This window comes from Mycobacterium adipatum (assembly GCF_001644575.1).
Taxonomy (GTDB): domain Bacteria; phylum Actinomycetota; class Actinomycetes; order Mycobacteriales; family Mycobacteriaceae; genus Mycobacterium; species Mycobacterium adipatum.
On sequence record NZ_CP015596.1, the window covers coordinates 2,390,776 to 2,620,505 of the forward strand.

At 67.5% G+C, this 229,730-nt stretch carries 209 protein-coding genes, 5 tRNA genes and 4 pseudogenes (2 of these 218 only partly in view); 131 read left to right on the plus strand and 87 right to left on the minus strand.

Annotated features, from left to right (window positions below; genetic code table 11):
• The 4 genes in view from A7U43_RS11385 to A7U43_RS11400 are tightly spaced (at most 18 nt apart) and all read right to left on the minus strand, a layout consistent with a single transcriptional unit that may run on beyond the window.
• Positions 1-648 carry the 5' portion of an alpha/beta fold hydrolase gene (locus A7U43_RS11385; RefSeq protein ID WP_067994899.1) on the minus strand. 243 nt of this gene lie to the left of the window's left edge, so 648 of the gene's 891 nt are visible here — the first part of the coding sequence; its start codon is at positions 646-648; its stop codon lies beyond the left edge, outside the window.
• Positions 645-1,064 (minus strand): Rieske (2Fe-2S) protein, encoded by a 420-nt coding sequence (locus A7U43_RS11390; RefSeq protein ID WP_067994902.1) that lies wholly within the window; start codon positions 1,062-1,064, stop codon positions 645-647. The genes A7U43_RS11385 and A7U43_RS11390 overlap by 4 nt, the downstream gene beginning before the upstream one ends.
• 3 nt (positions 1,065-1,067) lie before the next feature.
• Entirely contained in the window at positions 1,068-2,213 is a 1,146-nt protein-coding gene (locus A7U43_RS11395) for an amidohydrolase family protein (protein ID WP_067994906.1), read from the minus strand.
• Between the two features lie 18 nt (positions 2,214-2,231).
• Complete coding sequence (locus A7U43_RS11400) at positions 2,232-3,353, minus strand: amidohydrolase family protein (RefSeq protein ID WP_067994909.1); 1,122 nt, start codon at positions 3,351-3,353, stop codon at positions 2,232-2,234.
• A 264-nt stretch (positions 3,354-3,617) separates the two neighbouring features.
• Between A7U43_RS11400 and A7U43_RS11405 the strand changes: the two genes are divergently transcribed.
• Positions 3,618-4,646 carry an acyl-CoA dehydrogenase family protein gene (locus tag A7U43_RS11405; RefSeq protein ID WP_067994912.1) on the plus strand — a complete coding sequence of 343 codons (1,029 nt, stop codon included), beginning with the start codon at positions 3,618-3,620 and terminating at the stop codon, positions 4,644-4,646.
• Positions 4,630-5,805, plus strand: a complete 1,176-nt coding sequence (locus A7U43_RS11410) for an acyl-CoA dehydrogenase family protein (RefSeq protein WP_067994915.1) — start codon at positions 4,630-4,632, stop codon at positions 5,803-5,805. The genes A7U43_RS11405 and A7U43_RS11410 overlap by 17 nt, the downstream gene beginning before the upstream one ends.
• Positions 5,806-5,867: 62 nt before the next feature.
• On the opposite strand, the gene A7U43_RS11415 is transcribed toward A7U43_RS11410, so the two are convergent.
• The 5 genes and pseudogenes from A7U43_RS11415 to A7U43_RS11435 all read right to left on the minus strand — a co-directional run bounded on the left by A7U43_RS11415 (position 5,868) and on the right by A7U43_RS11435 (position 9,643).
• Positions 5,868-6,206: a hemophore-related protein gene (locus A7U43_RS11415; RefSeq protein WP_067994918.1), complete on the minus strand. Its 339-nt coding sequence runs from the start codon at positions 6,204-6,206 to the stop codon at positions 5,868-5,870.
• A 187-nt stretch (positions 6,207-6,393) separates the two neighbouring features.
• A pseudogene (locus A7U43_RS11420) lies at positions 6,394-7,763 on the minus strand (cytochrome P450).
• 51 nt (positions 7,764-7,814) lie between these two features.
• Positions 7,815-8,006, minus strand: coding sequence for a ferredoxin (locus A7U43_RS11425; RefSeq protein WP_067994920.1), 192 nt, complete (start codon positions 8,004-8,006; stop codon positions 7,815-7,817).
• 34 nt (positions 8,007-8,040) lie between these two features.
• Entirely contained in the window at positions 8,041-8,922 is an 882-nt protein-coding gene (locus A7U43_RS11430; protein ID WP_067994923.1) for a mycofactocin-coupled SDR family oxidoreductase, read from the minus strand.
• Positions 8,923-8,941: 19 nt separating this feature from the next.
• Positions 8,942-9,643, minus strand: coding sequence for an SDR family NAD(P)-dependent oxidoreductase (locus A7U43_RS11435; protein WP_067994926.1), 702 nt, complete (start codon positions 9,641-9,643; stop codon positions 8,942-8,944).
• A 251-nt stretch (positions 9,644-9,894) separates the two neighbouring features.
• On the opposite strand from A7U43_RS11435, the gene A7U43_RS11440 reads away from it, so the two are divergent.
• The 13 genes and pseudogenes from A7U43_RS11440 to A7U43_RS11500 all read left to right on the plus strand — a co-directional run bounded on the left by A7U43_RS11440 (position 9,895) and on the right by A7U43_RS11500 (position 23,829).
• Positions 9,895-11,406: an aldehyde dehydrogenase family protein gene (locus A7U43_RS11440; RefSeq protein ID WP_067994929.1), complete on the plus strand. Its 1,512-nt coding sequence runs from the start codon at positions 9,895-9,897 to the stop codon at positions 11,404-11,406.
• A 28-nt stretch (positions 11,407-11,434) separates the two neighbouring features.
• Positions 11,435-12,643: a CaiB/BaiF CoA transferase family protein gene (locus A7U43_RS11445; protein WP_067994933.1), complete on the plus strand. Its 1,209-nt coding sequence runs from the start codon at positions 11,435-11,437 to the stop codon at positions 12,641-12,643.
• A gap of 379 nt (positions 12,644-13,022) precedes the next feature.
• Positions 13,023-13,424: pseudogene (locus A7U43_RS11450) on the plus strand (thiolase C-terminal domain-containing protein); the annotation flags it as partial.
• Positions 13,414-14,223: an MlaE family ABC transporter permease gene (locus A7U43_RS11455; RefSeq protein WP_068002466.1), complete on the plus strand. Its 810-nt coding sequence runs from the start codon at positions 13,414-13,416 to the stop codon at positions 14,221-14,223. The pseudogene A7U43_RS11450 and the gene A7U43_RS11455, both read left to right, overlap by 11 nt.
• Before the next feature lie 4 nt (positions 14,224-14,227).
• Positions 14,228-15,085: an MlaE family ABC transporter permease gene (locus A7U43_RS11460; protein ID WP_067994939.1), complete on the plus strand. Its 858-nt coding sequence runs from the start codon at positions 14,228-14,230 to the stop codon at positions 15,083-15,085.
• 12 nt (positions 15,086-15,097) lie between these two features.
• A complete protein-coding gene (locus A7U43_RS11465; protein WP_067994942.1) occupies positions 15,098-16,285 on the plus strand; it encodes an MCE family protein in 1,188 nt (395 codons plus the stop codon).
• Positions 16,282-17,307, plus strand: a complete 1,026-nt coding sequence (locus A7U43_RS11470) for an MCE family protein (protein ID WP_067994945.1) — start codon at positions 16,282-16,284, stop codon at positions 17,305-17,307. Before A7U43_RS11465 ends, A7U43_RS11470 begins: the two co-directional genes overlap by 4 nt.
• Entirely contained in the window at positions 17,307-18,389 is a 1,083-nt protein-coding gene (locus A7U43_RS11475) for an MCE family protein (protein ID WP_068002469.1), read from the plus strand. The genes A7U43_RS11470 and A7U43_RS11475 overlap by 1 nt, the downstream gene beginning before the upstream one ends.
• On the plus strand, positions 18,389-19,843 hold the full coding sequence (locus A7U43_RS11480; protein WP_067994947.1) for an MCE family protein: 1,455 nt from the start codon (positions 18,389-18,391) through the stop codon (positions 19,841-19,843). The genes A7U43_RS11475 and A7U43_RS11480 overlap by 1 nt, the downstream gene beginning before the upstream one ends.
• Positions 19,840-21,153 (plus strand): MCE family protein, encoded by a 1,314-nt coding sequence (locus A7U43_RS11485; RefSeq protein WP_067994950.1) that lies wholly within the window; start codon positions 19,840-19,842, stop codon positions 21,151-21,153. The genes A7U43_RS11480 and A7U43_RS11485 overlap by 4 nt, the downstream gene beginning before the upstream one ends.
• Positions 21,153-22,904: an MCE family protein gene (locus tag A7U43_RS11490; protein ID WP_067994954.1), complete on the plus strand. Its 1,752-nt coding sequence runs from the start codon at positions 21,153-21,155 to the stop codon at positions 22,902-22,904. The genes A7U43_RS11485 and A7U43_RS11490 overlap by 1 nt, the downstream gene beginning before the upstream one ends.
• Before the next feature lie 26 nt (positions 22,905-22,930).
• Positions 22,931-23,392, plus strand: coding sequence for a hypothetical protein (locus A7U43_RS11495; protein ID WP_231963630.1), 462 nt, complete (start codon positions 22,931-22,933; stop codon positions 23,390-23,392).
• A gap of 2 nt (positions 23,393-23,394) precedes the next feature.
• The gene (locus A7U43_RS11500; RefSeq protein ID WP_067994959.1) at positions 23,395-23,829 is read left to right on the plus strand and encodes a hypothetical protein; all 435 of its coding nucleotides are present in this window, start codon (positions 23,395-23,397) and stop codon (positions 23,827-23,829) included.
• A 6-nt stretch (positions 23,830-23,835) separates the two neighbouring features.
• Here A7U43_RS11500 and A7U43_RS11505 read toward each other — a convergent pair whose 3' ends face one another.
• Positions 23,836-24,237, minus strand: coding sequence for a hypothetical protein (locus A7U43_RS11505; RefSeq protein WP_067994961.1), 402 nt, complete (start codon positions 24,235-24,237; stop codon positions 23,836-23,838).
• 190 nt (positions 24,238-24,427) lie between these two features.
• Between A7U43_RS11505 and A7U43_RS11510 the strand changes: the two genes are divergently transcribed.
• On the plus strand, positions 24,428-24,946 hold the full coding sequence (locus A7U43_RS11510) for an Rv2253/PknI dimerization domain-containing protein (protein WP_067994964.1): 519 nt from the start codon (positions 24,428-24,430) through the stop codon (positions 24,944-24,946).
• A 70-nt stretch (positions 24,947-25,016) separates the two neighbouring features.
• Here A7U43_RS11510 and A7U43_RS11515 read toward each other — a convergent pair whose 3' ends face one another.
• Positions 25,017-26,294, minus strand: coding sequence for a cytochrome P450 (locus tag A7U43_RS11515; protein WP_067994967.1), 1,278 nt, complete (start codon positions 26,292-26,294; stop codon positions 25,017-25,019).
• A gap of 178 nt (positions 26,295-26,472) precedes the next feature.
• On the opposite strand from A7U43_RS11515, the gene A7U43_RS11520 reads away from it, so the two are divergent.
• Positions 26,473-27,150 carry a TetR/AcrR family transcriptional regulator gene (locus tag A7U43_RS11520; protein WP_082902100.1) on the plus strand — a complete coding sequence of 226 codons (678 nt, stop codon included), beginning with the start codon at positions 26,473-26,475 and terminating at the stop codon, positions 27,148-27,150.
• Here A7U43_RS11520 and A7U43_RS11525 read toward each other — a convergent pair.
• The 5 genes from A7U43_RS11525 to A7U43_RS11545 all read right to left on the minus strand — a co-directional run bounded on the left by A7U43_RS11525 (position 27,140) and on the right by A7U43_RS11545 (position 30,286).
• Positions 27,140-27,418 (minus strand): cytochrome C oxidase subunit IV family protein, encoded by a 279-nt coding sequence (locus tag A7U43_RS11525; protein WP_067994970.1) that lies wholly within the window; start codon positions 27,416-27,418, stop codon positions 27,140-27,142. The genes A7U43_RS11520 and A7U43_RS11525 overlap by 11 nt on opposite strands.
• 1 nt (position 27,419) lies before the next feature.
• A complete protein-coding gene (locus tag A7U43_RS11530) occupies positions 27,420-27,941 on the minus strand; it encodes a cytochrome c oxidase subunit 3 (RefSeq protein WP_082902407.1) in 522 nt (173 codons plus the stop codon).
• A 56-nt stretch (positions 27,942-27,997) separates the two neighbouring features.
• The gene (locus A7U43_RS11535; protein WP_067994975.1) at positions 27,998-28,714 is read right to left on the minus strand and encodes a hypothetical protein; all 717 of its coding nucleotides are present in this window, start codon (positions 28,712-28,714) and stop codon (positions 27,998-28,000) included.
• Positions 28,711-29,415, minus strand: coding sequence for a hypothetical protein (locus A7U43_RS11540; RefSeq protein WP_067994978.1), 705 nt, complete (start codon positions 29,413-29,415; stop codon positions 28,711-28,713). The genes A7U43_RS11535 and A7U43_RS11540 overlap by 4 nt, the downstream gene beginning before the upstream one ends.
• A gap of 154 nt (positions 29,416-29,569) precedes the next feature.
• Entirely contained in the window at positions 29,570-30,286 is a 717-nt protein-coding gene (locus A7U43_RS11545) for an enoyl-CoA hydratase/isomerase family protein (RefSeq protein ID WP_067994980.1), read from the minus strand.
• A 92-nt stretch (positions 30,287-30,378) separates the two neighbouring features.
• Between A7U43_RS11545 and A7U43_RS11550 the strand changes: the two genes are divergently transcribed.
• From A7U43_RS11550 to A7U43_RS11575, 6 genes are all read left to right on the plus strand, one after another.
• Positions 30,379-31,962, plus strand: a complete 1,584-nt coding sequence (locus A7U43_RS11550) for an AMP-binding protein (protein WP_068002475.1) — start codon at positions 30,379-30,381, stop codon at positions 31,960-31,962.
• 35 nt (positions 31,963-31,997) lie between these two features.
• The gene (locus tag A7U43_RS11555; protein ID WP_067994983.1) at positions 31,998-33,188 is read left to right on the plus strand and encodes an amidohydrolase family protein; all 1,191 of its coding nucleotides are present in this window, start codon (positions 31,998-32,000) and stop codon (positions 33,186-33,188) included.
• Between the two features lie 44 nt (positions 33,189-33,232).
• Positions 33,233-34,687, plus strand: coding sequence for a FadD3 family acyl-CoA ligase (locus A7U43_RS11560; protein WP_231963632.1), 1,455 nt, complete (start codon positions 33,233-33,235; stop codon positions 34,685-34,687).
• A 131-nt stretch (positions 34,688-34,818) separates the two neighbouring features.
• Positions 34,819-35,610: a hypothetical protein gene (locus A7U43_RS11565; protein ID WP_067994988.1), complete on the plus strand. Its 792-nt coding sequence runs from the start codon at positions 34,819-34,821 to the stop codon at positions 35,608-35,610.
• Positions 35,607-36,245 (plus strand): hypothetical protein, encoded by a 639-nt coding sequence (locus tag A7U43_RS11570; RefSeq protein WP_082902101.1) that lies wholly within the window; start codon positions 35,607-35,609, stop codon positions 36,243-36,245. Before A7U43_RS11565 ends, A7U43_RS11570 begins: the two co-directional genes overlap by 4 nt.
• A 59-nt stretch (positions 36,246-36,304) precedes the next feature.
• Positions 36,305-36,931, plus strand: coding sequence for a 2-C-methyl-D-erythritol 4-phosphate cytidylyltransferase (locus A7U43_RS11575; RefSeq protein WP_068002484.1), 627 nt, complete (start codon positions 36,305-36,307; stop codon positions 36,929-36,931).
• On the opposite strand, the gene A7U43_RS11580 is transcribed toward A7U43_RS11575, so the two are convergent.
• Positions 36,912-37,589: an IspD/TarI family cytidylyltransferase gene (locus A7U43_RS11580; RefSeq protein ID WP_068002481.1), complete on the minus strand. Its 678-nt coding sequence runs from the start codon at positions 37,587-37,589 to the stop codon at positions 36,912-36,914. The genes A7U43_RS11575 and A7U43_RS11580 overlap by 20 nt on opposite strands.
• A gap of 179 nt (positions 37,590-37,768) precedes the next feature.
• On the opposite strand from A7U43_RS11580, the gene A7U43_RS11585 reads away from it, so the two are divergent.
• On the plus strand, positions 37,769-38,974 hold the full coding sequence (locus A7U43_RS11585; protein WP_067994991.1) for a low temperature requirement protein A: 1,206 nt from the start codon (positions 37,769-37,771) through the stop codon (positions 38,972-38,974).
• Here the strand turns inward: A7U43_RS11585 and A7U43_RS11590 are convergent.
• Positions 38,971-40,236: an MFS transporter gene (locus tag A7U43_RS11590; protein WP_067994994.1), complete on the minus strand. Its 1,266-nt coding sequence runs from the start codon at positions 40,234-40,236 to the stop codon at positions 38,971-38,973. The two genes, A7U43_RS11585 and A7U43_RS11590, sit on opposite strands and share 4 nt — an antisense overlap.
• Positions 40,237-40,727: 491 nt before the next feature.
• Here A7U43_RS11590 and A7U43_RS29660 point away from each other — a divergent pair, with 491 nt between their 5' ends.
• From A7U43_RS29660 to A7U43_RS11605, 4 genes are all read left to right on the plus strand, one after another.
• On the plus strand, positions 40,728-41,048 hold the full coding sequence (locus A7U43_RS29660; protein ID WP_156525891.1) for a hypothetical protein: 321 nt from the start codon (positions 40,728-40,730) through the stop codon (positions 41,046-41,048).
• A gap of 394 nt (positions 41,049-41,442) precedes the next feature.
• Positions 41,443-50,673, plus strand: a complete 9,231-nt coding sequence (locus A7U43_RS11595; RefSeq protein WP_156525892.1) for a type I polyketide synthase — start codon at positions 41,443-41,445, stop codon at positions 50,671-50,673.
• 29 nt (positions 50,674-50,702) lie between these two features.
• Positions 50,703-51,092, plus strand: coding sequence for a holo-ACP synthase AcpS (acpS, locus tag A7U43_RS11600; protein ID WP_067994998.1), 390 nt, complete (start codon positions 50,703-50,705; stop codon positions 51,090-51,092).
• A gap of 95 nt (positions 51,093-51,187) precedes the next feature.
• The gene (locus A7U43_RS11605; RefSeq protein WP_067995000.1) at positions 51,188-52,522 is read left to right on the plus strand and encodes a dipeptidase; all 1,335 of its coding nucleotides are present in this window, start codon (positions 51,188-51,190) and stop codon (positions 52,520-52,522) included.
• Here A7U43_RS11605 and bcp read toward each other — a convergent pair.
• Entirely contained in the window at positions 52,511-52,984 is a 474-nt protein-coding gene (gene bcp, locus A7U43_RS11610; RefSeq protein ID WP_067995002.1) for a thioredoxin-dependent thiol peroxidase, read from the minus strand. The genes A7U43_RS11605 and bcp overlap by 12 nt on opposite strands.
• Before the next feature lie 93 nt (positions 52,985-53,077).
• Between bcp and A7U43_RS11615 the strand changes: the two genes are divergently transcribed.
• The gene (locus A7U43_RS11615; RefSeq protein WP_068002491.1) at positions 53,078-53,305 is read left to right on the plus strand and encodes a DUF3618 domain-containing protein; all 228 of its coding nucleotides are present in this window, start codon (positions 53,078-53,080) and stop codon (positions 53,303-53,305) included.
• On the opposite strand, the gene A7U43_RS11620 is transcribed toward A7U43_RS11615, so the two are convergent.
• The 3 genes from A7U43_RS11620 to A7U43_RS11630 form a co-directional block, all read right to left on the minus strand.
• Positions 53,292-53,471 carry a hypothetical protein gene (locus A7U43_RS11620; protein ID WP_067995004.1) on the minus strand — a complete coding sequence of 60 codons (180 nt, stop codon included), beginning with the start codon at positions 53,469-53,471 and terminating at the stop codon, positions 53,292-53,294. The two genes, A7U43_RS11615 and A7U43_RS11620, sit on opposite strands and share 14 nt — an antisense overlap.
• 311 nt (positions 53,472-53,782) lie before the next feature.
• Complete coding sequence (locus tag A7U43_RS11625; protein WP_067995007.1) at positions 53,783-54,172, minus strand: hypothetical protein; 390 nt, start codon at positions 54,170-54,172, stop codon at positions 53,783-53,785.
• Positions 54,173-54,552: 380 nt separating this feature from the next.
• A tRNA-Lys gene (locus A7U43_RS11630) sits at positions 54,553-54,628 on the minus strand.
• A 160-nt stretch (positions 54,629-54,788) separates the two neighbouring features.
• Between A7U43_RS11630 and A7U43_RS11635 the strand changes: the two genes are divergently transcribed.
• The gene (locus A7U43_RS11635) at positions 54,789-56,009 is read left to right on the plus strand and encodes a L,D-transpeptidase (protein WP_067995010.1); all 1,221 of its coding nucleotides are present in this window, start codon (positions 54,789-54,791) and stop codon (positions 56,007-56,009) included.
• On the opposite strand, the gene A7U43_RS11640 is transcribed toward A7U43_RS11635, so the two are convergent.
• Together A7U43_RS11640 and A7U43_RS11645 are read right to left on the minus strand one after the other, a co-directional pair.
• A complete protein-coding gene (locus tag A7U43_RS11640) occupies positions 56,006-56,497 on the minus strand; it encodes an SRPBCC family protein (protein ID WP_067995013.1) in 492 nt (163 codons plus the stop codon). The two genes, A7U43_RS11635 and A7U43_RS11640, sit on opposite strands and share 4 nt — an antisense overlap.
• Positions 56,494-57,183, minus strand: a complete 690-nt coding sequence (locus A7U43_RS11645; protein WP_067995015.1) for a DUF899 domain-containing protein — start codon at positions 57,181-57,183, stop codon at positions 56,494-56,496. Before A7U43_RS11645 ends, A7U43_RS11640 begins: the two co-directional genes overlap by 4 nt.
• 125 nt (positions 57,184-57,308) lie before the next feature.
• Between A7U43_RS11645 and A7U43_RS11650 the strand changes: the two genes are divergently transcribed.
• Together A7U43_RS11650 and A7U43_RS11655 are read left to right on the plus strand one after the other, a co-directional pair.
• Positions 57,309-58,064: an SDR family oxidoreductase gene (locus A7U43_RS11650; protein ID WP_067995018.1), complete on the plus strand. Its 756-nt coding sequence runs from the start codon at positions 57,309-57,311 to the stop codon at positions 58,062-58,064.
• 86 nt (positions 58,065-58,150) lie between these two features.
• Positions 58,151-58,366 carry a hypothetical protein gene (locus A7U43_RS11655; protein WP_067995021.1) on the plus strand — a complete coding sequence of 72 codons (216 nt, stop codon included), beginning with the start codon at positions 58,151-58,153 and terminating at the stop codon, positions 58,364-58,366.
• Between the two features lie 44 nt (positions 58,367-58,410).
• Here the strand turns inward: A7U43_RS11655 and A7U43_RS11660 are convergent.
• Both A7U43_RS11660 and orn read right to left on the minus strand, forming a co-directional pair.
• Positions 58,411-58,483, minus strand: a tRNA-His gene (locus A7U43_RS11660).
• Positions 58,484-58,529: 46 nt separating this feature from the next.
• On the minus strand, positions 58,530-59,159 hold the full coding sequence (gene orn / locus A7U43_RS11665) for an oligoribonuclease (protein WP_068002494.1): 630 nt from the start codon (positions 59,157-59,159) through the stop codon (positions 58,530-58,532).
• Between the two features lie 81 nt (positions 59,160-59,240).
• Between orn and A7U43_RS11670 the strand changes: the two genes are divergently transcribed.
• Positions 59,241-60,827: a helicase HerA-like domain-containing protein gene (locus A7U43_RS11670; RefSeq protein ID WP_067995023.1), complete on the plus strand. Its 1,587-nt coding sequence runs from the start codon at positions 59,241-59,243 to the stop codon at positions 60,825-60,827.
• A gap of 6 nt (positions 60,828-60,833) precedes the next feature.
• Here A7U43_RS11670 and cmrA read toward each other — a convergent pair whose 3' ends face one another.
• A complete protein-coding gene (gene cmrA, locus A7U43_RS11675; protein WP_067995027.1) occupies positions 60,834-61,640 on the minus strand; it encodes a mycolate reductase in 807 nt (268 codons plus the stop codon).
• A 34-nt stretch (positions 61,641-61,674) separates the two neighbouring features.
• Here cmrA and A7U43_RS11680 point away from each other — a divergent pair, with 34 nt between their 5' ends.
• Complete coding sequence (locus A7U43_RS11680) at positions 61,675-63,000, plus strand: MFS transporter (RefSeq protein WP_082902103.1); 1,326 nt, start codon at positions 61,675-61,677, stop codon at positions 62,998-63,000.
• Here the strand turns inward: A7U43_RS11680 and A7U43_RS11685 are convergent.
• Both A7U43_RS11685 and A7U43_RS11690 read right to left on the minus strand, forming a co-directional pair.
• Positions 62,997-63,743, minus strand: a complete 747-nt coding sequence (locus A7U43_RS11685; protein WP_156525894.1) for an MmpS family transport accessory protein — start codon at positions 63,741-63,743, stop codon at positions 62,997-62,999. The two genes, A7U43_RS11680 and A7U43_RS11685, sit on opposite strands and share 4 nt — an antisense overlap.
• Before the next feature lie 80 nt (positions 63,744-63,823).
• Positions 63,824-64,414 carry an SACE_7040 family transcriptional regulator gene (locus tag A7U43_RS11690; protein WP_067995036.1) on the minus strand — a complete coding sequence of 197 codons (591 nt, stop codon included), beginning with the start codon at positions 64,412-64,414 and terminating at the stop codon, positions 63,824-63,826.
• Between the two features lie 90 nt (positions 64,415-64,504).
• Between A7U43_RS11690 and A7U43_RS11695 the strand changes: the two genes are divergently transcribed.
• The 8 genes from A7U43_RS11695 (at position 64,505) to A7U43_RS11730 (ending at position 73,817) form a co-directional block, all read left to right on the plus strand.
• Positions 64,505-66,043: a carboxyl transferase domain-containing protein gene (locus A7U43_RS11695; protein ID WP_067995038.1), complete on the plus strand. Its 1,539-nt coding sequence runs from the start codon at positions 64,505-64,507 to the stop codon at positions 66,041-66,043.
• Between the two features lie 5 nt (positions 66,044-66,048).
• Entirely contained in the window at positions 66,049-68,028 is a 1,980-nt protein-coding gene (locus A7U43_RS11700) for an ATP-binding protein (protein ID WP_068002497.1), read from the plus strand.
• Positions 68,025-69,188, plus strand: coding sequence for an acyl-CoA dehydrogenase family protein (locus tag A7U43_RS11705; RefSeq protein ID WP_067995041.1), 1,164 nt, complete (start codon positions 68,025-68,027; stop codon positions 69,186-69,188). The genes A7U43_RS11700 and A7U43_RS11705 overlap by 4 nt, the downstream gene beginning before the upstream one ends.
• Positions 69,185-69,676: a MaoC family dehydratase gene (locus A7U43_RS11710; protein ID WP_231963568.1), complete on the plus strand. Its 492-nt coding sequence runs from the start codon at positions 69,185-69,187 to the stop codon at positions 69,674-69,676. Before A7U43_RS11705 ends, A7U43_RS11710 begins: the two co-directional genes overlap by 4 nt.
• On the plus strand, positions 69,676-70,488 hold the full coding sequence (locus A7U43_RS11715; protein ID WP_067995046.1) for an HpcH/HpaI aldolase/citrate lyase family protein: 813 nt from the start codon (positions 69,676-69,678) through the stop codon (positions 70,486-70,488). Before A7U43_RS11710 ends, A7U43_RS11715 begins: the two co-directional genes overlap by 1 nt.
• A gap of 95 nt (positions 70,489-70,583) precedes the next feature.
• On the plus strand, positions 70,584-71,675 hold the full coding sequence (pdhA, locus tag A7U43_RS11720; RefSeq protein WP_067995049.1) for a pyruvate dehydrogenase (acetyl-transferring) E1 component subunit alpha: 1,092 nt from the start codon (positions 70,584-70,586) through the stop codon (positions 71,673-71,675).
• A 4-nt stretch (positions 71,676-71,679) separates the two neighbouring features.
• Positions 71,680-72,720, plus strand: coding sequence for an alpha-ketoacid dehydrogenase subunit beta (locus A7U43_RS11725; RefSeq protein WP_067995052.1), 1,041 nt, complete (start codon positions 71,680-71,682; stop codon positions 72,718-72,720).
• Positions 72,717-73,817, plus strand: a complete 1,101-nt coding sequence (locus A7U43_RS11730) for a dihydrolipoamide acetyltransferase family protein (RefSeq protein WP_067995054.1) — start codon at positions 72,717-72,719, stop codon at positions 73,815-73,817. Before A7U43_RS11725 ends, A7U43_RS11730 begins: the two co-directional genes overlap by 4 nt.
• A 12-nt stretch (positions 73,818-73,829) precedes the next feature.
• Here the strand turns inward: A7U43_RS11730 and A7U43_RS11735 are convergent, their stop codons facing one another.
• Together A7U43_RS11735 and A7U43_RS11740 are read right to left on the minus strand one after the other, a co-directional pair.
• The gene (locus tag A7U43_RS11735) at positions 73,830-74,582 is read right to left on the minus strand and encodes an enoyl-CoA hydratase (RefSeq protein WP_067995058.1); all 753 of its coding nucleotides are present in this window, start codon (positions 74,580-74,582) and stop codon (positions 73,830-73,832) included.
• Positions 74,583-74,831: 249 nt separating this feature from the next.
• Complete coding sequence (locus A7U43_RS11740; RefSeq protein WP_156525895.1) at positions 74,832-76,280, minus strand: hypothetical protein; 1,449 nt, start codon at positions 76,278-76,280, stop codon at positions 74,832-74,834.
• A 103-nt stretch (positions 76,281-76,383) separates the two neighbouring features.
• Between A7U43_RS11740 and A7U43_RS30065 the strand changes: the two genes are divergently transcribed.
• From A7U43_RS30065 to A7U43_RS11755, 3 genes are read left to right on the plus strand one after another with little or no spacing between them, the layout of a single operon-like run.
• Positions 76,384-77,004 carry a hypothetical protein gene (locus A7U43_RS30065; protein WP_197500001.1) on the plus strand — a complete coding sequence of 207 codons (621 nt, stop codon included), beginning with the start codon at positions 76,384-76,386 and terminating at the stop codon, positions 77,002-77,004.
• 18 nt (positions 77,005-77,022) lie between these two features.
• Entirely contained in the window at positions 77,023-77,589 is a 567-nt protein-coding gene (locus tag A7U43_RS11750) for a hypothetical protein (RefSeq protein WP_067995066.1), read from the plus strand.
• A complete protein-coding gene (locus A7U43_RS11755) occupies positions 77,586-78,110 on the plus strand; it encodes a hypothetical protein (RefSeq protein WP_067995068.1) in 525 nt (174 codons plus the stop codon). Before A7U43_RS11750 ends, A7U43_RS11755 begins: the two co-directional genes overlap by 4 nt.
• Here the strand turns inward: A7U43_RS11755 and A7U43_RS11760 are convergent.
• From A7U43_RS11760 to A7U43_RS11790, 7 genes are all read right to left on the minus strand, one after another.
• Positions 78,087-78,701, minus strand: coding sequence for a class I SAM-dependent methyltransferase (locus A7U43_RS11760; protein ID WP_067995070.1), 615 nt, complete (start codon positions 78,699-78,701; stop codon positions 78,087-78,089). The two genes, A7U43_RS11755 and A7U43_RS11760, sit on opposite strands and share 24 nt — an antisense overlap.
• Positions 78,673-80,352 (minus strand): dipeptide ABC transporter ATP-binding protein, encoded by a 1,680-nt coding sequence (locus tag A7U43_RS11765; protein WP_082902104.1) that lies wholly within the window; start codon positions 80,350-80,352, stop codon positions 78,673-78,675. Before A7U43_RS11765 ends, A7U43_RS11760 begins: the two co-directional genes overlap by 29 nt.
• Positions 80,349-81,230 (minus strand): ABC transporter permease, encoded by an 882-nt coding sequence (locus A7U43_RS11770; RefSeq protein WP_067995071.1) that lies wholly within the window; start codon positions 81,228-81,230, stop codon positions 80,349-80,351. Before A7U43_RS11770 ends, A7U43_RS11765 begins: the two co-directional genes overlap by 4 nt.
• On the minus strand, positions 81,227-82,177 hold the full coding sequence (locus tag A7U43_RS11775; protein WP_067995075.1) for an ABC transporter permease: 951 nt from the start codon (positions 82,175-82,177) through the stop codon (positions 81,227-81,229). The genes A7U43_RS11770 and A7U43_RS11775 overlap by 4 nt, the downstream gene beginning before the upstream one ends.
• Complete coding sequence (locus A7U43_RS11780) at positions 82,174-83,697, minus strand: ABC transporter substrate-binding protein (protein ID WP_068002502.1); 1,524 nt, start codon at positions 83,695-83,697, stop codon at positions 82,174-82,176. The genes A7U43_RS11775 and A7U43_RS11780 overlap by 4 nt, the downstream gene beginning before the upstream one ends.
• Before the next feature lie 120 nt (positions 83,698-83,817).
• Positions 83,818-84,111 carry a putative quinol monooxygenase gene (locus A7U43_RS11785; protein ID WP_068002504.1) on the minus strand — a complete coding sequence of 98 codons (294 nt, stop codon included), beginning with the start codon at positions 84,109-84,111 and terminating at the stop codon, positions 83,818-83,820.
• Positions 84,112-84,134: 23 nt separating this feature from the next.
• Positions 84,135-86,387, minus strand: a complete 2,253-nt coding sequence (locus A7U43_RS11790; protein ID WP_067995078.1) for a SpoIIE family protein phosphatase — start codon at positions 86,385-86,387, stop codon at positions 84,135-84,137.
• Positions 86,388-86,568: 181 nt separating this feature from the next.
• Between A7U43_RS11790 and A7U43_RS11795 the strand changes: the two genes are divergently transcribed.
• From A7U43_RS11795 to A7U43_RS11805, 3 genes are read left to right on the plus strand one after another with little or no spacing between them, the layout of a single operon-like run.
• Positions 86,569-86,946 carry an STAS domain-containing protein gene (locus A7U43_RS11795; protein ID WP_082902105.1) on the plus strand — a complete coding sequence of 126 codons (378 nt, stop codon included), beginning with the start codon at positions 86,569-86,571 and terminating at the stop codon, positions 86,944-86,946.
• Positions 86,947-86,979: 33 nt separating this feature from the next.
• A complete protein-coding gene (locus A7U43_RS11800) occupies positions 86,980-87,735 on the plus strand; it encodes an alpha/beta fold hydrolase (protein WP_067995081.1) in 756 nt (251 codons plus the stop codon).
• 33 nt (positions 87,736-87,768) lie between these two features.
• Positions 87,769-89,193, plus strand: a complete 1,425-nt coding sequence (locus A7U43_RS11805) for an SDR family oxidoreductase (protein ID WP_067995083.1) — start codon at positions 87,769-87,771, stop codon at positions 89,191-89,193.
• 96 nt (positions 89,194-89,289) lie between these two features.
• Here the strand turns inward: A7U43_RS11805 and A7U43_RS11810 are convergent.
• Positions 89,290-89,363, minus strand: a tRNA-Arg gene (locus A7U43_RS11810).
• 158 nt (positions 89,364-89,521) lie between these two features.
• Between A7U43_RS11810 and A7U43_RS11815 the strand changes: the two genes are divergently transcribed.
• Genes A7U43_RS11815 through A7U43_RS11830 form a run of 4 tightly spaced genes read left to right on the plus strand, consistent with a single transcriptional unit; the run spans position 89,522 to position 96,868 of the window.
• Entirely contained in the window at positions 89,522-90,988 is a 1,467-nt protein-coding gene (locus A7U43_RS11815) for a wax ester/triacylglycerol synthase family O-acyltransferase (protein WP_067995088.1), read from the plus strand.
• Positions 90,985-92,505 (plus strand): HAD-IB family hydrolase, encoded by a 1,521-nt coding sequence (locus A7U43_RS11820; protein WP_067995090.1) that lies wholly within the window; start codon positions 90,985-90,987, stop codon positions 92,503-92,505. Before A7U43_RS11815 ends, A7U43_RS11820 begins: the two co-directional genes overlap by 4 nt.
• A complete protein-coding gene (locus A7U43_RS11825; RefSeq protein ID WP_067995093.1) occupies positions 92,502-94,847 on the plus strand; it encodes a glycerol-3-phosphate 1-O-acyltransferase in 2,346 nt (781 codons plus the stop codon). The genes A7U43_RS11820 and A7U43_RS11825 overlap by 4 nt, the downstream gene beginning before the upstream one ends.
• Before the next feature lie 23 nt (positions 94,848-94,870).
• Positions 94,871-96,868, plus strand: a complete 1,998-nt coding sequence (locus A7U43_RS11830; protein WP_067995096.1) for a bifunctional copper resistance protein CopD/cytochrome c oxidase assembly protein — start codon at positions 94,871-94,873, stop codon at positions 96,866-96,868.
• On the opposite strand, the gene pknB is transcribed toward A7U43_RS11830, so the two are convergent.
• Entirely contained in the window at positions 96,865-98,709 is a 1,845-nt protein-coding gene (gene pknB, locus A7U43_RS11835) for a Stk1 family PASTA domain-containing Ser/Thr kinase (protein ID WP_067995097.1), read from the minus strand. The two genes, A7U43_RS11830 and pknB, sit on opposite strands and share 4 nt — an antisense overlap.
• A gap of 231 nt (positions 98,710-98,940) precedes the next feature.
• On the opposite strand from pknB, the gene A7U43_RS11840 reads away from it, so the two are divergent.
• From A7U43_RS11840 to A7U43_RS11860, 5 genes are all read left to right on the plus strand, one after another.
• Positions 98,941-99,387 (plus strand): single-stranded DNA-binding protein, encoded by a 447-nt coding sequence (locus A7U43_RS11840; protein ID WP_067995102.1) that lies wholly within the window; start codon positions 98,941-98,943, stop codon positions 99,385-99,387.
• Between the two features lie 77 nt (positions 99,388-99,464).
• The gene (ettA, locus tag A7U43_RS11845) at positions 99,465-101,138 is read left to right on the plus strand and encodes an energy-dependent translational throttle protein EttA (protein WP_067995105.1); all 1,674 of its coding nucleotides are present in this window, start codon (positions 99,465-99,467) and stop codon (positions 101,136-101,138) included.
• A gap of 78 nt (positions 101,139-101,216) precedes the next feature.
• On the plus strand, positions 101,217-106,037 hold the full coding sequence (locus tag A7U43_RS11850) for an NAD-glutamate dehydrogenase (protein ID WP_068002510.1): 4,821 nt from the start codon (positions 101,217-101,219) through the stop codon (positions 106,035-106,037).
• Positions 106,030-106,443 (plus strand): acyl-CoA thioesterase, encoded by a 414-nt coding sequence (locus tag A7U43_RS11855; RefSeq protein WP_067995110.1) that lies wholly within the window; start codon positions 106,030-106,032, stop codon positions 106,441-106,443. Before A7U43_RS11850 ends, A7U43_RS11855 begins: the two co-directional genes overlap by 8 nt.
• Complete coding sequence (locus A7U43_RS11860; RefSeq protein ID WP_067995112.1) at positions 106,440-107,102, plus strand: DUF8010 domain-containing protein; 663 nt, start codon at positions 106,440-106,442, stop codon at positions 107,100-107,102. The genes A7U43_RS11855 and A7U43_RS11860 overlap by 4 nt, the downstream gene beginning before the upstream one ends.
• Here the strand turns inward: A7U43_RS11860 and A7U43_RS11865 are convergent.
• Positions 107,094-108,653 (minus strand): glycoside hydrolase family 13 protein, encoded by a 1,560-nt coding sequence (locus A7U43_RS11865; protein ID WP_067995115.1) that lies wholly within the window; start codon positions 108,651-108,653, stop codon positions 107,094-107,096. The two genes, A7U43_RS11860 and A7U43_RS11865, sit on opposite strands and share 9 nt — an antisense overlap.
• Positions 108,653-109,057 (minus strand): globin, encoded by a 405-nt coding sequence (locus A7U43_RS11870; RefSeq protein WP_082902106.1) that lies wholly within the window; start codon positions 109,055-109,057, stop codon positions 108,653-108,655. Before A7U43_RS11870 ends, A7U43_RS11865 begins: the two co-directional genes overlap by 1 nt.
• A 170-nt stretch (positions 109,058-109,227) precedes the next feature.
• Here A7U43_RS11870 and A7U43_RS11875 point away from each other — a divergent pair, with 170 nt between their 5' ends.
• Genes A7U43_RS11875 through A7U43_RS11885 form a run of 3 tightly spaced genes read left to right on the plus strand, consistent with a single transcriptional unit; the run spans position 109,228 to position 110,606 of the window.
• A complete protein-coding gene (locus tag A7U43_RS11875; protein ID WP_067995118.1) occupies positions 109,228-109,872 on the plus strand; it encodes an HNH endonuclease in 645 nt (214 codons plus the stop codon).
• 52 nt (positions 109,873-109,924) lie between these two features.
• Complete coding sequence (gene ctaJ / locus A7U43_RS11880) at positions 109,925-110,137, plus strand: aa3-type cytochrome oxidase subunit CtaJ (RefSeq protein ID WP_067995121.1); 213 nt, start codon at positions 109,925-109,927, stop codon at positions 110,135-110,137.
• Positions 110,124-110,606 carry a DUF5130 domain-containing protein gene (locus A7U43_RS11885; protein WP_067995124.1) on the plus strand — a complete coding sequence of 161 codons (483 nt, stop codon included), beginning with the start codon at positions 110,124-110,126 and terminating at the stop codon, positions 110,604-110,606. Before ctaJ ends, A7U43_RS11885 begins: the two co-directional genes overlap by 14 nt.
• A 52-nt stretch (positions 110,607-110,658) precedes the next feature.
• On the opposite strand, the gene A7U43_RS11890 is transcribed toward A7U43_RS11885, so the two are convergent.
• Both A7U43_RS11890 and pepN read right to left on the minus strand, forming a co-directional pair.
• On the minus strand, positions 110,659-111,009 hold the full coding sequence (locus A7U43_RS11890) for an HNH endonuclease (protein WP_067995127.1): 351 nt from the start codon (positions 111,007-111,009) through the stop codon (positions 110,659-110,661).
• Between the two features lie 84 nt (positions 111,010-111,093).
• On the minus strand, positions 111,094-113,652 hold the full coding sequence (pepN, locus tag A7U43_RS11895; RefSeq protein ID WP_067995130.1) for an aminopeptidase N: 2,559 nt from the start codon (positions 113,650-113,652) through the stop codon (positions 111,094-111,096).
• A 97-nt stretch (positions 113,653-113,749) separates the two neighbouring features.
• Here pepN and A7U43_RS11900 point away from each other — a divergent pair, with 97 nt between their 5' ends.
• Positions 113,750-114,370, plus strand: coding sequence for a mycothiol-dependent nitroreductase Rv2466c family protein (locus A7U43_RS11900; protein WP_067995132.1), 621 nt, complete (start codon positions 113,750-113,752; stop codon positions 114,368-114,370).
• Between the two features lie 5 nt (positions 114,371-114,375).
• Here A7U43_RS11900 and mgtE read toward each other — a convergent pair whose 3' ends face one another.
• Positions 114,376-115,749 carry a magnesium transporter gene (gene mgtE / locus A7U43_RS11905; protein ID WP_418287680.1) on the minus strand — a complete coding sequence of 458 codons (1,374 nt, stop codon included), beginning with the start codon at positions 115,747-115,749 and terminating at the stop codon, positions 114,376-114,378.
• A gap of 188 nt (positions 115,750-115,937) precedes the next feature.
• Here mgtE and A7U43_RS11910 point away from each other — a divergent pair, with 188 nt between their 5' ends.
• From A7U43_RS11910 to A7U43_RS11920, 3 genes are read left to right on the plus strand one after another with little or no spacing between them, the layout of a single operon-like run.
• Entirely contained in the window at positions 115,938-117,332 is a 1,395-nt protein-coding gene (locus tag A7U43_RS11910) for a purine-cytosine permease family protein (RefSeq protein WP_067995137.1), read from the plus strand.
• 11 nt (positions 117,333-117,343) lie between these two features.
• Complete coding sequence (locus A7U43_RS11915) at positions 117,344-117,775, plus strand: nucleoside deaminase (protein ID WP_068002515.1); 432 nt, start codon at positions 117,344-117,346, stop codon at positions 117,773-117,775.
• Complete coding sequence (locus A7U43_RS11920) at positions 117,772-118,731, plus strand: isopenicillin N synthase family dioxygenase (RefSeq protein WP_067995140.1); 960 nt, start codon at positions 117,772-117,774, stop codon at positions 118,729-118,731. Before A7U43_RS11915 ends, A7U43_RS11920 begins: the two co-directional genes overlap by 4 nt.
• Here A7U43_RS11920 and A7U43_RS11925 read toward each other — a convergent pair.
• Positions 118,728-119,468: an SDR family oxidoreductase gene (locus tag A7U43_RS11925; protein ID WP_067995145.1), complete on the minus strand. Its 741-nt coding sequence runs from the start codon at positions 119,466-119,468 to the stop codon at positions 118,728-118,730. The genes A7U43_RS11920 and A7U43_RS11925 overlap by 4 nt on opposite strands.
• Positions 119,469-119,552: 84 nt before the next feature.
• On the opposite strand from A7U43_RS11925, the gene A7U43_RS11930 reads away from it, so the two are divergent.
• From A7U43_RS11930 to A7U43_RS11945, 4 genes are read left to right on the plus strand one after another with little or no spacing between them, the layout of a single operon-like run.
• A complete protein-coding gene (locus A7U43_RS11930) occupies positions 119,553-120,092 on the plus strand; it encodes a TetR/AcrR family transcriptional regulator (protein ID WP_067995148.1) in 540 nt (179 codons plus the stop codon).
• Between the two features lie 33 nt (positions 120,093-120,125).
• Positions 120,126-120,605: a ribose-5-phosphate isomerase gene (locus A7U43_RS11935; protein ID WP_067995151.1), complete on the plus strand. Its 480-nt coding sequence runs from the start codon at positions 120,126-120,128 to the stop codon at positions 120,603-120,605.
• 14 nt (positions 120,606-120,619) lie between these two features.
• Complete coding sequence (locus A7U43_RS11940) at positions 120,620-121,414, plus strand: Fpg/Nei family DNA glycosylase (protein ID WP_067995154.1); 795 nt, start codon at positions 120,620-120,622, stop codon at positions 121,412-121,414.
• Between the two features lie 44 nt (positions 121,415-121,458).
• Complete coding sequence (locus A7U43_RS11945; protein ID WP_067995159.1) at positions 121,459-123,150, plus strand: cation:proton antiporter; 1,692 nt, start codon at positions 121,459-121,461, stop codon at positions 123,148-123,150.
• 70 nt (positions 123,151-123,220) lie between these two features.
• Here A7U43_RS11945 and A7U43_RS11950 read toward each other — a convergent pair whose 3' ends face one another.
• Complete coding sequence (locus A7U43_RS11950) at positions 123,221-124,009, minus strand: hypothetical protein (RefSeq protein WP_067995161.1); 789 nt, start codon at positions 124,007-124,009, stop codon at positions 123,221-123,223.
• A 109-nt stretch (positions 124,010-124,118) separates the two neighbouring features.
• Here A7U43_RS11950 and A7U43_RS11955 point away from each other — a divergent pair, with 109 nt between their 5' ends.
• Positions 124,119-124,403, plus strand: a complete 285-nt coding sequence (locus A7U43_RS11955) for a hypothetical protein (protein ID WP_067995163.1) — start codon at positions 124,119-124,121, stop codon at positions 124,401-124,403.
• Positions 124,404-124,462: 59 nt separating this feature from the next.
• Here A7U43_RS11955 and A7U43_RS11960 read toward each other — a convergent pair.
• Positions 124,463-124,536 (minus strand) — tRNA-Gly (locus A7U43_RS11960).
• Positions 124,537-124,667: 131 nt separating this feature from the next.
• On the opposite strand from A7U43_RS11960, the gene A7U43_RS11965 reads away from it, so the two are divergent.
• The 5 genes from A7U43_RS11965 to A7U43_RS30070 all read left to right on the plus strand — a co-directional run bounded on the left by A7U43_RS11965 (position 124,668) and on the right by A7U43_RS30070 (position 128,056).
• A tRNA-Pro gene (locus tag A7U43_RS11965) sits at positions 124,668-124,741 on the plus strand.
• 41 nt (positions 124,742-124,782) lie between these two features.
• A complete protein-coding gene (gene tig / locus A7U43_RS11970; protein WP_067995165.1) occupies positions 124,783-126,273 on the plus strand; it encodes a trigger factor in 1,491 nt (496 codons plus the stop codon).
• Positions 126,274-126,390: 117 nt separating this feature from the next.
• On the plus strand, positions 126,391-126,990 hold the full coding sequence (locus tag A7U43_RS11975) for an ATP-dependent Clp protease proteolytic subunit (protein ID WP_067995168.1): 600 nt from the start codon (positions 126,391-126,393) through the stop codon (positions 126,988-126,990).
• Positions 126,991-126,995: 5 nt separating this feature from the next.
• Positions 126,996-127,613 (plus strand): ATP-dependent Clp protease proteolytic subunit, encoded by a 618-nt coding sequence (locus tag A7U43_RS11980; protein ID WP_472419438.1) that lies wholly within the window; start codon positions 126,996-126,998, stop codon positions 127,611-127,613.
• A 191-nt stretch (positions 127,614-127,804) separates the two neighbouring features.
• Entirely contained in the window at positions 127,805-128,056 is a 252-nt protein-coding gene (locus tag A7U43_RS30070) for a hypothetical protein (protein ID WP_472419440.1), read from the plus strand.
• A gap of 13 nt (positions 128,057-128,069) precedes the next feature.
• Here the strand turns inward: A7U43_RS30070 and A7U43_RS11990 are convergent, their stop codons facing one another.
• A complete protein-coding gene (locus tag A7U43_RS11990) occupies positions 128,070-128,441 on the minus strand; it encodes a DsrE family protein (protein WP_067995173.1) in 372 nt (123 codons plus the stop codon).
• A gap of 69 nt (positions 128,442-128,510) precedes the next feature.
• A complete protein-coding gene (locus tag A7U43_RS11995; RefSeq protein WP_082902108.1) occupies positions 128,511-130,166 on the minus strand; it encodes an HD domain-containing phosphohydrolase in 1,656 nt (551 codons plus the stop codon).
• A 240-nt stretch (positions 130,167-130,406) separates the two neighbouring features.
• Between A7U43_RS11995 and clpX the strand changes: the two genes are divergently transcribed.
• The gene (gene clpX / locus A7U43_RS12000) at positions 130,407-131,687 is read left to right on the plus strand and encodes an ATP-dependent Clp protease ATP-binding subunit ClpX (RefSeq protein WP_067995176.1); all 1,281 of its coding nucleotides are present in this window, start codon (positions 130,407-130,409) and stop codon (positions 131,685-131,687) included.
• A gap of 57 nt (positions 131,688-131,744) precedes the next feature.
• Here clpX and A7U43_RS12005 read toward each other — a convergent pair whose 3' ends face one another.
• From A7U43_RS12005 to A7U43_RS12020, 4 genes are all read right to left on the minus strand, one after another.
• The gene (locus tag A7U43_RS12005) at positions 131,745-133,049 is read right to left on the minus strand and encodes a glycosyltransferase (protein ID WP_067995179.1); all 1,305 of its coding nucleotides are present in this window, start codon (positions 133,047-133,049) and stop codon (positions 131,745-131,747) included.
• Between the two features lie 102 nt (positions 133,050-133,151).
• A complete protein-coding gene (locus A7U43_RS12010) occupies positions 133,152-134,123 on the minus strand; it encodes an IS481 family transposase (protein ID WP_064898557.1) in 972 nt (323 codons plus the stop codon).
• A gap of 100 nt (positions 134,124-134,223) precedes the next feature.
• Entirely contained in the window at positions 134,224-135,048 is an 825-nt protein-coding gene (fdhD, locus tag A7U43_RS12015) for a formate dehydrogenase accessory sulfurtransferase FdhD (RefSeq protein WP_067995182.1), read from the minus strand.
• On the minus strand, positions 135,041-137,362 hold the full coding sequence (locus tag A7U43_RS12020) for an FdhF/YdeP family oxidoreductase (protein WP_067995185.1): 2,322 nt from the start codon (positions 137,360-137,362) through the stop codon (positions 135,041-135,043). Before A7U43_RS12020 ends, fdhD begins: the two co-directional genes overlap by 8 nt.
• A gap of 84 nt (positions 137,363-137,446) precedes the next feature.
• Between A7U43_RS12020 and A7U43_RS12025 the strand changes: the two genes are divergently transcribed.
• The 4 genes from A7U43_RS12025 to A7U43_RS12040 all read left to right on the plus strand — a co-directional run bounded on the left by A7U43_RS12025 (position 137,447) and on the right by A7U43_RS12040 (position 142,073).
• Positions 137,447-138,391, plus strand: coding sequence for a LysR family transcriptional regulator (locus A7U43_RS12025; protein ID WP_067995189.1), 945 nt, complete (start codon positions 137,447-137,449; stop codon positions 138,389-138,391).
• Between the two features lie 343 nt (positions 138,392-138,734).
• Positions 138,735-140,909: a glutamine synthetase III family protein gene (locus A7U43_RS12030; protein ID WP_067995192.1), complete on the plus strand. Its 2,175-nt coding sequence runs from the start codon at positions 138,735-138,737 to the stop codon at positions 140,907-140,909.
• A gap of 163 nt (positions 140,910-141,072) precedes the next feature.
• Entirely contained in the window at positions 141,073-141,441 is a 369-nt protein-coding gene (locus tag A7U43_RS12035; protein WP_067995195.1) for a carboxymuconolactone decarboxylase family protein, read from the plus strand.
• Positions 141,438-142,073 (plus strand): DsbA family oxidoreductase, encoded by a 636-nt coding sequence (locus tag A7U43_RS12040; protein WP_231963570.1) that lies wholly within the window; start codon positions 141,438-141,440, stop codon positions 142,071-142,073. Before A7U43_RS12035 ends, A7U43_RS12040 begins: the two co-directional genes overlap by 4 nt.
• Before the next feature lie 59 nt (positions 142,074-142,132).
• Here the strand turns inward: A7U43_RS12040 and A7U43_RS12045 are convergent, their stop codons facing one another.
• Genes A7U43_RS12045 through A7U43_RS12070 form a run of 6 tightly spaced genes read right to left on the minus strand, consistent with a single transcriptional unit; the run spans position 142,133 to position 145,705 of the window.
• Positions 142,133-142,465, minus strand: a complete 333-nt coding sequence (locus tag A7U43_RS12045) for a rhodanese-like domain-containing protein (RefSeq protein WP_067995197.1) — start codon at positions 142,463-142,465, stop codon at positions 142,133-142,135.
• A complete protein-coding gene (locus tag A7U43_RS12050; RefSeq protein WP_231963572.1) occupies positions 142,465-143,208 on the minus strand; it encodes a peroxiredoxin in 744 nt (247 codons plus the stop codon). The genes A7U43_RS12045 and A7U43_RS12050 overlap by 1 nt, the downstream gene beginning before the upstream one ends.
• A 6-nt stretch (positions 143,209-143,214) precedes the next feature.
• Complete coding sequence (locus tag A7U43_RS12055; protein WP_082902109.1) at positions 143,215-143,862, minus strand: class I SAM-dependent methyltransferase; 648 nt, start codon at positions 143,860-143,862, stop codon at positions 143,215-143,217.
• A gap of 42 nt (positions 143,863-143,904) precedes the next feature.
• Positions 143,905-144,177: a metal-sensitive transcriptional regulator gene (locus A7U43_RS12060; RefSeq protein ID WP_067995200.1), complete on the minus strand. Its 273-nt coding sequence runs from the start codon at positions 144,175-144,177 to the stop codon at positions 143,905-143,907.
• A gap of 31 nt (positions 144,178-144,208) precedes the next feature.
• Positions 144,209-145,108 carry a sulfite exporter TauE/SafE family protein gene (locus A7U43_RS12065; RefSeq protein WP_067995203.1) on the minus strand — a complete coding sequence of 300 codons (900 nt, stop codon included), beginning with the start codon at positions 145,106-145,108 and terminating at the stop codon, positions 144,209-144,211.
• Between the two features lie 6 nt (positions 145,109-145,114).
• Positions 145,115-145,705, minus strand: a complete 591-nt coding sequence (locus tag A7U43_RS12070) for a rhodanese-like domain-containing protein (protein ID WP_067995206.1) — start codon at positions 145,703-145,705, stop codon at positions 145,115-145,117.
• Positions 145,706-145,915: 210 nt separating this feature from the next.
• Between A7U43_RS12070 and A7U43_RS12075 the strand changes: the two genes are divergently transcribed.
• Both A7U43_RS12075 and trxA read left to right on the plus strand, forming a co-directional pair.
• Positions 145,916-147,295, plus strand: a complete 1,380-nt coding sequence (locus tag A7U43_RS12075; RefSeq protein WP_067995209.1) for an MBL fold metallo-hydrolase — start codon at positions 145,916-145,918, stop codon at positions 147,293-147,295.
• A gap of 38 nt (positions 147,296-147,333) precedes the next feature.
• Positions 147,334-147,696 (plus strand): thioredoxin, encoded by a 363-nt coding sequence (trxA, locus tag A7U43_RS12080; RefSeq protein WP_067995212.1) that lies wholly within the window; start codon positions 147,334-147,336, stop codon positions 147,694-147,696.
• A 220-nt stretch (positions 147,697-147,916) separates the two neighbouring features.
• On the opposite strand, the gene A7U43_RS12085 is transcribed toward trxA, so the two are convergent.
• From A7U43_RS12085 to iolC, 8 genes are all read right to left on the minus strand, one after another.
• Positions 147,917-149,407 (minus strand): CoA-acylating methylmalonate-semialdehyde dehydrogenase, encoded by a 1,491-nt coding sequence (locus A7U43_RS12085; protein ID WP_067995214.1) that lies wholly within the window; start codon positions 149,405-149,407, stop codon positions 147,917-147,919.
• Between the two features lie 6 nt (positions 149,408-149,413).
• A complete protein-coding gene (locus A7U43_RS12090; protein ID WP_067995217.1) occupies positions 149,414-150,301 on the minus strand; it encodes a sugar phosphate isomerase/epimerase family protein in 888 nt (295 codons plus the stop codon).
• A 1-nt stretch (position 150,302) separates the two neighbouring features.
• Positions 150,303-151,283, minus strand: coding sequence for a Gfo/Idh/MocA family protein (locus A7U43_RS12095; protein WP_068002531.1), 981 nt, complete (start codon positions 151,281-151,283; stop codon positions 150,303-150,305).
• Positions 151,284-151,349: 66 nt separating this feature from the next.
• The gene (locus tag A7U43_RS12100; RefSeq protein ID WP_067995219.1) at positions 151,350-152,270 is read right to left on the minus strand and encodes a sugar phosphate isomerase/epimerase family protein; all 921 of its coding nucleotides are present in this window, start codon (positions 152,268-152,270) and stop codon (positions 151,350-151,352) included.
• Positions 152,271-152,279: 9 nt separating this feature from the next.
• Complete coding sequence (iolD, locus tag A7U43_RS12105; RefSeq protein WP_068002534.1) at positions 152,280-154,235, minus strand: 3D-(3,5/4)-trihydroxycyclohexane-1,2-dione acylhydrolase (decyclizing); 1,956 nt, start codon at positions 154,233-154,235, stop codon at positions 152,280-152,282.
• A 2-nt stretch (positions 154,236-154,237) separates the two neighbouring features.
• A complete protein-coding gene (gene iolB, locus A7U43_RS12110; RefSeq protein WP_067995222.1) occupies positions 154,238-155,107 on the minus strand; it encodes a 5-deoxy-glucuronate isomerase in 870 nt (289 codons plus the stop codon).
• Between the two features lies 1 nt (position 155,108).
• The gene (locus A7U43_RS12115; protein ID WP_067995225.1) at positions 155,109-155,990 is read right to left on the minus strand and encodes a Cgl0159 family (beta/alpha)8-fold protein; all 882 of its coding nucleotides are present in this window, start codon (positions 155,988-155,990) and stop codon (positions 155,109-155,111) included.
• Positions 155,983-156,969: a 5-dehydro-2-deoxygluconokinase gene (gene iolC / locus A7U43_RS12120; RefSeq protein ID WP_067995228.1), complete on the minus strand. Its 987-nt coding sequence runs from the start codon at positions 156,967-156,969 to the stop codon at positions 155,983-155,985. The genes A7U43_RS12115 and iolC overlap by 8 nt, the downstream gene beginning before the upstream one ends.
• 147 nt (positions 156,970-157,116) lie before the next feature.
• On the opposite strand from iolC, the gene A7U43_RS12125 reads away from it, so the two are divergent.
• The gene (locus A7U43_RS12125; protein ID WP_369323830.1) at positions 157,117-157,854 is read left to right on the plus strand and encodes a GntR family transcriptional regulator; all 738 of its coding nucleotides are present in this window, start codon (positions 157,117-157,119) and stop codon (positions 157,852-157,854) included.
• A gap of 4 nt (positions 157,855-157,858) precedes the next feature.
• On the opposite strand, the gene A7U43_RS12130 is transcribed toward A7U43_RS12125, so the two are convergent.
• Positions 157,859-158,623 carry a TIM barrel protein gene (locus A7U43_RS12130; RefSeq protein WP_067995231.1) on the minus strand — a complete coding sequence of 255 codons (765 nt, stop codon included), beginning with the start codon at positions 158,621-158,623 and terminating at the stop codon, positions 157,859-157,861.
• Entirely contained in the window at positions 158,620-159,591 is a 972-nt protein-coding gene (locus tag A7U43_RS12135; protein WP_067995234.1) for a Gfo/Idh/MocA family oxidoreductase, read from the minus strand. The genes A7U43_RS12130 and A7U43_RS12135 overlap by 4 nt, the downstream gene beginning before the upstream one ends.
• Before the next feature lie 93 nt (positions 159,592-159,684).
• Between A7U43_RS12135 and A7U43_RS12140 the strand changes: the two genes are divergently transcribed.
• The 6 genes from A7U43_RS12140 (at position 159,685) to A7U43_RS12165 (ending at position 166,206) form a co-directional block, all read left to right on the plus strand.
• Positions 159,685-160,716 (plus strand): LacI family DNA-binding transcriptional regulator, encoded by a 1,032-nt coding sequence (locus A7U43_RS12140; protein ID WP_067995237.1) that lies wholly within the window; start codon positions 159,685-159,687, stop codon positions 160,714-160,716.
• A 125-nt stretch (positions 160,717-160,841) separates the two neighbouring features.
• Positions 160,842-161,828, plus strand: a complete 987-nt coding sequence (locus A7U43_RS12145; protein WP_067995240.1) for a substrate-binding domain-containing protein — start codon at positions 160,842-160,844, stop codon at positions 161,826-161,828.
• A gap of 28 nt (positions 161,829-161,856) precedes the next feature.
• Positions 161,857-162,915, plus strand: a complete 1,059-nt coding sequence (locus tag A7U43_RS12150) for an ABC transporter permease (protein WP_067995243.1) — start codon at positions 161,857-161,859, stop codon at positions 162,913-162,915.
• A gap of 4 nt (positions 162,916-162,919) precedes the next feature.
• A complete protein-coding gene (locus A7U43_RS12155; RefSeq protein WP_067995246.1) occupies positions 162,920-163,738 on the plus strand; it encodes an ATP-binding cassette domain-containing protein in 819 nt (272 codons plus the stop codon).
• A 96-nt stretch (positions 163,739-163,834) separates the two neighbouring features.
• Positions 163,835-164,308, plus strand: coding sequence for an SRPBCC family protein (locus tag A7U43_RS12160; RefSeq protein ID WP_067995249.1), 474 nt, complete (start codon positions 163,835-163,837; stop codon positions 164,306-164,308).
• A gap of 605 nt (positions 164,309-164,913) precedes the next feature.
• Entirely contained in the window at positions 164,914-166,206 is a 1,293-nt protein-coding gene (locus A7U43_RS12165) for a hypothetical protein (protein WP_067995251.1), read from the plus strand.
• A gap of 64 nt (positions 166,207-166,270) precedes the next feature.
• Here the strand turns inward: A7U43_RS12165 and A7U43_RS12170 are convergent, their stop codons facing one another.
• From A7U43_RS12170 to A7U43_RS12185, 4 genes are read right to left on the minus strand one after another with little or no spacing between them, the layout of a single operon-like run.
• A complete protein-coding gene (locus tag A7U43_RS12170; RefSeq protein ID WP_067995253.1) occupies positions 166,271-167,251 on the minus strand; it encodes a Gfo/Idh/MocA family protein in 981 nt (326 codons plus the stop codon).
• Positions 167,248-168,120 carry a sugar phosphate isomerase/epimerase family protein gene (locus tag A7U43_RS12175; protein WP_067995256.1) on the minus strand — a complete coding sequence of 291 codons (873 nt, stop codon included), beginning with the start codon at positions 168,118-168,120 and terminating at the stop codon, positions 167,248-167,250. Before A7U43_RS12175 ends, A7U43_RS12170 begins: the two co-directional genes overlap by 4 nt.
• A complete protein-coding gene (locus A7U43_RS12180) occupies positions 168,117-169,160 on the minus strand; it encodes a Gfo/Idh/MocA family protein (RefSeq protein ID WP_067995261.1) in 1,044 nt (347 codons plus the stop codon). Before A7U43_RS12180 ends, A7U43_RS12175 begins: the two co-directional genes overlap by 4 nt.
• Positions 169,157-170,314 carry a phytanoyl-CoA dioxygenase family protein gene (locus A7U43_RS12185; RefSeq protein ID WP_156525899.1) on the minus strand — a complete coding sequence of 386 codons (1,158 nt, stop codon included), beginning with the start codon at positions 170,312-170,314 and terminating at the stop codon, positions 169,157-169,159. The genes A7U43_RS12180 and A7U43_RS12185 overlap by 4 nt, the downstream gene beginning before the upstream one ends.
• Before the next feature lie 78 nt (positions 170,315-170,392).
• On the opposite strand from A7U43_RS12185, the gene A7U43_RS12190 reads away from it, so the two are divergent.
• From A7U43_RS12190 to A7U43_RS30330, 7 genes and pseudogenes are all read left to right on the plus strand, one after another.
• The gene (locus tag A7U43_RS12190) at positions 170,393-171,394 is read left to right on the plus strand and encodes a LacI family DNA-binding transcriptional regulator (RefSeq protein ID WP_067995267.1); all 1,002 of its coding nucleotides are present in this window, start codon (positions 170,393-170,395) and stop codon (positions 171,392-171,394) included.
• A gap of 129 nt (positions 171,395-171,523) precedes the next feature.
• Positions 171,524-172,369 (plus strand): PfkB family carbohydrate kinase, encoded by an 846-nt coding sequence (locus A7U43_RS12195; protein ID WP_197500002.1) that lies wholly within the window; start codon positions 171,524-171,526, stop codon positions 172,367-172,369.
• A gap of 276 nt (positions 172,370-172,645) precedes the next feature.
• Entirely contained in the window at positions 172,646-174,610 is a 1,965-nt protein-coding gene (locus tag A7U43_RS12200) for a 2-oxoacid:acceptor oxidoreductase subunit alpha (protein WP_411289640.1), read from the plus strand.
• Positions 174,607-175,686: a 2-oxoacid:ferredoxin oxidoreductase subunit beta gene (locus A7U43_RS12205; protein ID WP_067995277.1), complete on the plus strand. Its 1,080-nt coding sequence runs from the start codon at positions 174,607-174,609 to the stop codon at positions 175,684-175,686. The genes A7U43_RS12200 and A7U43_RS12205 overlap by 4 nt, the downstream gene beginning before the upstream one ends.
• A gap of 9 nt (positions 175,687-175,695) precedes the next feature.
• On the plus strand, positions 175,696-176,262 hold the full coding sequence (gene mobA, locus A7U43_RS12210; protein ID WP_082902110.1) for a molybdenum cofactor guanylyltransferase: 567 nt from the start codon (positions 175,696-175,698) through the stop codon (positions 176,260-176,262).
• Positions 176,263-177,405: 1,143 nt separating this feature from the next.
• Positions 177,406-177,639, plus strand: a pseudogene (locus A7U43_RS12215) (transglycosylase family protein); the annotation flags it as partial.
• Between the two features lie 332 nt (positions 177,640-177,971).
• Positions 177,972-178,202, plus strand: a pseudogene (locus A7U43_RS30330) (transglycosylase family protein); the annotation flags it as partial.
• A 161-nt stretch (positions 178,203-178,363) separates the two neighbouring features.
• Here the strand turns inward: A7U43_RS30330 and A7U43_RS12225 are convergent.
• Positions 178,364-179,515, minus strand: coding sequence for an FAD-dependent oxidoreductase (locus tag A7U43_RS12225; protein ID WP_067995287.1), 1,152 nt, complete (start codon positions 179,513-179,515; stop codon positions 178,364-178,366).
• Between the two features lie 121 nt (positions 179,516-179,636).
• Here A7U43_RS12225 and A7U43_RS12230 point away from each other — a divergent pair, with 121 nt between their 5' ends.
• From A7U43_RS12230 to A7U43_RS12240, 3 genes are read left to right on the plus strand one after another with little or no spacing between them, the layout of a single operon-like run.
• Positions 179,637-180,200, plus strand: coding sequence for a dimethylamine monooxygenase subunit DmmA family protein (locus A7U43_RS12230; RefSeq protein ID WP_067995289.1), 564 nt, complete (start codon positions 179,637-179,639; stop codon positions 180,198-180,200).
• Positions 180,197-181,132: a PDR/VanB family oxidoreductase gene (locus A7U43_RS12235; protein ID WP_067995293.1), complete on the plus strand. Its 936-nt coding sequence runs from the start codon at positions 180,197-180,199 to the stop codon at positions 181,130-181,132. Before A7U43_RS12230 ends, A7U43_RS12235 begins: the two co-directional genes overlap by 4 nt.
• Positions 181,129-182,103, plus strand: a complete 975-nt coding sequence (locus A7U43_RS12240; RefSeq protein ID WP_067995296.1) for a heme-dependent oxidative N-demethylase family protein — start codon at positions 181,129-181,131, stop codon at positions 182,101-182,103. Before A7U43_RS12235 ends, A7U43_RS12240 begins: the two co-directional genes overlap by 4 nt.
• 61 nt (positions 182,104-182,164) lie before the next feature.
• Here the strand turns inward: A7U43_RS12240 and A7U43_RS12245 are convergent, their stop codons facing one another.
• Positions 182,165-182,383, minus strand: coding sequence for a hypothetical protein (locus tag A7U43_RS12245; RefSeq protein ID WP_067995307.1), 219 nt, complete (start codon positions 182,381-182,383; stop codon positions 182,165-182,167).
• Complete coding sequence (locus tag A7U43_RS12250) at positions 182,384-183,715, minus strand: ammonium transporter (RefSeq protein ID WP_067995309.1); 1,332 nt, start codon at positions 183,713-183,715, stop codon at positions 182,384-182,386. It abuts the gene before it with no gap.
• Positions 183,716-183,921: 206 nt separating this feature from the next.
• On the opposite strand from A7U43_RS12250, the gene A7U43_RS12255 reads away from it, so the two are divergent.
• The 15 genes from A7U43_RS12255 (at position 183,922) to A7U43_RS12330 (ending at position 202,382) form a co-directional block, all read left to right on the plus strand.
• Positions 183,922-184,542 carry a hypothetical protein gene (locus A7U43_RS12255; protein ID WP_067995311.1) on the plus strand — a complete coding sequence of 207 codons (621 nt, stop codon included), beginning with the start codon at positions 183,922-183,924 and terminating at the stop codon, positions 184,540-184,542.
• Between the two features lie 32 nt (positions 184,543-184,574).
• On the plus strand, positions 184,575-186,551 hold the full coding sequence (locus A7U43_RS12260) for a S9 family peptidase (protein ID WP_068002540.1): 1,977 nt from the start codon (positions 184,575-184,577) through the stop codon (positions 186,549-186,551).
• 11 nt (positions 186,552-186,562) lie between these two features.
• Entirely contained in the window at positions 186,563-187,831 is a 1,269-nt protein-coding gene (locus A7U43_RS12265; protein WP_067995313.1) for a saccharopine dehydrogenase family protein, read from the plus strand.
• A gap of 104 nt (positions 187,832-187,935) precedes the next feature.
• Complete coding sequence (locus A7U43_RS12270; RefSeq protein WP_067995316.1) at positions 187,936-188,547, plus strand: DUF937 domain-containing protein; 612 nt, start codon at positions 187,936-187,938, stop codon at positions 188,545-188,547.
• A 56-nt stretch (positions 188,548-188,603) separates the two neighbouring features.
• On the plus strand, positions 188,604-191,246 hold the full coding sequence (locus A7U43_RS12275) for a valine--tRNA ligase (protein WP_067995320.1): 2,643 nt from the start codon (positions 188,604-188,606) through the stop codon (positions 191,244-191,246).
• Between the two features lie 13 nt (positions 191,247-191,259).
• On the plus strand, positions 191,260-192,663 hold the full coding sequence (gene folC / locus A7U43_RS12280; RefSeq protein WP_067995322.1) for a bifunctional tetrahydrofolate synthase/dihydrofolate synthase: 1,404 nt from the start codon (positions 191,260-191,262) through the stop codon (positions 192,661-192,663).
• Positions 192,660-193,067, plus strand: coding sequence for a DUF4233 domain-containing protein (locus tag A7U43_RS12285; RefSeq protein ID WP_067995326.1), 408 nt, complete (start codon positions 192,660-192,662; stop codon positions 193,065-193,067). The genes folC and A7U43_RS12285 overlap by 4 nt, the downstream gene beginning before the upstream one ends.
• A gap of 38 nt (positions 193,068-193,105) precedes the next feature.
• Positions 193,106-193,525, plus strand: coding sequence for a nucleoside-diphosphate kinase (gene ndk, locus A7U43_RS12290; protein ID WP_067995329.1), 420 nt, complete (start codon positions 193,106-193,108; stop codon positions 193,523-193,525).
• A 295-nt stretch (positions 193,526-193,820) separates the two neighbouring features.
• Entirely contained in the window at positions 193,821-196,802 is a 2,982-nt protein-coding gene (gene rne, locus A7U43_RS12300; protein WP_067995332.1) for a ribonuclease E, read from the plus strand.
• Between the two features lie 167 nt (positions 196,803-196,969).
• Entirely contained in the window at positions 196,970-197,293 is a 324-nt protein-coding gene (gene rplU / locus A7U43_RS12305) for a 50S ribosomal protein L21 (RefSeq protein WP_067995334.1), read from the plus strand.
• 18 nt (positions 197,294-197,311) lie between these two features.
• Positions 197,312-197,578, plus strand: coding sequence for a 50S ribosomal protein L27 (gene rpmA / locus A7U43_RS12310; protein ID WP_019513236.1), 267 nt, complete (start codon positions 197,312-197,314; stop codon positions 197,576-197,578).
• 89 nt (positions 197,579-197,667) lie between these two features.
• Positions 197,668-199,116, plus strand: coding sequence for a GTPase ObgE (obgE, locus tag A7U43_RS12315; RefSeq protein WP_067995336.1), 1,449 nt, complete (start codon positions 197,668-197,670; stop codon positions 199,114-199,116).
• The gene (gene proB / locus A7U43_RS12320; protein WP_067995343.1) at positions 199,113-200,225 is read left to right on the plus strand and encodes a glutamate 5-kinase; all 1,113 of its coding nucleotides are present in this window, start codon (positions 199,113-199,115) and stop codon (positions 200,223-200,225) included. The genes obgE and proB overlap by 4 nt, the downstream gene beginning before the upstream one ends.
• 237 nt (positions 200,226-200,462) lie before the next feature.
• Positions 200,463-201,086: a PIG-L deacetylase family protein gene (locus A7U43_RS12325; protein WP_067995345.1), complete on the plus strand. Its 624-nt coding sequence runs from the start codon at positions 200,463-200,465 to the stop codon at positions 201,084-201,086.
• Between the two features lie 3 nt (positions 201,087-201,089).
• The gene (locus A7U43_RS12330) at positions 201,090-202,382 is read left to right on the plus strand and encodes a protoporphyrinogen/coproporphyrinogen oxidase (RefSeq protein WP_067995347.1); all 1,293 of its coding nucleotides are present in this window, start codon (positions 201,090-201,092) and stop codon (positions 202,380-202,382) included.
• Positions 202,383-202,385: 3 nt separating this feature from the next.
• Here the strand turns inward: A7U43_RS12330 and A7U43_RS12335 are convergent, their stop codons facing one another.
• Positions 202,386-203,021 (minus strand): TetR/AcrR family transcriptional regulator, encoded by a 636-nt coding sequence (locus A7U43_RS12335; RefSeq protein ID WP_067995349.1) that lies wholly within the window; start codon positions 203,019-203,021, stop codon positions 202,386-202,388.
• A gap of 67 nt (positions 203,022-203,088) precedes the next feature.
• Between A7U43_RS12335 and A7U43_RS12340 the strand changes: the two genes are divergently transcribed.
• Positions 203,089-204,354, plus strand: a complete 1,266-nt coding sequence (locus tag A7U43_RS12340; protein WP_067995353.1) for a cytochrome P450 — start codon at positions 203,089-203,091, stop codon at positions 204,352-204,354.
• Positions 204,355-204,364: 10 nt separating this feature from the next.
• Here the strand turns inward: A7U43_RS12340 and A7U43_RS12345 are convergent, their stop codons facing one another.
• Positions 204,365-205,195 carry an NAD-dependent protein deacetylase gene (locus tag A7U43_RS12345; RefSeq protein WP_067995355.1) on the minus strand — a complete coding sequence of 277 codons (831 nt, stop codon included), beginning with the start codon at positions 205,193-205,195 and terminating at the stop codon, positions 204,365-204,367.
• Between the two features lie 37 nt (positions 205,196-205,232).
• On the opposite strand from A7U43_RS12345, the gene A7U43_RS12350 reads away from it, so the two are divergent.
• The gene (locus A7U43_RS12350; protein WP_231963574.1) at positions 205,233-206,153 is read left to right on the plus strand and encodes a phosphotransferase family protein; all 921 of its coding nucleotides are present in this window, start codon (positions 205,233-205,235) and stop codon (positions 206,151-206,153) included.
• 40 nt (positions 206,154-206,193) lie between these two features.
• Positions 206,194-208,260: an NAD(+) synthase gene (locus A7U43_RS12355; protein WP_067995358.1), complete on the plus strand. Its 2,067-nt coding sequence runs from the start codon at positions 206,194-206,196 to the stop codon at positions 208,258-208,260.
• On the opposite strand, the gene A7U43_RS12360 is transcribed toward A7U43_RS12355, so the two are convergent.
• The 3 genes from A7U43_RS12360 to A7U43_RS12370 all read right to left on the minus strand — a co-directional run bounded on the left by A7U43_RS12360 (position 208,257) and on the right by A7U43_RS12370 (position 211,220).
• On the minus strand, positions 208,257-209,438 hold the full coding sequence (locus tag A7U43_RS12360; protein WP_067995359.1) for a DUF2306 domain-containing protein: 1,182 nt from the start codon (positions 209,436-209,438) through the stop codon (positions 208,257-208,259). The genes A7U43_RS12355 and A7U43_RS12360 overlap by 4 nt on opposite strands.
• 84 nt (positions 209,439-209,522) lie before the next feature.
• Entirely contained in the window at positions 209,523-210,335 is an 813-nt protein-coding gene (locus A7U43_RS12365) for an enoyl-CoA hydratase/isomerase family protein (protein ID WP_067995361.1), read from the minus strand.
• A gap of 33 nt (positions 210,336-210,368) precedes the next feature.
• Positions 210,369-211,220, minus strand: a complete 852-nt coding sequence (locus tag A7U43_RS12370) for a ribokinase (RefSeq protein ID WP_082902111.1) — start codon at positions 211,218-211,220, stop codon at positions 210,369-210,371.
• A 166-nt stretch (positions 211,221-211,386) separates the two neighbouring features.
• Here A7U43_RS12370 and A7U43_RS12375 point away from each other — a divergent pair, with 166 nt between their 5' ends.
• The 8 genes from A7U43_RS12375 (at position 211,387) to A7U43_RS12410 (ending at position 218,276) form a co-directional block, all read left to right on the plus strand.
• On the plus strand, positions 211,387-212,634 hold the full coding sequence (locus A7U43_RS12375; RefSeq protein ID WP_067995363.1) for a glutamate-5-semialdehyde dehydrogenase: 1,248 nt from the start codon (positions 211,387-211,389) through the stop codon (positions 212,632-212,634).
• Positions 212,635-212,657: 23 nt separating this feature from the next.
• Positions 212,658-213,554 (plus strand): AAA family ATPase, encoded by an 897-nt coding sequence (locus A7U43_RS12380; RefSeq protein ID WP_067995367.1) that lies wholly within the window; start codon positions 212,658-212,660, stop codon positions 213,552-213,554.
• A complete protein-coding gene (locus tag A7U43_RS12385) occupies positions 213,554-214,999 on the plus strand; it encodes a vWA domain-containing protein (RefSeq protein WP_067995370.1) in 1,446 nt (481 codons plus the stop codon). The genes A7U43_RS12380 and A7U43_RS12385 overlap by 1 nt, the downstream gene beginning before the upstream one ends.
• A gap of 78 nt (positions 215,000-215,077) precedes the next feature.
• On the plus strand, positions 215,078-215,677 hold the full coding sequence (gene nadD / locus A7U43_RS12390; protein WP_067995373.1) for a nicotinate-nucleotide adenylyltransferase: 600 nt from the start codon (positions 215,078-215,080) through the stop codon (positions 215,675-215,677).
• Positions 215,674-216,060: a ribosome silencing factor gene (rsfS, locus tag A7U43_RS12395; protein ID WP_067995376.1), complete on the plus strand. Its 387-nt coding sequence runs from the start codon at positions 215,674-215,676 to the stop codon at positions 216,058-216,060. The genes nadD and rsfS overlap by 4 nt, the downstream gene beginning before the upstream one ends.
• Positions 216,057-216,713 carry a glucosyl-3-phosphoglycerate phosphatase gene (gene gpgP, locus A7U43_RS12400; RefSeq protein WP_067995379.1) on the plus strand — a complete coding sequence of 219 codons (657 nt, stop codon included), beginning with the start codon at positions 216,057-216,059 and terminating at the stop codon, positions 216,711-216,713. The genes rsfS and gpgP overlap by 4 nt, the downstream gene beginning before the upstream one ends.
• Complete coding sequence (gene octT / locus A7U43_RS12405) at positions 216,703-217,443, plus strand: diglucosylglycerate octanoyltransferase (protein ID WP_067995382.1); 741 nt, start codon at positions 216,703-216,705, stop codon at positions 217,441-217,443. Before gpgP ends, octT begins: the two co-directional genes overlap by 11 nt.
• Positions 217,440-218,276, plus strand: coding sequence for a DegV family protein (locus A7U43_RS12410; protein ID WP_067995385.1), 837 nt, complete (start codon positions 217,440-217,442; stop codon positions 218,274-218,276). The genes octT and A7U43_RS12410 overlap by 4 nt, the downstream gene beginning before the upstream one ends.
• Position 218,277: 1 nt before the next feature.
• Here the strand turns inward: A7U43_RS12410 and A7U43_RS12415 are convergent, their stop codons facing one another.
• Complete coding sequence (locus A7U43_RS12415; protein WP_067995388.1) at positions 218,278-219,321, minus strand: NAD(P)H-dependent amine dehydrogenase family protein; 1,044 nt, start codon at positions 219,319-219,321, stop codon at positions 218,278-218,280.
• A gap of 88 nt (positions 219,322-219,409) precedes the next feature.
• Between A7U43_RS12415 and A7U43_RS12420 the strand changes: the two genes are divergently transcribed.
• The 3 genes from A7U43_RS12420 to A7U43_RS12430 are packed head-to-tail and all read left to right on the plus strand — an operon-like array spanning position 219,410 to position 221,405.
• Entirely contained in the window at positions 219,410-220,090 is a 681-nt protein-coding gene (locus tag A7U43_RS12420; protein ID WP_231963576.1) for a TetR/AcrR family transcriptional regulator, read from the plus strand.
• Positions 220,091-220,095: 5 nt separating this feature from the next.
• Entirely contained in the window at positions 220,096-220,974 is an 879-nt protein-coding gene (locus A7U43_RS12425) for an alpha/beta fold hydrolase (RefSeq protein WP_068002550.1), read from the plus strand.
• Between the two features lie 29 nt (positions 220,975-221,003).
• Positions 221,004-221,405: a DUF6841 family protein gene (locus tag A7U43_RS12430; protein ID WP_067995391.1), complete on the plus strand. Its 402-nt coding sequence runs from the start codon at positions 221,004-221,006 to the stop codon at positions 221,403-221,405.
• A gap of 1 nt (position 221,406) precedes the next feature.
• Here the strand turns inward: A7U43_RS12430 and A7U43_RS12435 are convergent, their stop codons facing one another.
• From A7U43_RS12435 to A7U43_RS12450, 4 genes are read right to left on the minus strand one after another with little or no spacing between them, the layout of a single operon-like run.
• The gene (locus A7U43_RS12435) at positions 221,407-222,399 is read right to left on the minus strand and encodes an N-acetylglucosamine kinase (protein ID WP_067995392.1); all 993 of its coding nucleotides are present in this window, start codon (positions 222,397-222,399) and stop codon (positions 221,407-221,409) included.
• A 3-nt stretch (positions 222,400-222,402) separates the two neighbouring features.
• Positions 222,403-223,530, minus strand: coding sequence for an SIS domain-containing protein (locus A7U43_RS12440; RefSeq protein ID WP_067995395.1), 1,128 nt, complete (start codon positions 223,528-223,530; stop codon positions 222,403-222,405).
• On the minus strand, positions 223,523-224,866 hold the full coding sequence (locus A7U43_RS12445) for a D-tagatose-bisphosphate aldolase, class II, non-catalytic subunit (RefSeq protein WP_231963577.1): 1,344 nt from the start codon (positions 224,864-224,866) through the stop codon (positions 223,523-223,525). Before A7U43_RS12445 ends, A7U43_RS12440 begins: the two co-directional genes overlap by 8 nt.
• Positions 224,863-225,744: a class II fructose-bisphosphate aldolase gene (locus A7U43_RS12450; protein ID WP_067995397.1), complete on the minus strand. Its 882-nt coding sequence runs from the start codon at positions 225,742-225,744 to the stop codon at positions 224,863-224,865. The genes A7U43_RS12445 and A7U43_RS12450 overlap by 4 nt, the downstream gene beginning before the upstream one ends.
• Positions 225,745-225,870: 126 nt before the next feature.
• Here A7U43_RS12450 and A7U43_RS12455 point away from each other — a divergent pair, with 126 nt between their 5' ends.
• The 4 genes from A7U43_RS12455 to A7U43_RS12470 all read left to right on the plus strand — a co-directional run.
• Positions 225,871-226,656 (plus strand): DeoR/GlpR family DNA-binding transcription regulator, encoded by a 786-nt coding sequence (locus tag A7U43_RS12455; RefSeq protein WP_067995400.1) that lies wholly within the window; start codon positions 225,871-225,873, stop codon positions 226,654-226,656.
• A gap of 251 nt (positions 226,657-226,907) precedes the next feature.
• Positions 226,908-228,218: an alpha-galactosidase gene (melA, locus tag A7U43_RS12460; RefSeq protein ID WP_067995406.1), complete on the plus strand. Its 1,311-nt coding sequence runs from the start codon at positions 226,908-226,910 to the stop codon at positions 228,216-228,218.
• Positions 228,219-228,235: 17 nt separating this feature from the next.
• Positions 228,236-229,522: an ABC transporter substrate-binding protein gene (locus A7U43_RS12465; RefSeq protein ID WP_067995410.1), complete on the plus strand. Its 1,287-nt coding sequence runs from the start codon at positions 228,236-228,238 to the stop codon at positions 229,520-229,522.
• A gap of 3 nt (positions 229,523-229,525) precedes the next feature.
• Positions 229,526-229,730, plus strand: partial view of a carbohydrate ABC transporter permease gene (locus A7U43_RS12470; protein ID WP_067995412.1) — the beginning only. The gene runs 716 nt beyond the window's last position; the window shows 205 of its 921 coding nt (coding positions 1-205); its start codon is at positions 229,526-229,528; its stop codon lies off the right edge, out of view.

Here is a 229,730-nt window from a genome sequence, read left to right on the forward strand (position 1 = left end):
CACGGTGATGTTGTCGAACATCTCGTCGGGCACACCGGGAATGGTCTGGCCCGGTTTGGGCACAAAGGCGTTGAGCCAGCGCAACATCACCTTGAGGAAGGCGTCGGCGTCGAGATCGAGCAGGCGTGCCCGATTGGCCGGGTTCGCCTCGATGCGTTCCTTCCATTCCGGCACGCTCAACAGGCCCTCGATGCCCAGTCCGCGGACGGCCAGGATGCTCGGGGTCACGTAGTGACCACCCAACACGAAGGAGCCATACACCCCGCCGACGATGTTCCAAACCACCAGGGTGCGGACGATCTCGGGATAGAGCATGGCGGTGAGCATCGAGTCCCGGGCACCGCCGGAACCACCGAGAATGATGCACGGCCCGGCGTCGAGCGTGGTGACCAGTGCGTGCAGGGTCTCGGCGCGCATGTGCGATTCGCTCTGCCCGTAGAACGCGACGTCGGACTTGCCGCAGTTGGGCCGGTCCCACAGCAGCACCCGATAACCGCCCTCGACCAGCGCCTCGGCCAGGGGCCGCAGACCGGGAATATCCTTGCTGAAGCGTCCGCCCGGTGTCAGGACGATCAATTCACCGGTGTCGCCGAGGATTTCATAGACGACGTTGCCGCCGTTGATCTCGACGGACTTTTCGCCGTTCACGCCTGCACCAACACATCGTTGCCGACCACGCGCACCGGATAGGTGCGGATGCTCCACTCCGGCTTGACCGCGGTGGTCCCGGTAGCCAATTCGAAGCCCCACTGATGCCACGGGCAGAAGATGTACTCCTTGTCGCGCACCATCACGGCGTCACCGGGCACGTTCTCGTCGACGATGTTGAGTCCGCGTGCGCGCCCCGAGCACAACGGCCCGCCTTCATGCGGACAGTAGTTGGCGATCGCGTAGAAGGTGCCGTTCACGTTGTACACCCCGACGCCGTGACGGCCGATCGGGACCAGTTTGTGTGAGCCATGGGGAATCTCGTCGACCGTGGCGACGACATGTTCACGTCCTTGGGCGAGCCGGGGTGCCTTGACGATGTTGTGATCCCGGGTCGTTTCGCTGCTGTCCGCCATGTTTCAGAAGACCCGGACCTGGCCCTCAAGTGCCGGGACGGTGTCCGGCATGTTGCGGTAGGTCGCCATCCCGTTGCGAAACATGATGGGCTCGCGGGCGTGTTCGGGCAGGTGCTTGACCAGCCAGCGCGGATCGTCGAACGTCCAGTGCGGATAGTCGCTGCTGAACAACAGGATCTTCTCGCATTCCATCCACTCGAAGGCGCGGGTCAACTCGGTCTTGTCCTCCGGATAGTCCAGCGGCTGCGTGGTGAACTTGATGTGGTCCTTGACGTACTCGCTGGGTTTGCGCTTGATGTCCACCCACGATCTGCGTGCCTCATACAGCGCGTCCATCCGCCACATCAGCGGCAGAATCCAAGTGAACGCGTGCTCGACGAAGACGATCTTGAGCGTCGGATGCCGGTCGAAGGTGCCGTCGAAGATCAGACTCATCACCTGGTTCGCCGCCAACAGCGAGTAGGTGACCATGAAATCGTGGTTGTAACTGGGCAATCCGACCGGTGGCATCGGCAGTTCGTCGTAGTGGCTGCGCGAGAGATGGCAGCTGACCGGGATGTCGTGTTTGGCCGCGGCCGCCCAGATGGGGTCGTACTTGGGATTGCCCCAAGACGGCCTCGGCTCCGCCTTGATCAGGATCTGCGCCATGTACGGATGGTCTGCCCAGCGTTCGATCTCTTCGACGCTGTGCTCGGGTTCCTCGATGGCCAGGCAGATCGAACCGCGCCAGCGTTCGTGCCAATTGTTGTGGCTGTCGAGCCAGTGGTTGGCCTGCCAGTCGTTGAGCGCCATGGACATCGCGTGCTGGGCTTCGGGGATGCGCGCCGGGTAGGCGGCCGGTTCGAGCACCGCGATATCTGCGCCGGCCTCCATGATCAGCTGTTTGAACGCCAGCTCCGGGTCACTGCAGGCGAATTCACCGTCGGGCGGGAAGGCATCGAGCCGCATCGCATATGAGTGCGCGTAATCGGGTGCGTCATAGTAGATCTGGTCGCCGACCTTGTGCGTGCCGAAGTACCTGCTGCGCCAGGGCTCGGGGATGTACTGGCCCAGTTCGCCGGATCGCGGCGCGGGGTGGACATCGGAATCGATGCACCGCACCGCGATGCGCTCGGGGGCTGGTATCCGTGGGTTGGCCGTGGTGGTCATGAAGCCTCCTCAATACCTCTACTGTGCCGCAGCTGCGGACGATATGACCGGTGATTGGATGCCATACAGTTCGGCTGCGTTGCGCCAGCACAACTTGTCTCGCTGTTCCGCGCTATAGGAGCGCGGCACCGACAGTTCGTTCAGTTGCCAGTGCGGGTAGCTGGATCCGTACATCACCATGTCGTCCTTACCGGTGAACCCGGCCCACTCACCCGCGAAGTCGACGTCGCCGGGGCCGTCCAGAAGCCCCTGCACGAAGTACACGTGCTCGGGCAGATAGTCTCTGGGCATCCTGGGCGCCCACGGTGTCTGCTCCAGGTGCGGCCGGCCGAAGCAGTCCATCCGCCAGATGAACGGGGTCAGCAGGTCGGCGGCGCCGTCGGCCCAGACGAGTTTGAGCGCGGGCCACTTCTCGAAGACGCCCTCGGCGATCATGTTCATCAGGTGATAGAGGTAGTTCAGCGCGGTGAACCCGACGTACTGCTCGTAGGTGCGGGTCAGCCCGTTCGGGGTCGGAGGTAGCGCGACACCCGAGCCGACCTCGAAGTGCACGGCGACCGGAAGACCCGCGTCGACGGCAGCTTCCCACAGTGGCCAGAACTGCGGTTTGCCGTAAAGCTCGCGGGACTGCAGCGGAATGCCGAGCTGCACCACGCGAGGATGGTCCTTGTACTTCGCGATCTCGCGCAGCGCGCCGGCGATATCGTCCGGATTGACCCGGATGGTGCCGCGGAAACTCTCGCCGAACTCGTCATGCTCCAGCCAACGGGTCACCATCATCTCGTTGTGCGCGGCGGCCAGCGCCGAGCCGAGGTGGCGGTCGGGCATGATGCCGCGCGTCATCGGATGCAAGATGGCGATGTCCACGCCGCGATCGGTGAACAGGTGCTTGGCGACGACGGCCGGGTCCGAGCCGGGGTACTGGCCATCGGGCCCCTTGGTGCGCGGGGCGTACTCCCCGCCGGGCGCGCCGTACCAGTCCATCTCGTAGTCCGGGAAGCCGCGGCTGCGGAACGGCTCCTTCAGGAAGTTCGTCCGCAGGTCCTTGTTCGACTCGACGAAGATGTGCACGCTGGTGTCGATGACGGGAACCAGCACGCCCGTAGCGGCACCGCCCGCGCCGTCCTGCAGTTCTTTCATCGTGGTCCCATCGTTGAGCTCGGATGCCGGGCGATGGGCGCGCGAGAGCGACCATCCTGTGGCTCAGTGTAGATCCTTGTTCTTCAATAGCAAGAATATTGTTCTCCAGCAGATCGCTTACATCGCCCCTGGTGAGAGTGTGCGCTGGTCGGTCGCACAGCGTCGATATGGTGAAATCACGTAGCCGAAGCAGGAGAATGCCTCCACCAATGAGGAGAATGCTATTCTCCTGATGACGGAACTAGTGCAGGCGGGAGGTGCCAGATGCTTCTGGAGTTCGACTCTGATCAGCGGCTTTGGCAGGAGACGGTGCGCGACGCGGTGGGCAAACAATGCCCGGCATCGCTGGTCCGGGGGATCGCCGAAGGGCGGGGCGAAGAGGACGCGTCGATCCCGTTGTGGCAGTCCTACCTGGACGCCGGGTGGACCGAGCTGACCGACCCGCAGAACGCAGTGGAACTCGCCATCGTGCTGGAGGAACTGGGCCGGGCCACCGACCCGACACCGCTGCTGGCCACGTTGTCCCAGTTCGCGCCACTGGCCGGCGACCGGTATGACGCCGCCAAGGCCGGGGCCGCGGTGTATCAGGGCGTCAGCGCCAACTGGAGCCGGGAGGGCTGGGTGCTGGACGGAACCGACGCGTTCGTCCTGGACGGCGACCGCGCCGAGCAACTTGCGGTGGTCACACCCGCGGGTGTGTTCGTGATCGAGCCGGGCCCGGTGCGCACCCGTCGACGCGATGTGTTCGACCCGGTGCTGCACGTCGCCGAGGTGACCTTCGACCGGGTGCGCGTGCAGGAATCCGATCGCCTCGACCTCGAACCCGCCGCCGCGCTGGCGCTGGTCGAGCGGTCCCGCCACATCGCATTGATGGGGATGGCCATCACGATGGTCGGGGCGTGCCAGCGCATCCTGGATCTTGCGCTCGAACATGCCAAGAGCCGGCACCAGTTCGGGGTGCCGATCGGGTCGTTCCAGGCGCTCCAGCACAAGGCCACCGACATGTACGTGGCGATCGAGCGGGCCCGGGCGCTGTCCTATTTCGCCGCGCTCACCATCGCCGCCGATGACCCGCGCCGCCGGATCGCCGCGGCGATGGCCAAGGCCAGTGCGGGAGAGTGCCAGACGCTGGTATTCCAGCACGGCCTGCAGACCTTCGGAGCCATGGGCTTCACCTGGGAGAACGACCTTCAGTTCGCGCTGAAGCGGGCCAAGGCCGGCGAGCTGCTGCTCGGCGGTGCCGCTGAACACCGCGCCCTCATCGCCGAGGAGTTTGATGCAACTCGAATTTGATCCCGACGTCGAAGACTTCCGCGCCGAGTTCTCGGCCTTTCTCGACGAGCATTTGCCCTCTGCGGCAGACACTCTGGAGCGTCCGCGCTCGGTGTCGCACATGCCGCAATGGGCACGCGACTGGCAACGACTGTTGTTCGACAACGGCTGGCTGCTACCGGCCCAGCCCCCGGAGTTCGGCGGCCGCAACGCGTCGGTGCTGCAGAGTTTCGTGCACCTGGAAGAACTGTGCCGGCGACGGATCTACCACAGCTTCAACCCCCAGGGCGTCAACATCATCGCGGCCTCGCTGCTGACGTTCGGAACCGACGAGCAGAAACAACAGTGGGCGGTTCCGGTGCTCAAGGGAGAGCGCACCGCCTCGCTGGGGATGAGTGAGCCCAGCGCCGGGTCCGATCTGGCGTCGTTACGCACCAAGGCCGTGCTCGATGGGGATGAGTTCGTCGTCAATGGCCAGAAGGTGTGGACCTCGGGTGCGCACGACGCGGATTGGTTGCTGACCTTCGTGCGCACCGATCCCGACGCGCCCAAGCACAAGGGCATCAGCGTGCTGATCATTCCCACCGACACCGAAGGGGTGGTGTGCCGGCCGTTCGCCGACCTCACCGGCGAGGAGAACAAGGACTTCAACGAGGTCTTCTTCGCCGATGTGCGGGTCCCGGCGGAGAACCTCGTCGGCCCGCTCAACGGCGGCTGGAAGGTGGCCAACGGGTCGCTGGGGCACGAGCGCACCATGATGTGGCTGGGGTTTGCCGACCGGATCGCCAACTCGATCGGCGATTTCACACCATCTACACCGCTGGAGCGCGATCAGCTGGCGTCGACCATCATGGATTACCAGGCGCTGCGGTTGCTGGGATCGGTCGGGCTGGCCAAAGCGGCACGCGGCGAGGTCGACGTGGCCGCGGTGTCGGTGCCCAAGCTGCTCGGGGCCGAGGCGGAGCTGCGCGCGGCGAACAATGCGCTCGTCGCAGCCGGGCCGGAGGGGCTGATCCACCCGTCGTTCAGCGGGCCCTACGCCCACATGAACCTGGACCACTACTACGCGAGCTGGTTCGAGCGGTACGCGCGCAGCTTCTCCGGGACGATCGCCGGTGGGACCTCGGAGATCCAGCGCAACATCATCGCCCAGCAGGTGCTGGGGTTGCCCCGCGGCTAGCACCACGCAAAAAAGTCCCGCTTTCCGGCATCGGAAAGCGGGACTTTTTTCGGCTGGCGAACTCAGTAGTTGTTGCAGCTCCCGGCCAGCTGCAGGGTGGCCCCCAGGTAGCTCTGCGCGCCCGGGTAGGCGGCGATCTGGTTGACCGTGCCCTGGCGGTCCGCCGGGCTGGAGTTCAGGAAGCTGCGCAGCATTCCCAACGCCATCGGCTGGGCGTTGAACTGGGCGGCCAGGTCGGGACGTTCCGCGTTCATGGCGGCCATCACCTGGTCGTAGTTGCAGGTCGTGTTGATGACCGGACCGAGGTCGGGCTGGGCTGAGGCGATCCCGACCGACATCGGCACCGACAGAGCCAGACCGCCGATCACGACGGCAAGCTTCGTGCGCGACACCTTGAGCATGTGGTTTTACCTTTCCCCACCCGACTGATTCGGGCGACATCCTCCATGTCGTGGAGGACATCTAATTTGTTACATACCTTGTGATCAAAAGGCTAACAGGAGCGACGGTGCCCCACGCAAGTCTCTTTACCCACAGGTAACGCTGGTCAACCGGGTGAAGTTCCCGGTTGCGCGAGGTCGGTGCCGATCACTTCCAGTCGATGACGGCGGTGTCCTTGCGTTCGGTGATCGGCCGAGCCAGCTCCTGCTCGTCGCAGATGCGCTGCAGGTTGTCCAGCGTCTCGTCCAGACCGGGACCCAGTCTCTTGCCCGGGGTGAACGTGGCGGGCAGGTTCCGCATCCCCTGGATGACGCCGATGCTGTCGTAGTGCACGGTGCCCTCCGGGTCACACACGTAGTCGGGCATCCGGTCGAGCACCGCCGTCAGCATCGACTTGAACACGGTCCGGGCCACATTCGAACCCACACAGCGGTGTACGCCGATGCCGAAGCTGAAGTGCCGGTTGCCCTTGCGGTCCATGATGATCGTGTTGGGGTCCTCGAACACGGCCGGGTCGCGGTTGGCCATCGCCCACGAGATCCAGAGCCGCTCGCCCTCCTTGAACTGCGTGCCCTCGACCTCGACGTCCGCGGAAAAGGTACGGCCGTCCCCGGGGGCGGGGGTGAAGAACCGCAGGAATTCCTCGGTGGCGGGGTTGAGCAGGGTCTCCCGCTCACGGCTGAGCAGAGTGCGCTGATCGGGGTTCTCGCCCAGCCATTCCAAGGCGTGCGCCGTGAGCGCCGTGGTGGTGTCGAATCCGCCGCCGATGATCAGGCCCAGGTTGCCCAGAATCTCCATATCGGGCGCGGGTTCGCCGTCGATGCGTAGTTGCAGCAGCGCATTGATCAGGCCGGGCTTGGGGTTCTCCTTGAACGCGAACATGTTGGTGAGCAGATCGATGCCCATCTCACGGTGCTGCTCGTTGACCTTCTCGCGGTCCGGTGAGTGTTCCGGCGTGTACACCGATGCGTGCGTGGGTTCGCTGTAGACCTGCCACTTCTTGAGGTCCAGACCCATCATGGCCAGGGTCAGTACCGCGGGGACCACGTTCGCGAGGTGGTCGACGAAGTCGATCCTCCCCGTCTCGATGTGTTCATCGAGGGCGGCCCGGGTGATCTCGTCGACGAACGGTACCCAGCGTTTGATGGCTGCCGGGGAAAGATATGGGTTGAGTGCCCCCGATAGGTGCTGTGGTCGGGCTCGTCCATCTCCAGGATGCCGCCGCGTACCGTCTTGGCGCGGCTGGCGACGGGGATGCTGATGCCGTCGTAGCCGGTGCCCTCGCCGGTGAGGTCGTGATCGTTCGACACGACCGGGCAGCGGGCCAGTTCGAAGACGTGCTTGCTGTCCGCGGCAACCCAGTGGCCGTCGTAGACGTCGGTCCACGCCATCGGACACCGGGACTGCATCTCCTCGGTGATCTTCTCGAACTGCAACCGGTACTCGGGTGTGTGCCGGTCGAAGTGGTACCTGTTTCGCTTACGCGCGTCATCGCTGGTGACGTCGTCGACACTCACGGCGGTGTCTCCCTTGGTTATTGGTGTGGATGGCGCTTGGGTGTGGTCATGTCATTCGATGACGATGGCCTGTTCCGGGCAGGAGTGCACGGCCTCGGTGACGGCTTCCTCCTGGTCGGCCGGCACCACATCCGAGGTGGGTGAGGCGTGGCCGTCGACGTCATCGAGTTTGAACGAATCCGGAGCGATCATCGCGCACAGGGTGTGTCCCTGGCAGCGGCTTCCGTCGACCGAAACCTTCACTGCACCAGCTCCTTCCGAGAGATTGGCCGCGTCATCAGACGTGGTAGTCGTACCACTTGAGGTAGCCGCCGGCGTCGACGCGCAGCTGCATTCCGGTGACGAAACGGGACTCGTCCGACGCCAGCCACAGCACCGCGTTGCTGATGTCCTCGGGCTCGATGTAGTTGACCTTCATGGCCTGCTGCACGCCGAAGACCGGCTCGGCGTCGGCGCGGGTCGGGTTCGGTAGATCCGGGCGGAACGACCGGTACATCGGTTCGCTCTGCAACATGTCGGTGTTGCAGTTGGTCGGGTGGATCACGTTGGCCCGGATCCCGCGGACCGCGAGCTCGGTGGCCAGGTAATGCACGTACTCGGAGATGAGTCGCTTGCTGACCATGTAGCCCATCCCGCCGGGGTCGTTACCTGGGTTGGGCTTGTTGTGGGCGTCCATCAACGCGGCCGCCGAGGCCGTCGCGACGATCGAGGCGCCCTCGGCCAGGTGCGGCAGCGCGACCTGGATGGCGTTGATGGTGCCGACGAAGTTGGTGTTGATGCCGTCGGTCCAGGCTTGCATGGGCGGTTGGCCCTTCATGGCAGCGACACCGGCCTGCGCGACGACGATGTCGACCTTGCCGAACTCGGCCAGGCCTGCCTCCAGCGCGCCCCGCACCTCGGCCTCGTTGCGGACATCGGCCTGTGCGGTGACGATCCGGCGGCCGGTCTTCTCGACGTAGTTCTTGGTCTCTTCGAGGTCCTCGGCGGTGGCCATGGCATAACCGACGGTGTCGTAGTTCTTGCAGATGTCGACGGCGATGATGTCGGCGCCTTCTTCGGCGAGTCGGATCGCGTGGCTACGGCCCTGGCCGCGAGCAGCGCCGGTGATGAATGCGACCTTGCCGGCGACCCGGCCTGCAGTGCTTCCTGTCGTACTCAATGTTGTGCCCTTCTCGCTCTCAGGTGTTCCGGCCGCCGTTGACGCCCAGGATCTGTCCGGTGATGTAGCTCGCCTCTTCGGAGATGAAGAAGGCGCAGGCCGCCGCGATGTCCTCCGGTTTGCCCATCCTGCGTACCGGGGTCTGCTCGATCTGCTTGTCGGTATCGCCGAGGAAGCCGCGGCCCTCGGCCTTGCGCAGCATCGGGGTGTCGATGAATCCGGGCGGGACGGCGTTGACGGTGATACCCATCGGTCCGTATTCCAGCGCCAACGATTTCGTCAGACCGTTCACCGCGGACTTCGCCGCGACATAGGGCGCCATGAACGGCTGGCCCGAGTGCGTGCTGGAGGAGGAGATGTTGACGATGCGGCCCCAGCCGGCTTCCACCATGTCGGGCAGCACCGCCTGGATGCAATGGAAGGTTCCGTTGAGGTTCACGTCGATCACACGCTGCCACTGCTCGAACGTCGTGTCGGAGAAACGGCGGAAGCTGTCCAGTCCGGCGGCGTTGACCAGGATCGAGATCGGGCCGAGCTGGCTACGGATACCGGCGAGCGCCTCGTCCACCGCGGCGCGGTCGGTCACGTTGGCGATGAACGCGTTCTGCGTATCCGATGGGTTGAGGTCGAGGGTGGCGACGTTGTAACCGTCGGCGCGGAGGCGGTCCGCGATCGCCCGTCCGATGCCCGACCCGCCGCCTGTCACGACAGCGTTCTTCACGTAGGAGCCCTCCTTGGCACTGACGGAACTGTGGCCGCGATCTCAAGAATCGCCCTTCCGATTATGAGAACCGTACTCTCGGCAGCAGCTTCACCGCAAGGCGCGGCGCACGCAAATCGGGAACAAACGTTTGGGCGGGTCGGCAGCTAGGCGCGTACGACTAGCGCATCTATCTTTTCTTGCGTTCTCATCAACCGGATGTAGTATTCGCCGTTGATGAGAATGAAATTTCCATCACAGTGAGGAGCCTGATGTCGACGACCCCCACGATCACCGCCGAGGGCGGCAGTGATTCGGCCGGCCACCCAGCGGATACGAGGGCAGATCGGCGGATGCTGATCGACGGGCAACTCGTCGATGCTGCCCGCACGTTCGCCACCGTGAACCCCGCCACCGGTGACCTGCTCGGCCACGCACCGGACGCATCGGTCGCCGATGCCGAGGCCGCGGTCGCCGCGGCGCGGCGCGCCTTCGACAGCTCGGGCTGGGCCACCGACGTGGCGCTGCGCGTGCGTTGCCTGGAGCAATTCCACGCCGCCCTGCTGGCCAACCGCGACGAGCTCGCCGCGCTCACGACCGCGGAGGTGGGCGCCACTGCGGCGCTGAACCAGGGCGCGCAGCTGGACCAGCCGATCGCGATCGTCGAGTACTACGCCAACCTGTTGCGGGACTACCCGCTGACCGAGGACCTCGGCAATGTCGAGAGCCGCGGGCAGCAGCATCATCGCTGGGTCGAGAAGGAAGCCGGCGGCGTGGTCGCCGCGATCATCGCCTACAACTATCCGAACCAGTTGGCGTTGGCGAAGTTGGCGCCCGCACTTGCCGCCGGCTGCACCGTGGTGCTCAAGGCCGCGCCGGACACCCCGCTGATCACTCTCGCGCTCGGCGAGCTGATCGCCCATCACACCGACATCCCGGCCGGTGTCGTCAACGTCATCAGCGGGGCGGACCCACAGGTGGGCGCGGTGCTGACCACCGACCCGGATGTCGACATGGTGACCTTCACCGGTTCCACCCCGACGGGTCGGGCGATCATGGCCGCGGCCAGTGCCACCCTCAAAAAGGTGTTCCTCGAACTCGGAGGCAAGTCCGCGGCGATCGTCCTCGACGACGCCGACTTCGGCACCGCCGCCCTGTTCTCGGCGTTCAGTATGGTCACCCATGCCGGGCAGGGATGCGCGCTGACCTCGCGACTGCTGGTGCCGCGCAAACACCACGACGAGATCGTCGAACTCGTGAAGACGAACTTCGGCCATGTGCGGTACGGGGATCCGACCGACCCGTCCACCTATATGGGTCCGCTGATCAGCGAGAAGCAACGCGACAAGGTCGACGCGATGGTTCAGCGGGCCGTCGCCGCCGGGGCAACACTGGTCACCGGCGGCGAGAAGAAGGGTCCGGGCTACTTCTACACGCCGACCCTGCTGACCGACGTCGACCCCGACAGCGAGATCGCCCAGGAGGAGGTGTTCGGTCCGGTTCTCGCGGTCATCGCCTATGACGATGACGACGACGCGGTGCGGATCGCCAACAACTCCATCTATGGACTGTCCGGCGCGGTGTTCGGCAGCCAGGACCGTGCGCTGGCGGTCGCGCGGCGCATCCGTACCGGCACGTTCTCCATCAACGGGGGTAACTACTTCAGCCCGGACAGCCCCTTCGGTGGGTTCAAGCAATCCGGCATCGGACGCGAGATGGGTATCGCCGGACTCGAAGAGTTCCTGGAAGCCAAGACATTCGCGGTGCCGGTGGCCGCGGAATGAGCGCTTGCGCGGAGAGGAGATTGCGCCGATGAGTAAACCGCTGGACGGGATCCGGGTGCTGGAGGTCGCCATGTACGGCTTCGTGCCGTCGGCCGGCGCCGTGCTCGCCGAATGGGGTGCCGATGTGGTCAAGGTCGAGCACGCGGTGACCGGCGATCCGCAGCGTGGGCTGCGTCAGACCGGTCTGCTGCGGGTCGAAGGCGATCCCAACCCGAATATCGAACATGCCAACCGCGGCAAGCGGAGCATCGGTCTGGACATGTCGGTGCCCGAGGGGCGCGAAGTTCTCCTCGAACTCGCCCGCCGCGCCGACGTTTTCCTCACCAGCTTCCTGCCCGGGCACCGGGAGAAGTTCGGCATCGACGTCGAGGATGTCCGCGCGGTGAACCCGAACATCATCTACGCCAGGGGGAGTGCGCTGGGGCCGCGGGGCGAGGAAGCGGTCAAGGGCGGGTACGACATGACGGCGTTCTGGTGCCGCGCCGGCACCGCCGCGACCATCACGCCGCCCGGCACCCCGGGCATGGTCGGGCCCCCAGGACCCGCCTACGGGGACACCATCTCCGGGACGAACCTGGCCGGCGGCATCGCCGCGGCGCTGCTCAAGCGGGAGCGCACCGGGGAGCCGTCGGTGGTGGATGTCTCCCTGCTCGGCAGTGGGCTGTGGTCGCTGGGCCACACCGTGGCGCTGACCAACCACCTCAATCAGCGGATGGAGGCCTTCCCGCCGGGAACACAGGGTTCCCCGCTGAACCCGCTGGTCGGGCTGTACCCGACCGCCGACGACCGCTACATCTCGTTCGTCATGATGCAGCCCACGAAGTTCTGGGCCGACGTGTGCCGGCACATGGAGCTCGACGAGCTGATCGACGATCCCCGGTTCGCCACCGCGGAGTCGATCGGCGAGAACACCGCCGCCGCCAACGAGATCCTCACGCAGGCAATGCAAAAGCGCACGCTGCCCGAGTGGAGCGAGCGCTTCGCCACCCTCGCCGGACCGTGGGCTCCGGTTCAGGACACGCTGCAGGCCGCCAAGGACGCCCAGATCCGCTCCAACGAGTACATCGTGCAGGCCGGGGATCTGGAACTGGTGGCCAACCCGGTGCAGTTCGACGTGACCGCGCCCAGCACCGGGGGAGCGCCCGGATTCGCCGAACAGACCGACGAGATCCTGCTGGAACTCGGTCTGGACTGGGACCGCATCATCGAGCTCAAAACCGCCGGCGCCGTCACCTGATTCGTCCCCGAGAGGTCCAGACACAGCCCATGCCCTACCTGTCGATCGGTCGCCCGGACAAGGCGACGCGGTGAGTACCCGTCATGCGGTGTACCGCAGGTGTAGCGAATATCGGCATACTTACCGTAAATCGTTCGATATAGTTTTAATCCGGCAACGAGGGGAGGTCATGAGACACGTCGCCATCGACGGCGCTGGGGTGTCCACCTTCGGGGAGCACGTCGCGCTCGGGCTCAAGGATCTGCTGCCACCGGCTTTCGCCGACCCGATACGCAGCGTCGACAACGATCCGGCCGCATTCCAGCGCCTGGCCACCCGCCCTGGCACGAGGCGCACCGCACTCGGTGATGCGGCAATGCAACTAGGATCCCTCGGCGGTCCCGGCACCCGTCATGCGGCGCAGCAGTGCTTCAGGATGGCAAATATGACACCGTCGGATATTCGTATCCCCGAACTCGGCGATTCCGTCCCCGGAGACGGGGCGATCAGCTATGAAGATCATGGCTTTGCTGACCGCCTCGACGGATACGAACTCGCCGAGGCGGAAGTCACCAGCGTCGGGGGAGCGCTGCCGGTGAATCCCAGTGGAGGTTTGACATCCAAAGGGCATCCGCCGGGTGCCACCGGTGTGGCACAGTGCGTTGAGCTGTTTCAGCAGCTGCGCGGCGAGGCCTTCAATCAGGTGGATGGAGCCCGAGTCGCGTTGGCGCACAACGCCGGCGGCGCGACAGCGGTAGCATCAGTCACGATCTTGGAAGGACCCGGTGGGCATGGCAGGTAAGGGTCCGGACCGCTGGACACCCGGTGTCGCGATTGCGCGGAACGCCTCGGGTCCGATGCAGGCCGTAGGTGGTCTGTTCGCGATGAGCGCGGACGCGGTGAAGTATCTGTTCCAGCGCCCGTTCTTCTGGCGGGAGTTCCTCGAGCAGGCCTGGTTCGTGGCGCGTGTCTCGCTGGGACCCACACTGCTGGTGGCGATCCCGTTCACCGTGCTGGTCTCCTTCACACTCAACATCCTGCTGCGCGAATTGGGCGCGGCTGATCTGTCCGGCGCAGGCGCCGCATTCGGCGCCGTGACCCAGGTGGGGCCGATGGTCACCGTGCTGATCGTTGCCGGTGCCGGTGCGACGGCGATGTGTGCGGATCTGGGTTCGCGGACCATCCGCGAGGAGATCGATGCCATGGAGGTGCTGGGCATCAACCCGGTACAGCGTCTGGTGACACCTCGCATGTTGGCCTCCGGGTTGGTGGCATTCCTGCTGAACAGCCTGGTGGTCATCATTGGAATCCTGGGCGGTTACTTCTTCTCGGTGTTCGTCCAGGACGTCAACCCGGGAGCGTTCGCCGCCGGGATCACGCTGCTGACCGGTGTGCCGGAGGTGATCATCTCCTGTGTGAAGGCCGGCTTGTTCGGCCTGATCGCCGGATTGATCGCCTGTTACCGGGGTTTGACGATCAGCGGCGGCGGCGCGAAGGCCGTCGGCAACGCGGTGAACGAGACGGTGGTGTACGCATTCATGGCGCTGTTCGTGGTCAACGTGGTGGTCACCGCCATCGGTATCCAGCTGACGGACAGCTGAAGTCATGGGAAACGTCGCAGTACTGAAGTCGACCTATCCGCGGCTGGCGCGCACCATCAAGCGCCCGGTCGTCACGCTGGCATCGCTGGGTGACCACACCCTGTTCTATGCCCGGGCGGTGAAGGGCATTCCGCTGGCCGCGATGCATTACCGCCGGGAGGTCATCCGGCTCATCGCCGAGATCTCGATGGGTGCCGGTGCCCTGGCGATGATCGGCGGCACCCTGGTGATTGTCGGGTTTCTGACCTTGGCCACCGGCGGCACGCTCGCCGTGCAGGGCTATTCCAGCCTGGGCAATATCGGTATCGAAGCGCTGACCGGATTTCTGTCCGCGTTCATCAACGTCCGCATCGCGGCCCCGGTGATCGCCGGGATCGGGCTGGCCGCCACGTTCGGCGCGGGTGTCACCGCGCAGCTCGGGGCGATGCGTATCAACGAGGAGATCGACGCGCTGGAGGCCATGGCGATCCGGCCGGTGGAATACCTGGTGTCCACCCGGATCGTGGCGGGCATGATCGCGATCACCCCGCTGTACTCGATCGCGGTGGTGCTCTCGTTCTTGGCCAGTGAATTCACCACAACGGTGCTCTTCGGTCAGTCCGGCGGCCTCTATTCGCACTATTTCAACACGTTTCTGAACCCGATCGACCTGTTGTGGTCGTTCCTGCAGGCGATCCTGATGGCGCTGGCGGTGCTGTTCATCCACACCTACTTCGGGTTCTTCGCGACCGGCGGACCGTCCGGGGTCGGGGTGGCGGTCGGTAACGCGGTGCGTACCTCACTGGTCGTGGTGGTGTCGGTGACCCTGTTGGTGTCGCTGGCCATCTACGGCTCCAACGGCAACTTCAACCTGTCGGGCTAGGGGCAACGGTCGATGACGCACACAAGCAAGAGCGCCCTGGCCGGCCTGGTCACCGTAGTGGTGATCGGCCTGATCATCGGGCTGTCGGTCACCCTGTTCCGGGGGGATTTCACCAAGTCCGAGACAGTGACCCTGATCTCGGACCGCGCGGGTCTGGTGATGAACCCGGACGCCAAGGTCAAGATGCGTGGCGTCGAGGTGGGCAAGGTGGCCGCGATCGACGCGCTGCCCGACGGGCGCGCCCAGCTGAAGCTGGAGATGAACCCGGCGCAGTTGAGGCTGATCCCTTCCAACGTCACGGCCGACATCGCCTCGTCGACCGTGTTCGGTGCGAAATACGTGGAGCTGCTGCCGCCCGAGAACCCCTCCGCGGCAAGGATGTATGCCGGGCAGGTGCTGACGGGGCAGCGCGTCACCGTCGAGATCAACACCGTCTTCCAGCAGCTCACCCGGGTTCTGGACAAGATCGATCCGGCCAAGCTGAACGAAACCCTCGGCGCGATGTCGGCGGCCTTCGGCGGCCGCGGTGAGAAGATGGGGCAGACGCTCAGCGATTTCGAGGCGCTGCTGGAAAAGCTGGAGCCCAGCCTGCCCAATATGGCGCGTGATATCGAGAACACCGCCGTCGTCGCCGGTGGTTACGCCGACGCCGCGCCGGATCTGCTTCGGACGCTGGACAATACGACGCAGATCAGCCAGAGCATCATCGACGAGGAACAGAACCTCGACGCCTTCCTGGTCAGTATGATCGGGCTGGCCGACACCGGTAACGAGGTCATCGGCGGCAACCAGCCCGCACTCAGCGAGGTGCTGCGCCTGCTGGCGCCGACCACCGACCTGCTCAACGAGTACGCGCCCGGCCTGAACTGTGCGCTCGAGGGCATGTTGTTCGTCAAGAACCAGCCGCCGCTGCCCGATCCCGGGGTTCTGGTCAATGTGGCGTTCACGTTGGGAATCGAACGCTACCGCTACCCGCAGAACCTGCCGAAGGTGGCCGCCAAGGGCGGACCGAACTGCATGGGGCTGCCCTATATCGGCTTCGGCAACCGGGCGAAGTATCTGGTCACCGACACGAACGCCAACCCCTGGCAGTACGGCAACCAGGGCATCCTGCTCAACTCCGATGGACTCAAGCAGATGTTGTTCGGCCCGCTGGACGGACCGCCGCGCAACACCACACAGGTAGGACAGCCGGGATGATGCGCGCCAACGGCACTCTCATCAAGTTCGCGGTGTTCGCCACCGTGATGGCGTTCCTCACCGCGTTCCTGTTCATGGCCTTCGGCCAGTACCGCAGTGGCTCCACCAACGGCTACTCGGCGGTGTTCGCCGACGCCTCCCGCCTGGAGGCCGGTGATTCGGTCCGCGTTGCCGGCGTCCGGGTGGGCACCGTCAACGAGGTGGCGCTGCAGCCCGACCGCTCAGTGGTCGTGTCCTTCGACACCGACCGCGCGATAGGCCTGACCACTGGCACCAAGGCGGCGGTGCGCTACCTGAACCTGGTGGGGGATCGCTATCTCGAGCTCATCGACGGACCCGGATCCACCCAGCCGTTGCCGGCCGGCGCACAGATCCCCAAGGACCGCACCGCCGCAGCACTGGATCTGGATCTGCTGCTGGGCGGGCTGCGCCCGGTGATCCAGGGCCTGAATCCGCAGGATGTCAACGCGCTCACGACATCGCTGATCCAGATCCTGCAGGGTCAGGGCGACTCGCTGAGCTCGCTGATGACCAGGACGTCGTCCTTCTCGAACACGTTGGCCGACAACAACGAGGTCATCCAGGAACTCATCACCAACCTCAACGGCGTGGTGGACACCCTGGCCAAGGACGGCGACAAGTTCTCCGCGACCATCGACCGGTTGGAGCAGGTGATCACCGGACTGTCGGAGGACCGCGACCCGATCGGTGAGGCCATCACCGCATTGGACAACGGCACGTCCTCGATCGCGAGCCTGCTCACCGAGGCCCGCCCACCGCTGAAAGGCACTGTCGACCAACTCAATCGGATGGCCCCGCTGCTCTACGACGGCCGGGCAGGGTTCGATGCCGGCTTGCAGAAGGCCCCGGAGAACTACAAGAAGTTCGCGCGGCTGGGCTCTTACGGCAGCTGGATCATGTACTACATCTGCGGACTGTCGATCCGCGTCACCGACCTGCAAGGTCGTACGGCGGTCTTCCCCATGCTCAAACAAGAATCCGGAAGGTGCGGGGAGCCCTGATGCTCAAGTATCGCGGAGCCAATCTCGTCAAGGCCGGCATCATGGGCGTGGTCTTGATCGTGCTCGTCATCTCGGTCGGTCTGCAGCCCGAGAAGCTGATTCAGTGGGCCACCTCGGTGCGCTACCAGGCGCTGTTCACCGAGGCCGGTGGCATTGCCGTCGGCAACGACGTGACGATGTCGGGTATCAAGATCGGGTCGGTCACCGACGTGTCACTGGAGAACGGTGATGCGCTGGTCAAATTCACCACCGCCGGAAAGTACCCGGTGGGTTCACAGACCACCGCGCACATCCGGACCGGCTCCTTGCTCGGCGAGCGGGTACTGACCCTCGAATCCGCAGGCAGCGGGACACTCAGCCAGAACGACGTCATCCCGACATCGCGTACCTCCTCGCCGTATTCGCTCACCGATGCGGTCAGCGACCTGACCATCAACACGGCCGGTACCGACACAGGTCAGCTCAACCAGTCGCTGGACACCTTGTCGGCGACCATCGACCAGCTCGCCCCGCAGCTCGGGCCCACCTTCGACGGCCTGAGCAGACTGTCCAAGTCGATCAACGGACGTAACGAGGATCTGGCCACCCTGCTCAAGAGCGCGAGCGAAGTGTCGGTGGTCCTTGGCGAGCGCAGCACGCAGTTGAACACGTTGATTCTCAACGCCAACGACCTACTCGGCGTGCTCGACGACCGGCGCGGTGCCATCGTCGACCTGCTGGCCAGCACGACGGCAGTGTCCCGGCAGCTGACCGGGCTCGTTGCCGATAACGAGGCTCAGCTGGCGCCCACCCTGGAGCGGCTGAACGCGGTCACCGAGGTGCTGGAGAAGAACCGCGACAACATCTCCAACGCACTGCCCAACGTCAAGAAATTCATGCTGTCCCAGGCCGAAACCCTGGCTAACGGCCCCTTTTACAACGCCTACGTGCCCAATCTGCAGCCGGCTCAGATCCTGCAGCCCTTCATCGACTACGCGTTCGGCTTCCGGCGTGGCGTCAACGCCGGGCAGCCGCCGGACAATGCGGGTCCGCGTGCCGAGCTACCGCTGCCCTACAACGGAATTCCCGGAGGTTCGCGCTGATGAACCGCAGACGTACGGCGATCCTGGCCGTCGCCGCCGTGGCACTGCTGGTGGCGGGCGCCGGGTATCTGGCCCGCGAGTTGTACTTCGGGCCGCGCACCATCTCGGCACTGTTCACCACCGCCACCGGCATCTATCCGGGCGACGAAGTGCGGGTGTCCGGTGTCGTCGTCGGCACCATCGAGTCGATCGAGCCCGAAGGTACCCAGACCAGACTCACCTTGAAGGTGGACCACGGTATCGAGGTGCCCGCCGACGCGAAGGCGGTGATCGTGGCGCCCAATTTGGTGGCGTCCCGCTATGTCCAACTGGCCCCGGCCTACCGGTCGAGCGGCCCGACGCTGCCTGATGACGCGGTGATTCCGTTGGAGCGCACCGCGGTTCCCGTCGAATGGGACGAGGTGAAGGCCCAGCTCACCCGCCTGGCGACCGACCTCGGGCCGCAGAGCGGTGTCGACGGCACCTCGGTGTCGAGGTTCATCGACAGTGCCGCAAATGCTCTGGAGGGCAACGGGCCGAAGCTGCGTGACACCATCAACGAACTGTCCGGGGTGGCGCGGGTGCTCGCCGAGGGCAGTGGCGACATCGTCGACATCATCACCAACCTGCAGAAGTTCGTCACCGCATTGAAGAACAGTGACCAGCAGGTGGTGGCATTCCAGAACCGGCTGGCCACCTTGACCAGCGTTGTGAACGGTAGCGGCGACGATATCGACGCGATGGTCAAGGAACTCTCGGTGGCCATCACCGAGGTGCAGCGCTTCGTGGCGGGTAGTCGCAACCAAACCTCAGAGCAGGTGCAGCGGTTGTCCAATGTCACCCAGAATCTGGTCGACAACAAGATCAACCTGGAGAATGTGCTGCACATCGCGCCCAACGCATTCCTCAACGGCTACAACATCTACAACCCGTCCACCGGCAGCGCCGTCGGCCAGTTCGTGCTGAACAACTTCTCCGATCCGGTGTCGTTCGTGTGTTCTGCGATCGGAGCGATCGAGAACACCACCGCGCCGGAGACCGCGAAACTGTGCTCGCAGTACCTGGGTCCGGCCCTTCGGCTGGTGAACTTCAACCATCTGCCGTTCCCGATCGCGCCCTACCTGATGCCGTCCGCCGAACCGCAGGACATCGTGTACTCCGAACCCGGCTTGATGCCCGGTGGGGTGGGCGGCTCGCCGGAGGCCCCGGATCTGCCGCCGACCCTGTCGGCGTACAACGGTGGCCCGCCTCCGCCGCCGCCGTTCACCGGCCGGCCACCGGAGACCCCGCCGCCGGGGGCGCAACAGATGCTGCCGGGCGCTCCGCCGGTGTCGGTGCTGCCGCCCAACGTGCCGTCGTCGCTGCGCGACATGCTCAATCCGGCAGGGACATTGCCGGGCCCGGCGCCCGATGCGCCGCCGCCACCGGCGCCGGAGACACCGTTGCTGCCAGCGGAAGGAATGCCCCCGGCATGAGAGGCAGACGAATAGTCGTGGCAGTCGGTGCGTGTGTGGCGATCACCACCTCCGGCTGTGCGTTCCAGGGCGTGAATTCCCTGCCGTTGCCCGGAGCGGTCGGCCGGGGATCGGATGCGCACGTCTACCAGGTCGAGATCGCCAATGTGGCGACCTTGGAGCCGAATTCGCCGGTGATGGTGGATGACGTGGTGGTGGGCAGCGTCCGCAGCCTCGCGGTGAAGAACTGGCACGCCGTGATCGAGGTGTCGGTCAAACCGGACGTGGTCATACCTGCGAACGCCGTCGCCAGTGTGGGGCAGACCAGTCTGCTCGGGTCCATGCACGTGGCGCTCAATCCGCCGATCGGTGAGGCCCCGGAAGGTCAGTTGCCGCCGGGTTCCACGGTGGCGCTCGACAATTCGTCGACCTATCCGTCGACGGAGCAGACACTGGCCTCGTTGGCTGCGGTCGTCAACGGTGGCGGGCTCGGTCAGATCGGCGATGTGATCCACAATTTCAGCGCCGCCGTCGGCGGGCGCGAGACCGAGATCCGAGACCTGATCACCCGGTTGGACACCTTCGTCGGCGTTCTCGACGCGCAACGGGGCAACATCGTGGCATCGATCGAATCTCTGAATCGGCTGTCCTCGACGTTCGCCGGTCAGCGTGATGTGATCACCCGCGCCCTGGACAAGATCCCGCCCGCGATGGACGTGCTGATCAAGGAACGGCCGCGGCTGGTGACGGCGTTGCAGAAGCTCGGCACCTTCGGTGCGACGGCGAGCAACCTCGCCAACGAATCGCAAGCCGATCTGGTGCGAAACCTCAAGAATCTGGAACCCGCGATCAAGGCGCTCGCCGATGTCGGCAAACAACTCCCCGATGTGCTGGAGTACGCGGTGCATTTTCCGTTCACCCAGAGCTTCATCGACCGGGCCATCCGCGGCGATTACTACAACCTGTTCGCCACCATCGACCTGACGGTGCCTCGGCTGAAGCGCAGTCTGTTCCTGGGTACGCGGTGGGGCGAGGCCGGCCTGCAGGTGGTACCCGCGCCCGGCGATCCGCCCTACCTGAACTACACCTATGATCCGCTCAAGACCGGCGTCGAACCGCCGCCGGCGCAGATCATCAATCCGGGCGAGCCGCCGGCCGCTGCGCCGCCGGCCCCGCCTCCGCTGCCGACGGGTCCGGTGCTGCCGTTCACCCCACCGGTGAGCACGGTGGGTGGTCCGCTGCAGGTCGCCACGCCGATGACCGGTGGCGCGGCCCCCATCTTCGCCGGACCATATGGGCCGCAAGGCAATGCACCTGCTGGAGGCCGCTGATGCTGACCCGTTTCGTTCGTATCCAGCTGATTCTGTTCACCATCGCCTCGGTGATCGGTGTCTCGGTGATGATCTTCAACTACATGCAGGTGCCCACGCTGCTCGGCCTGGGACGGATCACCGTGAAGGTGGAACTCCCGGCCACCGGGGGGCTTTACCGGTTCAGCAATGTGACCTACCGCGGTTCGCAGGTCGGCAAGGTCACCTCGGTCGAACTGACCGACAGGGGCGCCGAGGCCACGCTGTCGCTGGACACCTCACCGGAGATCCCTGCGGATCTGAAGGCGGAGGTGCGCAGCATGTCGGCCGTCGGTGAGCAGTTCGTCGAGCTGTTGCCTCGCACCGATTCCGGCCCGTTCCTGAAGAACGGATCGGTGATCACACAGGAGAACACCTCCATCCCGCAGAAGGTCGGGCCGATGCTCGATCAGGTCAGCGCGCTGATGGATACCATCCCGCAGGACAAGCTGAGCCAGTTGCTCGACTCCACCTATGAGGCGTTCAACGGCACCGGCTATGCGTTCGGTTCGATGCTGGACTCGGCCGAGACGATCACCAGGGACGCCAACGGGATCTCCGATCAGGTGCGTGCCTTGATCGACGACTCCGGGCCATTCCTGCAAGCGCAGGCGCAGACCACCGAGCAGACCCGGACCTGGGCGGCGAGCCTAGCCGGCATCACGGATCAGTTGGCGGACAACGATGTCCACGTGCGGTCGATCCTGCAGAACGGGCCCGGGTTCGCCGCGGAGACCTCGATGCTGCTCAACGACCTCAAGCCGACGCTGCCGGTGCTGTTGGCGAACCTGACCACCATCGGTCAGATCGGTGTCACCTACAACGCCTCGCTGGAGCAGCTGCTGGTGTTGTTGCCGCCCTATGTCTCCCAGATTCAGACATACGCACCGACCAACAATCCCGCCGGCCTACCCAATGGTGAGTTCTCGCTCGGGCTCGGCGACCCGCCGTCGTGCACGGTCGGATTCCTGCCGCCGTCGGCGTGGCGGTCGCCGGCCGACACCACCACCATCGACACCCCGGACAACATCTATTGCAAGCTGCCCCAGGATTCGCCGATCGCGGTGCGCGGCGCCCGGAACTACCCTTGCCAGGGACATCCGGGCAAGCGCGCACCCACCGTCGAACTCTGCAATGACCCGCGTGGGTTCGTGCCGCTGGCCCAGCGTCAGCACGCGCTCGGGCCGTACCCGATCGACCCCAACCTGATCGCCCAGGGTGTCCCGGTGGACACCCGGGTGCTGCCCGACGAGAACATCTACGGTCCACTGCAGGGCACCCCGCTGCCGCCGGGGGCGGTCGTTCCGCCGCCGAACCCGCTCTCGCCGCCGCAGCCACCCGCCAGCTTCCCGGGCATGCCGCCCGGGCCCCTGCTGCCCGGTCGGCCGCTGTACACCGAACCTCCGGTGGTTGGCCAATTGCCGCCGCCGGAGCCGGATTACGGGGTGGTGCCGTTGCCCCCCGGAGATCTGCCGCAGGCCACCGAGGTCCCGCAGTTCCCGGACACCTATGTGAAGCTGCCCGAGGGAGGCGCGGTGCCGCCGCCGCCCGATGTACTCGCCCCGGCCGCCACGCCCAGTGCCTTCGACGGTGCAGGTGCACAGGGCCCGTCGATGGCGGTCGCCAAGTACAACCCGCGCACCGGCCAGTACATGGGGGCCGATGGCCACCTGTATCGGCAGACCGATCTGGTGAACACCGCGTCGACGTGGCAGGACCTGATGCCGACATGAATGTCTGGAGGCGATCGATGAAAACGATGACAGCCGCAACGGTGTTCGGTGCGGTGGGCGCTGCGGTCGCGGTGGGTGTCGCACCGCCGGCGGCTGCAACGATGTACCTGGGCAACTACGGCGTCAACATCCCGGACCGGCGGGACTTCCATACCTGGATCTGGTCGGCGATGACACCGTGTGAGGGCGAGGACCGGGTCCTCATCCCGGACTGCATCAATGTCCTGACCATTCCGCAGCCGGTGGCCAAGGCGCAGTATACGAATGCGAACGCGACCATGGTCGACGGCCGGTACACGATGACCATCGACGACCCATTCGGGTTGCGCTGCGGGAACATCTATTACGGCCCGACGATCCCGACCCACGATGTGTATTCCTGGGATGCAACGACTTTGGCCGGCGAGATGGTCTCCAGCTTCGCCGTCGGCTGTGACGGTGCGCCCGGGGGGTCGCTGACCTATCCGTTCTACCTGACGAGGATGTGACGATGCGTCGTGAATTGCCGCTGTGGGGGGCGTTGACGATGTTGTGCGCGGCCGTGGTGACGGCCGCGCCCGCGGTGGCCGAACCGCCGCCACCGCCGCCACCGCCGCTGCGGCACGTGCAGTACATCGTGACCGCGGATTCGCCGTTCTACGTGGACATCTACTACCGCGAAGCCGATCCGCCGACCTGGTCGGACTACAGCCACAATCCGTACCAGTTCAGCCCCCGCGCGCAGGTCGAGGTGGCGCCCGAGCATCCGTGGGTGTTCGATGCGATGCTGGCCGATCCGGACATGTGGGCGATGGTGACCGCGCAGAGCGGCGAGTCCCCGAATCTGACGCCGCCGACGATCTACTGCACCCTGGCCGTCGATGGTGTCGTGCTCAAGACCGATAGTGGCCCCAAGGGGGCGCTGTGCTCACTGCGGAGCTGGTAGCGCGTGTCAGGAATCGCCGCGCCGCCAGCGGGTATCACCGTTCATCGCCACGCAGCTGAGGAACAGTCCGTCCGGCGCCTGGGCCACGGCGTTGTTCTCGTTGATGCAGAGGCTGTTCTCGTCGCGGATGCCCACCATCGGTGGCGAACGGAACCAGCGTGGCTCGTAGCGACGCGGCGATCCGCAGAACACCAGTCGGCCCCAACCGTTTCGGGCGTCGACGCCGAAGACGTAGTACGTGGTGTTGGTGCACGTGTTGCCGAGGATGGCGTTCGGGTTGATCCCGGGCACGCAGAAGGCGTCATTGCACGTTTGCGGCTCCGCCGCCGCTCGCGGGGCATTGGCCTGCGGAGCCACGATCGATCCGGCGGCAATCAACGCACTGGCCGCCAATACTGTCACGCGCACGGCTTCTACTCTTGCACACTTGAAAACGAAATTCTTGTTTCTGGAGAAGATTGCTCCGACGCGAGAGCTCGACCTGGCCGACCTCACGCGATCGCGCCGTCCAGATCGGCGGGATCCGCATGGGTGCGCCGCCTTTCGCTGTTATTCTCCGAAACAGAGAATGCCACTATCGGTCCGGAGGAGCGCTGCCATGTCGGCCACTAAGGTGAGCGCTGTCGTCGCCGCCGCATCGTTCATCGCGTTCGGTGGAGCACCGCCTGTCCATGCCGATCCGCTGGGTCCCGATCAGCAGTGGGGGATCAATGGAACGTTCCTCACATCGTCCAACGGTGACTGGGCGCAACTGAATCAGCGCTACGAGGATCAACCCTCCACGCGCAGCACCTGGACAATCTCCACCCAGTGCGTCTCTCCATCGGACTGCACCGGCACGGTGAACAGCGACGCCGGCTGGTCTGCGCCCATCTACACCACGAACGGTCTGTGGTACGTCAAGCGCAAGGTGCCGAACTGGCGGTTCTGCGCCGACGGTGTCCCGGTCGAAGGCTTCCAGACGTTCAAGTTCTATCCGGTGGGCGCCAACGGTCACGTCGACGTGGAGGCCACGGAGTACGCCGGATACGACAAGACGATCGGGCCGAGCGGATCCTGCGGCCGCAATCAGTGGCCGGTCATCGAGATGCCGTTCTACATGAAGCCTGCCGGCTGAGCACACCCCGGCACACGCGACTTCGGCGCGTTCCCGTACATACGGGAACGCGCCGAAGTGTTGAGGGGGCCTACCGCAGTGGCGTGTAGTTGATGTTGAGCTCGGTCAGTCCGCGCAGCACGAATGTGGGCTCGTAGTTGAAGTTCTGATCGCCGATGGGACCGTGCTTCTCGGGGTCGACGGTGATATCGCCCATCCGGTCCAGGAGCCGTTCGATGGAGACGCGCCCTTCGACCCGTGCCAGCGGTCCACCCGGGCAGGAATGCACGCCGCGGCCGAAGGCCATGTGCTCGCGCACGTTCTTGCGGTCCAGGCGCAATTCGTGCGGATTCTCGAAGCGTTTCGGGTCACGGTTGACCGCGCCCGGGAGCACCATGACCGGCGCGCCCGCCTTGATCAGCACGCCGCCGACCTCGGTTGTCTTGCGGGCCAACCGGAAGTCACATTTCACCGGGCTCTCCAGGCGCAGCGACTCCTCGATGAAGGTCGGGATCAGGCTGCGATCGTCGCGCAGTTGCTGCTGCACCTCGGGATTCTCGGCCAGCACCCTCATCGCGGCGCTGAGCAGCTTGGTGGTGGTCTCCTGGCCGGCGGCGAACAGGAAGGTCGCCGAGCGCACCACCTCGATCACCGGCGGCACCGAATCGTCGGGGTAGAGCGCGGTGGCCAGTGAGGTCAGGACGTCCTCGCGCGGGTTGGCGCGGCGATCCTCCAGGTAGGCGATGAACTTGTCATCGAGGAACTGCAGCGGGTTCTCGTCGACGACCTCCTGCTCCAGTGAGCCCACCCGTGCGCCGGGACGGTCGGCGCCGAGCTTGGTGCGGAACTGCTTGTGGTCCTCCTCGGGCACGCCGAGCAGGTCCGCGATCACCAACAGCGAGAACGGCTTTGCGTACTCGGCGAGGAACTCGCACTTGCCGTTGTCGAGGAACTCGTCGAGCTGGACATCGGCCAGCTTCCACATGAAGTCCTCGTTCTCCTTGAGTCGCCGCGGGGTCAGCAGCCGGTTCAGCAGGGAGCGGGCCTTGGTGTGATCGGGCGGGTCCATCGTGACCATGTGCTCGAACATGGGCAGCAGGTGCCGGTGCGCCTCGAGCTGCTCGGAGATGTCGTCGCCCTCCGGGGTGAAGGGCAGCGGCGGGAAGGGGCCACCCAGGGCGACGGCGTTGGAGAAGGCGTCGGTGTTCTTGTAGACCGCGACGGCTTCCTCATAACCGGTGACGGCGATGCATCCCCACGGGGGTACTTCCAGCACCGGGTTCTGCTCGCGCAGGTAGTCGAAGTACGGGTAGGGGTTGGGAACCAGCGACTGGTCGGTGAGGAAATCCAGGGTCGCGTATTCGCTCATGTGGGTCGATCTCCCGGGCTGTGGGTTGGGGTGAAGGCGATGTCGTGTGGGTGGGATGTGAACCACCGAAAGTGCTGTGCACCTGCTTAGCATGCGGATAGAGTCGTGGTCAAGGTCACAACCGGCGGGTCGCTACGATCCGTTTGAGCAGTTGAGCGAACGTCGAGCAGGGAGCGACATGTCCACAGCGCGCAGGATCGGAGCCCCCGACGCCAAGAACCGGGGCGTCCTTCTCGACGCCGCCGAGGCGCTGATGATCGACGAGAGCTATGCAGCCGTCACGTCGCGGCGGGTCGCCGAGCGGGCCGGGCTGAAACCCCAACTGGTGCACTACTACTTCCGCACGATGGACGAGCTGTTCCTGGCGGTGTTCCGGCGCCGCGCCGAGCAGGGGCTGGTGGTGCTGGAGGCGGCGCTGAAGTCGGCGCAGCCGCTGCGGGCGATCTGGCTGTTCAGCACCGACCCCGAGGCCACCCGACTCACGATGGAATTCATGGGCCTGGCAAACCATCGCAAGGACCTGCGAGCCGAGATCAGCTACTACGCCGAGCGCTTCCGCGAGGAGCAGCGAGTGGCCATGACGGCGGCGCTGCAGCGCTACGGTGTGGATCCCGGCGATGTGCCACCGGTGGTGTGGGCGGTCATCGGCACCAGCCTGTCCTGGGCTCTTGTGATGGAGCAGGCGCTCGGGATGTCCGCCGGACACGCCGAGACCCTGGAGTTCGTCGAGCGTTGGCTGCGTGAGCTCGAGGGGGAGGCTTTGCCGATCGAGGAGATCTTCGGCGACCTGGCGGGCAGCGGTTTCGAGGCGGCAGCCGGCAAGGTGCGCGCGCCGGGAGCGCACGCTACGGAATGATGAGATAGATACCGAGCAGTGCGGCGAAAAGCGTCACCACCCAACCGGTGACGACCACCCGCAGCCAGTTCGGCGCGTGCCGCACCTCCATGAAGTACCAGATCACCAGCTGCGATTTCACCGCGGCGATGGCCAACACGACGACCGTCACCCCCACGTTGAGGACGTGCGCCGAACCGGTGTCGCGGGCCGCCAGCCAGGACACCAGGGTGACCGCGGTGAGCAGCACCCAGGTGATGGTCAGCGGGTTGCGGACATATCGCGCCATGTCAGCGCATCCCGTAGAGCAGAGCGAACAGGACGAGCCACAGCACATCGACCATGTGCCAGTAGGTGGCGCCGGTCTCGACGAACGAAATGTTCTTCCTGGCAGGATCTCTCAGGTTGCGGATCACGAAAGAGAGAATCACCAGGCCCAGCATGACGTGGCACAGGTGCAGACCCGTCATCACGTAGTAGAACATGAAGAACACGTTGGTGCCGGGGGTGACGCCGGCAAGGACCTCCGGAACGTATTCGAACAGTTTCAGGACCGGGAATGCGGCCCCGAGGGTCAACGCAAATCCGATGAGCCGCACTCCATCTGCTGTCTTCTCGGACCGCGCGGCGGAGGTGCCGAGTGCGACGAACAACGAGCTGGTGAGCAAAACCACCGTGTTGGCCGCACCGATGTCGAGGTTCAGCCGAGCCTGACTCTCCAAGAACAGCTCTGGATCTTGGCCGCGGTAGTACATGTACGCCAGGAAGTAGCCGGCGAAGATGATCAGGTCGCCGATGACGAAGAACCACATGCTCGACTCGCCCGGAATGTGGCCGCGGGTCTTGGCTTCTCGTTGCAGGAGATCGGTCACGCGTTCTCCAGCTCGTCGTCGGGCTGGTTCTTGATGGAGCGGTGGATGCAGACGTAGACGATGATCTGCCACGGCACGTAGATCACCATCGCGAACCAGAACGTCATCAGCCCGTTCCAGGCGAAGGGCCCGGATGTGGCGATCCACACCGGTGCGGCCATCAGTTCGGTGACGTACTGCCAGACGGTGTAGTAGCCAAGCCATTTCGGCAACACGCTGTTGGTGTCCAGGATGATGGCCAGGCCGAAGGCAAGCCACATCACGCAGAAACAGCCCAGCGAGCCGATGTAGGCGAGATATCCGAAGTCGTAGAGCATGGCCAGAACCGACGGGTCGTAACCAGTGCGGAATGCCCCGAGGCCGAAGCAGAACATCGGGAACAGCATGCCGACGATGGCACCGGACATCGAGCCGACCATCAGCGAATAGCGGAACACCGGACTCACCGACATGCGTTTGATCTGGATGAGGTACACCGCGTTGGACAATGGTGCCAGCCCGAAACAGAGCGTCAGGATGGCGCAGGCGACCAGCAGGCTGTCCGACTGCATGAAGTCGACGATCTGCGGTGGTGAACTGCTCGGTGAGCGCGGCGGCATCATCCCGCTCAGTGGGACGAAAACGATGCCGAACAGGGTGAAGAAGAACGGCACCGTCGCGAAGGCGAGCCACTGGTCGAGCTTGGGGCGGCGGCGCGCCGGCGCGAGGATCACACCAACACCGCCTGCTCGCTGCCCTGGCGGTTCACGGCCCGCAGGACAACCGGGAACATCACCACCAGGTAGGTCGCGAGCACCACGATCCGCAGGGTGAAGGACGCCGAACCATCCCAGGCCAAGGGGCCGGTCTTGAACAGCACCGAGAACGCTCCGGGGGCCAAGAGCAGGGCGGCCGCCACATTGAAATGCGCCACCCACCGAGGAAAGATCGGCTGGGAGCGTTCGTCGAGATAGATGCTCGCCGCGAAGCAGAGGTTCTGCACCACGATGGTGCCGACCGGTGCGATGAAGAAGAACCACGCCATATCGTTGAGCAAGCTGATCAATTGCGGATCGCGGTCGGGTCGGAAAGCGGCCACCCCCCAGCAGTAATCGGCGAGGATGAGCGCGGTGGTGCCGGTCCCGACACAGATGATGTACGCGTAACTGAAGACGCTGCTCGAGGTGGCAGTGCGGGAGATCTGCACGGCGATCACCGCGAACAGTGGTACCAGCGATCCGGCGATCAGGTTGCACAGGATCACCACCCCGAGGATGGCGGTGTGGTGCTCCCGGAAGAACGCGGCAACCTGCTCCGGTGTCATCGTCGGCGACAACGGCGGAGCGAACACCGGGAAGAGCACGAAGGCGAGCGTGAACAGGGCCATGGCCGGGGGCGCCGTCCACAGCAGAATGCGTTGACCCCGGGTGTTCATCGGTACCTGCCCATCGCCTGGCTGCTAGCCGTTCGGCTATCCAGCGTGATGTCACAGTAGCCGATCGGCTAGTTCGCCTCAAGGCCCCATGCGCCAATGGTCACTTGGACCCGGGCTGCGCCGCGATGGTGCGTCAAGTAGCCTCTGGCCCAGTCTATTTCGCCTTGTTCATCACCTTGTCGGCGGCGTCCCAGTGTTCCTGGGAGACCCAGAGCCTCGCGAACGCCGTCACGGCCTCGGTGGTCGTGGCGCCGTTGATCACCCGCTTGATCTCGCCGGCTGGGCGGCGCGCCAGCAGCTGCGCAGTCTCACGCCAGGTGTCGGCGAATGTGGCGCGTGGCACCACCTGGTCGATCAGGCCGACCCGCTCGGCCGTCGCGGCATCCAGCACGCGTCCGGTGCCGGCCAACAGCAGCGCCTGACTGCGACCGACGAGTGCGCCGAGGCGCTCCGCACCGCCCCAGGCCGGCATGATCGCCAGCGAGATCTGATTGAACCCGATCCTGATGTCATCGGCGGCGATCCGGATGTCGGCGGCCACGGCCACCTCGGCACCGCCTCCGAGCGCATGTCCGTTGAGCGCGGCGATCACCGGCCCGGGGAACCCCGCGATGCGATCGCAGATGGTGCGCATCCGCCAGGCCATCTCGGCCGCCTCCAGTTCGGTGCGCAGCAACGCAAGTTCCTTGAGGTCGCCCCCGGACACGAACGCCTTGTCGCCGGCGCCGGTGATCGCGAGCGCGCGGGCGCCGGCCGCGCCGTCCAGGGCCGCGTTCAGCGCGTCCATCGTGTCCAGCGAGATGGCATTGCGGGCGTGGGGACGGTCGATGGTGATGACCGCCAGTTCGCCGTCCAATTCAAGGTCGACCATCAAGCATTCTCCAATTTCGGTATTGGCATTCTCGGCGAGTGAGAATAGCATCGCCAGCATCTGCCCGGCCTCCCGGAGGTGCTGTCATTTCGATTCGAAAAATCCCTGCTGAGCTGAGTGAACGGTACGTGGAGCAGGGGTGGTGGACGCCGGAAACGCTCGGTCAGTTGCTGGCCGACGGGTTGCGGGCCAGCCCGGACACCGGTTTCGTCGTGCACTCCGCGACCCGGCCCTTTTCTGGCACGTTCGGTGACGTCGAGCGTGGCGCGCGTCGGCTGGCCGCCGGGCTGCACGAACGCGGGGTGCGGGCCGGCGATGTGGTCGCCTTGCAGTTGCCGAATTGGATGGAGGCCGCGGTCGCCTTCTGGGCCTCGGCCTTCCTCGGTGCGGTGACCGTCCCGATCGTGCACTTCTACGGCCGCAAGGAGCTGGCCCACATCATCGCCACCGCCAAGCCGAAGGTGTTCATCAGCACCGCGGCATTCGGCCGGATGAGCTATCACCCCGACCTGTGTGCCCAGGTGCCGATCGTCGGATTGGTCGGCGCCGCCGGTGACCTGGCATTCGAGCGGCTGCTGGCCGACGAGCCGATGGCCGGCACGGTCGATGCCGACCCGGCCGCGCCCGCGCTCATCGCGTTCACCTCCGGAACCACCCGGGAGCCCAAGGGGGTCATCCACAGTCATCAGACGTTGAACTGCGAGACGCGCCAGCTGCTGGCCAACTATCCGCCCGGGCGCGGGCGCCAGCTGACCGCCACCCCGGTCGGACACTTCATCGGCATGCTCGGGGCGTTCCTGATCCCGGTGCTGGAAGGTGCGCCCATCGACCTGTGCGATGTGTGGGATCCGGGCCGCGTGCTCGAGATCATCGAGCGCGACGGGTTGTCGATCGGTGGAGGTCCGCCGTACTTCGTCACCAGCCTGATGGACCATCCGGACTTCAGCGACGCGCATCTGGCCAAGTTCTCCACCGTCGGACTCGGCGGCTCGACGGTCCCGTCGGCGGTCACCCGGCGGCTGGCCGACCTGGGTCTTTTCGTTTTCCGCTCGTACGGCAGCACCGAACATCCCTCGATCACGGGATCGGGGGTCGGCGCGCCGGAGGACAAGCGCCTGTTCACCGACGGCAGTGTTCGGCCGGGCGTCGAGATCCGGCTCGGGCCCGATGGCGAGATCTTCAGCCGCGGCCCCGACCTGTGTCTGGGCTATACCGATGCGGAGTTGACCGCGAAGTCCTTCGATGACGAGGGCTGGTACCGGACCGGCGATATCGGGGTGCTGGACGAGGACGGCTATCTCACCATCACCGATCGCACCGCGGACCTCATCATCCGCGGCGGTGAGAACATCAGCGCTCTCGAGGTCGAGGAGGTGTTGCTCACCATGCCCGCGGTGGTGGAGGCCGTCGTGGTGGCGGCTCCGGACGAGCGGCTCGGCGAGCACGTCGCGGCGGTGCTGCGGATCCGGCCCGGCGCGGTGATGCCGACTCCCGAGCAGGTGCGCGCCCACTTCGAGCAGGCCGGTGTGGCCCGGCAGAAGTGGCCCGAGGAGTTGCGTCAGGTGCCCGAGGGCCAGGACTTTCCACGGACCGCCAGCGGCAAGGTGCAGAAGTTTCGGGTACGGCAGGAGATCGCCGCGGCCGCACCCGGAGGCGTTGCCACATCCCGCACATGAGAATATGATTCTCACTAACCGAAAAGGAGCATCTCATGGGTCAACTGTCGCATCGGGTCGACATACCGTTTCCGCTGTTCGATGCGGACAACCACCTCTACGAGCCTCCGGAGGCCATGACCAAGTACCTCCCCAAGGAGTACAAGGACATCGTCCAGTACGTAGAGGTCAACGGCCGCACCAAGATTGCGCTCAAGGGTCAGATCAGCAACTACATCCCGAACCCCACCTTCTCGGTCGTGGCCAAGCCCGGCGCCTGGGAGGAGTACTTCAAGTTCGGTAACCCGGACGGCAAGAGCAAGCGGGAACTGTTCGGCGAGCCGATGAAGGCCATTCCTGCGTTCTTCGAGCCCGAACCGCGCATCAAGGTGATGGACGAGCTGGGCGTCGACCGAAGCCTGATGTTCCCGACGCTGGCCAGCCTCATCGAGGAGCGGCTCTCCGATGACCCGGTGGCCATCCACGTCATCGTGCATGCGCTCAACGAGTGGCTGCACGAGGTCTGGGGTTTCAACTACCAGAACCGGATCTTCACCACCCCGGTGATCACCCTGCCGATCGTCGAGAAGGCGATCGAGGAGCTGGAGTGGGCGGTCAAGCGTGGGGCCCGCGCCATCCTGATCCGTCCCGCGCCGGTGCCCGGGTTCCGCGGACCCCGGTCGTTCGCGCTACCGGAGTTCGATCCGTTCTGGGAGCGTGTCGTGCACCACGACATCTTCGTGGGCATGCACTCCAGCGACAGCGGCTACTCGCGCTACACCTCCGAATGGGATGGTGCCGCGCAGGAGATGCTGCCGTTCCAGACCAACGCGATGTCGATCCTCAACGAGTGGCGTCCGATCCAGGACGCGGTGGCCTCCTGGGTCATCCACGGTGCGCTGTTCCGCTTCCCGACGCTGAAGGTCGGCATCGTCGAGGCAGGGTCCAAATGGATGTTCCCGCTGCTGGATTCGATGGCCGAGGTGTACAAGAAGGCGCCGGAGGCGTTCCTCGGTAATCCGATGGAAGAGATCAAGAACCGCATCTATGTCAGCCCGTTCTACGAGGAGGGCATCGACGATCTGATCAACCTGGTCGGCGTCGATCAGGTGCTCTACGGCTCGGACTGGCCGCACCCGGAGGGCCTGGCGGAGCCGACCCACTACATCACGGCCCTCGAGCATCTCGCGCTGGAGGACCAGGCCAAGATCATGGGCGGCAACCTCGGGCGTCTGGTCACCACATAGTTCCGCGAGTGACCTACCACCCCAGGTGGCAGACCATCCCGGAGATGGTCTGCAGCGTCGGCGACCGTTTCGGTGATTCCGAAGCGGTCGTCGACGGGCCGCTGAGGATCAGTTATGTCGAACTGGCGCACCGTGTTCGATGTGCTGCCGGCGCGTTCGCCGAGTTCGGGATCGGCAGAGGTGATCGGGTTGCGATCTGGGCCCCCAACTCGGCGGCGTGGCTGATCGCGGCCTTCGGCCTGGTCACCGCCGGCGGCGTACTCGTGCCGGTGAATACCCGGTTCAAGGCCGAAGAGGCCGCCGACATCATCACCCGCAGCGGCGCGAAGGCCGTCCTGGTCCAAAATGGTTTTCTGGGACAGGATTTCAGCGTGCCCGAGGGCTTTCCGGCGATCGAGATCACCTCGGACTTCCTGAGCAGTGGCCGGCCCTACGAAGCGCGGGGCCTGCTCGGCACGGACATCGCCGATGTCATCTACACCTCCGGTACCACCGGCCGGGCCAAGGGCGTGATGATGAATCACGAACAGACACTGCGGCTCTACAGCGAGTGGTGCGATCTCGCCGACCTGCGCCAGGGTGACCGGTACCTGATCGTCAACCCGTTCTTCCACACCTTCGGCTACAAGGCCGGATGCATCGCCTCGCTGATCCGGGGCGCCACCATCCTGCCGGTTGCGGTGTTCGACGTGCCCGCCGTGGTCGATCTGGTCGAATCCGAACGGATCACGATGCTGCCGGGAGCGCCGACGCTGTATCACTCGCTGCTGGCGGTGCCCGACAAGCATCGGCTGGCGACCCTGCGCGCCGGGGTCACCGGGGCCGCCGACATCCCGGTGGAACTCATCCGTCGGGTGCACGAGGAGTTGCCGTTCCAGACCCTGGCCACCGGATACGGACTGACCGAGGCCGGCACGGTCACGTTGTCGCGCCCCGGCGACTCGTTCACCGATATTGCCACCACCGCGGGCAAGCCCTGTGACGGTGTCGAGGTGCGGATCGCCTCCGACGGTGAAGTGCTGGTGCGGGGCTACACCGTGATGCAGGGTTATCTGGACGACCCGGTGGCCACCGCGGAAACGATCGATCCCGACGGCTGGCTGCACACCGGAGATCTCGGCACCCTCGATGAGGCCGGGCGGCTCACGATCGTCGGCCGCAAGAAGGACATGTTCATCGTCGGCGGCTTCAACGCCTACCCCGCCGAGATCGAGGGCTTCCTGCTCGAGCATCCGGCGGTGCGCCAGGCCGCGGTCATCGGTGTTCCCGACGAACGGATGGGCCAGGTCGGCAAGGCCTTCGTGGTGTTGCACCCCGAGGCGAAGGAAGCGACGGGGGAAAGCGGCGGGGGCGGCGTGAGCGCGCCGGAACTCATTTCCTGGAGTCGGGAGCGCATGGCCGGGTATAAGGTGCCGCGGTACGTAGAGTTTCTGGATGAACTGCCCCTGAACGCCACCGGCAAAGTCATGAAGGACCGCCTTCAGGGCCTGGCGCGCTGAGCGGACGCACAGCGCGGAAATAACATTTCCGCAGGAAAACGGTCATGTCTGGACGCGCTGGCGATGCGGTATCGTCGAGGGATCAGCAAAATCTGATAATGCCATTCTCATTATTGGCACAGGAGGTCACGATGCCGACGTTCAAGCGCGGGAAAGCTACGCCGGACGCCGATGAGGCGGACGTCGCGGAGCTGTCCGCCGAGGAGGCGGAGGCGCTGGCCGCGGCGGCCGAGGCCGAGGCGGCCGCAGCGCGGGCCCGTGCCAATGTGCTGAAGGTGCAGCAGGCCAAAGTCGAACGGGAAGCCGAACGGGAAACCGAGGTACACGACGAGGTGTCCGGGGCCGAGGACGAGGTCGCCGAGAAGGACACCGGGGACACCGGTGCCGCGGGGGACTCCGCACCGCTGACGCCCGCCGCGCCTCGCCGCAGACGACTCGCGACCGCCGCCAGATACGCCGCGGTGTGCCTGGCGGTCATCGCCATCGCGGCGTTGGCCAGTACGAGTGCCTGGATCGTGGTCAAGCACCGTCAAGCCGAACATCAGCGCGACCTCGCCGCGCAGTTCTCGGCCGCCGCACGTCAGGGTGTGGTGTCGTTGATGTCGTTGGATTTCAACCGCGCCAAGGACGATGTGCAGCGCATCGTCGACAACTCGACCGGCCAGTTCCGCGAGGATTTCCAGGCCCAGGCCGAGGAGTTCGCCAAGGTTGCCGAATCATCGAAGGTCGTCACCGAGGCGAACGTCACCGCGACCGCCGTGCAGACAATGACCGAGGACACCGCCGACGTGCTCGTCGCGGCCGCGTCGACCATTACCAACGCGCAGGGCGCGAAGGACGACCCCCGCAGCTGGCGGCTCATCGTGAGCATGGCCCGCGACGGTGACCAAATCAAGATGGCGAAAGTCGAGTTTGCGCCGTGACCGTGAAGAACGACGAAGAGCTGTTGACCGCTGAGGCAGTCGACACCGTGGACAGCCCGGACGACGCCGAGGCGAGCGCCGAGCCGACGACGGTGGCGGCCACACCACCGGATCGGCCCGCCGGACCCCTGCGCCGGGTGTTGCAGGGCGCTGCACGTTTCTGGGTTGTCATCGTGTTGATCACCGCTCTGGCGGTGACCGGGGGTGTGACCGCGTGGTTGTACGTCAACCAGTACCGGCCCGACCAGGCCACCGGAAGTGCCGCTGCCGACTCGGCACTCAACGCCGCCAAGGACGGAACCGTTGCGTTGCTGTCGTATTCGCCGGAGACTCTCAACGAGGACTTCACCAACGCCAAGACACACCTGACCGGTGATTTCCTGAATTACTACAACCAGTTCACCGAGCAGATCGTCACGCCCGCGGCCACCAAGAAATCGGTCAAGACGACGGCGGCGATCGTGAACGCCGCGGTGGCCGAGCTGCATCCGGAATCGGCCGTGGTGCTGGTGTTCCTCAATCAAACCACCACCAGCACCGAGAACCCGGACGGATCCTTTTCCACCAGTGCGGTCAAGGTCGGGCTGACGAAGGTGGGCGACGCCTGGCTGATCTCGTCCTTCGACCCGGTGTAGCGGTCCCGGCGGCGGTGCCCCAGGCGACCTCGATCGGCCGTGCCGATACATTGACCGCGGTGACCATCTCAGCGATCCTGCCGCTGCCGGCCTCGGTGGCAAGCAACCGGGCTTCGGTGCTCACCCCGGTCGAGGGCGAGTCCGCACTGGTGCGGATCGTGCGCGCACTGGCCCCGGCGGTCACCGAGGTGCTGGTGACCTCCGATGATGCGCTGATCGATGATGTTCGCGCGGGCCTGGCCGGTGTGTCGGCGCGGGTCATCGCGGCCGGCGTGAACGCGAGCACCGCAGACTGTCTGACGGCAGCCACGGGTCACCTTCGGACCGGCGCCGCCACACATGTGCTGGTGGCCGACCACCGCCATCCGGTGATGTCGCGTGACCTGATCGACCGCGTCATCACCGCCCTGTCGGACGGCGCGGCGGTGGTGGTCCCGGTGCTGCCGGTCACCGACACCGTGAAACAGGTTGACGAGCAAGGGGTTATCCAGTCCACCGTGGACCGTTCGGAGCTCGCGATCACCCAGTACCCCTACGGCGCCGCGGTCCCGCGGCTGGGCGATCTGCGCACCGTTCTGAACGCCGGAGCCGAGCTGGTGCGCGTCGCCGGGGACGCCGACGCGATCCCGTTCGACCTGCCGGCAGATGCCGCGCTGCTGGCCGCGGTCATCGCCTGTCGGCGTTGACCGTCGCGGCCAGCAGATGCTCGGCCAGTCGGATGTCCGGAGGATAGGTGACTTTGAGATTGCTTGCGGCACCGCCGAACACCCGCACCTCGACATCGGTGAAATGTTGGACGCACGCCGAGGTGTCGGTGCCGTCGAAACCCTGGGCCTCGGCGCGGCGATAGGCCTCGAGCAACGGTCCGGCCCGGAAGGCCTGCGGTGTCTGGACCCGGACCAGGCGTCCGGTCAGGGGCTCCAACCCGCCGTCGGGTAGCGGCCGGGCCAGGCCCGAGGCGGGCAGCGCGGGCACGGCACCGCCATAGGCGCGGGCAGTATCCAGTGCGGTTCGCATCAGGTCCGGGCCGGCCAAGGGTCGGGCGGCGTCGTGGATGAGCACGACGTCCACGGCCCCGCTCTCGATATCGGCACACAGGTGGCCCAACACGTTGAACTCCGAATCGTGGCGACTCTCGCCGCCCTCGACGAGTTCGACCGCGATACCGGGCAGGTCCTCGTGCAGCGCGCGAGCCGCCACGTCCCGCTCACCGCGTCGGTACACCAGAATCACCCGGTCGATTCCGGCGGTCTCGGCCACTGCCCGCACCGACCAGGACAGCATCGACGCGCCGGCCAGCCTCAGGTAGGCCTTGTTGCCGTCGGCGCCGACCCGTGAGCCCATCCCGGCGGCGAGCACCACGCCGACCGCGGCGCGGGGACCGGACACAGTGGACACCCGCTCACGCTAGCCTGTGCGGTCGGTGAACCGGTGCAGGCCGGAACCATCGGGGAGAGGATGATCGGGTGAGCGTTTCCACACCACCGCCTTCGGGTCCCGCCGCGGCGCACCGCCTTCGGCGGATGTCGGGCCGTGACCCGCATGAGCCGCACCGCACCGCCACCCCGCTGGAACTGCTCTTCGATCTCACCTTCGTGGTCGCGTTCGGCGTCGCGGCATCGGAGTTCGCCCACGCGATGGCCGCCGGTCATGTCGGGGCGGGACTGGCGGGCTTCGGATTCGCGATCTTTGCGGTCTGCTGGGCCTGGATCAACTTCACCTGGTTCGCCTCCGCCTACGACACCGACGACTGGGTGTACCGGCTGATGACGATGGTCCAGATGGTGGGCGTGCTGATCCTGGCCCTCGGCGTCCCGGACCTGTACGCCTCGCTGGAGCACGGCGGGCATGTCGACAACGCGGTGATCGTGGCCGGGTACGTCGTGATGCGGGTCGCGATGGTGGGGCAGTGGCTGCGGGCGGCCCGACAGGATCCGGCCCGGCGCAGCACCTGCCTGACCTATGTCGCGGCCATCGCGGTTGCCCAGGTGGGTTGGATCGCCGCGATCTTCGTGCACACCTCGCTCGCGGTCACGTTCGGCATCGTGGTGGCGTTGATCGGTGTCGAGATGCTCGGACCCTTCCTTGCCGAGCGCCGGGCCGGCGGCACCCCGTGGCACGCCCACCACATCGCCGAACGCTACGGACTGATGGCGATCATCGCGCTGGGCGAGGGCGTGGTCGGCACGGTGGCGACCTTGTCGGCGGTGGTCCACGACCAAGGCTGGACCACCGACGCGGTCCTGGTCGCGCTGGCCGGCACCGGGCTGACCTTCGGCATGTGGTGGCTGTTCTTCATGGTGCCCTCGGCGCAGTTGCTGCATGCGCACCGCGAAACCTCGTTCTGGTTCGGCTATCTGGCGATCCTGCTGTTCGGTGCGATCGTCGCCACCGGCGCCGGTCTGCACGTGGCGGCCTACTACCTCGAGGAGCACTCGGTGCTGAGTTCGCAGGCAACGGTGCTGTCGGTGGCGATACCGGTCGGGGCCTACATCGCGGTGATCTATCTGCTGCACGCGCTGCTGCTGCGCAGCGTGAACGCGGTCCACCTCATGTTGGCCGTGCTGACCGTGGCGGTCCTGGTGGGTGCGGTGGTGCTGGCCCTGTCCGGTGTGTCGATGGCACTGTGCCTGCTGGTCGCGTCGGCGGCGCCGATGGTGGCGGTGATCGGCGATGAGTGGGTGGGTCACCGGCACACCGCGGCCAAGCTGGCCGCCCGGATCGGCTAGCCGCGCGCCGGTTCGAAGGTCTCCAGCAGGGACCGTTCCTGCTCGGCCTTCATCAGTCGCCGGGCCTTGCGCCGAGTGACCAGAATGCCGATGACGGCCAGCACCCAGACGATGTACTGCAGCGTCCAGGCGTGCCGGAACGACTCGACGGAGTATCCGCCCTCGTGGTCGAGGACCCAGCCCATCGCCTGCATCAGCAGCAGGGAGGCCAGGAAGCCGCCCATGTTGACGAAGCCCTGCGCGGTGCCCAGGGTGGCGCTCGGATTGAACGTGCGGGCGAAATCGAAGCCCACCATCGAGCCGGGTCCACCGACGGAGATGATGACGACGAGCACGACGAGCAGCCACAGCGGCGCCTGGCCAGGCAGGGCCAGCACGATCGTCCAGATCAACGCATTGCTGCCGATGATGGCCAGGACCATCAGCGAGCGCTTGTGTGGGTAGCGGCCGGTCAGGACGCCGAGCACGATGCCGGCGGAGATCGCGGTCACGACCGAGATGGTGAGCAGCATGCCGGCCACCGCACGGGTCTGGCCCTGGGCGGCGGTGACGTAGGGGACACCCCACATCAGGGCGAAGGCGGTGACCGAGAACTGGGTGCCCATATGGGTGAAGAACCCGAGCCGGGTGCCCGGACGCATCCACACCGTGCGCAGGCTGGTCATGGTGTCTCGCACCGTCATGGTCTCGGTGGTCACGAGCCGGCCGGACGGCGTGTTCTGCAACAGGGCGGCCGCGAGCACCATGGTGAGCACGCCGAACGCGGTGACCGACAGGTACGCCGATGTCCAGCCGCTGACCCCCAGCAACGCCAGGAACGGCACCGCGGAAAGCACCTGCCCGAGTTGGCCGCTGATCCCGGTGAGCTGCGTCAGCAGCGGCACCCGCTTGGCGGGGAACCAGTGGGGCACCAGCCGCAGCACGGAGATGAAGGTGACGGCGTCACCGAGCCCGACGACAGCACGTGCGGCCAGGGCCATCGGCAGTGAGTCGGTGAGCGCGATGGCGAGTTGTCCGGTGACCATCAGCGCGGCGCCGGAAACGATCAGCAGCTTGGAGCCGTAGCGGTCCAGCAGCACGCCGGCGGGGACCTGGGCGCCGGCGTACACGATGATCTGCAGCACCACGAATGTCGACAGCACGCTGGGCCCCGCGTGGAAGCGGTCGCCGGCCTCCAGGCCGGACACGCCCAGAGTGGTCCGGTTGAGCACCGCCACCACGTATGCCAGGAGTCCGGTGGCCCAGATGATCCAGGGACGCACGCGGACCTCTTTCGGTGATGTCGGGAAGGGTTGCCCGGCAATCGTCCCAAATTCGTGGGATGAATCTCCAGTTATTTATGGTGAGATCCCTCACCGATATTGCTGGATGCGGTATCTGAACAGTCCGTCGCGCATCGGTCCGGTAGCTGGGCGGCGGGATCGGCCCGACGAACAACCTGATGCGGGCGGCTGTCGATCCGCCCAAGGGTCACCGCGCGGCAGGCGGGGCACCACGCAGCGGCCCGGGCGGGGAGGCTGGCGGGGACCTCGGACCGGGGGTGGCGCACGCCGCACACCGCTGGCAACGACACGGCGCGGCCGGTGGTGCGGGCATCACCGGCCGCCGGCCCGCCCGACGGGGACCCGGTCGCGGTGGGTCGCCGCCGCACCCGGCGACGACCGGTGGGCGCGGCAGCGACCTGCGGGCGGTGCGAAACCGGATGCGCGGACCGACGCCCGTTGGTCCGAAAGGGCCCGGTGCGGTGGTATTCGTGCGTACCACCGGCGGTGCCTTCGGGCGCGCCGGCGCGCGCGGTGCTTCGGTCGGCGCCGCCGTCGGAATGGGGCCATCCGGCGCGCCCGCGGCGGTGTCGGGGTCAGGCGTCACCCGGATCTTGGCGACCGGAGTCGGCAGGCAGCTGCAAAACTTACCGATCAGTAATAATTTCCAGCAAACTAAATTGCGGCCGTCGGGCCGCTGGGTGGACACATATGGGCGATGTGTTCTCTCGTGGATGGCATTCTCGATGCCGCCGCGGGTGCCGGAGAACATGAAATTCTTAGATAACGATTTCATAACGGCATCGCGCTGATCTGGGAAGTTATAGCTACTCGACCGTAACCACCTGCATGCAGGACGTTTGTCCCGCAGAGGATTGACCCGCGTGGTGACCTTTGTTACCCAACGTATGGTTACCCGTCCGTAGAACTCGCCAGTAACCATTTAGAGGCGGAAAATTGCCCTAGCTCTTATGACACTCTTAGTGGGGTTGGGCTGCCCTCCGGGCACGTCCGGATCCGGGACCAGGTGATGCCGGATCGCCCGGACGACACCAGTCCAACGGAGATTCAAAGCCGAATCACCGCAGACCACCAGGACGACGGGACCGTCGGGGATCCCGTACGCATCCTCGCCGCGACGACGCGGCACACCGGTACGAACAGCGACAGTGCGTGAAGAAGACTGCACCGAGGGAGATACAAGACGTGACGATCAACGAGCACGACAGGGTGACAGCCGGTACCAAGAGCAGCCTGGGCGAGGGTTCGTTGTCGGGCGCGCACGCGCTCGTCGATCTGCTGAACGCCGGTGAGCCGTACGCCGTCGCGTTCGGCGGTCAGGGCGGCGCCTGGTTGGAGAGCCTGGAGGAGCTGGTCAGCTCCGCCGGCATCGAGTCCGAACTCAGCGAGCTGGTCGGCGAGGCCGCGCTGCTGCTGGAACCGGTGGCCCGCGAGCTCGTCGTCGTGCGTCCGATCGGTTTCGAGCCCCTGCAGTGGGTGCGCGCGCTGGCTGCCGAGGAACCGCTGCCCGATACCAAGCAACTCACCACCGCCGCCATCTCCGGCCCCGGCATCCTGCTGACCCAGATGGCCGCCATCCGCGCACTGACGCGCCAGGGTCTGGATCTGATGGGCACCCCGCCCGTCGCGATGGCCGGCCACTCCCAGGGCATCCTGGGCGTCGAGTCGCTCAAGGCGAAAGGCACCCGCGATGCCGAGCTGCTCGCCCTGCTCCAGCTGATCGGCGCCGCCGGTTCGCTGATCTCGCGCCGCCGCGGCATGGTCGGCCGCGGGGACAAGAGTCCGATGGTCTCGGTGACCAACGTCGACCCCGCCCGGATCGCCGAACTGCTCGAAGACTTCTCCACCGACGTGCGCACCGTGCTGCCCCCGGTGCTGTCCATCCGCAACGGCCGCCGCTCGGTCGTCATCACCGGGACCCCCGAACAACTCGGCCGCTTCGAGCTCTACTGCTCGAAGATCACCGAGAAGGAAGAAGCCGAGCGGAAGAACAAGCTGCGCGGTGGCGCGGTGTTCGCGCCGGTGTTCAATCCCATCCAGGTCGAGGTCGGATTCCACACCCCGCGCCTGGCCGACGGCGTGGCGCTCGTGGACCGCTGGGCCGCCAAGTGCGGTATCGACCCCGAGCTGGCGCACGCCATGACCGAGTCGATCTTCGTCAGCCCGATCGACTGGGTCGCCGACGTGGAAGCCCTGCACACCGCGGGTGCCCGCTGGATCATCGACCTCGGCCCCGCCGACACGCTCACCCGCCTGACCGCCCCGGTGATCCGCGGGCTGGGCATCGGCATCGTGCCGGCCGGCACCCGTTCCGGTCAGCGCAGCCTGTTCACCGTCGGCGCGGTGCCCGAGGTGCCCGCCCCGTGGAGCAGCTATGCGCCGACGACGGTCGCCCTGCCCGACGGGTCGGTCAAGCTGTCCACCAAGTTCACTCGCCTCACCGGCCGGTCGCCGATCCTGCTGGCCGGGATGACCCCGACCACCGTGGATGCCAAGATCGTCGCCGCGGCCGCGAACGCCGGGCACTGGGCCGAGCTCGCCGGTGGTGGCCAGGTCACCGAGAAGATCTTCGAAGACCGCGTCGCCGAACTGACCCAGCTGCTGGAGCCGGGCCGCGCCATCCAGTTCAACTCGCTGTTCCTGGACCCGTACCTGTGGAAGCTGCAGCTCGGTGGCAAGCGCATCGTGCAGAAGGCGCGCCAGTCCGGTGCCCCCATCGACGGTGTCGTCGTCACCGCGGGCATCCCCGAGCTGGATGAGGCCGTCGCGCTCATCGAGGAACTCAACGAGATCGGCATCACCCATGTGGTGTTCAAGCCGGGCACCGTCGACCAGATCAAGTCCGTCATCAAGATTGCGGCCGAGGTTCCGGGCAAGGACGTCATCGCCCACATCGAGGGCGGCCGCGCCGGTGGTCACCACTCGTGGGAGGACCTCGACGACCTGCTGCTGGCCACCTATGCCGACCTGCGCAAGCTGTCCAACATCACCATCTGCGTGGGCGGCGGCATCGGCACCCCCGAGCGGGCCGCCGACTACCTGGCCGGACGTTGGGCGCAGGACTACGGCTTCCCGCTGATGCCGGTCGACGGCATCCTGGTGGGCACCGCGGCGATGGCCACGCTGGAGGCCACCACCTCCCCGGCCGTCAAGCAACTGCTCGTCGACACCAAGGGCACCGATGTCTGGGTCGGGGCCGGAAAAGCGCAGGGCGGCATGGCCTCCGGGCGCAGCCAGCTCGGCGCCGACATCCACGAGATCGACAACACCGCCTCGCGCTGCGGGCGACTGCTCGACGAGGTCGCCGGTGACGCCGACGCGGTCGCCGAGCGCCGCGACGAGATCATCGCCGCGATGGCCGACACCGCCAAGCCGTACTTCGGCGATGTCTCCGACATGACCTACCTGCAGTGGCTGGACCGCTACGTGGAGCTGGCGATCGGCGACGGTGACTCCACCGCCGATACCAAGGCCGCCGACTCGCCGTGGCTCGACATCACCTGGCGCGATCGCTTCGAGGAGATGCTCAAGCGCGCCGAGGCCCGCCTGCACCCGGCCGACTCCGGTCCGATCGACACCCTGTTCGCCGGCACCGAGGGTGCGGCCCTGCTGGAGCATCCCGCTGCCGCGGTGGACACCCTGCTCAACCGGTACCCGGACGCCGAGAACATCAAGCTGCACCCGGCCGATGTGCCGTTCTTCACCACCCTGTGCAAGACCCCCGGTAAGCCGGTCAACTTCGTGCCGGTCATCGACAAGGACGTGCGCCGCTGGTGGCGTAGCGATTCGCTATGGCAGGCCCACGACGCCCGCTACACCGCCGACCAGGTCTGCATCATCCCCGGCACCGCGGCCGTCGCGGGTATCACCCGGGTCGACGAACCGGTCGGTGAGCTGCTGGACCGCTTCGAGCAGGCCGCCATCGACGAGGTGAGCGCAACAGGCGCGGTGCCGGTTCCTGTGGTGTCCCGCCGCCAGGCCAGCGCCGCGGTCACCGGACCCATTGCGGTGGTGCTGGATTCGCCCGACGTGTTGTGGGCCGGCCGCACCGCCATCAACCCGGTGCACCGCATCGGCGCCCCCAGCGAGTGGCAGGTCAACGAGAACCGCTCCGCGGTGCACCCGTCCACCGGTTCGCGGATCGAGCTGACCGATGCCGGTGTCACGCTGAGTGTTCCGCTGTCCGACATCTGGATCGACATCAAGTTGACGCTGCCTGCGGCCACGGTCAACGGCGGTATGCCGGTGGTCACCACCGAGGACGCCGCCGCCGCCATGCGCGCCGTGCTGGCCATCGCCGCCGGCGTCGACGGGGTGGATGCGCTGCCCACCGTCGTCGACGGCACCGCGACCGTCACCGTCGGCTGGGACCCGGAGGAGGTCGCCGACCACACCGGTGTCACCGCCACCTTCGGCGCCCCGCTGGCGCCGGGGCTGACCCTGGTGCCCGACGCCCTGGTCGGCCGCTGCTGGCCGGCGGTGTTCGCCACCATCGGATCGGCCGTCACCGATGCCGGGTTCCCGATCATCGAAGGTCTGCTGAGCCTGGTGCACCTGGATCACGCCGCGCACCTGCTGGCCCCGATGCCGAAGTCGGAGGCCGAGTTGACGGTCACCGCAACGGCTTCGGAAGCCGTCGACACCGAGGTCGGCCGGGTGGTGCCGGTCAGCGTCGTCATCAGCGATGCCGAGGGCACCGAATTGGCGCGCCTGGAAGAGCGTTTCGCCATCCGCGGCCGCACCGGGGCCGTCGAGCTGGAAGACCCGGTGCGTGCCGGCGGGGCGATGACCGACAACGCCACCGACACCCCGCGTCGTCGCCGCCGTGACGTCACCATGACCGCGCCCACCGATATGAGCGCGTTCGCCGTGGTGTCCGGCGATCACAACCCGATCCACACCGACCGTGCCGCAGCGCTTCTCGCCGGGCTCAAGGGCCCGATCGTGCACGGTATGTGGCTCTCGGCCGCCGCCCAGCACGTGGTGACCGCCACCGACGGTCGCGCCACCCCGCCGGCTCGCCTGGTGGGCTGGACCTCCCGCTTCCTGGGCATGGTGTTGCCCGGCGACGAGATCGAGTTCCGGGTCGACCGCGTCGGCATCGACCGGGGTGCGGAGATCATCGAGGTCACCGCGAAGGTCGGCGGTGACCTGGTGATGGCCGCCAGCGCGCAGCTGGCCGCCCCGAAAACCGTGTACGCCTTCCCCGGTCAGGGCATCCAGCACAAGGGCATGGGCATGGAGGTTCGCGCCCGGTCCAAGGCCGCCCGCAAGGTATGGGACACCGCCGACAAGTTCACCCGCGACACGTTGGGCTTCTCGGTGCTGCACGTGGTCAAGGACAACCCGACCAGCCTGATCGCCTCCGGTGTGCACTACCACCACCCCGAGGGCGTGCTCTACCTGACGCAGTTCACCCAGGTCGCCATGGCGACGGTGGCCGCCGCCCAGGTCGCGGAGATGCGTGAACAGGGTGCCTTCGTCGAAGGGGCCATCGCCTGCGGGCACTCCGTCGGCGAATACACCGCGCTGGCCTGTGTTTCCGGCGTCTACGAGCTCCCGGCGCTGCTGGAGGTGGTCTTCCACCGCGGCTCCAAGATGCACGACATCGTCCCGCGCGACGAGAAGGGCCGCTCCAACTACCGGCTCGCCGCGATCCGCCCGTCGCAGATCGACCTGGCCGACGATGACGTCACCGCGTTCGTCGAGGAGATCTCGCAGCGCACCGGTGAATTCCTGCAGATCGTGAACTTCAACCTGCGCGGTTCGCAGTACGCCATCGCCGGCACCGTTCGCGGCCTGGAGGCCCTGGAGGAGGAGATCGAGCGGCGTCGCGAGATCAGCGGCGGCAAGCGCTCGTTCATCCTGGTGCCCGGTATCGACGTGCCGTTCCACTCCGAGGTGCTCCGCGTCGGCGTCGCCGACTTCCGTCGCTCGCTGGAGCGGGTGATGCCCACCGATGCCGACCCGGAACTGCTGGTGGGCAAGTACATCCCCAACCTGGTGCCGCGTCCGTTCACACTGGACCGCGACTTCATCCAGGAGATCCGCGACCTGGTGCCGGCCGAGCCGCTGGACGAGGTCCTCGCCGACTACGACACCTGGCGCAACGAGCGTCCGCGTGAGCTGATGCGCAAGGTCGTCATCGAGCTGCTGGCCTGGCAGTTCGCCAGCCCGGTGCGCTGGATCGAGACCCAGGACCTGCTGTTCATCGAGGAGGCCGCCGGCGGCCTCGGTGTCGAGCGGTTCGTCGAGATCGGCGTCAAGACCGCGCCGACGGTGGCCGGCCTGGCGACCAACACGCTGAAGCTGCCCGAGTACTCGCACAACACCACCGAGGTGCTCAACGCCGAGCGGGATGCCGCGGTGCTGTTCGCCACCGACACCGACCCGGAGCCCGAGCCCGAAGAGGCCTCTGCGCCTGAGGTTTCGGCCGAGGCGGCCCCGGCCGCCGCCGCGCCTGCCGCGGCACCGGCACCGGCCGCCGCGCCGTCGGGTGGCCCGCGGCCGGACGACATCACCTTCGATGCCTCGGACGCGACACTGGTGCTCATCGCGCTGGCGTCGAAGATGCGCATCGACCAGATCGAGCCGCTGGACTCCATCGAGTCCATCACCGACGGTGCGTCCTCGCGGCGCAACCAGATGCTGGTGGACCTCGGTTCCGAGCTCAACCTGGGTGCTATCGATGGTGCCGCCGAGGCCGATCTGTCCGGCCTCAAGGCGCAGGTGACCAAGCTGGCCCGCACCTACAAGCCGTTCGGCCCGGTGCTGTCGGATTCGATCAACGATCAGCTGCGTACGGTGTTCGGTCCGTCCGGTAAGCGTCCGGCCTACATCGCCGAACGTGTCGCCAAGACATGGGAACTGGGGCCGGGCTGGGCCAAGCACGTCACCGCCGAGGTGGCGCTGGGCACCCGTGAGGGCTCCAGCGTCCGCGGTGGCAGCATGGGCGGCCTGCACGAGGGCGCCCTGGCCGACGCCGCCTCGGTCGACAAGGTCATCGACGCCGCGGTCACGGCGGTCGGTGCGCGCAAGGGCATCCCGGTCAGCCTGCCGTCCTCTGGTGCCGCCGGTGGCGGTGTCGTGGACTCGGCGGCCCTCGGTGAATTCGCCGAGCAGGTCACCGGGCCGAACGGTGTGCTGGCCAATGCGGCCCGCACCATCCTGGGTCAGCTGGGTCTGGACGACCCGGTCAACGCGGACGAGACCGTCAGCGACGCCGACCTGATCGACCTGGTCACCACCGAGCTCGGCTCGGACTGGCCGCGGCTGGTCGCCCCGGTGTTCGACGCCCGCAAGGCCGTCGTGTTCGACGACCGGTGGGCAAGCGCGCGTGAGGATCTGGCCCGGCTGTGGCTGCTGGACGAGAGTGACATCGACGCCGACTGGCAGCGGCTGTCTCAGAGCTTCGAGGGGGCCGGCAACATCGTGGCCACCCAGGCCAGCTGGTGGCAGGGCAAGGCCCTGGCGTCCGGACGCAACGTGCACGCCGCGTTGTACGGCCGGGCCGCCGCCGGTGCGGAGAACCCGGACAAGGGCGGCTACGCCAACGAAGTCGCGGTGGTGACGGGTGCTTCCAAGGGCTCCATCGCCGCATCGGTGGTCGCCCAGCTGCTGGAGGGCGGCGCGACCGTCATCGCGACCACCTCACGACTCGACGATGACCGGCTGGCGTTCTACCGCACGCTGTACCGCGATCACGCCCGGTTCAACGCCACGCTGTGGGTGGTTCCGGCCAACATGGCGTCGTACTCGGATATCGACGCGCTCGTCGAGTGGGTCGGGACCGAGCAGACCGAGAACCTGGGCCCCAAGGCCATTCACCTCAAGGAGGCGCAGAACCCGACGCTGCTGTTCCCGTTCGCCGCGCCGCGGGTCGGCGGGGATCTCTCCGATGCGGGCGCGCGCTCCGAGATGGAGATGAAGGTGCTGCTGTGGGCCGTGCAGCGGCTCATCGCCGGCCTGTCGCATCTGGGTGCCGAGCGGGACATCGCCTCGCGCCTGCACGTGGTGCTGCCGGGTTCGCCCAACCGGGGCATGTTCGGCGGTGACGGCGCCTACGGCGAGGCCAAGGCGGCGCTGGACGCCGTGGTCACCCGGTGGAAGGTCGAATCCTCGTGGAGCCAGCGTGTTTCGCTGGCGCACGCGCTGATCGGCTGGACCAAGGGCACCGGCCTGATGGGTCACAACGACGCCATCGTCGGTGCCGTCGAAGAGGCCGGGCTGACGACCTACACCACCGCCGAGATGGCCGCCAAGCTGTTGGCGCTCTGCGATATCGAATCCAAGGTGGCTGCCGCGCGCCAGCCCATCGAGGTCGATATGACCGGTGGGCTCGGGGAGATCGAGATCGACATGGCCGAGCTGGCCGCCAAGGCCCGCGAGGAGATGTCGGCGGCAGCAGCCGAGGACGAGGACGACGAGGCGGAAGGCATCATCCGTGCCCTGCCCTCGCCGCCGCGCGGCTACGCCGCGGCACCGCCGCCGGCGTGGGATGACCTCGACGTCGATCCCGCCGACCTGGTGGTGATCGTCGGTGGCGCCGAGCTCGGACCGTATGGTTCCTCGCGTACCCGCTTCGAGATGGAGGTCTCCGGCGAGCTGTCTGCCGCGGGCGTCCTGGAGCTGGCCTGGACCACCGGGATGGTGAAGTGGGAAGACGATCCCAAGCCGGGCTGGTACGACACCGAGACCGGTGACCTGGTCGACGAGTCCGAACTCGTCGAGCGCTACCACGACGCCGTGGTCGCCAAGGTCGGTATCCGGGAGTTCGTCGACGATGGCGCGATCACCCCGGATCACACCGCGCCCCTGCTGGTTTCGGTGTTCCTGGACAAGGACTTCAGCTTCGTGGTGTCCTCGGAGGCCGACGCCCGCGGTTTCGCCCAGTCCGATCCGGAACACACCGTGATCGCGCCGGTCCCCGACAGTGGTGACTGGCAGGTGACCCGCAAGGCGGGCACCGAGATCCGGGTGCCGCGCAAGGCCAAGATGTCCCGCACCGTCGGCGCTCAGGTGCCGACAGGGTTCGACCCGACGGTGTACGGCGTGAGCCAGGACATGGCGAGTTCGGTGGACCGCCTCGCGCTGTGGAACCTGGTCACCACGGTGGATGCGTTCCTGACCGCGGGCTTCACCCCGGCCGAGCTGATGCGGTGGGTGCATCCGAGTCTGGTGGCCTGCACGCAGGGCACCGGTATCGGTGGGCTCACGTCCATGCAGCGGATGTTCCACGGAAACATGCTGGGTCAGAGCAAGCCGAACGACATCCTGCAGGAGGTGCTGCCGAACGTCTTCGCCGGCCATGTCGTGCAGTCCTACATCGGCAGCTATGGCTCGATGATCCACCCGGTCGCGGCTTGCGCGACGGCGGCGGTGTCGGTGGAGGAGGGCGTCGACAAGATCCAGTTGGGCAAGGCCGATTTCGTGGTCGCCGGCGGCTACGACGACCTGACGCTGGAGGCCGTCACCGGCTTCGGTGACATGTCGGCCACCGCCGACACCGAGGTCATGCGCGCCAAGGGGATCAGCGATGCGAAGTTCTCCCGCGCCAACGATCGTCGTCGCCTGGGATTCGTCGAATCCCAGGGCGGCGGAACGATTCTGCTGACCCGCGGTGACCTCGCGGTGCAGATGGGTCTGCCGGTGCTTGCGGTGGTGGCTTACGCCTCGTCCTTCGGCGACGGCGTGCACACCTCGATCCCGGCTCCCGGGCTCGGTGCGCTGGCATCCGGTCTCGGCGGCACGCAGTCCCGGTTGGCCCGTTCCCTGGCCAAGCTGGGGGTCGGTGCCGATGACATCGCCGTCATCTCCAAGCACGACACCTCGACGCTGGCCAACGATCCCAACGAGACCGAGCTGCACGAGCGGCTCGCGGCCTCGATGGGACGCTCGAAGGGTGCACCGCTGTTCGTGGTGAGCCAGAAGAGCCTCACTGGTCACGCCAAGGGCGGTGCCGCGGCCTTCCAGATGATGGGGCTGTGCCAGATCCTGCGCGACGGCGTCATCCCGCCGAACCGCAGCCTGGACTGCGTCGACGACGAGCTCAACCATGCCAAGCACTTCGTGTGGGTCCGGGAGGCACTGCATCTGGGCGAGAAGTTCCCGATCAAGGCCGGTCTGGTGACCAGCCTCGGGTTCGGCCACGTGTCGGGTCTGGTGGCGCTCGTGCACCCGCAGGCGCTGCTGGCCGCACTGCCCGCCGATCAGCGTGCCGACTACCAGGCGCGGGCCAACGCCCGTGTGCTGGAGGGGCAGCGGCGACTCGCCTCGGCGATCGCCGGTGGGCCCGCACTTTACGAGAAGCCGGCCGATCGCCGGTTCGGTCACGACACCCCGGAGAAGCGTCAGGAAGCGGCCATGCTGCTCGATCCCGACGCCCGCCTGGGTGCTGACGACCACTACTCGAAGTGACGGAAAGCGAGTCGGCTAGCGTCTCAGGGATGGGCATCGTGGGAGTAGGGATCGATCTGGTGTCGATTCCGGATTTCGCCGAGCAGGTCGACCAACCTGGCACCGTTTTCGCCGAGACCTTCACGCCGGGGGAGAGGCGCGACGCCGCGGACAAGAGTTCGTCGGCGGCGCGCCACCTCGCGGCGCGGTGGGCGGCCAAGGAAGCGGTGATCAAGGCATGGTCGGGGTCGCGCTTCTCGAAGCGGCCGATGCTGCCGGAGGGGATCCACCGCGATATCGAGGTGGTCACCGACATGTGGGGCCGTCCGAAGGTGCGGCTGTCCGGGGCGATCGCCGAGCATCTCAAGGATGTGACCATCCACCTGTCACTGACGCATGAGGCCGACACCGCCGCCGCGGTGGCGATACTCGAAGCCTGATTGCCGCGAGCGTGCGTGTCTGCAGCCCGACACGCCGCCCGCGGGCGGGAGTTTGCGCACGCTCGCGGGCGACGGCTGCGGACTAGCCTTGAGCCATGAGTGAACTCGCCGCGCGCGTCCGTGAGCTGCTGCCCGCCGTGCGGGCAGATCTCGAAGAGCTGGTGCGTATCGAGTCGGTGTGGGCCGACCCGGCGCGCCGGCCCGAGGTGTACCGCAGCGCCGAACTGACGGCGAAGCTGTTCTCCCAGGCCGGTTTCGGTGACGTGCGCATCCTCGAAGAGGGCGGCGCGCCCGCGGTGATCGCCCGCCACCCGGCCCCCGACGGTGCGCCGACGGTGCTGCTCTACGCCCACCACGATGTGCAGCCCGAGGGCGACAGCGCGCAGTGGCACTCACCGCCGTTCGAGCCGACCGAGCGCGACGGCCGGCTCTACGGCCGCGGCACCGCCGACGACAAGGCCGGTATCGCAACACATCTCGCCGCCATCCGGGCCTTTGACGGCAACCTGCCGGTCGGTGTCACCGTCTTCGTCGAGGGCGAGGAGGAGTCGGGTTCGCCCTCACTGCCGGCGCTGCTGGCCGCCCATCGCGAACTGCTGGCCGCCGACGTGATCGTCATCGCCGACTCGGACAACTGGGGCGTCGACATCCCGGCGCTGACGGTGTCACTGCGCGGGCTGGCCGACTGTGTGGTCGAGGTGGCAACCCTGGACCACGGCCTGCACTCGGGCCTGTGGGGCGGCGTGGTGCCCGACGCGCTGAGCGCGCTGATCCGGGTGCTGGCCAGCCTGCACGACGATGACGGGAACGTGGCCGTCGAGGGTCTCTTCGAGGCGACCGCCGCCGAGGTCGAGTTCAGTGAGGAACGGGTGCGCGCGGACTCCGGTCTGCTCGACGGGGTACAGCAGATCGGTTCGGGTCCGGTGGTGCAACGGATGTGGGCGCGGCCGGCGATCACCGTCATCGGCATCGACACCACACCGATCGACAAGGCGTCGAACACCCTGGTGCCGAGTGCCCGGGCCAAGGTGAGCATGCGGGTGGCCCCCGGCGGGGACGCCCGAGAGCATCTGGCGGCCTTGACGCGGCATCTGCAGGAGCATGCGCCGTGGGGTGCGCGGGTCACCGTCACTCCCGGCGACGTCGGGCAGCCCTACGCCATCGACGCGTCCGGTCCGGTGTACGACGCTGCCCGGCGAGCGTTTCAGATCGCCTGGGGTCGCGAGCCGATCGACATGGGGATGGGTGGCTCGATCCCGTTCATCGCCGAATTCGCCGCCGCGTTCCCGGATGCCAAGATCCTCGTCACCGGAGTGGAGGATCCGGGCACCCAGGCGCACAGCATCAACGAGAGCCTGCACCTTGGGGTGCTGGAGCGGGCGGCGACGTCGGAGGCGTTGTTCCTGGAGGCCCTGGGCTCAGACCGATAGGTCGCGGCGCAGCTTGGCCACGTGACCGGTGGCCTTGACGTTGTACTGCGCGACCTCGATGACGCCCTTCTCGTCGACCAGGAAGGTCGACCGGATGACGCCTTGCACGGTCTTGCCGTACATGGACTTCTCGCCGAAGGCGCCCCAGGCGGTCAGCACCTTCTTCTCCGGGTCCGACAGCAGCGGGAAGGTCAGGCCCTCGGCATCGCGGAACTTGGCCAGCTTCTCGGGCTTGTCCGGTGAGATCCCGATGACGTCGAGTCCGGCATCGTTGAGTTCGGCGAGGCTGTCCCGAAAATCGCAGGCCTGCTTCGTGCAACCCGGGGTCGACGCCGCGGGGTAGAAGTAGACGATCACCTTGCGGCCTGTGAAGTCGGACAGCGTGACGGTGTTGCCGTCGGCGTCGGGGAGGCTGAAGGCGGGTGCCTTGTCGCCGACGGCCAGCCGCGGGGTCTGTGCCATGCGTGGATGCGCCTTTCTTTCGTCGACCGGGGCAGCGTGGTCGGCTCCGGCTGCTCTAGGGTAATTCGGTACGCCGACGACATGGAGGACACAGTGGCTGATCGGGATCCCGAGGCGATCAAGAAGGACATCGACCAGGCTCGTGATCAACTGGCCGCGACGGTGGACAGTCTTGCCGTGCGGGCGAATCCTCACCGTCTGGCCGAGGATGCCAAGGCGAAGATCGTGGCGTTCGTGACCAAGCCCCCGGTCCTGCTGACGCTGGCCGGTGCCGGCACCGTGGTCGTGGTGGTGGTGATCCGGCGGATCAGGCGCCGCTGACGCTGTTGTAGCGGCGCCGACGGGGTCGCAGCCAGTCCGTCAGCGAGAAGGTGGGCGGGTTGGCGGTGCGGCCCAGGCGGCTGCAGCTGATGACCGCTGCGACGCTGTCCAGCGGCGCGCCATCGGATGTGGCGGCCGAGGAGCTCGGTGCGCGCTCGGCTGGCATCAGCTAATTCCTCATTTCGTCCCCGGGTCGTTCACCGCGACCCGGCGACGCGGGCTGCAGCTAACTCAGCGTAGCACGCCACCTGTGTGGGGTGGTCAACTTAATACGCCGCTTCTAGCTGGCGCTTTTTGGTTGCCAGCTACGTTTTCTGGCCTTGTTGCGGTCGCAATGTTTCGTTTCGAGCGACTTTCAGCACATCGGCGCGGTATGTCGCTTGATTTATTGACGCACCCGTCGGCCGCAACCGTAGCAGTGATTCCGCCGGCCCGAGCCGTCCGCCGGTGAACGCCGGGTAAGCACTACTGGCCGAGTCAGGCCGGACCGGTGACCGGCTGATACCAATATTCGCCCGTACCGGTGAGCACCGCGCCGACGAGCTCATCGGTCACCAGCATCGCGGAGCGCTGCGGGTCCGTCGGTTCGGGGCTCAGCACCCGCGGGGCCCGTTCGATTTTGCTGTCGAGGGGAATGCCCGTATCGGGATTCGGTGCGCAATCCGTTCCGTACGGGTCTTTGCCGACGAGTAGATCGGCGACCGCCGACGCGGTATTGCGGAGCGGCTCGGCCTTGGCGGCGACACACGGGGCGAATATCTGGGATGCCGCCGGCGACGGACCGAACTCGGTGGGCGGCGCAGCAAGATAGAGCGGTGACTGGGCGATGGTCTGGATCTGGACTCCGCACCCGCTGAGGACCGTCATGCCTAGTAGAAGGCAGGCAAGCGACCGCCGGACTCGGGTCTCGCAGCAACGTGCCATCGCAGGTCCTCCCACCCTGGCACCCTCCCCGCGGAGTGCGTGTTCTTTTTCCGCTGAGCTCACTGGGATGTATCGGCTATCGGAAAAGGCGGTTGAAGAATTTACGTATTGGACAATTTGATGCGGCGGTGATCAATTTGCTGAACGAATTGTGATCATTGCACAGCGCGTCGCGCAATGGATAGTTTTTGTATCGCTTATGTTGGATGGTTCCGAATGAACTCGGAGGTCAATTTCCCTGCGGATGGCCCGCCCGGTCGCTCGGGCCGCACGACCGAGAACCTGCATACGACAAAGGCCCTGCCGAAGCAGGGCCTTTGCGGTGGTGCGCCGTCAGGGTTTCGAACCCCGGACCCGCTGATTAAGAGTCAGCTGCTCTACCAACTGAGCTAACGGCGCGCGTTGGAGACAATAACAGCACCAACGCGCAGAGGTGAAATCCGCATGACGATGGCGGTTCCAGCGCTTCGTGGACGGCCGGTTGTCGGAGATTCCCTTAGACTATTGCCAAGTGGCCGTGATCCCGCGGGTCCGTGTGAATCAAAGTGGAGCAGAACAGATGGTGCAGGTCTCGCCGGTGGGCAGCGCGCGTCGGCGCAAGACGTGGCCAACCATGATCGCGGTGGCGCTGACCACGGTGTTCGCGGTGGCCGCGTGCAGTGGCAATCAGGCCCCCGAGCAGCCGAAGACCATTGCGGACAAGGGCACCCCGTACGGAGACCTGCTGATACCCAAGCTCACCGCGTCGGTCACCAACGGTGCCGTCGGCGTCACGGTCGACGAGCCGGTCACCGTCACCACCGCGGGCGGCGCCCTCGGGCCCGTCAGCCTGACCGACGAGAACGGCGCTCCGGTCCCCGGCGAGTTCAGTGCCGATGGCCTCACCTGGTCGAGCACCGACCCGCTGGAGTACAACGCGAGCTACACCCTCAATGCCCGCTCCTCGGGCCTCGGCGGTCAGGCCGCCACCACCGCGACCTTCGAGACCCACTCGCCGGAAAACCTGACGATGCCCTACCTGCTGCCCAACGAGGGTGAGGTCGTCGGCGTCGGTCAGCCCATCGCGGTCCGTTTCGACGAGAACATCACCAACCGTGCCGCCGCCGAGAAGGCCATCAAGGTCACCACCACCCCCAAGGTGGATGGTGCTTTCTACTGGCTCAACAACCGCGAGGTCCGGTGGCGCCCAGCCGAATACTGGAAGCCCGGGACCAAGGTCGCCGTCGAGGTCAACACCTACGGGGTGGAGGTCGGCGACGGCCTGTTCGGGCAGGACAACGTCAGCACCAACTTCACCATCGGCGATCAGGTGATCGCGGTCGCCGATGACGCCACCAAGACGCTCACCGTGCGCCGCAACGGCGAGGTCGTCAAGACCATGCCGATCTCGATGGGCAAGGACAGCTCGCCGACCAACAACGGGGTGTACATCATCGGTGACCGGTACGCCGAGCTCGTGATGGACTCGTCGACCTATGGCGTTCCGGTCAACTCTCCCAACGGGTATCGCACCGAGGTGGACTACGCGACCCAGATGTCCTACAGCGGCATCTACGTGCACGGCGCCCCGTGGTCGGTGGGCAGCCAGGGCTACAGCAACGTCAGCCACGGGTGCCTCAACGTGAGCACCTCCAACGCCCTGTGGTTCTACGAGAACACCAAGCGCGGCGATATCGTCGAGGTCGTGGGCACCGTCGGATCGCAGCTCCCCGGCACCGACGGACTCGGCGACTGGAACATCCCCTGGCCGCAGTGGAAGGCCGGTAACGCCAGCGCCTAGCTCGTCGGGGGCTCGCTCGCGCAACGCTCCAGTGCGGCAAGTGATTCCTCGATGTAGCCGGCCGGAAACGGTGGCATGCCGACCTGTTCGCGGAAGCTCTGCGGGGTGTCGGTCCAGTCATAGGTGATCGTCACGTCGGTGCCATTGCCGTTGGGGCGCAGGTCATAACGCCACCACCACCCGCCTGGATTGTGGTTGCCGGACTCGTCGAGCTGGCCGGGCAGCCAGGCGATGGTTCGGTCTTGCTCGAACTCGGTGACCAGGTTGTGCATCACGTAGTGCCCGCCCGCGAACTCCAGGAACATGTTGATCACGAAGATCTGGCCGACCCCGGTGATCGGTTCGGGGTCCACGGCGTCGCGCACCCAGTCGCCGGGCTCGGTGTGCTGATGGCGCGCCGGGTCGGACAGCACCGAGAACACCGCGCTCGCGGTCGCCGGGATGGTGCGGGTGACCACGTAGCGCTCCTGGTCGGCCCGGCTGGTCATGCCGTGGCTCCCTGGCCGTAGGCGCGGGCGACATCGGGTGAGTCGAGCCACTTCGAGTAGGTCGGGGACTGGGGCCAGCCGGCCGGGGAGTCCTGCCACACTTCCTGGCGACCGAAGGGCAGGATGTCGATCAGCGCGAAGCTGTGGCTGAGCTGTTCGGTGCCGCGGCCGTTGGTGTGCCAGGTGCGGTAGACCGTGTCGCCGTCCCGGAGGAAGACGTTGACCGCGAATCCTTCCCCGGGCGCGGCATCGACGTCGGCGCCGAAGCTGCTTTCCGACGACGAATACCAGTCCATCTTGTTGCCGACCTTCTCGCGGTAGGCGAGTGCCTCCTCGATCGGGCCGTTGGTGACGATCACAAACCGCGCGTCGTAGTTGTCCAGGAAGTCCAGCCGGGTGAACTGCGAGGTGAATCCCGTGCAGCCGCCGCACTGCCACTCCGCGCCGTCGGTCCACATGTGGTGGTAGGTGATCAGCTGCGACCGGCCGCCGAAGACATCGGCCAGCCGCACCGGCCCGTCGGCGCCGATCAGGGTGTACTCGGGCAGTTCCACCATCGGCAGCCGGCGTCGTTGGGCGGCGATCGCATCGAGCTCGCGGGTGGTGGCCTTCTCTCGGCGGCGCAGATCGGCCAGGGCGGTCTTCCAGGTGGCGGCGTCCACCACAGCGGGTTTTGCGGTCGTCATGGGCAGTCTCCTTCACAGTGATTCGTGTCGGTATAGACCCACTGTGCGGTTCGAACTCATCGCGCGCGGTACTGTCCGTCAAACAAAGGGTTACCTAAGACATGTGGAAGTGAGTCGACCGAAAAATGAGTGGTGAAGGTTCCGATATCGCCGGATTGCGTGTGCTCGTCGTCGGCGCGTCCTCGGGCATCGGGCATGCCGTCGCGGTCCGCGCCGCCGAGCGCGGCGCCAAGGTGGCGGTGGCCGCACGCCGGATGGACCTGCTGACCGAGCTGGCCGAGCAGATCGGTGGCTCGGCGTTCGAGCTCGACGTCGAGGACCCAGGGGCCATCGGCCGGGTGGTGGCCGAGGCTGCGCAGACCCTCGGCGGCTTCGACGCCGTCGTGTTCACCAGCACGGTGGCTCCGATGGCGCATATCGAGGACACGGACGTCGCCACCTGGATCCACGCCTTCAACGTCAACACCCTGGGCGCCAACGGTGTCCTGCGCGCCGTGCGCCCGCACCTGTCCGACACCGGGGTCGTGCTGATTGCGTCCAGCCACGATGTGGGGCGGCCGCGTGCCGGGGTCGCCGCGTACAACGCCAGCAAGGCCGCGCTCAACGAGATTCTGCACTCCTGGCGCAGCGAGCACCCCGACCTGGCGATCCTGCGGGTCGGTATCGGCCCGACCGAGGACACCGAGATTCTGCGCGGCGCCGACAGGGAGCTGCTGGCGCTGCTGTTCAAGTCGTGGACAAAGCACGGACAACTGCCCGCGCAGATGTCGGCGCTCAACGACGTTGCCAACACCCTGGTTTCGCTCGTCGGTACGGCCTACCTGAACCCCAGTGTGGTCCCCGAGGTGGTGCAGCTGGCACCGCGGATCCGGCGGGGCTAGGCTGGGGCCGAGGCCGCCGTGCGGCCTGTGCGAACCGTTGACCCGGCCGGGCCGAGGGACATATTCCCGAGGGACGGAAAGATTGAGTGCAACAATCGCAGGCCTGTGCCGTATGCGGCGGACCGACGACCTACACCTCTGGTGGCGCCGCCGGTGACGGTGTCTGGTACCAGCCCGGCGTGCACGACCGCATCTGCTCCAACCAGCATTGCGAGGGCGCCGATCCCGCACACCAATGGATGCTGCTGCCGGAAGACCCGGCATTGAAACCGCTGAACCCGACCCCGCGGGAAATCTTCTAGAAACGCAAACGGTGGGAGGGCCGAAAGGCCCTCCCACCTGCGCGGGTGGCTGACGGGACTCGAACCCGCGACAGCCAGGATCACAACCTGGTGCTCTACCAACTGAACTACAGCCACCATTGCCGCCGCAGCGGCGTTGACGATCTTAACCGTATCGGGGGCGTTAAGCCGAATCGGTTTCCTGTGGCGCGTCGGTCGACGCGCCCAGCTCGGCAGCGACGGCCGCAATCTCGCTGGTCGACGGCCCGGGGGCGGCCACGAAGGCGGTCTGGCGGTAGTACTTCAGTTCCTGGATCGATTCGTGGATATCGGCGAGGGCTCGGTGCGCGAGGCCCTTCGCGGGCTGGCCGAAATAGATGCGCGGGTACCAACGCCGGCACAGCTCCTTGATGGAGCTGACGTCGATCATCCGGTAGTGCAGGAAGGTGTCCAGCGTCGGCATGTCGCGGGCGATGAACCCACGGTCGGTGGCGATCGAATTGCCGCACAGCGGAGCGGTATTCGCGGATTTGACGTGACTACGGATGTAGTCGAGCACCATCTTCTCCGCGGTGGCCAGGTCGATGTCGGAGGCCAGCACCTCCTTGTCCAGGCCGGACTTGGCGTGCATCTTGGCCACCACCTCGACCATCCCGGACAGGTCGTCGGGTTCGGCGTGGATCACCACGTCGATGCCGTCGCCGAGGACGTTGAGGTCGGCGTCGGTGACCAGCGCCGCAATCTCGATGAGCTTGTCGGACTTCAGGTCGAGCCCGGTCATCTCACAGTCGATCCACACGAGTTCTTCACGCACGGAGATCCACAGTATTCGCACCGCCGGCAATCAGCTGACCGCACCTGCCTTCGCGGGGCGTATTCAGTAGTGTCTGGCCCCATGACCGCAGAACCGACCGCGACCCCGGCGCAGCAGATCGCCGCAGGTTATGCGGTGGAAGGGCAGGCCCTGGAGCTGGGCACCGTCGTCGTCGACGGGGTGGTCGACCCGAGCGCGGCGGTGCGGATTCCGCTGGCGATGGTCAACCGACACGGTCTGGTGTCCGGCGCCACCGGAACCGGTAAGACCAAATCGCTGCAGGTGATGGCCGAGCAGTTGTCGGCGGCCGGGGTGCCGGTGTTGATGGCCGATGTCAAGGGCGATCTGTCCGGGCTGTCGCGCCCGGGTGCGGCGGGCGACAAGATCACCCAGCGTGCCACCGACACCGGTGACCCCTGGGCGGGCACGGCCTACCCGGTGGAGTTCCTGACGCTGGGCACCGGGGGCATCGGGGTTCCGGTGCGCGCGACGATCACCAGCTTCGGACCGATCCTGCTGTCAAAGGTGCTGGGGCTCAACGCGACTCAGGAGTCGACGCTCGGGCTGATCTTTCACTGGGCCGACCAGAAGGGCCTCGCCCTGCTGGACCTGAAGGATCTGCGGGCGGTCATCCAGTACCTCACCAGCGACGAGGGAAAGCCGGAACTCAAGGCGCTGGGCGCGGTGTCCACCACGACGGCCGGGGTCATCCTGCGGGCGTTGGTCAACCTGGAGGCCGAGGGCGCCGACACGTTCTTCGGCGAACCCGAACTGGAACCCAAGGATCTGATCCGGCTCGACACGTCGGGCCGCGGCGTCATCTCGCTGCTGGAACTGGGCGCCCAAGCCGCCCGCCCGGTGATGTTCTCGACCTTCCTGATGTGGGTGCTGGCCGATCTGTTCACCACCCTTCCCGAGGAAGGTGACCTGGACAAACCCAAACTGGTGTTCTTCTTCGACGAGGCGCATCTGCTGTTCGACGGCGCCTCCAAGGCCTTCCTGCAGCAGGTCGAGCAGACGGTGAAACTGATCCGGTCCAAGGGCGTCGGGGTGTTCTTCTGCACGCAGCTGCCCACCGACGTCCCCAACGATGTGCTGAGCCAGCTCGGCGCCCGGGTGCAGCACGCGCTGCGCGCGTTTACCCCTGATGATCAGAAGGCGCTGTCCAAGACGGTGCGCACCTACCCCAAGACGAAGGTCTACGATCTCGAAAGCGCGCTGACCTCACTGGGCATCGGGGAGGCCATCATCACCGTGCTCTCGGAGAAGGGCGCGCCGACGCCGGTGGCATGGACCCGGATGCGGGCTCCGCGGTCGCTGATGGACACCATCGGACCGGACGCCATCCGGGCCGCCGCGGCCGCCAGCCCGCTGCAGGCGATCTACGGGCAGACGATCGACCGGGAGTCGGCCTACGAGCGGCTCACCGCCCGCCTTGCCCCACCGCAACCGCTGCCCGCCGACCCGTTGCCGCCGCCGCTGCCCGTCCCCGGGGGCGTCGCCGATGCGGGCGGCACGGTGAGATCGCGCGGCACCGCCGAGCCGAGCCTGCTGGACAAGATGGCGGCCAGCCCGGCATTCAAGAGCGCCATGCGCTCGGCGGGCACGGTGATCGGCCGCGAGATCACCCGCAGCATCTTCGGCACCGGACGCCGCCGTCGCCGCTGACGGGCGCTACTCGCCGCCGAGCTTCTTGTAGACCGCGCCGACGATTGGGGTGACGATGGCCCGCGGTGCGTACCCGCTGGCCACCGACATCGCCTTGGACGTCAGGCCGGGCACGATGCGCATCTTGTTGGCTTCCAGCGCGTCCAGCGACACCTTCGCGGTGTACTCGGTGTCGATCCAGAGGAAGTCCGGGATCAGCCGCTCCACCAGCGACTGCTCGGAGACATCGGGCAGCTCGGTGCGCACCGGGCCGGGCGCCAGCAGCGTGACGTGCACGCCGTCCTTCTTGACCTCGCCGCGCAACGACTCGCTGAAGGTGTTCGCAAACGCCTTCGTCGCCGCGTAGGTGGCGTTGTTGGGGATCGGGGAGTTGCCCGCCGCCGAGCCCGAGATCAGGATGCCGCCGGCCTTGCGGGCCAGCATGCCGGGCAACACCGCCAGACAGAGATCGTGCACGGCTACGGCGTTGAGCTGAACCTGGGCCTTCTCCCCGGCCGGGTCGAGCTTCGCCAGCGGCCCGAAGGTCGCCGTCCCGGCATTGGCGCACAGGATGGAGATGTTGCGGCCGGCGAGTTCGTCGCACAGCACCTCGCGGGCGGCCGGGTCGGCGAGGTCGAGTGCCCGGACCTCCACCGTCACACCATGTCGTTCGGTGATCCGCCCGGCCAGCTCGGCGAGTACCTCGCCGCGGCGTGCCGTGATGATCAGGTGGTGGCCACGGGCGGCCAGATCGAAGGCCAGGGCCTCGCCGATGCCCTGGGAGGCACCGGTGACGACTGCGCGGGCATCGGGGTGGGGCGCGGGTACGGGCATGGCAGAAATCGTAGGGACCGTTAGGGTGGCGCCCATGAGCAGCCCCGGGTCGGCGCCGCCTGCGGCCCGGCGGTCACAGATTCTGTCCTGGGTTCTCTACGACTGCGGGGCCACCGGCCTGAACGCGATCGTCGTGACCTTCGTCTTCTCCGTCTACCTCACCAGCGCGGTCGGCGAGGGCCTGCCGGGGGAGACCACGCCGGCGAGCTGGCTGGGCCGGGCGCTGACGGTGGCCGGTGTCATCGTCGCGTTGCTGGCACCGGTGACCGGTATCTGGGTGAATGCCCCGCATCGCCGCCGCCGCGCCCTCGCGCTGCTGACCGGGGTGGTGGTGATCCTGGCCGCCTCGATGAGCCTGATCCGGGCGGACCACCACTACCTGTTCGCCGGCTTGGCGTTGCTGGCCCTGGCGGCGGCCTGCAACGACCTGGCCACCGTGCCGTACAACGCGATGCTCGGCCAGCTCACCACGCCGCAGAACTCCGGGCGGGTCTCCGGTGCGGGCCTGGCGGTCGGCTACGCCGGCACCGTGGGGCTGCTGCTGATCGTCTACGTGGCCTTCATCTCCGGCGACGGCGGCGTGCTGGGGCTGCCCACCGACGACGGCCAGAACGTCAGCGCCGCGATGCTGCTCACCGCGGCGTGGTTCGCCGCGTTCGCGTTGCCGTTGTTGATCAAGGCGCCGTCCCCGCCGCCGGACGAGAACCACCGGCCGATCGGATTTTTCGCGTCCTACCGGGTGCTGTGGTCGGAGGTGCGCAGCGAATGGCGCCGTGACCGCAATGTCGTCTTCTACCTGATCGCCAGCGCGATCTTCCGGGACGGGCTCACCGGGGTGTTCACCTTCGGGGCGGTGCTCGGGGTGAACGTCTACGGCATCTCGCCGGCCAGCGTGCTGCTGTTCGGCGTGTGCGCCTGTCTGGTGGCGGCCATCGGGGCGGTGGCCGGTGGACTGCTCGATGACCGGTTCGGGGCCAAGCCGGTCATCCTCTGCGCGTTGACGCTGATGATCGCCGTGGGGCTGACGCTGATGACGTTGTCGGGCCAACTGGCGTTCTGGATCTGCGGTCTGCTGTTGTGCCTGTTCATCGGGCCCACACTGTCGGCGGCGCGGACCCAGATGCTACGGATGTCGACCGAGGGCAAGGAGGGCGTCGCCTTCGGTCTGTACACGACGACCGGACGCGCGGCGGCCCCGCTGGCCCCGTGGTTGTTCTTCGTGTTCATCGATGCGTTCGGCACGGACCGCGCCGGGATGGGCGGGTTGTGCGTGGTGCTGGCGCTCGGGCTGGTGCTGATGCTGGGGGTGCGTACCCCGCGGATGTCCCGGGCGGCCAACCTCCCCGGACATCACCCCTAGCCGATCGGGCTGCAGATCGTCAGGCCCGATCCGGTGCGCTGCTGCACCTGGGCGCCGTCGATGCTGATCGAGCAGTTCACCTTCCGCCCGACGTTGATGATGGTGACACTGGCCGACTGCTGGGCCGGCTGCGCCAGATTCACTGTCTTGCTCCATGGCAGCAGCACGTTGAACTCGGTCTGCAGCACACCGCCGTCGTCGACATAGGTGACGTTGATGGCCCGGCCCTCGCCGGTCACGGTGTAGGTCACCGTCTCGGTGGCGCCGGGAGCGCTCGACCCGCCGGGCACCGAGGGTGCGGTGGTAGTGGCCGGGGCGGGCCGGCTGGTGGTGGTGGTGGGTCGGCGGGTGGTGGTCGGCGCCGTGCTGCTCAGCGTCGGCTCGGCCGTGTTGTTCTCCGACAGGGTGGGCACCGGTGCCACGACGGTCTGCTGCTGGGAGCTGTTGACGATGACCAGCGCGATGACCAGACCGATGACGGTGACCACCGCGATGGCGGCCGCGATCCACAGCCAGCGCGGGGTGCCGGGCGGCTCTGGGGGCTCCCCGCCGACCGGCGGTGGACCTCCATAGGGCCCGGCCGTCTGGTCGTAGCCGTATGCCGGGTACGCCGGTAGTGGTTCGGTGGGACGCATGCCGTACGGGCTCTGGCTCGCATAGGCAGGATCGGAGTATCCGGGGTGTCCGGAATGGCCACCGTCGAACCGCTGCGTCGGTTCGTCCCTGCGTGGAGAATCGGTCATTGCCACCTCATGTGGTCACACGCTACCCGTGAGGCCTGGGAAAGGGTGGCGACTGATCGGTTGCTGTGGCTGAGCGCAACTCAGCGTGCGGCCGCCAGCGCTGCGACGGTCATCGCGCGCAGGATGCTCCGCGAAGCGTGGTCTGTGCTCGGCATTTTGACGCTGTGCGGGGTGGAGTTGAGCAGCCCGAAGACGGCGTGTGCCTTCAGGCGCGCCTCGGTCTCGTCCAGCCGGTCATCGACCTGTCGCAACACGTCCACCCAGATTTCGACGTACTGGCGTTGCGCCTTGCGGACCTGGCGTTTGGCCACCGGCGGCAGGTGCCCGAGGTCGCGGTCCTGGATGCGGATCAGGTTGGATTCGCCGAGCACGAAGTCCAGGTGGAAGTCGATCAGGCCGTCTAGTGCGGTGCCGGCGTCGGCGGACGCCTCGACCACCTCACGGGCCCCGGCCAGCAGCCGGGTGCTGATCCCGACCAGCAGCTCGACGAGCAGGGCCTCCTTGTTCGGGAAGTGTCGGTAGATGGCCGGACCACTGACTCCGGCTGCCGCGCCGATGTCCTCCAGCCGGACCGAGAGGTAGCCGTGTTCGGCGACCAGACGTTCGGCGGCGGCGATGAGTTGGGTCCTGCGATCGGATTTGGCCTTGCTGCGCGGAGTCTCGGTGGTCATCTCGGCTCCGTTCCGGCATAGACATTTCAGTTAGTGGCAATTAACATCATATGAGTTAGTCGCCATTAACTCAAGTGGGACGGTTCATCGATGACACACCGCGACGCGCACGTCGCCCTGGTGACCGAGCTGCGCGCCAAGCTGGCGGCAGTTGCGCTGGGCGGGCCGGAGAAGGCGCGAGAACGCCACGTGGGGCGGGGAAAACTGCTCCCACGCGATCGGGTCGACGGACTGCTCGACCCGGGCAGCCCGTTCCTGGAAGTGGCGCCGCTGGCGGCCGACGGGATGTATGACGACGACTGCCCGGGCGCCGGCATGATCGCGGGCATCGGCCGGGTGTCGGGGCGCGAGTGCATGGTGGTGGCCAACGATGCGACCGTCAAGGGCGGGACGTACTACCCGATCACCGTCAAGAAGCACCTGCGCGCCCAGGAGATCGCCGCCCAGAACCGGTTGCCATGCCTGTACCTGGTGGATTCCGGCGGGGCCTTCCTGCCGCGCCAGGACGAGGTCTTTCCCGACCGAGAACACTTCGGCCGGATCTTCTACAACCAGGCAACCATGAGCGCGCAGGGCATCCCGCAGATCGCGGCGGTCCTCGGATCCTGCACCGCCGGTGGCGCTTACGTTCCCGCCATGAGTGATGAGGCCGTCATCGTCCGCAACCAGGGCACCATCTTCCTGGGCGGTCCGCCGTTGGTGAAGGCCGCCACCGGTGAGGTCGTGACCGCCGAGGAACTCGGCGGTGGTGACCTGCACTCCAAGACCTCCGGTGTCACCGACCACCTCGCGCACGACGACCGCGATGCGCTGCGCATCGTGCGCCGCATCGTGTCGACCTTCGGGCCGCGCCTGGATCCGCCGTGGGAGGTGCGCCCGACCGTCGAACCGGTCGCCGAGCAGTCCGAGCTCTACGACGTCGTCCCGGTGGATTCCCGGGTGCCCTATGACGTACACGAGGTCATCACCCGGATCATCGACGGCGGCGAATTTCAGGAGTTCAAAGCCGAATACGGCACCACACTGGTCACCGGTTTCGCGCGTATCCACGGCCATCCCGTCGGCATCATCGCCAACAACGGGGTGTTGTTCGGCGAATCCGCGGTCAAAGGCGCACATTTCATCGAACTGTGCGACAAGCGCAATACCCCACTGGTCTTCCTGCAGAACATCGCGGGATTCATGGTGGGCCGCGACTATGAGGCCGGCGGCATCGCCAAGCACGGCGCCAAGATGGTCACCGCCGTGGCATGTGCGCGCGTGCCCAAGCTGACGGTGGTGATCGGCGGCTCCTACGGTGCGGGCAACTATTCGATGTGCGGCCGGGCCTATTCACCGCGCTTCCTGTGGATGTGGCCCAATGCCCGCATTTCGGTGATGGGCGGAGAGCAGGCCGCGTCGGTGCTGGCGACGGTGCGCGGGGACATGACCCCGGAACAGGAAGAGGCCTTCAAGGCGCCGATCCGCGAACAGTACGAGCACCAGGGCAATCCGTACTATTCGACGGCCCGGCTGTGGGACGACGGCGTGATCGATCCCGCCGACACCAGAACCGTTCTGGGACTTGCCCTGTCAGTTGTCGCACAGGCTCCGCTGGAGCCGGTGTCCTACGGTGTGTTCAGGATGTGAGCGAGATGACCTTCGAAACCGTTCTGGTCGCCAATCGCGGTGAGATCGCGGTGCGGGTCATCCGCACGCTGCGGACCATGGGCATCCGCTCGGTTGCGGTGTACAGCGATGCCGACGCCGCGGCGCGGCATGTCTCCGAGGCCGACACCGCGGTGCGGATCGGGCCGGCACCGGCACGACAGAGCTATCTCGACATCGAAGCCATCGTGTCGGCCGCGCGACGCACCGGGGCCCAAGCGGTGCACCCCGGCTACGGATTCCTGGCCGAGAACGCCGAATTCGCCTCGGCTCTGCACGCGGCGGGCATCGTCTTCATCGGCCCGCCGGTGCCGGCGATCCAGACCATGGGCGACAAGATCGCGGCCAAGGCGGCGGTCTCGCAGTTCGATGTGCCGGTGGTGCCGGGCATCTCGCGGCCCGGGCTGACCGATGACGACCTGATCGCCGGCGCGCCCGGGGTCGGCTTCCCGGTGCTGGTGAAACCGTCGGCCGGTGGCGGGGGCAAGGGCATGCGGGTCGTGCACGAGGCGTCCGAGCTGCCGGCCGCGTTGGCCAGTGCGCGCCGCGAGGCGGCCTCGGCCTTCGGCGATGACACGCTGTTCCTGGAGCGGTTCGTGTTGCGCCCCCGGCACATCGAGGTCCAGGTGCTCGCCGACGGGCACGGCAACGTCATCCATCTTGGTGAGCGGGAATGCAGCCTGCAGCGCCGGCATCAGAAGGTCATCGAGGAAGCGCCGTCGCCGCTGCTGGACGCGAGCACCCGCGCCCGCATCGGCGCGGCGGCCTGCAACACCGCGCGCAGCGTCGACTACACCGGCGCGGGGACGGTCGAGTTCATCGTGTCCGCGGACGCGCCCGACGAGTTCTTCTTCATGGAGATGAACACCCGACTGCAGGTCGAGCACCCGGTCACCGAACTGGTCACCGGCGTGGATCTCGTGGAGCAGCAGGTGCGTATCGCCGCCGGCGCCGAACTGGGGATCTCGCAGGACGACATCGTGCTGAGCGGGCATGCGATCGAGGCCCGGGTGTACTCCGAGGACCCGGGAAACGGCTTCCTGCCCACCGGCGGGACGGTGCTCGACGTCGTCGAAAGCCAGGACGCGCGGGTCGATTCGGGGATCTATCCCGGCACCGTGGTGGGCAGTGACTACGACCCGATGCTGGCCAAGGTCATCACCCACGGTGCGGATCGGGACACCGCGCTGCATGCGTTGGACCGCGCACTGGCGCAGACCGCCGTGCTCGGCGTGACCACCAATATCGACTTCCTGCGCTTCCTGCTGGCCGATGCGGATGTCGCCGCCGGACTCTTGGACACCGGCCTGCTGGATCGGCGCACACCCGACTACGTTGCGCCCCAACCCACCGACCACGAGCTGATGGCCGCCGCCGTCTACCGCTGGCTGGACACCTGGGCGGCCGCCACCGGCGATCCGTGGTCGGTGCCCTCGGGTTGGCGCACCGGTGCGGCCGCGCCGACGGTTCAGCGGCTCGGCGCGGGGGACCGGGTGGACCATGTCCGGATCACCGGCACCCCGGACCGGGCGATCGCCGAGGTCGAACACGGCGCGAGCTATGAGATCAGCGCAGTGCGCCGGGGGCGGGAACTCGACCTCGTCGTCGACGGGATCGGCACCCGCTACATCGTCGCCCACGACGCCGGGCAGGTCTGGCTCGCAGGGCCGCAGCGCACCATCGCGGTACGGGAGGTGCGCGAAGCACCGGTGCGGCCAGATGACGCCCACGCCGGGGACGCCGAACTGCTCAGCCCAATGCCCGGCGCTGTGGTCGCCGTCGGTGTCACCGACGGCGCCGAGGTCGCCACCGGCTCGGTCGTGGTGACCGTGGAGGCGATGAAGATGGAACACGCGCTCTCGGCACCCGTCGACGGGGTGGTCGAGCTTCTCGTCGCCGTCGGCGACCAGGTCAAGGTGGGTCAGCCGCTGGCCCGAATCATCGCATCGAAGGAGGCTCAGGAATGAGCGATTATCTGTCGACCGGCGCACTGCCCGACGACTACGCCCAACTCGCCAAGACGGTCCGTGATTTCGCGCAGAGCGTCGTCGCGCCCGTTGCCGCCAAACACGATGAGGAACACAGCTTCCCGTACGAGGTGGTCGCCGGGATGGCCGAGATGGGGCTGTTCGGTCTGCCGTTCCCCGAGGAGTACGGCGGCATGGGCGGTGACTACTTCGCTCTGTGCCTGGCCCTGGAGGAACTGGGCAAGGTGGACCAGAGCGTGGCCATTACGCTGGAGGCCGGTGTCTCGCTGGGCGCAATGCCGGTGTACCGGTTCGGCAACGATGCGCAGAAGCAGGAGTGGCTGCCGCTGCTGGCCAGCGGCAAGGCGCTCGGCGCGTTCGGGCTCACCGAGGCCGGTGGCGGCAGCGACGCCGGCGCCACCAAGACGACCGCCAAGGCCGATGGCGGCGACTGGGTGATCAACGGCTCCAAACAGTTCATCACCAACTCGGGTACCGATATCACCAAGCTGGTCACCGTCACCGCGGTCACCGGCGAGACCGGCACGGGCACGAAGGAGATCTCGTCGATCCTGGTGCCGGTGCCCACCAAGGGATTCACCGCCGAACCCGCCTACAACAAGGTCGGCTGGAACGCCTCGGACACCCACCCGCTGAGCTTCGACGATGTCCGGGTACCGCAGGAGAACCTGCTGGGGGAACGTGGCCGCGGGTATGCCAACTTCCTGCGCATCCTCGACGAGGGCCGCATCGCGATTGCCGCGCTGTCGGTGGGCGCGGCGCAGGGCTGCGTGGACGAGAGCGTGAAATATGCAAGGGAGCGTGAGGCTTTCGGCGCCGCGATCGGCAGCTACCAGGCGATCGCCTTCAAGATCGCCCGGATGGAGGCCCGCGCCCACGTGGCCCGCACCGCCTACTACGACGCCGCCGCCCTGATGCTGGCGGGCAAACCCTTCAAGAAGGCCGCCTCGGTCGCCAAGCTGGTGGCCAGCGAAGCCGCCATGGACAATTCGCGCGACGCCACCCAGATCTTCGGCGGCTACGGGTTCATGAACGAGTACTCGGTGGCCCGGCATTACCGGGACTCCAAGATCCTCGAGATCGGCGAGGGGACGACCGAGGTGCAGTTGATGTTGATCGGACGGGAGCTCGGACTGTGAACGATGTGCCCAAGAAGATCGTCGAGCAACGCGGCCTGTGGTTCGAGGAGTTCGAGACCGGTGTGCTGTACCGGCACAAGCCGGGGCGCACCATCACCGAGGCGGACAACGTCCTGTTCACCACGCTGACCATGAACACCCAGGCGCTGCACCTGGATGCCGCGTTCTCCGATGCGCTGCCCCCGTTCCACCAGCGGTTGGTGAACTCGATGTTCACGCTGTCGACACTGGTGGGGTTGTCGGTCACCCAGCTGACCCAGGGCACCATCGTCGGCAACCTCGGCTTTTCCGACATCGCCTTTCCCAAGCCGCTGTTCCACGGCGACACGCTCTATGCGGAGTCCGAGGTGATCGACAAGCGGGAATCCAAGAGCCGGCCCGGCGAAGGTATCGTCACCTTCGCCCACACCGGACGTAACCAGCACGGTGACATCGTGGCGACCGCGTCGCGGAAAACCATGGTGCGCAAGAAGCCTCAGGAGGGCTAGTGCCACTCGACAACATCGGCCCGGCCTGGATCTTCTGCCCGGCCGACCGTCCGGAACGATTCGAGAAGGCCGCGGCCGCCGCCGACATCGTGATTCTGGACCTGGAGGACGGCGCGGGCGACAAGCCCGCCGCCCGGGCCGGCATCGTCAACGCACCGCTCGACCCGGCCCGCACCGTGATCCGGATCAATCCACACGGCACCGAGGACCAGCGCCTCGACCTGGAGGCCCTGCAGCGCACCGCCTACACCACCGTGATGCTGCCCAAGTGCGAGGCCGCCGATCAGGTGACCGCGCTGGCACCGCTGGAGGTGGTCCTCATCGTCGAGACCCCGCTGGGTGCGCTGAAGGTGGGCGAGACCGCCGCGGCCGCCAACACCATCGGGGTGATGTGGGGCGCCGAGGATCTGTTCGGGTCACTGGGCGGGACGCTCAACCGGTTTCCCGACGGGTCCTACCGCGAGGTCGCCAAACACGTCCGCTCTCAGTCGCTGCTGGCCGCCAAGGCCCACGGCAAGCTGGCGCTGGACTCGGTCTACATCGACATCAAGGATCTCGATGGGTTGCGCGCCGAAACCGACGATGCCGTCGCGGTGGGCTTCGATGTCAAGGTTGCCCTGCATCCGACGCAGGTCACAGTCATCCGGGAGGGCTACGCACCGTCTGCCGAGCAGGTGGACTGGGCGCGACACGTGCTGGCGGCGGCGACAAACCAGCGGGGCGCATTCGCCTTCGAGGGCATAATGGTGGATGCCCCGGTACTGCGGCGGGCGGAGCGGATCGTCCAGCTTGCGCCTCACCCCGGTAGCTAGCCGGCGCCCCTGACCAAGGGGGTCGCACCGACCGCAGCCGTGCCGAGCACCTCGCGGAATGGCGGCCGAACATGTCGCCACCTGAAGGAGGCGGTATGGCTGGTTTCGATGACGCGACGGTTGACGACGGGCTGGTGCAATTGCTCCGGCCGGACGGAACGCCGAGTGACGAACACGGTGCTGCGGGCTACCGCCGTGACCTACCGCCGGAAACGCTGGCCTGGCTCTACGAGCAGATGGTCCTCACCCGCGAACTCGACACCGAATTCGTCAACCTGCAGCGCCAGGGTGAACTCGCCCTGTACGCCTCCTGTCGCGGTCAGGAAGCCGCTCAGGTCGGCGCGGCGGCGTGTCTGCGCAAGACCGACTGGCTGTTCCCGCAGTACCGCGAACTCGGCGCCCTGTTGACCCGCGGTATCGCGCCCGCGCAGATGGGTGCGGTGTGGCGCGGGACCTGGCACGGCGGACTGTCGTTCACCGATAAGTGCTGCGCACCCCTGTGCATCCAGATCGGCACGCACGGGCTGCACGCGGTGGGCGCGGCGATGGCGGCCCAACGCCTCGGCGAAGACTCGGTGACGGTGGCCTTCATGGGCGACGGTGCGACCTCCGAGGGTGACGCGCATGAGGCACTGAACCTGGCCGCGGTGTTCCAGACGCCGTGCGTGTTCTTCGTGCAGAACAACCAGTGGGCGATCTCGGTGCCGGTCAGCCGTCAGCATGGCGCGCCGTCGCTGGCCCACCGTGCGGCCGGCTACGGTATGCCGGCCGTGCGGGTCGACGGCAACGATGTGCTGGCCTGTTTCGCGGTGATGGAGCGGGCCGCCCAGCGTGCCCGCCACGGCGGCGGGCCGACCTTCATCGAGGCGCTGACCTACCGGATGGGTCCGCACACCACCTCCGATGACCCCACCCGCTACCGATCGGCGCGCGATGTCGAGCAGTGGGCGGCACGGGACCCGATCGCCCGGTACGCGACGTATCTGAGAACTGTTGGTGTGCTGACGGATCGGATCACCCAACGGGTGCAGAGCCGGGCCGACCGGCTGCGCGGTGAGTTGCGTGATGCCGTCGTCGGTGCACCCGACAGGAACATTGAGGAGGTCTTCGACACCGTCTACCACGACATCACCCCGGAGCTGGCGCGGCAGCGCGACCAGTTGCTCGTGGAGCTGGGGAAGGACTGAGACCATGACACAGATCATCGAGCGGTCGCCGATGCACGGTGACGATCTGCCCGAACCGCGCCCGTCCCTGCTGACCATGACCATGGCCCAGGCCATCACCGGTGCACTGCACGATGCAATGGCGGCCGATGACCGGGTGCTGGTGTTCGGGGAGGACGTCGCGACGTTGGGCGGGGTGTTCCGGGTGACCGAAGGATTAGCCGAAACCTTCGGAACGCAGCGGTGTTTCGATACTCCGCTGGCCGAATCGGCCATCATCGGGATCGCCATCGGGATGGCGGTGCGCGGATTCGTCCCGGTTCCCGAGATCCAGTTCGACGGATTCTCGGCCCCGGCCTTCGATCAGATGGTCAGCCATCTGGCCAAGTACCGGATGCGCACCCACGGCGATATCGACATGCCGGTCACGGTGCGCATCCCGTCGTTCGGGGGTATCGGTGCGGTGGAACATCATTCGGAATCCACCGAGGGCTACTGGCTGCACACCGCGGGGCTGAAGGTGGTGGCGCCCTCGACCCCGTCGGATGCATACTGGCTACTGCGCCAGTCGATCGTCTGCCGGGACCCGGTCATCTACCTGGAGCCCAAACGTCGGTACTGGACCCGGGGGACCGTTGACACCGCGGAGCCCGCGTTGCCCTTCGGGCGAGCCTCATTGGCGCGCAACGGAACCGACGTCACCGTGGTGACCTACGGTGGTCTGGTCGACACCGCGCTGAGTGCGGCCGAACTGGCCGCCGGCCAGCACGGTTGGGACCTGGAGGTGATCGATCTGCGCACGCTTAACCCGCTCGATTTCGACACCGTGGCCGACTCGGTGCGCCGCACCGGGCGTTGTGTGGTGATGCACGAAGGCCCGCGGACCCTCGGGTTCGGCGCCGAGCTGGCGGCGCGGATCTCCGAGGAACTCTTCTACGATCTGGAGGCTCCGGTGTTGCGTGCCACGGGATTCGACACCCCCTACCCGCCGGCCCGGCTGGAGAAGCTGTGGTTGCCCGGGGTGGACCGCCTGCTGGACTGTGTGGAGAAGGCGCTGAGGCAATGACCGAGCTGCTCGAATTCCGCGTCCCCGATCTCGGCGAGGGCCTGGAGGAAGCCACCGTCACCGGCTGGTCGGTGGCCGTCGGGGACGAGGTGGCGCTGAACCAGACCTTGTGCACGCTGGAGACCAACAAAGCCGAGGTGGAGATCCCCAGCCCGTTCGCCGGGCGCATCGCCGAACTCGGTGGGCGCGAAGGTGAAACACTGGCGGTCGGCGCGGTGCTGGTGCGCATCGCCGGGCAGCCGCAGACGGCGGTGCTGGTGGGTTACGGCACCGACGACCGGATGGACACCTCCCGGCGGGCGCGGGCCAAGCCGCCGGTCCGCAAACTGGCGCGCGATCTGGAGGTGGACCTCACCACGGTGGCGCCCTCGGGGCCGGACCGCATCGTCACCCGCGAGGATGTTCTCGCCGCGGCGGCCACCCCGGAGATGCGGGCACCGTCGGGCGTGCAGGCCGAGATGGCCCGACGGATGTCGCTGTCCCGTCAACAAATTCCCGATGCTCATGCCGGTGTGCAGGTGGACTGCACGGCGCTGCTGCGGCTGCGGGATCGTTTGCAGCTCACACCGTTCGTACTCACGTTGCGGTTGTTGACGATGGTGCTGCAACGCCACCCGCTGCTCAACGCGACCTGGGTGGACACCGCAGACGGCCCGCGCATCCACCCGCATTCGGCGGTGCACCTGGGTATCGGAGTGGCCACCCCGCGCGGACTGCTGGTGCCGGTGCTCGCCGACGCCCAACGGTTGCGCACCCGGGAACTCGACGCCGAGGTGACCCGGTTGGTCGAGGGTGCCCGCAATGGCGGTCTGCGCCCCACCGAGCTGATGGGGTCGACGTTCACGGTGTCGAACTTCGGTGCGCTCGGACTTGATGACGGGGTGCCGGTGATCAACTACCCGGAGGCGGCCATCCTCGGGATGGGTTCGCTCAAACCGCGGGCCGTGGTGGTCGACGGGGAGGTGGTCGCGCGCCCGACGATGACGCTGACCTGTGCCTTCGACCACCGGATCGCCGATGGCGCGCAGGTCGCGGCGTTCCTGGGTGCGCTGCGGGAACTGCTCGAGACGCCGGAACTGGCGTTGGCCGACCTGTAGACCGGCGCCTCGTCAGCTCTTCTTCGCTGCGGCCAGCCGGCGCTGGAACTCCGGTGACTCGATGGAGCGCGCCTGCGGGGCGATCTCCACGTCGACGGCGATCGCGTGTTGCTCGCTGTCGAGAAATCCCGGGTTGGCGGTCGCACGCATCGAGGCTTTGGTCGCGATGACCACGTCGCGCGGCGCAGCGGCGGGGCCTGCTGCGAGTTCTTGCGCGGCGGCCACCGGGTCGTCGGCGATGTCGAACGCCAGGCCGTATCGCAGAGCCTCTTGGGCGTCGAATCGCTTACCGAACAGCAATGCCGCCCGCGCCACCTGCGGCCCGACGCCGCGTTGCAGCATCCAGGTCGCCCCACCTCCGGGATGAATGCCCAACTTCTGGAATCGTGGATCGAAAAGTGCTGCGGGACCGGCAATTCGGACATCGGCCGCGAGCGCGAGATTGAGTCCGGCGCCGACCGCCGCGCCGTTGACGGCGGCAATGGTGGGCAGGATGCAGTCGGCGAGGGCCAAGAACCCGTCGTAGATGACGCGCAGTCCCTCCTCGGCGGCCTCACCCAGTGCGGTCAGGTCGGCGCCCGCGCAGAACGCCTTACCCGCGCCGGTGACCACGACGGCGTGCACGTCGGTGTCGGCCTCGGCGGCGTCGACCGCGGCGCGCAGGGCCGCCGAGATCTCGGCGGTCACCGCGTTGCGGCGGTCGGGGTCGTTGACGGTGATGGTGGCGACGCGGTCCGCGACGTCGACGAGAACGAGGTCTGACATGGCCTCAGGCTACGGATCGCCTGCGCGGCGCGTCGCCGGAGGTCGGCCTGGCATCCGGCGGGCGCGGGAAGCCCTGATCACCGCGGCTGTCCTGGCATTTTGCCCGGTTCTGTCACAGCCCCGGATCTCCTTTGCATCGGAACGGTAACCCTCCCAACTGTCGCACCGGGAAGTTGCATCTATGTCATTTACCTTTCTCTCTGACTGCGACGTCAATATGAAAGCGCTTGGGGTGACATGGTGAGTAAGTCAAATCGACTGGCCGTCAGCATGATTGCGGCGGCGGCGTTGTGCACGCCGCCTCTTTTGCTGAGCGCAACGGCTCAGGCGCAACCGGCGTGGCAGTCGAGCGCTGGCGGGGTGCCCTGCGTCGGCATGGTGCAGCAGCTCGCCGCGTCGCCCCCTGATGTGGGTCAGTCGTTGCAGGGCATCGCGGCACCGTTCACCGGTGCGGGCGCGGCCCCCGTTGTCATCCCGCCTGCCACTGCTGCCGGCGCCATTCCCGGCGCGGCTGGTGGCGGTGCGGCCGGCGGGGCAGGCGCTGGTGGTGCCGGCGCGGCTGGCGCTGGTGGCGCTGGTGGCGCCGGTGGCGCCGGTGCGGCCGGCGCTGGTGGTGGTGCCGGTGCGGCTGGCGCTGGTGGCGCCGGTGCGGCCGGCGCTGGTGGTGGTGCCGGTGCGGCTGGTGCTGGTGGTGGCGGTGCAGCTGGAGCCGGTGGTGGTGCAGCTGGAGCCGGTGGTGGTGCAGGTGGCACGGGTGGTGCCGGCGGTGCCGGGGCACCTCTGGCGGGTGGCGCGCCCGTCGCGGGTGGAGCACCCGTCGGCGCGCCGCTCGTGGATGCCGCGGGCGCTGCGGGCGGCGCCCCGGCCGGAGTCGTGGATACCGCCGGCGCGCCGCTCGCGGCTGCCGCAGGTGATGGTGCACCGCTCGCGGATGCGGCGGCCCATGTCGGCCAGGGCGGTGTCCCGGGTGCCGGCGGGGGCGAGGGTGCTGGCGGCGGTGGTGCGCCGGGTGGCGGCGTGGTTCATCCCGCGGGCGCGAATGTCGGGCCCGCCGGTCCGCCGGCCGGCCCGATCGTCGATGCGGCTGCGGTCGTCCCGCCGGCAGGTGATGCGGGCGTTCCCGCGGCGGCAGTCGTTGATGGCGCCGCGGCTGCTCCCGCGGCCGCCGCGCCGGTGATCGGTGGCGGTGAAGGCGCGGCTCCTGCCGCGGCGGCGATCGGTGGCGGTGATGCCGGTGCTGGCGCAGGCGGTGCGGGTGGTGCCGGTGGTGGTGGCGCTGCCGGCGGTGGTGCCGGTGGTGGCGCTGCCGGTGGTGGCGCGGCGGGCGGCGGTGCTGGTGGTGGTGGCGCGGCGGGCGGCGGTGCTGGTGGTGGAGGCGCTGCCGGTGGTGCCGGCGCAGGTGGAGCAGGTGGTGGCGCTGCCGGTGGAGCCGGTGGTGGCGCGATTCCCGCCGGAGCTGTCGTTGAAGGCGGCGGGGTCGGCGGTGCTCCCGTCGAGCTTGCCGTGGCTGCGCCTCCGGTTGAGGTGGCCTTGCCGCCGGTTGAGGTGGCCGCACCTCCGGTGGAGGTGGCTGCGCCTCCGGTCGAGGTCGCATTGCCGCCGGTTGAGGTGGCCGCGCCCCCGGTCGAGGTCGCGTTGCCGCCGGTCGAGGTGGCCGCACCTCCGGTGGAGGTGGCTGCGCCTCCGGTCGAGGTTCACGCGCCTCCGGTTCAGGTGGCGGGGCCTCCGGCAGAGATCTCGGTGCCCGATATCGACATCGAGGTGCCCGACATCAGCATTCCGGGGATCGATGTGCCCGGTGGTGCCGGCGTTCCCGGTGGAGTTGTCGGTGGCGCCCCCGGCGCCGCGGTCGGCGGTGCTCCCGCGGCCGTGGTCGCTGATGCCGGAGCAGCGGCCGCCGCTCCCGGTGGCGCCGTTGTCCAAGCTGCGGCACCGGCGGTGGCCGGAGGCGGTACTGCCGGCGGCGGTGCCGCGGGTGGTGCCGGAGCAGCAGGCGGAGGTGCCGCCGGTGGCGGCGCTGGTGCGGGTGGTGCCGGAGCGGGCGGCGCTGGTGCCGGTGCAGACGCGGCTGCTGTCGGTGGCGGTGCCCCGGCAGCCGGTGCTGCGGGTGGCGGAGCCCCAGCCGGCGCCGGTGCCGCAGGCGGTGCTCCGGCAGGTGCCGGTGGCGGTGCTCCGGCAGGTGCCGGTGGTGGTGCCCCGGTCGGTGGGGGTGCGCCCGTGGGTGGCGGCGCTCCCGTCGGTGGCGGTGCCCCGGTCGGTGGGGGTGCGCCCGTCGGTGGCGGTGCCCCGGTCGGTGGGGGTGCGCCCGTCGGTGGCGGTGCCCCGGTCGCGGGCGGCGCGCCCGCCGGAGCTCCTCTGGTGGACGCAGCCGGTGTGCCTGCGGGAACGCCGCTGGTGGATGCCTCGGTGGTGGGTCCGCTGATGGCGAATACCGGACTCAATGGAGGGATCCTCGACAACGCAGCCGGTGCGGCACCCGGCGGCCTGGCCGCTGCCGAAGGAGTCATCGCTCAAGGCCCCGGCGGCGGGGGACTTCCGCTCGCCGACGCCGCGGGCACCGGTGGTGGACTTCCGCTCGCGGATGCAGCCGGCGTCGGGGGCCCGGCAGCCGGCGCGCTCGAAGACGCGGCCGCCGTGGCGATCCCCGCGGGTGATGCGGGCGCCGGTGCCGGTGGTGCCGGTGCCGGTGGCGGCGGTGGCGCAGGTGGTGCCGGAGCGGGCGGCGGTGGCGCAGGTGGTGCCGGAGTCGGCGGCGGTGGCGCGGCCGGTGGCGGCGGTGCCGGTGGAGCTGGTGGCGGTGGCGCGGCCGGCGGAGCTGGTGCCGGCGGTGCTGGTGGTGCCGGTGGTGGTGCGGCTGGCGGTGGCGCAGGAGGCGCTGGAGCCGGCGGTGGTGCAGGAGGCGCCGGTGGCGGCGCGGCCGGCGCTGCCGGTGGTGGTGCGGCTGGTGGCGGTGGAGCTGGTGCCGGTGGTGCCGGAGCGGGCGGTGCTGGTGGTGCCGGTGGCGTGAATGCCGCGATCGTCGGACCGCTGATGGCGAGCACGGGCGGGCTGGGAGCTGTGCAGGCCGTCACCGCACCGGCGGTGGCAGCCGTTCAGGCGGCAGCCCCCGCAGCCGCGGTGGGAGGCAGCGGTGCGGGAGTGACCGGCGGTACCGCCTTCGCCGGCATTCCCGGAGTCGTGGCTCCCGCGGCTGGTGCCGCATCGGGGATTCCGGGGATGGTCATGGCACCGCTGGCCGGTGTCACCGGCATCCTGGCCGAGATGCTTCCGCAGCCCTCGCTCGGTATGCCGAGCGGGACAGGCCTGACCGGAATGCTGCCGACACCTCAGCTGAACATGCCGTCGGTGAGTGGACTCCCGGTGCCGGTGCCCACCCAGGTGTCCATGCCGACCGACCTGGTCTGCGAAGGCGTGGCCGGATGGTCGTTGTCGACGCCGGGAACCGGCAGTGTGATGCCGGACGCCACAGCAGCGGCAACGGTCCGGCAGGACGACTGGGACCAGTCACCCAAGCGTGCAGCGCAGTAGGTAGCGGTAGTACAGCGCGCGCCGGATCACGGCGCCGGGCAGCACGTCGCCGGCCACGCGTCGAATCTCGTCGAGAGATTCACGCGGGTCGGCGACGGCCACGCCGATCTCCGGGACCTCGGAATGCCGCCACGACCCCACGCGCACCGCAGGCAGGCATATCGCCGACCAGATCCAGTCGCCGACAGTCTTGTTCGCGCTGAGACCGACGACGGCGATGGTGCCGCCCGGATTCAGCATGTCGCGCGCCCGGACCAGGGCTTCGCGGGTGTCCATGTGATGCAGGCTCGCCACGAACGTGATCAGGTCGAATCGCTGCGATCCGGGATCGAAGGCCTCGAAGGCGGATTGACGGACCCGAACCCCGGGCAGAGCCCTGACCCGCTCGCCGGCCCGCCGCGCGGACAACGGGTCGGGATCGATCGCGGTGACGGTGTGTGCAACCGGTGCCAGCCGTTGTGCCAGCAACCCGTCGCCGCAACCGACGTCGAGCACGTCACCCCCACGACATGCCGCGATCGTGAGCAGCCACCGATGGTAGGCCGTGTTGTGGTTCCAGTAGTCACGGCGATTCGAGTTGGCAGCCCCCATGACCGTCCACTGTGCCAGTTCCGGACAACGAGGTGCGGCTAGCGTCGGTAGAATCTGCGAGGCGGTCCGGCGGCACCGCCGCCAGCAGCGCGCGGGTGTATTTCTGTTCTGGCGCGGCGAAAAGTTTAGCGGCGGAGCGGTATTCGACACATTCGCCGGCGCGCAGCACCAGCACGTCGTGGCTCACCCGTTGGATCACCGCCAGGTCGTGCCCGATGAACAGGTAGGTCAGTTCGAGATCGCGCTGCAGCTCCAGCAGCAGATCCAGCACTCTCGCCTGCACCGACACATCCAGGGAAGCGGTGGCCTCATCGAGGATCAACAGTTCCGGCGCCACGGCGAGCGCCCGCGCAATACTGACCCGCTGACGTTGTCCGCCGGACAGCTCGTGCGGGTAGCGGGTGGCGAACGCCGCGGACAGACCGACCGAATCGAGGAGTTCGGCGACCCGGGCGACCCGCTGTGCGCGGTCGCCCACCAACCGGTGCACGACGAGCGGCTCCGCGATCGACGCGCCCACCGGCATCCGCGGGTTCAGGGTGGCAAACGGATCCTGCATCACCAGGCTGATGCGTTGCCGGACGGTCTTACGCTGTGCGCCAGGTACATGCAGCACGTCGACGCCGTCCAACACGGCACTACCCGATTGGGGTGTGACCAGACCGGTCAGTGCCGAGGCGACCGTAGACTTGCCGGAGCCGGATTCGCCGACCAGACCCAGGGTGGTGCCCCGGCGGATCTGGAACGACAGATCCTTGACCGCGTGCACCACCGAGCGTCCCGCCGGCGTGCGCACCGGAAAGCGGACGTCGAGCCCGTCGACCTGCAACAGCACCGGAGCGTCGGCGGCCGGCGCGGGAGGTCCGTCACCGCCCAATACCGGACGCGCACTGAGCAGTTCGCGAGTGTAGGGTGCGCTCGGACGAACAAAGATGTCGTCGACATTGTCCTGCTCGATCACCTCGCCGTCCCGCAACACCGTCACCGAATCGGCAACCTCGCCGATGACCCCGAGGTCATGACTGATCCACATCACCGCGGTGCCGAAATCGCGCTGGAGGTCCCGGATCAGTTCGATGATCTGCGCCTGCGTGGTGACATCCAGCGCGGTGGTGGGTTCGTCGGCGACCAGCAGTTCGGGATCGCAGGCCAAGGCGATGGCGATCATCACCCGCTGGCGTTGTCCGCCGGAGAGCTGATGCGGATAGCTGCGCAGCCGGTGCGGCGGGTCGGGAAGACCGACGGCCTCCAGCAGCTCCAATGCCCGCGAGCGGGCCTGCCGACGCGTCTGATTCTTGTGTGTCTCCAGCGATTCGGTGATCTGGCGTTCGACTGTCAGCAACGGATTCAGCGACGTTCCGGGGTCTTGGAAAACGAATCCGATCCGTCCGCCGTGCACCCGGCGCAACGCGCGGGCCGATGCCCCCACGAGTTCCTGGTCGCCGGCGAGAACGCTGGAGCCACGCACCTGCGCGCCGGGGGCGTCGAGCAGGCCGGTCGCGGCGAGCACCGTCATCGACTTGCCGGAACCGGACTCACCGACGATGCCGAGGGTCTGCTCCGGTTCGACACGGACCGACACATCGCGCACGATCCGCCGCCCTCCGATGCGCACAGCCAGGTCGCGGACGGCCAGCACCGGCGGGCTCATCGTCGTCTCCGGGCTTCGATCATGGTGCGCTGCTTGGGATCCAGCACATCGCGCAGACTGTCACCCAGCAGATTGCAGGCCAGCACGATGACGAAGATGGCCAGCCCGGGGAACACCGCCATCCACCACGCCAGCGTGACGAAACCCTGAGAGTCGAAGATCATCCGCCCCAGCGAGGGTGCGGGCGGCTGCAATCCCAGACCGAGGAAGGACAGCGCAGCCTCGGACAAGATGGCGAACGCCAGCGATAGCGAGAGCTGAACGATGAGCGGGCCGGTGATGTTGGGCACGATGTGCCGGGCCAGGATGTACCCCGAGCCGGTGCCCATGGTGCGCGACATCGCGACATACGGCTCGACCCGTACCGAGAGGGTGCTCGCGCGGGCCACTCGGGCGAAGATCGGGATGTAGACGATGCCGATCGCCAGAATCGTGGTGGTGAGCCCCGGTCCGAGCACGGCGACGATGGACAGGGCGAGTAGCAACACCGGGAACGCGAACATGACGTCGACCATCCGCATCACCACGGTGTCCAGCCAGCCGCCGCGATAACCCGCCAGCACCCCCAGTGTCACACCGAGGACCGCCGCGAACGTCACACTGATGACGGCCACCTTCATCGACGCCTGCACGGCGATCAGAACCCGTGACAGCACATCGCGGCCCAGTTCATCGGCGCCCAGCCAGTGCGCTCCGCTCGGCGGGCGCAGAGCCTGCGGAACGTCCACGTCGTTGACACCGTACGGCGCGATCCACGTCGCGGTCAGCGCGATCACGAGCACGGCGAGCAGCGTCAGGGCACTCAGCACGGTCACCGGATTTCCTGCCAACAGTCGCCAGGCCCTGGTGCGCTCGTCGACGATCCCGTGTTCGGTCATGACAGCCGGATCCTCGGATCGACGACCGCGTACAGCAGATCCACCAGCAGATTGACCGCAAGGAACAGCACCGCCATCAGCAGGACCGCGCCCTGGATCACCGGATAGTCCCGCGCGGCCACCGAGTTGAACACCAGCCGGCCCAGACCGGGCCACGCGAACACCACTTCCACGACGATGACGCCGCTGAGGATGGTGGCCACCTGGATTCCGGTGATGGTGAGGATCGGGACGAGCGCGTTGCGCACGGTGTGGCGCATCGTCACCAATCGGGGTGGGAGCCCTTTGGAGCGTGCGGTGCGGACGTAGCCCATCGCGGACACCTCCAACACCGCCGATCGGACATAGCGGGTCATGATGGCCGCCGCGACCAGGCCCACGGTCAACCCGGGCAGCATGACGTGGCGCAGCCAGCCGCCCGGATCCTCCAGCAGCGGTCGATACCCCGAGGTGGGCAGCCAGCCCAGCACCGTGGAGAACAACGAGATGAGCAGGATGCCCAGCCAGAAGTCGGGCACCGAGACGCCGAATTGGCTGGTGATACGGACGATCGCGTCGCTGGCCCGGCCTTCGCGCAGCGCGGAGTAGACGCCGGCCGGCAGCGCGATCGCGAGCGCCAGCACAATGCCGACGAACGCCAGGGACACCGTCGCGGGCAGCCGGTCCAGGAGGAGTTCGGTGACCGGATCTCCGTTGCGAAAGCTGACTCCCAGATTTCCGGTTGCGGCGTGCCCGAGGTAGCCGAAGAACTGGCTGATCAGCGGTTCGTCGAGCCCGCTTGCTTCGCGTAGCGCTTCGTAAGCCGCTGGTGTGTAACGGGTTCCGAGTGCCAGCCGCACCGGGTCGCCGGGGACCAGGTGGACCAGTGCGAACACCACGATGAGCACGCCCACCAGCACCACCAGTGAGTACGCCAGCCGCCGGGCCAGGAACGCCAGTACCGTCACGGGTTTGCACCGCCGGAGTCCAGGGCGGCGTCGCGGAACCGGATCGCCTTGTCACGGCGGGCCTGGTAGCCGGACAGCCCGGGTGTCCAGGCCTGGATGACCGCGGGGTTGTACAGGTACAGGTAGCTCACCTCGTCGGCGATCAGGGTGGCGGCCTGTGCGTAGTCCGCTTTGCGCGCTGCGACATCGGTCTCGGTGCGGCCGGCGTCGAGCAGCCTGTCCACCCGTGGATCGGAGAATTTCTGGGCGTTGCTGGTGCCGTCGGTGTGGTGCTGAGCGTAGTAGAAGTCATCGGGGTCGATGTTGCCCAGCCATCCCATCATCAGCATGTCGAACCGTCCGCTGTTCTGTTCGTCGAGCCAGGTCGCGAAGTCGACGGTGCGGATGTTCACGGTGATGCCAAGGGGCGCAAGGTTGTCGGCGATCACCTGGGCGGCAGTGACGGTCTGCGGGTACTCGGTGGTGACCAGCAGGTCCATGGACGACGGTGTCACGCCGGCCTCCTGCAGCAGCGCGCGGGCCTTGTCCAGGTCCCGGCGGTAACGGTCATAGGGCACGAACCACGGGTTGCCCTCGGGGATCGCCAGTTGATTCGCTTGCGCGGTACCGTAACTGGTGGCCTGCAGGATCGACAGTCGGTCGATGGCGTAGGCCACCGCTCGGCGGACGCGCACGTCGTTCCACGGTGGGCGGGCCAGGTTGAGCGCCAGGTACCAGTAGTCGTTACTCGGCGTCTGCGCCAGGTGCAGCGAATCGTCGTTGCGCAACTGGTTCACCCGTTGGGGTGGCACCGCATCGGTCCAGTCCACCTCACCGGCCTGCAGAGCGGACAGAGCGGTGGATGGTTCGCTGATGAATCGGTAGGTCACGCCGGCGATGTTCGGGGCACCGTCCCAATATCGGGAGTTGGCGCGCAAGGTGATCGAGTCGCCGCGCTGGTGGGAGACGAAGGCGAACGGGCCGGTGCCGACCGGATGCGTGGCGATCCGACCTTCCTCGACATTGCGACGCTGCACGATCGCCATTCCCTTGAACCCGCCGAGGTTGGTCAGCAGATTCGGCGTCGGGCGTGCCAGCGAGATACGCACCGTGTGGTCGTCGACGGCGCTGATGTCGGCCAGCGCGCTGAGTTTGTCGACGTTGGTGAGTTCTTCGTCGATGATGCGGCGGTAGGAGTAGACGACGTCGTCGGCGGTGAACGGACTGCCGTCGTGAAAGGTCACGTCCGGCCGCAGCCGGAACGTCCAGACCAGCTGGTCCGGTGAGATCTCCCAGGACTGCGCGAGCGCCGGACGCATGATCAGATCGGCGTCGGGTTCGACCAGCGTGTCGAACACGTTCTCCAGGACTTCGAACGAGAAATACGCGCTGGTCTTCTGCGGGTCCAACTGGTCGGGTTCTCCGGCGATCGCGGCAACCAGGTTGCCCGCGTCCTGGCCGAGGTCGACCCGCTGACCGGTGGAGCATCCCGCGGACGCGACCACGACGACGGCGGCGATGATGGCCGCGACCAGTCGCATATCCGTCACTTTCCGTGCGCGCCGGCCCCGAGTGGGCGTCGGCCTACAGCTGAAAATGCGGCTACCCGCGTCGCACACTCTTTACACCTGTGGCCGCACTCGGCGGACCGGCGGACGAATTCAGACGTCGCTGGTGGTGTACCGCGTCTTCACCGGCGGGGCGGTCAGGAGCGCGGGCACCGCGGTGAGCTTGCCCTCGCCGGCCCGGAACGCGCGGTAGGCCTCGTCGTGTTCGACGGACTCCCACAGTTCGTAGATCAGCCAGTGCCCCTCATCGGTCTCGTCGACGAGCACATCGGTTCCGAGATTGCCGGGGAAGGCCCGGGTGTCGACCAGGGCGCGGCGGAAGATGTCGCGCGCTTCGGCGACGCTATCGGGCTTGATCTTGAGTTCGAGGACAACGGTGACCGGCATGTCCGACAACATACCGCCGGGGATCAGAGGCGTTGCAGCGTGATGATGGTGACGTCGTCATCGGTCTCCGAGGATGCCAGCGCCTTCGAGATCGTCGACGCGCTGCGGTCGCCGGCCCGGCCGATCGCGTCGGCGAGTCGGTCCAACCCCGCGTCGATGGTGGAGTCCCGTCGTTCCACCAGTCCGTCGGAGTACATGACGAGCCCTTGTCCGCGGTCCACGGTGAACGCGCTCGGTGCGTAGCTCACACCACGCACCCCGATGGGAGGTGACAGTTGCACCGGTGCCTGCTCGATCACCGGCCCGGTGCGATAGGGCGGCAGGTGTCCCGCCGAGGCTGCCTCGACCTGCCCGGATTCCAGATCGACCCGCACGAGGATCACGGTGGCGAAGGTGCGCGGCATCAGGTGCAAGCTGAACGCGTTCAGTTGTGCCAGTGCCTCAGCCGGCGTGGCCCCGGCAAACAACTGCGAGCGCAACGCGTTACGAAGTTGGGCCATCGCCCCGGCGGCACTGAGCCCGTGTCCGGCGACATCGCCCAGCAGTGCGATGAGGCGACCGTCGGGCAGCTGGAACGCGTCATACCAGTCGCCGCCCACCCGGCCCCCGGCGGCCGGCCGGTAGTCGGCGGACAGCTCCCAGCCCTCGATGGTCGGAATCGACGCGGGCAGCAGGCTGCGCTGCAGCATCTCGGCGACGCGGAACGCTCCTCGGGTGCGCCGGTACAACTCCTCGACGAGGTGGCCGCGCAGCGCCTCGGCGGTCTCGAGTTGGATGGATGTCCAGGGTTCACAACACTTCTCGACGACCTCGCGCCAGCGCTCGAAGGATCGGCGGGGGCTGAGCCGCACTCCGTCTCCCTCGCGCACGGCGATGGCCTTGTTGTGCGGGTCCCCGCCCCAGTCCACTGCGCGCAACGCTTCCTCGCGAAACCAGATCACGTATTGTTCGTCGGGCAGATTCAGCGCCAGTGCGCCCGCGGCGTCGTGCAGATCCAGTTCGGGGAATTCGTCGGACAGCCGTTCGGTAGAGGTCATCTCCGCGCCGGAGTCCCGCGCCCAGGAAGCGACCGCGGCCACCACATCGGCCGGCGGGACCTCGCCCAGCACATGGTATTCACCGCCGAGGCTGACCGCGACCCCGGCGGCGGGTAGCAGGTCCAGCAGGCTGGGGTAGCCCAGCAACGCCGACGCGACCGAATCGCTCTCGTTGAGTGTCGCGGCGGTCAGGTGGGCGAGCATCGACTGCGACGCCAGGCGCTCGCGCAGCTGATCTTCGTCAAATCGGTCGACCAGTCGCAAAGACAGTGTGGAACCGAGGAATTCGGCTGCGGCCCGGACGCCGTAAGGGGGTAGATGCGGTCCGGCGTAGTGGTGGCAGGCGATCAGACCCCAGAGCCGGCCATGGCGCAGCAGTGAGATGGACATCGACGCGCGCACACCCATGTTCTGCAGGTACTCGATGTGGACCGGCGAGACGCTGCGCAGGGTGGCGTGCGTCAGGTCCAACGGCGTGCCGACGTCCGGGTCCACGGCGGGCACCAGTGGGGCCGGAACATAGTCGACATCGGAGATCAGACGCAGCCAGTTCTTCTCGTACATGGCCCGGGCCTGCGCGGGGATGTCACTGGCCGGATAGTGCAGGCCGAGAAAGGAATTGAGGTCCTCACGTTTGCATTCTGCGACGACTTCCCCGTTGTAGTCGCGGTCGTAGCGATACACCATCACCCGGTCGAATCCGGTCAGATCGCGCACCGCCCGGGCCGCCGTGTCGTACAGCTCGCCGATCGAGGTGGCCCGGTTGAGTTCCTCGACGGAGTTGCGCACCGCCTGAAAGGTGTTCGGGAAGGAGAACGGCCGCTGCCCGTACGCGATTTCGAGCTCGACCAGCAGCACACCGCCCGGTTCTCGATGCAGCAGCGCGTCGAAGGGCCGCGCACGTCCGGCGACGGTGAGTTCCAGCTCCAGCGGATTGCGTTGCCGCAGATCGCCGAAAGTCTGTGCCGACTGTTGAACGCGGTCGGCCTGCGCGGCGCCGATGAGTGCCGACAGGTGCCTGCCGAGGACCTCATCGACGGACACCCCGAGCAGATCGCCGACGTTCGCGCTGATCTGCCGGATCTCGAAATCACGTTCCCGAACCACCGCCAGCACCCCGCGCGGCTGGACGCTGCCCGGAATGTGGATCGGCTCACGGGCGCAGTTGTCGAGGTCGATGGGCGTGCCCGCGGGCAGCAGATCGCCGTCGGCGTCGCCGTCGGTGGTGTGACGCGAAATAGCTCGACCCCCAGGTTGAAGTGCGGTCTTCCCGCCTCGAGAGTGCCAGGTCAGTGCGCGTCCGGTTACATCGACTCCGGGCTTGCCGTAAGCTCGGGCACAGTCAGCGTTCTAACTTGCCCGGTTGAGCAACAGCCCGTGAGAGATTGCGCCCGAATCAACGCATCCGCGAGGTATTGAGATGCCCAACCCATTCGTTTCTGGTCCGTCATCGCTGGTGTGCACCGAAACATGGCGTGCCACCACCGTGGTGATCAGCTGCTCCGGCGTGGTCGACATGCTCACCGCGCCCCACATGGGCCAGCTCATCGCCAGCGCGCTGGACAAACGGCCGGCCGCCGTCGTGATCGACCTGACCGACACCACCATGTTCGCCTCGTGCGGGATGTCCCTGCTGGTGGAGACGCAGGAGAAGCTGCCCGACGAGGCCGCCCTGATCGTCGTCGCCGACGGACCGGTCACCCGACGCCCCCTTGAGCTGGTGGGGCTCTCGGCGTTCCTGACCATCTGCTCGACGGTGGATGAGGCGCTGCAGGAGGCGCAACCCGCCGAGGGCTGAGACACCCGTGGGCGCTTCGTGCACCATGGGCCCATGACCGTCGTATTCGTTCATGGGAACCCGGAAACCAGTGCCATCTGGGGGCCGCTGATACGCGCCCTGGACCGCGACGACATCGTCACGCTGTCGCCACCCGGGTTCGGCGCGCCATTGCCCGACGGATTCGACCCGAGCTACCTGGGCTACCGGGACTGGCTCGAAGACCAATTGGAACGCATCGATGCGCCGATCGACCTGGTCGGCCACGACTGGGGCGGCGGTCACGTGGTCAACGCCGTTATGCACCGCCCCGAACTGGTCCGCAGCTGGGTCAGCGATATCGTCGGTGTCTTCGACCCGGACTATGTCTGGCATGACCTCGCCCAGATCTGGCAGACGCCCGACGCCGGCGAGCAGCATGTCGCGGCCATGATGGCCGGTCCCGTCGCCGAGCGCATCGCGAATGCTGTCGCGATGGGCATCGGACCCGATATCGCGCCGGCGTTGGTGGCGGCCCAGAACGAGGACATGGGCGCTGCGATCCTGCGGCTGTACCGCTCGGCCGCCCAGCCGGTGCTCGCCGAGGCGGGCGCCGCGTTGGAGAACGCCGCGGCGCGTCCCGGTCTGGCGATCCTGGCCACCGAGGACCATTTCGTCGGCTCGGAGCAGATCAGGCGGCGGGCCGCCGACCGGGCCGGGGCCCGCACCGAGGTGCTCCAGGGCCTCGGACACTGGTGGATGATCGAGGACCCGGCGCGCGGCGCGGACGTGCTGAGGCGGTTCTGGGCCACACTCGACGCTGCGGAATAGGTAGTCGAGGCCGGGTCGCCGTACCCTGGCGCGGTGACCGCGATCGATCCGGAGAAGCTGCGCACCTGCCTGCAGGTGCTGTCCGAGGTCGAATCGTTGCACCCCGAGCACCCCGATGCGGTTGCTGTGCGACGTGCCACGGCCGGCATCTGGAAGTCGGTGCGCAAGGCGCGCCGGCACGCCAAACGCGACGAGGTGGCCGCCGCCGACAAGGCCGTCATCGCCGCGACCGCCACCGGTGCACCCGGGCGTATCGACGACGAGACCGCCGGGCTGCCGCTGGTGTCGGCGACCACCGGCGCTTCCGCGGGGACGCTGCTGCGCTCGCGGGCCTGCTACATCTGCAAGCAGCACCACACCGTGGTCGACGCGTTCTACCACCAGCTGTGCCCGGAGTGCGCCGCGTTCAGCCACGCCAAGCGCGAAGCCCGCACCGACCTGACCGGCCGCACCGCCCTGCTGACCGGCGGTCGCGCCAAGATCGGCATGTACATCGCGTTGCGGCTGCTGCGTGACGGTGCGCACACCACCATCACCACCCGCTTCCCGAACGACGCGGTGCGCCGATTCGCGGCCATGGAGGACAGCGCCGACTGGCTGCACCGGCTGCGCATCATCGGTATCGACTTGCGTGATCCCGCGCAGGTGGTGGCGCTCGCCGACACCGTGGCCGCCCGCGGCCCGCTGGACATCCTGATCAACAACGCCGCGCAGACGGTGCGTCGGGCACCCGGCTCGTACTCGGCGCTGGTCGAGGCCGAGCGCACCCCGCCGGCGGAGCTGTCCCGGGTGGACGTGGTCACCTTCGACCGGGTCAGCGACGCCCATCCCGCGGCGCTGGCCGGCAGCCTGGCCGAGCACCAGACCCCGCACGGGATCATGGAACTGGCCCTTACCGCCCGCAGCGCCTCGCCCGAACGGATCGCCGCCGGGACCGCCATCGATGCCGGCGGACTGCTGCCCGACACCGCGCCGGTCAACAGCTGGACCCAACGGGTGCACGAGGTGGATGCGATGGAGCTGCTGGAGGTGCAGCTGTGCAACCAGACCGCGCCGTTCATCCTGGTGAGCCGGCTGCGCCCGGCGATGGCCGCCTCCCCGGCGCGCCGCAAGTACGTGGTGAACGTATCGGCGATGGAGGGCCAGTTCGGCCGCCGCTACAAGGGCCCGGGTCACCCGCACACCAATATGGCCAAGGCGGCGCTGAACATGCTCACCCGCACCAGCTCCGCGGAGATGCTGGAGCAGGACGGCATCCTGATGACCGCGGTGGACACCGGCTGGATCACCGACGAGCGTCCGCACCCGACCAAGCTGCGGCTGGCCGAGGAGGGCTTTCATGCGCCGCTGGACCTGGTCGACGGCGCCGCCCGCGTCTACGACCCGATCGTGCGCGGTGAGGCCGGCGAGGATCTGCACGGCTGCTTCCTGAAGGATTACCGGCCCAGCGACTGGTAGCTGGACCCCATTTCCGCGCGAAATTGCAGATATCGCGTGAAAGTGCGAGTGGCTCGCGCAGAAACAGCAATCTCGCACCGAAGAACACCAGAACAGCGCCCCCGGCAGGAATCGAACCTGCGACCTAGAGATTAGAAGGCTCTTGCTCTATCCAACTGAGCTACGGAGGCAACGCGGCTGAGTGTATCGTGCGCAACCCCCGTCCCCGCCACGAGTGACACCCGCCGAACACCGCGCAAAAGCTGTCCCCTAGTAACCGGCCGCCGACTAGCGTGGACGCTGCGTCGCGGCCGCCAGGGGAGCGCCACGCAGGAGGAGAGTTCGCGCGATGAGCAAGGTGCCGTTGGATGCGGCGGGGCTGCCCCAGAAACTGAACGGCGTCGACACGCTGCTGCACCGGGGGGAGGCCAATCCCCGTACCCGCTCCGGCATCATGGGCGTCGAATTACTTGACACCACCCCCGATTGGGAACGCTTCCGCGCGGTGTTCGACCAGGCGTCGCGCAAGGTGCTGCGGCTGCGTCAAAAGGTGGTCATGCCGACGCTGCCGACGGCGTCGCCGCGCTGGGTGGTCGACCCCGACTTCAACCTCGATTTCCACGTGCGACGGGTCCGGGTCCCCGAACCGGGCACCCTGCGCGAGGTGCTCGACCTGGCCGAAATCGCGTTGCAGTCACCGATGGACATCACCCGCCCGCTGTGGAGTGCCACGCTCGTCGAGGGTCTCGCCGACGGACGCGCCGCCACGATCCTGCATCTCAGCCACGCCGTCGCCGACGGGGTCGGCACCGTGGAGATGTTCGCCCACATCTACAACCTGGAGCGCGACGTCGAGATCGGCGAGCTTGCGCCGCTGCCCATTCCGCAGGATCTGTCGGCCAACGACCTGATGAAGCTCGGGATCAACCGGCTGCCCATGAAGATCACCAACAGCGTGCTGGGTCTGCTCGGCGGTGCGGCGCACGCGGTCACCAATGTGGTGCGTGATCCGGCGGCGGCGGTCAGCGGCGTGGTGGACTACGCGTTGTCGACCACTCGGGTGTCCCGGCCGGTGGCCGACCATTCGCCGCTGCTGCGCCGGCGCAGCCTGTCCTCGCGCAGTGAGGCCATCGACATCGTGTTCGCCGATCTGCACAAGGCGGCCAAGGCGGCCGGCGGTTCCATCAACGACGCCTACCTGGCCGGGTTGTGCGGAGCGCTGCGGCACTACCACGATGCCCTCGGCGTCCCGATCGACACCCTGCCGATGGCGGTGCCGGTGAACCTGCGTTCCGATGACGACCCGGCCGGCGGAAACCGGTTCGCCGGCATCAATCTGGCCGCGCCCATCGGCATCGCCGATCCGGAACGCCGCATCAAGGCGATCCGCTCGCAGATGACCAGCAAGCGCGAGGAACGCGCCATCGACATGGTCGGCACGATCGCGCCGATCGCCAGCTTCCTGCCCGACGCCGTCCTCGAATCGGCGGCCAGTTCGGTGGTCAACTCCGATGTGCAGGCCAGCAATGTGCCGGTCTACCCGGGGGACACCTTCATCGCCGGGGCAAAGGTGCTGCGGCACTACGGACTCGGTCCGCTGCCGGGAGTGGCGATGATGACGGTGCTGGTGTCGCGCGGCGGTTACGTCACCGTCACCACCCGCTATGACCGCGCGGCATTCGTCGATGACGCCCTGTGGGCGCGCTGCCTGCTGCGGGGCTTCGACGAGATCCTGGCACTCGGCGGGGACGGCCGAACCGTGCCGGCCTCCTTCGCCGTGGAAACCTCTTCACCGAACGGGAGTGCTGCGCAATGAGTTCGGCGGACGGGCAACCGGGCGGATCGAAGATCATGCGGCTACCGGGCACGGTGGCCGAGATCGAGGCGAGCCCCGAGGGGCCGCAGGTGGGTGCCTTTTTCGATCTGGACGGCACCCTGGTCGCCGGATTCACCGGCGTGCTGATGACCCGGGATCAGTTGCGGCGCGGCCAGATGAGCGTCGGCGAGTTCATCGGGATGGTGCAGGCCGGTATCAACCACCAGCTGGGCCGATCGGAGTTCGAGGATCTCATCGGCAAGGGTGCACGCATGCTGCACGGAAACTCGATGAGCGATCTCGACGAGCTCGGCGAGCGGCTCTTCATCCAGCACGTCCGTGACCGGATCTACCCCGAGATGCGGGCCATGGTGCGTGCGCACATGGCCCGCGGCCACACCGTCGTGCTGAGCTCATCGGCGCTGACGGTGCAGGTGGAACCCGTTGCCCGGTTCCTGGGCATCGACAATGTGCTGAGCAACAAGTTCAAGGTCGACGAGGAGGGCCTGATCACCGGTGAGGTCGAGGAACCGGTCATCTGGGGCCCCGGCAAAGCCCATGCGGTGCAAAAGTTCTCGGCGGCCAACGGTGTGGATTTGAGCAAGAGTTACTTCTACGCCGACGGTGACGAGGACGTCGCGTTGATGTATCTGGTCGGCAACCCGCGGCCCACCAACCCGGCCGGGAAGCTGGCATCGGTCGCCCAGAAACGCGGCTGGCCGATCCTGAAGTTCAGCAGCCGCGCCGGCAGCAGCCCGGTGTCTCAGCTGCGCACCCTGGCCAGCCTGGCGACCATCCCCACGGTGGCCGCAGGCGCGGTCGGGCTGGGTCTGCTCACCCGCAACAAACGCGTCGGGGTGAACTTCTTCACCTCCACCTGGAGCAGGCTGCTGATGCTGACCACCGGTATCGAGCTCAATGTGCTCGGTGAGGAGAACCTGACCGCGCAGCGCCCGGCGGTGTTCATCTTCAACCACCGCAACCAGGCCGATCCGATGATCGCCGGCCGGCTGGTCAACGTGGACTTCACCGGGGTGGGCAAGAAGGAGCTGGAGCGCAATCCGCTGATGGGCCCGCTCGGCAAGGTGATGGACGCCGCTTTCATCGACCGCGACGACACCCAATCGGCCGTCGAAGGGCTGCGCAAGGTCGAAGAGCTTGCCCGCAAGGGTCTTTCGATTCTGATCGCGCCCGAGGGGACCAGGCTGGACACCACGGAGGTCGGACCGTTCAAGAAGGGCCCGTTCCGCATCGCGATGGCCGCCGGCATCCCGATCGTGCCGATCGTGATCCGCAATGCCGAGGTCATCGCCGCCCGCGATTCGAGCACCTTCAACGCCGGCACGGTGGATGTGGCGGTGTTCCCGCCGATCCCGACCGACGACTGGACACACGATGAGCTGCCCGACCGGATTGCCGAGGTGCGCCAGCTGTACCTGGACACGCTGCTGGACTGGCCGCGCGACACCTTGCCCGATGCCGCTGTGTATCAACGCATCCGGGGAGAACGCGCGTGAAGCAGGTTAGCGAGGACTTCACCAGCTTCAGTCCGACCGGTGACACCCTGGTGCTGGCCGCCGTCGCGTCACCGGCCGAACAAGAGCTACTCGACGATTGGTTGCGCCAGCAGCGACGGGACCGGCCGGAGGCCCGCGTCGAGGTCCTGCTGCTGCCGGCGCATGCGGAGGATCCGCCGGCCACCGTGATGGCGCGGCTGGTCGAACTGCTCTCCGCGGATCCGGACCGCTCGGTGGTGCCGGTGCGGATCTTCTGGGTGCCCGGTGGTCTGCCCACCCGGTCCAAGGTGGTGTCCCTGATTTCCGGACGTGACACCTACCGGCCGCCGGAACTGCTGCAACGCCGCATCCTGCGCAGGGATCCCGCGCGCGCCCGGGTGGTCGCCGGTGAGCCGGCGAAGGTGTCCGAGCTGCGCCAGCAGTGGAACGACACCACCGTGGCGGAGAATCCACGCGAATTCGCACGGTTTGTCATCCGGCGCGCCATCCTGGCGATCGAGCGGGTGGAGCTGCGGCTGCTCGGTCCGGAGTACAAATCGCCGCGTCTGGTCAAGCCGGAGATGCTCGCCTCGGCGCGATTCCGCGAGGGGCTGGAGAAGATTCCCGGCGCCACGGTGGAAAAGGCCGGCGAAATGCTCGACGAGCTCTCCACCGGGTGGAGCCGCTTCTCCGTGGACCTCATCCCGAGTCTGGGCCGGGCCATCTTCAGCCGCGGTTTCGATCCCAACATCGACTATGACCGCGACGAGATCGAAGCCATGCGGCACGCACTGGAGATCCACCCGGCGGTACTGCTGTTCTCGCACCGTTCCTACCTCGACGGCGTGATCGTCCCGGTGGCCATGCAGGAGAACAGACTTCCTCCGGTGCACACCTTTGCCGGCATCAACCTGTCGTTCGGCTTCATGGGCCCGATCTTCCGGCATTCCGGGGTGATCTTCCTGCGCCGCAAGCTCGACGACCCGCTGTACAAGTATGTGCTGCGCCAGTTTGTCGGCTACATCGTGGAGAAGCGGTTCAACCTGAACTGGTCGATCGAGGGCACCCGGTCCCGCACCGGAAAGATGTTGCCGCCCAAGCTCGGTCTGTTGTCCTATGTCGCCGACGCCTACCTCGACGGGCGCAGCGAGGACATCTTGTTGCAGCCCGTGTCGATCAGTTTCGACCAGTTGCACGAGACCGCCGAATACGCCGAGTACGCCAGGGGAGGGGAGAAGACCCCGGAGAGCGTGAGCTGGCTCTACAACTTCATCAAGGCGCAGGGCGAACGTAACTACGGCAAGATCTACGTGCGGTTCCCCGAAGCGGTGTCCATGCGCCAATATCTGGGCGAACCCAACGGTCCCATCGCCAAGGACGAGGATGCCAAACGCCTGGCCATGCAAAAGATGGCCTTCGAGGTCGCCTGGCGCATCGTGCGGGTCACCCCGGTGAATGCGACGGGGCTGGTGTCGGCGTTGTTGCTCACCGCCCGTGGGCTGGCGCTCACCGTCGGGCAGCTGCACCACACCTTCCAAGACGCGCTCGATTATCTTGAGCGCAAAGAGATCCCGATGACCAACAGTGCGCTGCGGTTGCGCACCCCGGAGGGGGTGCGGGCGGCTGTGGACGCCTTGTCCGGCGGCCATCCGGTGACGCGGGTGGACGGCGGCCGCGAACCGGTCTGGCGGATAGCCAGAGACGACGAACTGCAGGCCGCCTTCTACCGGAACTCGGTCATCTACGCGTTCCTGGAGACCTCGCTCATCGAACTTGCGCTGGCGCATGCCGCACGGGCGGAGTCCGATTGGCTTGCGGTGTTCTGGACCCAGGTGATCCGGCTGCGCGACCTGCTGAAGTTCGAGTTCTATTTCGCCGACTCGGCGACGTTCCGGGACAACATCGCCCGGGAGATGTCCTGGGTGCCGGACTGGGAGGAGAAGATCGCCTCCGGTCCGGACGGCATCGACGCGGTGCTGCAGACCAAGCGGCCACTGCTCGGGTCGGCGATGCTGCGGCCGTTCTTCGAGGCCTACCGGATCGTGGCCGATGTGCTGCGGGACGCCGCGGCGGAAATCCCGGAGGCGGAGTTGACCACGCTGGCGCTCGGTGTGGGCCGCCAGTACGTGGCCCAGGCCAAGGTGCGCAGTGCCGAGTCGGTGTCGGCGCTGCTGTTCACCACCGCACGGCAGGTGGCCGCCGATCAGGGTCTGCTGCGCCGGGCCGCGGATCTGTCCGAGCGGCGCGCGGCATTCCTGTCCGAGATGCGCGGCATCCTTGCCGACATGGACACCGTCGAAGTTGCCTCCCGGGAGCAGTTCATTGCCCGTGAGCGGGCCTCACGCCAGTCCGCGGGTCGCTGAGGGCGCCACTTACCCTTGAGGGCATGACGACCGTCGCGCCAGGCGTGCGCACAAGCGCCGTGTGGCCGGTCCTCTGCGGTGTGGCGCTGCTGGCCGGGGCGGTGGCCGCCGGCATCGGTGGCCTGTCCCTGGTGGACGCGCTGGCCGCGACGGGCCTGCCCGATCCGGGCCCGGCGACCACCTACGGGCTGCCGTTCGTGCGCGCGGTCGGCGAGATCGCCGGCGCCGTCGCCGTCGGCTCGTTCCTGATGGCCGCGTTCCTGGTACCGCCGCAGCGCAACGGGGTGCTCGACGCCGGTGGTTATCGGGCGCTGCGCACCGGCACCGCCGCAGCCGGCGTGTGGACGGTGTGCGCGATGCTGATGGTGCCGCTCACGGTGTCCGATATCACCGGCGCGCCGTTGACCAGCAGGCTCAGCCCGGTCGACATCTGGACGGTGGCCAGCATGGTGGAGACCGCGGGCACCTGGCGCTGGACGGCCCTGTTGGCCGGCATCGTGACGCTGATCAGCATCCCGGTGCTGCGCTGGTCCTGGACGCCGGTGCTGCTGGCCGGATCACTGGTCACCCTGTTGCCGTTGGCGCTCAGCGGTCACTCGTCGTCCGGGGGCGCCCACGACGTGGCGACCAACGGCCTGCTCATCCACCTGATCGCCGCGGTGGTGTGGGCCGGCGGCCTGATGGCGCTGTGGGTGCTGGCGGTGCGCGGCGGTGAGCATATCGACGTGGCCGCGCGCCGCTTTTCGGCGATCGCGCTGTGGTGCTTCGCGGCGATGGCCGTCTCCGGCGTCGTCAACGCCCTGGTGCGGGTCCGCCCCGCCGAGCTGGTCAGCACCACCTACGGTCTCCTGCTGTTGGGTAAGGCCACCGCCCTGGTGGCGCTCGGAGTGCTGGGCTGGCTGCAGCGCCGGCGCAGCGTCGCCGCACTGGCCGACGACCCCGCCGCCCGCCGCCCGCTGATCCAGTTGGCGCTCGTCGAATCGCTGGTGTTCGGGGTGACCTTCGGGCTCGCGGTGGCACTCGGGCGGACCCCGCCACCGCCGCTGGCCGAACTGCCGTCGATCACCGCCGTGGAGATCGGCTACGACCTGGCCGGCCCGCCCACCCTGGCGCGGGTGCTCTTCGACTGGCGCTTCGACCTGATCTTCGGCACCGCCGCCATCGTGGCGGCCGCGATCTACATCGCCGGGGTGGTGCGGTTGCGTCGCCGCGGCGACTCCTGGCCGGTGGGCCGGATCATCGCGTGGCTGTGCGGCTGTGCGGCGCTGCTGTTCGCGACGTCGTCGGGGGTCGGGCGCTATATGCCCGCCATGTTCAGCATGCACATGGCCGCGCACATGATGTTGTCGATGTTGGTGCCGGTGCTGCTGGTGCTGGGCGCGCCGGTGACCCTGGCGCTGCGCGCATTGCCCACCGCGGGCAAGGACCGCCCGCCGGGCCCGCGGGAGTGGCTGCTGGCCGCACTGCACAGCCGGGTGTCGACGTTCTTCACCAATCCGTTGGTGGCGACCGCGATCTTCGTGGCGGGTTTCTACGGGCTGTACTTCGGCGGCATCTTCGACGCGGCCGCCGACAGCCACGGCGCGCACCTGGCAATGAACGCGCACTTCCTGCTCAGCGGCTATCTGTTCTATTGGGTGGTCATCGGGGTGGACCCGACGCCGCGGCCGATCCCGCCCCTGGCCAAGCTGGCGATGGTGTTCGGTTCGCTGCCGTTGCACGCCTTCTTCGGTGTGGTGCTGATGGGTACGCAGACCGTGCTCGCCGGCGATTTCTACCGGTCACTCGGGCTGGCGTGGCACACCGATCTGCTCGCCGATCAACGTCTCGGCGGTGGGATCGCCTGGTCGACGGGCGAGGTCCCGCTGGTGCTGGTCATGCTGGCCCTGCTGATCCAGTGGCGGCGTAGCGACGACCGCACCGCCAAGCGGCTGGACCGGGCCGCCGATCGCGACGAGGACGCCGACTTGGCCGCCTACAACAGCATGCTGGCCAAACTGTCCCAGCGCGAAGATCGCTAGCTCCCGTAGTTCACCGTGATGATGCCGTCCCGGTTCACGCCGGTACCGGGCGCGGGGACCTGCTGCACGACCTTGGCGCGGCGGTCGCTGCCGGCGTCCATATCGGGTCCCTTCAGGAATTTCCCGACGAAACCGAGCGCATTCAGCTGTGCCAGCGCGTCCCCGTACAGCAGCCCGCGCAGATCGGGCATGGCGAACTGGTTGCCGCGGGAGACCTTCAGGGTGAGCGGGGCATCCGAGGCCACCGACGTCCCGGCCGGCGGATCGGTGCCGGCCACCTGGCCCGTCGGCAGCGTGCCGTCCGCGTCGGCCTGCAGGATGGTGGTGAAACCGGCGGTGTCCAGGTTCCGGGTGGCCTGCTCGACGGTCTGCCCGGTCACGTCGGGCACCGTCCGCGCCGAGGGACCCGAACCGACCAGGATCACGATCTCGTTGCTGGTGGCCGAATCCTGTTGCGCCGCAGGGACGGTTCCGACGACGCGGTCGAGTTCCTCGCTGGTGGAGGCCTGCGGCATCCGGCGCACGTTCTCGAAGCCGGCGTCGGCCAGCGTCGCCACGGCCTCGTCGTAGGACAGCCGGGAGACATCCGGGATTCGGCGCTGCTCCGGCCCGGTCGACACGTTCAGCGTGATATCGCTGCCCGCGGAGACGGAGCCACCGGCGGCCGGGTCGGTGCCGATCACCCGTCCCGCGTCGACCGATCCGTCGGGTTTGGCGTCCACCACCGGATTCAGGCCGCTGTCCTGCAGCCGACTCACAGCCTCCTGCTGGGTCAGTCCTTGCACGTCGGGAACCTGGATCCGGTTCACGGCGCCGACGATGTACACCCCGGCGATCACCAGCAGCGTGACGGCGACCAGGGCCCCGGCCATCACCCAGCGGCGAGATCCGCGCCGCGGCTGCTGGGCCGGAAACTGCAGGGTGCTCGGACCGCGGGCCGCGGGGACGTCATCGGTGTCATCGTGGTGTCCGGGCTGCGGCGGCCGGGCCTGCGGGGCGGTGCCGCTGGCGACCCGGCGCAGGTCGGCGTGCATCTCGGCCGCGCTCTGATAGCGCTTCTCGGGTTTCTTGGCCAGCGCCTTGAGCACCACCGCGTCGAGTTCGGCGGAGATCCCCGCCCTGCGCTTCGATGGCGGGACCGGCTGCTCCCGAACGTGCTGATAGGCAACCGACAGGGGCGTGTCCCCGGTGAACAGGGCCTGGCCGGTGATCATCTCGTACAACACGCACCCCAGCGAGTACACATCGGTGCGGGCGTCGACCTGATGGCCGCGGGCCTGTTCGGGGGAGAAGTACTGCGCGGTGCCGACGACGGCCGAGGTCGCGGTGAGGCGGTCCCCGGTGGTGGCGTTCATGGCGCGCGCGATGCCGAAATCCATCACTTTCACCGCGCCCGCGGAGGTGATCATGATGTTGGCCGGTTTGATATCGCGGTGCACGATTCCGCGGCTGTGGCTGAACTCCAGCGCCGTGCAGACCTCGGCGATGATGGAGATCGCCCGCTGTGGCGGCATCGCGCCATGGCGGGCGATCAGCTTCCCGACGGTGGCCCCGTCGACGTACTCCATCACCAGGAACGGCAGTTTGCCCTGCGGCGTCTGCGCCTCACCGGTGTCGTACACGGCCACGATCGACGGATGGTTCAGCGCCGCGGTGTGCTTGGCCTCCCGCCGGAAGCGCTGGTAGAAGTTGGGGTCGCGGGCGAGGTCGGCACGCAGGATCTTGATCGCCACCTCGCGGTGCAGTCGCACATCACGCGCGCGGTGCACCTCCGACATCCCGCCGAAGCCGAGGATCTCACCCAGCTCGTAGCGGTCGGTCAGCTGCCGCGGCGCGGTCATAGCGCCCCGCCGTTCACACCGATGCCGTCATGAGCCACACCCACGATCATCTCTCAATGCCGCCGCGGTGGACGCGACACCCCATCGGCGTCGGTTGTCCACAATGGCGGATCTGTGCACAGGCGACGGTCCCACCATGGTGTGCCGCGGTGACCTGTCGGTGCCCGGCGAGTCAATGGGACACCGGCCGACGGGACCGTCGGCACCGAGAAATGAGCGAAAGGCACTGCCATGTTCGAGACCCCGTTTTCCGTCGTCGGCACCGTGGTCACCGATCCCATCAAGCGCCGGGTGAATGACCAGGACTTCACCCGGTTCCGGGTGGCCAGCAATTCGCGCCGTCGCACCCCGGAGGGCACCTGGGAGACCGGCACCACGCTCTTCCTCTCCGTCAACTGCTGGGGAAAGGTCGCCGAGGGCGTGGTCGGCGTGCTCTACAAGGGGGACCCGGTGGTCGTGGTGGGCCATATCTACACCGACGAATACGAGGACAAGGAGGGCATCCGGCGCTCCAGCGTCGAGGTCCGCGCCTTCGCGGTCGGGCCGGATCTGAGCCGCTGCCGGGCCAAGCTGGAGAAGTCTCGGCCGGCCGCCGAACCGGCGTCGCCCGCCGGGTCCGACGGTGATGAGGGCCCCGATCGCACCGAGGCGTCCGACGAGCTGCCGATCTCGGCGTAACGGGGTGTTCGGCCGATGCCTAGGATGGGCTGCGGGTTTCACGAGATCTGCAGCGCGAGGAAAGGCAAGACGACGGCATGGCCGAATTCATCTACACGATGCGGAAGGTGCGCAAGGCGCACGGCGACAAGGTCATCCTTGACGACGTCACGCTGAACTTCCTTCCGGGAGCCAAGATCGGCGTCGTCGGTCCCAACGGGGCCGGTAAGTCGAGTGTGCTCAAGATCATGGCCGGCATCGACCAGCCCAACAACGGTGACGCCTTCCTGGCGCCCGGCGCGACGGTCGGCATCCTCATGCAGGAGCCGCTTCTCGACGAGACCAAGACCGTCCGGGAGAACGTCGAGGAAGGCGTCGCCGTCAAGGCCAAGCTCAACCGGTACAACGAGGTCGCCGAACTGATGGCCACCGACTACACCGATGAGCTCATGGAGGAGATGGGCCAGCTGCAGGAGGAGCTCGACGCCGCCGACGCCTGGGATATCGACTCCCAGCTGGAGCAGGCCATGGACGCGCTGCGCTGCCCGCCGCCCGACGAGCCCGTCACCCACCTCTCCGGTGGTGAGAAGCGCCGCGTCGCGTTGTGCAAGCTGCTGCTGTCCAAGCCGGACCTGCTGCTGCTCGACGAGCCCACCAACCACCTCGACGCCGAGAGCGTGCTGTGGCTCGAGCAGCACCTCGCCGACTACAAGGGCGCGATCCTGGCGGTCACCCACGACCGCTACTTCCTGGACAACGTGGCCGAGTGGATCCTGGAGCTCGACCGTGGCCGCGCCTACCCCTACGAGGGCAACTACTCCACCTACCTGGAGAAGAAGGCCGAACGCCTGGAGGTGCAGGGCAAGAAGGACCAGAAGCTGCAGAAGCGGCTGAAGGAAGAACTGGCCTGGGTGCGTTCGGGCGCCAAGGCCCGGCAGGCCAAGAACAAGGCCCGGCTGGATCGCTACGAGGAGATGGCGGCGGAGGCGGAGAAGACCCGCAAGCTCGACTTCGAGGAGATCCAGATCCCGGCCCCGCCGCGGCTGGGCAACCTCGTGGTCGAGGTGAGCCACCTCGACAAGGGTTTCGAGGGCCGCACCCTCATCAAGGATCTGTCCTTCACGCTGCCCCGCAACGGCATCGTCGGCGTCATCGGCCCCAACGGCGTCGGCAAGACCACCCTGTTCAAGACCATCGTCGGCCTCGAGCAGCCCGACAGCGGTGAGGTCAAGGTCGGCGAGACGGTCAAATTGAGCTACGTCGACCAGAGCCGTGCCGGTATCGACCCGAAGAAGAACGTCTGGCAGGTGGTCTCCGACGGGCTGGACTACATCGAGGTCGGACAGAACGAGATCCCGTCCCGCGCCTACGTGTCGGCGTTCGGGTTCAAGGGCCCCGACCAGCAGAAGCCCGCGGGCGTGCTGTCCGGTGGTGAGCGCAACCGGCTGAACCTGGCGCTGACCCTCAAAGAGGGCGGCAACCTGATCCTGCTCGACGAGCCCACCAACGACCTCGACGTGGAGACGCTGTCCTCGCTGGAGAACGCGCTGGAGAGCTTCCCCGGGTGCGCCGTCGTGATCAGCCACGACCGCTGGTTCCTGGATCGCACCTGCACGCACATCTTGGCGTGGGAGGGCGATGACGACAACGAGGCCAAGTGGTTCTGGTTCGAGGGCAACTTCGGCGCCTACGAGGAGAACAAGATCGCGCGCCTGGGCGCCGATGCGGCCCGCCCGCACCGGGTGACCCACCGCAAGCTGACGCGCGACTGATCCTGCGGGAGTGCCCGCACGTGACGCCGGTGTTTCACTAAGGTTGCAGTCGTGTCCGGAACCGCCGAGCAGTTGCACATGAGTCAGGACGCGATGACGCGGCTGACTTACGCCTACGTCGAGACCCACCACGGTCCGCACGGTGGCGCACCGGCGCCCGATAGCGCGGTCACCGCGCCGATCGAGCGTGGCCCCGCGACGAAGGTGACACCGGAGCTGCTGGCCGCCCACACCGCGGTCGGTCACCGTCGGCTGCCGGGGGAAACCCTGGTGGCGGTGTATCCGGCGGACGAGCCGGGCGGCTTCGGCCCGGCCATCCAGGTCGTCACCGACTACAGCGCGATGCTGATGGATTCGGTGACCGTTCTGCTGCACCGTCTCGGTGTCGGCTACGCGTGGGTGATGAATCCGGTGCTGCGGGCACGGCGGGGTTCCGACGGTGAGCTGCTGGCACTCGCGCCGGCCTCGGATCCGGACGCCCCCGACGGGTTCGACGAGATGTGGATCCACGTCCGGCTGTCCTCGACCGCCGATCCCGCGGCGGTGACCGAGATGGTGGAGCTGTTGCCCTCGGTGCTGGCCGACGCCCGCCAGGTCGCCGCCGATTCGGCGGCGCTGAACGCGACGCTCATCGGGTTGGCCAACGCGCTGGACTCCGATCACGCCGGGCACTTCGCGGGCCCGGACCGCCGCGATGTGGCCGCGCTGCTGCATTGGCTCGGTGACGGGCATTTCGTGCTGCTGGGTTACCAGCGGTGCGCGGTGCACAACGGCCAGGCCACCGTCGACGCGGCCAGCAGGCTGGGTGTTCTCAAATTGCGCACCGATGTGCTGCCGCAGCTGACCGAGGCCGAGGATCTGCTGGTGCTCGCGCAGGCCACCATGCCCAGCTTCCTTCGCTACGGCGCCTACCCCTACATCGTCGTGGTTCGAGAGAACCCGGCCGGCCCGGCGTCCAACCAGGCCATCGAACACCGCTTCGTCGGACTGTTCACGGTGGCCGCGATGAATGCCAACGTGCTGGAGATCCCGCTGATCTCGCGACGGGTGGACGAGACGCTGGCGCAGTCGCATTCCGATCCCAGCCATCCCGGGCAGTTGATGCTCGATGTCATCCAGACCATCCCGCGCTCCGAGTTGTTCGCGCTGCACACCCCGGATCTGCTCGAGATGGCAAGAGCGGTAGTTGATCTGGGCTCGCTGCGCCGCACTCTGCTGTTCCTGCGCGCCGACCAGCTGGGCCACTTCGTCTCGGCGCTGGTGTACCTGCCACGTGACCGCTACACCACCGCGGTCCGGTTGGCGATACAGGACATCCTGGTCCGCGAGCTGGGCGGAGTCAGCATCGATTACGCCGCCAGGGTGAGTGAATCACCTTGGGCGGTGGTGCATTTCACGGTCAAAATGCCCGACGGGTCGCAGCGGTCGGATGTCGACACCTCGTCGGACAACGAGGTCAGGATCCAGCACCTGCTCACCGAGGCCGCCCGGACCTGGGCGGACCGCTTGATCGGCTCGGTCAAGACCGAGTCGATCAGCCTGGCCGATGCCGAGTACTACGCCGGCGCGTTCCCCGAGATCTACAAGCAGGCCTTCGACCCGCAGGCGGCCATCAAAGACATCGCGATCATCGAAGAGCTGCAGGACAACTCGGTCCAACTGGTGTTTCGCGACGGCGGCGCTGAGCGCGTCGACCTGCTGACCTGGTATTTGGGCGGCCGGTCGGCTTCGCTGTCCGAACTCCTCCCGATGTTGCAGTGCATGGGTGTGGTGGTGCTCGAAGAGCGACCGTTCAGCGTCACCCGACCAGACGGTCTGGTGGTGTGGATCTATCAGTTCATGGTGTCCCCGCACCCGTCCATCCCCGCCATCTCCGACGCCGATATCGATGACGTGGCCAAGCGGTTCGCCGATACGGTGACCGCGATCTGGCACGGCCGGGCCGAGATCGACCATTTCAACGAACTGGTGTTGCGCGCCGGGCTGACCTGGCAGCAGGTCACCATCCTGCGCGGTTACGCAAAGTACCTGCGCCAAGCCGGATTTCCGTACAGCCAGGCCTTTGTCGAGGGCGTGCTCAACGGTAATCCCGGGACCGCGCGGTCCTTGGTGCAGCTGTTCGAGGCGCTGTTCACCCCGGAGGCCGACGTCGTCGACGCCGGCCGGAAGCTCGACGCCCAGGCTGCTGCCGCCGCCGTCGCCGCCGATATCGACGCCTTGGTCAGCCTGGACACCGATCGGGTGCTGCGGGCCTTCGCCGGGCTGATCCAGGCGACCCTGCGCACCAACTATTTCGTGGACAGCCCGGACTCGGCACGCGCCCAGAATGTGTTGTCCTACAAGCTCAATCCGGGGCTCATCGACGAACTGCCGTTGCCGCGGCCGCGATTCGAGATCTTCGTGTACTCACCCCGCGTCGAGGGTGTGCACCTGCGATTCGGGTTCGTCGCCCGCGGTGGTCTGCGCTGGTCGGACCGCCGTGAGGACTTCCGCACCGAGATCCTGGGCCTGGTCAAGGCGCAGGCCGTGAAGAACGCCGTGATCGTCCCGGTCGGCGCGAAGGGTGGCTTCGTGGTCAAGTCACCGCCGATGCCCACCGGTGACGCCGCGGCCGACCGCGACGCCACCCGCGCCGAAGGCGTGGCCTGCTATCGGCTGTTCATCTCCGGGCTGCTCGACCTGACCGACAATGTCGACAAGTCCAGCGGGGCGGTGGTGACTCCCGCGCGCGTCGTGCGTCGTGACGGGGACGACGCCTACCTGGTGGTGGCCGCCGACAAGGGCACCGCCACCTTCTCCGATATCGCCAACGACGTGGCCCAGTCCTACGGTTTCTGGCTGGGAGACGCCTTCGCCTCCGGCGGGTCGGTGGGATATGACCACAAGGCCATGGGCATCACCGCCAAGGGTGCCTGGGAATCGGTGAAACGGCATTTCCGCGAGATCGGGGTCGACACCCAGTCCCAGGACTTCACCGTTGTCGGTGTCGGCGATATGAGCGGCGACGTGTTCGGCAACGGCATGCTGCTGTCCCCGCACATCCGGCTGATCGCGGCCTTCGACCACCGCGACATCTTCCTGGACCCCAACCCGGATGCCGCGACGTCCTTCGCCGAACGTGAACGCATGTTCGCCCTGCCGCGATCCAGTTGGGCCGACTATGACCGCGCCCTGATCAGCGAGGGCGGCGGCGTCTACAGCCGGCAGCAGAAATCGATCCCGATCAGCCCACAGGTGCGCCACGCCCTGGGCCTGCCCGACGGTGTCGAGGAGATGACCCCGCCCGCGCTGATGAAGGCGGTGCTGCTGGCCCCGGTCGACCTGTTCTGGAACGGCGGTATCGGGACCTACGTGAAGGCCGAGACCGAGGCGGACGCCGATGTCGGCGACCGCGCCAATGACGCCATCCGGGTCAACGGAAACCAGTTGCGGGTCAAGGTGATCGGTGAGGGCGGCAACCTCGGCATCACCCAGCGCGGCCGCATCGAATTCGACCTGTCCGGCGGCCGGATCAACACCGACGCGCTGGACAACTCCGCGGGTGTGGACTGTTCCGACCACGAGGTCAACATCAAGATCCTGATCGACTCGCTGGTGACGGCGGGCAAGGTGAGTGCCGACGAGCGGACCCCGCTGCTGATGTCGATGACCGATGACGTGGGCCGGCTGGTGCTCGCCGACAACATCGACCAGAACGACCTGATGGGGACCAGCCGCGCCAACGCACCCAGCCTGCTGCAGGTGCACTCCCGCCAGATCAAGGAGTTCGTCACCGAGCGGGGGCTCAATCGCGAGCTGGAGGCGCTGCCGTCGGAGAAGGAGATCCTGCGCCGCCACGAGCTCGGGATCGGTTTGACCTCACCGGAACTGGCGACGCTGATGGCCCACGTCAAGTTGGCGCTCAAGGACGAACTGCTGCGCACCGACCTGCCCGACCAGGAGGTGTTCGCGGCGCGCCTGCCGCAGTATTTCCCGATCCAGCTGCGGGACCGGTTCACCGCCGAGATCCGATCCCATCAGCTGCGGCGCGAGATCGCCACCACGATGCTGGTCAACGACCTGGTGGACACCAGCGGCATCACCTATGCCTACCGGATGACCGAGGACACCGGAGTCGGCCCGGTCGACGCGGTGCGCAGCTATGTCGCCACCGACGCCATCTTCGGCATCGGGGAGATCTGGGAGGGCATCAAGGCTGCCGGACGATCCGGGATTCCGTGCGCGGTGACCGATCGGATGACGTTGGATCTGCGCCGGGTCATCGACCGGGCCGGTCGCTGGCTGATCAATTACCGCCCGCAGCCGCTGGCGGTCGGCGCCGAGATCAACCGGTTCGCGGAGAAGGTCGCCCTGCTGTCGCCGCAGATGTCGAAGTGGCTGCGTGGTGACGACAAGGCGATCGTGGCCAAGGAGTCCGGCGAGTTCGAAGCCCAGGGTGTGCCCAAGGAATTGGCTTACACCGTGGCCACCGGTCTCTACCGTTACAGCCTGCTCGACGTCATCGACATCGCCGATATCGCCGACCGGGACGCCGCCGAGGTCGCCGATGCGTACTTCGCGTTGATGGACCATCTCGGTATCGATGGTCTGCTCACCGCGATCTCGCAGCTGGATCGCGATGACCGGTGGCATTCGTTGGCACGCTTGGCGATCCGCGACGACATCTACGGTTCGCTGCGAGCGTTGTGCTTCGACGTGCTCGCCGTGGGCGAGCCGGACGAGACCGGCGAGCAGAAGATCGAGGAGTGGGAGCTGACCAACAGTTCCCGCGTCGACCGTGCACAACGGACGTTGAACGAGATTCACACCGAGGGGCAGCGGGACCTCGCGACACTGTCGGTCGCGGCCCGCCAGATCCGCAGCATGACGCGAACGACAGGAACGGGAACAAGTGGCTGAGCGTTTCACCACACCGGTGCCGGTGCGCTGGTCGGATATCGACATGTACCAGCACGTCAATCACGCCACCATGGTCACGATTCTCGAAGAGGCGCGGGTGCCGTTTCTGCACGAGCCGTTCGTGAACGACATCGACACGATCGGCCTGCTGATCGCCGAAGTCAACGTCAAGTACAAGGGGCAGGTGCGGTTGATGGATTCGCCGCTGCAGGTGACCATCTGGGTGAGCCGGCTGCGGACGGTGGACTTCAACCTCGGCTACGAGGTGCGGTCGGTGCACGCCGACCCGGACTCCAAGCCGGCGGTCATCGGGGAGACGCAGCTGGTGGCGTTCAACATTGCCGAGCAGAAGCTGGTGCGGCTGCTGCCGCATCACCGCGAGTATCTCCAGCGCTTCCAGCGGTGAGCAGTCCCGAACGCGGCCTGTGGCTCGATGACGCAGCGCACCGAAAGGACTTGTCCACCTTTGTCGATCGGGCCCTGCGGCTCGACGACGCTGCGGTGATCCGGTTCCGTGAACGCCCGGGCGCCGGGCAGCTGGTCGCCTGGGTGGCCACCGGTTTCGACGTGCTGGCCAGCCGGGTGGTGGCCGGACGGATGCGACCGGCCGATCTGTCGGTGGGTGCGGACAGTCTCGTGGGTGCCCTGTCCGCTATGGACGAATCCGGTTTCGTGGAGCCGGGTTTCGCGATGGACTCGGCGTGGCGGGGTGTGTTGCCGCCCGATACCGGGTTTGCCCACCTCGACGATGTGCCGGCCTGGGCGATCCTGGAATTGGTGGAGCGGGGGACCGCGCTGGCGCGCGAACACGGCAGCGCGCACGGGCCGCCGGCGTCGCTGCTGGATCAGGAGGTGCTCGCGGTGAGCGCGGGCGAGACCAGTGTGGGCATCCCGATGCGCTGTGTGTTCGCGTTGACGGCGATGGGTTTCCTGCCGCAGGACGCCGACGCGCTGTCCTCGGACGAGATCGTGCGGGTGCGGGTGCACCCGGCGTGGTTGCGGGTCGACGCGCGGTTCGGCACGGTGTACCGGCGCCTGGGGGACCCGGCGATGGTCCTACGCTGACACCAACCAAGCCGCGGTATCGGGCGGCAACAGCCCGTCTTTCAGCGGCCCACTGGTCAGCAGCACCTCGCCGGCCGGAAGCGTGACGGGCACGGCACCCGCGTTGAACGCACACACCAATCCACCCGGCCGCCGGAACGTCGAGTCGCCCAGCCATTCGACGGTGTCGCCGGCGAATTCGGCACGCCCGGTGCGTAACGCGATGGCCCGCCGGTAGAGCGTCAGCGTCGAATCGGGGTCGTCCCGCTGGGCCTCGACGGTCAGCGCCTTCCAGTCCGCGGGTATCGGCAACCAGGTGTCCGGTGTCGAGGAGAACCCGAATGGCGGCGCAGATCCGCTCCACGGCAAGGGAACCCGGCACCCGTCGCGGCCACGCTCGGCCCGCCCAGAGCGCTCCCAGACCGGATCCTGCAGCACGTCGTCGGGCAGCTCGACATTGGGCAGCCCCAGTTCGGCTCCGTTGTAGATGAACACGGTGCCCGGCAGGGCCAGTTTGACCAGTGCCATCGCGCGCGCCCGCCGCAGCCCGGCGGCACCGTTGCCGTACCGGCTGACCTCGCGCGGCACATCGTGGTTCGACAGCGTCCAGGTCGGTGCCGCGCCGGCGAGCGCCGCCGCATCGAGCGAGTTGTCGATGGCCGCCCGGATGCCGGCGGCGTCGTAGTCGGTCTGCACCAAGTGGAAGTTGAAGCCCAGGTGCAGTTCGTCGGGGCGCAGATATTTGGCGAACTGTTCGTTGCCGTGCACCCAGATCTCGCCGACGGTGACAGCGTCCGGGTAGTCGTCGAGCACGGTGCGGATGAACCGGTGGATGTCGTGCACGGCGTCGTTGTCGAAGCGTGGGTCATCGGCCTTGTTGCGCAGCAGCTCGTTCTCGGTCAGATCCATATCCGGCAGCGTCGCCGGTTTGGCCATCCCGTGCGCGACATCGATGCGGAACCCGTCCACCCCGCGGTCCAGCCAGAACCGCAGCGTCTTCTCGATATCGTCGAAGACCTCGGGGTGCTCCCAGTTCAGGTCGGGCTGGGCGGCGTCGAACAGGTGCAGGTACCACTGCCCGTCGGGCACCCGGGTCCAGGCCGGCCCGCCAAAGATCGACACCCAGTTGTTCGGGGGCTCCGAACCGTCCGGGCCGCCGCCATCCCGGAAGATGAACCGGTCCCGGTGCGTCGGGTCGGCGAGCGCCGCCACGAACCAGGGGTGCGCGCTGCTGACATGGTTGGGAACCAGGTCCATGGTGACCCGGATGCCGCGCGCGTGCGCGGCCGCGAGCAGTCGGTCCAGCGCCGCGAGATCACCGAACAGGGGATCGATATCGCGGGGATCGGAGACGTCGTAGCCGTGGTCGGCCATCGGTGACACCATGACCGGGTTGAGCCACAACGCCTGGACCCCGAGGTCGCTCAGATGGTCCAGCCGCTCGGTGATGCCGTCCAGGTCGCCGACGCCGTCGCCGTTGCTGTCGGCGAACGAGCGGGGATAGACCTGATAGAACACCGCCCGCGACCACCACTGGGGGCGAGCGGAGCGACCGGGGATGGGCGGCGCCATCAGAACGCCGAGTTCACCATCGAATCGGCAGCCATCTGCAGATAGTCCAGCAGCGCCCGGCGGTGCGCGTCGTCGAGGGTGTCCGAGTCGATGGACGCGACCGCGGTGTGCATGCAGCGCAACCAGGCGTCCCGCTCCAGGTAGCCGATCCGAAACGGTGCGTGGCGCATCCGCAGCCGCGGGTGTCCGCGCTGGTCGGAGTAGGTGCGCGGGCCACCCCAGTACTGCTCCAGGAACAACCGGAGCCGCTCCTCGGCGCCGTCGATATCGTCCTCGGGGTACAGCGGCAGCAGGATCTCGTCCTCGCGCACCAGCTCGTAGAACCGCGCCACGATCGCGGCGAACGTGGCGTGGCCTCCGACTTCGTCATAGAACGAGCGTTGCGGCTGGGTCACCGCACCCATTGTTCCCGATCGGCTGTGATGCCGACCGGGTGGGATGCCCCCGGATCCGGCGACGATTAGCGCAGCTAACAGCAGTTTCACCGGAAGTTCACCGGACTGACCAGCGAACACCCACGAAATTGTCGTGCGAGCGACCCCAAATCGTGGTGGACTGTCTTTCCGGAGGACGAATGTCGCAGCGCAAAAAGAGCCCTGCCCGACGACAGGGCTACCGATTCCCCACGGCCGTGGCCGATTCTGCCGGCGCGCACTGCTCACAAGTCGCCGAGGTTCCACCCGCCGCCCACCAGGGTTCGGTCTGGGGGCGGCGCCGGGTGCTGTTGCTCAATTCCACCTACGAACCGCTCACCGCGCTGCCGATGCGCCGGGCTGTCATCATGCTGATGTGCGGTAAGGCCGACGTCGTGCATGACGACCCGTCCGGGCCGGTCATCCATTCGGCGCACCGCACCATCGTGGTGCCCTCGGTGATCCGGTTGCGCACCTTCGTCCGGGTGCCGTATCGCGCCCGCATCCCGATGACCCGCGCCGCCCTCATGCACCGCGACCGGTTCCGCTGCGCGTACTGCGGGCAGAAGGCCGACACCGTGGACCATGTGGTGCCGCGCAGTCGCGGTGGTGAGCACTCCTGGGAGAACTGCGTCGCGGCGTGCTCGTCGTGCAACCACCGCAAGGCCGACCGGACGCTGGCCGAGCTCGGCTGGTCGCTGCACGCGGTACCGATGCCGCCCAAGGGACAGCACTGGCGGCTGTTGTCGTCGGTGAAGGAATTGGACCCGGCGTGGGTCAGATATCTGGGCGAGGGCGCGGCGTGATCTGCGCTGCGATACGGTTTGCATCGTGAGTACAGCACTTGCCCATGCCCTGATGGGTGGGGTCCCGATCGTCGTATTCCTGGTCTTGGCCGCGTTGGCCTACCGGCACAAGGGACCGCACCCGGAGTCATACAAGCTCGGCACCGAGTGGACCCACGATCCGATCCTGTGGGCTGCCGACGAGCCGGCCGACCATGGCCACGGCGGCCATGGCGGCCACGGCGATCACGTGACGGTGGGAGGTGGCGCAAGTGGCAAGTGGTAGCCATACCAACGAGATCGCCAGGACGACGACCGACGTCGACCTGCCCTACGGTTACGCGCTGACCTCCAGCGGCCGGATCTCGGGTGTCACCGAGCCCGGCGAGCTGTCGGTGCACTACCCGTTCTCGGTCAAGGACCTGGTCGCCCTCGACAATGCGCTGAAGTTCGGTTCGCGCTATGCGAAGGCCCGGTTCGCGGTGTACATCGGCGATCTCGGTGCCGACACCGCGGCCACCGCCCGCGAGATCCTGGCCAAGGTCCCGACCCCGGACAATGCCGTGCTGTTCGCGATCTCGCCGAACCAGAAGGCCATCGAGGTCGTCTACGGCGCCGAGGTGAAGGGCCGCGGTATCGAGACCGCCGCACCGCTGGGCATCTCGGCCGCACTGGGCTCGCTGCGCGATGGCAACCTGATCGACGCTCTGGTCAGCGCCGTCAACGTCACCTCCGCGGCAGTCTCGCCGCACTGACAGCTGTGCATATCGGCCCCGGTACCGCGCGTCGGTACCGGGGCTGATTGCGTCAGAGGGCAGGAAGCGTCATCGCCGCGCGGATCTCCACGTACCGCATCAGGAATGTCCGCTCGTCGAGCCGCTTGCGTCGCATCCAGTGCGTGACTTCCTCATTGCACTTGCTGGCGTTGCAGGCCGCGCACGCGGGCACCACATTCTCCACCGTGTACCGGCCGCCGCGGGAGATCGCCATGACGCAGTCGCGCTGCATGGGCTTGTCGGTCACCCCGCAGTAGGCGCAGCCGCCCCAGGCCTCCCGGATCGCAGCCCACTGCGCGTCGGTGAGGTCGTTGACGACGGCCTTGACCCGGCGGGTGCGCCGCCGGGCGGCGCGGGCTCTGCGCGAGTTGTTGACGGCCACCGGGAAATCATGCGCGGCGAGCGTGCGATAACTCGGGTGCGCGAGCGGCGTGTCGGGGAGCCGACACGCACGCTCGCGGTCCGGTCAGCTCACATCGAAGGCGCGCGCCTTCAGTGACCGTTCCACCCCGGCGCGACCCTCCAGCACCAGCCGGTGCAGAGCGGGGGGCACATCGGGGCCGGACAGGAACGCATCGGCGGCATTCAGCCCGCCCTGGCTGATATCCCAGGACGGGTACAGGCCGATCACCACGGTCTGGGCCACCTCGCTGGAGCGGCGCTCCCAGACCCCCGGGATGGACGCGAAGTACAGGTCCCGGAAGCGCGCGAGCAGGTCGGCCTGGCCGGGCTGGGCGAAGCCGCCGACGATCGCGCGGGTGGTGATATTGGCCAGCGTGTCGTCCTCGATGACCTGCTGCCAGGCCGCGTTCTTCACCGTCAGCTGCGGCCGGGCCGCGGCGGCCGCCGCCGCGTGGCGCTTGCCGGCGGCGGTCGGGTCGCGTTCGGCCTCGGCGTCGATGAACGGGGTGTCACTGCCCTCGGCGTCGATCACACCGGCACCCGCCAGCGCGGTGACGATGCGCCAGCGCAGATCGGTGTCGATCACCAGTCCGGACAGGTTGACCTCGGCGGGTTCGTTGTCCAGCAGGGTCGACAACACGGCGACGTGATTGGGCGCCAGCACCGAGGTGCACAGCGCGTTGACGAAGGCCAACTGGTGATCCGACCCGGGGGCCGATTCGCGCGCCCGGTCCAGCAGCGCGTCACCGAAGGCCGGCCAGCCGGTCTCCTTGGCCCACTGCGGATCGGCGTACGAGTTCAGCGCGGTCTGCGCCTGCAGCAGCAACCGTTGCGCCACACCGACTTCGGTCTCTCCGTGGATACCGCCGATCACCAGCGTGACGAAGTCGCGCGCCTTCATCTCGGCTTCCCGGGTCATCTCCCAGGCCGCCGACCAGGCCAGCGTGCGGGGGAGTGGCTCGGCGATATCGGCGATACGGGACAGCACCGTCTGCAGTGACTGCGGATCCAGCCGCGACGAGCAGTAGGTGAGATCGTCATCGTTGACCAACACGAACCGGCCACGCCCAACGCCGACCATTGCGGGCACATCGGTGCGCGCGCCCTCGATGTCGAACTCCTCGCGATGCACCCGCACCAACTTGCCGGAGGCGTCCTCGTCGTAGACACCGACGGCCAGGCGATGCACCCGGGTCTCGCCGGCACCCGGCGCGGCGCCGGACTGCAGCACGGCGAAGCGGGTGAAGGCGCCGTCGGCGTCGACGTCGAAATCGGCCCGCAACGTGTTCAGCCCGGTGGTCTTGAGCCACTGCTGACCCCAGCCGGACAGGTCGCGGCCCGAGGACTTCTCCAGTGCGCCGAGCAGATCGCCGAAGGTCGCATTGCCGAACGCGTGATCGCGGAAGTAGTCGCGTAGCCCGGCCAGGAACGCGTCCAAGCCGACATAGGCCACCAGCTGCTTGAGCACGCTGGCGCCCTTCGCGTAGGTGATGCCGTCGAAGTTCACCTCGACGGCGTGCAGATCCGGGATGTCGGCGGCCACCGGGTGGGTGGAGGGCAGCTGGTCCTGGCGGTAGGCCCAGGACTTCTCCACGTTGGCGAACGTCGTCCAGGCCTGGGTGTACTCGGTGGCCTCGGCCTGGCACAGCACCGAGGCGAAGGTGGCGAAGGATTCGTTGAGCCACAGGTCATCCCACCAGGCCATGGTGACCAGGTCGCCGAACCACATGTGCGCCATCTCGTGCAGCACGGTCTCGGCGCGGCGCTCATAGCTGTACCGGGTCACCTTGGACCGGAAGACGTAGTCCTCCAGGAAGGTGACCGCGCCGGCGTTCTCCATGGCGCCCGCGTTGAACTCGGGCACGAACAGCTGGTCGTACTTGCCGAACGCGTACGGTTCGCCGAAGTTGCGGTGGTAGAAGCCGAAGCCCTGCTTGGTCTCGGTGAACAGCCGCTCGGCGTCCATGAACTCGGCCAGCGAGGCGCGGCAGAAGATGCCCAGCGGGATATCGCCGTGGTCGTCGGTGTAGACGTCGTCCCAGCGGGCGTACGGGCCGGCGATGAGCGCCACCAGGTAGGTGCTCATCTTCGGGGTGGTGACGAACGTGTGCCGCCCGTCCTGCACGGATTGGGTTGCGCCGTTGGAGATCACCTGCCAGTGCTCGGGCGCGGTGACGGTGACGTCGAAGGTGGCCTTCAGGTCCGGCTGATCGAAGCAGGCGAACATCCGCTTGGCGTCCGCGGTTTCGAACTGCGAATACAGGTACACCTCGTTGTCGACGGGGTCGACGAAGCGGTGCAGACCCTCACCGGTGTTCGAGTAACGGCAGTCGGCGTCGACGACGAGTTCGTTGCGCTCGGCCAGTCCGGTCAGCGCGATGCCGGTGGATTCGTCGTACCCGGAGACGTCCAGCGCGTGGCCGTTGAGGGTCGCGCTGCGCACGGTGTCCGCGGCGATGTCGATGAAGGTGTCCGCACCGGCGAGCGCGGAGAACGTCACGGTGGTGACGGACCGGAAGGTCGTGTCGCCGGATGTCAGGTCCAGGTCGATGCGGTAGTTGTCGACGGTCACCAGCGTTGCGCGTTCGACCGCCTGGTCGCGAGTCAGATTGGGGAGTGCCACGCCGACCAACTTAGTCCCCGCCGGGGAACATCTGCCGGGCGACAACAGTTGTGCCGTCGTGGAGACTGACCACATTCGAGGCGAGAGGACCGAGCCCATGGCTGTCAAGGACGCTGGAAAAGACTCGGCAGGATTCTGGTTCGACCCGTTGTGCCCGTGGTGCTGGATCACCTCACGGTGGATCCTCGAGGTGGAGAAGGTCCGCGATATCGAGGTGAATTTCCACGTCATGAGCCTGGCCGTGCTCAACGAGGGCCGTGACCTGCCCGACGAATACCAGGAGATGATGAAGAAGGCCTGGGGTCCGGTGCGGGTGGCGATCGCCGCGGAGCAGGCGCACGGCCCGGAGATCCTGTCCCCGCTGTACACCGCGATGGGCACGCTGATCCACAACGAGGGCAACAAGGATTTCGACGACGTCATCAAGCGGTCGCTGGAGCAGGTCGGCCTGCCCGCCGAGTTGGCCGAGGCCGCCACCACCGACACCTACGACGACGCTCTGCGCAAGAGTCATCACGCGGGGATGGACGCCGTCGGCGACGATGTCGGCACCCCCACCATCCACGTCAATGGTGTCGCGTTCTTCGGGCCAGTGCTCTCCCGCATCCCGCGCGGCGAGGAGGCCGGCAAGCTCTGGGACGCCTCGGTGATCTTCGCGTCCTATCCACACTTCTTCGAACTCAAGCGAACCCGGGACGAGGCCCCGGAGTTCGACTGAGGGTCCTACAGTCCCTGCAGCTGCGACAGGGTGGCGTGGGCGATCATGAAGTAGATGATCAACCCGGTGCCGTCGACGATGGTGGCGATCATCGGCGCCGACACCACGGCCGGGTCGACCCGGCATTTCTTGAGCACCGGCGGCAGGATCGACGCCACGAACGAGGACCACAGCACGATCGCGGCCACCGTCAGGCACACCGTCAGCGTGATCTCCGGGCCGACCCCGAGCATCCAGGCCCGGATGAGCGCCGCCAGCGCCATGGTCAGCGCGATCATCATCCCGGTCGACATCTCCTTGAGCAGCACCGCGGGCACATCGCGTAGCCGGACCTGACCGGTGGCCATCGCCCGGACCAGCGTGGTGGTGATCTGGGTGCCGGTGTTGCCGCCGGTGCCGATGAGCAGCGGGATGAAGAACGCCAGGGCGACGACGGCCTCCATCTCCTCCTCGAAATGCCGCAACACCGTGCCGGTGTAGGCCTCCGCGACGAACAGCAGCAGCAACCAGCCGATCCGTTTGCGCCACAGCAGCCAGGGCGACGCGCGCAGATAGGGCACCTCCAGCGGTTCCGAACCGCCCTGGCGTTCGGCGTCCTCGGTGACCTCTTCGGAGGTGATGTCGGCGGCGGTGTTCTCGGTCAGCATGCCGAGCAGCCGATTGCCGTCGTCGACGACCGGCACCGCTACCAGGTTGTGGTCCATCAGCGCCTGCGCGGCGACTTCGGCGTCGGTCAGCGGGGACACCGACAGCACGTCGCGGTTGGTCAGCGCCGACACGGTGTCCTGCGGATCGCTGAGCACCAGGTCGCGGAACGCCACCACGCCGAGTAGTCGGTTGTCCTCATCGGTGACGTAAACGTATGCCCCCGTGCGGGAATCGCTGCGCAGCGTCGCGGCGTCATCGCGCAGCGCGGCGACCGCGCCACCGACGGACATGTCGGGGCGTACGGTCAGTGCCTCGGGCACCATGTGCGCGGCCACCGAGTCCTCGGGCCAGCGCAGCAGGCCGCGCAGCGCCTCCGCGCGGGCCTGCGGCAGCCCCGACAACAACTGCTCCCGCGGGCCGGGTTTGATATCGCGCAGCACGTGGGCGGCATGGTCGAGGTCGAGGACGTCGACGAGATCGGCGGCATCGCGGGCCGGCATTGCTTCGAGCAGGCGGGCGGCCAGTTCGTCGTCGATCGATTCGAACAGGTCGGTGCCGCCGTGCCGGTCGAGCAGGGTGCCGAGGGCGCGCAACTCGGTGCTCGACAGTTTGGCGAGTTGATGGGCGCGCTCGGCGGGATCCCTGACCGATCGCAGCCACGCGGACACGTTCTCGCCGGCGATCGCCTCCCGTATCGACGCTGCGGTGGTGCTGCCCATCCGTGTCTCCATCTCTGCCGATTGCGAAGGTCACCCTAGCGTGCCGCTGTCGGGGCGGGATAGCTTGCACGGCAATGCATTAGCAGGTGAACAACAGTGCAATCCCGGGTGTCGCAGGGGGATACGGCGACGAAATCCGCAGGTGTGAGATTCGGTGGTTCCGGTTGCAACCATGTGCCGCGCGCGTCAAAGTGCTCAGAATGACAGCGGCTGAGCCCACCACCGACGGCAGCTACCGGGACCGCCTTGTCGCGGTGGAACCGGGAGGCAACGAGTTCATCGCCGAGGCCGACCGGCACGGCCGGCCCAGCCAGCTGCTGTGGACCTGGGCATCGCCGAACCTCGAGTTCGCGACCATCTTCCTGGGTGTGCTCGCCGTCTCCTACTTCGGCATGACGTTCTGGCAGGCCGCGGCGGGCATCGTCGTCGGTGCGGGGCTGGGCGCACTGGCGCATTTCTTCCTGTCCGCCCGCGGGCCGCAGCTCGGTGTCCCGCAGATGGTGATCGGCCGGTTGCCGTTCGGTTTCAAGGGCAACGCGGTGCCCTCGGTGCTGATGGCGATCACCGCCGGTGTCGGCTGGTTCGCCACCAACAGTGTCAGTGGCGCGTTCGCACTGTCCACCTTGTTGGGCATCGGCCCGCTGCTGGCGCTGGTGCTGGTGGTGGCGGTCCAGACGGCGCTGGCGTTCTTCGGGCACAACCTGGTGCAGGCGTTCGAGCGCTGGGCCTTCCCGGTGCTCGCGGTGATCTTCGCGATCACCGCGGTGGTCATCATGGGCAAGGCCGACCTGAGTGCGCCCGCCGTGGAGGGCGGTGTGGGAGGCGTCGGCGGCTTTCTGCTGACGGTGGGTGCGGTCTTCGGCTATGTGGCCGGATGGGCGCCCTATGCCGCCGACTTCAGTCGTTATCTGCCGGCCACCGTCTCCCCGGTGCGCACCGGGCTGTTCGCCGCCGCGGGGCTGTTCTCGGCGTGCACCATCCTGGCGATCGTCGGCGCGGCCTCGGTCACCATCGTCACCGCGGCGACCGACAATCCGACGGATGCCTTCACCAGTTCGCTGCCGGGGTGGCTGGCGGCGGCCACCCTGCTCGCCATCGCGATCGGCGCCGTCGCGGCCAATGCCATCAACGTGTACTCGGCCGGCATGGCGTTCGTCACCACCGGGGTCAAACTGCCCGCTCATATCGCGCGGGCACTGGCCACGGCGTTCTTCGGAGTGGCCGGCTTCCTGATCGCCTGGTGGGCGCTGGCCGATGCCGCCGCCAGCTACGAGGCGTTCCTGCTGCTGATCGCCTACTGGGTCGGGCCGTGGCTCGGAGTGGTCTTCGCCGACCAGTATCTGCGCCGCGGCCACCGCGTCGACGGCTTTCTCTATGATCGCAGCTACACCAACTGGCCTGGCCTGGCGTCATTCCTGATCGGCCTGGTGGTGTCGGTCTTGCTGTTCTGCAATCAGGAGAAGTTTGTGGGGTTCGTGGTGCGGGCGGTGCCGGAGTTGGGCGATATCACCTTCTTCATCGGCTTCCTGCTCGCCGCCGGCTGCTACCTGGTGTTGTGCCGGTCGAAGATCGAGTCGGAACGGGTGGCCGTGTGAATCCTGCCGAGATGCTCGACGTTGCCGTCGAGGAGGCGCGTAAAGGGTTGGCCGAAGGCGGGATCCCGATCGGCGCGGCGTTGTTCACCGCAGACGGTGTGCTGCTGGGCAGCGGGCACAACCGCCGCGTGCAGAACGACGACCCGTCGGTGCACGGCGAGACCGATGCCTTCCGCAACGCCGGCCGCCAGCGCGATTACCGCAAGACCGTCATGGTGACGACACTGTCGCCGTGCTGGTACTGCAGCGGTCTGGTGCGCCAGTTCAACATCGGCGCCGTCGTGATCGGGGAGGCCACGACATTCTCCGGTGGCCACGAGTGGTTGGCCGAGAACGGCGTGCAGGTCACCCTGCTCGACGATCAGCGGTGCGTGACGATGATGCGGGAGTTCATCGCCGAGCATCCGGAACTATGGAACGAGGACATCGGAGTGGCTGAATGAGCGCCATTGCCACCGTGGACATCTCACGGTGGTACGCCGGCGGTGCGGATGCGGACGCACTGGCGGCCGAGGTCGACGAGGGCTTGCAGCGGGCCGGGTTCATCGTGGTCACCGGCCACGGTGTGGACGCCGGTCTGGCGGCCCGGGTCCGGGCCGCGAGTCGGGAGTTCTTCGCGCTGCCCGAGGAGATCAAGCAACGCTATTCGGTGCCCGTCGGCGGGCACGGCTGGATCGGTCCCGGTGCGGAGGCCAACGCCTACGCCGAGGGCACCGAAACGCCGCCCGATCTCAAAGAGAGCTTCTCCCTGGGGGCGGAGACCGCCACCGGCGACCCGGAGGTCGACCGAATCTGGTTCGCGCCCAACGTCTGGCCCGCCGAGGTGGCGCACCTGCAGGGGTTGGTGGCCGAGTACACCGCCGCCATGCGCCGGCTCTCCGATGACCTGCTGGCCCTGTTCGCGCGGGCTCTGGGCCTCTCGGACAACCCGTTCGCGGCCTTGGCGAGCCGACCCACCTGGACGATGAACATCAACCATTACCCGCCGGTGAGTGTGGTCGGAGAACCCGAGCCCGGGCAGTTCCGGATCGGCCCGCACACCGACTTCGGCACCGTCACCGTGCTGGACCGCGAACCGGGAGCCGGTGGCCTGCAGGTCTATTCGGATGCCGAGGGCTGGGAGGACGCGCCCTGGGAGCCGGGCGCGCTGACCGTCAACATCGGTGACCTACTGGAGTATTGGAGTGGGCGGCGCTGGCCGTCGGGACGCCACCGGGTACTGCCGCCGCAGCCGCACGCCCCCGAAGAGGATCTGGTGTCGTTGATCTACTTCTACGAGGCCAATCATGATGCGGTCGTCACCCCGCTGGAGCCGCCGATCGGTCGGGTGTCCGGGCTGGACCCGGTGACCTCGGCCGATTTCATCAAGGAACGCCTGGACGCCATCACCGTCGTTTAGCCCTGCACTGTCGGCCGGATCGACAGTGCGCCGATCTCGACCTCCCAGGGTTGATCGATGACGAACTCGACCGCCCGGGCGATCGCGTCCGGGTCGATCCCGAAAGAGCCCATCGTTGCGTCGATCTCGGCGCGGATGCCGGGGTCGGTGATGGAGTCACCGAACTCGGTGCGCACCACACCCGGTGAGATCGCGGTGGTCTTCAGTACCCCATCGGTGGACTCCTGGCGCAGTCCCTCCAAGAGCGTCCGCACGGCGTTTTTGGTGGCCGCATACACGGCCATGGTGGGCACGATCTTGAGGCCCGCGGTGGACACGATGGTGACGAAGTGCCCGCGTCCCTGCTTCTCGAACACCGGTAGGGCGGCGTCAATGCCGTGCAACACGCCGCGCAGATTCACGTCGATCATCGCGTCCCAATCGGCGCGGCGGCGCGCGGTCATCGGGGAGATTGGGCCGATCCCGGCGTTGCCGATCAACACGTCGAGCCGCCCGTGCTCGTGCACGGCGGATTCGACGAGCCGCTGCAGATCCTCGGCGCGGGTGACGTCCACGGTGACCGTGCCGGCCCGTCCGCCGTCCGCGCGGATCTGGTCGGCCAGTGCGTCGAGACGGTCGGTGCGGCGCGCACCGAGCACCACGGCGGCTCCGCGGGCGGCGAGCCGGCGTGCGGTGGCCGCGCCGATACCGCTGCTGGCGCCCGTGATGGCCACCACCTTGTCGGCGATCGCATCCATCGATACCCTCCTGAGTTCATGCGGACAAAGTGTCCGTTTTCATTTAAACGGACAAACTGTCCGTTTGCAACGCGAGGGTGGACCATGGTCGAACGCACAGATGCGGCACGCAACCGCGCCGCGATCATCGAGGCCGCGCGCCAACTCGTCACCGAACCGGGCGAGCTGAAGCTCAGTGCGGTCGCCAAACGCGCGGGCGTGGGTCAGGGCACGCTCTACCGTCACTTCGCGACCCGCGACGAACTGGTACGCGCGCTCTATGACGGGGAGATCGACGAGCTCGTGGGCCTCGCTCACGCCCTCGTCGGCGCGTATCCGCCTCGGGAAGCCTTGCGGCGGTGGTTCACTCAGCTCGCCGCGTACGCACGGGTCAAGTTCGGGGTGATGGCCGCGGTCGAGGCGTCGGTGTGGCAGGACATCGCGGCGCAGACCCCTGGCAAGCTCGGCGAGGCGGTCAACGCGCTGCTGGCTGCCGGTCGCGACGCCGGCGACGTGCGCGCCGACGTCGACTCCCGCGATGTGATCCTGCTGTCCTGGTTCCTCGCCCACGTGGAAGACCACGAGTGGGCCGAACGAACCCCACGCCTGCTGGAGGTATTGCTCGACGGCCTGACGGCTCACTGATCCGCTCGGCGGGCGTCTGCCAGAATTACCGCCATGCGCGTCTACATCGGTGCCGACCACGCCGGATTCGAATTCAAGAAGACCATCATCGAGCACATCAAGAGCAACGGCCACGAGCCGATCGACTGCGGTGCCTATAGCTACGACGCCGAGGACGACTACCCGGCGTTCTGCATCGACGCCGCGATCAAGACCGTCGCCGATCCGGACAGCCTGGGCATCGTGCTCGGCGGCTCCGGGAACGGGGAGCAGATCGCCGCGAACAAGGTGCCCGGCGCCCGATGTGCGCTGGCCTGGAGTGTGGAGACCGCGCAGCTGGCCCGCCAGCACAACAAGGCCCAGCTGATGGGTCTCGGCGGGCGCATGCATACCGAGGAGGAGGCGCTGGCCATCGTCGACGCCTTCCTGTCCACCCCGTGGTCGGAGGCCGAACGCCACCAGCGCCGCATCGACATCCTGGCCGCCTACGAGGTCGACCACATCGCACCCCCGGTGCCCGGCGCGCCCGCCTAGCCGTGGCCTGACAGATGCCGGAAGGGCACACCCTGCACCGGCTCGCCCGGCTGCATCAGTCGCGGTTCGGCCGCAAACCGGTCATCGTCACCAGCCCGCAACAACGGTTCGCCGAGGGCGCGGACGCGGTGAGCGGTCGGGTGCTGCGCCGCGCCGACGCCTGGGGCAAGCACCTGTTCCACCACTACGACGGCGGCCATATCGTGCATGTGCACCTCGGCCTGTACGGCACCTTCACCGAGGCCCCGCTGCCGCTCGACGAACCCGTCGGGCAGGTCCGGATGCGGATGATCGGCACCGAGTACGGCACCGATCTGCGCGGGCCCACCGTGTGCGAGGTCATCGACGCCGGGGCCGTCGATGATGTGGTGGCCCGGTTGGGTCCGGACCCGTTGCGTCCCGACGCCGACCCGCAGCTCGCCTGGAAGCGGATCAGCAAGTCCCGCAGAACCATTGGCGGTTTGCTGATGGATCAAGCGGTGCTCGCCGGAGTGGGCAACGTCTACCGCAGCGAACTGCTCTTCCGCCACCACGTCGACCCGTATCGGCCCGGAACCCGGGTCGACGCCGACGAGTTCGACGCCATGTGGACTGATCTGGTCGCGTTGATGAAGGTCGGTGTGCGCCGCGGCAAGATCGTGGTGGTGCGCCCCGAGCACGATCGCGGTGCGCCGTCGTATCGGCCGGGCCGGCCACGGACCTACGTCTACCGCCGGGCCGGCGACGCCTGCCGGGTGTGCGGCACGACGGTGCGCACCGCAGAACTGGAGGCACGCAACGTGTTCTGGTGTCCCACCTGCCAGACCTGACGCGAGGTCAGCGCCAACACCGACGACCAGGGAGAATCTTGCTCGTGGAACTCATCCTCGTGGTCGTCGGAGCCATCGTCGTCACCGCCATCGCGCATCGGCGTGGGCTCGAACCCGCGCTGATCATCGTGGTGGTCGGTATCGCGGTGTCGTTCATGCCGGATTTCGAACCGCCGGAACTGGACTCGCACATCCTGCTGACCGTGGTGCTTCCGCCGCTGCTGTACTCGGCGGCGCTGAACTTCTCGTTCCCGACCTTCCTGCGCAATATCCGGCCCATTCTCGGTCTCGGTGTCGGCCTGGTCGTGGTCACCGCCTTCACCGTGGCGCTGGTGTCGTCCTGGTTGGTGGTGGTCCCGCTGACGTTCGCGACCGCGCTGGTGCTCGGCGCCATCGTGGCACCCCCGGATGCGGTCACCGCCGTGGCGGTCGGGCGCAAACTGGGGCTGCCCAAGAAGGTGATGGCCATCCTGACCGGGGAGAGCCTGATCAACGATGCCGCCGCGCTGACGCTGTTCACCATCGCGGTCGCACAGGTGGCCGGAAGTCACACCTTCATCGAGAACCCGGTGCTGCTGTTCACCTATAGCGCCGTGCTGGGGCCGGTGGTCGGCGGTGTGCTGGGCTACATCACGTTGTGGATCCGCAAGCGGCTGGCCAATCCAGGCCTGGAGACGGTGCAGGGGCTGGTGGTGCCGTTCGCTGCGTTCATCCTGGCCGAGGAGATGCATGCCTCGGGCGTGCTCGCCGTGGTGGTGGCCGGATTCGTCGTCGGCAACGGCACCTTGTCGGCGGGCTACCAGACCCGGCTGCAGGAACGCTACGTCTGGAACTCGGTGGACGTGCTGCTCGAAGCGTTCGTCTTCGCCTATATCGGGCTGCATCTGCGCTTCGTGCTCGAGGATCTGCACGGCGCCGACGAGTCGGTGGCGGAGGTGCTGGTCGCGTCCCTGCTGGTGCTGTTGATCGTGCTGGTGATCCGGCCGCTGTCGGTGCTGTTGATGTTCGGACGCGGCAAGCTCGCCCGCCATGTCGAGGCCCGCTGGAGTGTGCCGGTTCCCGACGGCGACGCACGTGACGGGCGGGGGCGGGCGGCACCGCGTAGGGAGCCGGGCAAGTGGCGCTCCAAGATCGACCGCCGTTCGCTGACCTGGCAGGAGAACGTGGTGGTCTCCTGGACCGGGATGCGCGGGGTGGTGACGTTGGCCGCCGCGGCCGCCATCCCGGTGACGACGGCGAGCGGGGAGCCATTCCCGGAGCGCGCCACCATCCAGGCCATGGCGTTCGTGGTCGCGATCGGCACCCTGCTGATCCAGGGGTGGACCCTGCCGCTGTTGATCAAGCGGCTGCAGTTGTCCCGGTTCAACGACGACCACGAGGCCGACCGGGCCGAGGAACTCAAGGCCGAACAGGTGGTGCACGACGCCGCCGACGAGGTACTCGCCGAGTTCCGGGCCAACCCGCCGGGCGGGATCAACCCCCAGCTGGTCGACGAGATCCGGGCCACCATCGCCCGGCACTCCCAGGACGTCGACGAGATGCCCGATCCCGAGGCCCCGACCAAACGGGCGGAGGTGTTCTCCACGGTCTACCGTTCGGTGCTCGCCGCGCAACGGGCCGCACTGATCGCCGAACGCGATGAGGGCCGCATCGAGGACGAGGCGGTGCGCGCCATGCTGGAGCGCCTCGATCTGCAGGAGGCCGGTGTCACGGCCCGTCTGGAGAGCCGACTCTAGTTCTACGCGTTATCGACGTTTTGGCGGTCCCACGCATGGTTGTGGCCGCCAAAGCGTCGAATGCGGGCCCTCAGAACCCGCCGAAATCTCCGCCGAAGTCGCCGCCGCCGAAGTCGCCGCCGCCGTCCCAACCGCCGGAATCCCAGCCGCCCTGGTCGCCGCCGCCATCGCCGAGCTGGCCCTGGTCCAAACCGTCCTGGAATCCGTCGCCGTAGCCGTTCTCGAAGGCCTGGGCGTCGTAGCCGACGCCGGCCATACCGCTGAACATCGTGCTGAACAGCAGCGCCGATCCGATGCCCCAGGCGCCCGCGACGAGTGCGGGTTTCCACCACGGTTCGGAGTACCAGCCCGCGGGGACCGGGCGCCCCGCGACGCGCCCGCCGGGGTAGTAGTTCGGGGTGCGCTCCGAGGGTGTGGGGGAGGCCTCGATCTGGCGGCCCTCGAACTCGACGCGCCGGTCCTCGGTGACGGTGCCCGCGGTGCGTTGGCCGGCAAGGGATTCCAGCTCCGGTCCGGGATCCATGCCCATCGCGACGCGTGCCGCGCGCACGTAGTAGAGGCCCTCGATGGCGCTCTCCTTGGCCAGCAGCGCCTGCTTGGCGGTGGTGGCCTGCTCGATCTGTGAGGAGGCCGCGGTGTAGCGCTCGGAGGCGTCGGCCATCGCCTGCTTGGAGGCGTCGTCGGTGCCGTTGAGGTTGAGCACCTGGCCGCCGAGTCGTTCGATCACCCGGCGCGCGTCGGCCTGGGCGTCGGCCAGCGATTCGGCGGTCTTGCGGCCGTTGGCCTGCGAGGAGGTGTACACGACGAACGCGATCGCCGCGATCACCAGGACGATGAGAATGAGCAAGACGCCGTTCATGGTCCCAGCGTACCGACAGGGAACTGGGCTTTCTGAGTGTGAACTCAGCGGCTGACAGTGCTGGCCGGGAGGCGTAAATTTGAGCACCAGCAGGGTCGGGGTTCCTCCGATGAAAGGCCTGCACACGATGATCGGCATTCGACATCTCGCCATCGCCGGGGCGGCCGCTCTGGCGCCACTCGCGGTCGTCACCGTGGTGTCGGTGAGTCCGGCCGGCGCCGCCGAGTGCGGGGTCGGCACGGTCTTCGATCCACCGACCAACACCTGCGTGGCGGCTGTCCTTCCGCCGCCGCCCCCGCCACCGCCGCCGGCCTGGAACGGTGACCCCACGCCGGGGTTCTCCATCGGGATCTGCGCACCGATCCCGTTCGTGTCGTTGTGCACGGGGATCTGAGACCGCGACGGCAGAAAAACGGCCCTACCAGCGTTTCCGCCGGTAGGGCCGTTCTCGCGTGGAGCGGGCGACGGGAATCGAACCCGCGTAGCTAGTTTGGAAGACTAGGGCTCTACCATTGAGCTACGCCCGCTTGCGGTGCATCGGAGACTGTACCGGCGAAGGCGCAATCAAATCCAATTGATTGCTCCACGACACGTGCCCGTAGTATCTCGCGTGGTCGGCGTGCGTGCGTGCCGACCAGGCAGGCACGGAAAACAGGCACGGGGTGTAGCGCAGCTTGGTAGCGCATCCGCTTTGGGAGCGGAAGGCCGCAGGTTCAAATCCTGTCACCCCGACCGCACGAGAATCACGAACCACACATACAAGGAGTAACGCAGTGAAGAGCACCGTCGAGAAGTTGAGCCCGACCCGGGTTCGGATCAACGTGGAGGTGCCCTTCACCGAGTTGGAGCCCGACTTCGACCGCGCGTTCAAGCAGCTGGCCACCCAGATCCGGCTGCCCGGCTTCCGTCCCGGCAAGGCGCCGCGCAAGCTGCTCGAAGCCCGCATCGGCCGTGGCGCGGTCCTGGAGCAGGTCGTCAACGACGCGCTGCCCAGCCGCTACAGCGAGGCCGTCAGCTCCGCCGAGCTGCAGCCCCTCGGCCAGCCCGAGATCGACGTCACCAAGCTGGAGGACGGCGAGGAGCTGGTCTTCACCGCCGAGGTGGACATCCGTCCCGAGATCGACCTGCCGGATCTGTCCGCGCTGAAGATCACCGTGGATCCGATCGAGGTCGGCGATGACGAGGTCGACACCGAGCTGCAGAACCTGCGCGCCCGCTTCGGCACCCTGACCGGTGTGGAGCGTCCCGCCGCCGAGGGCGACTTCGTCTCCATCGACCTGTCGGCCACCGTCGACGGCGAGGATGTACCCGAGGCCGCCACCGAGGGCCTGTCCCATGAGATCGGCTCCGGCCAGCTCATCGAGGGCCTCGACGAGGCGATCATCGGCCTGAAGGTCGACGAGAGCACGACCTTCACCACCACCCTGGCCGCCGGCGAGCATGCCGGTAAGGAGGCCGAGGTCACCGTCACCGTGAAGTCGGTCAAGGAACGCGAGCTGCCCGAGGCCGACGACGAGTTCGCGCAGCTGGCAAGCGAATTCGACACCATCGAGGAACTGAAGGAAAGCCTCGTCGAGCAGGTCAGCCGGGTCAAGCGCATTCAGCAGGCCGAGCAGATCCGCGACAAGGCCCTGGAGGTGCTGCTCGCCGATATCGAGGTGCCGCTGCCCGAGGCGATCGTCAAGGCTCAGGTCGACGACACCCTGCACAACGCGATCCACGGCCTGGACCACGACGAGGACAAGTTCAACGAGCAGCTGACCGAGCAGGGCAGCAGCCGTGAAGAGTTCGACGCCGACAACCAGAGCAACGCCGAGAAGGCCGTCAAGACCCAGCTGCTGATGGATGCGGTCGCCGACAAACTCGACATCCAGGTCGGCCAGGGTGACCTGACCGAGCGCCTGGTGCTGATGTCGCGCCAGTACGGCATCGAGCCGCAGCAGCTGCTGCAGGTGCTGCAGCAGAACAACCAGCTGCCGGCCATGTTCGCCGATGTGCGCCGCGGGCTGACCATCGCCGCGGTGGTGCACGGCGCGACCGTCACCGACACCGACGGCAATGTCATCGACACCGCCGAGTTCTTCGGCCCGGCCGGTGGCGCCGAAGCCGGCGAGGCATCCGAGGCCCCGGCCGAGGTCGACGCCGCTGACGCCGAGGCTGACGCTGACGACGACGCCGAGAAGAAGGCCAAGAAGGCGGAGAAGAAAGCCAAGAAGAAGGCCGAGAAGAAGGCCGACGCCGAGGATGCCGACAGCGCGGAGTGACGCCGCGCGCGTGACGCTGTGAGCGAAAGCGCGCGTTTCAGGGAGTGCACGATCGCACCGGTTGGTTAGTGTTCGTGTGTACGTAGACGAGAAAGCAGGTATTCAGTCGTGACTGAGATGCGATCGGGCGCGTCGGGGCTCAACCTCATCGACTCGGTGTATGAGCGGTTGCTCGCCGAGCGCATCATCTTCCTGGGCACCCAGGTCGATGACGACATCGCCAACCGGCTGTGCGCGCAGATTCTGCTGCTGGCCGCGGAGGATCCCACCAAGGACATCCACCTGTACATCAACTCGCCGGGTGGGTCGGTGACCGCGGGCATGGCCATTTACGACACCATGGTGTTGGCGCCGTGCGATGTGGCCACCTACGCGATGGGCCTGGCCGCGTCGATGGGGCAGTTCCTGCTCGCCGCGGGCACCAAGGGCAAGCGGTACGCGCTGCCGCACGCGCGGATCATGATGCACCAGCCGTCGGCGGGTATCGGTGGTAGCGCCGCCGATATCGCCATCCAGGCCGAGCAGTTCGCCCTGACCAAGAAGGAAATGAACCGGCTCAACGCCCAGTTCACCGGTCAGACCCTGGAGCGGGTGGAGGCCGACGCCGATCGCGACCGTTGGTTCACCGCCCCCGAGGCGCTGGAGTACGGCTTTGTCGACCACATCATCACGAGCGTCAGCGTCAACGGTGAGGGACCAGGAGCAGGAATCAAATGAACCCGATGCAATCGCGCTACATCTTGCCGTCGTTCATCGAGCACTCCAGCTTCGGCGTCAAGGAATCCAACCCGTACAACAAGCTGTTCGAGGAACGCATCATCTTCCTCGGCGTGCAGGTCGACGATGCCTCGGCCAACGACATCATGGCCCAGCTGCTGGTCCTGGAGTCGCTGGATCCCGACCGTGACATCACCATGTACATCAACTCGCCCGGTGGTTCGTTCACCTCGCTGATGGCGATCTACGACACCATGCAGTACGTGCGTGCCGACATCCAGACGGTATGCCTGGGCCAGGCCGCATCGGCCGCCGCGGTGCTGCTGGCCGCCGGTACCCCCGGCAAGCGCCTGGCGCTGCCGAACGCTCGCGTGCTGATCCATCAGCCCGCGGTGGGCGGTGCGATCCAGGGTCAGGTGTCGGATCTGGAGATCCAGGCCGCCGAGATCGAGCGGATGCGCAGCCTGATGGACAGCACCCTGGCCCGGCACACCGGCAAGGACCCGGCCGTCATCCGCAAGGACACCGACCGCGACAAGATCCTCACCGCCGAGGAAGCCAAGGAGTACGGGATCATCGATACGGTCCTGGCCTACCGCAAGCTCTCGGCGCAGAACGCCTAGTCACACCCCTCTTATCCACTCGGCCCCGGTTCGCACGCGAACCGGGGCCCAGTGTTTTGTCGTTGGCGTCAAAATGCTGCGGGCGCCCGGTACGCATGCGATTCTTGTTGCGTCGGGAAACTCCGAGGGAGACGACTATGACGATGCACAGACACCGGGCGATGCTCGGTGCGTTCCTGTTCTCGGCCGGGATGTTCGGCCAGTTTGTCGCGCCGGCCATCAGCCTGGCCGAGGATCCCGTGTGCCCGTACGGAATGTACTGGAACCCGGTGGTGGTGCAGTGCCTGCCGGTGGGTGTGAACCCCGTCGTCGGCCCGGCGGGCCCGGTCGGTGTCGGCGGGGTCGTGGGTCCGGTCGGCGTCGGCCCCGTGGGTCCGGGCCCGGTCGGTCCGGGCCCGGTTGGCCCGGGACCCGTCGGACCCGGGGGACTGGGACCGCGCTAGCCGCTCGCGCGGATCAGTAGCTGAAGGTGGTGGCGCCGTCGCCGATCCACTCCCATAGCTGCACGGTGCCCCCGGGCACTGCGCCGGCGATGAAGCCGGTCGCGTCCAGCTTCTTGGAGTCGATGCAGATGGGGCAGACCAGATACCGTCCGCCCGCCTTCGCGTAGCGCTCGATCAGGCCCGGCAACGGCGGGCAGCCCTCGCAGGCGGTGCCCACCGCGACACCCGGGACGACCAGGCGCACCGCCTCCTTGGTCAGGAACATCATTGTCGGACGGCCGGATTCGGCCGCGCCGACCGCCATCAGGAACGCGATGGTGACCCGTTCGGCGTCCTCCAGACCGGTGGTCAGGCTGATCGCCGCCTTGCTCTTCGAGTTGCTCATGCCCCGATCGTGCGCCGCCGAGGGCTCTCGCGCATGAGGCGTTTGCCCCAGTTCGTACGGGAGTCGAGGTCAGGCGTCGACCAGTCCGTGGCGCAGCGCGTACATGCTGGCCCCGATGCGATTGGACGCGCCGATCTTGACGTAGGTGCGCTCGACGTGGTTGCGCGCGGTCTTCTCGCTGATCACCAGTGCCGCGGCGATCTCCTTGTTCGACGCACCGCGGGCGACCAACCGCAGCACGTCCACCTCACGCGGCGTGAGTCCATCAGGCCGCAGGGTCGGGCCCGGGGATCGGTGACCGGCGGCGTGGGCCACCGCCTCGACCGCGGTCACATCCAACTCACCGGCGACCACTCTGTCGCGCAGCCGGCGCAACGCGGCCTGCGGGGACTGCTCGGCCCGATACGGCCTTGGCTCACAAGCCGACTGATAGCTCACCGCCGCGGCCAGAATCCGATCCGGGAGCCCGAGTGCCGAACCGGGTAGTCCGCGGGGGTATCCGGAGCCGTCCACGCATTCGTGGTGATTCCCGGCGATCCGGGCCACCGACTGCAGGCCGGGCACCCGGCTCAGGATCCGCACCGTCAGATAAGGATGCAGCCGCACCCGCTCGAACTCGCCTGCGCTCAACGGTCCCGGCTTGGACCAGATCTGGTTCGATACCCCGATCCGGCCCAGGTCGTGCACGTGGCCGGCGCGGCGGGTCAGCGCCACGGTGTCCGGGGCCAACCCCGCCGCCGTCGCGGCGGCGCCGGCCAACTGGGCCACCGCCCGGGAATGACCAAGAGTGAACGGGCATTTCAGATCCACGAAATCGCCGAGCGCCACCAGCATCGCATCCAGCCCGTCATCGTCGAGCGTCTCATGACGGTCCGGTGCCTCGTGCAGTGCGGCGGCCCACACGTCCCCGCGCGCCGCTCCGGCCAGGATCGCATCGGCGTCTTGTACGAACGCATCGACGACCTGCGGGTCGAACTGCCCGCCGCGACGGGTGGTGGCCAGCGCCACGGCGGCGTCGACGCCACCGGTGCGGTGGTGCACCTCGACCAGATCGGCCAACTGGGCGATCCGCATCTGGATGGGGATGGCGTCGCCACCGATACCGGCCGGCATGCCGCCGCCGTCGTACCGCTCGAATGCGCAGGCCAGCCCCGCCTGCACCTCGGGACCCAGCCCCATCCGGTCGGCCAGCAGCGCCGCCGACGTGCAGTGCGAATGGATCATCCGTGACAGCTGGCCGCGGGCGTCGACCAGCAGCGCGGCCATCACATTCAGTCGCCGCCCCAACGGTTCGCCCCGGGCGATGTTGTTGACCAGGAAGCGCAGGAAAGGCAGTCCCTTGGCCTCCACCTGATAGGTGTCATGGCGGACGGCGATATCGTCGCCGAACCACCGGGCGTACTCGTGGGAGTCCGCGTGGCATCCGATCCACATGATGAGCGTCGTGTAGTAGACGGCGTCGCGTCGGGCCCCGCTCAGCCCCAGCCGATCGGCCAGCCGGGTCGCGATCAGCGCGGACCGCAGCATGTGCTCGCCGGGTTGGCCCAGACCCAGGTCCACGGCCACCGACAACGCGGCCAGCAACTCGGCCCGGGTGGGTGTCTCGGCCGGCGCCACCGGTTGATTATGCGCTTGTGCCCGCCGCGGGGTCACGGCTGTCGCGGTGCCCCGAAAACCCGCCGTCACGCACTCGAACCGCCAGGTACTGTGGGAACCGGCGTACATCCGATCCGACCAGGTGATTTCAGACCGCAATCCCGTCACGGTGACGACACGCCAGGGACACGGACAGCGTGCCGCCGGGTGGTGGGCCACCGGGAGATATATGTTCTCCTGCACGCGAACAAATACCCCGACGCGATTCGGCCCTTCGGTCGCACCGTGACGGAACGAACGGGTAGCGTCGGGTTCACACCCGGGGCAACCCACATTGAGTGACAGCGACAGGAAGTAGGACCCCCCCACATGGCGCGCATCGGAGACGGCGGTGACCTGCTGAAGTGCTCGTTCTGTGGGAAGAGCCAGAAGCAAGTCAAGAAACTCATCGCGGGGCCCGGCGTCTACATCTGCGACGAGTGCATCGATCTGTGCAACGAGATCATCGAGGAGGAGCTGGCTGACGCCGACGACGTCAAGCTGGACGAGCTCCCCAAGCCCGCCGAGATCCGCGAGTTCCTCGAGGGCTACGTCATCGGACAGGACACCGCGAAGAAGACGCTCGCGGTCGCCGTCTACAACCACTACAAGCGCATCCAGGCCCAGGAGAAGAGCCGCGACTCGCGGGCCGAGCCCGTCGAGCTGGCGAAGTCCAACATCCTGATGCTCGGCCCGACCGGCTGCGGCAAGACCTACCTCGCGCAGACGCTGGCCAAGATGCTCAACGTCCCGTTCGCCATCGCCGATGCCACCGCGCTGACCGAGGCCGGCTACGTCGGCGAGGATGTCGAGAACATCCTGCTCAAGCTCATCCAGGCTGCCGACTACGACGTCAAGCGCGCCGAGACCGGCATCATCTACATCGACGAGGTCGACAAGATCGCCCGCAAGAGCGAGAACCCGTCGATCACCCGGGACGTGTCCGGTGAGGGCGTGCAGCAGGCGCTGCTCAAGATCCTGGAAGGCACCCAGGCGTCGGTGCCGCCGCAGGGTGGGCGCAAGCATCCGCACCAGGAGTTCATCCAGATCGACACCACTAACGTGCTGTTCATCGTGGCCGGGGCGTTCGCCGGCCTGGAACGCATCGTCTCGGACCGCGTGGGCAAACGCGGGCTCGGTTTCGGTGCCGAGGTGAAGTCCAAGGCCGAGATCGACACCCAGGACCACTTCGCCGAGGTCATGCCCGAGGACCTGATCAAGTTCGGTCTGATCCCCGAGTTCATCGGCCGTCTGCCGGTGGTCGCCTCGGTGACCAACCTGGACAAGGAATCGCTGGTCCAGATCCTGTCCAAGCCGAAGAACGCCCTGGTCAAGCAGTACACCCGGTTGTTCGAGATGGACGGCGTCGAGCTGGAGATGACGCCCGAGGCGCTCGACGCGATCGCCGACCAGGCCATCCACCGCGGAACCGGTGCCCGTGGCCTGCGCGCCATCATGGAAGAGGTCCTGCAGCCGGCGATGTACGACATCCCCAGCCGCGATGACGTCGCCAAGGTGGTCGTCACCAAGGAGACCGTGCAGGACAATGTGCTCCCGACGATCGTGCCGCGTAAGCCCCCGCGTAACGAGCGGCGCGAGAAGACCGCCTAGTCCCAGACCTGCAGCGAGGGTCGTGATCCACACCGGATCACGACCCTCGCTGCATGTTCATGCCAGGGCGGGTTGCCGCTGGGTGATCACCTCGTCGATGAGCACGGCGATCTCGGCGATCCCGTCGCGGCGCGCGTAGGCCGCCTCCAACTCGCGGGCCCGGTGCCGGTAGCGATCGTCATCGAGGATCGCGCGCACCGCGCGGCGTATCTCGGCGGCGTCCGGGGTGCCGGTGCGCAGGTTGAGCCCGACCGCGAAGTGCTCGACCCGCGCGGCGACCTCCGGCTTGTCCTCGGTCTCTCCGGCGACCACCAGCGGCACGCCGTCGGACAGGGCGCGTTGCACGGCGCCGTACCCTCCGTTGGTCACCATGACGTCCACCATTGGCAGCAGCACATCGTGGGGCAGGTAGGTGGCGGCGAAGGTGTTGTCCGGCAACGGCGACGGGAGCAGCGAGAGCGGCCGCCCGCCGGTGGTGACCACGACGGTGACATCCTCCTCGGCGAGCGCTTCGACGGTCGGCCCGATCAGCCGGCCCAGATCGGCATTGTCGACGGTGCCCTGGGTGACGTGCACGACCGGCCGGTCGCCGCGCAGCACGTCCCACCACCCGGGTGGCATGAAGTCCTCGCTCGGCAGCGGCGTGACCGCGCCGACGAACCGCACGTGCGCGGGCAGATCGCTGCGGTGGTACTCGAACTCGGGGATGGTCGGCACGATCACCCGGTCGGCGAGCACCGCGCAGTCCAGCACGAAAACCGGCAGTGCCGGCAACCCCAGCGCGGTGAGCATCCGGTTGGCCGCCCGGTGCGCGGGCCGCAGCAGCACCTTCTGTGTCACTACGGTGAGCAGCCGGTTGCGCAGCCGGCCGACCACGCCGGGCATCGGCGTGATGCCGGGCCCGCCGGGCGCGGTGTCCCTGCTGGTGAGGAACAGCGGCGTGGTGCTGTAGCTGAGGATCGGCGGCCTGGTCGCGGTGTCGTCGAGGAGCAGGGGCAGCGTGCCGAGAAAGAACGCGTCGGTGAGGATCACGTCATAGTCGCCCTCGGCCAGCAGTTCCCGCACGGCATTGAATTGGTGCGGAAGCGGACGGACGAAGATGTGCTCGACATCGAAGTTGATCCGCGCAATCCCAGAGGTCTCGGCGCGTCCGGGAAGGTCGGCGTCGAGCGCCGAATCCTCGTAGTCGGCGCCCAGCGGCAGCGGCCGCGCATCGGCACCGGTGGCGCGGATCGCGTCCGCGTGCCGGGCGCTGGTGAGCACGGTGACGCGGTCACCACGGGCGACGAGACCGCGGGCGACATTGAGCAGCGGTGCGATGTGTCCGACGGGCGGGCAGGAGGCGATCAAGATCTTCGGCATGCCGACGATGCTGGTTGATCAGCAGTGTCCGCGCATGGAGGTTCTGTGGAGAACCGGTGGAGGTTGTCGGCCGGCTAGCTGTTGTGACCTGACACGTTGTTGTCAGGCGGCGAGTCGGCTGATGGGTGGGTGTCCGCCGAGGGCGGAGTGGCCTCGTTGAGTGTTGTAGCGGTGTAGGAATCGGTCAAGTCCTCGTTTTCGTAGGCTGTTGGATGTCCAGGGGCGGGCGTAGGCCCATTCGTTGAGCAGGGTGCGGTTGAAGCGTTCGGCTTTGCCGTTGGTCCAGGGGCAGCCGGGTTTGATGAACCGGCGTTTGAGTCCCCAGGCCGTGCACACCCAGCCCCAGTTGGTGCCGTGTCGGTAGACCATGGCGTTGTCGGTCAGCAGCCGACGCACCCGCACACCGTGGCTGGCGAACCATTCCAACGCTCGGTGCAAGAATCCCGCGCAGGTCAGGTCTTTCTCGTCGGTGAGTACCTCGCTGTAGGCCAGCCGGGTGTGGTCGTCGATGGCGGTGTGCACGTAGTCGTAGCCGATGCGGGTCTTCTTGTGCCGGTTGGCCACTGACACCGCGGCGTCGCGGCCGTGCAGGCGCCACCCGCCGCCTTTGGGGATGCGGCCCAGCTTCTTGACGTCGACGTGGACCATTGATCCTGGGGTGCGGTGCTCGTAGCGGTTGGGGCTGCGCCGCGACGAGCGCACCGGCTCACCGGTGATCGGGTCGATTGCACTCAAATGCGGTACCTGGTGACGCGCCAGGATCCGTCCCACCGTCGAGGCGTGCATCCCAAGTTCAGCAGCCAGCATGACTGCGCCACGCTTGCGGCGTCGCCGCGCGGCGAGCACCTTCTTCTCGACTCGGTCGCTGGTGCGCCGGGGCATCCGGTGCGGACGCGAGGACCGGTCAGCGAGGGCTTCGTCACCACCTTCGGCGTATCGGCGCAGCCACTTGTAGACCGTGGCCCGCGAAATTCCCAGTTGTTCAGCAACCTGCGCGGGCGGCCAGCCGGCCGCGACACGCTCCACGATCAAGCGACGTGCGAACAGGTTGGTACGGGCGTTAGCGTGAGACACGAGGACCTCCTACGGGTGAATGCCAGACACATCCACTCCGTCAGGAGGTCCTCCCCATTTCAAGCAGGCGCGCCGTCAACAACCTCTCAGGTCACGACAGCTAGCTGCGCACCCGGTCGGGCCGGGTGTAGACGTTCATCGAGTCGCCGCGCAGAAACGCCACCAGCGTCACACCGGACTGGGCGGCCAGGTCGACCGCCAACGAGGACGGTGCGGACACCGCTGCCAGCAACGGGATTCCGGCCATCACCGCCTTCTGGGTGAGCTCGAAGGACGCCCGGCCGCTGACCAGCAGCACGGTGCCGGTCAGCGGTACCCGGCCCGATTCCAGGGCCCAGCCGATGACCTTGTCGACGGCGTTGTGCCTGCCGATGTCCTCGCGCACCACCAGTGCGGTGCCGTGCGCGTCGAACAACGCGGCGCCGTGCAGGCCGCCGGTGGCCGCGAACACCTTCTGCCGGTCGCGCAGCCTGGTGGGCAGCGCCGACAGGGTGGCTGCATCGACGATGAGGGGATCGTCGCCGGGGGCGTGCTTGCTGCTCAGACGCACGGCCTCCAGCGACGCCTTCCCGCACACCCCGCAGGAGGAGGTGGTGTAGAAGTTGCGGGTGACATCCACGTCAGGCATCGGGACACCGTGCGCCAGGGTCACGTCGAGCACGTTGTAGGAGTTGACACCGTCTTCCCCGGCGCCGCGGCAGTACTGCACGGCGGCGATGTCCGCACGCCGGGTGACCAGTCCCTCGGTGAGCAGAAATCCCTGTGCCAGTTCGACATCGGATCCGGGTGTGCGCATCGTGACAGTCAGCGGGGTGCCGTTGACGCGGATCTCCAAGGGTTCCTCGACGGCCAGCGTCTCGGGCCGGGCGGTGGCATCGTCGGCGGTCACGTGCTGCACCCGCCGGCGCGCGGTCACCCTACCCATCGTTACTTCCCGTCGCTTCGCTCGCCCGGGGGAGCGCTTCCAGCCGGATCACCACGGCCTTGGATACCGGCGTGTTCGACCGTGCCGCAACATGATCCAGCGCCACCAGGGGGTTGGTTTCCGGATAGTAAGCCGCCGCGTTACCGACCGGCGTGGCGTAGGGCACCACCCGGAAGTTCTTCGCCCGGCGTTCCTGGCCGCCGAACTCCGAGACCAGGTCGACGCGGTCACCGTCGCGCAGCCCGAACGCGGCGATATCGGCGGGGTTGAGGAAAACCACCCGGCGCCCGCCGCTGACGCCGCGGTAGCGGTCGTCGAGCCCGTAGATGGTGGTGTTGTACTGGTCGTGGCTGCGCAGGGTCTGCAGGATCAGCCGGCCCTCGGGTACCGGGACCCATTCCAGCGGGTGCACCGCGAAATTGGCTTTGCCGGTGGCGGTGTGGAATTCGCGGGAATCCCGGGGCGGGTGGGGCAGCTGGAAACCGTCTGGTTGACGCACCCGGGTGTTGTAGTCCTCGCAGCCCGGCACCACGTCGGCGATGGCATCGCGAATGCGGTCGTAGTCGGCGTTGAACTCCTCCCACTCGACGGGGTGGTCGGGGCCGAGCAGGGTGCGGGCCAGCTGGCAGACGATGGCGACCTCGCTGCGCAGCCGATCGCTGGCCGGTGTCAGGCTGCCGCGGGACAGATGCACCATGGACATCGAGTCCTCCACGGAGACCAGTTGTTTGCCTGAGGCCTGGAGGTCGCGGTCGGTGCGGCCCAGTGTCGGCAGGATCAGCGCTGTCTTGCCGTGCACCAGGTGGCTGCGGTTGAGTTTCGTCGAGATCTGCACCGTGAGTGTGCAGTTGCGCAGTGCGGCCTCGGTGACCTCGGTGTCGGGGGTGGCCGAGACGAAGTTGCCACCCATTCCGATGAAGGTCTTGGCGTGGCCGTCGCGCATGGCCCGGATGGCGTCCACGGTGTCATGCCCGTGCCGGCGCGGGCTGGTGATCCCGAACCGGGAATCCAGTGCGTCCAGGAATGATTCGGGCATCTTCTCCCAGATGCCCATGGTGCGATCACCCTGCACATTCGAGTGGCCGCGTACCGGGCACACCCCGGCGCCCGGCTTGCCGATCATGCCGCGCAGCAACAGCAGATTGGTGGCCTCACCGATGGTGGCGACCGCATGCCGCTGCTGGGTGAGGCCCATCGCCCAGCAGATCACCGTTCGCTCGGAGCGGCTGAGGATGTCGGCGACCCGGCGCAATTGGCCCTCGTCGACACCGGTTGCTTCCAGCACCGTGCCCAGATCGACGGCGCGGGTCTGGCGTTCGTACTCAGCGAAGCCCGCGCAGTGCGTATCGACGAAGTCGCGGTCGACCACCGTGCCGGGCGCGCGATCTTCGGCCTCGAACAACAAGCGGCCCAATCCTGCGAACAGCGCCATATCGCCGCCGATCCGGATCTGCACGAACTCGTCGGCGATCGGGGTGCCGTGGCCGACCACGCCGTGCACCTTCTGCGGGTCTTTGAATCTGATCAGCCCGGCCTCGGGCAACGGGTTGACCGCGATGACGGTGGCGCCGTTGGCCTTGGCCTTTTCCAGGGTGGACAGCATCCGCGGATGGTTGGTCCCCGGGTTCTGGCCGGCGATCAGGATCACGTCGGCGTGCACCACGTCATCGACGGTCACCGAACCCTTGCCGATGCCGATCGAGTCGGTGAGTGCGGTGCCCGATGATTCGTGGCACATGTTCGAGCAGTCCGGCAGGTTGTTGGTGCCGAAACTGCGCACCAGCAGTTGGTAGAGGAAAGCGGCCTCGTTGCTGGTGCGTCCCGAGGTGTAGAACACTGCCTCGTCGGGGGAGGCCAGATCGTGCAGGTGGTCGGCGATCAGCCGGTAGGCGTCATCCCACTCGATGGGTGCGTAGTGGGTGGCACCGGGCCGCAGCACCATCGGATGGGTGAGCCGGCCCTGCTGAGACAGCCAGTATTCGGGCTTGGCGGACAATTCGGCGACCGAGTGGCGCGCGAAGAAGTCGGTGGTCACGACGCGTTTGGTGGCTTCTTCCGCGACGGCCTTGGCACCGTTCTCGCAGAATTCGGCCAGTTTGCGGCCACCGTGCTCCTCGGGCCAGGCGCAGCCGGGGCAGTCGAATCCGTGCCGCTGGTTCAGCCTGGACAGGGTGGCGGCGGTGCGCAGCGGACCCATCTCGCTGAATCCACGCTGCATGCTGACCATGACCGCCTTGACGCCGGCGGCCTCGTGCTTGGCGCCGGTGATCTCGATATCGCGCTCGTCGTAGCTCGCGTCGACGTCTCCGGTCATATCGTCCAGGCTAACCGTCGACGGCCGTGGCTCACGGTGATCAGTATTTGCCATTTCACATGCAGTGATAGACGGTGTCTATCGATGGCAAGTGACATGCTTCTGCAACACCTTGACTACCTCCTGGCGCTGGCCGCCGAACGGCATTTCGGGCGGGCCGCCGCGCGCTGCCATGTCAGCCAGCCGACACTGTCCGTCGCGATCCGGCGTCTGGAGAAGGATCTGGGCATCGTCATCGTGCAGCGCGGTCACCGCTTCGAGGGCTTCACCGAGGAGGGCCGGCGCGTCGTGACATGGGCCCAGCGGATCATTGCCGAACGCGACGACATGCTGGCCGACCTGGAACGCATGCGCGGCCGGTTGACCGTGACCGCCCGCCTGGGCGCCATTCCCACCGCGGTGCCCGCGAGCCCGTTCATCAGCGGCGAGTTCCTGCGCCGCAACCCCGCGGCATCGGTGCGCATCGAGGCCCTGTCGTCCCGCGAGATCGCGCGACAGCTGGCCGACTTCGAGATCGACGCCGGACTGACCTACCTCGACGACGAGGCCCCGCCCGGGACCAGGTCCGTGGTGCTGTACCGGGAGCAATACGTCCTGGTGGCTCCGGCGGCGAACCACTTGATGAACGCGCCCGAGGTCGCCTGGTCCGACGCGGCGGGCCTGGAGCTGTGCGTGCTGATGACCACGATGCGCAACCGGCGCATCCTGGACGCCAACATGGCCGCCGAAGGGGTGCAGTACCGACCTGTCGTGGAGGCGGCGTCGGTCGACGCGCTCTACGCCCATCTGTCGCACTCGGGGCGGGCGACGATCGCGTCCACGGCCTGGTTGCCGCAGCTCGGGGTGCCGGCGGGCTTCGCCGCACGACCGATGGTGCAGCACGGGCCGCGGCCGGTGATCGGACTCGTCGTGCCGGACCGGGCACCGGCCTCGATCGTCGCGGCCGCCCTCGCCGAGGTGGCCGACGACGTGGACCTCGAAGCGCATATCGCGGCCGCCTGGGATGCCGCAGGCGACCGGCGCGGGTAGCTCGGAGCTCCCGCGCGACTGCAACTGCGTCGGCATTCGCTGCGGTACGGGCGAAACTCGCGTACCGGTTGCTTCAAGGCTGCTTAGAGCGACCGGTACGCGAGTTTCGCCACGAAAATGGGGCGCAAACGAGGACGGCTAGCCTGCCGGTCCCCAGTCAGTGACTCGAAGTCGCAGGCCGAGGGGGCCCACCGCCGCCACGACGCGCACACGTTGTCGAGCACCGATGTGCACCGCATTCCGGTGTTGACGCCGGCGTAACAAGTTCGGCATCCGGTGTTCCTATCGTTGGCCGGTCAACGTCCGTCGAGTAGCTGGCGGACCGCAGTGCAAAGGAATTCCATTGAGCGCAAATGCTGTCCGCCTGCAGGCGATCACCAATGTCGAAGGCTACGTGCCGCCGGCCTTCAGCTTCGACCCCACCGAGGCGCCCGGCGAGATCTTCGGGTCGAACGTGTTCACCAAAGCCGAGATGCAGCTGCGGTTGCCGAAGTCGGTGTACAAGTCCGTGGTCGCGACCATCGAGAAGGGCGCCGCGCTCGACCCGGCCGTCGCGGATTCGGTGGCCTCGGTCATGAAGGACTGGGCGCTGTCCAAGGGTGCCACCCACTACGCGCACGTCTTCTACCCGATGACCGGGCTGACCGCCGAGAAGCACGACAGCTTCCTGGAACCGGTCTCCGACGGCCAGACGCTGGCCGAGTTCGCCGGCAAGACCCTCATCCAGGGTGAGCCCGACGCGTCCAGTTTCCCGTCGGGCGGGCTGCGCAGCACCTTCGAGGCGCGCGGATACACCGGCTGGGATGTCACCAGCCCGGCCTACATCCTGGAGAACCCGAACGGCAACACGCTGTGTATCCCCACCGTCTTCGTGTCGATGACCGGTGAGGCGCTGGACTACAAGACGCCGTTGCTGCGCAGCCAGCAGGCCATGGGCGCTCAGGCTGAGCGCATCCTGAAATTGTTCGGGCACAAGGATTTCGACAACATCGTCTCGTTCTGCGGGCCGGAGCAGGAGTACTTCCTGGTCGACCGGCACTTCTTCCTGTCGCGGCCGGACCTCATCAACGCGGGCCGCACGCTGTTCGGTGCGAAGCCGCCCAAGGGCCAGGAGTTCGACGACCATTACTTCGGCGCCATTCCCGACCGGGTGCTGGGCTTCATGATGGATACCGAGCGGGAGCTGTTCAAGCTGGGCATCCCGGCCAAGACGCGGCACAACGAGGTCGCACCCGGGCAGTTCGAGATCGCGCCGATGTTCGAGCGGGCGAATATCGCCGCCGACCATCAGCAGCTGCTGATGACCACGTTCAAGACGATCGCCAAGAAGCACGGCATGGAGTGCCTGTTCCACGAGAAGCCGTTCGCCGGCGTCAACGGCTCCGGCAAGCACGTCAACTTCTCGCTGGGCAACTCGCAGTTCGGCAGCTTGCTGGTGCCCGGTGACACCCCGCACGAGAATGCACAGTTCCTGGTCTTCTGCGCCGCCGTGATCCGTGCGGTGCACAAGTTCGCCGGCCTGCTGCGGGTCTCGGTGGCATCGGCGACCAACGATCACCGCCTCGGCGCCAATGAGGCGCCGCCGGCCATCATCTCGATCTTCCTCGGCGATCAGCTTGCCGACGTGTTCGAGCAGATCGCCAAGGGCGCGGCGACATCGTCGAAGGGCAAGGGCACCATGATGATCGGTGTCGACACACTGCCGCATCTGCCCACCGACCCGGGTGACCGCAACCGCACCAGCCCGTTCGCGTTCACCGGTAACCGATTCGAGTTCCGGGCGCCGGGTTCGGGCCAGACCATCAACGTTCCGATGATCATCCTCAACACGATCATGGCCGACTCGCTGGACTACATGGCCACCGTGCTGGAGAAGGCCGTCGCCGATGGCACGGAGTTCGACGCCGCGGTGCAGACGCTGCTGACCGACATCATCACCGAACACGGTGCGGTGGTGTTCAACGGCGACGGCTACTCGGAGAACTGGCAGATCGAAGCCGCCGAGCGTGGGCTGCCGAACCTCAAGACCACCCTGGACGCCATCCCGGAGCTGATCAAGCCCGAGGCCATCGAGGTGTTCGAGAAGTACGGTGTGTTCAGCGAGCGGGAGCTGGAGAGCCGTGTCGAGGTCCGCTACGAGATGTACGCACTGACCGTCGCGGTCGAGGCCAAGCTGGCACTGGAGATCGGGTCCACGGTGATCCTGCCCGCCGCGGTCCGGTATCAGACCGAACTGGCGCAGAATGTCGCCTCGCTCAAGGCAGCCGGAGTGGAACCGGATCTCACACTGCTGCAGACGGTTTCCGAACCCATCGGTGCCCTCACCGCCGCCTTGGCCACCCTCAAGGAGGGGCTGTCGCACCACGCTGACAGTGCCGCCGAGGAGGCCAAGCACGCCCAGTCGGTGCTGCTGCCCGCGATGGATGCCGTGCGCGCTGCGGCGGACACGCTGGAGAGCCTTGTGGCAGACGATCTCTGGCCGCTGCCCACCTATCAGGAGATGCTCTACATCCTGTAGGCGGATATCAGACATCGCCGGGTGCGGGGGTCAGGCCCGTCCGGGGCCTCTGGTGACCTCAGCCCCCGCTCCCGGCGATCAATCTCGGCGACGCCGAGACCGCCGCCATATCAGGGACTTAAGGCACTGCCGCCGTGTGCCCCGTGCGGCCTACGTTGGGCGCATGGGAGATCACGATCATCACACCGCTGTACTCGCCGAACTGAAGCCGCAGCATCGTGCGTTGCGTCAGATGATTCCCGAGGTTTACGACGGGTTCGGGGCGCTGAGTCGGGCGGCACTGGGCACCGGAGCGGTCGATGCCAAGTTCAAGGAACTGATCGCGATGGTCATCGGAGTCGTGCAGGGCTGCGACGGGTGCATTGCCTCGCACGCCCATGGAGCAGCCCGAGCGGGTGCCACCAAACAGGAGGCGGCCGAGGTCATCGGCGTCGGCATCATGATGCATGGCGGGCCGGCCACCATCTATGGTGCGCGCGCCTACGCCGCCTTCTGCGAGTTCGCCGATGCGGGCACCGGACAGCCGGCGTGACGGTGAGCGACCTGCGCACCATCGAGGTGTTCGCCGACGTCCTGTGTCCGTTCACCCACGTCGGGCTGCGCACACTGGTCGATCGCCGCGGCCGGTACGGCCTGACCGAACCGCGACTGCGAATCCGGGCCTGGCCGCTGGAGCTGATCAACGACGGGCCGCTCGACCCGCACCACATCGCCGCGGAGATCGCCGCGCTGCGCGGGTCTGTGCGCCCCGACCTGTTCGCGGGCTTTTCGGTCGATGCCTTCCCCGGCACGTCGATGGCCGCGTTCGCACTGACGGCCGCGGCGGACCGCACCGGCGATCCCGCGCTGGTCGAGGATGTCGGGATGGCACTGCGTAACGCGGTGTTCGAGGAGGGGCTCGATATCGGGCGACCCGAGATCGTCGAGCCGATCGCCGTCCGCTTCGGTCTCGAACCCCTCGACGTCGAGGCCACGTCCGCCGCGGTCCGCGCCGATTGGGAGGAGGGCCGCACCCGCGGGGTGATCGGATCGCCGCATTTCTTCGCCGAGGACGGCAGCGGCTGGTTCTGCCCCAGCCTGGCGATCAGCCGCGATGACGTCGGCAACTTCGTCGTCGCCTGGAAGCACGGCACCGAGGCGTTCATCGACCGCGTCTTCGGCTGAGAGCCAACGGCTCACGACGTGGCGATCCGATCGGCTCGAGCAGACCCGATCGCTCGTGATCAGAGAACAGTGCCGGGGGTACCGTCGTCCCGAATCACCGGCCGACCGGCCTCCCGCCACGCCTTCATGCCGCCGACCAGGTTGTAGACGGTGACCCCTGCGGCCGCGAGTTTTCTCGCCGCGGAACCGGATCTGTTGCCCGACCTGCATACCGCGACAACCGGCGCACTCGCACCGAACGTGCGTGGATCGAGTCGACCAAGTCGCAGATGGACTGCGCCGGGGGCATGGCCTGCTGCCCACTCGTCGTCTTCGCGGACGTCGAGCAGGATGGCGCCGGACTCGTCGACGAGCCGCATCGCTGCGATCGGATCGACCTCTGGTACGTCCATCACGCCGTGCCTTTCGCCCGAATGGCGGCCTCGACTGCGTCGGCCGGGATCTCTTTGGTGCAGAAGAACCAGTCCGCGCACGTGACGCCGTCGTCGTGGCCGTCCATGCGTTCCTTGGCGGTGCCGCAGGAGCCGGCGGGCGGAACGATGACGGGCTCGCCTGGGCGCCAGTCGGCGGGTGTGGCCACCGAGAAGTGGTCGGCGGTCTGCAGGGCCTTGATGACGCGGAGCAATTCGTCGAAGTTGCGGCCCAGGCTCAGCGGGTAGTAGATGACGGTGCGAATTCTGCCCTCGGGGTCGATGACGAAGACGGCCCGTACCGCCTTGGTCGAGTCCTCGCCGGGCATGATCATTCCGTACATTTCGGCGATCCTCATCGATACGTCTTCGATGAGCGGGAACGTGACTTCGACGTCCTTCATGCCGCGAAAGGCGATCTTCTCCTTGATCGTTCGCAGCCAGGCGATGTGGCTGTACAGCCCGTCCACCGACAGCCCGACCAGCTCGGTGTTGTAGGCGGCGAACTCCTGCTGCATCGATGCGAACGTCATGAACTCGCTGGTGCAGACCGGGGTGAAGTCGGCGGGGTGGGAGAAGAAGATCACCCATTTGCCCGCGTAGTCGGCGGGGAAGGTGATGTCACCCTGGGTCGTCACGGCGGTGAAGGCCGGCGCCGGGTCGCCGATGCGCGGCATGCCCGTCACGGCCGGTGTGGTGGGAGAGGGAATCTCGGTGTTTGTCATGGCAATTCACTCCGTCTTCTGTTGATGGTTCTCGTCGGGCATCGCTGCCGGGGGCGCCGGTGCAGACTCGGCTGGCCGGTCCCACGGTTGGGTGTGCAGGAGGATGTCGATCGCCTGGTCATCCCCGTGCGGTCTGCTGAGGTGGGCGAGTTCGACAACCTGCATGCCCTGGCTTGCCCGCGCAAGATCCGCGACACCGGGCAGAATGGCGGGATCGGGAGGCCCGCCGACCCCGTGGACGAAGTTCTCCAGCGCGTGGCCGAGATAGAGCAGATGACCGCCGGGGCGCAGCCAGGTCCCTGCAACGGTGATGACCTGGACCAGCTCGTCGATCGGTAGGTGCAGGAAGCTGATCACCACCAGATCTGCGGACCCGGCGGGCTGCCACGTCCTGACATCGTCGACCACATAGGAGATGTGCTGGTTGTCGTGGGCTGCGGTCGCCACTTCGATCGCCACCGGCGAGAAGTCCACAGCCTCGACGTCCCAACCCGACTCCGCCAGGTGCCGGGCGTTGCGACCGTCTCCGCAGGCGAGATCGATGGCCCGCCCCGGGCGCAGCGTCGCGTAGCGGGCTATGAGCGCACCCGGAGGCGCTGAGCCCCACGGGTGTTCGGCGCCGGCGTAGCGCTCATCCCAGGCGGTGGAGTCCATCGCGCATACCCTTTCGTCGGCGGGTCGAAGGTGTCGGTGTGTCTACGACAGTGTGAGGAAGAGCTTTTCGAGCTCGGCCTCGGTCAGCGGGGGATGGTCGCCGTTGGCGGCGGCGCCGGTGGCGCATGCCCGCATTCCGGTGGCGACAATCTTGAATCCGGCGCGGTCCAACGCCTTCGACACCGCGGCGAGCTGTGTGACCACGTCCTTGCAGTCGCGGCCCTGTTCGATCATCGCGATCACTCCGGTGAGTTGCCCTTGGGCGCGTCGTAGGCGGTTCAGCACCTCGTTTTCGGTGTTCTGGTCAGCGGCCATGTCGGTTCCTCCGTTTCTCCGCATCGAATTGTCATGAGCTGGTCTGTGGGGCGGGTTGACCAATGGCCACGGGCTCCCGCCGGCCGGGAATGAGCATGCGCAGTGGACAGAGATCTTTCCTGGTGCACGCGAGGTACAGCCCGCCCGCGATGATGGTCAGCGCTGCCGCGGCCAAGCCCACGGCCAGGTGGATTTCCTGGGCCAAAATGACCGAGGACATCGCGAGTACGAACCAGCCGAAGGTTTTGCGGAGGGCGTCGGGGTTGATGATGGCGGTGAGTCGGGCGCCGATGAGCGCACCCACGACGGCCGCGGCGGTCACCCCCAGTGCCACCGTCCAGTTGATCTGGACGCTGGACAGGTACCCGGCTAAGCCGGCGAACGACTTCATGGCGATCACGACCAGTGAGGTGCCGACGGCGATGGGCATGGGGAGTCCGCCGAGCAGGGCGAGGGCGGGCACGACGAGGAATCCGCCGCCGGCGCCGACGAGGCCGGTGACCAGGCCGACGACCAGGCCTTCGGCGAGGATTTTGGGTACCGGGAGCCGGTGGTTGCTGTCGGTGGCCTCGACGGTTTTGCGGCCGCGCAGCATGGCGATGGCGGTGGCGATCATCATGATGGCGAATCCGATGAGCAGGACCGTGCCGGGGATGAATTGGGCCAGCAGGCCCCCGGCGTAGGCGCCGGCCATGCCGGCGGCGCCGAAGATCAGGCCGGTGCGCCACTGGACCCGGCCGGCGCGGGCGTGGGAGATCGCGCCGATGGCGCTGGTGACGCCGACCACGAGAAGTGAGGTGGCGATGGCTTGTTTGGCGTCCATGCCGGCCACGTAGGCCAGCAGCGGGACGGTGAGGATGGACCCGCCGCCGCCCAGTAGCCCCAATGCGATACCGACGAACACGGCCAGGCCGATGGTGAGGGCAATCATGATCGGCTACTTCGCTTTCTGGTCTGTGGGGCCGGGGCCGACGAGCTGGGAGACGATGGTCTGGGCGTCGCAGCTGGCGCCGCGGTTGTAGGGCAGCTTGGACAGCGCCATGCCCATTGCGCAGGTGTTGGAGACCGCGGCGAAGGTGAGTCCGCCGCCGATGCCGGCGGCCAGCCATTTGAGTTTGGGGGCGGCGATGCTGCCCAGGACGGCGGTGAGCACGAGGGAGCCGGCGACGAGACGGACTTGGCGTTCGAGGTCCCAGCGGGTGGCGCCGCGGTTGACGGCGAAGCCGTTGGTTTCCCAGGCGTTGATGCCGCCGTCGAGGATGTGCACGTTGGTCAGTCCGGCGGTGCGCAGGGTTTCTTCAGCCTGGGCGGCGCGTTGGCCGGAGCGGCAGACCAGGACGACGTCCTCGTCGAGATGCTTGATGATCTCGTCGCGATGCTCTTGGAGCAGGTCCAGCGGGACGTTGTAGGCGCCGGCGATGTGGGCGGTCTCGAACTCGCCGGGGGTTCGGACGTCGAGCACCCGTGGCGGGGTGGCCGAATCCAGCATCTGGTGCAGGTCGTGGGAATCGATGGTGGGTGCGGTCATGGCGGGGGTCCTTTCGGTGGTGTGGTGACGAAAGCCCCTACAGGGGCTGATACCTCGGGGGGTATCGTTACACCCATGATAGACATACCCCAGGGGGTAAATGCAAGAGGGAATTTATATACCCCCTAGGGTACTTGACATACCCGTAGGGGTATAGGCAGAGTGGTCGTCAGACAACCCCGTCACCGACAATTTGAGAGGACTCTGGTCATGAAGTTCATCCAGTACTACCTGGATTGCCTGTCGCATGCGTCGTATCTGATCGCTGATGAGTCGACCGGGCGTGCGGTGGTGGTCGATCCGCAGCGTGATGTCGCCGAGTATCTGGCCGATGCCAAGGAGCTCGGGGTGAGCATCGAGTTGGTGATCGAGACGCACTTTCACGCCGATTTCCTGTCCGGGCATCTGGAGCTAGCCAAGGCCACCGGCGCGAAGATCGTGTATTCCTCGGTCGCGCAGACCGAGTTCGAGTCGATGGGGGTGGACGACGGGCAGCGCTACTCGCTGGGCGAGGTGATGTTGGAGTTCCGCCACACCCCGGGACACACCCCGGAGTCGTTGTCGGTCGTGGTCTATGAGCATGCCGGCGATGAGGTGCCCTACGGGGTGCTGACCGGGGACGCGTTGTTCATCGGTGATGTGGGCCGCCCGGATCTGCTGGCCTCGATCGGGTTCACCCGCGAGGAGTTGGCCGACAAGCTCTATGACTCGTTGCACACCCAGTTGATGACGCTGCCCGATGCCACCCGGGTCTATCCCGCCCATGGTGCGGGGTCGGCGTGCGGGAAGAACCTGTCCACGGAGTTGTGGTCGACGATGGGGGAGCAGAAGGCCACCAACTATGCGTTGCGGGCCCCGGACAAGGAAACGTTCATGGCGTTGGTCACCGAAGGCCAGCCCCCGGCGCCGAGCTATTTCGTCTACGACGCGATCCTCAACCGCAAGGACCGTGAGTTGTTGGACGAGACGAAGATGCCGACCGCGATGAGCTATGCGCAGGTGCGCGACGCCATGAGCAAGGGCGCGGTGCTCGTCGACGGGCGTGGGCCTGAGGAGTTCGCGTTGGGGCACCTGCGGGGTGCGGTCAATATCGGGTTGGAGGGCCGCTACGCCGAGTTCGCCGGGTCGGTCGTCGCCACCGATGCCGATATCGTGTTGTTCACCGAACCCGGCCAGGAACTGGAAGCCAAGACACGGTTGGCGCGGATCGGGTTTGACCGGGTGATCGGGTATCTGGCGCGGCCGTTCGAGGTGATGTTCGACCATCAGGACCAGGTGCAGGTGGCGTCGCGGTTGACCGCCAAGGCCTTCGATGAGCGGGCCGCCCAGATCGCCGATCTGCAGGTCGTGGATGTGCGCAATCCCGGTGAGGTCGCCGCCGGGATGATCCCGGGCGCGGTCTCCATCCCGGTCGGTCAGCTACCCGCCCGACTCGCCGAGCTGGACCCCGCGCGCCCCACCGTCGTGTACTGCGCCGGCGGCTACCGATCCTCAGTCGCGGCCAGCCTGCTGCGGGCCCACGGCTTCACCGACGTCAGCGACATCCTGGGCGGCTACGGCGCCTGGGACGAAACACACCAAAACGCCTGAGCAGAACTACCCACACCTATCGAGAAAGGAACACAGCAATGTCCACCAAAACCATGACCGCCGCCGATTTCGAGAGCACGATTGCCGACAATCCCATTGTGCTGGTCGACTTCTGGGCCTCGTGGTGCGGTCCGTGCCGCGCCTTCGCCCCAGTCTTCGAGCGCTCGTCGCAGGCACACCCCGACGTGGTGCATGCCAAGGTCGACACCGAGGCGCAGCAGCAGCTCGCCGCGGCGTTGGAAATCCAGGCAATCCCCACCATCATGGCTTTTCGTGACGGCGTACTCGTCTACCGCCAGCCTGGCGCCATGCCCGCCGCGGCCCTGGAGGATCTCATCACCAGGGTCCAGGCGCTCGACATGGATGACGTCCGCGCCAAGATCGCGGCCTCGACACCCTGACCGAATCTCGTATCACCCCAGGAGAACCCATGTGTTACCCAGAGAAATGTCCCAAGTGCGGCAAGACAGGATGGGCCGGTTGCGGCCAGCACGTCGATGACGTGATGCGGTCGGTGCCGGCAGCGCAACAGTGCACGTGCGGGCGGGACACCACACCGCAACCCCGCACCCGCGGCGCGACATCCTGGTGGCGCCGTTGACCGTCGTCGCGAGCCCGCGGTCAGGCGTTCCCGGGGAAGCCGAGGTCGATGCCGCCGTGGGAGGGGTCCAGCCAGCGGCTGGTGATGGCTTTTTGGCGGGTGTAGAAGTTGACGCCGTCGGTGCCGTGGGCGTGGCTGTCGCCGAACAGTGAGGCTTTCCAGCCGCCGAAGCTGTAGTAGGCCATGGGGACCGGGATGGGGACGTTGATGCCGACCATGCCGACTTCGACTTCGTTTTGGAAGCGTCGGGCGGCGCCGCCGTCGTTGGTGAAGATGGCGGTGCCGTTGCCGTAGGGGTTGGTGTTGATCAGTTCCAGGGCTTGGTCGTAGGTGTCCACGCGTAGCACCGAGAGGACGGGGCCGAAGATCTCGTCGGTGTAGACGCTCATGGTGGGGGTGACGTTGTCGAGCAGGGTGGGGCCGAGCCAGAAGCCCTCTTCGGCGCCGTCGGGGGTGACGGTGCGGCCGTCGACGACGACCTTGGCGCCGTCGGCTTCGCCGGCGTCGATGTAGGAGGCGACCTTGTCGCGGTGGGCCTTGGTGACCAGGGGTCCCATATCGGCGTCGCGGGTGCCGTCGCCGGTTGTGAGGCCGACGGTGCGTTCGGTGATCTTGGCGATCAGGTCGTCGGCGATGGGGCCGACGGCGACGGCGGCGCTGATGGCCATGCAGCGTTCCCCGGCGGAGCCGAATCCGGCGTTGACCATGGCGTCGGCGGCCAGGTCCAGGTCGGCGTCGGGGAGGATGACGGCGTGGTTTTTGGCGCCGCCGAGGGCTTGGACGCGTTTGCCGGTGGCGGTGGCGGTGGCGTAGACGTATTGGGCGATCGGGGTGGATCCGACGAAGGACACGGCCTTGATGGTGGGGTTGGTGAGCAGTTCGTCGACGACGGTCTTGTCGCCTTGGAGCACGTTGAACACGCCGTCGGGTAGGCCGGCTTCTTTCCACAGGGCGGCCAGCCACAGGGAGGCGGAGGGGTCTTTTTCCGAGGGTTTGAGGACCACGGTGTTGCCGGCGGCGATGGCGACGGGGAAGAACCACATGGGGACCATGGCGGGGAAGTTGAATGGGGAGATGATTGCGACGGGGCCCAGGGGTTGGCGGATGGAGTAGACGTCGACCTTGGTGGAGGCGTTTTCGGTGTAGCCGCCCTTGAGCAGGTGGGGGATGCCGCAGGCGAATTCGACGACTTCCTGGCCGCGGCTGACTTCGCCGAGGGCGTCGGAGACGACTTTGCCGTGTTCGCTGGTGATGATTTCGGCGAGTTCGCCTTTGCGTTCGTTGAGCAGTTCGCGGAACCGGAAGAGGACCTGGGTGCGTTTGGCCAGGCTGGCGTCGCGCCAGGCCGGGAACGCGGCGGCGGCGGCGGCGATGACGGCCTGGGCGTCGGCGGTGCTGCCCAGGGCGACCTGTCCGGTCACCTGGCCGGTCGCCGGATTCGTCACCGGCGCCGTGATATTCGAGGAACCGGCGAAAGCGCCGTTGTTCACCCAGTGGGAGATGGTGCGCATGTGGTTCTACCTTCCGTACTTCGCGACGTAGTCGGTCATGGTCTTGAGCTGGTAGCGGGACACCTCGTGGGCGGTCTCGTCCTCGGCGAACACCGAGGAGACCATCACGGTGTCCTCGCGGTCGTAGAAGCCGAGCGCGGCCAAGCCGCCGAAGAATTCGTCCCAATCGATGTCGCCGTCCCCGATCTTGAGGTGCTGATGCACCCGTACCGGATTGCCCGGCGGGTTGGTGATGTAGCGCAGGCCGTGGCTGCGATGGTGATCCATGGTGTCGGCCACGTGCACCAGGCGCAGCAGGTCGGCGGCGGCGCGCATGATCTCGGTCATGTTCGAGCCCATCGTGCCCCCCATGTGAAACGTGTGGCAGGCCACGTACACCATGCCGATATTCGGCGAGTTGACTCCGCGGATGATGCGCACCGCTTCCAGGCCGTCCTCCACGAAATCGTCTGGGTGCGGGTCGATCCGGACGTCGATCCCCTCACGCTCGATGATCGGCAGCAGCTCTTCCATGGACCGGAAGAACGCCCGCTCGGATTCCTCGGCCTTCTCCGGCCGGCCCGAGAACTCGGTGTTGATCACGCTGACCCCGAGGTCGACGGTGATCTGTATGACCCGCTTCCAGTTACGCACGGCCGCCTCCCGGGCATCGGGATCGGGACTGGCCCAGCGCAGCACCGGCAGCACCGAGGCAATCCCGACACCCGCGTCGGCGCAGGCCTTACCGAACCTGGCCACCAGCGCGTCGTCGGCGCGCGGGTGGTTGAAGAAGGGGATGAAGTCCCGGTGCGGGGTCAGCTGCAGGTGCTCGTACCCCAACTCGGCCACCACATTAGGGAGGTCGAGCAGATCATGGTCGTGGTGAAACGGGGTGGGATCAAGCGCGATCTTCACCTCACGCCCCCGGGATGGAGGCGCGGTCGACCATCGTCACCTCGACCGGCAGGCCGGAGTTGAGCGATTCCACACCGGCCGCACAGACCGCGGCGGCGGCATAACCATCCCACGCGCTCGGGCCGTCGACATTGCCGCCACTGTGCACGGCGTCCACCCAGCGCTGAAATTCGGTGTCATAGGCCTGCCCGAACCGCTCACGGAAACCCGGGGTGATCCGTCCGCCGCGGATCCCGCCGCTGTGCGAGCGGATCAGTCCGACGTCCAAACCGATCATGGCGCTGCCCTTTTCGGCCACCACCTCGGTGCGCACCTCGTAGGCGACACCGGTCGTGACGAACAGTTCGACATCGACGTGCCGACCCGACGCCGTACGCAGGATGGCGATCTGCGGATCGGCCAGGCCCTCCGGCGCAGCGGGATTGGCCGACGGCGCGATGATCTGGATCGAGGTGACCTCCTCGTCGAACAGGAACCGCGTGACATCGACCTCGTGCACCAACGAGTCGCGCACCACCATGGCGCTGTCGAAGGACGGCGGCACGGCCGGGTTTCGATGTACGCAGTGCAGGACCAGCGCGCGGCCCAGGTCACCGGAGTCCAGGAGCGACTTCAGCTGGGCGTACTCGTGATCGAAGCGCCGCATGAACCCGACCTGGATGAGCCGCTTGCCCAGTTCGGCCTCGCGCTTGACGATCTCCAACGAGGTGGCGACATCGGTGGTCAGCGGCTTCTCGCACAGCACCGGCTTGCCGTGCTCAAGGCAGGCCAGCAACTGCTTCTCGTGGGTCGGGCCGGGAGTGGCCAGCACCACCGCGTCGACCTGCGGGTCGGCGATGGCGTCGAGCGGATCGGCGACGGCGCGGCATCCGTCGATGCCCGCGGCGATCTGCTCGGCCTTCTCGGTGATGAAGTCGTTCACGACGACAACCCGCGCTCCGGAGATCCGGCTGGTCAGGCGGGCGACATGGTCGGTGCCCATGATGCCGACGCCCAGGACGGCCACCCGAAGATCGTTCGCTGTTCTTGAATCAGACACTGCGTTCTCCTAGCTGAAACGAACGGACGGGATGCCACAGGAACCCAGGTAGGCACTCGTGCGCTTGGCGATGGGCAGGGGAGCGTCGACCTCGCAGGGGTACATGTCCTGCTCGACGATGGCGAACACGTCGATGCCGAGCTTCTCGATCTCGGCGAGCAGCGGCGGCATCTCCGGAATGCCGAGCGGCGGTTCGGTCATGGCACCGAGCTTGACGGCCTCACCGAACGGCAGATCCTCCGCCTCGACCTTGGCGCGCACCTCGGGGTCGACCTGTTTGAGGTGCAGGTAGCCGATGCGCTCGGGGGCCCGGCGGATGATGGCGATATTGTCGCCGCCGCAGTAAGAGATGTGCCCGGTGTCCAGACACAGGTTCACGAACTCGGCATCGGTGCCGTCGAGGAAGCGGTAGACGTTTTCCTCGGTGTCGACATGGCTGTCGGCATGCGGGTGGTACTGCGCACGGACGCCGTACTTCTCGAACATCGCCTTGCCCAGCTCATTCATCCCCTGGGTCTTGTGCCGCCACTGCTCGGGGGTGAGGTTGCGGTCCTCCAGGACTGCCCCGGTGGCGGGGTCGCGCCACATCTCGGGGATCACGACAACGTGCTTGCCGCCGGCAGCGGCCGTCAGCTTGGCGACGTCCTCGATCTGGGTCCATACCGAGTTCCAGGCATCGTCGCCGCGGGTCTGCGACTGGTGCAGGTGCTCGAACACGGTGCCGGCGGACAACTTCAGGTTGCGCTTGCCGAGTTCGTCGAGCAGCTGCTGCGGATCGGTCGGCAGATAGCCGTACGGGCCGAGTTCGATCCACTCGTAGCCCGATTCGGCGACCTCGTCGAGGAACCGGGTGTACGGGGTCTGCTGCGGATCGTCAGGGAACCAGACGCCCCAGGAGTCGGGGGCGGATCCGACGAGAATGGTGCTCATGGCGCTGTCCTAGTGGCGATCTGACGGGTTGACAAGGGGGCGTTGGACTTTCTTCCAGTCCGAATACCGTTGATAGGCCTCCTGTGTGGAGGCCAACGTCGATTCCTGGCTGACGGGCACATCCCACCAGGAGTGGCTGTCCGGTGCATAGATCCGGGGATCGGTCTCCACATGGATCACCGTGATGTGACCGGCGGCCTTGGCGACCTTGACTGCATCGGCGAACTCGGCCGCGGTGGCGACCTTGATGACATCGGCGCCCAGGCTTGCGGCGTTCGCGGCGAGGTCAACCGGCAGCTTGTCACCGTCGAGGCGGCCGTCGACGCTACGGTACCGGTACTCGGTGCCGAAGCGTTGAGATCCCAATGACTCGGAAAGCCCACCGATGGAGGCAAATCCGTGGTTCTGCACGAGGACCGGGATGATCTTGACGCCCTCCTGCACGGCCGTGGCAATCTCGGTGGCCATCATCAGGTAGGAGCCGTCACCGACCATGACGAAGACGTCCCGGTCCGGTGCAGCCATCCGGACGCCGATACCACCGGCGATCTCATAGCCCATGCAGGAGAACCCGTACTCGACGTGGTAGCCCTTGCGATCCCGGGTGCGCCACAGCTTGTGCAGGTCCCCGGGCATCGAGCCGGCCGCGCACACCACTACGTCACGGGGATCGGACAGCGTGTTGACCAGACCGATGACCTGGTTCTGATTCAACCCCGACCCGTCATCCGAGGTGGCGTACACCGAAGTGACGGTGTCCTCCCACTCGGCCGCGAGTTCGGTGACCCGGGTGCGGTATTCGTCGCTGGCGGTGTAACCGTCCAGCGCGGGGGACAGGGCCTGCAAAGCCTCGCGGGCATCGGCGACCACACTGATGCCACCCTGCTTGACCGAGTCCAGAGACGCCACGTTGATGTTCACGAACCGCACGTCCGGATTGTTGAACGCGGTGCGCGAGGCCGAGGTGAAATCGCTGTAGCGAGTACCGATCCCGATGATCACATCGGCCTCCGCGGCCAGCGCGTTGGCCGCGGTGGTGCCGGTGGATCCGATGGCGCCGACGCTCTGCGGGTGGTCGTGGTTCAGCGAACCCTTGCCGGCCTGGCTCTCGGCGACCGGGATCCCGGTCGCCGACGCCAGCGTGGCGAGCGCTTCTTCGGCGAACGCATAGTGCACTCCGCCACCGGCCACGATCAGCGGCTTGCCTGCCGAGGCGATGACCTCGGCGGCGCGGGCGATCACCGAACGTTCGGGCAGCGGACGGGCGATATGCCAGGTGCGTTCGGCGAACAACGATTCCGGCCAGTCATGCGCTTCGGCCTGGACGTCCTGCGGGATGGACACCGTGGCCGCTCCCGTCTCGACCGGATCGGTGAGCACGCGCATGGCACCCAACAGGGCCGCGGGCAGCTGCTCGGGCCGCCACACCCGGTCGAAGTAGCGCGACAACGGCTTGAACGCGTCGTTCACCGTGACATCACCGGAGGACGGCAGCTCGAGTTCCTGCAGCACCGGAGAGCTGACGCGGGTGGCAAAGGTGTCAGCCGGGAGCAGCAGCACGGGGAGCCGGTTGATGGTTGCCAGCGCCGCGCCGGTGAGCATATTGGTGGAGCCGGGACCGACGCTGGCGGTGACGGCCCAGGCCTGCAGCCGGTCCCGCTGCCGGGCGTAGGCGACCGCACTGTGCACCATGGCCTGCTCGTTGCGTCCCAGCACGTACCTCAGGCCGGGTTCGCGGCCGGCCTGCCGCGATTCGATCTCGTCCTGCAGCAGCGCCTGGCCCAGCCCGGCCACGTTGCCGTGGCCGAAGATGCCGAAGCAGCCGGCGAAGAACCTGGTGCGTTCCCCATCGTGTTCGACGTACTGGTTGGCGAGGAACCGAATGGTCGCCTGAGCGACGGTGAGACGCACGGATGGCTCGGTGTCGACGTGCTTCTCGCCTCCCTTCGGAGCGGTGGAAACCATGGTCACTCTCCTTGGGTCTTGCGCATCGGCAGGCGCGGGTCGATTTCCTGGTGTTCCCAGCTGCCGCGCAGCCAGGTGTGGTCGGGGTTGTCGCAGATCAGCCAGGCGCGATCGGGTCCCGATCCGGCCATCACGTTGAGGTAGTACATGTGGTGGCCGGGGGCCGCGATGGACGGGCCGTGGTAGCCGTGCGGCACCAGCACGACGTCCCCGGAGCGGACCTCCTCGAGCACCTCGATCGGACGTTCGGGCGTGCCGAACACCCGGTGGTAGCCGAAACCTTTTGTCCCGGATGGGCTGTCGTCGATCTCGAAGTAGTAGATCTCTTCCAGCTGGGTTTCGAACTCGGTGTTCTCGTCATGCTTGTGGGACGGGTAGCTCGACCAGTTGCCGCCGGGAGTGATGACCTCGCAGGCGATCAGCGAGTCGGCCTCGAACGTGGTCGCCGTGCCGAAGTTGTGCACCTGCCTGCTGCAGTTGCCGGCCCCGCGCAACTCGACGGGCACGTCGGCGGCGGCGACCCGCCGGTTGGGGAAGCTCCGGCCGGCCCGGGCACCGCAGATGGCGATGCGACCGTGCCCGGACAGCGTGTAGGTCTGGTTGATGCCGAGGTAGACCATGTCGGCCGGACCGTCGAAAACCGAGGCCCGCGTCGACAGTTCGAAGGTCTCGTCACCGGCTGCGACGGATCCGCCGCCGGACAGCGGCAGGATCATCACCTCCTCGTCACCGGTACTGCGGGTCACCGATCCGTCGATGCCGAGATCGAGGACGTGCAAGCTGGACTCGGCCCAACCGGCCGACTGCGGGGTGACATCGACGATGTAGGGCGCGTCCGCGGACCGGGCCGGGATGTAGAACTCGCTGTTCATCTCAGCGCACCAGCTTCACCGCGGTCGACACGGCGCCGGCGACGTCGTCGTCGGGCGGGTAGAGCAGAGTGCGCCCGACGATCAGGCCCTTCACCGCGGGCAGCGCCAGTGCCTTCTCCCAGCTGGCGAACGCCGCATCGGGATCGGTCGGGTCGCCGCCGAGGAGCAGCGTCGGCATGGTCGTGGACTCCATGACGCGGTCCATCTCGGGTACCACCGGCAGCTTCATCCACGTGTAGGCCGAGGTGGACCCGAGGCCCTGACTGATGTGCACGGACTTGACGACGGCGTCGGGGGAGAGGTCGTTGCGGACCTTGCCGTTCACCCGCGACGACATGAACGGCTCCAGCATGGCGATCAGACCGTGGGCGGCCAGTTCATCGACGGCCTGTGCGCAGGCCGCCATGGTGGCCACGGTGCCCGCGTCGTCGAGGTCGATGCGGCACAGCATCTTTCCGCCATTCATGTTGGCCGCAGCGGTCGAGGCTGCGGTGGCGCCGGTCATCCGGTCATCCAACTCGAACGAGGACCCGGCGAGCCCGCCGCGGTTGAACGAGGAGAACACCACCTTGTCCTCGAGTGCGCCCAGCAGGACGAGATCGTCGAGGATATCGGCGGTGGCGAGCACGCCGTCCACACCCGGATCGGCGAGGGCGGCACGCAGCCGGTCCAGCAGCTCGATCCGGCTGTTCATGGCGGTCGGCCGGTCACCGACCGCCAGCGCACCACGAGCAGGGTGGTCGGCGGCGACGATCATCAAGCGGCCGTCCCCGCGCACCGTCGGTCGCGCGGCCCGGGCCTGCCAGGCCTGTGCGACCGCGGTGGGGTTGGCGGTCCGGATCGCTGTCACATCGGCATACGTCCGCACTGGTGGCTCAGACATTGACGGCCTCCACCGCGGGCTGTTCGGCGAGATCGGCGACCTCGGCTGCGGTCGGCATGGCGGTCGAGCATTCGAGACGGGAGGCGACGATGGCGCCGGCGGCATTGGCGTAGCGCAGTGTCTTCTCCAGTGGCCAGCCTCGAAGTAGTCCATGGATGAGGCTGCCGCCGAAGGCGTCTCCGGCGCCCAGCCCGTTGACGACATCCACCTCGTTGGGTGCAACGGTCACCGAGCTGCGCTTGGACTTGCCGAGCACCCCGCGCGGTCCCTGCTTGACGACGGCCAGTTCGACACCGAGGTCGAGCAGGGCGTCGGCCGCCTTGTGCGGGCTGGTCTCGCCGACGGCGATCTCGCATTCCTCGCGGTTACCGACAGCGACCGTGACGTGGCGTAGCGCGCGCTGGACCTGTTCGGAGGCGGCGGCTGGGGAGTCCCAGAACATCGGGCGGTAGTCGAGATCCAGGACCGTCAGAGGCTTGCGTGCGCGCGCCTCCCACGCGGCGAAATGCGCGCTGCGGCTGGGCTCTTCGGACAGGCCGGTCACCGTGGACCAGAACAGGCGGGCATCGCACACGGCGTCGGTGTCGATCTCGTCGGCGGTGATCTGCAGATCGGGAGCCGAGGGCTTGCGGTAGAAGTACAGCGGAAAGTCATCCGGCGGGAAGATCTCACAGAAGGTGACCGGGGTGGGGTACTCGGAATGGGTGTGGACGTACCGGCTGTCGACTCCCAACCGGGTGAGCTCGTTACGTACGAATCGCCCGAACGGGTCGTCGCCGGTCCCGGAGATCAACGCGGTCCGGTTACCGAGCCGGGCGGCCGCGACGGCGACATTGGCGGCGCTGCCGCCGAGGAACTTGCCGAACGACTCGACGTCTTCGAGTCCGACGCCGGTCTGCAGGGGATAGACGTCCACGCCGCTGCGCCCGATGGCGATCACGTCGAACGGTTCCGCGCTGGAGGGTCTTTCAGTAGACACTTCTGCTCCCGAAGATGGTGGGCGGGCTCTTCTGCTAAGACTGTGCCTCGCGTCACTCGCTCATGTCAATAGTTTGTCCTGACATTCGAACTTTCGATCATGGTGCTATGGTTGGCTAATCTTTCTGATCAATGGCCCGAGATCGGAGTGGACGTGCCGTTAGCTGTCGAGCTGGACAGGTCCAGCCCTGTTCCCCTCTACTATCAACTCGCCCAGGCGATCGAAGCCTCGATCCGCAACGGCGATCTCGCCCCCGGCGACCGGTTCGAGAACGAACTCGCACTGGCGAGCCGGCTGGCCTTGTCGCGGCCGACCACCAGGCGGGCGATCCAGGAACTCGTCGACAAGGGTCTGCTGGTGCGCAAGCGCGGCGTCGGCACCCAGGTGGTGCAGAATCCCGTGCACCGCAGGGTGGAGCTCACCAGCCTGTTCGACGATCTCGCGAAGTCCGGCCAGGATCCGACAACGCAGCTGCTCCAATACCACTCCGGTATCGCCGACGAGGAGATCGCCGCCGAGCTCAATCTGGGCAAGGATCATGAGATCGTCACCATTCAGAGACTGCGTTGCGCCAATGGGGAGCCGCTCGCGGTGATGACGAATCATCTGCCCATCGAGATCGCGCCAGATGCCGAGGAGCTCGAGGCCAGCGGTCTCTACCAGGCACTGCGCGGGCGCGGTGTGCACATCCGACTGGCCCGGCAACGCATCGGAGCCAAGCCGGCCAATCGCAACGAGGCGCGGCTTCTCCATGAGAAGGCCGGCGCGCCGCTGCTCACCATGAGCCGCACGGCGTTCGACGACTCCGGCCGCGCGGTCGAGTTCGGTAGTCACTGCTACCGCGCTTCGCGGTACTACTTCGAGACCACGCTCGTCGACCGCTAGCGTCTCAGGAGAAGGCCACGCGGAACGCTTCGAGTGCTGCGACGCTGTCACCGGCCGCGTACGCCTCCATGCAGACAGTGCCGTCATAGCCGCTATCGCGCAGTGCCTGTGCGACAGCGGGGTAATGGATCTCGCCGGTGCCTGGCTCGCAACGTCCCGGGACGTCGGCGACCTGGATCTCGCCGATCGCGTCACCGCAGCGGCGCACGAGTTCGACGAGATTGCCCTCGCCGATCTGGGCGTGGTACAGGTCGAGCATCATCTTGACGTTCGGGTGCCCGACGCCCTCGACGAGGGCAAGAGTGTCCTTGGCGCGGGCCAGCGGCACACCCGGATGGTCGACGATGGTGTTGAGGTTCTCGACGCAGAACGTGACGCCGGCCGCCGCGCCGAGGTCGCCGATGCGTTCCAGGGTGCGCAGCGCGCTCGCCCACATCTGGCCGGTGGCGCGTTGCCGCGGCCGGGCGGCCCGACCGTCGACGAGCTCGGCGGTGTGCAGGTTGAGCCGCGCAACCCCCAGCGTCTCAGCGGCTTTGATGCTGAGCGCGGCGGTACGCACCACGTCATCGGCGCTGTCCGGATCGACGAGGTCGCCGTGCAGATAACCGGTCATCGAGGAGAATCGGGCACCGGTGGCGGCCAGTGCATCGAGGTCCTTGTCGTGCCAGCTCCAGATCTCCACATCGAAGCCGAGCCCGTCGATCCGGCGCACCCGGTCGAGCAGGGGCAGATCGGTGAATACCATCTCCGCGCACACCGCGAGCCTCATGCCCGCACCCCGCTCAGCACCACCGGCGCCTTTGTCTCGATGGATTCGCGGGCCGCCAACGCTATTTCGAGTGCGACGCGGGCGTCGGCCCCCGTCACGGACGGTTCCGAGCCGGCCAGCACGCTGTCGGCGAAATGGGCGAACTGCGCGGTATAGGCATCGGCGAACAACTCGGTGTTGATCCGGCCCGCGTGCTCGGGGGCCAGTCCGGCCTGAAGTACCCCGCCGGAGCCGAATACCTCGCCGCGGATGTCGTACCCGTACACGGCCTGGAAGCTGGCTTCCGCGATCGCGAAGGCGCCGTTGTCGAACCGGATCTGCACGACGGAGGTGTCCAGGAAGCCCCGGTCGGCGAACTCGGGATGGACCAGCGCATCGGCCTGCGCGTAGACCTCGGTGACCCGCGCGCCGGGGTTGAGCCAGCACAGCGTGTCAAAATCGTGGATGAGCGTCTCGTTGAAGATCGTCCACGGCTTGACACGGGCGGCGACCTCGGCGGAGATGCCGGGATCGCGGGTCAGGGAACGCAACAGCTGCGGGGTGCCGATGTCGCCGGCATCCACACGGGCCCGCATGGCGGCGAAATCGGCGGCGAAGCGCCGGTTGAAACCGACCTGCAGCGCCACACCGGCGGCGTGTGCCGCGGTGATGGCTCGGTCGGCATCCTCCAGCGTCAGCGCCATCGGTTTCTCGCAGAACACGTGCTTGCCCGCGTGGGCCGCCGCGACCACCAGATCGGTGTGGCTGGCGGCGGGGGAGCAGATGGCCACGGCCTGCACCTCGGGGTCCGCGATGAGTTCCAAGGGGTCCCGGTAGCCGCGTGCGCCGGGGAACCTCTCTGCCGCGCCGGGTACCGGGTCGGCGACGGCAGCGAGCCGGGTGTTGGGCAGGCGCGTGGCAAGGGTTTCGGCATGAAAGCTGCCGATCCAGCCGGCGCCGATGAGGCCGAAGGACAACGGGGAGGACATGGCAGACTCCGATCGACTAGAACGTTCTAGGGACGGTAGGCGGCCCGGGCGTGTTTCGTCAACAATTTTTCTAGAAGGTTCTAGAATTCCGGTGTGCAACGACGCCCGACGCTCGAAGACGTGGCCACGCGCGCCGGTGTGTCGCGCGCGCTGGTCTCGATCGTCATGCGCGATGCACCGGGTGCCAGCGAGTCGACGCGCGACCGAGTGCGCCGCGCCGCCGACGAACTCGGGTACCGGCCCGATCACCGGGCGCGCAGGTTGCGCCAGCTGCGCACCAAGCTCATCGGCGTCACCTTCACTGCCGGCCAGGAGTTTCACGCCGATCTCGTCGACGGTGTCTACGTCGCGGCCGAAGAGCTCGGCTATGACGTGGTGCTCAGTGCCACCACCCCGCACCGCGACGAGGATCGCGCCGTGCGCACGCTGATCGATGAGCAGTGCGAGGGCCTGGTGTTGATCGGCCCGGAGGCGCCGGCGCGGAGCCTCGCCGAGCTGGCCAAGCGGGTGCCGGTGGTGGTGCTGGCCCGCCGGGTGCGTGGCGTCGACGCCGTCCGCAGTGACGATGCCGCCGGCGCACTGCTCGGCACCCGCCATCTGCTCGGCCTCGGTCACCGCCGGATCGTCTATCTCGACGGCGGGCGGGCACCGGGTGCGGCCGAGCGGTTGCGGGGCTACCGGCGGGCGATCAAGGCTGCCGGGGTGCCCGAGCAGGTGCGCGCGGGTGGGCTCACCGAGCGCGACGGTGGCATCGCCGCAGCCGCGATGCTAGCCGAATCCGAGCTGCCCACCGCGGTGTTCGCCTTCAACGATCGCTGCGCCCTCGGCGTCATGGATGCCTTGATACGCGCGGGAATCACTGTGCCAGAACGGGTATCGGTGCTCGGATTCGATGACAGCCCGCTGGCTGGGCTGGCCCACATCGACCTCACCACGGTGCGTCAGGACGCTCATGGCCTGGCGTCGGCCGCGGTGGGGCACCTGGTCGGACGTCTCGACGGCCCGGGTGTCGTCGCCGCGGCGGTGGATGTGGTGTGCGAGCCGACGTTGGTGGTGCGCGGGTCGACCCGCGCCCCCGGGCATTGTCCTGCGGAAACCGGGTCGACAAATGACTTGCAGTCCTAATGTCAGGACAAAGTCTTGACTTTCCGGTGTGAGCCGTATTACAGCGACTCTGCAGGCGTAGCGTCCGGCACTCGGCCCACTGGGCCGACGCGGATGGCACGGCGATCTCGATACGAGGAGAAACAATGGCGTTGAAGCGGCTCGCAGTATTCGCCGGAGCCGGCGTAATGGCGTTGAGCATGGTGGCGTGTTCGTCCGGTGGCGGCAAGCAGGACGGCGCCGGCGAGGGTAGCGGCGGTGGAACCGTCGACACGCCGCGCATGACGATCGCGATGATCACCCATGAGGTGCCCGGTGACTCGTTCTGGGATCTGATCCGCAAGGGTGCCGAGGCGGCCGCCAAGAAGGACAACATCGAGCTGCGCTATTCCAACGACCCGGAGGCGCCGAACCAGGCCAACCTGGTCCAAAGCGCCGTCGACAGCGACGTGGACGGCATCGCGGTCACCCTGGCCAAGCCGGACGCCATGCAAGCGGCGGTGAAAGCCGCGGGCGCCAAGAACATTCCGGTCGTGGCCTTCAACGCCGGGATGGATGCCTGGAAGCCCATGGGCGTCAAGGAGTTCTTCGGCCAGGACGGCCGCATCGCCGGCCAGGGGGTCGGGGAACGCCTGACCCAGGAAGGTGCCACCAAGGCGATCTGCGTCATCCAGGAACAGGGCCACGTCGACCTGGAGGCGCGCTGCGCCGGGGTCAAGGAGACCTTCCCCGCCACCGAGATCCTGAACGTCAACGGCAAGGACATGCCCTCGGTGGAGTCCACCATCACCGCCAAGCTGCAGCAGGATCCGGGTATCGACTATGTCGTCACTCTGGGTGCGCCGTTCGCGCTGACGGCGGTGCAGTCGGCGCAGAACGCGGGCAGCAACGCCAAGATCGGCACCTTCGACACCAATGCCGCTCTGGTCGAGGCGATTCAGGGCGGTGACGTTCAGTGGGCGGTGGACCAGCAGCCCTTCCTCCAGGGCTACCTCGCCGTCGACTCGCTGTGGCTGTACCTGAGCAACGGGAACGTCATCGGCGGCGGTCAACCGACCTTGACCGGTCCGGCGTTCATCGACAAGTCCAATATCGAAGCGGTGGCCGAGTACGCAAAGGGCGGCACGCGCTGATGTCCGCTCGCGCGACGGAAGGAATGTGATGACTACTCAAGAGGCGCTCGAAGTCGCCAACCACACCGTGGTGCGTGACGAGCGCGTCAAGGAACGAAATCGTCTGCAGCGTTTCCTGATCCGGCCCGAGATGGGGGCCGGTATCGGGGCGATCGGGATCTTCATCGCGTTCTTCGTCGTCGCGGCCCCCTTCCGGGAGGCGTCTTCGCTGGCCACCGTGCTCTATGCCAGCAGCACCATTGGCATCATGGCGTGCGGTGTCGCGGTGCTGATGATCGGCGGCGAGTTCGATTTGTCGGCCGGCGTGGCGGTGACGTTCAGTTCGCTGGCGGCCTCGATGCTCGCGTACAACCTGCACCTCAACCTGTGGGTCGGGGCGGCCTTGGCTCTGGTGCTGGCGCTGTCGGTCGGATTCCTCAACGGTTTCCTGGTGATGAAGACCAAGATCCCCAGCTTCCTGATCACGCTGAGTTCGTTCTTCATGCTGGCCGGGATCAACCTCGCCGTCACGAAACTCGTGGCGGGACAGGTCGCTACGCAAAGTGTCAGCGATATGGACGGCTGGGACTCCGCGCAGAAGGTGTTCTCCTCGACGATCACCGTGGCCGGCGTCGGCATCCGCATCACGGTGATCTGGTGGATCCTGTTCACCCTGGTGGCGACGTGGGTGCTCTTCAAGACGAAGATCGGCAACTGGATCTTCGCCGTCGGCGGCGACGCCGAAAGTGCCCGGGCCATCGGCATCCCGGTGACGAAGGTCAAGATCGGGCTGTTCATGTTCGTCGGGTTCTGTGCCTGGTTCGTCGGCATGCACCTGCTGTTCGCGTTCAACACCGTGCAGTCCGGTCAGGGCATCGGCAACGAGTTCTTCTACATCATCGCCGCTGTCATCGGTGGCTGCCTGTTGACCGGCGGTTACGGCACCGCAGTCGGCGCCGCCATCGGCGCGTTCATCTTCGGCATGACCAACCAGGGCATCGTCTATGCGGGTTGGGACCCGGACTGGTTCAAGTTCTTCCTGGGCGGCATGCTGCTCTTCGCGGTGATCGCCAACAATGCCTTCCGTAACTACGCAGCGAAGAAGTGATCTGATGACCGCAACAGTGGAATCCCCCAGCAACGAGGCCGCCGCGGACCGCAAGGTGCCGCTGGTCGAGCTACGCAATGTCGGGAAGTCCTACGGCAACATCACCGCGCTCAAGGACATCAGTCTGCGGGTACACGCCGGCCAGGTGACCGGCATCCTGGGCGACAACGGTGCGGGCAAGTCGACGCTCATCAAGATCATCGCGGGCCTGCACCAGCAGACCGAGGGCGAACTTCTGGTCGACGGTGAGGCCACGAAGTTCTCGTCGCCGGCCGATGCGCTGGGCAAGGGGATCGCGACGGTGTACCAGAACCTCGCCGTCGTTCCGCTGATGCCGGTGTGGCGCAACTTCTTCCTCGGGCAGGAGATCCGCAAGAAATCGTTCCCCTGGTCGTTGGACGCCAACGCGATGCGCGCCACCACCTTGGCCGAGCTGTCCAAGATGGGCATCGAGCTGCCCGATGTCGACGCGCCGATCGGGTCGCTGTCAGGTGGACAGCGCCAGTGCGTGGCGATCGCGCGGGCCGTGTTTTTCGGGGCGCGGGTGCTGATCCTCGACGAGCCGACCGCCGCGCTCGGGGTCAAGCAGTCCGGCGTGGTGCTGAAGTACATCACGGCCGCCAAGGAGGCCGGCTTCGGCGTCGTGTTCATCACGCACAACCCGCACCACGCGCACATGGTGGGAGATCATTTCGTGCTGCTCAACCGCGGGCGGCAGAAGCTGGACTGCACGTACGACGAGATCTCGCTGGAACACCTCACCCAGCAGATGGCCGGCGGCGACGAGCTGCAGGCCCTCTCACACGAACTCGGGCGCAAGTAACCCGAGTCGGCGCCGCACGGCTACTCGGGGCCGCGCCGGTTTCGTGCCTTGTGCTCGACGGGTGTAGCCGGGGCGTGAGTCGGGTATCAGGCCACGATGACTCCGTCGACGCTCAAGACAGAAGACGCAGGACCCCAGGCCGTCAGCCGCAGCGTGCAGGTGGCCGCGCCCGCCGCGGCGCTGTTCGAGCAGATCGCCGATCCGCACCGGCATCACGAACTCGACGGCTCCGGGACCGTGCGCGATGCGCAGGTGAAGGGGCCGCACCGGCTGGCCGCGGGAGACAAGTTCACCGTGGCCATGACCCAGTACGGCGTGCCGTACAAGATCACCTCCACGGTCACCGCCATCGAGGAGAACCGCGTCGTGGAATGGCAGCATCCGCTGGGACACCGCTGGCGCTGGGAACTCACCGACGTCAGTCCCGCCACCACGAAGGTCACCGAGACGTTCGACTACTCGACGGCCAAGGTGCCCTTCGTGATCGAACTACTCGGGTATCACAAGAAGAACGCCGAGGGCATCGAGTCCACGCTGACGGGCCTGGCCGAACGCTACGAAACGCACTAGCACCCTCCGAGCCGCGTGCGTCTGTCAGAAGGTGGACGCACGCGGCTCGTCTGTGTGACCAAGGCTCCTCGCAGGGCGGTGTCGGGTGAAGTCGCGGGCACTGTCATCAGTTTGCCGATATTTACGTCCAGGTTAATTCGTGGTGGATCAGTGGAGTGCTCGCGGTCCGTTGCCGGCTTCCCGTCGAAAGTCGCTGCTCCTCAGCAAACGTCGAACCCGTCCGTGCGGTGTGCCGACTCCACCAATAGGCATGACCTGGGAATATTGCGATAACAAACAGGTGCAACGGCGACGGGCTTCCTGGGACGCGAGTGCCGAAATCGTGATCGGTCGCTTTGCGCGTCGCGGTTGCTCGCGCGAACGATGTTGCACGGCAATCGGATCGCGCGGGAATGAAAACGGGCTCGGCGGGTGTTTGCCGCGCTGCGTGGCACCGATTCGGCATGGCGGCTTCTTTACGTAAAGCGCTCACTTGTCAACTTACTTCTGAGTAAATTACTGGCCGTTCATAGGTGTGGGCACATCAGAGGAGGATCCATGCATGCAGCAGTAAGGCCGTATCTGGCAACCGGAGTCGCATTGGTGGGGCCGCGTCCATCGCGATCATGCCCCTTCAACCGTCGAGCCCGCCGGTCCCCGTTCCGGCGCTTCCGGCCATCTCGTCGCAGGCTTTCACCCTCACCGCGCAGACCAACCCCATCGCACTGTGGGCGGGCGTCTTCAATGACGCGATCGCCAATGCGGGCGTGCTGGGCGAGGACCTGCTCTCCGACCCTGCCCCGATCATTCGTCAACTACTCAGAAATCAGATCGGCTACCTGGGCACCGCGGTCGGCGCCGGAAAACAGATCGTCGACGGTGCGGTTCAGTACCTGACGCCGAGCAACCCGCTGAGTCTCCCGGCCGGTATCGAGAAGGCAGTCGGAGAGTTGAAGTCCGGCCTCATCGCGGACGCCTTCATCACGCTCTCGGGGACGTTGATCACCACGCCCATCATGATGGTTCTCGGTCTTCCGTTGGCGGGCTCCGGCCTGCTCGACGTCCCGGTCAAGATGGCCCAGAACTTCGCGAATGTGGTTGCGACGGCGCTGTCGCTCACCACGGCATTACCGCTGCTGTCGAGTGCGCTGGGTCCGGTGATCGGTGCCGTCGACAGTTTCGGTGAATCGGTGCAAGACGTCGTCCGGGCCTTGGCGAGCGGTCGGTTGGTCGAAGCGATCACCGCTGCGATCAACATTCCGGCGCAACTGACATCGGCGGTCCTCAACGGCTACACCGATGTTGCGGGGTCCTTCTATCCGGGTCTGCTGTCCTTCAGCGACGATCCGCTCAGTGGCGGGCTGGTCCAGACGTTGCTGGTCTCGATTCCCCGGGCCATCGCCCAGGCCCTCGGCGCTGCCCCGGTCGTCGAGCCGGCGGGTGCCGCTGCCCGCGACGCGGTCGCGGCGCTGCCCGCCGCGTCGGCGCAGGTGGTCACGCTGAGCGTCGCGGCAGACGAAAACCCCGCGGTGGCAGATGAAGTCGACGTATCGACCAGTGGCGCGGTGCCGGGTGCCGCCGATCCGGTCGAGGTGCAGGCGCCCGTCGCGGTGCCGGACCCCGAGCCCGCCGCGGAGGTCGACGGCGCTGATATCGCCGATGACATCAGCGCCCCCGAGTCCACCGACGAGGTGACCGAGCACAGCGAACCGAAGGCCGACGGGGCCGCATCCGCGGATCCGGGTGCCCTCGACGTCGAGGCAGAGGACGCCGAGGTCGCCGAGGCGGAGGACACCGAGGTCGCCGACGCAACGATCACCCCGGCGCTCCGCGGCGCCAAGAGCGCCAAGAGCGCCAAGGACGGCGTACGCAGCGCCGCCGGTCCTCGCACGGCAAAGCGCATGTCCGCGCGGGGGTAACGGGTCGCGTCGGGGTTGACGGCGCGGGCCCCCGGATCCACTCAGGGGCCCGCGTCGGTCACCGCTATCTCGGCTCGAGCCCGGCCGCCCGGTACGCCGCGTCCACCAGTGCCATGTTGGCCACCGCGTCATCGACCCCGAACGGCAGCGGTGTGCCGCTCTGCACGTGCGCGGCGAAGGCCTCCAGCTGATGGCTGTAGGACGGCCGGGTGCCGTGATGCTCGACGGTGGTGCCGCCGGCGGTGGTCAGGGTCAGCCGGTCGTCTGCGGCGGGGTGGATGAAATCGTGCACGAAGGCCTCACCGGCGCTGCCGATGATCGTCAACGTGAACGAATAGCCGGGCGCCACCATCGAATTGGTGGACAGTCCGGTGGCGCCGTTGGGGAACTCGAGCTCGACATCGCAGCGTGCGTCGACACCGGGGGAGCGCAGTTCGGCGCGCGCCCGGGTGACGGCCGGATCGCCTAACCCCAGGCTGCCCAGGCTTCGCATGATGTGCAGGCCGTAACAGCCGAGGTCCATCAGCGCACCGCCGGCCAGATCCAGCGACCAGCGCGGATCGTCGTCGCCGGGTGCGGGCATCGCCATCCGGACCTCGACCCGGCGGATCTCACCGAGCTCACCGTCACCCGCCATCCGGAACGCCCGGCGGGTCACCGGGTGGAAGAAGTAATGGAATCCCTCCAGCACGGGCACACCTGCCGCCTCGGCGGCTCGGGCCACCCGAACTGCCTCGGAATGGTCGCGGGCAAAAGGCTTCTCGCTCAGCACCGGCTTGCCCGCCGCGATGGCGGCGAGATTCCACGGCGCGTGCAGGGCGTTGGCCAGCGGGTTGTAGATCACGTCGACCTGCGGGTCGTCGATGACGTCCTGGTAGGAGTCCAGCACGCGCTCGACGCCGTACTTGTCGGCGAAGGTCTCGGCGCGGCCGCGGTCCCGGGCCGCCACGGCCACCAGGCGGTGGCCGAGTTCGACCGCGGGACCGACGATCGCCACCTCCGCGATCCGGGACGCGCCGAGCACCCCGATGCCCAGTGGGCTCATCCGGTCACGCTGTTCAGATAGGCCACGCTGGCACGCACATCGGCCAGCGGTCCGTCACCGTCGGGCGCACCGTCGAGGATGGTGTCCTGTTCCATCACGAACCAGCCGTTGAAGCCGTTGTCGCGCAGCACCGAAACGATGCCCGCGATGTCGACATCGCCGGTTCCCAGCGGCGTGTACATCCCGGCCTTGACGGCGTCGGTGTAGCTCAGCTCGCCGGATTGCACCTTGGCGGCCAGCGCGGCATCCACATCCTTGAGGTGGGTGTGCGCGATGCGCTGCGGTACCGCCTTGGCCAGCTCCAGCGGATCGGTGCCGCCGATGAGCAGATGGCCGGTGTCCAGGCACAGCGGAATCGACGTTCCGGCCAGCACCCGGTCCACCTCGGCGCGGGTTTCCACCATGGTGCCCACGTGCGGGTGCAGGACCGCGAGCAGACCCCGCTCGGCGACGATCCCGGCCAGCCTGTCCAGATTGGTGAGCAGGGTGGCCCATTGCGATTCGTCGAGCACCGGCCGCGAATCGTAGCCGTCGGCGCCGGTGGCGGCGGCCAGCACCACCACGCCGGCACCCGCGGCCACCAATGAATCGAGGGGTCCGGCAAGGTCGTCGGCCGGATCGTGGTCGGCCTGGTGCAGCACGACCGGCACGAAGCCGCCCACGCAAGCGAGCTCATGCCGCGCCAGCACGGATTTCAGCTCGTCGGTGTCGGTGGGCAGGAATCCCTCCGGCCCGAGCTCGGTGGCGGTCAGCCCGACACCGCGCATCTCGGTGAGCACCCGGTCGGGTTCGAGTTGGAAACCCCAGCCGGGGACCTCGCACACCCCCCAGGAAATCGGGGCTCCGGCAATCTTGATCGCGGCGCTCATGCGTGGCTTACCTCCCTTGTAACCGACTCTTTGACCGACTCGAGTGCCACCGGGGCGCCTCGGCGCAGCGACTCGGTGGCGGCTTCGGCCAGCCAGGCCACCTCGACGGCGTCGGCGACGGTCGCGCCGCGGACCGGTCCGCCCTCGGCGACCTCGACGAAACCGGCCAGCTCGGTGCGGAACGCCTCGGTGAAGCGGTCCATGAAGAAGTTGTGTGCCGGGCCCGACGGGAAATCCGATGGATCGGCAAAGCGCGGGTCCGTGTTCCGCAGCGGCACACCGTGATCCCAGCCGGCGGCGACACTGTCGGCGAAGCCGTGCACCTCGAGGCGGCAGTCGTAACCGCGGGCGTTGTACCGCGCGTTGGAGACCACACCGAGTGCGCCACCGTCGAAACGCACGACGACGGCGGCCGAGTCGACATCGCCATACTCGGCGAACAGCGGGTCGCCCTGCACCGTGCCGGTGGCATACACCTCGACGGCGTTCTGTCCGGTGATCCAGCGGATGATGTCGAAATCGTGGACGGCGCAATCCCGGAAGATGCCCCCGGAGCCCTTGATGTAGTCCATCGGCGGGGGAGCGGGGTCCATCGTGGTGCTCCGCACGGTGTGCAGGGTGCCCAGCGTGCCCGCGTCGACCGCGGCCTTGGCCGCGGCGAAGGCCGCATCGAAGCGGCGCTGGTAGCCCACCTGCACCGGCACGCCGGAGCGGTTGATGATTTCGGCGACCCGGGCACTCTCGGCGGCGGTGGAGGCGATCGGTTTCTCGCAGAACGTCGGGATACCGCGCTGTACGGAGGCCAGCGTGAGTTCCGCGTGGGCGGGCGTGGCCGCGGCCACCACCACGCCGTCGACACCCGAGGACAGCAGCTCCTCGACCGAGCCGACGGCCCGGGCGCCGTGCTTGGCGGCCACCGATGCGGTCACGTCGGCGCGTTCATCGGTGATCACCAGCCCGTCGACTCCGGGCAGCCCGGCGAGGGTTTCGGTGTGGAATGCGCCGATGCGGCCCAGTCCGATCACGCCGATGGTGGTCATGGGGTTCTCCGTTCGTCTTGTGCGTCCAGTACTGCAATGAGTCCGTCGAGTTCGAGTCCGTCGGCCAGGGCGGCCAGCACGGTGTCGACCTGACTGGGCGGGGCGAGGCTGCCGATCGGTTGATCGCTGTCCAGGTTGGTCGGGAAGGCGTAGCCCTCGGCGGCGGCGTTGACGATGTTGACCAGGTCGGCGGCCGGCCGGCCGGACCGCCGCATCCGCAGCAGCGTCGGGTACAGCGCCTTGACCATGGCGGTGCGATCCAACGATTCCATCGCGCGACCGAAGGGCGACGAGATCTGCAGCAGGTTGGCCATCCGGCGGATATCGGACGACGTGTTCTGGCCCGCACCGTGATACAGCGCCGGATTGAAGAACACCGCATCACCCTTGCGCAGCGGCACCTGGACATGGTGCTCGGCGAAGAACCCGATGAACTCCGGCCGGTAGAAGGCGATATAGCCGGCCGCGAAACGCTGTGAATACGGCAGCAGCATCGTGGGCCCGCTCTGGCGTGGCATATCGCAGTGGGCGACCGCGCCCTGCAGCGTCAGCGTCGCGGACATCCGGTGCAGGTGCGCCGGGTAGTGCGCCAACTGGTCGGTATCGACGAACCCGAGGTGGTAGTCGCGGTGTGGAACCTGCGCGGCGCCACCGGGATTGACCACGTTGACCTGAGAGGTGACCTGGTAGCGCGGGCCGAGCCAGGCCTGTGACACCAGTGCAAGGGTGTCCGCCGCGTAGTACTCGGCGAACACCTCGGGGGCATGCAGTGCGAGTTTTTGCGCGGCGTTCCAGACCCGGTCGTTGGCGCCGGCCGTGCCGAAGTGGTCTCCGGTCGCGCCGCCCTCGGCGCGTTGGGCGGCGATGATGTCCTCGAACGCCGCCGACGCGCGGTCGGTGACCGCCTCGTCGAACGCCCCCTCGAACACCACCACGCCGGGCCCCTCGGTGAATGCGCGGATCAACTCCGACTGCACCGCTCGACGATCGGCGGACGCGATGCCGGCGGCCGAATACACCACGACGTTGTGCCGGACGTCGGTGGCGTGCGGGTAGTCGGCCAGATCGGTCTCGCGCAGCACCTGGCGGCGGAACTCAACGAGATCGCAGTCGGACTCGGTGATCCAGCCGGAGGCGGTGAGCGAAGCGGGCATGGCGGTTAGTCTTGCTGTGATATCGACCGCAATCAACAGCAAAAAGCCATCAAAAAAACCTCATCACGGAGGGGCGGCATGCACCGGTACAAGGTCCGCGAGATCGCCCAGCAGTGCGGGCTGAGCGAGGCAACGGTGGACCGGGTGCTCAACGGCCGGCCCGGGGTCCGGGAGAGCACCCGGGCCGAGGTCCGCCAGGCCATCGCGGATCTCGACAAGCAGCGCGCACAGCTGCGGCTCAACGGTCGCCGCTACCTCATCGATGTGGTGATGCAGACCCCGCAGCGGTTTTCCGACGCGTTCCGGGCGGCGGTCGAGGCCGAACTGCCCGCCTTCGCCCCGGCCGTGCCGCGAGCCCGATTCCATCTGTGGGAATCGGGCTCGGCGGCTCAGACCGCCGAGGCGCTGGCCCGCATCAAGGGCAGCCACGGAGTCATCCTCAAGGCGCAGGACGAACCGGAGGTCGCCGACGCCGTGAACCGGCTTGTCGCATCCGGTGTGCCGGTGGTCACCTACACCACCGACGTGGCCAACAGCGATCGCTGTGCCTACGTCGGGATCGACAATCACGGTGCCGGGCAGACGGCGGCGTTCCTGGTGGACCAGTGGTTGGGTCAGCAGCCCTCTGCCGTGTTGATCACGTTGAGTCGCACAGTATTCCGCGGGGAGGGTGAACGCGAGGTCGGCTTCCGGTCGGGGCTACGCGGTTCCGGGCGCCAGATCGTGGAGGTCAGCGACAGTGACGGTATCGACGCCACCAACGAACGACTGGTGCTCGACGCGCTGCAACGCCATCCCGAGATCGGGGCCGTCTATTCGCCGGGCGGCGGGAACACCGCGACCGTGCGGGCCTTCGAGAGCCTCGGCAGAGCCTGCCGGGTTTTCGTGGCCCACGACCTGGATGCCGACAATCGCGCGCTGCTGCGCGCGGGCAAGCTTTCGGTGGTGCTGCACAACGATCTGCGGGCCGATGCCCGGCTGGCGATCCGGGTCATCCTGGCCCAACATCGGGCCCTTCCCGAAGAACCGGTGCGGCCCACTCCGGTCCAGGTCATCACGCCGTACAACCTGCCCTCGTGATGACCGGTACCACCCGGCGGTCGCTGGGGAATCGCTGAAAGCGGGCAGCGCCGACTACCATTTCGGCGCACGGCCACGTCAGCATGTGCCGACGACAGGACAAACCACAAGCAGGGGAATTCTATTTTGATGGCGCCAGAGCTCGTCCCGGGCGTGACAGTGCTGGGGAACCTGGCCATCGATGTCATCAACGGAGCCCCGCCCAGCCCGGGCGGTTGCGCCTCGTTCGCCGGGGTGGCACTGGAAGCCGCGCCCGGTACCGCGCACATCGTGGCGATGGGTGAGCAGCAGCACCACGAGCTCTTCGACCCGGTGCTCGAGCGGTTCGGCTCGCTGGTCCGGCTGCTGCCGTCCGAAGCCACCAGCGGATTCAGCCTGGATTACGACGACACCGACCACCGGCACATGGCGGTGCAGGCGATCGGGCCGGTGTGGACGCCGCGCGATATCGACGCCGACGACCCCCGCACCACCTGGATCCACCTGGCCCCGCTGCTGCGCACCGACTTCCCGGCCGAGACGTTGGCGCACCTGGCGGCCCGGGGACACCGGATCGCCTACGACGGGCAGGGCCTGGTCCGCGCGGACCGCGTCGGCCCGCTGGTGCTGGACCGGCATTTCTCACCCGAACTCCTGCGCCACCTCGATGTGCTCAAGCTTGCCGAGGACGAGGCCGTCATCGTCGCCGACGGTGCGTTCGACCTGGCGACGGCCGAGGCGCTGGGAGTGCCCGAGATCCTGGTGACCTACGGTTCGGAAGGCTGCGACATCTACAAGGACGGCGCCGTGGTGCGGGTGCCGGCGGCGTGGCGGGTGATGGACGTGCAGACGACCGGCGCCGGCGACATGTTCACCGCCTCCTATGTCGCCCACCGCGCGGCGGGCGCCGATCCGCGCCGCGCCGTCGAGATCGCCAGTGAGCTGGTGGCAAGGGAGTTGCAGAAGCGGGTCCAGGTCCGCTCGGCGCCGGCGTAACCGCTGGTTGAAACGATCCACTTGACACCCGTCAAGTTTCGGGTGCACAGTGCTACTGCGCGGTAACCAGTCCCTTAGAGAATGACATTCTCCTAAAGTGACGAAGACCACATCGCGGCGGGAACTCGTTGTGTTTCACTGCCCCTGAACAGGCAGTTCTCCTCGGCGAAACCCGCGTGTCGCGGACTCGTCTGGCATTGGTCACCCTAAGAGAAGTGCCATACTGGTTACCGGCAGTGACACCAAAAGTTTTTGACGCAAACACCCCCGCGACTGATCCATGACTCGCGCGGGTGTGAAAGGCAGGAAGTCGTGGGTCAGAACGGCAACGCGGGGACACCCCGGCAGAAGCTGGAAAAGGTGGTCATCCGCTTCGCCGGTGACTCCGGTGACGGCATGCAGCTCACCGGTGACCGGTTCACCTCCGAGGCGGCGCTGTTCGGAAATGACCTTGCGACACAGCCCAATTACCCCGCCGAGATCCGCGCACCACAGGGCACCCTGCCCGGTGTGTCGTCCTTCCAGATCCAGATCGCGGACTACGACATCCTGACCGCCGGCGATCGTCCCGACGTTCTCGTCGCGATGAATCCTGCCGCATTGAAGGCCAATGTGGGCGACCTCCCGCGCGGCGGCCTGATCATCGCCAACTCCGACGAGTTCACCAAGCGCAACCTGGCCAAGGTCGGGTACGACGCCAACCCGCTGGAGAGCGAAGAGCTGTCCGACTACGTCGTGCAATCGGTGGCGATGACCACCCTCACGCTCGGCGCCGTCGAAGCGATCGGCGCCACCAAGAAGGACGGGCAGCGCGCCAAGAACATGTTCGCGCTCGGTCTGCTGTCGTGGATGTACGGCCGCGAACTCGAGGCCAGCGAGGCCTTCATCCGGGAGAAGTTCGCCCGCAAGCCCGAGATCGCCGAAGCCAACGTGCTGGCGCTCAAGGCGGGCTGGAACTACGGCGAGACCACCGAGGCCTTCGCCACCACCTACGAGGTCGCCCCGGCCAAGCTCAAGACGGGCGAGTACCGGCAGATCTCCGGAAACACGGCGCTGGCCTACGGTGTCGTGGCGGCCGGTCAGCTTTCGGGGATCCAGGTGGTGCTGGGTACCTACCCCATCACCCCGGCCAGCGACATCCTGCACGAGCTGTCCAAGTACAAGCACTTCAACGTCATGACCTTCCAGGCCGAGGACGAAATCGCCGGTATCGGCGCCGCCATCGGCGCGTCCTACGGCGGGGCGCTCGGTGTCACGAGCACCTCGGGCCCCGGCGTCTCGCTGAAGTCCGAGGCCATCGGCCTCGCGGTGATGACCGAACTGCCGCTGCTCGTCATCGATGTGCAGCGCGGCGGCCCGTCGACCGGCCTGCCCACCAAGACCGAGCAGGCCGACCTGCTGCAGGCCCTGTACGGCCGCAATGGCGAATCTCCGGTCGCGGTGCTCGCACCCTGCTCGCCGTCGGATTGCTTCGACATCGCCGTCGAAGCCGTGCGGATCGCCATCGGCTACCACACGCCGGTGATCATCCTGTCCGATGGCGCGATCGCCAATGGCTCGGAACCGTGGCGCATCCCGGATATCACCAGCTACCCGGCCATCGAGCACACGTTCGCCAAGTCGGGCGAACCGTTCGAGCCCTACGCCCGTGACCCGGAGACGCTGGCTCGCCAGTTCGCGGTGCCGGGCACCCCGGGCCTGGAGCACCGCATCGGCGGCCTGGAAGCGGCCAACGGTTCGGGCAACATCTCCTACGAGCCCAAGAACCACGACCTGATGGTCCGGCTGCGCCAGCTCAAGATCGACGGCATCACGGTGCCCGATCTGGAGGTCGACGATCCGACCGACGACGCCGAGCTGCTGCTGCTCGGCTGGGGCAGTTCGTACGGGCCCATCGGTGAGGCCTGTCGGCGGGCACGGCGCAACGGCATCAAGGTGGCCCACGCGCAGCTGCGCTACCTCAACCCGTTCCCGTCCAACCTCGAAGAGGTGCTGCGCCGCTACCCGAAGGTCGTGGTGCCGGAGATGAACCTCGGTCAGCTGGCCCTGCTGCTGCGTGGGAAGTACCTCGTGGACGTGCAGTCGGTCACCAAGGTGGAGGGCATGGCGTTCCTGGCCGACGAGGTCGAGGGCATCATCGACGCCGCGCTGGATGGCACGTTGCGCGAAAAAGAAACTGACAAGGCGAAATTCGCGCGGTTGGCTGCGGCCACCGTGGAATCTGTGGGAGCAGGAGCATGACCGACCTGATTGGCGCTGATCTCGGCCTGACCGAAGCCCTGAGCAAGACGGCACTGGTCCCGACCACGGACCAACCGCAGAAGGGCAAGGATTTCACCAGCGACCAGGAGGTGCGCTGGTGCCCCGGCTGCGGTGACTACGTCATCCTCAACACGATCCGTAACTTCCTGCCGGAACTGGGTCTGCGCCGCGAGAACATCGCCTTCGTCAGCGGTATCGGCTGCTCCAGCCGCTTCCCGTACTACCTGGAGACCTACGGTTTCCATTCCATCCACGGGCGGGCCCCGACCATCGCCACCGGCCTCGCGCTGGCCCGCGAGGATCTCTCGGTGTGGGTCGTCACCGGCGACGGTGACTCGTTGTCCATCGGCGGCAACCATCTGATCCATGCGCTGCGCCGCAACATCAACATCACCATCCTGTTGTTCAACAACCGGATCTACGGCCTGACCAAGGGGCAGTACTCGCCGACCTCCGAGGTCGGCAAGGTCACCAAGTCCACTCCGATGGGCTCGCTGGACTACCCGTTCAACCCGGTGTCGCTGGCGCTGGGTGCCGAAGCCACCTTCGTGGGGCGGGCGCTGGACTCCGATCGCAAGGGCCTGACCGAGGTGCTGCGCGGTGCCGCAGCGCACCGCGGGGCCGCGCTGGTGGAGATCATGCAGGACTGCCCGATCTTCAACGACGGGTCCTTTGACGCGCTGCGCAAGGAAGGCGCCGAGGACCGGCTGATCAACATCACCCACGGTGAGCCGATCACCTTCGGCGCCGACGGTGAGTATGCCGTCATCAAGTCCGGGTTCGGCCTTGAGGTCGCCAAGACCGCCGACGTGTCCGCCGACCAGATCGTGGTGCACGATGCCACGATCGACGACCCGGCGTATGCCTTTGCACTGTCGCGGTTGAGCGAGCAGAACCTCGAGCACATGGTGATGGGCATCTTCCGCCAGGTGAGCAAGCCGACCTACGACGATGCCGCGCGGGCTCAGATCACCGCCGCCCGTGAGGCCAAGGCGCACGACACGGCCGCATTGCAATCGCTGCTTCGCGGTAAAGACACCTGGTCGGTGGATTAGCCTGCTGGTGTGACCCCGTCCGTGCCGCCGGCCGCCGTAGTACTGGCAGGCGGGGCATCGCGGCGGATGGGACGCGACAAGGCGACTCTCGTGTTCGAGGGACGCACGCTGGTGCAGCGGGTTGTCGACGCCGTCGGTGCCCGCTGTGACCCGGTTTTCGTCGTCGCCGCGCCCGGCCAGTCGCTGCCCGAGCTACCCGCCGAGATCCTGCGCGACGAGGTTCGCGGGGTGGGTCCGTTACTGGCCACCGCGCGGGGGCTGCGCGCCGCCGCCGACGCCGGCCGGGATTGGGCGTTCGTCTGCGCCGTCGACATGCCGCACCTGCACGCACGCGTCATCGACGAGCTCATGGCGGTGGCGCTGTCCACGGCGGCCGAGGTGGTGCTGCCCTGGGACGGGCGTGACCATTATCTGACCGGCGTCTATCGGACCGCGCTGGCTGAGCGGGCCGATCAGCTGGTGGCCGCCGGTGAGCGCAGCATGCGCGCCCTGGCGGACGCCTGCGACACCCAGCGCATCGTCATGGAACCGCGGCACGAACTCACCAACGTCAACACCCCCGGGGATCTTGCCTGACTGGCTCGCCCGCAGGCTTCTCAGCAAATGGCGAATTTGTTCGCCAACCAGATTGAATTTCATCACGCGGCCATTTATCGGCCGTCATTGCGAAGGAATTCGCCGCGTCCCGGTGCGCTAATTGCCGCTGTGGATATCGGCGGTACAACGGTCGCCACCCTCGTTGTTGTCGAATTGTGCTGTGCCCGAGTCGATCTGATGTACCCGCGGCCGTCGTCACCCCGGAGGGGTGGGGTGCCGAATTTCGGGTCGCGCGGCATCGGCGGACGGCGTGATAACGACCCATTCGCTGCGGGTCCGCATCGGCGCCGAGATCGACGTGTCCATTCGTTGCAGGCCGGCGTCGGTGCGATCAAACCCCATGAAAGCTGTTTGACAGCAAAATCTTTCGCCTTCAATCGACGGTCACCGGGTCAATCCTGCTGTGTCGTAGCGTCGTTCCACACTTCGGACTGTATCGACAAGTTCACTTGTTGCGCATTGTATTTCGCACTTATCGGCGCATGATTCAACATTTCAGGCGGCCAGCGAACACATTTCGGTTCGAACACCTGTCTTGCGGTGTAGAAGAACGACTTTCGGGGTACGCACGAGCCATCTGCATGGGGTGTGACGACGTGGACCGGTGGCGCACGTCACAAAAACCATGTGATCTGCCTCACCGATAGTGTGTCGACCCGTGATTCAGGGTTGATCGGGGATTGCGGCGCTGACCTGCGCCCTCTCTGCACATCGGTGGTCGTGATCATCCTGTGATCTGAACGCGACACGTTCGACACCGAAGTGACTTCGCTCTGCGCTTTTTGTACGTTCATTTTCAACTCCACCGACGGAGCAAATAATTTCACAAACAAGAACCTGCGTGTGAGTGGGCCAGAGGTGAGCTGAGATGCCCGCCGGGCGGCCGGATGGATCATCCGGCGAGACGGAATGTGTCTCCCACTGTCGTGCCTGACCGAGATGGCACGCCCCAAAATTCTGCGCCTGTGCATTCAGGCATGCCGTCCGCGTACGCGCGGGCGTCCTTTTGGCGCGCGCTTGGCGAGAGGATTGACGTTGAAGAACATCCGCAAGACGTTCGGTTTGGCCACCTTTGCCGGAGCGCTGGCAGTTGCTCCGATGGCCCTGGCGGCTACCGCACATGCGGACTCCGTGAACTGGGATGCCGTTGCGGCCTGTGAATCGGGCGGCAACTGGGCGATCAACACGGGCAACGGCTACTACGGTGGCCTGCAGTTCTCGATGGGAACGTGGCGCTCCAACGGCGGTTCGGGTGCGCCGCACGCTGCCAGCCGCGAGGAGCAGATCCGGGTGGCCGAGAACGTGCTGGCGAGCCAGGGCATCGGCGCTTGGCCGTCCTGTGGCGGTCGGGGATAACCCAATAACAGAAGAATCACAATGGCGCCGGGCTTTTCGCCCGGCGCCATTGTTTTCTCATGAACACCGTGGATATCCACCCGTCTCATAAGAAACTGCTAAAACTTGCGCCACCTCCGTAACGGGTGATGTCGGTCACCCGACACACCGGATAACCGCGTCGCAAGAACGCTCCAGCCTTGGTTCGCGGCCCTCGTGTCACCGGTCGGGGAAGGACCGCAATGAACAAGATCCGCAGTTCCATCAAGAGCATCGTCCGCAAGACCCTGTGGGTGGCCGCCGCAACCGGCGCGCTCTCGGTGGCGCCGATGGCCATCTCGGCCACCGCGAGCGCCGATTCCGTCAACTGGGACGCCATCGCGCAGTGCGAGTCGGGCGGCAACTGGGGAATCAACAGCGGCAACGGCCACTACGGTGGTCTGCAGTTCAAACAGGCCACCTGGAACGCCAACGGCGGGGTCGGCTCCCCGGCGGGCGCCACCCGTGCCGAGCAGATCCGGGTCGCGGAGAACGTGCTGCGCACCCAGGGCCTCGGTGCGTGGCCCAAATGCGGACCGCGCGGTGCCACCCCGGCCGTCTTCAGCACCCCGGCCGCGCAGACTCCCGCCCCGGCCGCCGTCGGCTGCCAGGCCATCCGCGGCGGTGCCGTGCTGGGCCTGTTCGACTTCCGCAAGATGTGCCAGGCCATGCAGACCGCGGTCACCGCGTTCCAGCCGCGCTGAGCTCAGCGCGACGGTAGGACGAAGGCCGACCGGCCCGCCACCGCGGCCAGGTGGCGCGCCAGCACCGCCTCCGGGATCAGCGTCGTCGCCCGGCTGGCCAGCCCGCTGAGCGCAGCGGGCCGCATATTGACGATGCGCCCCACGGTGCGGGATTCGACCACCAGCCCCCGTACCCGCCGGCTCCGAAACTGCGCGAAACGCCGGAACGCCGCCGATAGGTCGGACTCGCCCACCGTCAGCGCCGCGAGGATCGCGGCGTCCTCCAGCCCCTGGCAGCCACCCTGGCCCAGGTGCGGGCGCATCGGGTGAGCGGCGTCGCCGACGATCACCGCGCGGTCGCGGGCCCAGGTTGCGGCGCGGCGGCGGTCATAGAGGTCATTGCGCAGCACCGCGGCGGGGTCGGTGCAGGCCAGCAGCGTGGGGATCGGCTCCGGCCAGTCCCCGAAGACGCGCCGCACCTGCGCGTGTTCGCCGTCCACCGCGGATTGACCCTGTGGCGCCCGCTGGGTGGCGAACCAATAGGTGTGCTCGGGCCCCATCGGCACATGCCCCACCTCAAGGCCCGGCCCCATCGTTTCCCCGGCCAGATCGGGATCCATGGAATACGAGGCGATTCCGCGCCACGCGGTGTAACCGGCGTACCGGCGGGGGAGCACGCCGTTGAGGTGGCGCGCCACCGTCGAGTCGACGCCGTCGGCGCCGACCACCGCATCGACCGCCGCGACGGTCCCGTCGGACAAGGTGACCCGGGCTCCGGTGCGCGAGACGTCCAGGGCAGTGGCCGCAAGGCCGTGCGACACCGCGCCGGGCGGCAGGGCGCCGACCAGGATCCCGGTGAGGGTGGCGCGGTGGATGATCACCAGCGGTTCGCCCAGCGCCCGCACGATCCGGTCGGGGGACGGCCGCCGCAACCAGCGGCCATCGCGCCAGCGCACCGCACCCGCGCTGACCCGGCCGCCGGCCTCCCGCACCGGATCGCCCAGGTCGAGGACATCGAGCGCGGCCAGCGCATTGGGCCAGATGCTGATGCCGGCACCGGTGGTGGCGTCGGTGCGTTGCTCGACCACACGCACGTCGTGACCGGCCCGATGCAGGGCGACGGCGGTGGCCAGCCCGGCGATCCCCGCGCCGACCACCAGGATGTGCGCGGACATGGTGCAGACCCTATCGGTGAGCGTGTCAACAAGACGAGACAGCGAGGTCACATCGCCGAAACGCACGTTTGGTTTCCTGAAGGGCAACCCTGTCAACCACTGGTGTCCACGGAAGGGCTTCATGCGACCTGACCTCGAGCTGACGAGCGTGCCCGTCTGGGCGCTGAACCCCACCCGGCCCGGCGCCGACCTGTCCGGGCGGGCCTGGACGATCATCGCGTTCGGGCCGCACGGTGCCGATATCGCGCAGACGTGGATCGACCAGATCGCTTCCGTGCACGGTGAATCCGCGGTGCGGCTGCATCGGTGTGACGACGGCACCCAGTGTGACGACGGCACCGCCTCGGCGATCGAGGCGCTGACCGCCGACCTGGTCGACGCCCGCGTCGGCTGGCGATTGATGATGGCCGGTCCCGCCGATGCCTGCCTGCGGCTGCGCGGAGCGGCCGGCGCACTCGGGGTCGCCGATGACGAGATGACGGTGGCGTCCACCGATGACGACGCGCGCACGGTGCACTGTGTGCACTGCGGGGCGGTCACCCGGGCGCAGGTGCAACTCGATCAGGTGCTGCCGTGCTCGTCCTGCGCGCGCAAACTGCTGGTCTACCATCACGTCTCGCGACGAGCCGGTACGTACCTGGGCTTCATGGTCGACGCCGAGCAGCCGGCCGAGGTGCCGTCGTGAACACCCTCAAACTGGTCGTCACCGCGATCGACGACACCGTCGGCGGCATTCGGACCCTCACCCTGGCCGACCCCGACGGGAACCCCTTACCGTCGTTCACCCCCGGCAGTCATATCGTCGTGGAGTGCGGCGGCAAGGCCAACGCCTACTCGCTGACCGGCGACGGTAATTCCCCGACCGCCTATGTGATCTCGGTGCTGCGCTGCGCGGACGGGTCGGGCGGGTCGCGGTGGATCCACGACGAGCTGGCACTCGGGGACACCGTCGCCGCCGGGCCGGCGCGCAGTGCCTTCGCGCCGGTGTTGCGGGCCCGTCGGCACCTGCTGGTCGCCGCGGGAATCGGCATCACCCCGATGGTGTCGCACCTGCGTAGCGCGCAGACATGGGGGCGCGACGTGCACCTGCTCTATATCCACCGGCAAGGACGGGGAGCCTATCTCGATACCGTCGCCGAATTGGGTCAGCACGTCTCGATCCACACCGAGCGGGCGGCCTTCTCGGCCGAACTTCTTGCCGCCCTTGCCGATCAGCCGTTCGGCACTCACCTGTACGTGTGTGGGCCCGCCTCGTTCATCGACGACGTCACCGGCGCGGCAACCCGACTCGGATGGCCGGACAGTCGAATCCACCTGGAACACTTCGGATCCGAGGCACTCGACCCCGGGGAACCTTTCACCACCCGGGTGGCCTCCACCGGCGAGGAATTCGTCGTCGACGCCGGTGTCTCGCTGCTGGAGGAGTTGGAGCGCCGCGGATTCGAGGTGCCCAGTCTGTGCCGCCGCGGGGTGTGCGGTGAATGCCGGCTTGCGGTGTCGGCGGGCACCATCATCCATCGTGACCTGTACCTGACCGACGCCGACAAGGAAGCGGGCGATGCCGTGATGTCCTGCGTTTCGCGCGGCGGAGCCGACACCCTGGAGGTAGCACTGTGATCTCGGCACCCGATCTCGTCCACACCTTTCCCTTTCCGTTTGCCGCCGACACCTACCGGTACAGCACCAATGTCGAGCCCGCCGGCTCGGCGGTGCCGACACCGGTCGGTCGGTGGGGCGAGCGCGTGGTCGATATCGACAGTGAGTACGAGCACGAATTGGCGGAGCGGGCAGCCATTCTCGCCGCCGATCCCACCCGCAGCGCGGTGTTGCCGCATATGCGCCCGGCGTGCTGGGACACCATGCTCACCTTGATGCGTGAGCTTGCCCGCGCCTATCCCGAGAGCATGGCGCTGCGGCGGCACGGTGCCGGTTGGCGCTGGCGCAACGACAGACTGGGCATCGAACAGGATTTCGTCCTCGGTGACGAGACCACCCTGCCGGCCGAACCGCTGCGCTACATCGCCGGCCAGGTGCAGGAGGATATCGTCCTGCTCGACCAGCGTGACGGCGATCTGTTCGGCGACGCGGGTGTGGTCACCTTCGCCGCCGACTGGTCGTTCGGGTTCGACGTCGGCATGACATTCCTGGAGATCCACGGGCCGGTGCCCCGGTTGCGGGCCACCGGTGTGATCACGCGTGCCAGGGACTTCCTCATGCGCCTGCAACCCGGCGAGACCTACCGGCGCACCAACTGGACGCTGACCATCGGTCGCCGACTGGACGTCTCGACGGAGCTCTACCACGAGTGGGGGCCGGACCGCACGATGATCCTGGGCGTTTCCGACGAGGAGTTCGGGCGGTTGGTGCACCTGCGGGTCGAGGTGCAGCATCTGATCCGGCTACCGGAGTCGGGGTCGATCTGCTTTCTCATCCGCACCTACATGCTGCCGCTGGCCGATATCGCGACCGTGGACGACTGGCGGGTGCGGGCGGCGGCCGTGCTGGCCGAACTTCCCGACGACATCGCCGACTACAAGGGGATCATCGGGTACCGTGACCGCGCCGTGCGGTGGCTGCGCGGAGTCTGACCGAAACGCCGAAATCGCCCGGAACCGTAAGGTTCCGGGCGATCTCCGGGTGACCGATCAATCAGTAGGGTGTCGGCTCTCCTTCGGCCGCCGGCCCCGGTTCCACCGGCTTGTGCTCGATGATCGCGGTGTATGCCTTGTTCTCGTGCTGGACCATCCGGACGAAGAAACCGACGAACAGCAGCAACGCGACGATGAACGAGATCCACACGCCGAGTGAGTATCCGCCGAAGGTGAACACCACGGCGGCATCGTCATAGCTGTCGATGGGACTGAACATTTACTTGACCTCCTCGGTGACAACCAGGACGGAACCGTTGGTCCGCATGACGGTGACCGGGATGCCCTCCGGGTACGGCGTTGCGGGCACCTCGCTGAGATCCAGTCCCTGCTCCTCGACCTCCGGTGGAATCCGCAGCAGGCCAACCTTCTTCAGGCCCAGCGAGACCAGGTAGGCGGGAATGAAGCCGAGCGCGGCGAAGACCACGGCGCCGATCACTTGACCCCAGAAGGACACCGACGGGTTGCCATCGGTGTTCGGGTAGCCGGACAGCCAGATACCGGCCATCAGCACCGAGTACAGGCCGATCCCGCCGTGCACCGACACCGCGCCGACCACGTCGTCGATCTTGAACTTCTCCAACAGTTTTCCGATGTACGGGGCCAGAGCGCCGGCGCCCAGGGCGATGATGAAGCCCAGCGCCGGGTGGTAGAGGTCCATTCCCGATGCCACGCCGATCACGCCGCACAGACCGCCGGAGATGGTCCAGAACGGCTCGCCCTTCGAGGTCAGGTAGGCGCCCAGGATGCCACCGGCCAGGCCCATCAGGGTGTTGAAGGCGAACGCGCTCAACGTCGTCGGGCTGGCGTAGATGGTGGCGAAGCCGTCACCGGCGTAGATGACACAGCCCATCAGGAAGCCGAAGAAGCCGGTGAAGATCAGCATCAGGCCCACCATGGTCAACGGCAGGTTGTGCGGCCGGATCGTGACGGGCTTGCCGTCGGGCAGGAACCGCCCGATGCGCGGGCCGAGGTTGATCAGGATGCCCAGCGTGGCGAAACCGGCGATCATATGCACGCAACCGGCGGCGCCGACATCGTGGAATCCGAGCTTGGTCAGCATCCAACCGGCGCCGTGCCACCCCCAGGCCGCGCCGATGATCCAGGTGACCGATCCCACCAGCACGGTCAGGACCAGGAAGCCGCTGGTGCGGATGCGCTCCAGCACGGCACCGGACATGATCGAACCGGTGGTGGCCGCGAACAGCGCGAACGCCCCCCAGAAGATGCCGCTCGCCGGGTCCTGGACGTTCGGGCCCATGTTGTCGCTCCACGGGAGAGCGGCCCTTGCGGCATCGGTCATTTCGATGAAGCCGCTGGGCATTGCGTTGTACAGGAACCAGCCGACGAAGAAGAACGATGCCACGATGGTGGCGAAGGCCAGCAGGTTCTTCATCGCGGTGGCAAGCACATTCTTCGACCTCGATGCGCCGACCTCGTAGGCGAGGAAGCCGGCGTGGATGAGCATCATCAGCGCGATGGACATCCAGTAGAAGAACTCGTTGTTGACGGCCGCCATCGTTGAGAGGGCGTCCTCCACTTCAGGTGTCAAAGGAACCTCCGCCGATCATTTCTGGGGGATGGGGTGGGGAGGCACTGCGTTTAATCACAGTGGCCATGAGGTACTGACGGTGTACCGGATTGAAACTAACCGCGGGAATGTGTCCCAGCGGTCAAGGCGAGTTAATTCCGCGTGAAGAGGTTGTGCGCGCCCGAAGTTGGGATCGGTAGCACCGGCCACCCACCACGCTGTGCGCCATGACGACATTCACCCGCCTCGGCTTCGGCCTGGCCGCCACCGCAGTTTCGATCTCGATGCTCTCCGGATGCTCCAAGATCGATGACATCAAGGCCATCACCGATGCCGCGACCACCGCCGTCGAACAGCTCAGCGACACCGCCGGCGGACTCACCGAGATCGCGGCCGGCGACCTGGTCACCGTGGAAGGAATCGACCGGGCGCTCGGGGCGATCTCGCAGCGGGTGGGCGCGAACCCCATGCAGGTGGTCGAGCTCGTGATCACCGAGCAGGTGGTCACCGTGCAGGCGGTCAACCCGGCCGCGCCGACGGAACTCAACCAGTGGACGTACACCGCCGGTCAGGTCGGCGATCTGCGCCCGGTCGACTACGACGACGACACCGAGGCGTTGCAGCAGAATCTGTTCCCCGTCACCGAGGTGCCGGCGACCGCGATCATGACCGCGGTCGACAACGCCATCGGGGCCAGCGGTATCGCCGACGGTGAGGTGCAGACCGTGATCGTCAAACGCAATCTGCCCTTCAGCGACGATCTGCAGATCCTCATCAACGTGCAGGGCGAGCGCAGCAACAAGCAGGTGCGTGCCGACGCGACCGGACAGGTCACCGGCGTTGTGTGAGCGGGCCGTTGATCCGGCACTACGGTGGTGCCATGACGCCGTTCCACGATCTGGACGACTACTTCGCGCTGCCGCGGGTGGCGGGTCTGGCCGTCGCCCCCGGCGGGGACCGGGTGGTCACCACGATCGGCGAGCTCAGCCATGACCGCACCGAATACATCACGGCCCTATGGGAATTGGATCCGCACGGGGTACAGCCCGCCAGGCGGTTGACGCGCGGGGCCAACGGGGAATCTGGGCCCGTCTTCACCGCCGGCGGTGACCTCCTGTTCGTCGGGGTACGGCCGCTGCCAGGGCAGGACGAGCCGCCGGCAGCGCTGTGGCGACTGCCCGCCGCCGGCGGCGAAGCCGTCGAGGAGCTCGCGCTGCCCGGCGGGGTGTCGGCGGTGCACACCGCGCGGCGCGCCGCCCGGACGGTTGTCACCGCGCCGGTGCTGGCCGGGGCAACCGGCCTCGACGACGACAGGAGGTTGCGGGCGCTGCGCAAGGACACCAAGGTATCGGCGATCCTGCACACCGGATATCCGGTGCGGCACTGGGATCACGACCTGGGACCCGACCAACCCCACCTGTTCGATGCCGACGGCGTGAGGGACCTGACCCCCGCGCCCGCAGGCGCCCTGCGCGACACCGAACTCGATGTCAGCGCCGACGGTCGTTTCGTCGTCACCGCGTGGAACGACGGCGCGCCCGGCGCGGGCTTGCGTTCCCGACTGGTCCGCATCGACATGGGAACCGGAGCGCACACGACGGTGGCCGATGATCCCGGCGCCGATCTGGGGCAGCCCGCGGTTTCCCCCGATGGCACCCGGGTGGCCTTCCTGCGCGAGACCACCTCCACACCGGCGCGAGCCCCGAGGATCACGCTGTGCTGCCTGACGTTCGGCGAGCAGTGGGTGGAGCTGGGGGATTGGGACCGCTGGCCGACGTCGGTGTGCTGGTCTGCCGACGGCGCCCAACTGATCGTCACCGCGGACGACGGTGGGCGCGGCCCCATCTTCTCCGTCGACCCGGACTCGGCCACGGTCACCCGCGTGACCGCCGACGAGCACACCTACAGCGATGTGCGGACCGCTCCGGGTGGTGTCATCTTCGCCCTGCGCAGTTCCTATCTGACACCCCCGCACCCGGTGCGTATCGATGCGGACGGGTCGGTCACGGTGCTGCCCTGCGTTGCGCTGCCGGTGCTGCCGGGCCGGGTGGAAGAGATGACGGCCACCGCGCCGGACGGTGCCACGGTCCGGTCCTGGCTTGTGTTGCCGGACGGCCCGGACGAGGACGGCGCGGCGGCTCCGTTGCTGCTGTGGATCCACGGCGGCCCGCTGGCCAGTTGGAACGCCTGGCACTGGCGGTGGAATCCGTGGCTGCTGGCGGCGCACGGTTATGCCGTGCTGCTGCCCGACCCGGCGCTGTCGACCGGCTACGGGCAGGCCTTCATCCAGCGCGGCTGGGGAGCCTGGGGTGCCGCGCCGTACACGGATCTGATGGCGGCGACCGACGCCGCGTGCGCGCACCCGCGCGTCGATGCGGCGCGCACCGCGGCGATGGGTGGATCCTTCGGTGGCTACATGGCGAACTGGATCGCGGGGCACACCGACCGCTTCGACGCCATCGTCACCCACGCGAGTCTGTGGGCGCTGGATCAGTTCGGCCACACCACCGACGGTGCCTACTGGTGGGTGCGCGAGATGACCGAGCAGATGACCCAGCTCAATTCCCCGCATCACCATGTGGGCAACATCCGCACCCCGATGCTGGTCATCCACGGCGACAAGGACTATCGCGTCCCGATCGGTGAGGGCCTGCGTTTGTGGTACGAGCTGCTGAGCCTGTCCGGTCTGCCCGCCGACGATGCCGGCGCAAGCCCGCACCGGTTTCTCTACTACCCGACCGAAGGGCACTGGATCGGCGCCCCGCAGCACGCCAAGATCTGGTATCAGGTCGTGATCGCATTCCTGGACACCCACCTGTTCGGCCGGGAGGTCGGTCTACCGGAGCTTCTCGGGTAGCTTCGGGACGCATGACCTCCTCGCAGCGGGAATCCGATCGAGAATTTGACATAGTCCTATACGGCGCCACCGGGTTCGCCGGCAAACTCACCGCACAGTATCTCGCCACGGCGGGCACCGGTGCGCGCATCGCGCTGGCCGGGCGTTCGTTGGTCAAGGTCCGCGACGTGCGCGACACGCTCGGGCCGCAGGCGCAGTCCTGGCCGCTGATCGAGGCCGACGCCGCCCAACCGTCCACGCTGGCCGATATGGCGGCGCGCACCCGGGTGGTCATCACCACCGTCGGCCCGTACACCAAGTACGGGCTGCCGCTGGTGCAGGCGTGTGTGGCGGCCGGCACCGATTACGCCGACCTGACCGGGGAGACCCTGTTCATCCGGGACAGTGCCGAACAGTTCCACAAGCAGGCCGTCGACACCGGCTCCAGGATCGTGCATTCCTGCGGATTCGATTCCGTCCCATCGGATATCACCGTCTACGCGCTACACGATCGGGTGAGTAAGGACGGTGCGGGAGAACTCGGCGAGACCAACCTGGTGCTGCGTTCCTTTGCCGGTGGTGTTTCCGGCGGCACCGTCGCCTCCATGGTCGAATTCATGCGGACCGCCGCGGAGAACCCGCAGCACCGCAGCGATCTGGAAGACCCGTACACGCTGAGCACCGATCGCGGCGCGGAGCCGGAGCTGGGTCACCAGTCCGACAATCCGTGGCGGCGCGGACGTGAGATCGCCCCCGAACTCGACGGCATCTGGACCGGCGCCTTTGCCATGGCCGCCCCCAACTCCCGCATCGTGCGTCGCAGCAATGCACTGCTGGACTGGGCCTACGGTCGCAGCTTCCGGTACGCCGAGCAGATGAGCATGGGCTCCTCGGTCGTCGCGCCGGTGGCGGCCGCACTGGACACCGCGGTCAGCGTCGGCATGTTCGGGCTGGGCACCCGCTATATCAACAAGGTGCCCACCGGTCTGCTCGAGCGTGTGTTGCCCAAACCCGGGACGGGCCCGAGCGAGCGCACCCGGGAAAAGGGGCATTACCGCGCCGAGACGTACACCACGACCACCACCGGGGCCCGGTACCGGGCCACCATCGCCCAACAGGGTGACCCCGGTTACAAGGCGACCGCGGTGCTGCTCGGGGAGTGCGGGCTCGCCCTCGCGCTGGACCGGGACAAGCTCTCGGATCTGCGCGGGGTGCTGACCCCGGCGGCGGCCATGGGCGACGCGCTGCTGAGCCGCCTGCCGGCCGCCGGGGTGACGTTGGAGACGGCTCGCCTCAGCTGATTCGGGCGGCACGGCCGGGCCTGCGCCGAACACCTGTGGACCCATGGTCGAAAGGGTTAGGGTCCAGGTCAGGGGTACCTGACATCGACAGAGGTGAGTGGAACATGGCCGGTCTGGACGAACTCTTCGCGCAAATCCCGGTGCAGGACATCGCGGCGAAACTCGGTGCGGATCCCGGCGAGGTGAACAACGCCATCCAGACGTTGGTGCCGGCACTGGTGGGTGGGCTGCAGGCCAACGTCGCGGCCGATGACATCGATTCCACCGACCTGGAGGCCGCGGTCGGCTCGCAGGCTGCGAGCGGCCTGCTCGACGGCGGGGTCAAGGTCGACGATGTCGATCCCGGCGAGGGCGACAAAATCGTGGCCAACATCTTCGGCGGCAACGACAGCAATTCGGTCGCCTCCGCGCTGGCGGGTACGGGTGCCGGCAGCGGCGATCTGATCAAGAAGCTGCTGCCGATCCTGGCGCCGATCGTGCTGGCCTATATCGGCAGGCAGTTCTCCGGCAGCTCTGCCCCCGCGCAGTCGCAGGCCGCCGGCTCCGGGGGCGGGCTCGGCGATGTGCTCGGCAGCATCCTCGGCGGTTCCGGCGGCGGCGGTAACAATCCGCTGGGCAGCATCCTGGGCGGCGTTCTCGGCGGTGGCGGCCAGGGCGGCAATCAGGGCAATGTCATCGGGGACATTTTGGGTGGCCTGCTGGGTGGGAAGAAATAGGGCGGGCTTACTGGGTGGGAAAAAGTAGCCCAGCGCGGTTTCCCTAGAATCGACGGGTGACCGACAGCCCGCGTGACCGTGCCGATGCCCTGCCCAAGTCCTGGGAGCCGGGTGCGGTAGAGAGCGAGCTGTATCAGGGCTGGGTGGACGCCGGGTACTTCACCGCCGATCCCGCCAGCGACAAACCGGCCTACTCGATCGTGCTGCCGCCGCCGAATGTGACCGGCAGTCTGCACATGGGGCATGCGCTCGATCACACCCTGATGGACGCGCTGACCCGGCGCCGCCGAATGCAGGGCTACGAGGTGTTGTGGCTGCCCGGCATGGACCATGCCGGTATCGCCACCCAGTCCGTGGTGGAGAAGCAACTCGCGGTTGACGGCAAGAGCAAAGAGGACTTCGGGCGCGAACTGTTCATCGACAAGGTCTGGGACTGGAAGCGTGAGTCCGGTGGGACCATCGGCGCGCAGATGCGCCGGCTCGGCGACGGTGTGGACTGGAGCCGCGACCGGTTCACCATGGACGACGGACTGTCCCGCGCCGTGCGGACCATTTTCAAGCGGCTCTACGACGCCGGACTGATCTACCAGGCCGAGCGACTGGTGAACTGGTCCCCGGTGCTGCAGACGGCCATCAGCGATCTCGAGGTCAAATACTCCGACGTCGAGGGTGAACTGGTGTCCTTCCGGTACGGCTCGATGAACGACGACGAGCCGCATCTGGTGGTGGCCACCACTCGGCTGGAGACGATGCTCGGGGACACCGCCATCGCGGTGCACCCCGACGACGATCGCTACCGCGCCCTGGTCGGCCAGACGCTGGCGCACCCGTTCCTGGACCGGCAGATCATCGTGGTCGCGGATCAGCACGTCGACCCCGAATTCGGCACCGGTGCAGTGAAAGTGACACCCGCTCACGACCCGAACGACTTCGAGATCGGGATTCGGCACAACCTGCCGATGCCCTCGATCCTGGACAAGGCCGGCGCCATCACCGGCACCGGGACCCGCTTCGACGGGATGGACCGCTTCGAGGCCCGGGTCGCGGTGCGCGAGGCGCTGGCCGCCGAGGGGCGAATCGTCGCCGAGAAGCGGCCGTACCTGCACAGCGTGGGGCACTCCGAACGCAGCGGCGAACCCATCGAGCCCCGGCTGAGTCTGCAGTGGTGGGTCAACGTCGAGTCGATGGCCAAGGCCGCCGGCGACGCCGTTCGCAACGGCGACACCGTGATCCACCCCGCCAGCCTGGAGCCGCGCTGGTTCGCCTGGGTGGACAACATGCATGACTGGTGCATCTCGCGGCAGCTCTGGTGGGGTCATCGCATCCCGATCTGGCACGGGCCCGACGGGCAGCAGGTGTGTCTCGGTCCGGACGAGACTGCGCCCGAGGGTTGGGAGCAGGATCCCGACGTGCTGGACACCTGGTTCTCTTCGGCGCTGTGGCCGTTCTCCACGATGGGCTGGCCGGATCGCACTCCCGATCTCGAAAAGTTCTACCCGACAAGTGTTCTCGTCACGGGCTACGACATCCTGTTCTTCTGGGTGGCGCGCATGATGATGTTCGGGACCTTCGTCGCCGGCGATGACGTCATTCCCGAGGGGGCCGTCCCGTTCGAGAACGTCTTCCTGCACGGGCTGATCCGCGACGAGTTCGGCCGCAAGATGAGCAAGTCGAAGGGCAACGGCATCGACCCGCTGGACTGGGTGGAGAAGTTCGGCGCCGACGCACTGCGCTTCACCCTGGCGCGCGGGGCCAGCCCCGGTGGTGACCTGTCGATCGGCGAGGATCACGCCCGGGCCTCGCGCAACTTCGCCACCAAGATCTTCAACGCCACCAAGTTCGCGTTGATGAACGGTGCGCAGCTGGCTCCGCTGCCGGCTCTGGCGGAGCTCACCGACGCCGATCGCTGGATCCTGGGCCGGTTGGAAGAGGTTCGCGCCGAAGCCGATTCGGCCATGGAGAGCTATGAGTTCAGCCGCGCCTGTGAGGCGATCTACCACTTCGCCTGGGACGAGTTCTGCGACTGGTACCTGGAATTGGCGAAGGTGCAGTTCGGCCAGTCCGAACACGCCGCGCACACGGCGGTCGTGCTGGCCACCGTGCTGGACAATCTGCTCAAGCTGTTGCATCCGGTGATGCCGTTCGTCACCGAGACGCTGTGGACAACGCTGACCGGCGCAGAGTCCTTGGTCATCGCCGATTGGCCGTCGCCATCGGGCATCCCGGTGGATTCTGTTGCGAACCAACGCATCACCGATATGCAGAAGCTCATCACCGAGGTCCGGCGCTTCCGTAGCGATCAGGGCCTCAACGATCGGCAGCGGGTTCCGGCAAAGGTGGTCGGTATCGACGCCGCCGGGCTGGACGCCCAGCTGCCCGCGATCGCCGCGCTGGCCTGGCTCACCGAGCCCGCGGACGGGTTCACCCCGTCGGCGGCTGTCGAGGTGCGCCTGACCGGGGGCACCGTGCTCGTCGAACTCGACACGTCGGGCACCGTCGACGTCGCCGCCGAACGCAAGCGGCTGGAGAAGGATCTGGCGGCCGCGCAGAAGGAACTTGCCCAGACCACAGGCAAGCTCGGTAACGAGGCCTTCCTGGCGAAGGCGCCGGAGGCCGTCGTCGACAAGATCAAGGCGCGCCAACAGCTGGCGGCCGAGGAGGTGGAGCGGATCACCGCCCGCCTGGGTGGCCTGTCGTGAAACCGGCGCGCACATGACCCAGCCCGCGCCGGACGAGATCGCCGCGCTGCTGCAGGTCGAGCATCTGCTCGACCAGCGTTGGCCGGAGACCAAGATCGAACCCAGCACTGCGCGGATCGCCGCGCTGCTGGAACTGCTGGGTTCACCGCAGCGCAACTACCCGGCGATCCACATCGCCGGCACCAACGGTAAGACCTCGGTGGCCCGCATCGTCGATGCGTTGCTCACCGCACTGCACCGGCGCACCGGGCGCACGGTCAGTCCGCACCTGCAGTCCGCGGTGGAGCGCATCTCCATCGACGGCAAGCCGGTCACCCCCGCCCAGTACGTCGAGACGTACCGGGAGATCGAACCGTTCGTCGAGATGGTGGACCGGCAGTCCGAAGCGGCCGGCGGCCCGCGGATGAGCAAGTTCGAGGTGCTCACCGCGATGGCCTTCGCCGCGTTCGCCGACGCTCCGATCGACGTGGCGGTGGTCGAGACCGGGTTGGGCGGTCGTTGGGATGCCACCAATGTGATCGGCGCGCCCGTCGCGGTGATCACCCCGATCGGGTTGGACCACACCGATTACCTCGGTGACACGATCGCCGAGATCGCCGGCGAGAAGGCCGGCATCATCGTCAAACAGGAAGACGATCTGGTGCCGACCGACACGGTGGCGATCATCGGGAAGCAGCTTCCCGAAGCGATGGAGGTATTGCTGGCCGAGGCAGTGCGCGCCGATGCCGCAGTGGCGCGCGAGGATTCGGAGTTCGCGGTGCTGGAACGGCAGGTGGCCATCGGTGGTCAGCTGCTGACCCTGCAAGGGCTCGGCGGGGTGTACCCGGAGATCTTCCTGCCGCTGCACGGTGAGCACCAAGCCCACAATGCCGTCCTGGCGTTGGCCGCGGTGGAGGCGTTCTTCGGGGCCGGTGCCGATCGACAGCTCGACGTCGACGCCGTGCGCGCCGGGTTCGCCGCGGCGAGCAGCCCGGGCCGGCTGGAACGGGTGCGCAGCGCACCGACGGTCTTCATCGACGCCGCGCACAACCCGGCGGGTGCCGCGGCGCTGGCCCAGGCCTTGGCCGATGAGTTCGACTTCCGCTACCTGGTCGGCGTGGTGTCGGTGATGGCCGACAAGGACGTCGACGGCATCCTCGCGGCCCTGGAACCGGCGTTCGACATGGTCGTGGTCACCGACAACGGGTCGCCGCGGGCGCTCGATGTCGAGACGCTCGCCGCCCGCGCCGAGGAACGCTTCGGCCCGGAACGGGTGGTGGCGGCCGCGGCGCTGCCCGATGCCATCGAGACGGCCACGGCGCTCGTCGAGGAGTCCGGCAACGACGGTGAAGGATATTCAGGGAGCGGCATGGTCATCACCGGTTCGGTCGTCACCGCGGGCGCTGCGCGCACTCTGTTCGGGCGGGAGCCGCAATGAGTGCCGTGCCGCCGCCGCAACCGGGGGATCCATGGCGCAGTTTCCGCGGCATCATGGCCGCCGCCCTGATCCTGGAAGCCATCGTGGTGCTGCTCGCGCTTCCGGTCGTCTCCGCGGGGGAGGACGGGCTGACCGCGGTGAGCGGGACGTTCCTGATCGGTATGGCGGTGGTGCTGGTGCTGATGTCCGGTGTCCAGGGCAGGCCGGGCATCATCTGGGTGAATCTCGGCATTCAGGCGGTGTTCGTCGTCGGCGCACTGATCCACGGCGCCATCGGGTTCATCGGAGTGGTTTTTGCCGGGGTGTGGGCGCTGATGATCTACCTGCGCAGCGAGGTCAAGCGTCGCCAGGACCGCGGGCAACTGCCGTTCCAGCAGTCCGGTCCGCCGCCCGAGAGGGACTGATTCCGAGCCGCTCGTTACTGCCCGGTAGGCTGTGCGCCGTGACTGAGCGGACCCTGGTTTTGATCAAGCCTGACGGCGTACAGCGGCACCTGATCGGTGAGATCATCGGCCGGATCGAGCGCAAGGGGCTGACGTTTGCCGCTCTCGAACTCAAGGTCGTCTCCGAGGATCTGGCCCGCCGGCATTACGCCGAGCATGACGGCAAGCCGTTCTTCGGTTCGCTGCTCGAATTCATCACCTCCGGTCCGGTGGTGGCCGCGGTGGTCGAAGGTCCGCGCGCGATCGCCGCGTTCCGGCAGATCGCCGGCGGCACCGATCCGGTGGAGAAGGCAACCCCCGGCACCGTCCGCGGTGACCTGGCACTTGTCACCCAGGACAATCTGGTGCACGGCTCCGATTCGCCGGAGTCGGCGGCCCGCGAGATTGCCCTCTGGTTCCCGGAACTGACCGGCGCCTAGCTCCCGGTTAGCACCGCTTCGTCAGATTCCGGCGCGCGGTGTGGGATACTTGTCCCGGGAGACCGTCGCCACAACAGGGGCGGTCACCCGGATGAAGACTTCGACGAGCGCGACCACCGCGTTAGCGGTGCGGCGCCACAACGTCCAGCCATCATTCAGCCAGGCGCCGAGTTCGTCCCTCGTGGACCGCTCGGGGCGAGACCATAACAAGTTCGGGAGAAGCTCCCCGGACCCATAGCGGAAGCCCTCGCGTGGCCGCGTCATTACGACGCGCCCGGGGGCTTGAGGAGAATTTGTGGCCGAAGATGCCCCTACCCAAGACCTGTCGGAAAGCACCCAGAGCAGCGAGGAACTGCCGGCGAAACTGAGAGTTCATTCGCTGGCCCGCGTGCTGGGCACCACCAGCAAGCGCATCGTCGACGCTCTCGCCGAGCTGGACGGTCGGGCCCGCAGCCCGCACTCGACGGTCGAGCGGGCGCAAGCCGAACAGGTCCGCGAGGTGCTGAACGCCGAGGCCGCCGCGTCCGCGGTCGAGGTCCCGGTGACCGAGACGCCCGTCGAACCCGCCGCCGCCGACACCCCCGCCGAGGCGGAGACCGCTGTCGCACCCGTCGCCGTCGTGGAAGAGCCCGAATCCCGTCTGCTGCTGGAGGCGCCCCCCGCTGTGGAGGCGGCCCCGGACACCGCGCCGAGCGAGGCCGGCACCCAGCCGGCTCCCTACCTGCCGCTGTTCGTCGCGCCCCAGCCGGTGCCTGCCATCAAGGCGCGCCCCGTGCCCGCCGCCGACGAGACCGATGACACCGACGACGATGACGACGACGCCGACGAGGCCGACGACACCGCCGGTGAGGACGACCAGTCGGACCGGCCCGCCGCGCGGCGCCGCCGCCGCGGCCGTCGGGGCCGCGGTCGTGGTCGCGGGGAGCAGAGCGCCGAGGACGGCGAGGAGTCCGAGGACGCGGATGCCGACACCGCCGAGCAGTCCGGTACCGAGGATTCCGAGGGCGACAACGAGAACGACGAGGCCGACTCCGAGGACGGCGATTCCGACGACACCGAGGACGGCGCGGGCTCGGAGGCGGGCAGCCGCCGTCGCCGCCGTCGCCGTCGTCGCAAGTCGGGTACCCCGGATTCCGACGAAGCCGTCGCCCCCGACGATCCGCCCAACACCGTCGTGCACGAGCGAGCGCCGCGGGAGAAGTCGGCCAAGGCCGGCCGCGACCCGGACGAGATCCAGGGCATCTCCGGGTCCACCCGGTTGGAGGCCAAGCGCCAGCGCCGCCGCGACGGCCGGGACGCCGGGCGCCGTCGACCGCCGATCCTGAGTGAGGCCGAATTCCTGGCCCGCCGGGAAGCGGTCGAGCGCACCATGATCGTGCGGGACAAGATCCGCACCGAACCGCCGCACGAGGGCGCCCGCTACACCCAGATCGCGGTCCTCGAAGACGGCGTCGTGGTCGAGCATTTCGTGACGTCGGCGGGGTCGGCATCGCTGGTCGGCAACATCTACCTCGGCATCGTGCAGAACGTGCTGCCCTCGATGGAGGCCGCGTTCGTCGATATCGGCCGCGGCCGCAACGGTGTGCTCTACGCCGGCGAGGTCAACTGGGAAGCGGCCGGTCTCGGCGGCGCCCAGCGCAAGATCGAACAGGCACTCAAGCCCGGCGATTACGTCGTCGTGCAGGTCAGCAAGGACCCGGTCGGCCACAAGGGCGCCCGGCTCACCACGCAGGTCTCACTGGCCGGCCGCTACCTCGTGTACGTGCCGGGTGCGTCCTCGACCGGAATCAGCCGCAAGCTGCCCGACACCGAACGGCAGCGCCTCAAGGAGATCCTGCGCGAGGTTGTTCCGGCCGGTGCCGGCGTGATCATCCGGACCGCGTCCGAGGGCGTCAAGGAAGACGACATCCGCTCGGATGTGAACCGGCTGCAGGAGCGCTGGACACAGATCGAGGCCAACGCCGCCGAGGTCACCAAGAAGAAGGCCGGCGCCGCGATCGCGCTCTACGAAGAGCCCGACGTACTGGTCAAGGTGATCCGCGATCTGTTCAACGAGGACTTCACCGGCCTCATCGTGTCCGGCGACGACGCCTGGAACACCATCAGCAACTACGTGAATGACGTTGCGCCGGAGCTTGTTCCGCGCCTGACGAAATACGAGCCGAGTGCTCCGGACGGCCCCGACGTGTTCGCCGTGCACCGCATCGACGAACAGTTGGCCAAGGCGATGGACCGCAAGGTGTGGCTGCCCTCGGGTGGCACCCTGGTCATCGACCGCACCGAGGCGATGACCGTCGTCGACGTCAACACCGGCAAGTTCACCGGTTCCGGCGGCAACCTCGAGCAGACGGTGACCAAGAACAATCTCGAAGCCGCCGAGGAGACGGTGCGCCAGCTGCGGTTGCGCGATATCGGCGGGATCATCGTCATCGACTTCATCGATATGGTGCTGGAGTCCAACCGCGACCTCGTGCTGCGGAGGCTGACCGAGGCGCTGGCCCGGGACCGCACCCGTCACCAGGTGTCCGAGGTGACCTCGCTCGGCCTGGTGCAGCTGACCCGCAAGAAGCTCGGCACCGGCCTGATCGAGGCCTTCTCCACGACCTGCACGCACTGCGCGGGCCGCGGCATCCATCTGCACGCCGATCCGGTGGACTCCGCGGCACCGTCCGGGAACGGCGGCGGCCGCAAATCCGAGCCGGGCTCCGGCAACAGCCGACGCAGCAAGCGTGGCAAGAAGGCGGCCAAGACCGAAGAGGTGGTGGCCGACGACATCCAGATGGCCAAGGTGCCGGCGCACGCGGCCGGTGAACACCCGATGTTCAAGGCCATGGCGGCCGGCCTACACGGATCCGAGGAGGACGTTCCCGACGAGGACGCACCCGCCGAGGAGTCGATCGTGGACGGCGCCGACACCGAGGACGCCGAGGACATCGAGGAAGCGACCTCCGACGCCGCTTTCGACGAGTCCGATGATGACGAGTCCGACGAGGATGACCTGGACCTCGATGACGACGATGACGAAGAGGACGACGACGAGATCGAGGTCCTCGACGACGACTCCGATGACGAGGACTCCGATGACGAGGTCTCCGATGACGAGGACTCCGATGACGAGGACTCCGATGACGAGGACTCCGACGACGAGGACTCCGACGACGAGGACTCCGAGGACGAGGACGCCGAAGCGGTCACCTACCAGCCCCCGGTCGCGGCCCCCAGGGGCCGGGGTCGTCGGCGGGCGGCCGCCCGCCCGGCAGGCCCGCCGGCCGGCTGAGACGGGATCGAACAGGCGGTTTGACCCTCTACCCGCTGGTCACGTACCCTTGACCAGTTGTCGCGGGGCTTGCAGCCGCAACTGCTGGCTCGGCCCGCACCCAAGACCCGCACGTGCATGATCCAATGTGCGCGCGCCCAGACGAACGAAGCAGAGGTAGATCCACGATGGCAGCCGATAACGCCACGTACGCAGTCGTCAAGACTGGCGGCAAGCAGTACAAGGTCGCCGTCGGGGACGTTGTCAAGGTCGAGAAGATCGAGTCCGAGCCCGGCTCGTCGGTCTCTCTGCCGGTTGCCCTGGTCGTCAACGGCGCGACGGTGACCACCGCCGCGGATGACCTGGCCAAGGTCGCCGTCACCGGCGAGATCCTGGAGCACACCAAGGGCCCCAAGATCCGCATCCACAAGTTCAAGAACAAGACCGGCTATCACAAGCGCCAGGGTCACCGTCAGCAGCTGACGGTGCTCAAGGTCACCGGAATCAAGTAAGAACGGGAGCGAACAGACATGGCACATAAGAAGGGCGCTTCCAGCTCTCGCAACGGTCGCGATTCAGCCGCCCAGCGGCTCGGCGTCAAGCGTTTCGGCGGCCAGGTCGTCAAGGCCGGCGAGATCCTGGTCCGGCAGCGCGGCACCCACTTCCACCCAGGCGTCAACGTCGGTCGCGGTGGCGACGACACCCTGTTTGCCACGGCGCCGGGCGTCGTGGAATTCGGCGCCAAGCGCGGCCGCCGGACGGTCAACATCGTCCGACTCGTGCGCTCGGAAGCCTGATCACCCGAGGACTTTCTGCGAACGTGAAGCTGCTGCGGGTTCTCTGAAGAAACTCGCAGCAGCTTTCGTTTTCCGGAAGGACTTATCTCATGCCCCGTTTCGTCGATCGCGTCGTCATCCACGCGCAGGCCGGCAACGGCGGTAACGGCTGTGCCTCGGTGCACCGCGAGAAGTTCAAGCCCCTCGGCGGGCCCGACGGCGGCAACGGCGGCCGCGGCGGCTCCATCGTCCTGGTGGTCGACCCGCAGGTGCACACACTGCTGGACTTCCACTTCCATCCGCACGTGGTCGCAGCGTCCGGTAAGCCGGGTGCGGGCAGCAACCGCGACGGCGCCATCGGTGCCGATCTGGAGGTCAGGGTTCCCGACGGCACCGTGGTGCTCGACGAGGACGGCCGGATGATCGCCGACCTGGTGGGCGCGGGCACCCGGTTCGAGGCCGTGGCGGGTGGCCGCGGCGGGCTGGGCAACGCGGCGCTGGCCTCCCGGGCCCGCAAGGCTCCCGGCTTCGCCCTGCTCGGGGAGAAGGGCCAGGCCCGCGACCTGACGCTGGAACTCAAGACCGTGGCCGACGTCGGCCTGGTCGGTTTCCCGTCGGCCGGCAAGTCTTCGCTGGTCTCCACGATCTCGGCGGCAAAACCCAAGATCGCCGACTATCCGTTCACCACCCTGGTGCCCAATCTGGGTGTGGTTTCGGCCGGCGATCACACCTTCACCGTCGCCGACGTGCCCGGCCTGATTCCCGGCGCCTCCGCCGGCCGCGGTCTGGGCCTGGACTTCCTGCGCCACCTGGAACGCTGCGCGGTGTTGGTGCATGTGGTGGACTGCGCCACCATGGAACCCGGCCGTGACCCGATCTCCGACATCGAAGCCTTGGAAGCCGAGTTGGCCGCCTATCAGCCCACGCTGCAGGGTGATTCGGCACTCGGTGATCTCGCCGACCGCCCCCGCGCGGTGGTGCTGAACAAGATTGACGTGCCCGACGCCCGCGAACTTGCCGAGTTCGTCCGTGACGAGGTCGCCGAGAAGTTCGGCTGGCCGGTGCTGGAGATCTCGACGGTCACCCGGGACGGTCTGCGGCCATTGATCTTTGCCTTGTGGGACATGGTCGCCGCCTACCGTGCCGCCCAGCCGGAGGTCGCTCCGCGCCGCCCCGTCATCCGCCCGATCGCGGTGGACGAGACCGGCTTCACCGTCACCCCGGACGGTGCGGGTGGTTTTGTGGTGCGGGGCACCCGACCGGAGCGCTGGATCGCCCAGACGGCCTTCGACAATGACGAGGCCGTCGGCTACCTCGGTGACCGGCTGGCCCGTCTCGGCGTCGAGGACGCACTGCTCAAGCAGGGCGCCAAGCCCGGCTGCGCGGTCACCATCGGCGACGTCACGTTCGACTGGGAACCGCAGACCCTGGCCGGGGTGGACACCCAGATGTCGGGCCGTGGAACCGATCTGCGCCTGGAACAGACCGACCGCATCGGTGCGGCCGAACGTAAGGCGGCCCGCCGGGAGCGTCGTCTCCCCGACGTGGACGAGTCGTGAGCCGGCACCGCGAGGCGGTCCGGACCGCGCGCAGTGTCGTCGTCAAGATCGGCACCACCGCGCTGACCACCCCCACCGGTGTGTTCGACGCGGGCAGGTTGGCCAGCCTCGTCGAGGCCATCGAGGGGCGGATGAAGGCCGGCTCCGATGTGGTGATCGTGTCCTCCGGGGCGATCGCCGCCGGGATCGAACCGCTGGGATTGAGCAGGCGCCCCACCGATCTGGCTACCAAACAGGCTGCCGCCAGTGTCGGGCAGGTGGCCTTGGTCAATGCGTGGAGCGCGGCGTTCGCACGTTACGAACGTACCGTCGGCCAGGTGCTGTTGACGGCACACGACATCGCGATGCGGGTACAGCACAACAACGCCCAGCGCACCTTGGACCGGTTGCGCGCCCTGCACGCCGTGGCGATCGTCAACGAGAACGACACGGTGGCCACCAACGAGATTCGCTTCGGTGACAACGACCGGCTCTCGGCGTTGGTGGCGCACCTGGTCGGCGCCGACGCGCTGGTGCTGCTGTCCGATATCGACGGTCTCTACGACGGTGACCCCCGCAAGGCCACCGCCGACAAACCCGCCCGGTTCATTCCCGAGGTGGCCGCCGACGGTGACCTCGACGGGGTGGTCGCCGGGCGGGGCAGCAGTCTGGGCACCGGCGGAATGGCGTCGAAGCTGTCCTCTGCCCTGCTCGCCGCGGACGCCGGCGTGCCGGTGCTGCTGGCCGCCGCCGCCGATGCCGCGTCCGCCCTCGCGGACGCGTCGGTGGGTACGGTCTTCGCCCCGCGCCCGGAACGCATGTCGGCACGGCGGTTCTGGGTCCGCTATGCGGCGGAGGCCAGCGGGGTCTTGACCTTGGACGACGGCGCGGTGAATGCGGTGGTCAGGGGACGGCGTTCGCTGCTGCCGGCCGGTATCACCGGGGTATCCGGCAAATTTCACGGCGACGATGTCGTCGAACTGCGCGGACCGGACGGGCAGACCGTGGCCCGCGGTGTGGTGGCCTACGACGCGGTCGAACTGGCGGCCATGATCGGCCGCTCCACCCGCGATCTCCCCCCGGAACTGCGCCGCCCCGTCGTGCACGCCGACGATCTCGTCGCCACCTGACCGGAAACCGCTGGTACCGGCATTTCTCAGGTACCTGTGAAAGAACAGCAAATGCCCGTTGGCAAATTTGTCGCATGCAACGATGCGTTGCCTGCGCCTTTACCTCGGCTCGGTGTCGCGCCGCGTCATGATCACAATGCCCCTGCGTGGCGCGGTTGCGAGCTAATGCTGACGCCGCGGTGAATATCGCGGTATGCTCCGACTCAATCAAGTGTCAGCAAAGGGGAAGCAGGGGGCATGACACGTCGATCGGTACTCGCGGTGGGAGCCCACCCCGACGATATCGAACTTGGCTGCGGGGGCGCCTTGGCTAAACACGTCGCGGCCGGCGACAAGGTCGCCATGCTGGTGGTCACCCGCGGCGAGGAAGGTCCCGGCCGATCGGCGCAACGCGTCGCCGAGCAGTTGGCCGCCGTCGACGTGCTCGGTGTGGACACCCTGCTGTGGGGCGAAGGCTTCTTGGACTGCCGGGTGTCGTTGCAGGAGTTCGAACTCGTCCACCTCATCGAGGACGCGATCGAACAGGTTTCGGCCACCGTCATCTACACCCACATGGCCAACGACAGTCATCAGGATCACCGGGTCGTCTCGCGCTGCACCATGGGCGCGGCGCGCTGGGTGTCGACGATCATGGCCTACGGCGGCCCGTCGGCGGTCAGCTTCAATCCGACGTCGTTCATCGACATCTCCGATTCGCTCGACAAGAAGATCGAGGCGCTGATGTGCCATGTCTCGCAGGCGGAGGCGAGTGAGAAGGTCAGTGCCTCGTGGGTGCGCAGTTCGGCCGAGCACTACGGCTTCCTGTGCCGGCGGCCGTTCGCCGAGGGCTTTGAACCGATCCGCCAGGTCGTCGACTTCTAAGCTGTGCCAACGTTTCTCGTGGTGGGCGCCGGCGCCACCGGCATCGGGGCTGCGGTCCGGCTGACCGAACTCGGTATCGATCACCTTGTCGTGGACGCCGGGGAACGCCTGGGCGGCATGTCCGCCTCGGTGACCGACGGCGCCGGGTTCACCTGGGATCTGGGCGGCCACGTGCTGCACAGCCATTTCGCGGACTTCGACCGCGCGGTGCAGGCCAGCGGTGTCCAGATGCATCACGTCACTCGCAACGGCTGGGTGTGGCTGCACGGCGACGGGCCACAAAGCCTGGTGCCCACCCCCATCCAACAGCAGCTCGCCGAGCTTCCCGCGGATCTGGACCCGGATGCCCCGATCGGTCATCTTGCCGACTACTACCGCAACAACTTCGGCAGCCGGCTCTACGGCGAGTTCTTCGAGCCCTACAACCGCAAGATGTGGACGCTGCCGCTGGAGCGTGTTGACCACGAGTGGACGTCGCTGCGCAGCGGCAGCGCGGCCCGAAATGTTCCCGTGCTCGGGCTGGCCGGTGGCCCGCCGGCGCCGGCATCGACGTTTCCATATCCGGTCGGCGGTACCGGCGCCCTCTGGCAGGCCGTACATGATCGGCTGATGACACCGGATGCGTTGCGGCTACGGACCAGGGTGCTCGGTATCGACCCCCGCGCCCGCGAGGCGCATCTCGACGACGGCAGCACGGTGCGGTTCCGATTCTGCATCAGCACCGCCCCGGTGACCGACGCGCTGGGCTGGATCGGCTGGTCCGAGGGGGTGTCGACGCTGCACGCCAGCCGGGTGCATGCCGTCGGGCTGGGTTACAGCGGGCCGCCGCCGACGACACTGGCAGACAAGACCTGGCTGTACTGTCCGGCGGATTCGGTGCCGTGGTATCGCGCGACGATGTTGAGCAACTACGACCCGGCCAACGCCGGGCCCGGGCGGTGGAACATCCTGTGCGAGGTGCCGATCTTCGCCGATGACCCGATCTCGGCGCCCGACGCCGTCGAGGGCGTGCAGCGTTCGCTGCAGTTGCTCGGCGCCGACCCTGGGAAAGTCGTGAGCCGTTTTGTCGAAACTCTCGAATTTGGTTATCCGGTACCCACTTTGGGGAGGGACCGCCTGCTGCGCGCGGCCGATGTACGGCTGCGCGCGCACGGTATCTACAGCCGGGGACGGTTTGGGGGCTGGCGCTACGAGTCGTCAAACCAGGACTACGGATACGTCCAGGGACGTCAAGCGGTCGACAACGCGTTGTCGGGTACGCCCGAGGATGTCTACTGGCACCCGGAGCGGTACTAGCGCCTAGCCGTCCAAATAGAGTGCGCCTCTGATGATCTCGGTCAGTGTGTCGGCGAGCTCGGCGTCGTAGGAAGGCGGCTGCAACGGCAGGTTCTGCTGGCAGACCCGCTCCACCATCCACACCAGACTGCTGGCCGTGGTGGCCGCCGGCAGGGTGGAACGAATGGACCCGTCGGCCTGGCCGGCGGTGATGACGCCGGCGAACTGCTCGCAGATCCCGGTGAGCAGTTCGCGATAGGTCGCGCCGACGGTGGCGTCGTAGCCCGCCATCTCGTTGAGTGCGATCAGCACCGGTTGGTGGCGACGGTAACTGGCGATGAGGCGGGCCATGGACGACCGGATATCGGCGGGATCGCGGCGCCCGGCCACCGCCCACCATTCGGCGGCGTCCTCGGTCAGGTCGCCGAAGACCTGCCGGGCCAGCCGGCGCAGCAGGTCGCCTTTGTCCTCGAAGTAGATGTAGAAACTGGCCCGCGAGATCCCGGCCTCGGTGGCGAGTCGGTCCACGCTGAGCTCGGTGAAGCTGGTGCCGTCGGACATCAGCCGATCGGTCGCGTCCAGCAGTTGGCGTTCGATCTGTTCGCGGCGCTGTTGGCGATTGGCCTGGGACTTGCGCGTCACCCGGGTCACCGATGCCATGGACCTAGCGTATGCCGTCGACGCGCCATCTTGACTAGACAACACGTCTAGACTTATTGTCGCCTGCATGTCTGTGTCACCGATCACACCCGTGCAGCGCACCTACGATCCGATCGACCTGTCGTCGCGGGCCTTCTGGTCCACCACCGCCGACGACCGCGAAGTCGCCTTCGCCGAATTGCGGGCGCAGCGTCCGGTGAGCTGGCATCCGCCGGTCGAGGATTCGTTGATGCCCGACCCGGCCGACCGCGGTTACTGGGCGGTGACCCGGCACGCCGACGTCGTCGAGGTCAGCCGCAACAGCGAGGTGTTCCTGTCCGGGCAGGGCGTGCTGTTCGAGAACGTCCCCCAGGAACTGCTGGAGGCGTCCCAGTCGTTTCTGGCGATGGACCCGCCGCGGCACACGGTGATCCGCAAGGTGGTGCACTCGGCGTTCACGCCGCGGCAGGTGCGCCGCATCGAGGACTCGATCAAGGCCAACGCCGCCGAGATCGTCTCCGAACTGCGCGCCGCGGGCAGCGGTGCGGACTTCGTGGATCTGTGTGCCAAGGAGTTGCCGATCCGCACCTTGTCCGACATGGTCGGTATCCCGGAATCCGAGCGCCATCAGGTGGCCGCGGCCGCCGACGCGCTGGTGTCCTGGGGAGACCCGGTCTACCTCGACGGGCGCAACCCGTTGGAGGTGTTGGTGACCAACCAGATGTACCTGCACCAGGTGGCGCTCGCCCTGGCGGCCGACCGCCGCGCCAACCCGGGGGACGATCTGTTCAGCGCGCTGGTGCACGCCGAGGTCGAGGGTTCGCGGTTGACCGATCAGGAGATCGCGGCATTCTTCGTGCTGCTCGCCGTGGCCGGTAACGACACCACCCGCCAGACCACCAGCCACGCGCTGAAGGCGCTGACCGACTTCGGTGACCAGCGGGCGTGGCTGGCCGAGGATTTCGACGACCGCATCGGTCTCGCCGTGGAGGAGTTCGTCCGGTTCGCGACGCCGGTGATGACGTTCCGGCGCACCGCGGCAAGCGATTACGAACTGGGCGGCCAGCAGATCACGGCGGGGGAGAAGGTGGTGATGTTCTACTCCTCGGCCAACCGCGATGCCGCGGTGTTCGATCGCCCGGAGCGCCTGGATTTGAGCCGGCACCCCAATCCGCATGTCGGATTCGGCGGTGGAGGACGACACTTCTGCCTCGGCGCGCACGTGGCCCGCGCCCAGCTGCGGGCCATCTTCGCCGAGCTGCTGGGTCAGCTACCGGATATCGCGGCCGGTGAGCCGTCCTATGTGGCGGGCAATTTCGTGCACGCCATCCGCGCGATGCCCTGCACGTTCTAGCGGTCCCAGCTCACCGGGGGACGGTGGTGAGCTCGCCGGCCAGCAGGGTCAGCAGCTCGGAGCAGCCGGCCTCGACCTTGACGGTGGCCAACGCGTCACCGCGGGTGGGGCCGCGGTTGACGATGGCGATCGGCTTCCCCGCGGCGGCCGCGTGCCGGACGAACCGGTATCCGGAGAACACCGTCAGCGAGGAACCCGCGACCAGCAGCGCGTCGGCGCCATCGACCAGTGAAAATGCCTGCTGTACGCGCTCTTTGGGCACGCTCTCGCCGAAGTAGACGATATCGGGTTTGAGCATGCCTGCGCAGTGCGGACAGTCCAGATACCGGAAGCTGGACGTGTCGGCCACCACGGCGTCCGCGTCGGGTGCCACCGCGATGCCACCGAGGCGTTCGGCACGGTCGGCGAACCCGGGGTTGAGTGCCTCCAGTTCCTCGGCCAGGGTCTCTCGTGACATGGTCCGCCCGCAGTTCAGGCACACCACCTGGGCGTAGGTGCCGTGCAGGTTGACCACCGTGCGGCTGCCGGCCTTGGTGTGCAGCAGGTCGACGTTCTGAGTGATCAGGCCCGACACCACCCCGGCCGACTCCAGGCGCGCCAGCGCCCGGTGGCCCGCATTGGGTTCGGTGTCGTCCATGTGGCGCCACCCGAGATGATTGCGGGCCCAGTAGCGCTGCCGGAACACCGGGTCGGAGCGAAACTGACCGATGGTCATCGGATTGCTGGGTGGGGAGTCCGGCCCGCGGTAGTCGGGAATGCCCGAATCGGTCGACATCCCGGCACCGGTGAGGACGGCCACCCGGCGCCCCGCCAGCACGGCCACCAGTTCCGGAGCATCCACCTCATCGAGGATAGGCCGCGCGTGGCATGGTGGCCGCATGGTGCCGATGTCACCCGACCAGCTGGCCGACCGGCGCCGACGTGCGGCGGCGGCCGCACTGGAGGCGGGCCGAGCACTCGGGTTACCCGCCGAGCACGCGACCGTCCTGCACGACGTGTTCTCGGTGGTCGTGCGGTTGGACCCGACGCCGGTGGTGGCCCGCATCCCGGTGGTGCTTCCGCCCGGCTACACACCGCCGCTGCAACACGCCCGGCAGCGTCGCGAACTCGATGTGGTGGCCTGGCTGCACGCCAGGGGTGTGCCGGTGGTGCCGCCCAGCCCGCTGGTGGCTCGCGTGCCGGTTCGCCATGCTGGTTTTCCGATGACATTCTGGGAGTTGGCCGACGTGGCGCCCGATCATCAGCCGTATTCCGGTGTGGCGATCGCCAAGAGCGCCGAACTGCATGCCGGGCTGTCCGGGTACCGCGCGCCGCTGCCGTTCCTCGCGCCGTTCAACGAGGCGGGCCCTGGCATGTTCGCCGCGCTGGAGGAATCCGAGCTGCTCACCGCCGCCGATATCGACGCCGCGCGCGCCCAGTACGCGTCGCTGCGCACGGTGCTGGCCGATCCGGCCGCGTTCACCGCCCGGTATCCCGGTGCCACCCTGCAGGCCGTACAGGGCGACGGGCCATCGCACAACGTCATCCGAACCACCAGCGGGATCCGGTTCTCCGACTTCGAGGATGTGTCGCTCGGGCCGGTGGAATGGGATCTGGCGATGCTGGGCCCGGAGGCGGTCGCCGAGTACGACGATGCCGCGACGGCGCTCGGGTTGCGGCGTACCGACCCGCAGGTACAACGGCTCATGGACACCGCCCGAACGCTGCAATTCATCAGCGCCGCGACGTTGGTTCCACAGCTGCCGGTGCTGGCCGAAGGGCTCGCCCCGGTGATCGAGCAGTGGCGGCGCGCGCCGTGACCTGACGGGGCGGGATTGCGCCCAATGCCAGAATGGCCGGGTGGACTTCTACTCCGCCTACCGGCATGGCTTCGTGCGGGTGGCCGCCTGTACCCACCACACCACACTCGCCGACCCGGCGAGCAACGCCGAATCGGTGCTCAGCATCGCCCGGGAATGCCATGACGAGGGCGTCGGGCTGGCGGTGTTCCCGGAGCTGACGTTGTGCGGATATTCGATCGAGGACATCCTGCTGCAGGACAGCCTGCTGGACGCCGTCGAGGATGCGGTGGCCACGGTGGTATCGGCCTCGGCGGATCTGCTGCCGGTACTGGTGATCGGCGCACCGCTGCGGTACCGCAACCGGGTCTACAACACCGCCGTGGTGATCCACCGCGGCGTGGTCCTCGGCGTGATCCCCAAGTCCTACCTGCCCAACTACCGCGAGTTCTACGAGAAGCGCCAACTCGCCGCCGGCGATGATGTCGACGGCATGATCCGGCTCAACGGCCGCGCCGGGTCCGCCGCGGCCGCAGTCGACGTGCCGTTCGGTCCGAATCTGCTGTTCGCCGCGACCGATCTGCCCGACTTCGTGTTGCACGTCGAGATCTGCGAGGACATGTGGGTTCCAGTGCCGCCCAGTGCGCAGGCCGCGCTCGCCGGCGCGACGGTGCTGGCCAATCTGTCCGGCAGCCCGATCACCATCGGCCGGGCCGATCAACGCAAGCTGCTGGCGAAGTCGGCATCCTCGCGCTGCCTGGCCGCCTATGTCTACGCCGCGGCCGGTGAGGGTGAGTCGACCACCGATCTGGCCTGGGACGGCCAGACGATGATCTACGAGAACGGCGTCCTGCTGGCCGAATCCGAACGATTCCCCAAGGGGGAGCGGCGCTCGGTCGCCGATGTGGACGTGTCGCTGCTGCGCGCCGAGCGGCTGCGGATGGGCAGCTTCGACGACAACGCCCGGCATTACCGCGCGACCGGGGGCACGTTCCGCACCATCGAGTTCACCCTGGATCCGCCCGCCGGTGATATCGGTCTGCGCAGGCACGTCGAGCGCTTCCCCTTCGTCCCATCGGATCCGACGCGCCTGCAACAGGATTGCTACGAGGCCTACAACATCCAGGTCGCCGGACTGGAGCAGCGGCTGCGTGCGCTCAATTTCCCCAAGCTCGTCATCGGGGTATCCGGCGGGCTGGATTCCACCCACGCGCTCATCGTCGCCGCCCGCGCGATGGACCGGGAAGGCCGGCCACGCAGCGATATCCTCGCCTTCACCATGCCCGGATTCGCGACCGGCGAGCGCACCAAGGGCAACGCGATCGCGCTCAGTGCGGCATTGGGCGTCACGTTCGCCGAGATCGACATCCGAGAGACCGCGCAGCTCATGCTCACCGAGATGGACCACCCGTTCGGGCGTGGCGAGAAGGTGTACGACGTCACCTTCGAGAACGTGCAGGCCGGACTGCGCACCGACTACCTGTTCCGGTTGGCCAACCAGCGCGGCGGCATCGTGCTGGGCACCGGCGATCTCTCCGAATTGGCCCTTGGCTGGTCCACGTATGGCGTTGGCGACCAGATGTCGCACTACAACGTCAACGGTGGGGTACCGAAGACGTTGATCCAGCACCTGATCCGGTGGGTGATCTCATCAGGGGAGTTCGAGGACACCGTCGGGGAGGTGCTGCAGTCGGTCCTCGACACCGAGATCACTCCGGAACTGGTGCCCACGGGTGAGGACGAGGAGGTTCAGAGCAGCGAGGCCAAGGTGGGCCCCTATGTGCTGCAGGACTTTTCGCTCTTCCAGGTGCTGCGCTACGGGTTTGGCCCACCAAAGGTCGCCTTCCTGGCCTGGCATGCCTGGCGCGACGCCGAGTGCGGACACTGGCCGCTGGGCTATCCGTTGGACAAGCGACCGGCCTTCTCGCTCAACGAAATCCGGCGCTGGCTCACGGTGTTTGCGCAGCGGTTCTACTCGTTCTCTCAGTTCAAACGGTCGGCGCTGCCCAACGGCCCCAAAGTCTCCGCCGGCGGTGCGTTGTCACCGCGCGGGGACTGGCGGGCTCCGTCAGACATGTCGGCACGGGTTTGGCTGGAGCAGATCGAGCGGGATATCCCGCAAAGCTAGCCAGAACTCACAGGCGCTGATGCTGTTGGGGCGCTCGCCACGCGAGACGGATCGGTCCTGTCGGCGTGTGCCCGGGCGGCGGCGCGGACCACGAGCGCGAAACAGATCGTGATCGGGATGCCCGCACCGTCCATGCCGCCGGCGATGATGGCGTCGGCGGCGGTGAATGCGGGTGGCACGATCATCGAGAACAGGGTGGCCGATACCGGCGCCGTGGCAAACCCCCACAACAGCCATCGCCATTGTCGCTCCCGGGCCGTGGCGCCCCGCGTGCGCGCGCGTATGACACCTAGTGTCGTGAGCGCGATCGCGATCCAGAGCGGTACGAGGTGGAACGCGACCAAGGTGTGCGGTATCGGTTCGGGCAACCGCAGAGTCAAACCGGTGTATGTGAGCGAGCCGAGCAACGCGATTGCCCCCGCGGCACCGTATCGCCATGCCGACACCGGTGTGGTGCCGGCTTCGGGCGGGGTGTGCTGGGTGAGCATGAACGCCAGTGCCGCGCCGCCGGGCGCGGCGACACCGAGGATCAGTGAGCCGACACCGATATTGGTCAGCAGATCGTGCTGCGGGATCACCGGCTGAATGCCGATCCAGATGAACCGCAGCAGCGGCGCGGTCAGCATGAAGGCGATGCTGTAGGTCATCCAGGCCCGGTGGCTGATCACATCGCGCTTGCGGATCGCGTAGACGGCGTACCACGCGCTGGCGAGTGTCCCCACGGCCAGGGCGCGCAGCTGCGTCTCGAACGCGGGTCCGATGAAGTGCTCCGCCGGAGGGGTGGCGTACAGGAATATCAGGGCGGTCAGCATGCTGACCGACATCAGCGCGAGATAGGCCCGGCCGGTCCAGCGATGGACCGCGGGTCGTCGCTCCCGCAGCCGCGACGAGAACTGAAACAGGGCCAGTGTCAACGCCACTGCGCCCAGCGTGGTGTGCACCAGCAACACCACCCGATGCTCGGCGTAGGCGGCGTGGCGTACCGATTGCACCGACCCGTCGGCCGTGGCATAGCCGGGGCCGTTGACGACAGTGTTGACCCCGTCCTGCCAGCTGGTCGCCTCGGGGTGGAAGAGCGGCCAGGTGTAGTTCATGGCCAACGGGAGATAGAGCACAGCCACCGCGGCAGCGACGATGAAGAGTCCCCGCGACAGTACTGCCTGCTTGTGGTTGTTCATTTCAAGATCAGATTCTAGGTGGCGGGTGCCGACGTGTCGGTCAGTTCGGCTGATCTTGATACGTTCGACCGACGCAGCGCAGGTTCAGAGTCGGCCGTCGAGGCGCAGGTCGGGGTGCACCCACTCCGGCGAGCGGCGCTCCTTGAACGCCACGAAGCCCTGTCGCGCCTCGGGCCCGCCGAAACTGGCCTTCATGCCGATCCGGTCGAACAGCCCCAGATAGCTGTCGAGGCTGGACTTGACCACCGACCGTGCGCCCGGCGCGGTGCGGCAGACCTGGGCCAGCACCTCTTTCGCCTCCGCGAGCAGGTTGTCGTGGGTCACCACCCTGGCCACCAGGCCCCAATCGAGTGCCTCCGCGGCGGTGAGCACCCGGCCGGTGAACATCAGATCGCGCGTGCGGACCACGCCGATCAGTCGGGCCAGCATCTGGCTGTAATAGGTATCGGCGATACCGCGGAACAGTTCGGGCACCCGGAAGGTCGCTCGCTCGCTGACCACGGCCATATCGCTGCACAGGGCGATCTGCATGCCGCCACCTTGGGCCAGGCCGTTGACCGCGGACACCACCGGCTTCACCGACTGGCGCAACGTCTCGAAGGGGGTCACATCCATCGACAGCGCCGCGCCCCACGGCATCCAGTCATCGGAGCCGTCACCGCCACCCAGATCGCCGCCGGGGGCGAAGACGTCGCCGGTGCCGGTGATCAACAGGCCGGCCAGGTCGGGATCGTTGTCGACACGACTGACCGCGTACCGGATGCCGAAGTACATCGCCGGGGTCATCGCGTTGCGTGCCTGGGGGCGATCGAGGCGGACCACCGCGAACGGGCCTTGGCGCTCGAAGGTCAGGAATGGGGTTCCGAGCCAGTCGCCCTCGGGCGGTCGCGCTGTCATGGCAGCCGACTATAACTCCCAACTGTTGGTGATTCAGTTCAGCGCGTCCTCGATCGCCTCGTCGTCCGGTGCGCAGTCACCGGCACCGGCCACCAGGGTGGCCAGGGCGCCCGCCGCACACGCGCGGCGCAAGGCGTGCGCGGGATCGGCGATCCAGCCCGCGGCCAGCACGCCCGCGAAGACGTCGCCCGCACCCGTGGTGTCCACCGCCTCGACCGCCGGCGCCGCGACCCGGGTTTCGGCATCGGCGCTGCGGTGCACCGCTCCGTCGGCGCCGAGCGTGACGACCAGGTGCGGCACCGGCCACGTCCAGCGTTGCGCCTCGGACTCGTTGACGATCACGACATCGGTGACCTCGGCCAGCTGCGCCAGCGCGTCCGGGTCGGCGCCGGCCGGGGAGGCGTTGAGCATGACGGTCGCGCCGGCGTCGCGGGCGATGCGGGCCGCGGCGAGTGCCGCGCCGGTGGGAATCTCCAACTGCATCAGCAGGACCTCACACCCGGCCACCAGCTCGCGCAGCGCCGACGAGTTGAGGGTGAGATGTCCGTTGGCTCCAGGTGCCACCACGATCACGTTCTCGGCGTGCGCGTCCACCACGATCGACGCCGTTCCACTGGGTACCGGCAGCGCGATGACGCCGCTGACGTCGACATCGTTGGACTGCAGGTGGGTCCGCAGCGCCGCACCGGTGTCGTCATCGCCGACCGCGGCCACCAGCACCACCTCGGCGCCGGCCCGGGACGCCGCGATGGCCTGGTTACCGCCCTTGCCTCCCGGGGTCCGCGTCATCGACGAGGCCAACACCGTGGCGCCGGGTGCGGGCAGCGCAGCCACGGCGAAAACGAGGTCCATGTTCACGCTGCCCACCACACATACGCGCGCCACGGGCCCACCGTAGTCACCGTCGGCGTCCTAGGGGCGAGATCGAACGCAGGGTCGTCGCGGGTGGGCGATGAAGAAGAAATCGCGACCCTGTGTTCGATCTCGGCCGCAGGGCGACCACCCGGGACCCCATCGGGCTGGGCCCGGGGATGCCCGATACCCTGGCTTAATGAGTGTGCAGTCTCCCGTCACGGCCGACCTGCGCCGGCAGGTCCACGACGCCGCAGCGGCCGCCCGCACGGCGTCCCGCGCATTGGTGACGCTGAGCACCGTCGACAAGAATCGGGCCCTGCATGCCGCCGCGGACGCGGTGCTGGCACACGCCCACGACATCCTGGCCGCCAACGGCGAGGACCTCGACGCGGCGCGCGCCGCGGGCACGGCCGAGGCGATGCTGGACCGGCTCGCCCTGAACCCGCAACGCATCGACGGTATCGCGGCGGGGCTGCGGCAGGTGGCAGGGCTGCCCGACCCGGTCGGGGAGGTGCTGCGCGGCAGCACCCTGCCCAACGGACTGCAGCTGCGTCAGCAGCGGGTGCCGCTCGGCGTGGTGGGCATCGTCTACGAGGGCCGTCCCAATGTCACCGTCGATGCCTTCGGGCTCACCCTGAAATCGGGCAACGCGGTGCTGCTGCGCGGCAGTTCCTCGGCGGCGCGCTCGAACGCGGCGCTGGTGCGGGCACTGCGGGAGGCGCTGGTCGCCGAGGGCCTGCCCGCCGACGCGGTGCAATTGCTGCCCAGCGAGGACCGCGCCAGCGTCACCCACCTGATCCAGGCCCGTGGACTCGTCGATGTCGTCATCCCGCGTGGCGGTGCCGGTTTGATCGACGCCGTGGTGCGCGATGCCACCGTCCCCACCATCGAGACCGGTGTCGGCAACTGCCACGTCTTCGTGCACGCCGGTGCCGATCTCGATGTGGCAGAACGCATCCTGCTGAACGCGAAGACCCGGCGGCCCAGTGTCTGCAACGCCGCCGAGACGTTGTTGGTGGACCGGGCGGGCGCCGATACCGCGCTGCCGCGGCTGCTCAACGCCTTGCAGGACGCCGGGGTCACCGCGCACCTCGACCCCACCGAGGAGGAGTTGCGCGCCGAGTTCCTGTCCATGGACATCGCGGTGGCACTCGTCGACGGCGTCGACGGCGCGATCGCGCACATCAACGAATACGGCACCGGCCACACCGAGGCGATCGTCACCACCGAATTGGCGGCCGCGCAGCGGTTCACCGAGCAGGTCGACGCCGCCGCGGTGATGGTGAACGCATCCACCGCCTTCACCGACGGCGAGCAGTTCGGTTTCGGCGCCGAGATCGGCATCTCCACTCAGAAGCTGCACGCCCGGGGCCCGATGGGGCTGCCCGAACTGACCTCCACCAAATGGATCGTGTGGGGCGACGGCCAGATCCGTCCCGCCTGAACACCGCTGCGAAAAGAGAACATGTGAGCCTCCCCGCCCGCCCGGCCCCGCTGTTCACCGATATCGACGATGTCGCCAGGCGGCTCGCCGAAACCGGCTACCTGCCCGACAAGGCCACGGCCACCGCCGTTTTTCTCGCCGACCGGCTCGGCAAGCCGCTGCTGGTGGAAGGTCCGGCGGGAGTCGGCAAGACCGAACTGGCCCGTGCCGTCGCACAGACCACCGGATCGGAGCTGGTCCGGCTGCAGTGCTACGAAGGTGTCGACGAGGCGCGCGCACTCTACGAGTGGAACCACGCCAAGCAGATCCTGCGCATCCAGGCGGGAACCGCCGCCGGCTCCGCCGGCGGTGGCGACTGGGATCAGACCAAGACCGACGTGTTCAGCGAGGAGTTCCTGCTGAGCCGTCCACTGCTGACCGCGATCCGGCGCACCGACCCGACCGTGCTGCTGATCGACGAGACCGACAAGGCCGATATCGAGATCGAGGGCCTGCTGCTGGAGGTGCTGTCCGATTTCGCGGTGACGGTGCCCGAGCTCGGCACCATCAAGGCCGAACGCGCGCCGTTCGTGCTGCTGACCTCCAATGCCACCCGTGAGCTGTCCGAGGCGCTCAAACGGCGATGCCTGTTCCTGCACATCGACTTCCCCGATCCCGAACTGGAGCGGCGCATCCTGCTGTCCCGGGTTCCCGAGCTGCCCGAGCGAATCGCCTCGGAGCTGGTGCGGATCATCGGGGTGCTGCGCGGGATGCAGCTCAAGAAGGTGCCGTCGGTGGCCGAGACCATCGACTGGGGTCGCACCGTATTGGCTCTCGGCATGGACACCATCGACGACGAACTGATCGCGGCGACCCTCGGTGTGGTGCTCAAGCATCAGTCCGATCAGGTCAAGGCGGCCGGTGAGCTCAGGCTGAACTGATGGCATCCCGCCGGATCCGCCCGCCGCAGCCGCTGGCCCCCAACGGAATTCCTGGACACCTGGTGGAGTTCGTGGAGGCGCTGCGCGGGGTGGGTATCGCGGTGGGACCGTCGGAGACGGTGGATGCCGGCCGGGTGATGACCGTGCTCGGGCTCGGAGACCGGGAGGCGTTGCGCGAAGGCCTGGCCTGCGCGGTGCTGCGGCGTGCCGACCACCGCGACACCTATGACGCCATGTTCGACCTGTGGTGGCCGGCGGCCTACGGAGCGCGGACCGTGCTGGAGGACGAGCCCGATCCCGAGGCCGAACCGGCGCGGCTGCCGCCCGAGGACATCGAGGCGATGCGCGCGGCGCTGATCGAGATGCTGGGCCCCGACGGTGATCTGGAGAATTTCGACGATCGGCTCGCGGCCATGATCGCGCGGATTGTGGAGGCCTACGGCCGGTACAACTCCAGCCGCGGTCCGTCCTACTCGTCATATCAGGCCCTCAAGGCGATGGCGCTGGACGAGTTGGAGGGTCGGCTGTTGGCCGGTTTGCTGGCGCCCTACGGCGAGGAACCTACCCCGACACAGGAAGAGATCGCCAAGGCGATGGCCGCGCAGCGGGTTTCCCAGCTGCGCCGGATGGTGGAGGCCGAGACCAAGCGCCGCACAGCCGAACAGCTCGGCCGCGACCACGTGCAGATGTATGGGATCCCGCAGCTGGCCGAAAACGTCGAATTTCTGCGTGCTTCCGGTGAACAGCTGCGTCAGATGCGAAAGACCGTGCAGCCGTTGGCCAGGACGCTGGCGACCCGGCTGGCGGCCAAGCGCCGCCGCGCGGCCAACGGGCAGATCGACATGCGCAAGACGCTGCGCAAGTCGATGTCCACCGGGGGTGTGCCGATCGAGGTGGTGCTCAAGAAGCCGCATCCGGCGCGGCCCGAGCTGGTGGTGCTCTGCGATGTGTCGGGCTCGGTGGCCGGGTTCAGCCACTTCACCCTGATGCTGGTCTCGGCGTTGCGCCAGCAGTTCTCCCGGGTGCGGGTCTTCGCCTTCATCGACACCACCGATGAGGTGACCCACATGTTCGGTCCGGAGGCCGACCTCGCGGTCGCGGTGCAGCGGATCACCCGGGAAGCCGGCGTCTACACCCGCGACGGGCACTCCGATTACGGGCACGCGTTCGTATCGTTCGCACAGAACTTCCCCAATGTGTTGTCGCCGCGTTCGTCGCTGCTGATTCTCGGCGACGCGCGCAACAACTACCGCAACCCCGAGACCGAACTGCTGACCCGGATGGTGAACGCCAGCCGGCACGCGCACTGGCTCAACCCGGAGCCCAAGCACCTGTGGGGCAGCGGCGACTCCGCCGTCCCGCGCTACACCGACCTGATTCCGATGCACGAGTGCCGGTCGGCCAAGCAACTCGGCGCGGTGATCGACGCCCTGCTGCCGGTCTGAGCCCCTCGGCACGTTCGAGCGCCCCGGAACCCTGCCGTAAGCTGGCTCTTCGTGGCAGCACGGCGCAGGTTGGGAGTGATGGGCGGGACGTTCGATCCCGTGCATCACGGCCACCTGGTCGCCGCCAGCGAGGTCGCCGATCAGTTCGATCTCGACGAGGTGGTCTTCGTCCCGACCGGACAACCGTGGCAGAAGCGTGACCGCCACGTCACCGCCGCCGAGGACCGCTACCTGATGACGGTCATCGCCACCGCGGCCAACCCGCGATTCTCGGTGAGCCGGGTCGACATCGACCGTGGCGGCGCCACCTACACCACGGATACGCTGCGCGATCTCGCTCACCAGAACCCGGACACCGACCTGTATTTCATCACCGGTGCCGACGCGCTGGCCTCGATCCTGTCCTGGCAGAACTGGGAGGAGCTGTTCTCCCTCGCTCGTTTCGTCGGGGTGAGCAGGCCCGGTTACGAGCTCGACGGTGAGCACATCGCCGCGGCCATGCAGGAACTCCCCGAGGACGCGCTGACCTTGGTCGAGGTGCCCGCGTTGGCCATCTCGTCGAGTGACTGCCGACTGCGCGCCCAGCAGTCCCGACCCATCTGGTACCTGGTGCCCGACGGTGTCGTGCAGTACGTGTCCAAACGCAACCTGTACACCGCAACGGAGGCCCGTTCATGACCGCCACCCCCGAAGCCGTCGAGATGGCAGGAGTCGCGGCGCGTGCCGCCGCAGCCAAGCTCGGCAACGACGTTCTGGTCATCGACGTATCCGACCAGTTGGTCATCACCGACTGCTTCGTGATCGCCTCGGCGTCCAACGAGCGCCAGGTCAACGCGATCGTCGACGAGATCGAGGACAAGATGCGGGCCGCGGGGCACAAGCCGGCCCGCCGCGAGGGAACCCGGGAAGGGCGCTGGACGCTGCTGGACTATGTCGACATCGTGGTGCACGTCCAGCACGCCGACGAGCGTGAGTTCTACGCCCTGGAGCGGTTGTGGCGGGACTGCCCGGTGGTCCCGGTGGATCTGGGTGACGGTGACGAGCCGCGGGATGCCACGTGAGTGTGCGCCGGCTGGTGCTGTTGCGGCACGGGCAGACCGAGTGGAACGCCGGAAGCCGGATGCAGGGCCAGCTGGACACCGATCTGACCGAACTTGGGCGCGAGCAGGCCGGTGCGGCCGCCGAGGTGCTGGCCAAACGCCAACCCCTGGTCATCGTGTCATCGGACCTGCGGCGCGCCCTGGACACCGCCACCGCGCTGGGCGAGCGCTCCGGTGTGCATGTCTCGGTCGATGAGCGGCTGCGCGAGACCCACCTGGGCGACTGGCAGGGCCTGACCCATCTGGAGGTCGATGATGCGGCACCGGGTGCCCGGCTGGCCTGGCGTGACGACGCCCGGTGGGCGCCGCACGGCGGGGAGAGCCGGGTGGACGTCGCGGACCGCAGCGTCCCGCTGGTCACCGAGCTCATTGCCGCCCAGTCGGATTGGGGCAGGGATGAGCCCGATCGTCCGGTGGTGCTGGTGGCCCATGGCGGGCTGATCGCCGCGTTGACCGCGGCGCTGCTGAACCTGCCGGTGGACAACTGGCCGGCCCTTGGCGGTATGGGCAATGCCAGCTGGGCGCAGCTCTCCGGGCACGATGTCGGGGACGAGATCAAATGGCGGCTCGACGTGTGGAACGCCTCGGCGCAGGTGGCCAACGATGTCCTCTGAGCGCCGCACCCTGCTCGTCTTCTGCGACTCACTGTCCTACTACGGGCCGACCGGCGGTCTGCCCGCCGATGACCCCCGGATCTGGCCGAATCTCGTTGCCGAACAACTCGGTTGGGATGTCGAGTTGATCGGGCGGATTGGCTGGACGTGCCGCGACGTGTGGTGGGCGGCGACCCAGGATCCGCGTTCCTGGGCGGCGCTGCCGCGGGCCGGGGCGGTGATCTTCGCGACCTGCGGGATGGATTCGCTGCCTTCGCCGCTGCCGACGGCGTTGCGTGAACTCATCCGCTACGTGCGACCCCCGTTCCTGCGGCGCTGGGCCCGCGACGGTTATGGCTGGTTGCAGCCTCGGCTCTCGCCGGTCGCGCGCCCGGCGCTGCCTCCGCATCTCACCGTCGAGTATTTGGAAATGACGAGGGCTGCACTGGATTTCAACCGTCCCGGACTTCCCGTGGTGGCGACCATTCCGTCGGTGCACATCGCCGAGACCTATGGCAAGTCCCATCGGTGGCGCGACCCGATCGTCAAGGCGATCACCGGCTGGGCCGACGAGCACCGGGTGCCCGTCGTCGATCTGAAGGCCGCCGTCGGTGACGAGGTCATGAGCGGGCGCGGTAACCCCGACGGTATTCACTGGAACTTCGAAGCGCACGCCGCGGTCGCCGATCTGATGCTCAAGGGTCTCGCCGAAGCCGGTGCCTACCAACCGGATACCTCTGGACGGTCATGACGGTCCAGGTGGTGACCGACTCGTCGTCACGGTTGAGCGACGATGAGCGCAAACGTTGGTCGATCCGCCAGGTGCCATTGCACGTCCTGGTCGACGATCTCGATTTGCGCGACGGTGTCGACGACATCCCCAACGACGTGTTCGAGCGCAGCCAGGTGACGACCGCCGGCGCCTCACCGGCCGATCTGGCGCAGGCCTACCGGGAGGCGCTGGCCGCCAGCGATGGTGACGGCGTCGTCGCGGTGCACCTGTCGGCAGCGCTGTCCAGCACGTTCAGCTCCGCCGCGGCCGCTGCCCGGGAGTTCGGTTCGGCTGTGCGCGTGGTGAACACCCGATCTGCCGCGATGGGTGTCGGGGCTGTCGCGCTGGCCGCGGCCCGCGCCGCCGAGACCGGCGCCGAGCTCGACGCCGTCGAGGCCGTGGCGCGCGCCGCCGTCCCACGCGGGCACGTGTTCATCGTCGTGCACCGCCTGGACAACCTGCGCCGCAGCGGGCGCATCGGGACCGCCGCGTCCTGGTTGGCCACCGCGCTGTCGGTGAAGCCGCTGTTGCGGCTGGACGTCGACGGCCGGTTGGTGCTGGCCCAGCGAGTGCGTACAGTGTCCAAAGCCCATGCCGCCATGGTGGATTCGATCGCCGAGGTGGTGGGGGAGCGGTCGGCGTCGATCACGGTGCATCACGTGGACAACCACGACGCGGCCGCCGAACTGGGTGCTGCGCTGACCACCCGGCTACCGCAGCTGGAGTCGCTGACGGTCCGCGATATGGGTGCGGTGTTGGCCGTCCATGTGGGTGCCGGTGCGGTGGGGGCGTGCGTCAGCCTCGCCGAGTGATTCAGCCGGCGAAGCGACCGGTGATCGGCGGCAGGTCCTTGAGGGTGGCGATGCCGGGTGCGGCGGCCACCACCGCGGGCACGGCGTTGGTGACCGGCATCGCGGTGTAGATCATGCCCAGCCCCATGAAACCCGGTTCGGTCCAGTCCTTGGGTGGCAGGCAGTGCAAGACGGTGCGCATATTGGGCGTGCCGAACACCTGGATGACATGACCGTGCTCGAGGGGTTTGGGCGGCGTGACGTGCTCACCCATCGTCCAGTTGAACCCGACGCTGACGACATTGCGCTCGCCGACCCAGCCACGGTGATAGCCGAGCACGCTGCCCACGGTGCCCTCGGGGATCGTCATGAAACCGAGGTCGGAGTCGCCGGTGGCGGCGGTGAAGGTGACATCGAACGTCATCCGGTCCAATGTGGCGCCGATCGCGTCGGCCATCATCGCTGCGGATTCGGCGAACACCTCGCTTTCGCGGCGCACGCTCTCGGCCAGTCCCGGAGTGTCGGGATCCTGTGAGAAGCCCATGGCTGTCTGGGTTTCCGCGGATTCGTAGGTCGAGCAATCCACCGACTCGGTGATCCGGATCTCGTCGACCCGTTCGCAGGAGCCGGACAGCACCATGGCGACCATATTCGTCATCCCCGGATGAGCTCCGCTGCCGAAAATGGTGGAATTGCCGGCCGCGCAGGCGGTTCTGATGCGGTGGAGGTCCTCGGGCGATTGCTTGCCGCCGGTGATCCAGGCGGCACTCGAGCAGACGTTGACGCCGGCCTCCAGCAGGGCAACCAGTTCGTCGATGCTGGGCCACAGCGGGTTGTAACAGCATGCGTCCGGCTTGAGGGCGATCAGTGCGTCGATGTCATTGGTCGCCGCAATACCGGTCGGCGTGGGCCAGCCGGCGAGCTCGGCGGCATCGACGCCGACCTTGTCGGCGCCGTGGGCGTACACCCCGACGAGTTCCATATCGTCGCGGCCGATGATGGCGTGCAGGGAGCGGGTACCGATGTTTCCGGTGGTCCACTGGATGACGCGGAGGGGATCGCTCATGGCTGAACACTATTCGAAAGATGTGCATCGGTGTAACCCGGGTCACAATTCGACCGGCACGGCGGTCGTTGAGATTACGATACGAAACGTGCCGTACTTGAACAGTGCTGACGGTGGCGAGCGTCGTGGAGGCCGCCCCCGAGACAGCGGGCGGGAGAGCGAGATACTCGGTATCGCCTACGCGCTGCTGGCCGAGGTCGGCTATGACGGTGTCACCTTCGAGGAGGTGGCGCGCCGCGCCGGTGCCTCCAAGGCGACCCTGTACCGGCGCTGGAAGTCCAAGCGCGAGATGGTGACTGCCGCATTGGCGGCCAACCCTGCACGTCGGGAGGGCGCGGGAGAGATCGACACCGGCAGTCTGCGGGGGGACCTGTTGGCGCTGTGTCGGCGGCTCATCACCACCATGCGCTCGACGGACGGGCAGACCGCGCTGCTGTTGCTGCAGGCCGGCCTGGAGGATCCGGCGCTCTGCCAGGAGATCGAACGGACCGCCGGGCCCACCGGGGCGCGACTGCCCGCGACCGTCGTCGCCGCCGCCGTGCGGCGCGGCGAACTGCCGCACGCCGTCGACCCGTTCGCCTTCGAAGAGGTCGCCGGGGCGGTGCTGCTGCTGCGGCGGATGAACGGACTGGACACCGACGAGGCCTATCTGGAGGCGCTGGTCGACTCGATTCTGCTGCCCGCCCTGCGCGCGTCGCCCCCGGCCAAGGCTGCACTGCCCGCCGGCATCTTCTCCGGACATCCCGATCACGCAAAGGAAACCCCGTGACCACCATGACCATCGACGGATTCAGCTACTCCACCCAGGCAGGTGAGGGTGGCGTCGAGATCAACGTCGGCATCGCCGGCACCGGTCCGCCAGTCGTTCTGCTGCACGGCTTCCCGCAAACGCACTACATGTGGCGGCGGGTGGCCCGGGTGCTGGCCGACGATTTCACGGTCATCGTTGTCGATCTGCGCGGGTACGGCGGAAGTGGAAAGCCGACCGTGGCCGGCCCGCAGACCTACTCCAAGCGGACCATGGCGCGCGACATCGCGAAGGTCGCAGCAGCGTTGGGACACCATCGGTTCGGTGTGGTGGGACATGACCGTGGCGCGCTCGTCGCGGTTCGCGCCGGACTCGATCAGCCCGAGGTGGTGCAGTATGTCGGGATCCTCGACGTGTTGCCGACCCTGGACACCTGGGATGTGCTCCACGGTGTGAATGCCAAGGTGGCCTGGCATCTCTACCTGATGGCGCAACCGGTCGGCCTGCCCGAGAAGATGATCAAGGCGGTGGCCGCGGAGTTCTTCGCGTCCTTCCTGGACGCCTGGGACACCGACGGATCCACCTTCGCCCCCGCGGTTCGTGCCCACTACATCGACAGCTCGGTGGCGGCCGTGGACTCCATCGTCGCCGACTACCGGGCGACCGCAGGGATCGACCTGGACATGGATCGCGCCGATCGTGACGCCGGCAGGCAATTGCCGATGCCGGTCGGTGTCATCTCGCAGGACTGGGGTACGCAACTGGGCTTCGACCCCGCGGCGATCTGGGCGGCATGGGCGCCGGACTTCAGCTACGAGCCCATCGATGCCGGCCATTTCATGGCCGAGGAGAAGCCTGCCGAGATTGCCCGGTTCATCCGGGGACTCGCGGCGCGCTGCCGCTGACCACCGTTGTCGCCCACTAAACTGCCGGTATGGCTGTGGATTCCGCGTCGGTGAGCCGCTGGTTCGACGACTATGTCGAGGTGTTCGCCGCGGCGGTCCGCGGTGAGCGCCCCGTCTCGGAGCTGTTGGACTGTTACGCCGTGCCGCTGACGCTCACCACCGATGAGGGCGCCGTCAGCCTGTCGACCCGTGACCAGCTCGCCGCCGTCATCGGTGGCCAGGTCGACGGGTTGCGCGCGCAGCGCTATCACCACACCACGTTGTCGACCGCGGAGGTCACGGTGCTCAACGGGTCATCGGCGCTGTACCGCGGATCGTTCGTGCGCCACGATGTCGACGGTGCCGAACTGGGCCGGGTCGCGGTGACCTACCTGCTGGTCGACGGACCCGGCAGCGCGCGGATCGCGGTGCTCGCCTCGCACGGGAACTGACTCAGTCGCCCGCGCCGTCCGGTCCATCGCGGGCGGCGGTGAGGCGGGCTATCGCCTCGGCCCGCAGTGCGGACCCGGTGCGCTTGGCCGCGTAGAGGGCTGCGCCCAGCGCGGGATCGAGCAGGGGGTGCCTGAGTTGGTAGCCGGCGGCGAGGCCATCCAGGGACCGGCGAAAGAGGGTGCGGAATCCGTTGTCGGCGAACATGCCGCCCGAGTACGACACCGGTACCGTCTCGTGCGTCGTGAACCCGAGCAGGGTGCGGGTGGTGTCGATCAGGACGAGGAGTTCGTCGACGGCCGCCGAGAGGATGCCGGCCGCGACGACGTCACCGGCACCGGCCGCCCGGCAGATTGTGGTCGCCAGCGCGGCGATGGACTTCCGGTCGCCGGACCACCTGTCCACGATGAGGCTGACGGCATCGAGGTCCTCGGCGATGCCGAGGCGATCTCTGATCAGCGCATGCAGCGGGCCGCGGGGGACTCTGCCGTCGCTCATCCGGCTGAAGGCGTTGAGTCCCCGTGTGGCAACCCAATAGGCGGAGCCCTCATCACCGAACAGCTCGCCCCACCCGCCGACGCGTCGGCCGACACCCAGGCGTTCGCCGTAGGTCATCGATCCGGTGCCGCTGATGACGTTGATGCCATCGGAGCCCGCCAGCGAGCCGGCCCAACCGCACACCATGTCGTTGTCGCAGATGTAGCGGTGGTGGCCGAGGACGAGAGCGGGTATCTGTGCGAGTCGCGCGGTGTCCTGGCTGGCCTCGCCATAGCCGGGCAGACCGAAGAATGCCGCGTCGATGCCGGATCGTTCGATCCCGGACAATGTGCAGATATCCGTAATGCCCTGTGCAAGAACGTGTTCTACGCGCTGAAAGCCATCGTTGAAGTAGTAGGAGGAACCGGCGACGGTGCGGGCCAGGATGTCACCCGTATCGTCGATGAGGACGAATGCCGTCTTCGTCCCACCGCCGTCGACGCCGAGATAGCAGGGCATCGCTCAATTGTGCATCGGATAGATGGTGACACCCTTGACGACGCGGCTGACTTCGCCGGACGGGAACGGGTTGTCGGGGGTTTTCCCGTACTCCAAGGAGGCGAACAGTGCCAGGCACTGTGCGAAGACGAGATAGGGCAATGCGACCATCGAGTCGTCGAGCCCGTCGAGACCCGGGATGACGATCGCCGGTCCGTGCGACTCGGGGATGGCCGTGGTGCTCAGCACCGTCAGCGCGTCCGCGCCCAGCTGGGCGCGAATCTCGGCGATGATGTCGAGATCGTAGCGCCGCGTATGGGGGTCGGTGGAGGCGAACACCACGACGAGAGTGTCGGCGTCGAGCACCGATTTCGGCCCGTGCCGAAATCCCAGCGGGGAGTCGAAGTACGTCACCACTTCGCCCGCGGTCAGTTCCAGCAGTTTGAGTGCCGACTCGCGGGCGAGCCCCTGCAGCGGGCCGCTACCGAGGTAGACGAATCGCTGTTTCTTGCTGATGGCCAGGTTGCGGATCTGGGCTTTGCGATCCAGCACGTACTGGGCTGCTCGGGCCAGCGCTTGCGCGTCGGCGGCGTCGGTGGGTCCCAGCAACACCAGGCACGCCAACAGCATCGAGGTGAGGCTCGAGGTCATGGCGAAACCGGTGTCGTTGGTCCGTTCGGGCATCTGGACCACCAGTGAGCGAGACCGCCCGGCGTGGCCACGCGACAGCGCGCCATCGGGGTCGCAGGTCACCACCAGGTGCCACACCTCCTCGATCAGCGCGTCGGCGAGATCGGTGGTGGCCAGGCTTTCGGGGCTGTTTCCCGACCGCCCGAACGACACCAGCAGGGTGGGCGTCGTGCGGTCGAGGTGGTCGTGCGGTCGCGCGACGATGTCGGTGGTGGCGATGGCCTCGACGCGGTGGCCGAGCGTGCGACGCAACGCGGGTGCGGCGATTTCGCCGATGAACGCCGAACTGCCGGCGCCGGTGAGGACGATCCGTAGTCCATCGCGCTGCAGCACCGGGGCGAGGAATTCACCGGCGTGCGCGCCGACGGTGGCGGCGACCTCGCGCCAGGCCTCGGGTTGCTGCCCGATCTCCAGAACCGTGGCGCCGCCGTCTGCTTGGTCGGGGATGTGCTGATCAGGCATGGGGTGCTCCGGTGTTGTCGGTGAGAAGAGTGGGGTGTGGATGGCAGGCGCGGGCGTAGGGCCGCAACGCATCCCGAATCCGATCGATCACGAGAGCCTCTGCGCCGGCAGGGATTTCGCCGGCGCGGAGGCGTTCGTATTGGGCCGGAAGGAACTGGTTGATCAACGGCAGTGGGATGCCGGTGGCGTCCAGGTTGCTCAGCAGGGTGCGCCGCGCGGCGTCCACCTCGGGGTGGGCCCAGTAGTAGCGGAGCCGGTCGCTGTAGCTGTACCGACGCGCGGTGCGCTGAGTCTGTGGGTCGCCCGCGTAGTAGCCCGCCCACTGGGCGGGCTCGGCGAGCATCCGTTGCTCGACGACCTCGATGAGGTTCGACCGGCGCGCTGCGGGCAGGAGTTCCTCTTCGATGAGGGCCAGTCCGAACAGTGCCTCGCGCATCGCGAATGTCAGACCGGGACCGACCTTGAGGATCGCCCAGTGATCGCGGACCAGTTCCCGCAGTTGTGCCGGACGCTGGTAGTCGGTGGAATGCGCCTCGAACACCAGATTGGGCTCCTCGTCGAGGACACGACGCAACTGCGTGGTGGCATCGTGGCAGTAGTCCACGACGTTGAGATGGTCGAACTCCACCCCGGGCTGAACGACCAGCGCGATGACACGCGGCCATACGTGCCCGAGCCCGGCGTCGGCGAAGGCTTCGCGATGCACGGCGATGGTGGTCCGCGCCCGGTCCGCGGGCGTGGGCATCAGTCGGCCCAGCGTCTCGTGCGCCCCACCGGGTACCGGTACCTCCGTGCCGATCACATAGACGGGCGCCTCGGCGTGGTGGTGTCCCGCGGTGTCCTCGGCCACGCGCAGCAGGCGGGCTGCCCGGTCGGCCACCACCTGGTCGGACAGCACCGGCCGATCGTCGGCGCAGGACATGCTGCAGTCGAGGTGGATCTTGGTGTAGCCGGCCGCGACGTAGGCGGCGACGAGCGTCTCGGCGTGGGCCATGGCCACCTCGGCGGGTTCGCGTTGCCACCGGTTGGGGCCGAGATGGTCACCACCGAGAACGACGCGACGACGGGGAAACCCGGCCTCGTCGGCGATCCCGAGGACCAGGTCGCGGAAGTCGGCTGGCCGCAAACCGGTGTAGCCGCCGAACTGGTCGACCTGGTTGGAGGTGGCCTCGACCAACACGTGGGTGCCGTCGGCGGCGGCTTGGTCGATGGCCGCCCGCACCACGGTGGGGTGAGCCGAGCACACCGAATACACGCCGACCGCGTGCCCGGCTTTGTGCTCGCCGATGGTCTGGGTCAGATACGTGCCGGCCACCGCCGGGGTGGTGCTGTTCACCGGGGTTCTGTCCGTACTGCGGCCGCGGTGGCAGCGCGCTGGAGGACACCACAGAGATCGCCGACCGCGGCGGCGACCGCGTCGCGCCCGGCGGCGAGCTGCGGCCGCGGATCGACGGTGTCGGTCTGGACGGCGAGTACCCGGCGCACCGCGCCGGTGTAGGCGATGTTGAGCGCGGTCCCGACGTTGATCTTGCGGATCCCCGCACCGACCGCCAGGCCGAGTTGATCGTCGGGCACGCCAGAGGAACCATGCAGCACCAGTGGAACATCAACGCGCGCAGCGAGTTCACCGATCAAAGCGATATCGAGGCTGGCATCACGCGTGGTCATGGCGTGTGAGCTGCCCACCGCGACGGCCAGACCGTCGATTTCGGTTTCGGTCGAGAAGGCTTCGGCTTCGGCCGGGTCGGTGCGGGCACCCGGGGTGTGCGCCCCGTTCTTCCCGCCGACCTCGCCCAGTTCGGCCTCGACCCACAGCCCGGCGTCGTGGGCCTGACGGACATGGAACCGGGTTCGTTCGACATTCTCGCGGTAGGGAAGATGGGCGGCGTCGACCATGAGGGACGTGACCCCGAGCCCAGCGGCGGTGCTGATCGCCTCCGCGATCAGGTCGGCGTCCTGCAGATGATCGAGGTGCACGGCGATATCGATCGATGACCGCCGGGCGATGTGCGCGCAGGCGGAGACCAGTGGCGCGAGGCTGCCATGAAATCGCACCGTGTTCTCACTCACCTGCATCAACACCGGGACGCCGGCGTACTCGGCACCCGCCGCGATGCCCACGGCATGCTCGATGCCAATCACGTTGAACGCCAGCACCGCAGTGCGTTCGGCGGCCGCCGCGCTCATCAGGGCGGCCGTGCTGGTAAGGCTCACGGTGCGCTCGACCGATGCGCTGAAGACGTGTGGAACATGCGTCGATCATGAGAAGCTCACTCAAAGCGCGCAATGGAAAACCGGGAAACGCTCAGTAAAAGTGATCGTGGTGCAGGAGGGTCGTCGATGTCGATCAAGCGGACGGACCGCATGCGCGAGGTGCTCGCGCTGTTGCGGGAGCGCGGTGAGCTCGCCTCGCGCGCATTGTGTCTGGAGTTGCAGGTGTCCCCGGCGACATTGCGACGTGATCTCGGTGTGCTTGAGGAGCAAGGACTTCTGGTCCGAACGCACGGCGGGGCGCGCGCGCTCGATTCGACCGGGAGCGAGATCCCGGTGCGCTTGCGCGATCACCGCACCATCGCGGTCAAGCGGCGGATCGCCCAGCGGGCGGCCGCACTGGTACCGGCCGGCCCGCAGGCGGTCGCCTTGACCGGTGGTGTCACCACCGGGGAGGTGGCCCGCTCACTCAAGGGCCGGCCGAAGATGACGATCGTGACCAATTCGCTGACCATTGCCGCCGATTGCGCCGTCGACGTGCAGATGAAGGTGATCGCGACCGGTGGTCTGGTCCGCCCGAACTCGCTGGAGGCAGTAGGACCCATGTCCGAGCATGCCTTCCAGGTGATCACCGTCGGCACGGCCATCCTCGGTGCCGACGGCATGTCGGCGGAAGTTGGCGCGACGACCTTCGACGAGGCCGAGGCGCGTACCGCCATCGCCATGGCCGCCAATGCCCAGCAAGTGGTGGTCGCCGTGGACGGGTCGAAAATCGGCCGGGTGACGTTCGCGAAGATGGTCGCGCCCAGTCAGATACACCATCTGGTCACCGATTCGACCGCAGACCCGCGTCAGCTCAAGGCGATCGCGGCCACGGGTGTCCGCGTCCATGTCGTCCACATCGGCGACGATTGAGGAACCGGTCATCGCCGGCCACCCAACGTTCGCCGCAGGTCGCTTGCGGCCCATGAGCGGGCGCTCACTTTTCTTGAGCGATTCGGCGCTAGCTAGTGCAATATTCGCTCGTCCTTCTCATGATCGACGCATGCTCTTCATGTTCGTGCAGACGGCCCCGCGGCGGGCCACGGGCCGGATATCCGAGCACTGACCACCGGTCCGACGCGTGTTCGCCTCGACCACCTACCCCGAGCCTGCTGGAGGCCACCTTGAAACCCACGATCGCCATCGTCGGCGCGGGCAGTGCCGTCTTCACCCGTGAGTTGCTCGGTGACATCCTGTCGTTTCCCGAACTTCGGTCGGTGCGGGTGGTGTTGCACGACATCGACGCCGAAAGGCTGCAGACGGCCGAAGCGATCGCACATGCCACCGCCCGCGCGGCCGGTGCCGACCCGGACGTGATCGCGGTCGCCGACCGGCGCAGGGCTCTCGAGGGCGCCGACTATGTCATCAACGTGATCCAGGTCGGAATGCACGACGCGACCGTCCGGGACTTCGAGATCCCGGCCCGGTACGGCGTCAACCAGACCATCGGCGACACCATCGGTATCGGCGGTATCTTCCGCGGTTTGCGCACCTTCCCGGTGCTGGCCCAGATCGCCGAGGACATGGCGCAGGTCTGCCCGGATGCCTGGCTGCTCAACTACACCAACCCGATGGCGATGAACATCAGCTATCTCGGTGCGATCGCGCCGGCACTCAAGGTGCTCGGTCTGTGTCACTCCGTGTACTGGACGATGGATGGACTGTGCGACCTGATCGACGTTCCGCTCGACGAGGTGTCGTGGTGGTCGGCCGGAGTCAACCATCAGGCGTGGGTGCTGCGCTGGGAACGATCCGGGCAGGATCTCTATCCGCTGCTGGACGCCCGGATCGCCGCGGACCCCGAACTGCGCAGGCGGGTCCGCGTCGACATGTACCGACGGCTGGGCTACTACCCGACCGAAACCAGCGAGCACTCAAGCGAATACGTACCGTGGTACCTGCGCCACCCCGGCGAGGTCGACCGGCTCCGGCTCGATATCGGCGAGTACGTCGGGATCAGCCAGCAGAACATGGTCGACTACGCCAGCGTGCGTGCCGAACTTCAGAACGCCGAAACCCTGGAGATCGATACCAGTTCCACCGAGTACGCGCCGCAGCTCATCCATGCACTGGAGACCGGAACCACCCGGGTGATCTCCGCCAACGTCATCAACGACGGGTTGATCACGAACCTACCCAACGGGGTGGCCGTCGAGGTGCCCACGGTCATCGACGCACTCGGCGCCCATCCCATGCAGGTCGGTGATCTTCCGGCACAGTGCGCCGCGCTGAACCGGTCCTTCCTGGGGCCGGTCGAGCTCACGGTCCGCGCGGCGCTCGACGGCGACCCGCGCCTGGTCCGGGCGGCGGCGATGGTCGACCCCAACACCGCGGCAACGCTGACGGTCGACCAAATCTGGCACCTGTGCGACGAATTGGTCGCCGCCCACGGATCCCTGTTACCCGAACCGCTGCGCGCAGCGCTGCCCCTGTGAAAGAAGGAGTGTCACCGATGATTCGTTCGTGTTTCAGTGTGGTGCTGGCTGCCGTGCTCGCCGTCCTGTTGGCCGCCTGCGGCGGCGGTGGGGGTGGCGACGGCGCCGGCGGTAAGACCGAGGTCGTGGTGTGGCACGGCTACGCCGACGCTCAGGGCGAGAACTTCACCGCCCTGATCGACCAGTACAACCGGGAGCATCCCGACGTCAACGTGACCCAGCTGGTCACCAACAGCGATCTGGTACTGCAGAAGGTCCTGACCGCGGTGCGGGGCGGCACCCCGCCCGACGTCGCGTACATGTTCGGTTCCTGGTCGCCGAACATCGCCGAGATACCCCAGGTCGTCGATATGAAAGACCATGTGTCGCAGACGGGCTGGGACTGGGATGACTTCTATCCGGCCGAGCGGGCGGCCGCGACCGTCGGCGACAAGGTGATCGGGGTGCCCGCACTCGTCGATAACCTGGCGATCGTGTACAACAAGACGCTGTTCGCCGACGCCGGTGTCGCACCGCCCACCCGCGAGTGGACGTGGGACGACTTCCGTTCGGCGGCAGCGAAATTGACCGACCCGGCCGAGGGTCGGTACGGCTTCGCGATCCCGGCCGACGCCAGCGAGGACACCGTGTGGCACTACCTGCCGATGCTCTGGGAGGCCGGCGGTGACATCCTCAACTCCGATAACACCAAGGCGGTGTTCAACTCCGAGGCCGGGGCGCGATCGCTGACCACATTGCAGCAGATGGCGGTCACCGACAAGTCGCTCTACCTCGACACCACGAACAGCAACGGCAGCAAGCTGATGAACAGCGGCAAGGTCGCCATGATGGTCACCGGGCCGTGGGATCTGAGCACCTTCACCGATATCGACTACGGCGTCCAGATCCTGCCGACCTACGCCGGGTCGGACGGGGGCCACCAGACGATCTCCGGGCCGGACAACTGGGTGACCTTCGACAACGGTGACGCACGCAGGCAGGCCGCCGTCGACTTCGTCAAGTGGATCACCGCGCCCGAGCAGGTGAAGACGACCTCGCTGGCCACCGGCGACCTGCCCACCCGCAGTTCGGTCGGCCACGACCGGGCGTTCGTCGACGAACTCGACAAGAAGATGCCCGGCACCGGGGTCTTCGTGGAGAACCTGGCCAACGTGCAGAAGGCCCGGCCCACGGTCGAGCAGTACCCGGCGATCTCCGAGGCGCTCGGTCAGGCGGTGGTCTCGGTGATGCTCGGAGAATCCGAACCGGCCCAGGCCCTAGACGCCGCGGCCGCGACCGCCGACGCCGCGCTCGCCGAGAAGTAGACGATGGCAGCCGGGCCTGACACGGTCGCGCACCGCTCGGTGCGGAAGCGCTTTCTGAGCGCCGACAACGCGGCCGGCTGGACGCTGGTGAGCCCGGGCGCCATCCTGATCGTCCTGTTCGGAGTGCTGCCGGTGGTGATGTCGCTCAAACTGTCCTTCCAGCAGTCAGACCTGCTGTCGCCGAAGACGCCGTGGGTGGGTACCGACA

Bases quoted from the DNA above. Each gene is read 5' to 3' on its own strand.
- clpX (WP_067995176.1), top strand. From the start codon at position 130,407: ATGGCGCGCATCGGAGACGGCGGTGACCTGCTGAAGTGCTCGTTCTGT.
- folC (WP_067995322.1), top strand. From the start codon at position 191,260: ATGACCCAGCCCGCGCCGGACGAGATCGCCGCGCTGCTGCAGGTCGAG.
- A7U43_RS11910 (WP_067995137.1), top strand. From the start codon at position 115,938: ATGACAGCGGCTGAGCCCACCACCGACGGCAGCTACCGGGACCGCCTT.
- A7U43_RS12270 (WP_067995316.1), top strand. From the start codon at position 187,936: ATGGCCGGTCTGGACGAACTCTTCGCGCAAATCCCGGTGCAGGACATC.
- A7U43_RS11465 (WP_067994942.1), top strand. From the start codon at position 15,098: ATGACGCACACAAGCAAGAGCGCCCTGGCCGGCCTGGTCACCGTAGTG.
- A7U43_RS12225 (WP_067995287.1), bottom strand. From the start codon at position 179,515: ATGTCCGCGCACATCCTGGTGGTCGGCGCGGGGATCGCCGGGCTGGCC.
- A7U43_RS11500 (WP_067994959.1), top strand. From the start codon at position 23,395: ATGCGTCGTGAATTGCCGCTGTGGGGGGCGTTGACGATGTTGTGCGCG.
- A7U43_RS11995 (WP_082902108.1), bottom strand. From the start codon at position 130,166: ATGTACGCCGGTTCCCACAGTACCTGGCGGTTCGAGTGCGTGACGGCG.
- mgtE (WP_418287680.1), bottom strand. From the start codon at position 115,749: ATGGAGACACGGATGGGCAGCACCACCGCAGCGTCGATACGGGAGGCG.
- A7U43_RS12005 (WP_067995179.1), bottom strand. From the start codon at position 133,049: ATGCCGAAGATCTTGATCGCCTCCTGCCCGCCCGTCGGACACATCGCA.
- A7U43_RS11625 (WP_067995007.1), bottom strand. From the start codon at position 54,172: ATGACGGTCCTCAGCGGGTGCGGAGTCCAGATCCAGACCATCGCCCAG.
- A7U43_RS11670 (WP_067995023.1), top strand. From the start codon at position 59,241: ATGACCGCAGAACCGACCGCGACCCCGGCGCAGCAGATCGCCGCAGGT.
- A7U43_RS12070 (WP_067995206.1), bottom strand. From the start codon at position 145,705: ATGACCGCACCCACCATCGATTCCCACGACCTGCACCAGATGCTGGAT.
- A7U43_RS12045 (WP_067995197.1), bottom strand. From the start codon at position 142,465: ATGGACGTACCAGAGGTCGATCCGATCGCAGCGATGCGGCTCGTCGAC.
- A7U43_RS12465 (WP_067995410.1), top strand. From the start codon at position 228,236: ATGATTCGTTCGTGTTTCAGTGTGGTGCTGGCTGCCGTGCTCGCCGTC.
- A7U43_RS11585 (WP_067994991.1), top strand. From the start codon at position 37,769: ATGTCGGGCCGTGACCCGCATGAGCCGCACCGCACCGCCACCCCGCTG.
- A7U43_RS11730 (WP_067995054.1), top strand. From the start codon at position 72,717: ATGACCGAGCTGCTCGAATTCCGCGTCCCCGATCTCGGCGAGGGCCTG.
- A7U43_RS11900 (WP_067995132.1), top strand. From the start codon at position 113,750: ATGGCTGTCAAGGACGCTGGAAAAGACTCGGCAGGATTCTGGTTCGAC.
- A7U43_RS12020 (WP_067995185.1), bottom strand. From the start codon at position 137,362: ATGACCGGAGACGTCGACGCGAGCTACGACGAGCGCGATATCGAGATC.
- A7U43_RS11520 (WP_082902100.1), top strand. From the start codon at position 26,473: ATGTCCACAGCGCGCAGGATCGGAGCCCCCGACGCCAAGAACCGGGGC.
- A7U43_RS12425 (WP_068002550.1), top strand. From the start codon at position 220,096: ATGACCATCGACGGATTCAGCTACTCCACCCAGGCAGGTGAGGGTGGC.
- A7U43_RS11800 (WP_067995081.1), top strand. From the start codon at position 86,980: ATGACCGTCGTATTCGTTCATGGGAACCCGGAAACCAGTGCCATCTGG.
- A7U43_RS11830 (WP_067995096.1), top strand. From the start codon at position 94,871: ATGACGACCGTCGCGCCAGGCGTGCGCACAAGCGCCGTGTGGCCGGTC.
- A7U43_RS11560 (WP_231963632.1), top strand. From the start codon at position 33,233: ATGGTCTGCAGCGTCGGCGACCGTTTCGGTGATTCCGAAGCGGTCGTC.
- A7U43_RS12175 (WP_067995256.1), bottom strand. From the start codon at position 168,120: ATGAGCGCCGCGATCAAGATTGCCGGAGCCCCGATTTCCTGGGGGGTG.
- bcp (WP_067995002.1), bottom strand. From the start codon at position 52,984: ATGGCACAGACCCCGCGGCTGGCCGTCGGCGACAAGGCACCCGCCTTC.
- obgE (WP_067995336.1), top strand. From the start codon at position 197,668: ATGCCCCGTTTCGTCGATCGCGTCGTCATCCACGCGCAGGCCGGCAAC.
- A7U43_RS12155 (WP_067995246.1), top strand. From the start codon at position 162,920: ATGACCGCAACAGTGGAATCCCCCAGCAACGAGGCCGCCGCGGACCGC.
- A7U43_RS12050 (WP_231963572.1), bottom strand. From the start codon at position 143,208: ATGACAAACACCGAGATTCCCTCTCCCACCACACCGGCCGTGACGGGC.
- A7U43_RS12350 (WP_231963574.1), top strand. From the start codon at position 205,233: ATGGTGCCGATGTCACCCGACCAGCTGGCCGACCGGCGCCGACGTGCG.
- A7U43_RS11635 (WP_067995010.1), top strand. From the start codon at position 54,789: ATGGTGCAGGTCTCGCCGGTGGGCAGCGCGCGTCGGCGCAAGACGTGG.
- A7U43_RS11820 (WP_067995090.1), top strand. From the start codon at position 90,985: ATGAGTTCGGCGGACGGGCAACCGGGCGGATCGAAGATCATGCGGCTA.
- A7U43_RS12455 (WP_067995400.1), top strand. From the start codon at position 225,871: ATGTCGATCAAGCGGACGGACCGCATGCGCGAGGTGCTCGCGCTGTTG.
- A7U43_RS11690 (WP_067995036.1), bottom strand. From the start codon at position 64,414: ATGACCACCGAGACTCCGCGCAGCAAGGCCAAATCCGATCGCAGGACC.
- A7U43_RS12075 (WP_067995209.1), top strand. From the start codon at position 145,916: ATGAAGTTCATCCAGTACTACCTGGATTGCCTGTCGCATGCGTCGTAT.
- A7U43_RS11840 (WP_067995102.1), top strand. From the start codon at position 98,941: ATGTTCGAGACCCCGTTTTCCGTCGTCGGCACCGTGGTCACCGATCCC.
- A7U43_RS11785 (WP_068002504.1), bottom strand. From the start codon at position 84,111: ATGCCGGTCACCGTTGTCCTCGAACTCAAGATCAAGCCCGATAGCGTC.
- A7U43_RS12165 (WP_067995251.1), top strand. From the start codon at position 164,914: ATGCCCCTTCAACCGTCGAGCCCGCCGGTCCCCGTTCCGGCGCTTCCG.
- A7U43_RS11455 (WP_068002466.1), top strand. From the start codon at position 13,414: ATGGCAGGTAAGGGTCCGGACCGCTGGACACCCGGTGTCGCGATTGCG.
- A7U43_RS12150 (WP_067995243.1), top strand. From the start codon at position 161,857: ATGACTACTCAAGAGGCGCTCGAAGTCGCCAACCACACCGTGGTGCGT.
- octT (WP_067995382.1), top strand. From the start codon at position 216,703: ATGTCCTCTGAGCGCCGCACCCTGCTCGTCTTCTGCGACTCACTGTCC.
- A7U43_RS11780 (WP_068002502.1), bottom strand. From the start codon at position 83,697: ATGCGACTGGTCGCGGCCATCATCGCCGCCGTCGTCGTGGTCGCGTCC.
- A7U43_RS12375 (WP_067995363.1), top strand. From the start codon at position 211,387: ATGAGTGTGCAGTCTCCCGTCACGGCCGACCTGCGCCGGCAGGTCCAC.
- pdhA (WP_067995049.1), top strand. From the start codon at position 70,584: ATGGCTGGTTTCGATGACGCGACGGTTGACGACGGGCTGGTGCAATTG.
- A7U43_RS11480 (WP_067994947.1), top strand. From the start codon at position 18,389: ATGAACCGCAGACGTACGGCGATCCTGGCCGTCGCCGCCGTGGCACTG.
- iolB (WP_067995222.1), bottom strand. From the start codon at position 155,107: ATGAACAGCGAGTTCTACATCCCGGCCCGGTCCGCGGACGCGCCCTAC.
- A7U43_RS11400 (WP_067994909.1), bottom strand. From the start codon at position 3,353: ATGAAAGAACTGCAGGACGGCGCGGGCGGTGCCGCTACGGGCGTGCTG.
- A7U43_RS12365 (WP_067995361.1), bottom strand. From the start codon at position 210,335: ATGACAGCGCGACCGCCCGAGGGCGACTGGCTCGGAACCCCATTCCTG.
- A7U43_RS12100 (WP_067995219.1), bottom strand. From the start codon at position 152,270: ATGAGCACCATTCTCGTCGGATCCGCCCCCGACTCCTGGGGCGTCTGG.
- ctaJ (WP_067995121.1), top strand. From the start codon at position 109,925: ATGGGTGGGGTCCCGATCGTCGTATTCCTGGTCTTGGCCGCGTTGGCC.
- A7U43_RS11580 (WP_068002481.1), bottom strand. From the start codon at position 37,589: ATGGGCTCACGGGTCGGCGCCGACGGCAACAAGGCCTACCTGAGGCTG.
- A7U43_RS11645 (WP_067995015.1), bottom strand. From the start codon at position 57,183: ATGACGACCGCAAAACCCGCTGTGGTGGACGCCGCCACCTGGAAGACC.
- A7U43_RS12085 (WP_067995214.1), bottom strand. From the start codon at position 149,407: ATGCGCACCATCTCCCACTGGGTGAACAACGGCGCTTTCGCCGGTTCC.
- A7U43_RS12325 (WP_067995345.1), top strand. From the start codon at position 200,463: ATGACACGTCGATCGGTACTCGCGGTGGGAGCCCACCCCGACGATATC.
- A7U43_RS30070 (WP_472419440.1), top strand. From the start codon at position 127,805: ATGTTCGGCCAGTTTGTCGCGCCGGCCATCAGCCTGGCCGAGGATCCC.
- A7U43_RS11545 (WP_067994980.1), bottom strand. From the start codon at position 30,286: ATGGTCGACCTTGAATTGGACGGCGAACTGGCGGTCATCACCATCGAC.
- rplU (WP_067995334.1), top strand. From the start codon at position 196,970: ATGGCAGCCGATAACGCCACGTACGCAGTCGTCAAGACTGGCGGCAAG.
- A7U43_RS12335 (WP_067995349.1), bottom strand. From the start codon at position 203,021: ATGGCATCGGTGACCCGGGTGACGCGCAAGTCCCAGGCCAATCGCCAA.
- A7U43_RS11475 (WP_068002469.1), top strand. From the start codon at position 17,307: ATGCTCAAGTATCGCGGAGCCAATCTCGTCAAGGCCGGCATCATGGGC.
- A7U43_RS12135 (WP_067995234.1), bottom strand. From the start codon at position 159,591: ATGTCCTCCCCGTTGTCCTTCGGCCTCATCGGCGCCGGCTGGATCGGC.
- A7U43_RS11685 (WP_156525894.1), bottom strand. From the start codon at position 63,743: ATGACCGATTCTCCACGCAGGGACGAACCGACGCAGCGGTTCGACGGT.
- A7U43_RS12255 (WP_067995311.1), top strand. From the start codon at position 183,922: ATGACGACATTCACCCGCCTCGGCTTCGGCCTGGCCGCCACCGCAGTT.
- A7U43_RS12055 (WP_082902109.1), bottom strand. From the start codon at position 143,862: ATGGACTCCACCGCCTGGGATGAGCGCTACGCCGGCGCCGAACACCCG.
- A7U43_RS11725 (WP_067995052.1), top strand. From the start codon at position 71,680: ATGACACAGATCATCGAGCGGTCGCCGATGCACGGTGACGATCTGCCC.
- A7U43_RS12385 (WP_067995370.1), top strand. From the start codon at position 213,554: ATGGCATCCCGCCGGATCCGCCCGCCGCAGCCGCTGGCCCCCAACGGA.
- A7U43_RS11700 (WP_068002497.1), top strand. From the start codon at position 66,049: ATGACCTTCGAAACCGTTCTGGTCGCCAATCGCGGTGAGATCGCGGTG.
- A7U43_RS11815 (WP_067995088.1), top strand. From the start codon at position 89,522: ATGAGCAAGGTGCCGTTGGATGCGGCGGGGCTGCCCCAGAAACTGAAC.
- A7U43_RS12285 (WP_067995326.1), top strand. From the start codon at position 192,660: ATGAGTGCCGTGCCGCCGCCGCAACCGGGGGATCCATGGCGCAGTTTC.
- A7U43_RS12205 (WP_067995277.1), top strand. From the start codon at position 174,607: ATGACCGACCTGATTGGCGCTGATCTCGGCCTGACCGAAGCCCTGAGC.
- A7U43_RS11640 (WP_067995013.1), bottom strand. From the start codon at position 56,497: ATGACCAGCCGGGCCGACCAGGAGCGCTACGTGGTCACCCGCACCATC.
- A7U43_RS12260 (WP_068002540.1), top strand. From the start codon at position 184,575: ATGACGCCGTTCCACGATCTGGACGACTACTTCGCGCTGCCGCGGGTG.
- A7U43_RS11415 (WP_067994918.1), bottom strand. From the start codon at position 6,206: ATGCTCAAGGTGTCGCGCACGAAGCTTGCCGTCGTGATCGGCGGTCTG.
- A7U43_RS12195 (WP_197500002.1), top strand. From the start codon at position 171,524: ATGGCGCCAGAGCTCGTCCCGGGCGTGACAGTGCTGGGGAACCTGGCC.
- A7U43_RS11935 (WP_067995151.1), top strand. From the start codon at position 120,126: ATGCGCGTCTACATCGGTGCCGACCACGCCGGATTCGAATTCAAGAAG.
- nadD (WP_067995373.1), top strand. From the start codon at position 215,078: ATGGGCGGGACGTTCGATCCCGTGCATCACGGCCACCTGGTCGCCGCC.
- A7U43_RS11705 (WP_067995041.1), top strand. From the start codon at position 68,025: ATGAGCGATTATCTGTCGACCGGCGCACTGCCCGACGACTACGCCCAA.
- A7U43_RS11405 (WP_067994912.1), top strand. From the start codon at position 3,618: ATGCTTCTGGAGTTCGACTCTGATCAGCGGCTTTGGCAGGAGACGGTG.
- A7U43_RS12190 (WP_067995267.1), top strand. From the start codon at position 170,393: ATGCACCGGTACAAGGTCCGCGAGATCGCCCAGCAGTGCGGGCTGAGC.
- A7U43_RS12035 (WP_067995195.1), top strand. From the start codon at position 141,073: ATGGGAGATCACGATCATCACACCGCTGTACTCGCCGAACTGAAGCCG.
- A7U43_RS11565 (WP_067994988.1), top strand. From the start codon at position 34,819: ATGCCGACGTTCAAGCGCGGGAAAGCTACGCCGGACGCCGATGAGGCG.
- ettA (WP_067995105.1), top strand. From the start codon at position 99,465: ATGGCCGAATTCATCTACACGATGCGGAAGGTGCGCAAGGCGCACGGC.
- A7U43_RS11865 (WP_067995115.1), bottom strand. From the start codon at position 108,653: ATGGCGCCGCCCATCCCCGGTCGCTCCGCTCGCCCCCAGTGGTGGTCG.
- A7U43_RS12130 (WP_067995231.1), bottom strand. From the start codon at position 158,623: ATGAGGCTCGCGGTGTGCGCGGAGATGGTATTCACCGATCTGCCCCTG.
- A7U43_RS12170 (WP_067995253.1), bottom strand. From the start codon at position 167,251: ATGAGCCCACTGGGCATCGGGGTGCTCGGCGCGTCCCGGATCGCGGAG.
- iolD (WP_068002534.1), bottom strand. From the start codon at position 154,235: ATGGTTTCCACCGCTCCGAAGGGAGGCGAGAAGCACGTCGACACCGAG.
- A7U43_RS11770 (WP_067995071.1), bottom strand. From the start codon at position 81,230: ATGACCGAACACGGGATCGTCGACGAGCGCACCAGGGCCTGGCGACTG.
- A7U43_RS12060 (WP_067995200.1), bottom strand. From the start codon at position 144,177: ATGGCCGCTGACCAGAACACCGAAAACGAGGTGCTGAACCGCCTACGA.
- A7U43_RS12415 (WP_067995388.1), bottom strand. From the start codon at position 219,321: ATGAGCGATCCCCTCCGCGTCATCCAGTGGACCACCGGAAACATCGGT.
- A7U43_RS11950 (WP_067995161.1), bottom strand. From the start codon at position 124,009: ATGAACGGCGTCTTGCTCATTCTCATCGTCCTGGTGATCGCGGCGATC.
- A7U43_RS11930 (WP_067995148.1), top strand. From the start codon at position 119,553: ATGGTCGAACGCACAGATGCGGCACGCAACCGCGCCGCGATCATCGAG.
- A7U43_RS11485 (WP_067994950.1), top strand. From the start codon at position 19,840: ATGAGAGGCAGACGAATAGTCGTGGCAGTCGGTGCGTGTGTGGCGATC.
- A7U43_RS11955 (WP_067995163.1), top strand. From the start codon at position 124,119: ATGAAAGGCCTGCACACGATGATCGGCATTCGACATCTCGCCATCGCC.
- A7U43_RS11915 (WP_068002515.1), top strand. From the start codon at position 117,344: ATGCTCGACGTTGCCGTCGAGGAGGCGCGTAAAGGGTTGGCCGAAGGC.
- A7U43_RS11695 (WP_067995038.1), top strand. From the start codon at position 64,505: ATGACACACCGCGACGCGCACGTCGCCCTGGTGACCGAGCTGCGCGCC.
- A7U43_RS12435 (WP_067995392.1), bottom strand. From the start codon at position 222,399: ATGCCCTGCTATCTCGGCGTCGACGGCGGTGGGACGAAGACGGCATTC.
- A7U43_RS11925 (WP_067995145.1), bottom strand. From the start codon at position 119,468: ATGGATGCGATCGCCGACAAGGTGGTGGCCATCACGGGCGCCAGCAGC.
- A7U43_RS11940 (WP_067995154.1), top strand. From the start codon at position 120,620: ATGCCGGAAGGGCACACCCTGCACCGGCTCGCCCGGCTGCATCAGTCG.
- A7U43_RS11980 (WP_472419438.1), top strand. From the start codon at position 126,996: ATGCAATCGCGCTACATCTTGCCGTCGTTCATCGAGCACTCCAGCTTC.
- A7U43_RS11765 (WP_082902104.1), bottom strand. From the start codon at position 80,352: ATGAGCCCGCCGGTGCTGGCCGTCCGCGACCTGGCTGTGCGCATCGGA.
- pknB (WP_067995097.1), bottom strand. From the start codon at position 98,709: ATGACCGCGCCGCGGCAGCTGACCGACCGCTACGAGCTGGGTGAGATC.
- A7U43_RS11510 (WP_067994964.1), top strand. From the start codon at position 24,428: ATGTCGGCCACTAAGGTGAGCGCTGTCGTCGCCGCCGCATCGTTCATC.
- A7U43_RS12230 (WP_067995289.1), top strand. From the start codon at position 179,637: ATGCGACCTGACCTCGAGCTGACGAGCGTGCCCGTCTGGGCGCTGAAC.
- A7U43_RS11395 (WP_067994906.1), bottom strand. From the start codon at position 2,213: ATGACCACCACGGCCAACCCACGGATACCAGCCCCCGAGCGCATCGCG.
- A7U43_RS11515 (WP_067994967.1), bottom strand. From the start codon at position 26,294: ATGAGCGAATACGCGACCCTGGATTTCCTCACCGACCAGTCGCTGGTT.
- A7U43_RS11445 (WP_067994933.1), top strand. From the start codon at position 11,435: ATGAGTAAACCGCTGGACGGGATCCGGGTGCTGGAGGTCGCCATGTAC.
- A7U43_RS12340 (WP_067995353.1), top strand. From the start codon at position 203,089: ATGTCTGTGTCACCGATCACACCCGTGCAGCGCACCTACGATCCGATC.
- A7U43_RS12180 (WP_067995261.1), bottom strand. From the start codon at position 169,160: ATGACCACCATCGGCGTGATCGGACTGGGCCGCATCGGCGCATTCCAC.
- A7U43_RS11975 (WP_067995168.1), top strand. From the start codon at position 126,391: ATGCGATCGGGCGCGTCGGGGCTCAACCTCATCGACTCGGTGTATGAG.
- A7U43_RS11990 (WP_067995173.1), bottom strand. From the start codon at position 128,441: ATGAGCAACTCGAAGAGCAAGGCGGCGATCAGCCTGACCACCGGTCTG.
- A7U43_RS12245 (WP_067995307.1), bottom strand. From the start codon at position 182,383: ATGTTCAGTCCCATCGACAGCTATGACGATGCCGCCGTGGTGTTCACC.
- cmrA (WP_067995027.1), bottom strand. From the start codon at position 61,640: ATGCCCGTACCCGCGCCCCACCCCGATGCCCGCGCAGTCGTCACCGGT.
- A7U43_RS11460 (WP_067994939.1), top strand. From the start codon at position 14,228: ATGGGAAACGTCGCAGTACTGAAGTCGACCTATCCGCGGCTGGCGCGC.
- A7U43_RS11495 (WP_231963630.1), top strand. From the start codon at position 22,931: ATGACAGCCGCAACGGTGTTCGGTGCGGTGGGCGCTGCGGTCGCGGTG.
- A7U43_RS11735 (WP_067995058.1), bottom strand. From the start codon at position 74,582: ATGTCAGACCTCGTTCTCGTCGACGTCGCGGACCGCGTCGCCACCATC.
- A7U43_RS11795 (WP_082902105.1), top strand. From the start codon at position 86,569: ATGCCCAACCCATTCGTTTCTGGTCCGTCATCGCTGGTGTGCACCGAA.
- A7U43_RS11540 (WP_067994978.1), bottom strand. From the start codon at position 29,415: ATGAACACCCGGGGTCAACGCATTCTGCTGTGGACGGCGCCCCCGGCC.
- A7U43_RS11850 (WP_068002510.1), top strand. From the start codon at position 101,217: ATGAGTCAGGACGCGATGACGCGGCTGACTTACGCCTACGTCGAGACC.
- A7U43_RS11525 (WP_067994970.1), bottom strand. From the start codon at position 27,418: ATGGCGCGATATGTCCGCAACCCGCTGACCATCACCTGGGTGCTGCTC.
- A7U43_RS12185 (WP_156525899.1), bottom strand. From the start codon at position 170,314: ATGCCCGCTTCGCTCACCGCCTCCGGCTGGATCACCGAGTCCGACTGC.
- A7U43_RS11470 (WP_067994945.1), top strand. From the start codon at position 16,282: ATGATGCGCGCCAACGGCACTCTCATCAAGTTCGCGGTGTTCGCCACC.
- rsfS (WP_067995376.1), top strand. From the start codon at position 215,674: ATGACCGCCACCCCCGAAGCCGTCGAGATGGCAGGAGTCGCGGCGCGT.
- acpS (WP_067994998.1), top strand. From the start codon at position 50,703: ATGGGCATCGTGGGAGTAGGGATCGATCTGGTGTCGATTCCGGATTTC.
- A7U43_RS11555 (WP_067994983.1), top strand. From the start codon at position 31,998: ATGGGTCAACTGTCGCATCGGGTCGACATACCGTTTCCGCTGTTCGAT.
- A7U43_RS11620 (WP_067995004.1), bottom strand. From the start codon at position 53,471: ATGCCAGCCGAGCGCGCACCGAGCTCCTCGGCCGCCACATCCGATGGC.
- A7U43_RS11440 (WP_067994929.1), top strand. From the start codon at position 9,895: ATGTCGACGACCCCCACGATCACCGCCGAGGGCGGCAGTGATTCGGCC.
- A7U43_RS11680 (WP_082902103.1), top strand. From the start codon at position 61,675: ATGAGCAGCCCCGGGTCGGCGCCGCCTGCGGCCCGGCGGTCACAGATT.
- fdhD (WP_067995182.1), bottom strand. From the start codon at position 135,048: ATGGGTAGGGTGACCGCGCGCCGGCGGGTGCAGCACGTGACCGCCGAC.
- A7U43_RS12115 (WP_067995225.1), bottom strand. From the start codon at position 155,990: ATGTCTGAGCCACCAGTGCGGACGTATGCCGATGTGACAGCGATCCGG.
- A7U43_RS12360 (WP_067995359.1), bottom strand. From the start codon at position 209,438: ATGAACAACCACAAGCAGGCAGTACTGTCGCGGGGACTCTTCATCGTC.
- A7U43_RS11875 (WP_067995118.1), top strand. From the start codon at position 109,228: ATGTCGCAGCGCAAAAAGAGCCCTGCCCGACGACAGGGCTACCGATTC.
- A7U43_RS12410 (WP_067995385.1), top strand. From the start codon at position 217,440: ATGACGGTCCAGGTGGTGACCGACTCGTCGTCACGGTTGAGCGACGAT.
- A7U43_RS12160 (WP_067995249.1), top strand. From the start codon at position 163,835: ATGACTCCGTCGACGCTCAAGACAGAAGACGCAGGACCCCAGGCCGTC.
- A7U43_RS12145 (WP_067995240.1), top strand. From the start codon at position 160,842: ATGGCGTTGAAGCGGCTCGCAGTATTCGCCGGAGCCGGCGTAATGGCG.
- A7U43_RS11750 (WP_067995066.1), top strand. From the start codon at position 77,023: ATGGAGGGATCCTCGACAACGCAGCCGGTGCGGCACCCGGCGGCCTGG.
- A7U43_RS11410 (WP_067994915.1), top strand. From the start codon at position 4,630: ATGCAACTCGAATTTGATCCCGACGTCGAAGACTTCCGCGCCGAGTTC.
- A7U43_RS12265 (WP_067995313.1), top strand. From the start codon at position 186,563: ATGACCTCCTCGCAGCGGGAATCCGATCGAGAATTTGACATAGTCCTA.
- A7U43_RS12095 (WP_068002531.1), bottom strand. From the start codon at position 151,283: ATGGGCACCGACCATGTCGCCCGCCTGACCAGCCGGATCTCCGGAGCG.
- A7U43_RS11490 (WP_067994954.1), top strand. From the start codon at position 21,153: ATGCTGACCCGTTTCGTTCGTATCCAGCTGATTCTGTTCACCATCGCC.
- A7U43_RS11760 (WP_067995070.1), bottom strand. From the start codon at position 78,701: ATGGGGGCTGCCAACTCGAATCGCCGTGACTACTGGAACCACAACACG.
- A7U43_RS11870 (WP_082902106.1), bottom strand. From the start codon at position 109,057: ATGGGTGCGGTGACCCAGCCGCAACGCTCGTTCTATGACGAAGTCGGA.
- A7U43_RS11920 (WP_067995140.1), top strand. From the start codon at position 117,772: ATGAGCGCCATTGCCACCGTGGACATCTCACGGTGGTACGCCGGCGGT.
- trxA (WP_067995212.1), top strand. From the start codon at position 147,334: ATGTCCACCAAAACCATGACCGCCGCCGATTTCGAGAGCACGATTGCC.
- rpmA (WP_019513236.1), top strand. From the start codon at position 197,312: ATGGCACATAAGAAGGGCGCTTCCAGCTCTCGCAACGGTCGCGATTCA.
- A7U43_RS11530 (WP_082902407.1), bottom strand. From the start codon at position 27,941: ATGTGGTTCTTCGTCATCGGCGACCTGATCATCTTCGCCGGCTACTTC.
- A7U43_RS12065 (WP_067995203.1), bottom strand. From the start codon at position 145,108: ATGATTGCCCTCACCATCGGCCTGGCCGTGTTCGTCGGTATCGCATTG.
- A7U43_RS11390 (WP_067994902.1), bottom strand. From the start codon at position 1,064: ATGGCGGACAGCAGCGAAACGACCCGGGATCACAACATCGTCAAGGCA.
- A7U43_RS12430 (WP_067995391.1), top strand. From the start codon at position 221,004: ATGGCTGTGGATTCCGCGTCGGTGAGCCGCTGGTTCGACGACTATGTC.
- A7U43_RS12440 (WP_067995395.1), bottom strand. From the start codon at position 223,530: ATGCCTGATCAGCACATCCCCGACCAAGCAGACGGCGGCGCCACGGTT.
- A7U43_RS11650 (WP_067995018.1), top strand. From the start codon at position 57,309: ATGAGTGGTGAAGGTTCCGATATCGCCGGATTGCGTGTGCTCGTCGTC.
- A7U43_RS12025 (WP_067995189.1), top strand. From the start codon at position 137,447: ATGGCAAGTGACATGCTTCTGCAACACCTTGACTACCTCCTGGCGCTG.
- A7U43_RS11605 (WP_067995000.1), top strand. From the start codon at position 51,188: ATGAGTGAACTCGCCGCGCGCGTCCGTGAGCTGCTGCCCGCCGTGCGG.